Source organism: Bradyrhizobium sp. AUGA SZCCT0222 (genome assembly GCF_018130205.1).
Classification (GTDB): Bacteria; Pseudomonadota; Alphaproteobacteria; order Rhizobiales; family Xanthobacteraceae; genus Bradyrhizobium.
The window spans coordinates 1-189,646 of sequence record NZ_JAFCLX010000013.1 but is presented as its reverse complement, the minus strand read 5'-3'; the positions used below and the strand labels follow the sequence as shown (position 1 = coordinate 189,646).

Genomic DNA, 189,646 nt, shown 5'->3' with positions numbered 1-189,646 from the left:
AGCTGAACCGGTGGTGACGGAGTCAACCAAGAACTCGTCTCCGGGGAGATCACGGCATAAGCCGTAAAGCCACTGCGCAGGGAAGGCCGGGTGTTCTCCGCTGCCCTGTATGCTCGTGTGCAGCCTACTTAGTGCTAACCGCACACGGGACCGCGGGTGCAGCGCGCACCCGGTCTTCCCTGCGCCCTCTATTCTCGAGGGCAAGGAAATTACTTGCAAACCTCGGGCAGATGATGCTGCGAGAATGCGAAGGTGCGTTTAGGCCACGGTGCAACAACAAACACGCTGTCGTCCCGGCCTTGAGCCGGGACCCATACGCCGCGGCCCATCGGTTAGAGCGCTGGCGTTGGAGACCTTCTGCAAACAATAACTGCCGCGGAGTATGGGTCCCGGCTCAAGGCCGGGACGACGGGTTGATAGATCTCGGGACGCAGCGCCTACGACGCCACCGCGCCAAACCGCGCCAGAAACTGCTTCTCGGCCTTGGCTGCGGTCCATGGCGTCAGGTATTCGCGCACGGTTGGTTCGGGCAGGCCGGGATCCTTGCCGAACAGGCGTTTCGCCTCGGCTTCGGCAAAGCCTGCCAGGTGGGTAGCTTCGAGATAGGCCGCGCCGCGGTCGGCGGCCTTGATCGCCTGCGTGATGGCATCCGCCAGTACCGGCGGCAGGCCGAAGCGGATATGGATCGCCGCCAGCAGGCGTTTCTCCACCACCTTGTAATCGCCGCCGATCACCGCCTTGAACGGCGAGATCATGTCGCCGATGACATATTCCGGCGCGTCGTGCAGCAATGCGGCGAGCCGGAATTTCAGGTCGACGCGCGGCATCTGCTCGCGCAGCACGGCTTCCACCAGCAGCGTGTGCTGCGCCACCGAAAAAATATGCGCGCCGCTGGTCTGGCCGTTCCAGCGCGCGACGCGGGCGAGGCCATGGGCGATATCGGCGACCTCGATGTCGAGCGGCGAGGGGTCGAGCAGATCGAGCCGCCGTCCCGACAGCATCCGCTGCCAGGCCCGGGTCGAGACATCGGAAGATTTGCCAGATGTTCTTCTCGGCGTCATTTGACCTTGAGGCGGGGCTTGCGATGTTGACCGCTGCAGGTCTCGTGGCAGAAGCACGTGACCAGATGGTCGTTGACCATGCCGGTGGCCTGCATGAAGGCGTAGACGATGGTCGGCCCGACGAACTTGAATCCGCGCGCGCCGAGCTCCTTGGATATTTTGATCGACAACGGCGTCGAGGCCGGCACGCTGGCGGTGGTCTTGAACTGATTCACCTTCGGCTTGCCGTCGACGAAGTCCCACAGGAACTTCGAGAAGCCCGCGCCTTCTTCCATGATCTTGAGATAGCCCTTGGCGCTGTTCACGGCGCCTTCGATCTTGGCGCGGTTGCGGACGATGCCGGCATCGTTCATCAGGGCGTGAACCTTCTTCTCGTTGTAGCGCGCGATCTTCTCAGGCACGAAATCGTCGAAGGCCTTTCGGAAATTTTCGCGCTTGCGCAGGATCGTGATCCAGGACAATCCGGCCTGAAAGCCGTCGAGGATCAGCTTTTCATACAGCGCGCGGTCGTCATATTCAGGCACGCCCCATTCGGTGTCGTGATAGGCCATGTAGAACGGATCTTCGCCCGGCCACGGGCAGCGGGTCTTGCCGTCGGTATGCAGGCGTGCAGAGCGGCTCATCGGACTTTGCTCATGCGACGGTCTGCTTCGGCGGCGTGCGCACGTCGTTCGGATCGGTGAGGCGGATCGCAAGCCCGCCGGCCGACAGCGTCAGGCCGGCGTCGAGCGCGTCGGCGACGCGATCGGTCCGCACCAGCGCGATGCCGTGGCCGCCGGCGGTCGATCCCATGGTGCCGACCGGCTTGTCGCCGGCGACAACGGGGATGCCGGCCTCGGGCGAGAAATCTTCCAGCGTGACCCGAACCGCGCGGGTGCGCGCGGTGCCGCGATGCTGCATCCGCGATACCACCTCCTGCCCGACGTAACAGCCCTTGTCGAAATCGATGCCGTGCAGGCGGTCCATATTGGTCTCGTGCGGAAACGCGTCGCTGTACATGAAATCGAGTCCGCCGCGCGGCACGCCCGCGGCGACGCGGCGGACCTCATAGGCGGCTTCATCGACGAGTTCTGCGCCGATCAAATCGGCGACTTTCTGCTTGAGCTCTTCGGGAACCAGGATGCGCCAGCCGAGCGTTTCGTTGCGCGGGTCGGCGAAAGCAAGATCAGGCTTCATCGAGGGCTCGCCGTCCCACACCGCGAGCACGCCGAGGCTGTCGGAGAGGTTTTCCACCGCGACCTTGGCACGCAGCTTGTAGAAGCCGAGCTTGTCGGCGAGGCCTTTTGCCAATGGGCGCGGCAGGTCGATCAGGAAGCCGCCACCATGGCCGCTGGAAGCCTCCGTGATCAGGAAATCCGCTGTTATCTTGCCCTGCGGGGTCAGCAGTGCGCCGAACCGGCCAAGGCCCGGCCGCAGCAGCGTAACGTCGGTCGTAACGAGGCCATTGAGGAAATTGCGGGCGTCCTCCCCCGAAACCTTTACCACGCCCCGGTCGGTAAGAAACGCTGCTTTCATGCGCTGAAAAGGCCTATTTTGGAGGTTCGTGCTCGAACTTCGCTGGAAGTTCTCTTGCAAGTTCTCGTTCAAGTTCTCGTTCAAGTTCCTGGGGAAACACAGGTGCCGGATATCACATGGGAAGTTAAGGCGCTAAGGTGCCGTCAACAAGCCCGAGAGGCAGCCTAAAGCGGGCGTCGAGGACCGATGAATCAGCGATTTGATACCATTCTAAAATCCGGCACCGTGGTCAATCAGGACGGCGAGGCCATCCGCGACATCGGCATTTCCAATGGCCGGATCGCCGCGATCGGCGGGCTCGGGCAGGCGTCCGCCGCCGAGACGATCGACTGCAAGGGCCTGCACATCCTGCCCGGCGTGATCGACACCCAGGTGCATTTCCGCGAGCCGGGCCTGACCCAGAAGGAAGACCTGGAAACAGGATCGCGCAGCGCCGTGATGGGCGGGGTCACCGCCGTGTTCGAAATGCCGAACACCGATCCCCTGACCGTCACCGAGGCGACCTTCACCGACAAGGTGAAGCGGGCCCATCATCGCATGCATTGCGATTTTTCGTTCTTCATCGGCGGCACCCGCGACAACGTCGCCGATCTGCCGGAACTGGAACGCGCGCCGGGTTGCGCCGGCGTCAAGGTGTTCATCGGCTCTTCCACCGGCGCGCTGCTGGTCGAGGACGACGAAAGCCTGCGGCGGATTTTCGCGGTCATCAAGCGCCGCGCCGCCTTCCATGCCGAGGACGAATACCGCCTCAACGAGCGCAAGTCGTTGCGCATCGAAGGCGATCCGCGTTCGCACCCGGTGTGGCGCGACGAGACCGCGGCGTTGATGGCGACGCAGCGGCTGGTGAATATTGCCCGCGAGAGCGGCAAGCGGATTCACGTGCTTCATATCTCGACCAAGCAGGAGATCGACTATCTGCGCGACCACAAGGACGTCGCGTCCTGCGAGGCGACGCCGCATCACCTGACGCTGGTGGCGCCCGAATGCTACGAGCGGCTCGGCACCCACGCCCAGATGAATCCGCCGGTGCGCTCGGCCGATCACCGCGACCGCATCTGGTACGGCATCGAGCAGGGTATCATCGACGTGCTCGGCTCCGACCACGCGCCGCATACGCTGGAGGAGAAGGCAAAAACCTATCCGGCCTCGCCCTCCGGCATGACGGGTGTACAGACGCTGGTCCCTGTCATGCTCGACCACGTCAACGCCGGGCGCCTGTCGCTGCAGCGTTTCGTCGATCTCAGCAGTGCCGGCCCCGCGCGGCTCTACAACATCGCGACCAAGGGCCGCATCGCCGCCGGCTATGATGCCGACTTCACGGTCGTCGATCTCAAGCGCTCTGAGACCATCACCAACAAATGGGTGGCTTCGAAGGCGGGCTGGACGCCCTATGACGGCATGCGCGTCACCGGCTGGCCGGTCGGCACCTTCGTGCGCGGCAAGCGCGTGATGTGGCAGGGCGAACTGACGACGCCATCGACCGGCGAGCCGGTGCGGTTCCTGGAGACGCTGAGGGCGTAGGGATTATCCGTCATTCCGGGGCGATGCGCAGCATCGAACCCGGAATCTCGAGATTCCGGGTTCGCTTCGCGCCCCGGAATGACAGTGTCTGAAGTTACTGCCGCGCCAGCGACAGCGAAAACTCGCCATTGCGTACGCGCGCGGGAAGGCCTTCGACGAATTTCGCCACCGCGTCCTCGCCATAGGTCGAGACCAGTTCGGCCAGCGCCGTGAACAGGCTCGCCTGCGCCAGGCAGTCCCCGTCGACGCCATCGTGGCGCGCCTCGGCCCAGGCCTCATGGAGATAGCTGAGCGCAGCCTGCTTCTGTTCGTGGTCGGGCAGCGGATCGCGGTGAAGCGAATAAGACGCAGGATGGCTCATGAAACTCGACAGACGTTGCGCGCGTTCCCCAGCGGAGCGCATCTGATCGCCAAGCTGTAGCATGCGCCGCAGGGCCTGCTAGGCCACATCTTTAAGAAAGGTTAACGCCGCTCCCGGCATTTGACGGGGTCGCGGGTTCCGCGAGAAAATTCCGGGAAATGCAGTCGAGTATGGCCTGCGGCGTGGCGCAGACATGCAGCGCACCGGCCCCGATCAATTCGTCCTTGCTGCCATAGCCATAGAGCACGCCGATTGCCCGCATGCCGTTGTTCCTGGCGCCGACGATGTCGTGGCTGCGATCGCCGATCATCAGCGTTCTGGCCGGATCGACCGCAGCGGTCTTCAGCGCGTATTCCAGGAGATCGGACTTGTCGACGCGGGTGCCGTCGAGCTCGGAGCCGAACACATGCTCGAAATGATGGCGCAGCCCGAAATGCTCGACGATGCGTGTCGCGAACACATGCGGCTTGCTGGTGGCGACGAACAACCGGTGGCCGGACTGGCGGAGCGTCGTCAGCACTTCGCCGATCCCGTCATACACGCCGTTCTCGTACAGCCCGACGTCGGAAAACCGCTCGCGGTACAGCGACACGGCGCGGTCGGCGGAATCTTCCGCGCCCAGCAGTCTGACAAAACTGGCGCGCAGCGGCGGGCCGATGCACCAGGTCAGTTCGTCCTCGGTCGGGATGCTGTGATGGTCGAGTTTTTGCAGCGCATACTGGATCGAGCGCGTGATGCCGGGTTTTGGATCGGTCAGCGTGCCGTCGAGATCGAAATAGATTGCGTCGAGGCTCATGTCAGTTCGCATAGCGAGCAGTCAGGTCGCGCGAGATTTTCGAGCCTTCCTCGATGTAGCGGCGGATCGCGATCGAGGCGGCGGGCGTGCAGGTGCGGTAGGTCTGCTGAAAGCCGTTATAGCCGCGGTTGAAGGCGGCGATCATGCGCGCGCGGCGTTCGCCCGAAGGCGTTTCGGCATCGACCAGCGCCTGCATTTCGTTGCGCCATTTCGCGCCTTCATTGTTGCCGCAGATGCCACGCAAATAGTGCAGCGTGCCGAGGATTTCGGCCAGCCGCTGCAAATCGCGGTCGAACGGCGCGGCGCCATCCTGGGCCCGCGCGGGCGCCAGATGGCAGGCCGAGATGAGGATGAGGACGGCGAAAAAGTGCTTGCGCATTTGGGGGTCCAGAACCCGCCCGATATGCCCCCTCAATGCGCCGGTGGCAAGACATCGCGTTTTGGACTTGATCCGGGGGTGGACACCGGTTCGCGTCAAGAAAACGCGTCAAAACAAAGGACTCGCGCCTAAACCAGCTTCCGTGCGGCTGCTAAGACCTCCAGGAGGCCGCCGGTGAGCCTGAGATCGCCGAGCGCATCGGGATCAAACCATCCGAAATCGTCGTGCTCGTCGTTCAGGACCGGCTCCCGGGCGGTCCAGCGCGCCGCGAACGACATGATCAGATAATGCCCGCCGCCGCCGGTTCCCGGCAGCACTTCGCGCCAGCCGGCCAGCGCCAGAATCTCGATTCGCAGGCCCGTTTCCTCGTCGACCTCGCGATGCAGCGCCGTATGCAGCGATTCGCCGAATTCGACCCGGCCGCCGGGGAACGAATAAAAGCCTTTGCCCGGCGAGCGCGAGCGGCGGACCAGCAGAACCTTGCCGTCGCGAAAGATCGCGCCGCTGACGGCGAGCTGGGGACGGGTGGGTGGCGCGGGGGAGTCCAAGGTGTGATCCGGGAAAGTGGTGGACGGTTTCGGCGCGGATCATGCCCGATCGATGCGCGGAGGTCTAATGCACTGCCGTCAGGTCAGGTCCTAGTTCGACATGATGGTTTCGACGTCGGCCTCGGTGGCGCCGTTGATGATGCCGCCGGCCAGCGCCACCAGCGGCTTGACCCAGCCGGTGGCCTGCTCAGCGAGCGTGGCGCGGGTCTTGTCCTGGCGGGCTTCGCGCATCGCCGAGCCTACCGCGGTCAGGATCGAGGTCATGGTGTTGGCGACGTTGTCGAACTCGGTGCGAATCTTGGGGTCAGCCAATTCGTAGGCCTCGATCGCGAGATCGCGGGCCTTGAAATTGGAAGCCCAGAAATGCTCGGCGTAGGACAGCGGACTCCAGGTCAGAAAATCCTCGGCGCATTCCGGCATGTCCGGAACCATCTCGAGCAGCATGATGGCTTCGTTGAAATGATTCAGATAGTCGGTGGCAAGCCCGGTGCGGGGGTTGATGTTGGCGGCGCGCAGAACCGCGGCGCGGGCCTCATCGATGGGGCTCGTCGGTAGCTGTGTCGGGCGATCGGATCGCGCTTGTGTGGCGGCCGTTGAGCTCATCTGTTCCAGTGTTAACAATTGGGGTTAAAAGGAATTAAACGGACACCCATTCGGGTTAGATTATGTGCGGACGTTTCGTAATTACTTCGCCGCCGGCGGCACTTAGGCAGATTTTCGGCTATGCCGAGCAGCCCAACTTCCCGCCGCGGTACAATATTGCTCCGACGCAGCCGATCCCGGTGGTGATGCTGGAGAATGGCGGCCGGCATTTCCGGCTGATGCGCTGGGGCCTGGTGCCGGCCTGGGTCAAGGACCCGCGCAAGTTCTCGCTCTTGATCAACGCCCGCTCCGAGACGGTGCGGGAAAAGCCGGCCTTCAAGAACGCGATCAAGCGGCGGCGCTGCCTGATCCCGGCCGACGGTTATTACGAATGGCAGGATTCCAGCGGCCGGAAACGGCCGTTCTTCATCCACCGCCGCGACGGCAAGCCGGTCGGCTTTGCCGCCCTCGCCGAGACCTGGATGGGACCGAACGGCGAGGAGGTCGACAGCGTTGCGATCGTCACCGCGCCGGCCAGCCGCGATCTTGCGGCGCTGCATCACCGCGTCCCCGTGACGATCGCGCCCGAGGAGTTCGAGCGCTGGCTCGACGGGCGGGCCAATGATGCCGACGACGTCATGGCGTTGTTGACCGGCCCCGCGGAAGGCGAATTCGCCTGGCACGAGATTTCGACGCGGGTCAATCGCGTCGCCAATGACGACGCACAATTGCTGCTGCCGATCACGGACGAGGAACGTGCGGCCGAGGAGCCGAAGCCGAAGAAAGCCGCGCGCAAGGCGGCGCCGGAGGACGAAGGGCAGGGGAGTTTGTTCTAGCTCGTCGTCCCGGCCTTGAGCCGGGACCCATACGCCGTGCCCTATCGGCAAGAGCAAAGGCGTTAGAGACCTTTAAAAGCAATAAACATCACGCGGTATGGGTCCCGGCGCAAGGCCGGGACGACAGCTACCTCGGAACGACAGCTCACCGAAAAATATTCAGCGCCGCATATTGCAACAGCATGATCGTCTTGGCATCCGCGATGCGCCCGTCGGCGATCATCGCGAGTGCGGAATCGATCGGCAATTCCAGCACCTCGATGTCCTCGCCTTCGTCGGCGAGGCCGCCGCCGCTGCCGATCCGCATCGAGGCTTCATACTCGGCGACAAAGAAGTGCAGTTTCTCCGTCACCGCGCCCGGGCTCATGAAGGCCTCGAACACCTTCTTGACGTCGTGGAGGCGATAGCCGGTTTCCTCTTCGGCCTCGGCGCGGATTCGTTCCTCGGGCGATGCATCGTCGAGCATGCCGGCGGCGGCTTCGATCAGGAGATCGTCATGGCCGTTGACGTAGGCCGGCAAACGGAACTGCCGCACCAGCACCACGGTGCGCAAGGCAACATTATACGGCAGCAAGGCTGCGGCGTTGCCGCGGTCATAGACTTCGCGGGTTTGCGTCTGCCATTCGCCGTTGCCGCGGCGGTAGTCGAGCGTGATGCTCTTCAACAGGTACCGGGCATGGGAGAGGACACGCTCGTCTTTGATGCGGATGCGGTCGGAGATGGTCATGGCAATCTTTCTGCATCAAGGCGTAGGTTCGCGGCCGTCGAGCCATTTGGCGAAGACAACTGTCTGCGCCTCGGCGTAGCCGATCGACTGGTAGAATGCGCCAGCGCGGGCGTTTTCGCGCCGGACCATCAATTGCACCTTGGCCATGCCGGCCGCGCGCAGCCAATCCTCGGCGGCGTTCATGATGACGCGGCCATAGCCGCGGCCGCGGCATTCCGGATCAGTCGCAACGTAATAGACCCAGCCGCGATGGCCGTCATGACCGACCATGGCGGTCGCCACGATGGCGCCGCCGTCGCGGCCAATCAGCACGGTCGAATTCGGCTCGCGCCGCGCCAGCGCGATGTCGGACGCCGGATCGTTCCACGGCCGCGTCAATCCGCAGGCCTGCCACAGCGCGACGACGGCGGGGATGTCGGCATCCGCGATCGGCGCGATGGCGAGGGCAGGAAGCGGCTTTGGCATTGATGCGTTCACAGCACCTTGCCGGGGTTCATGATCCCTGCGGGATCGAGCATCGCCTTGATGCTCCGCATCAGTTCGATCGCGACCTTGTCTTTCACGTCCGGCAGTTCGTCGCGCTTGAGCACGCCGATGCCGTGCTCGGCGGAGATCGATCCGCCCATCCGCAGCACGATCGCGAACACGACTTCGTTGACCTCGTGCCAGCGCGCCAGGAAGTCCGCGGTGTTGCCGCCGACCGGCTGGCTGACATTGTAATGGATGTTGCCGTCGCCGAGATGGCCGAACGGTACCGGCCGCGAGCCCGGGATCAACTTCACCACCGCGGCATTGGCCTCTGCGATGAAATCAGGCACGGCGGCGACCGGCACGGAGATGTCATGCTTGATCGAGCCGCCTTCCGGCTTCTGCGCCGCCGACATCTCGTCGCGCAGCTTCCAGAACGCCGAGCGCTGGCTGAGATTCGCCGCGATCACGGCGTCATCGACGATGCCCTCTTCCATGCCCTTGGCCAGGATCGATTCCAGCGCGTCGCGGGCATCATCGCGTGAGGAAGACAATTCCATCAGCACGTACCAGGGATGCTTGCTGTCAAGGGGATCGCGGATGTCGATGCCGTGACGGATGCTGAAATCCACCGCGATGTCGGCCAGCAATTCGAAGCTGGTCAGGCTGCCGGCGGCCTCGTTCTGCGAGATCGACAGCAGCTTCAGCGCCTGCGCCGGCGATTGCAGGCCGACATAGGCGGTCTCGATCGCACGCGGGTTTGGGAACAGTTTTAGCGTCGCCGCGGTGATGATGCCGAGCGTGCCTTCCGCGCCGATGAAGAGGTTGCGCAGATCGTAGCCGGTGTTGTCCTTTTTCAGCTTCGACAGCGAGTTCAGGATCCGCCCGTCGGCCAAGACCACTTCCAGGCCGAGCGCCATCTCGCGCGCCACGCCGTAGGCAAGCGCGGCCGTGCCGCCCGCGTTGGTCGAGAGATTGCCGCCGATGGTGCAGCTTCCTTCGGCGCCGAGCGACAGCGGAAACAGCCGGTCGACGTCGCGGGCGCGCTGCTGCGCGACCTGCAGCACCACCCCGGCCTCGCAGGTCATGGTGTTGGAGGCGGCATCGACCTCGCGGATTTTATCGAGCCGACGCAGCGAGACGACGACTTCGCCATTATGCGGCGTCTGGCCGCCGACCAGCCCGGTATTGCCGCCCTGCGGCACCAGCGCGATTTTATGCGCAGTGGCGAGCTTGCAGATTTCGGAGACTTCCGCGGTTGATCCCGGCCGCAACACCAGCGGAGATTTTCCGTGAAACAGATCGCGCTCTTCGGTGACATAGGGCGCGATATCGGCAGCATCCGTCACCGCATATTTGTCGCCGACGATCGCGCGGAATTTCGCGATCAGTTCGGGCGGAAGCGGAGGCGCGGCGGGCTGAACGATATTCATGGTCTGGTTTCACTCCCGTCCGATTCACTCCCGCCCAACTGCGGCGCGGCGCAGCCGGTCGTTGATGGCTTCGCCCAGTCCATCGTTGGGAATGGGCATCACGGCGATGGTTTGCGCAGCCTTGCTGTCGAGCGCGCGAAGATAGCCGAACAGATTGGCGGCGGCCTCGCTGAGATCGCCGCGTACGGACAGATTCATCACCGCGGCGGCGGCGTCAATTCCCGAAACTGCATCGCTGCCGAACGCCAGCAGCGCTTCGCCGGGCTCGATCTGAATTGCACCGAGCCGCACACGTGTTCTCGGAGCATAATGGGACGCCAGCATGCCCGGCGCCAGCGGCTGTCCGCTGTCGCTCTCGGCGTCCGCAGGCGGCTGCTTGAGCGCACGGCCCAGCACGCGCTCGATGTCGGCGCGAGGCAGGCCGCCCGGCCGCAGCAGCATCGGTTCGTCGAAAATCCCGACAATGGTCGATTCGACGCCGACGGCGACCGCGCCGCCATCTACGATCAGGTCGATCCGCCCCTCCAGATCGCTTTGCACATGGGCGGCCGTCGTCGGCGAGACGTGTCCGGACAGATTGGCCGATGGCGCCACCACCGGCCGGCCGAGGATGCGCAGGATGTCGCACGCCACAGGGTGCGCCGGTATCCGAATCGCGACGGTCTCGAGCCCTGCGGTGGCGAGGTCGGCGACCGCGCAATGTTCGGTTTTCGGCAGCACCAGCGTCAGCGGCCCCGGCCAGAACGCTTCGGCCAGCCGCAAGGCGGCCGCGTCAAAACGGCCGATTTCGCGCGCCGCGGCGAGATCGCCGACATGGGCGATCAGCGGATTGAAGGCCGGCCGGCCCTTGGCCTGGTAAAGCCGGGCTATTGCAGCCGCATTGGTGGCATCGGCGCCCAGGCCATAAACGGTCTCGGTCGGGAAGGCGACCAGCCCGCCTTCGCGCAAACAATGCGCGGCAGAGGCCACCGCGGCCTCATCGGCGGGCAAAACCGACGTTTTCAGGCTTGTATTCACAGGGATTAATTCCTCAAATCGGTGCCTTGCGGTGACCGAAACCGGCAGCTATAAGCCGCGTTCTTAGTCGGAGTGTGGCTCAGCCCGGTAGAGCACTGCGTTCGGGACGCAGGGGTCGCAGGTTCGAATCCTGCCACTCCGACCAAGTTTTCAATCACTTAGCATATCACCACCTCAATTGTCGCAGTGAAATCGCAGTGAAATGCGATGCACGATTGCGCAGGCATGGCGCCGCTTTACCCCAGTGGCACAGTTTCCCGCAACTCGCGGTAGCGGTCTGTTACGATGCTCTCATTTTGGGGATGCGTCGTGGCACAGAATGAAATTGATCTGGCCGACGGATTAATGGTTGACGTCGTCGGACCGTGGGCTTCCGAAAAACATCACGGCCTCCGTGAATACATTCGTCTCGCGAGTGGCGCGCGCGCTAGTTTCGTTCCTCCCACGGGAACTGGCGGGGCGAGTTACATCGAATTGTTCTCGGCCTCGGGTCGCGCGCGGATCGAAGACACCACGACCATCATCGATGGCAGTCCACTGGTCGCGTATCGAGCGGCCCACGCCAGCGGCGTCAGGTTCTCCGACCTTCATTTCAACGACATCGATCCGGAGAAAGCCTCAGCGCTGGATGCTCGCCTTCGTTCGATCGGCGGCGTCGCCGTGGTTCACAACAAGCCGGCCGCGGAAGCGATCGATGACATCGTCTATGCGCTCAATCCTTCGGGCCTGCACTTCGCGTTCCTCGATCCCTACAATCTCGAGTTCCTGTCGTTCGAGCTGATCGAAAAGCTGGCGCGATTCAAACATATGGATATGCTCGTGCACGTGAGCGTGCAGGATCTCCAACGCAACGCCGATATGGAGCGTTACTGCGTTCCGGGTGGCGTGTTCGACAAGTTCGCTCCCGGTTGGCGTCGCGTCGTCAATCGGCAACAGGCGATCAGACCCTTTCGTGCCGCGTTGATGGAGTACTGGCTTGCCGAGATTCGAAAACTCGGAACGATGCCGGCACAAGGCGCGGAGCTGGTCGTTGGTTCGAGAGGGCAGCGCCTGTACTGGTTAATGTTCGTGGCTGCGCACGACCTGCCGCAGAAGCTCAGCCCGGCTTTCGGGCCAAAGCGGACCTCCGGGCCGGTCTAGCGGCAAATGCACCGTTACCGGACATTATCCCCATCTCTCTGGCGCGTTTTATTTGACCAATCGAGCGGCCTGCATATTCATCGATAGACTAGCACGGGAGTTTTCGCGTGCGTCAGCACCTTGTTTGTCACACTGCCGATTAGAAGCATAGAAAATCCACTGCGCCCATGCGATGACATAACGATAAGATCGCAGCCTTTTTCCTCGGCTGCTCCGATGATGGCTTGATAGGGTTGCCCATTCTCCACTTGAATTGTCTCGCAGGAAACACCAGCTTCCTTGGCCCCGGTTGCCGCATGCTCCAACGCGCCAGTGGCCTGTTCCTTGCGCAACTCAGCATACCTTGCGACCGCTTCTTGAAACCGCCCTGTCATCTCTGAAAACGGTTCCACAACGAAGATTACAGATATCTTGGCTCCAAGGGATTTCGCGAGCACCAACCCGTGCGCCAGGCCCCGCTGGGCGAGTTCCGATCCATCTGTCGGAATGAGAATATGCCGGTACATGCTTCACCTCCCGCTGGCCTGGACTCATCGCTACCTTCTGGAGTGTAAGCTGGGTCCGCGTTTCGGATGCTGTCTTGAGATAGATCAATCTACCGGCCCATTGCGCCTCGACCCAGATGTGTGCAATTGGCATAAAGCGGACCTACTTACGGGTCATTCCGATGGCCGCTTTCACTGCAGGCGTCGGAACCCCAGTCATTTTTCTTGATGCAAATCAATGGCGCCAGGGGGCATTCGTACTTCATCGAATGAGATGAAGGGAGAATGCAAATGAGTGATCTCGTTGTGATTGCATTTCCGACCGAAGCGAAAGCGGAGGAAGTCCGTCAGAAATTACTGGCCATGCAGAAGGAGTATCTGATCGAGTTGGGTGACGCGGTAATTGCCGTGAAGGACGCGAACGGAAGCATCAAGCTGAACCAATTGATCAACACAACGGCGGCCGGCGCGGTTTCGGGCACGTTTTGGGGTACTCTGATTGGCCTGATCTTTCTCATGCCGTTGGCCGGTGCGGCCCTCGGTGCAGCGTCGGGCACGCTCGGCGGATATTTGGCCGATATTGGCATCGACGACAAATGGATGAAGGAAACAGCTGCTGCCATTCAGCCCGGAACGGCAGCACTCTTTGTCCTGGTGCGGAAGGTCACCGCGGAAAAGGTGCTCGAGGGTCTTAAGGGCGAGGGGGGTAAGGTACTGAAGACTTCCCTTGACCATACCAAGGAAGCTGCGCTGCAGGCGGCCCTGGCCGGAGCCCAGGCGGCTGTTCCTTCGCCTTCTTGAGCAGCAAGCAGGGGGAGCATGCGGCTGGACTTCCACGCCCGGTCTATTGCGATTTTCTTTCTGGTTGGTGCGTCACCCGGAGCGATGGCGCAGGTACTTACGTCATTCCGTAGTGAATCCCAGGCACAGCGGCATTGCCCGGCGGAGCCTATTGTCTGGCTCGATTTCAAGAGAGGGCGGTACTATCTGAAAGGTCAGAGGCGCTATGCATCAGGCTACACCGGCAGCTTCGTTTGCAGGAATGAGGCCGAGGGCAGCGGCTATCGGCGCTCCCCTCTGGGATTGAGGTAGGTTCTAAATCGAACGGCGTGGTAGCGCCCCTACGTGAGCTTTAGCACCAGGTGCACCGCCGTCGGATCCCGGCGCGGGCCCGGCCTAAAGCCAAACTTTCCAAAGACACCTATCATCGCCTTGTTTTCCGGCAGCACTTCCGCCGTCAATTCCAGCAGCCCGGCATCTCTGGCAATTTTGACGAGATGACGCATCAGGATTGAGCCGATGCCGCGTCCCTGCCAGGCGTCGATGACCACAAATGCCATCTCGGCCCGTCCTGGTTCGAAAATAATGTACCGGCCACCCCCGACAACGGCCTTGCGGCCGGCTTCCTCTGCGAGCGCGACAAGCGCGACATGGTTCTTGAAATCGATGTCCATGAAGTAAGCGCGCTCTTTATCAGAAAAGTGGCGCTTCATGACAAAGAAGCGACGCTGCAGCGATTGGGCGCTGGTCTTACCGACCGCAGCGAGCATATCCGCTTCGTCTTCCGGCCTAAGAGCGCGGATTTCGATTTCGCTGCCGTCACGGAGAAGCTCGTTTGCAGTGTAGTTGATGGTCTCGGACATGACGTGTCCCATCGCCGTCTCAAACGGAGTTTGCCGATGAAACCGTGACTGGCTGTCATTGGCTTGATCTGGATCAAGACCGTTGCTCGGGGGCGGCCGGTAGCTTGGGTGACATGCCCGTTCACAAATGAAGGCGCGTCCTTGAAAACCCTTCGCCAGTATTTGCCCGGAGACGATGTCGTCCAACTTGTGATCCGGCTCGGATTGCTGGCCTTACTGCTCCTCTGGACGTTCGTTCTGATCCGTCCATTCGTGCCGATCCTGGCATGGAGCATCGTCCTCGCCGTTGCGCTCTATCCCGTCTTTGGCGTGCTTTCCAGGCTTCTCGGGGGGCGCCCAAGGCTGGCCGCAGCCATTCTCACCATCATCAATCTCGGCATTGTCATCGGGCCGGCGACCTGGCTTGGCCTGAGTGCGTTGGACGGGGTGAGGGAGCTCGCCGGAAGTCTGAATACTGGTAACCTGGTGGTTCCATCGCCGCCGATAGCTGTCAAGGATTGGCCACTCATCGGTCCGCAAGTTTACGAACTCTGGACCCAAGCTTCCAACAACATTCGCGCGGCGCTGCGCGAGGTCGCCCCTCATCTGAAGCCGCTGGCCGGCACTTTGCTTGCACTCGCGGGCAATGCCGGCGTGGGTACGTTGAAGTTTCTTCTAGCCGTGGCACTGGCCGGGTTTCTCTTTCCCTACGCTTCGCAGCTCGTGGCGGCGGGCAGGGGATTCCTTTTCCGCATCGTGCCCGAACAAAGCGAACACTTCCTGGAATTGGCTGGAGCAACGATCCGTGCGGTATCGCAAGGCGTCATCGGCGTTGCAATCCTCCAATCTTTGCTGGCCGGTATCGGTTTCAAGCTGGCAGGCATTCCCAGTGCGGGCCTATTGGCCTTCGTGGTAATGCTCCTGACGATCGTGCAGATCGGCGCCGCGATCGTCCTGCTCCCCGTGATCATTTGGATCTGGATAGACAAGGATTTTACCACGGCGCTGCTGCTGACGCTGTTCCTGGGTATCGTCAGCGTGCTCGACAACATCGTAAGGCCGTTGGTGATGGGGCGAGGCCTGACAACGCCGAAACTCGTCATCTTCGTCGGGGTGGTCGGGGGAACGCTGGCACATGGAATCGTCGGTCTCTTTATCGGGCCGATCATTCTCTCCCTCGCCTGGGAGTTGACGGTGGCCTGGATACATGCCGACGGCGCGGCCGCGGCGTCACTGCCAGATGATCGTCGGACGTTGACCTAAATCAACGTTCCGCGACGCCCAGGCCCATTGAATAAATCAAACAATGAGGGCGCAACATGTCGACAGACACTGCAACGTCAGCAGGCGGCCCCATCTCAGGGCTTGTCGCTTCAGCCGTAGAATACATGGTCGATGCCGGACAAAGGAGCGTTCTCTTCCTTGACGTCATGCGTCAGCGGGGCGACCAGTACCGGGAACACCTTGCCCAAACCGCACCGCATGTTCTGCAGTATTCGGCTGAACTGATCATCGACGGCCGCAAGCTCGATGAGCCGGTAAATTATGCGCTCGTGCGCATCATTCCGCCCAAAGACGTCGAGATCGATCTCGACCGCCGACCGTTCATCGTGGTCGATCCGCGCGCCGGGCATGGTCCGGGAATTGGAGGGTTCAAGGCGGACAGCGAAATCGGCGTCGCGATGAAGGCGGGTCATCCCTGCTATTTCATCGGCTTCCTGCCGGAACCGATGCCTGGACAGACAATCGAGCGTATCGCGCGCGCCGAGGCTGTCTTCATCGAGCAAGTCATCAGCCGACATCCGCAAGCCGACGGCAAGCCGTGCGTGATCGGCAACTGCCAGGCCGGCTGGGCCGTCATGATCCTGGCGTCGCTGCGGCCGGAACTGTTTGGACCGGTCATCATCGCCGGCGCCCCGCTTGCCTATTGGGCAGGTGTGCATGGCAAAAACCCGATGCGCTATTCTGGTGGACTACTGGGAGGAAGCTGGCTAACCGCCCTAACGAGCGATCTCGGAGCCGGCAAGTTCGATGGTGCCTGGCTGGTGCAAAACTTTGAAAGCCAGAATCCCTCGAATACGCTGTGGACTAAGCAGTACAACGTCTACTCAAAGGTCGATACCGAGGCGGAGCGCTACCTCGAATTCGAACGCTGGTGGGGCGGACACGTCAACCTGAATGCCGAGGAGATTCAGTTCATCGTCGATGAACTGTTCGTCGGCAACAACCTCGCCGCTGGCCGGATCACGATGTCTGGCGGTCAGGCCGTTGATCTGCGCAATATCAGATCGCCGATCCTGGTATTCTGCTCCAAGGGTGACAATATCACGCCACCGCAACAGGCGCTCGATTGGATTCTCGATCTCTATGCCGACGTCGACGAAATCCGCGCCTACGGGCAGACGATCGTCTACACCGTTCACGAAAGCGTCGGCCATCTCGGTATCTTCGTGTCCGGCGGCATTGCCAAGAAGGAACATGCCGAGTTCTCCAGCAACATCGACCTGATCGATGTGTTGCCTCCCGGCCTCTATGAGGCAACTTTCGAGGCTAAGGATTCCGATACCACAAGCGCCGATATGGTCGTGGGGCAATGGGTGATGCGTTGCGAGGCCCGGACGCTTGACGACATTCGAACCATGGGCGGCAATTCGCCTGAGGACGAGCGGCGCTTCGCTGCAGCCAAACGCGTGTCGGAGATCAATCTCGCCGCCTACCAGAAGTTCCTCCAACCCTGGATCAAACGTATGGTGACGCCGCAGATGGCGGAGTCGATGCGCAATCTGCATCCGCTGCGGCTCCAATACGAACTCTTCAGCAGTCGCAATCCATTCATGCCCGCAGTGGAGTCGCTGGCGGAGAAGGTGAGCCAGGAGCGCAACCGCGTCTCGACGGAAAATCCGTTCCTGGCGTTTCAGGAGCAAGTCTCCAAGCAAATCGTTCAGGCACTCGACAGCTGGCGCGATTCCCAGGAGGCGCTCAGCGAAGCGGTGTTCCTCGCCGTCTATGGGTCGTCGGCAGTTCAGGCAGCGGTCGGAATCGATCCGCAGTCGGTACCATCGCGCCGGCAGGAAATGTCGACCAAACATCGCGAGATGCTGCGGGCGCGGATTACCGAACTGAAATCCAGGATCGGCGAAGGAGGCCTCCGGGAAGCGGCCCTGCGAGGCCTGCTGTATGTCGGGTCGGTGCGGGGGATGGTGGACGAACGGAGCCTTGAGGCGCTGCGTAACCTTCGTCGCAGCGACACCGGCGCGCGACTGACGCTGTCCCAGTTCAAGATGCTGGTACGCGAGCAGTTCTTCATGCTGCTTCTGGACCAGGAAAAGGCGTTGGCCGCGATTCCGAAATTGTTGCCCGAGAACTCCGACGCTCGACGTGCGGCCTTCGCCGCAATCCGCGAGGTCCTGTCTGCCAGCGCCGAAATCTCCGGCGAGGTCGCCAAGCGTCTCGAACGCGTCGCTGGTCTGTTCGGCGTCGATGCAGCGGAAGTACCGGAAGTGCGCCGAATTCACCAACGGTAGGGCAGCGGTCGGTAATTACGAGAGCATCGTGGAGCGCAGGAGAGGCAACGCGCTCGCCGGCACGCCAGTTTGATTTTGCCTCACATATCGGCCTGGCGCCGCCGCGATCACTTGAAAAAATTGTGTTGCCCGGAAAGCGACGTACCATGAACCCGCTCAGACGCCCGGAAGAAATTCTCGCCTACCGATCACTGCAGCAGATTCTGGCCGCGAAGCCACGAGATCTGTGGACGGTTGGCCCCCGGGATAACGTGCTCACGGCACTGCGCCTCATGGCCGAGAAGAACATCGGATTTGTCGTCGTCATGGAAGCCGCGGCGATTGTTGGCGCTCTTTCTGAACGCGACTGCGTGCGGCGCCTGGTGCTGGCCGGGAAGTCGCCAGAGGCCACACCCGTCGCGGACATTATGGTCCGGGACGTCATCAAAGCCGACCTGGCCCATACGTTTGCCGATTGTCTGAAGCTGATGCACACGCATGGCATCCGTCACCTGCCGGTGGCGGCCGCCAAGGCCACAAACATTCCGCTTGAAGTATTGCATCGGATAGCGGCGATGGCGAGCGGCGGCATGGACACGTTACCTCATAACGGGGCCGTCATCACGTTGCTCGCCGTGACGGGGTCTCGCCCACAGACAGGCCTATAAGGACGTGTTCGTGATCACGTTGACGAAAACCGCAGCAGTGTTCGTCGTTATCGCAGTGTATTATTTGACTGGGATCTACTAGTTGGCGGCAGGCGGAGACGGGCGGAACAAGACGGTATAGTCGACGATGAAACGAAATTCCGGCTGAACCTCGCGCACATTGCCCTGTTGCCAAAGAGACGAATATTGGGTCTTAAGGCGAAAACCTTTCAGGGGCCCTTCGGTAGGACGGTACTGTATCCAAAGGTCTAGCTCTCTCCGATCGGGAATTCCCACGTTGGTGCCGGGGTTGATGGCGTCCCAGCCATGCGTATACCACGCACCGGCGCTGACACCGGAAAGGCCAACCGTCCCAAAATCGTACGCTACGCTGGCGCCAAGGCCTTCTCATTGGCGTTGTCGAAAGACACCTGCTGCATGTCGGTGTAGTTGGGCTTGATGCCGTATTGCGAAAAAATCTTGGATTCATTGCCGGTGATCGAGCCTGCCGCGAACAGGGTCCATCCGGCATAAACCATCTGCGCCTTGGCAGAGGCCTGATAGGTCTGAAAAAAAGCTCCGGTGAGCAGGTTCGCCCCGACGCTTTGTTGTTCGATGACGTTTGCGCCGATGATCCAGTTTGGTAGCCCCTTCGGCTGCTTGAAGTCGTATTCTGCCTGAGCGAATGCCGTGTTGACGGTATCCTGGACGTGGTAGTCCATGGCCGTCAGCGATAGCCCGGCAATCGGCCGCCATCTGACCATCCCGAAGGCGGCACCGTGGTTGAAGACATCGCCGCCGGCCAACGCATCCGACATGGGGATGAAGTCGTTCGAGTCTCGCTGTTTTATAGTCCAGAGATAACCGACCGAGTAATCGTAGTTCCGGTCCTTGTCCGGCAGCGAGACCAAAGTCGTGCCTTCAAACGTGTTTGGCACCATGCGATTGTCTGAAGGGTTGATTAGAGGCGTGTCCACCAGTTGACGACCGCCACGAATTTCCTGGTCGCCGATTTGAATGCGCCCATAGATCTGCCCGAGTACGGCGATTGAATTCTGCGGCGGAGCCAGCAGCCTGGTGCCGCCCTCATCGGGCGGAGCGAACAGTGGCTGTGAGGTATAGCCGGCGATATGGATCCCGAACAGATCGCCGATAAGGCCCGATCGAAACGCCGCCCAGCCGCCACCCGCCAAGGCCTGCGACCTCGATCCATCAAAATTGTCACGCGTCAAATAATAGGTTCGAGCCACGAACTGCACCAGCGAATCGCGAAAGAACGCCGGCGTGTCTTTGGAATACTGCCAATAGATCTCGTTCATGTAAGGCTGGGGAGGGAATTTGTTCAAAGTCCAGGAAAGGCGCTCCTGATCCGCAATCTCGTTGCGATCTGCGGGCAGAAGTTGCTGCGCGCGGGATTCCGTGGGTATGCCGGCCAATCCCGCGCAAGTCCCGATTCATCCTGCGGTGAGAAGCCAGATTGGTCGAGAACTTGGACGATATGGTCGTTTTGGCCCAGATAGTAGCATATCGATCTCCTCGCACTCGTCCGCACTGCGCGCTTGCAGCCATAGGATCGAAGGAGGTCGCAAGACCATTTCATCGAAATGGGAAAGGGGCTTGGCCACCCTTGATCTATATCAATGACGGCGGTTTGGAATCCGGCCGTGTCAGCGGCACCACACATCTGCCAGTGAAGCTGACTTAACCGCCCAGTGGCGAAGATGGCCGCCGTAGCCAGTCGTCAGTCTACGACGTGATATCCGCCGTCGACATAAATGGTGTCGCCGGTAATAAGCTTGGCCGCGTCATGAACCAGGAATGCCGTTGCGGCGCCGACGTCTTCGATGCTCACCAGACGGTGCGTCGGCGCCTTGGTTCTCGCCTTTTCAAGTAACTTGTCAAACTCGGGGATGCCCGAAGTGGTGCGTGTCGCGAGCGGCCCCGGGGAGATGGCGTGCACGCGAATGCCTTTGGGACCAAGCTCGGCGGACACGTATCTCACTGCGCTTTCAAGAGCAGCGTTCGCCACTCCCATGATGTTGTAGTTCTTCACGACCGTCTGACTGCCGTAATAGGTCATCGTGAAGAGGGTGCCACCCTTTTTCATCAAGGGTTCGGCCAGTTCAGCCATTCGGAGGAACGTCCAACACGAGACCTGCATGGTGGTCAAAAAGCCCTCCAGAGGCACGTCGACGACTCGCCCGTGCAGCGCCTTCGGTGGCGCGAACGCGATCGAATGCACAACGAAGTTCAGCCTGACCACTCCCGTGCGATTCTGTCGAATACGGCTTCGATCTGGCCGGGTACACGGGCGTCGAGCGGCATCACGATCTTGGCGTCCAGCTCGTGGGCCAACGGCTCCACATACTTTTGGCTTTGTCATCCAGATAGGTGACGGCCAGATCAGCCCCAAAGGCGCGAAATGCCGCGGCACATCCCCACGCGATCGATCGCTCGTTTGCGATGCCTACCACCAGTCCCTTTTTCCCTTGCAGCAGCTTGGCCTTGACGGTGGGAATCAATCGAAGCTTCCCGTTCCCGCTCAGATCGACGGGATCGCCGCGAACGTATCGTTCCGCGGCCAGCTTCAGCGTGTTGAAGGCCTGGCGCCGATCCTTGGCCTCGACAGTCCGCGCTACTTCGCGGCCGTTGACGCCCAACTGCCCTTCGCCCCATGGAGCAACGTTGATTTCAAAGCGATCGCCACCCATGGCGGCGGAGAATTGCTGGATCGTTGCCCTTTGCCCACGGCCAGTTCCGCGTTGGGTACCCAATCGGCTTTCGTTAGCGGCATGGCGGTTCCTTTTCTTGCGGCGTGTCGTGCCGCTAGTTGGCGGTTCCGATGCTCCGCTTTGTCAGCTACTTCATGATCGTGTCTTGCTTGCCGAAGGCGCTTCGATAGATCATCCAGTACATTGCGCCGACGAGCCCGGCGCCACCTGCGATATTGCCGAGCGTGACCGGCACAAGATTGTGAAAGATTCCCGCCATGGTTATGGCCGACGCGTCGAAGTCAGGGGGGACGCTACCCGTTCGCGTCATCAGCCAGGCCAAAGGCAGGAAATACATGTTGGCGACACAGTGCTCGAAGCCGGCCGCTATGAAGGCTGAGACCGGAAATATCAGTGCACCAATCTTGTCGATCACCGACCGGCCGGCATAGGCGAGCCACACCGCCAGGCAAACGAGCAGGTTGCACAAAACTCCCTTGAAAAATAAGGTTACAGCGTCGGGCTGGATCTTCGCGGCGGCCGTACTCAAGACCGAAAGGCCAATGCGGCCTCCATTCATGTCGAGATGATGCGAAAGGAAGACCAGACCCACAAGTCCGATCGAGCCGATCAAATTACCAAAATAGACGACGACCCAGTTGCGCAGCATTTCCCTCGTCGACACGTCGCCGCTTGCCCACGCCATCACGATTAGATTGTTTCCCGTGAACAGCTCGGCTCCGCCAACCAGAACGATTACCAGTCCGAGCGAAAATGCCAGCCCGCCCATCACGCGCGCCGCGGCGAAACTCAGTTCCGCGTCACTGACGATGACGGTATAGTAGAGCGCGCCGAGTCCAATGCTGCCGCCTGCGATCACCGCGAGCATCAACGAAGCCAAGAAGGGAAGGTTGGCCTTCTTGACTCCGACTTTCTCGATAGCTTCCTTGATTTGGGCCGGGCTGTAAGCATTCAAATTGAAGATGGGTGGTTGTTGCGGCGGGGATGCCTGATCAGACATGCCGTGTCTCCTGTCCTCGGTCAATCAACCAGCGTAACCCTCTGGTGCGCCCTTAGCGCGGGTCTCTTGGTCACCTAGCCGCCGCCGCTCCCAACCATGAGGAGACCCACGATCTGCGCTGCGATCACCTTCACCAGTGTCATGGAAGGAAAGATCATGGCGTAACCAATGTCGGGGCGTTCGGTGGGAGCCATTTTGGTCGAATAGACGAGAATCGCCGGATTTCCCGTGGCGCCGGATGCCACGCCGACAAGATCATCGTACGGGATTTTCAGAGCGTAGTGTCCGACCAGCAGGACGATGAATACGGTCGTCAGGAGAACCGCAACCCCGATAAAGAGCATGGTAAGCCCGGATTCCGCGACGGTTCGAACGAAGGGTTGCCCCGCGTTGACGCCAACGGTCGCCAGGAACATCGCCAAGCCGAAATTTCTGAGGACGATGTTGGCCGGCAACGGCATGGTCCAAAGCATGGGGCCGGTGCGGCGCAATTTGCCGAGGATGAGAGCGACGATCAGCGGTCCGCCACCGATGCCGAGTGTGACGACACCCACTCCGGGAATTGGAATCGGAATGAGTCCGAGGAGCACGCCTAGGACCATGCCGATCCCGAGCGAGACGTAGCTGAATTCGGCCGCAGCCTTCACTGTGTCGCCGAAATGCCGGCGAATCTCCTCCTTTCGGTCAGGAGGAGTCAGGACGCCGACCCGGTCGCCGAATTCCAGCAACAGGTCCGGCGCCGGCACGAGGTCCGCATCGTAGCGACGAACATGCAATAGGTGGGTCGGATAGCCGGCAGGCATCGGAAGGCTGGCAAGGGGGACCCCAACCACGTTGGCCTTGCCAACGAACACCCGGATGTAGTCGAGATCGGCGCGGTCGCTGGCCAGGCGGCCGGGTTCCAGTTTCCCCAGCGTGGCGGCCGCCCGCGCAATTTCTTCATGCTGCTCCGCGACCACGAGAATAGCATCTCCGGCCGACAAGACCGTATCCGCCGTGGGAACGAAGTTATGCCCGTCCTTTCGAACCATCGTAACCTGCACATCGCCGAGCGCACCGGCCGTTAGCTCGTCGAGTCTCTTTCCCGCATGGGTTTCGCCGATCGAAATCTCGCCCATGTGGAATCGCTGCGCTTTGGCCGGAAACTTCGGCTTTACGATCCGGGTCATGAAGTAGATGCAAAGGATCGGGCCGATGACCCCGAAGGGATAGGCAATGGAATAGCCAATCGACGGATCTTTGTTCTTCATGACGTCGAGCGCCGCCTGGAGGGAGGCGGTACTGGTCATCGATCCGGCATAGATGCCGAGCGTATGCCCGATCTTGATGCTGAAAATGTGCCCGAGCCCAAGTGCGACGAGCAGGCTCGCCAAGCATGCCACAAGCGCCAGCAAATTGTACTTCTGCCCGACGCCGACCATGCCTTCAAAGAACTGCCTACCGTAGAGAATTCCGATTCCGTACAGGAACATGATCAGTCCGGTTAGCCCGATCGGCCCCGTGATCTGCGCTTTGGGCGCGAAGGCGCCGATAGCAAGACCCACGAAAAGAACAGCGCCGACGCCGAGCGAAAATCCGCCGACACTGATCTGACCAACCAGGTAGCCCAATCCGATCGCCAGAAACGCCGTCAGTATCGGCTGACTTCCGATAATCTCGCGAGCGAGGTCCAGCATGTCGGTTCTCCCCCAAAACCAGTTGTCGTCAACGCACCCGGCAGCCTGCGGCGCGAAACTGTCCAATGACCCGATTCACCAAGTCTCCGCTGGCGGACGGAGTGTCGAGAAGCTTGTAGTCAAGCCCCATCGACTTCCACTTGAAGGAACCCATCTGATGGAACGGCTGTACCTCGACCCATTCGACGTTCTTCATCGGCGCAACGAAGCGAGCGATGCCGTCGACGTTGGCGGGATCGTCGGTCTCGCCGGGGACGAGCGTGAAACGCACCCACACCGGCTTGGATAGCGAAGCTAGGCGCTCAGCGAATCGAAGTGTCGGCGCGAGGTCCCGACCTGTCACTCGGCGATAGGTGTCAGGATCCGAGCTCTTGATATCGAGCAAAATGAGGTCGATCGCCGACAGATACGAATCATCCGCGCGATCGCCCAGGAATCCCGAAGTTTCGATAGCGGTATGCAGGCCCATTTTCTTGGCGCCGGCGAAAATCCGCCGGGTAAAGGCAAGCTGCACCATCGGCTCGCCGCCCGATATCGTCAGTCCTCCGCCAAGACTTAGAACTGCCGGCGCAAAGTCGCCGAGCCGACGTAGTACCTGATCCGTCGACACGTAAGTGCCGTCCTTGAGGTGCCAGGTGTCCGGATTGTGGCAGTAAGTACAGCGCAGAAGGCATCCCGAGACGAAAAGCACGACGCGCAAGCCCGGTCCGTCATAGCGCGACGCCGTCTCGTAGGAATGGCAATACCCGAATGAGCCCGCTTCGTCCTTGATCTTGTCTTCATCAGGGGCATCGGGCGAAATCCCAACCCGGAGGTCGTAGCGACTTCCGGGCTCGAGCGGCTGCTCCGTCGACATCATGGGCCTCGAGTCAGATTTGGCCGTGGAAAGTACGGCTGATCACATCCCTCTGTTGTTCCGGCGTCAGGCGAACGAAGTTCACCGCGTAGCCCGAGACCCGGATCGTGAGCTGCGGGTATTTGTCGGGATTCTTGATCGCGTCCTCGAGCTTCTCCCTGTCGATCACGTTCAGATTCATGTGGAAGCCGCCCCGCTCGAAATAGACGTCGAAAGCTTTAACGGCTTCATCAAGAAGCTGGCCTTCGGACAAATGCGCCTTTTGAGGAGCGATGGAGACGGTGTAGCTGATGCCGTCCTGCGCGTCCTTGTAGGGAAGCTTGGCGACGGACAGGCAGGAGGCGAGCCAGCCGTGGCTGTCCCGGCCGTGCATCGGATTTGCGCCTGGCCCGAACGGCTCGCCCTTGCGGCGGCCGTCGGGAGTATTTCCCGTGGCCTTGCCATACACAACGTTCGAGGTGATGGTGAGTACGCTTTGGGTATGCGTCGCGTTCCGGTAGGTGGGGTGTTTTCGTATCTTCACCATGAAGCTTGTGACGATGTCCGAGGCGATTTGATCCACGCGGTCGTCATTATTGCCGAACTGCGGGGTCGCCTTGTTGCCCTCGTTCTGATAGTCGACCACCAGGCCGGTCGCCGCATCGCGGGTGGCTCGGATCTTTCCATACTTGATCGCACTCAGGCTGTCGGCGACCACCGAAAGGCCGGCGATTCCAAATGCCATCGTTCTCAGGACGTCGCGGTCGTGAAGCGCCATTTCGAGACGTTCATAGAAGTACTTGTCGTGCATGTAATGGATGCAGTTCATCGCATGCACGTAGGTACGCGCCAGCCACTCCATCGTTGTATCGAACTTGGCCATCACGTCATCGTAGTCAAGGAAATCGCCCACGACCGGCAGTGTCTGGGGGGCAACCTGGTCGCCCGATATTTCGTCGCGGCCACCATTGATCGCGTAGAGCAGTGCCTTGGCGAGGTTGACGCGGGCGCCGAAGAATTGCATCTGCTTGCCTAGGCGCATTGCAGAGACGCAGCAGGCGATGCCGTAATCGTCTCCCCAGAACGGGCGCATCAGATCGTCGTTCTCGTACTGAAGGGCCGACGTGTCCCGGCTGACCTTGACGCAGTAGCGCTTGAATGCCGCCGGCATGTGGTTAGACCAGAGCACCGTAATGTTCGGTTCCGGCGCCGGACCGAGGTTGTACAAGGTGTGCAGCATGCGATAGCTGCTCTTGGTCACGAGGGCGCGTCCGTCCAGATCCATGCCACCGACGCATTCGGTCGCCCAATAGGGATCGCCGCTGAACAGCGCATCATAGTCCGGTGTGCGCAGGAACCGGACGATCCGGAGCTTCTGGACCAACTGGTCCCAAAGCTCCTGCGCCCGCGCTTCATCGAGGACCGCGCCCTTCAGGTCCCGTTCGATATAGATATCGAGGAAGCTCGAGATGCGACCGATGGACATCGCCGCGCCATTGGCCTCCTTGATCGCGCCGAGATAGGCAAAATAGGTCCACTGAAACGCTTCCTGCGCATTCGCGGCCGGCTTCGATATGTCGCAGCCGTAAAGCTGGGCCATTGAGGCCAGGTCCTTGAGCGCGCGCACCTGCTCGGACAGTTCTTCGCGTGACCGGATGATTTCGTCGGTCGGCCACATGCCGTCGATCTGTTCCCGCTCGACGCGCTTGGCCTCAAGGAGCCGGTCGATCCCATAGAGGGCCACGCGCCGATAATCGCCGATGATCCGCCCGCGGCCGTAAGAGTCGGGAAGGCCCGTAATAATCCCTGACCGTCGACAGCTCATGATCTCCGGCGTGTAGGCATCGAATACGCCATCGTTGTGCGACTTTCGATACTGCGTGAAGGCCTCATGAACGCCCGGATCGGGATCGAAGCCTGCGGCCTTGAGGCCCGTCTCAACCATGCGGAGCCCGCCAAAGGGGAAGATGGCCCGCTTGAAGGGCTGGTCCGTCTGCAGACCCACGATCACTTCGTTGCCGCGATCGATATAGCCGGCCTTATGTGCAAGTAGCGTCGAAGGAGTGGCGGCATCGACCGCGAGGACGCCCTTCTTCCTTTCATCCGCGAAGTAAGGCTGCAGTTTCTCCCAAACCGCCAAGGTGCGCTGAGTTGGTCCGGTCAAAAAGTCCTCATTGCCCGGGTAAGGCGTGACGTTCCGGACGATGAAGTCGCGAACGTTGATGGATGTGGTCCAGTCCCCGGGCCGAAAAGCGCTCCAGCAATCGTCCGCACCGGCCTGCTTCCGTAGAGCTGCGCTTGCCTTCATGGTCGCTCTCCCAGTTGTATTCGATGGTTGCTTTGGCGCGCCAGCGATCGATCCAGGACCGCCGCAATCGTGCATGTGATGATCCGAGCATCGTGGCGCTGGGCCTCCGGCGTTTGATCTATGTCAAGTAAAACGCCGTCGAACATTTTCCGAGCTAGGCCGCCCCCGGCGGCAGAACTTGGGGATCCGTACTTTTTGATGCAACCAGACTGTCGGTGTCTTGTGCGCGTTCAGACTGGGATTGGCTTGCACTGGAAGCCGAACCATTGACCTAGATCAAAGCCCGATGGTGAACGGCGCGTCTGATCCAGAAAGATCCGGAGCGATGCCATGTCAGCCGATACAGCGAAGAAGCCCTCAGCGAGAAAATATGACCATCTGATCGCGGCAGCCCAAGCGGTGCCGCCGGCATCGACCATCGTCGTGCATCCCTGCGACGAAACGTCATTGCGCGGCGTTGTCGACAGTGCGGCAGCAGGCATTATCCGGCCGGTGCTGGTTGGACCCGAAAGGAAGATCAGAGATACCGCGAGTAGATACGACCTCAACATCTCCGGGATCGAGATCGTCGATACGCCGCATAGCGACGCCGCGGCGGCGAAAGGTGTTGAACTCATCCATGCCGCCAGGGGCGAGATGCTGATGAAGGGCAGCCTGCACACCGACGAGCTGATGCGCAGCGTCACGGCAAAGGTGGGTGGACTGCGGACCGACCGGCGGATCAGCCACGTGTTCGTGATGGACGTGCCGGCCTATGCCGAGACGCTGTTTGTGACGGACGCAGCCATCAACATCTTCCCCGATCTCGACGCCAAGCGGGACATTATACAAAACGCCATCGATCTCTATACGCAAGCCGGTTTTGGCAAGTTACCGCGTGTGGCAATCCTGTCGGCAGTCGAGACCGTCACCTCCAAGATTCCTTCCACCATCGAAGCAGCAGCGCTTTGCAAGATGGCAGATCGCGGGCAAATTACTGGCGGCTTGCTCGATGGCCCCCTTGCTTTCGACAACGCGATCGACGTGGAAGCGGCGCGCATCAAGGGAATCAAATCCGAGGTCGCAGGCCGGGCGCAGATATTGCTCGTTCCAGACCTCGAATCCGGCAATATGCTGGCTAAAAATCTGGCCTACTTCGCCAAGGCTGACGGTGCCGGCATCGTGCTCGGCGCCCGGGTGCCTGTCGTGCTGACGTCGCGTGCGGACACGGCGCGGGCGCGGATGGCTTCCTGCGCGGTGGCCGCACTTTATGCGCATGCCAGGCGCCAACATGCACCGACAATTGCCGCGTGATCGCCATGGACACGATCCTTGTTGTCAATGCGGGGTCTTCAAGCGTCAAGTTCCAGATATTTTCTGTCGAGGGAGAGGGGCGGCTGCAGCGGCAGATCAAGGGCCAGGTGGACGGTATCGGCAGTCGTCCGCGGCTTCGAGCCAGCGGCGCGAATGGTGATTCGCTGGCCGACCGCGCCTATCAAATTGATCGCATGCCAGACGTTTCGGCCGCGCTCGGTACGGCGGGTGAGTGGTTACGGAATGAACTTCGCATCAGTCCCATGGCGGTGGGACATCGCGTCGTTCATGGCGGCCCGGACTATGATCGGCCGGTGCTGATCGACTATGGCGTCGTGGCGCGACTGGAGCGGTTCGTGGCCCTGGCTCCGCTTCATCAGCCGCACAATTTGGCTCCGATCCGCTCGCTTCTGACCAATTTCCCAACGCTTCCGCAGGTGGCCTGTTTCGACACCGCATTTCACCGCACGCATGACGCAGTCGCCGACCATTATGCGATACCGCATCGGCTTCATGCCGAAGGCGTTCGACGTTACGGATTTCACGGTCTCTCCTACGAATACATCGCGAAGACACTGCCGCAAATCGCGCCTGATATCGCCAAGGGCCGTGTGATCGTGGCGCATCTCGGTAGCGGTGCTTCAATGTGCGCGCTGAAGCAAGGACTCAGCGCCGAGAGCACGATGGGATTCACGGCTCTCGACGGCCTTCCTATGGGAACGCGCCCGGGACAAATCGATCCCGGCGTCGTGCTCTATCTCATCAGCGAAAAGGGAATGTCGGCGTCCAATGTGCAGGACTTTCTCTATCGCGAATGCGGCTTGAAAGGCCTTTCTGGCATCAGCAACGATATGCGGGAGCTGGAGGGGAGCGCTGATCCACATGCAAAGCTGGCCGTCGACTATCTTGTATACCGCATCGGTCTCAACGCGGGCATGCTTGCGGCGGCGTTGCAGGGCGTGGACGCTTTCGTCTTCACGGCCGGCATCGGAGAAAACTCGGCGCGAATTCGGGCAAGTATCGTAAATCAGCTCGGATGGCTCGGTGTCACGCTCGATCCAGCCGAAAATGCCCGTCACGCGCGGCTGATCTCTCGGTCGGACAGTCGTATTCCGGTTTACATCGTGCCGACCGACGAGGAGTTGATGATCGCGCAGCATACCCTGTCCCTGCTGTTGAACAGGCCATCGCCCAGCCCCAGACATGAGAGGGCGTCATGATCCCCGTATTCCCGGATACCAAGGTTGCCCTGAAGGGCAAGAAAGGCCTGATCGTCGGCATCGCCAACGACCAATCGATCGCCTGGGGATGCGCCAAGGCATTTCGCGCGCTTGGGGCGGATCTCGCGGTCACCTACCTGAACGCTCGTGCGAAAAAGCACGTCGAGCCGCTGGCCAAGGCATTGGAGGCACCGATCTTCATGCCCATGGATGTCATGGTCGAGGGCCAAACAGAGCAGGTGTTCGACCGGATCCAGAAGGAGTGGGGGCAGCTCGATTTCCTGCTGCACTCAATCGCCTTCTCACCCAAGGAGGCGCTGCATGGACGCGTGGTGGATGTCAATCGCGATGGCTTCCTCAAGACCATGGATGTCTCATGCTGGTCGTTCATGCGAATGGCTCATCTGGCCGAACCGTTGATGAAGAATGGTGGAACCATTTTCACCATGACCTACTATGGCAGCCAAATGGTGGTAGAGAATTACAATGTGATGGGCGTCGCTAAAGCAGCGCTTGAAGCTGCTGTCCGCTACGTGGCTGCTGAACTAGGCCCAAAAGGCATCCGAGTTCACGCGATCTCGCCTGGACCGCTCGCTACGCGTGCCGCGTCGGGCATCCCGGAATTCGACGAGTTGATGGACAAGGCGCAATCGAAGGCGCCGGCGCGCAGCCTCGTCAGCATCGACGACGTCGGCAACGCAACGGCATTTTTGGCGCTCGACGGTGCTAAGCTCATTACGGGAAGCGTGCTCTACGTCGACGGCGGATATCACATCATCGATTGAGCGAGCTGGCGCGGCGCGCCGTTTAGCGATAGTGCAAGGCAATCAGCTCGGCGATGCAAGCGGGGCGCTTGCCATCCTCGATCTCGATCATGAGATGATAATTTACGCGCAAGCCATCCGGCGGTACGTCTTCCGCTTCGGAGATCGAGACGCGACCCCGGAGCCTCGTGCCTGCCGGCACCGGCGCCAAATAGCGGATCCGATCCGCTCCGTAGTTGAGGGTGTTCCGCACGCCCTTGAGACCGACCACCGATCGGATGAAGAGTGGCGCGAGCGCGAGTGAAAGCAGGCCGTGCGCAATGGTCTTGCCACTGGGCAGTTCCTTCCTGGCGCGCTCCTGGTCGACGTGAATCCACTGTTCGTCGCAGGTCGCCTCCGCGAACATGTTGATACGATCCTGGGTCACCTCAATCCAGTCGCTGACGCCGATCTCGCTTCCGACGGCGGACTTGATCTCGTTGAGGTCGCTGAATATCCGCATGCTTCATAATCCAGTCAAATCTGCATTTCCGGAACGGAGTTAGGAATGATGAGTTCGGCCTCAGTGACGGCCATAACCTCCGCGATGCCGACGCCGGGCGCTGTCTCCAGCAGAGTCGCTCTGCCATCCGGAAACGCGATTACCGCCATGTCGGTCACGACCAGGCTTACCGGCCGCGCAGAGGTCAATGGCAGGGTGCATTTCGCCACGATCTTCGATTTTCCCTTGGCGGCGTGTTGCATGGCGACGATGACCCGCTTGGCGCCGCTGACGAGGTCCATTGCTCCCCCCATGCCGGGCACCATCTTGCCAGGGATCATCCAGTTGGCGAGATGTCCATGCGCATCGACCTGAAGGCCGCCAAGCACGGTGACATCGACATGGCCGCCACGGATCAATCCGAAGGACATCGCGCTGTCGAAGGTGCTGGCACCAGGCAAGGCACTGATCGGGCGGCCCCCCGCATCTGTCAGGAGCGGATGAGCCATTCCTTGCTCCGGTATAGGGCCGGTTCCGATCAATCCGTTTTCCGACTGGAAGAATACTTTGAGTTCAGGCGGAACATAGTTGGACACCAGCGTGGGAATTCCGATTCCGAGGTTCACGAGGTTGCCGCTATGGAGTTCCTTTGCGACACGCCGGGCGATGATTGAGTGTCCATCCATGGGCTCACCCGTTCGTAACGAGGTAGTCGACAAGCGGCGCCGGGGTTACGACGTGGTCGGGTGCGATGACGCCAACAGGGACGATGTGCTCCGCGGTCACGATGACGGTGTCGGCGGCCATCGCCATGATGGGGTTGAAGTTACGCGCGGTCAGCGCGTAGGTGAGGTTGCCGAGGTAATCCGCCAGAAAGGCGTGGACCAGGGCGAATTTCGCCCGCAGGGCGGTTTCGAGCAGAAATGTCGTTCCTGCGACCTCGATCTGACGTTTGCCCTCGGCAACCAGGGTACCGACGCCGGTCGGCGTGAGCACGCCTCCGAGGCCGCAGCCACCGGCGCGAATGCGCTCGACAAACGTACCCTGTGGTACCAGATCGATGGCCACCTGCTTGGCCAGCATCTGCTGCTGCGCCTTCGGATTGAGACCTATATGGGTTGCGGTCAGGCGTGATACGAGCGTCGCATCGAACAGCTTGCCGACGCCTTTCCCTGGTACAGCAGCGTCGTTACTGATCACTTCAAGGTCGGTTTTGTTCTGCCTGACGACCTCGTCGAGCAGGCGTTCCGGTGTTCCGACACCCATGAATCCGCCGACCATGATGCTCGCACCGACTGGGATCATCGCAATGGCTTCTTCAACGCAGATGGCCCTCATGATTTTGAAACTCCAGCCAGCAAGCGATCAACGAAGGGGCGGACGTGACGGTGATGTTGAGAAGGCCGATCTGCGCGCCGTTGATCTGTATCAAGGCTTTTCGCTATTCTGCGCGCAGCAATGTTACGTCGACTCTTTCGAGCGCTTGGGACGATAGCTGGCCGGTTTCCGCGTGACGCCTTTCGAAGGTTGCTCTCACGGCGTTACGAACGAGCTCCTGCCTCCTTCAGAAAAAGGATTTTCGTCTGGATCAGGAGAGGCAATTTCGGATCGCGATGATATTACCCATTCAATTCGGCTTGTCAGCCGGATACGAACTAGATGGGCAGCGCGTCGCTGAACGGTCCTATTCGTCAGGAGAGGGCGATGGCGCTTCAATTCCTGGTTGGCTGTATCGTTAGCGTGATCATCATCATGATCCATGCGCTGGTGACCGTCGGGGCGGTCGGCATTGCCCGCTCCGCGGCGCTGCGACACTCAGTGTGGCCAAGATCGCACTTGATGGCCGTGATGGTCGTGACCGCGGTGGCCCTGATGGTGGCACACACACACTGGAAGTGCTGGTTTGGGCGACGGTCTACGCAATCGTCGGCGCGGCGCCAGCCAGCAGCGATCTGATCTATTTCGCTTTCGTGAACTACACCACGCTAGGTTACGGCGATATCATGCCTGTGCAGGGATGGCGGCTGACGGGACCGATCACCGCGATGAACGGCATCCTGATGTTCGGCTGGTCAACGGCCGTCCTGTTCGAGGTGCTGCGCAAGACCGTGGATCACCTCGGGTTGGCGGGCGCTCCCTGAATCAGTGCTGGAGATCGAGGCTCGCCAGCTGTCCGCGATCCAGGAGCACGATCTGGCGTTGATTGGTGCTGACGAACCCGATGATGCCAAGTTCATGCAACCGCGATAGCGCGCGGGAGACGGTCTCCAGCGTCAGGCCCAAATAGTCGGCAATGTCGCGCCGCGACATCGGCAACGGCATCACGCCGGCTGCCGTGATCCGGTGGTCCATCTCGATCAGGAAGGCGGCGACCCTCTCCAGCGAAGTCTTGCGGCCGAGCAGCAGCATGTGGTTTTCGGCGTGCTGAAGGTTGTTCGTGGTCATGCTGAGCAGGTTTCGCGAGACCACTGCGTCGCTCTCGGCCACCAACTCGAGGCTGCGCCGCTTGATCAGGCGAACCGTGGTGTCAATGATGGCCTCCGCCGTAAACCGATGCTCGCTTCCGTTCTCAAGTCCGAAGATGTCGCCGGCCAGGTGAAAAGCACCGATTTGGCGCCGGCCGTCCGAAAGCAGCTTGTAAGTTCGCACAGCTCCAAGCTTGACCTGATAGACGTATTCCGCTGGCTCCTTCTCTCCAAATATCTCGGTTCCCTTTTTGTAGTTAAATTCGCTTAAACTAACGATTGGATTTGAGCCACTCTCCATGCCGAGTGCGCCGAGGGTGCTGGGACGGGATGCCGTGTCGGCCGTGGTCCGGACAAACATGGGTTCACTCCTCAACTGGCGGCTTTTCGCAGTACCCGACATGGGTGAAACAATTTGTCGCGGGGGGAATGCGTCGCTGCCCTTGCTTCGACCGAAGCTCATCTTGGATGAAAGCAGGACATCAAACTATTGTCCCAAGGTTCATTGTCCCAAAGGACAACCAGCAGTATCGTGTGAGGATTGAGAGCGCATGATTCCGACACCGAAACAAATGCCCGGTATTGGACATTGGACATTCATTGCGAAGTTGCTTTGAGCCCGAAGCGCGGGGTTCGGTTGACGGCTAGGAGGGGACAATGCCTGGCCTTGTTCACGTCGTGGACGACGACGCATCGTTCCGGACAGCGATTGAACGCCGGCTGAGGCACGCCGGCTATGACGTCGAGACCTTTTCGTCGGCACAGCAACTACTTGACCGCCTGCCGGGCGTCGAAAGGCCGGCATGCATCCTGCTCGACCTCCAGATGCCGGGGCTGAGCGGCCTTGAGCTGCAAAGCCGGCTCACCGATCTCGGTTCGATCCTGCCGATCGTTTTCGTCACCGGGCATTCCGATGTTCCGGCGACCGTACAGGCCATCAAGGCGGGGGCAGAGGACTTGCTGACCAAGCCGGCATCGTCAGAGCACCTGATCGCGGTCATCGAGCGGGCCATGACGCGATATGAGACCGCGCACAGCCACAGGAGCGAGCTCAATTCATTTCTCGCGCTTGTTGCAACGCTGACGCCGCGCGAGCGCCAGGTTTTTGATTTGATCGTGCGTGGCAAGATCAACAAGCAGATTGCCAATGAGTTGGGAACCACCGAGCGCACCGTGAAGGCGCACCGTCATGAGGTGATGGAGAAAATGCAGGCGGAGTCGCTTCCGGAATTGGTATCGAGAGCGGCGCGACTGGGTATGCTGGACTCCAATGCCAACAACGGCAAATAGGGACATTTCAGTTCGCTGTTGAAGTTCCTGCTCCGGTCACCCTGTCCAAGAGGACAATATGAAGGGTTGCTGACAGGGTGCTAATGATACGCGACTAGTGGCTTGTGCGTTGGCCAACAAGGGCTCCCGGACAAGTTGGCGTGCAGCAGGATGTTTTCTGAGGTTGCTTAGAACCTGGAAGGCAAAGAACCTTGTCGATCCGCAATTCAATTTTTGTCGTTGATGATGATCTGTCAATGCGCAAAGGCATGGAACGGTTGCTGAGCGAACACGGCTATGACGCAATCCTATTCGAGTCCGGAGCCGATCTGCTCAGTTGTGCTGATTATGATGCGGCCTTTTGTATTGTCCTGGATATCGACTTAAATGGCGAGTCCGGCATCGAGTTGCGGAGGCACCTGGCCGACAAGGGATGCGTATTGCCGGTCATCTACGTAACCGGTAACGACAGTGAGACGAACCGCGCGGCGGCAATCGGATCGGGCTGTATCGCTTACCTTACCAAGCCGTTTGCCGCGACTTCGCTCATCGAAACCATCCAGAAAGCGTACGCTGTCGCTTAGGCGATCATCTGCTCATTCGTCAATGTCCTGGTCGAAGATTTGCGCGGGTGCACCTTTGTGAACAGCGGCGAATTGACCAAGTGGCAGCGACGTCGTGAGTGACAACAGGTTTGAATCGACGAACTCCAGCCGCAGTGTTTGCCCTGAATTCATTTCCTGGATCATCTTCGAGTCTGCCGCGGCGCCTGCAATACACGCGTTGGTGAGGCACCAGGTATAAGGCACATTAAAGGGCTTGCCCTGGTCGATCGCGAGAGTAGCAGGCTTCGGCAGATACATGCCGACAGGGCAGAACACCTGCACCCGTGCCGTGGCGTCGCCTTCACGTTCGACGACATCGACACGGACCGCCATTTGACCAGTCGGGAACGTGCCTGCGATCGAGGTCCGGCAGATCATTTTTGCGCCGCCAGGCTTGAAGCAAAGCTTCTTCCAATCGCTGTAGGTGAGGTCTTTCACCTCTCGCTGTCCACGAGGTGCGATTTCGCTCGCCGCAGGTGCGGCGGCCGAATTTTGTTGCGACATAGTGGACTGGGCGAACGCAGCGCTCCCGACGGCCGTCAGCAAGAGCGCTCCGGACAGGAACCTCTTGGGATTGCCCTGCGGTTCGGTACGATGTGAACGCGTCATGGCTGCTCCTCCAGGTGGTACCCGTTCTCTACCTCTGTTGATCCAGAAATTTCGACACGATCGGCGACCAGATTGGGATAGCGTCGCCGGACCCGACAAAAAAATGTCCATCACTGCCAAACGGCGGTAGCAAATGGTAATCGGCCTTGCCGCCTGCAGCGCTAAAGGCGGTGTGCATGCGTTTCGACAGGGCCGGACCGAAGTAGGTGTCGTTTTCGATATAGATCCACAGCATCGGCACACGTGAAGTGCGGCCGAAATCGCCCGTTGCTTCGACCAGTTTGTCGGGCGCGCAATTGTTGTTTGGCTTTCCGTCGACACGGCCGCCTCGGCCGGCGGCAAAGATGATGATCGCTTTAATCTGTGGCGGGTTCAGGCTTGAAAGCGCGATCGAGGCCCACCCGCCGGCGGATTGCCCGACGACAATGACGTCCTTCGGCAGGATGCGTTTCTCGGCGGCCATGTAGTCGATGATCCAGAGGTCGACCTGGGCAACCGCAAGGCCGGGCGCATGGAAGTTGGGATTGCTGCACTTTCCGACCTTCGAGAAGAATGGCCCGTAAAGACCATGCTCGGGAATGTCGATAGCCGCAGCGCCATACCCGCTGCCGACGGGGGCCACCACGAGATAGCCGCGTTGAGCGAACCAATTGGCGGCGTCGCGAAATTCCACAAGCGGGAAAAAGCCGCGGCTTGCAGGAGTCATCGAAACGCCATGGTTCATGATGGCGAGCGGGAACGGTCCGTCACCAACCGGTCGCACCACGTAGGCGAACATCGGGAGCGGCAGGGGCAGCGCCCATATCTCTTCCTGGATTGGGCGGGATGCAGCCTGATCTTCCGCACGCGCCGGCGTGATCGAGGCACCAAAGAGCAGCAGGAGCGCGGCGATCAGGCTACGCAAGCTTTGCGGGTGCATGTCGCGCCTCCCCTGATTGTCGTTACCGAAGCAGCAGAACGATTTGCGAAGCAGTGCAGATGAAGCACCTGGCACTGGCCATGGTCGCATCCCCGCGCGGTTCAATCGCGCATCGATTTGATTGCCCTGAACGCGTAGAAAGCTTGATCCAGATCAATCCGTGTCGGGTTTGGGGCGTCGCTTATGGACCCTCACAGGACCCGCGACGGCTTGCGTCTTGACATGAGTTCTCTGGATATTGCGGCCAGTCCGCCGATACGCCGCGACGAAACGATGCAGGTCGCGCTGCCGCTCGCGTTCGCCGGCGGCTATCTCGACGCCTACACCTGGATCATCCACGGCGTGATGGCCAATGCGCAGACGGCAAACCTTGTTCTGCTCTGGGTCTACGGCACGAACGGCGAATGGGCGCGAGCCCTTCACTTTGTTCCTCCGATGCTCGCGTTGGCGGTGGGTATCGTGATGGCTGGATGTCTGCGAATAACGGCAGGAGAGCGGGCCAGTGCGATCAGCACGCTCATCGAGATTGTGCTCGTCGCGGTCGGCGTCCTGCACAATCGCCTTCCGGATTTGGCGGGCACGCTGGGCATTTCGTTTGTTGCCGCCATGCAAACCGCAACCTTCACCAGGGTCGAAGGCGTGACCTACAGCTCGGTCATGATCACCGGCAATCTACGCCAGGCGATCGAGGGGCTGTTCGCTGTGGTCTCCGGACAATTTGGCTCGCTTCGCCGCCCCGGTATCATCGCCGCACTGTGCGTCGCTTTTGGCATCGGGGCCGCCGTCGGCGCTTCCGCAACGAAGGGCATCCCGGGCCTCGCCCTTGGTCTGCCCGTGGTGGCACTATTGATCGTCCTGTTCCGCTGCGAGACCCGCCCCAACGAGGAACGTCGATGACACCAGGGTCATTTCAGCGAGCGGGCTGGAGACGGATTTTCCCGCCGTTGATCTGGCTTGCCGAGTATCAGCCAGCCTGGTTGCGACATGATGCGATCGGCGGCGTGACGCTGGCTGCTTATGCAATCCCGGTATCATTGGCCTATGCAGGTCTTGCCGGGTTACCGCCGCAGGTCGGCATTTACGGCTATATGCTTGGCGGCTTGGGCTATGCTCTCCTCGGTTCGTCGCGTCAGCTCGCGGTCGGACCGACCTCCGCGATCTCGCTCATGATTGCCGGCACCGTCGGGTCCCTGGCCGGAGGCGACGCGATACGATTCGCGCAAATCGCCAGTCTCTCGGCCTGCGCTGTGGCGCTGCTTTGCCTGATCGCCTGGCTATTCAAGCTCAGCATCCTTGTCCGCCTCGTCAGCGACAGCATCCTCGTCGGCTTCAAGGCGGGGGCGGGACTCACAATCATCATGAGCCAGTTGCCGAGCCTGTTCGGCGTGGCCGGCGGCGGCCACAACTTCTTCGACCGTGCCATCCGGCTTGCCGGCCAAGTCGGCGACGGCAATCTGCTCCTGTTGGCAATTGGGCTCACTGCGATCCTGCTTCTGCTCCTTGGCGAACGATATCTCCCGGGCAGGCCGGTCGGGCTGACCGTGGTGGCATTGTCAATTCTCCTGGCGACCTTGTTCGGTCTTCCATCACTGGGCATAGCTGTTACCGGCAATATCCCGGCAGGACTCCCGGCGTTCAAGGTGCCGACGTTCGGGATGCTCGAATTCGACGAGTTATTTCCGATCGCCGCGGGCTGTCTGCTGCTGGCCTACATTGAAGGTGTTTCGGCGGCGCGTAGTTTTGCCAGCAAGCATGGATACAGCCTCGACGTGCGGCAGGAATTCCTGGGGCTGGGAGCCGCCAACCTTGCTGTCGCGTTTGGCCATGGCTATCCCGTCGCCGGCGGCTTGTCGCAATCGGCCGTCAACGATACCGCAGGAGCGCGCACGCCGCTGGCCTTGGTGGTGTGCTCGCTTGCCCTTGCGCTTTGTCTGCTGTTCTTTACGGGCTTGCTGACCAACCTTCCCAAGGCTGTACTGGCGGCCATCGTCTTCGCTGCCGTCTACAAACTGGTCGACGTCCGTGCGCTACTTCGCATGTGGAAAGTCAGTCGGATTGACTTTTATGCCGCGGCGATTGCGCTGGTGTCCGTGCTGCTACTCGGAATCCTGCAAGGCGTCCTGCTTGCTGCCCTTGCATCCATCTTCCTGCTGCTTGGCCGCGCGTCGCAGCCCAACATAGCGTTTCTCGGTCGGCTTCCCGGAACCGGCCGATATTCCGACACCGCCCGGCACGAGGGCGTGGAGCCGCTGGTCGGTGTTATCGCATTCCGGCCTGAAGCGTCGCTGCTCTATATCAATGCCGAGACAATACTGGACACGGTTCTGAACGCGCTTCGAAAATCGAGTGACGTAAGGCTGGTTGCCTGCGATCTTTCGGCGTCCCCCTATATCGATCTGGCCGGGGCGCGAATGTTGCTTGATCTGCACGATGAGTTGGCATTGCGCCGTGTGTCGTTCATCGTTGTAGGCGCGCATGCACAGTTGCGCGCCCTACTACGTGCGGAAGGGTTGGCGGACAAGACGGACAGCGACGCATGGCTCCGGACGCTCGACAGCGTGCTGGAAGACGGCAAGATCGAGCAGCGATCCGGTTTCGCGGCGGAACGGTCGGGTAGTCCGCGACTCTAGCAGGTTGGCGCCGATCCAGGTCGAGTGTGCGCCGGCGGTACGCCGCAGAGAAATCCTCAGCCCGATTGCGTTGCGAATGCCCATCCGGCGCTGCTTGGCGCATTTTCTTGGGAGAGCCCCGACCTTGACTTGGATCAAGGGAGTGCATGGGCGGGGAGGCATTGATCCGACGAGCCGTCACCCCTCGCAAGGATCGGGAGAGAGACATGTCGAAGGACACCAAGCCCGCACAGAAGCGCATCGATCAGTTCCTTTCCGGGCCCGGCGGACGGGCCGACGACTGGCGTGATCTGGTTGAAGGCGCCAAGGTGTGGGCTCGGGGCGGGAATCGCGCGAATTTCGATGCCGCGCTGGCGGTTCTGTCGGTGACGGAAGAGTTTCACGGCTATCCGGGCCTGCAGCTGATGGCGGCGTTACGGGAAGCCGGTTCGGCCGGAGACGCTGCGGCTTCGCTTGCCCTGACGACACGGATTGCGCACGCTTTGACGACGAGGTCCTTCCGTCAGCACGCCGGCGACTGGAACCTGAAAGATGACGGCAATGGGGAAGCTCCCGACCTGGTGCCGACGACGTTCGCGCAGCAAACCGGGCGCCGTCCCTATTTCGAAACCCTGATCGTCACTGGCCTCTCGACCAGCGACTGGCCGGCACTCGCGACCGAGTGGCGAGCCGCCTGGCTCGTTTCGAGGAGAGAACGTTGAACGCGCAGCTTCATCGATGGGCAAGCATCATCTGCCCTTCTATTGAAGCCGCCACTGATTGGGATTCAAGGGGAAGCCGATGGCTGCACTTCGAAAGCTCCTGCTTGCCATGGCGATCACGGCGGACGCCGGCTTATTGTCGCTGCAGGAGGTGAAGGCGTTCGAGCTCACCGGCGCATGGGCTACCAGTGCAGAGCAATGCAAGAAAGTGTTTGCCCGGAAAGGTCGCGCGAACCAGGTCACCTTTACGAATTTTTCCGGCGTCTACGGCGGCGGCTTCATCGTCGAAGCCAATCGCCTGAGGGGGAAGTTCGAGAACTGCTCAATCAAGTCGAAGAAGGAAACCGGTCAAAACGTCAATATGGTCGTCGCTTGCGCCTCGGGTATCATGCTTTCAAACGTCCAGTTTTTCCTGAAGATACTTGATGACAACACCATCTCCCGGGAGTTTCCGGGGATGGACGAAATGGAAGTAAAATATCACCGCTGTCAGATCTAGGGTGTAACATCCCGATCACGACGCGTTGCTGAAGGCAGCGTTTGCACTCGGGTGAGACCGTCCGCTGCAGTATGATTCGCGCTCGAATTGTGCTCGAATGCACCGCTCGGACGACCGGGGTAATAGCATGAGCGGACGCATCCAGATCGGAGCGATCTGGCCAGTCCTGGCCGTTCGTCTCTGCGTCTGTCTCATGATTCTGGCTGCGATGTTGCCTGGATCGGCTAGCAGTGCGCCGCAGGGGGAACCCAAACGCGTCCTGATGTTGCATTCTTTCGGGCACGACTTTCGGCCTTGGAGCGCATATGCCCTAAGCATCAAAGTGGCGCTCGAGCAGCAATCGCCATGGCCGCTGGACGTTCAGGAGCATAGTTTGCTGACGGCACGGTTTAACAACCCGGGACCGGAAGCACCGTTTGTCGACTATCTGCGGTCGCTGTACGCTGGCCGTCAGCCGGATATCGTGCTGAGCATTGGGGCGCCCGCGGCTCGATTTGTCCAGAAATATCGCGGTCAGCTTTTCCCTGATGCACCCATGGTGCTGACGGCAATCGAGCAGCGACTGGTTGACCGCTCGCTTCTGACCGACAATGACACGGTCATCTCGGTCTACAACGACTTCTCAGCCTTTTTCGGCAGCATTCTTCAGGTTCTGCCGGACACAAAGACGATTGCCGTCGTCATCGGTGCCTCGCCTCTTGAGAAGTTCTGGCTCGGTGAAGCAAAGCGGGAAGCCAAGCCCTTCGAGAACCGGGTCGCATTCGTCTGGTACGCGGACCTCCCGTTTGAGGAAATTCTGAAGCAGGCAAGGGTGCTACCGCCGCACACGGTCCTGTTCTGGGGCTTGATGTCGGTCGATGCTGCGGGTGTGGCCCATGAAGGCGATCTCGCTTTGCGTAACCTCCATGCGGTCGCGAACGCTCCGATCTTCTCCTTCCAGGAAGCGTTTTTCGATGGAGATACCGTGGGTGGTCCGATGCATTCGATCGCTGAATCCAGCCGGCAGACCGCCAGCGCAACGATCCGCATTCTCGGGGGCGAGAAGCCGGGCAGTATCAAGGTGCAGCCGATCGGTTTTGCGTCTCCGAAGTACGACTGGCGGCAGATGCAGCGCTGGGACATCAGCCGAAGCAATCTGCCCCCAGGGAGCGCGATCCTGTTTCGTGAGCCCAGCATCTCGGAAAAATTTGGTTGGCAATTGGCGTTGATTGGCGGCGTCATTCTGGTCCAGGGCGTATTGATCGGCGGATTGCTCCATGAACGGCAGCGCCGCCGTCTTGCTGAAGTCGAATCGCGCCAGCGCATGGCGGAGCTTGCGCACGTCAACCGCTATGCGGCTGCCGGAGAACTGACGACATCTATTGCGCATGAACTGAACCAACCGCTCGGTTCCATTCTTACCAACGCCGAAACGGCAGAATCGATACTCAAGGGGGCTTCGCCGAATCTGGAAGAGCTCAAGGAAATTCTTGCTGACATCCGACGTGATGACCTGCGCGCCAGCGAGGTGATACGCCGGCTTCGCGGCGTGCTGAGGAAAACACCGTTCGAAATGATAGAACTCGATGTGAACGAGACGGTGCGGGAAGTTATCGGATTTGTGTCGGCCCTGGCCCATGGACGCGAAATCCAACTGAGCTATACCCCAGCCTTGGTTGATCTGCGCATCAAGGGCGATCCCGTTCAGCTGCAGCAGGTGATTCTGAATCTGATCATCAACGCGATGGACGCCATATCCGAAGCCGAACCAAGAAAGCGCGAAATCAGCGTAACCACGAATCTCTCCGGCGCCTCCGCGGAAATCCGGGTTGGGGACACCGGCCCCGGTATCGAAGCGGAGAATCTCAAGAAGGTCTTCGATCCGTTCTTCACGACAAAACCGCAGGGCATGGGCATGGGGCTTGCCATTGTTCGCACCATTGTCGAAGCGCACCACGGCAAGATCTCGGCGGAGAACCAGCCGTCAGGTGGCGCGCTATTCACGATCAGACTGCCGATCGCCCGCGGCCGATCAATTTCGGCCTGATCCAGGCCGGCCGCGCCCCTCATCTAGATTCCTTGATCTTTATCAAAGAACGACCCGGCCCCGGACCGATGCTTGCAGCGATGGACCCCGAAGGAGGGTGTGATGTTCCGCTGCGGTAAGACCCTGATCGCGTTCGCGCTGATGGTGGCGATGCCAGTCGTCGTCTCGGCGCAGACATCCGATAACCCGCCTGCCGCCAGCACTCCAGCCCAGCCGGCCAGCCAGCCTCAGCCGAGCGCCGAGCTACTGAAGCCTGCCCAACTCGAAGCAATAGTGGCGCCGATCGCGCTCTATCCAGACGAACTGCTGGCGAATGTGCTGGCGGCGTCGACCTACCCGCTGGAAGTGGTGCAGGCCGATCGCTGGCTCAAGGAGCGCAAGGCGCTGAAGGGCGATGCCCTGAAAAAGGAAGTCGACAAGCAATCCTGGGATGACAGCGTCAAGGCGCTTGCCAGCACGCCGGACGTGATTTCGATGATGAGCGACAAGGTGGACTGGACCAAGAGTCTTGGCGATGCCGTGCTCGCGCAGCAACCGGATGTGATGGACGCGATCCAGCATCTTCGTTCCAAGGCCTACGACAACAAGAAGCTGGTCACCACAAAGCAACAGAAGGTCAGCGTTCAGACACAAGAGAACAAGCAGGCCATCGTCATCGAGTCGGCTGATCCAAATACGATGTATGTGCCGTACTACGAACCGGCGGCGGTTTACGGGGCCTGGCCTTACGCGGAATATCCGCCGTACTATTTTGGCTATCCGTCCTATATCGGCGCGGGCGTCATCGCGACGGGTCTTGCCTTCGGCGCGGCTTGGGCCATCGGCCGCTGGGGCAATTACTGGGGCGGCGGATTCAACTGGGGCAACCGCAATCTCTACGTCAACCACTTCAACAGGACCACCAACATCGGAAACAGCTGGCAGCACAATCCGGCGCATCGCCAGGGCGTGCGGTACAACAACGTCAACGTTCAGCAGCGCTTCGGCAACAACAATCTGAAGGCCGGTGCCGCGAACCGGATGGATTTCCGCGGTCGCGACGGTCAGCAGGTGATTCGACCGGGGCAGGACCGTCCGGGCGGCGGAGATCGCGCCGGCGACCGGGTCGGCGATCGTGCGGGTGATCGAACTGGCGACCGCGCGGTCTCGCGTGATCGGCCCGGCGGTGATCGCGCCAATCGCCCAAGCACGGCGGATCGCGCCAAGGGTGGCGGCGATCGTGCCAAGGCCGCCAAAGGTGGCGGAGATCGTGCCAAGGCTGCGAACCGTGGCGGCGCCGGCGCTCGCGGCGGGGCAATGAATGTGTCGTCGGGCAGGGCGGCCGCCGCGCAATCGGCCCGCGGCCGGGCCAGCATGGCGAGCATGGGCCCGCGCGGTGGCGGTCCGAGCTTCGCCGGGGGCGGCGGAGGCGGCTTTGGCGGCAGAGCCGCCATGGGAGGAGGCGGCGGGTTCCGTGGCGGCGGTGGCGGTGGTGGCTTTCGTGGCGGCGGTGGTGGACGGCGCTCCGATATCGCTCTGAAACACGATGTCGTGCTGCTCGGTCATCTCGCCAATGGTCTCGGCTACTACCGCTTCAGCTATCTCGGCAGCACCAAGCCCTATGTCGGCGTCATCGCGCAGGAAGTGAAGAGCCTGATGCCGGAAGCGGTGACCCGCGGCCGGGACGGCTATCTGCGCGTCTACTATGAACAGCTGGGATTGAAGTTCGGTTCCTACACCGACTGGCTTGCCGGTGGCGCAAGGATTCCCACGCCACGGGAGATCTTGCCATGATCATCCGCAAATCGCTCTGTCGGATAGCTTTGACGGTCGTCGGCACAATCGCGGTAGCGGCGCTGCTGACTTCGGCATCTCAGGCGCAGCAGGCCTATCCCTCGCCGGAGAACGCTGCGGCCGCTTTGGTTGCAGCCGTCAAGACCGGCACCAAGAGCGCCATTCTGAAGGTCCTCGGCAATGCCGGGGCTGACATTGTCGAGTCCGGCGATGATGTTGCTGACGCCGAGATGCGGCAACGTTTCCTGTCGGCCTATGATGCCAGGAATTCCATTCGGACCGAGGGAAACAAGAAAGCCACGCTGATACTGGGCGCAGATGATTTTCCATTCCCGATTCCGTTGGTGAATGGCAGGACTGGCTGGGAGTTCGACACGGCTGCCGGACGTCGTGAAGTTCTATACCGTCGTATCGGACGCAATGAACTGGACGCGATCCAGACCAGCCTGGCTTTTGTGGATGCCCAGAACGAGTATGCCGAAAAGGATCGCACCGGCGAGGGAGCAGGCGTTTACGCGCAACGTGTCGTCAGTAGCCCTGGCAAGAAGGACGGGCTGTTCTGGCGCGACGACAGCGACCCAAGCCCGTTTGGCGAACTGATGGCGCAAGCCTCCGCCGAGGGATACAAGGCGGAGCAGGCGGAGCCCTATCACGGATACTATTTTCGGATCATGCGGGGGCAGGGGTCTGATGCGCCGGGCGGTGCGTTCAGTTACGTCGTCAAGGGCAAGATGATCGGCGGCTTCGCGCTGATCGCATATCCCGCCGAGTATGGAAATTCCGGAGTTATGACCTTCATAGTCAATCATGCCGGTACCGTCTATGAGAAGGATCTTGGAGATCGGACGTTGAGGATTGTCGGGCGCATCCACCTGTTCGATCCGGACCACACCTGGAAGAAGGTGGATGTGGCGGCCCCTTGAGCGGAGGAGGGATGGAGCAATGCCGTCTGCAATCCGGGTCGCCGCGATCGCGGTCTTCGCAATTATCGTTTCGACAACATCATCGTTCGCGCAAGCCTCCGGATACGTCCGGCTCAAGTTCACCAAGGCAGGTCTGATGCTCGGCGCCGGCGGCGGCAGCGGCGTCCTGACCTATCGCGGCCGCGACTATCCATTCAGAGTGTCCGGTCTCAGCCTCGGTGTCACGGCGGGAGGATCTGTCAATCGTCTCGAAGGTTGGGCGTCAGGCATCAAGCAGGTCAGCGATTTTGCCGGTACCTACAGCTCCGTAGGGGCTGGCGGCGCCTTCGTTGGTGGCGCCGGAGGCGTTCAACTCGGGAATGAGAAGGGCGTGGTCATCGCGCTGCGAGGTCCAAAGGCGGGAATGGAGTTCGCCGCCAACGTCAGCAAGATTGCGATCTCGCTGAAGTGAGACGGCTTTTCGAACGGCCTGGAGACCAGTCTCCTGGCACCTTCAAGGCTTCGCGGGTTGCCTTGATCTAGATCAAAGCTAATCGCCCCCGGCGCGCCATGCTGGGTGCCGGCAGCGGCCCCGATGCCGCCAATCCTAAAATCTCGAGTGGGATCACGCATGGCTTTGGCGAGCGATGACACGAGCGGACGTCCGCGCCGCAGGCGCATGGAAATCTTCGCGTTTCTATTTCTTACCGCCGTGCTGATGCCCGCGCTGACCGTCGCCGTTGTCGGCAGTTACGGACTCGCGGTTTGGATATCTCAGATCGTTACGGGCCCGCCGGGTCCGCCGGATCGATGACTCCCGGCTTTTCGGAGGTAGGTACATGGCCAAGTCTCACTCCGCTGTCGACCGCCGTGCGCTGATGACCGGCCGACTGATCAAGCCGGACCGCGTGATAGCGCCGCCCGGCGGCGAAATCGCCAGCATTCTGGTGCAGGCCCGGCCGGAGCACCTCGCCGACGTGGAGGCCGCCATCGTGACCATGGAGGGATGCGAGATCCATGGCCGTGATCCCATAGGCAAGCTCGTCGTCGTGGTCGATTCGCCGGATTCCGGTTCACTCGGGACCACGCTCAACAACATCGCGCGGCTGCCCGACGTTTACTCCGCCTCGCTCGTTTTCCACGCGCTCGACGCGAACTCCTGATTGCGGAAGGACCGTCATGACCGACTCCAGGCTGGACCGCCGTCAGGTTCTCAAGCTCGAGGCAGCAGCGATGGCCGCTCTCGCCGGCGGAATGCCTGCCGCCGCTGCCGCCGCCAACCTCGTCACCGAACGTGGCGTAAGCGACTTGAAGTGGGAAAAGGCAGCGTGCCGGTTTTGCGGCACCGGATGCAGCGTCATGGTGGCGACCAAGGATAACCGCGTGGTCGCAACCCACGGCGACATCAAATCGGAGGTCAATCGCGGGCTGAACTGCGTGAAGGGCTACTTCCTTTCAAAGATCATGTACGGCCATGACCGCCTGACCAGACCGATGCTGCGCAAGACCAACGGCAAATTCGACAAGAAGGGCGAGTTCGAGCCGGTGTCCTGGGATGAAGCCTTCGACATCATGGCCGAGAAGTACAAGGACGCCCTGAAAAAGCGCGGGCCGAGTGGTGTCGGCATGTTCGGCTCCGGGCAATGGACGATCTGGGAAGGCTACGCCGCGGCCAAGCTGTTCAAGGCTGGTTTGCGCAGCAACAACATCGACCCCAATGCAAGGCACTGCATGGCGTCGGCGGTGGCCGGCATGATGCGTACCTTTGGCATCGACGAGCCGATGGGCTGCTACGACGATATCGAGGCTGCGGACGCTTTCGTGCTGTGGGGCTCCAACATGGCCGAGATGCATCCGATCCTGTGGACGCGCATAGCAGACCGTCGGCTGAGCGCGCCACATGTTCGCGTTGCCGTGTTGTCGGCGTTCGAACACCGCTCGTTCGACCTCGCCGATATCGGCATGGTGTTCAAACCGCAGACTGACCTTTATCTGCTCAATGCCGTTGCCAACCACATCATCAAGGCCGGCCGGGTGAACAAGGACTTCGTTGCAAAGCATACGGTTTTCAAACGCGGCCAGACCGACATCGGCTACGGCCTTCGCCCCGAACATCCGTTGCAGAAAAAAGCGACTGGCGCCGCCAAGGCCAATGACGCGACCGACATGACCTTCGAGGAATACGCCAAGTTCGTCTCCGACTACACGCTGGAGAAAGCGGCCGAGATGTCGGGCGTGCCGGTCAACCGGATTGAGGCGCTGGCCGAACTCTATGCCGATCCGAAAATCAAGGTCACGAGCTTCTGGACCATGGGCTTCAATCAGCACACCCGCGGCGTTTGGTGCAATAACCTCGTCTACAATATCCATTTGCTGACGGGGAAAATCTCCGAGCCGGGCAACAGCCCGTTCTCGCTCACCGGCCAGCCCTCGGCGTGCGGCACCGCCCGTGAAGTCGGCACGTTCTCGCATCGCTTGCCGGCCGATATGGTCGTGAACAACAAGGCGCATCGCGACATCGCTGAACGGATCTGGAAGCTGCCGGAGGGCACCATTCCGGACAAGCCAGGCTATCACGCGGTGCTGCAGAGCCGGATGCTCAAGGACGGGCTGCTCAATGCCTATTGGGTTCAGGTCAACAACAATTTGCAGGCCGGACCTAACGTCAACGAGGAAACCTATCCCGGTTTCCGCAATCCCGAGAACTTCATCGTGGTCAGTGACGCCTATCCGTCGGTGACGGCGCTTGCCGCCGATCTGATCCTGCCGACCGCGATGTGGGTCGAAAAGGAAGGAGCCTACGGCAACGCCGAGCGGCGCACACAGTTCTGGCACCAGATGGTCACCGCGCCGGGTGAGTCGCGATCGGACCTCTGGCAGTTAATGGAGTTTTCGAAACGCTTCAAAATCGAGGAAGCTTGGCCTGAGGAACTCATTGCCAAGAAGCCCGAATACCGCGGCAAGACGCTGTTTGACGTGCTCTATGCCAACGGACAGATCGACAAGTTCCCGGTGTCCGATATCGAGGACGGTTATCTGAACGATGAATCGAAGGCGTTCGGCTTCTATGTCCAGAAGGGCATGTTCGAGGAATACGCCGGCTTTGGCCGAGGTCACGGGCACGACTTGGCGGCATTCGACACTTATCATCAGGTACGCGGCCTGCGCTGGCCGGTGGTCAACGGCCAGGAGACCAAATGGCGCTTCCGCGAAGGTACCGATTCCTATGTGAAGAACGGCAAGGGCGTGGAGTTCTATGGATTCCCGGACGGCAAGGCGCGCATCTTCGCACTGCCCTATGAACCGCCGCCGGAAGTGCCCGATAGCGAATACCCCTTCTGGCTCTCCACCGGCCGCGTGCTGGAGCACTGGCATTCGGGCACCATGACGCGCCGCGTCCCCGAACTCTACAAGGCGTTCCCGGAAGCCGTGTGCTTCATGCACCCGGACGACGCAGCCGAACTGAAGCTGCGGCGCGGCGACGAAGTGAAAGTGCAATCCCGCCGCGGCTACATCCGGACCCGCCTCGAAACGCGCGGCCGCGACAAGCCGCCGCGCGGGCTGGTGTTCGTGCCGTGGTTTGACGAAGCGCAGATGATCAACAAGGTGACGCTGGACGCGACGGATCCGATCTCGCTGCAGACCGATTTCAAGAAATGCGCGGTGCGTATCGAGCGGGTACAAAGCACATGATCGGGAAACACTGGCTTGTGGCACTGGCCGTTCTCTCCGCCAGCGCCTCGACTTCGCTGGTCGCTCAAACCGTCAGTTCCGGGCTGCGCGGCTCGACGCCACTCAATGAAGAGGGGCCGGCGGCGCCGATGACGCCGTTGCGCAACACCACCGAGAAGGAGGTGCGAAACTATCCCGAGCAGCCGCCGGTGATCCCCCATACCACTGACGGCTATCAGATCGATATGAACGGAAACAAGTGCCTTTCCTGTCACGCCCGCGCGCGGACCGGAGAGTCGCAGGCCCCGATGGTCAGCATCACCCACTTCATGGATCGGGACGGCCAGTTCCTTGCCTCGGTGTCGCCGCGGCGCTTCTTCTGCACTGAATGCCACGTTCCGCAGAATATGGTGAAGCCGCCAGTCGACAATGATTTCGTCGATATCGACACTCTGCTCAGCCGCGCCGCACCCGGGGGGCGGCGATGAGCGCTGCTGACCAAGGTGTGTCGCGACGATCCTGGCTCGCCCGGTTTTGGTCCTTTGTCGTCGAATTGTGGGACGTCCTGCGACGGCCAAGTTCGGTGTTTGGCCTTGGCGTGCTGGTGTTCGCCGGCTTCGTCGCCGGCGTGGTGTTTTGGGGCGGCTTCAACACCGCGCTGGAATTGACCAACACCGAGAAATTCTGCACCAGCTGCCATGAGATGCGCGACAACGTGTTTGCGGAACTGAAGACCACGATTCATTTCTCCAACCGCTCCGGCGTGCGCGCGACCTGCCCGGATTGCCACGTGCCGCACGACTGGACCGACAAGATCGCGCGCAAGATGCAGGCATCCAAAGAGGTCTGGGGTCATCTATTCGGCAGGATCAATACGCGAGAGAAATTCGTGGATCACCGGCTCGAACTGGCCCTGCACGAATGGGCGCGCCTCAAGGCCAATGATTCGCTGGAGTGCCGCAACTGCCACAGCGCCGAGTCCATGGACATCACCCGGCAATCGCCACGCGCGGCCACCGCGCATCAGCGCTTTCTGTTCACCAACGAGAAAACCTGCATCGACTGCCACAAGGGTATCGCCCATCATCTACCCGACATGCGCGGCGTTCCAGGCTGGCAATAGCCAAATCGCCCGGCTTATTGAATGAGTGAAACGGAGGCGGCACTATTTTGGTGGTCTGCCGCGCTTTGGCAACAGCGAACGATGGAGATCGGCGGCTTTCCGCAAAATGCCGGCTTTCTTCAATGCCTCTGTTCTATCAGGGCCGGGCGGCATGTTGCGGGCTTTTTCCAGTGCCGCCGTTGCCTCGGCATCCAGATTGCGCACATCGACTGGCTCTTTCACTCGGCGGGGCCTTATTGCTCAAAGGTTTCAATGTGGCGGGCTGAGATCGTTGTCGGTCCAGCCGGTGCTGCCAACGGATTCGAGCGGGTCCTCGACCGCTACTTTGTGGACATGGCCGCACTCGGGGCATTGAAAGGTCCGCAGTTCGGAGTGGTCAGGGCCGGGTCTGCTGCCAGCCAACACCATGCGGTCGCCATAGCACTTCGAGCAGAGGAGCGTTTGATTGCGAGAGGCGATGATGCCGAGCGCGTATGCCAAATCGGGCATGTGATGCACCGGGGGTGCTAGCGCATGAAAAGCACGGCGAATGTCAGTGCGATCGGCACTAACCCCAGCCCGATGACGCCAATCTGGAATGCGCGATCGTCTCTCATAAGACCTCTCAGAATAGGCCCGGATCAGCGGGCCGCCCAGTGCAGTTTGTGCCACGGCCCAATTATTAGGACGTCAGGAGAGGCGGCCGACGCGGCCCTATCGCGTGAACACCCAAACCGCGAGCGGGATGGCCAATACGCTCGAAATCAGAAGTGCCAGAGCCACCATTTTAGTCCATTCCCAAACAGTCAATGCGCGAATTTCCAGTCGGCCCCACGCCGCAGCGCATCATCGACGTCAGGAGACGCTCTGACCACTCCTGCAGGGTCGGGTCAGCCCCGCACAAATCTGATCAGGGATTCTACGGTGAAGAAGTGCACGCATCGGATCAATCAAGGCGCCGCGCACCACGCCGCTTTGTTGATCGGGCTCCGGACTATGCAGTTTGTGCCACGTCGCTGCGGCTTCACAGTTCCCCGCGTTGATTGATCCAGATCAAGCCAGGGACCGACTGCATCCAAAGACTGACCTCATTGTTTCAAGCCGCCAATGGAGGTCGCCATGAAATCCATTCGTACGAAGCGGATGTTGCTGGTCGTCGCCGTCCTGGGTTTTGGAATGTTTGGCTCGATCGACTTGTCGTCAGGCGATGGCCCTGCGTTATCCATCCAAAGCGCCGAAGCCAGGGTAGGACGCCCGGCTACCCCCGCTAGCGTTGCCGGCGTTGCACGCCGAACAACGCGCCGGGCGGTCGTCGGCGGAGCCGCTGTAGGCGCCGCGGCCGCAGGCACCGCTTGCATCCGCGTTCTCGTCAATGGCAGATACGTGTGCCGCTGACGCAGCTCTGCCGGTCACTTCGCTGGCAAGAAGCGTGGATGGCGTCTACCGCGAAAGCACCCTCGTTCGAGCGCAGCTCGCGCGAGGTTTGCCTGACGACGTGCGCCGTCTGGGCAAAAACAAGTATGAATATTATGACGCTTTCGGAAGCGGCGGGATTTCATGCGAGCGCGCCGCCCGTCTTTATGCCGAGACAGCCCGGCTGACTACCAGGCGCAAATCCAACACGTTTGTCGTGATTGCTTCAATCTGCCTGGCTTCAATGCCAGCGACAATATTGATGTCGTTCTGAGCCGGGCTATCCATGAGCAGCGAGAGTGCTGATTGCCACGGCTGAAACCCTCAAGCTGTAGCACTCGAAATGCCGTGCTGCAGCCGTTCTGCCTTGCAGCGCCGGCAACGGTCTCGAACAGCTTTGTAGTGGATCGCAACTGCGGAAGCGGTCATGCCTGTTCTTGGAGAAGGAGCAGCGCATCGGCGTCGAGGTCAAGCCGACAGAACCAGCGGCAGGCGAGATCCAGGTGAGCCTTCAATGAAGGGTCTTGCGATACGTTTTGAGAACTCCCCGCTGGTCGTTGGCGTACTCTTCAGCAACATGCCGGGCTTCATCCGTGCGGGACGGCTTGTCCGCGCCGGGCTGCTCGTCGACCGGTTCGTCGCTGGGGGTCTTCTTCTTGCCGGTGCACCAGACAACGAAGCTCAATCGCTTCAAGTGCGGCGAACCGAACGAGTCGCGAACTGAGCCACCGTTACTCCCGATTGGGAGAAACGACGATTCTTGACGAATATGGGAATCGAGCATGCGATGCGTCCGTCGTTAAGCCGCGAGCGCAACACTCTCAGTCACCGGTAGGGGCCGATTGCGGGGCGGTGATGCCTGCACAATACACGAAATGTCGGATACCGGACATAGGAAGTTCGGTCGCAATTGCCGCGAAAAGTGGCCAGTTCCTGTTGAGAACTCTTCGCAGTTGTTGTTGCCGAGAATATGTGCTGCCGCTGCGACGGTCGGACCGTCGGCGCGATCGTCATCGCATTCCTTTCGTCTGTTGGGTCAGCCTTTTCAGCTTGCCCACCGGGTGATGCCGTCGCTTCGATGGCAGCCCGCAAGTCAATGCAATCCCCATAGTCTGCTGTCGGCTGAGGATCCGAGCGAAGCGCCTCCCGGGGATCAATACGCCCGTAGTGACCGCGCGCATCCGCAGGAAGAATCACCGCCGGTGCCGTTGATCTAGATCAAGCCTCCACCATGAGCGTGCAGCAGGTTTGCCGCGTTCGCATCAATCGCCATGCGAGGCGAAATGCATCTAGTAGGGAGGAAGCGCCATGTTTCGGTTTGCTCTCGCTGCAATCGCTGCAATCGTTCTTGTGGCCACCAGCCTCATTCCGGATGACGCGTTCGCGCGCCGAGGAGGAGGAGGTGGTGCTGGTTTCCGTGGTGGTGGAGGAGGTTTCCACGGAGGTGGCGGTGCTCACTTCCGAGGCGGCGCCGTTCACGCTGGACGTATTCACGCCGGAGGCGCGTATCGCGGAGGCGTTCGGCCGGCGCATCCGATAGCTGGTCGCCCGATAGCTGGCTACCCCGGACGGTATCCAGGCCGGGTTTATCGCGGTGCGGCTTATGGCGCCGCAGCCGTCGGGGCCGCAGCCCTCGGGGCCTACGGTTACTACGGTGGCTACAACAGCTGCTATTACGACACCTACGCAACTGGGTCTGCCCCGGGCAGTATCAGTATCCATACTGATCCTGCGCAGGAACAAGGCGAACGGCGGTCCGAACGCTCTTGACCGCCGCCGCTTTGCAGTTCCCGGTTTCGCTGACCGCGAGTTCGTCAGCGAACGGTGTTGCGCAATGCGCAGCATTTCATGGACGAAGCTAGCTCCACCCGACGAGGTCGGTCAGCTCAGTCATGCCACCGGCGATCAGAACGGCAACGCCACCCCACGCCCGTCGTATCATTCGTGGAGCATTTCGATGTGGATCCTGATGTACGTCTTCTCCTACTCGGTCAGTCCGGCCGCTACCAACGACAGGGCGGAATGGAGGCTGCTCCCAACCGTGGTGTTTCAGGAGTTCTCGAATGAAGAGCGGTGCAGGGCGGCCAAGTCGACACTCGAGGGCAGCTTGAAGGAAGCCGGAGCCAAGCTGAAAAGTGGTTTGGAAGACCTGAAGAGCATCGGCAAGGGCGACCCGGCGCAGATCATCATTGCCTTCAATGTGGAATGCCTTCCTAAATAAAGTCGGCGAGCACGACCGCGTCATCGTGGGAGAGGGCGCTGCTTCGCTGCGCCGGCCCCATCCTCCTCAAGGGAGAAGAAAACAAGCAGCGCGACCGATTTCACCAGCCGTCGGCGGCGTAGCCGCCATAGGGCGGGCAATAGCCGGCACCATAGCCGTAGCCGCCGCCATAGCCGTAATACGGGACGGCAGCGTAGCTATAATAGGAGGAAGGATAGCTGCCGTAGTATCCGCCGTAGCCGCCATAGTAGCCTCGGCTGGCAATCGCGCCGCCGACAAGGGCGCCGGCGGAGAGGCCGTAGCCGAGGCCGCGATAGCCCCAGCCGCGATAACCAAAGCCGCCGCGATAGCCCCATCCTCCGCCGCGCCAGCCGCCGCCCCAGCGCACTTCGGTCGTGTTTTGGTCGACCATCGATTTCATCGCCGCCAAGTTGGTCGGCATTGGCCCAGCCTGCGCGCCCGCAGCAAGCAGGGCGGCGGTGGCAGCGAGAACAGCGGTACGCAGTGAACTCAGCACGCTCATGATCGTCTCCTCCTGTGCGGCAGCGCCGGGCGCGGGCCGGTCACGGCCCATTCCTGGGGCGACGCGGCGCGGCGTGTTTGATCTAGATCAAACCGCGGGTTCGGCCACGAAGCAGCGCGCGCGGGGCCACCGCTCAGTCGGCACCCGTGCCGCCTCACCCCGATTGTGTTTTGCCGGACACCGTTACTTTTGGGATCTGGAGAAAGCAGTTTCAAGCACGTCGCCGATAGGTTGCCAGCTACGGCCGTCGAATTGAACCAGTCGCAGGTGCTTGATTGGCCGAAAGTCCCAACGTCCGGTTTTGATCTTGATTCCAGGCAGCAAAATCGAGCTCTGGTAGTTTTCGAGGGCCGCTGCCTGCTTCATGACGTTGTCGCGAGACAGGTCATTGCCGCATTGTTTGAGCACCTGGGCCAGTGTCTCGGCGGCCGCGTAGCCGAACACGGCAGCGTTGTCGTCTTTGCCTCCGGCCCGATTGTACTTTTCAATGAATGTCGGCCAATCCTTGGCGGCTTCATCGTCCTTCCAGGCCGGATCACTTGCATCCTTCAGGAAGGTCGCCGTAATCACGCCCAAGGCATTTTCCGGGCCGGCAGGCTTTAGCGCCGTCGCGATCGATGATGACATGTGGTTCAGGATGAACACGGGGTGCCAGTTCAGATCCGCCGCGCTTCGGATTACTTTCGTCAGGTTTGCAGGCGCGCCCGCAAACACAAGAATCTCGGCGCCCGATCGCTTCAGGACCGATACGTGCTTGCCCAGATTGTCGTCTGCGGCATCGTGCGCGATGTCGAGCCGGATCATCCGGGCGATGTCACCGAGACCGTCTTGCAGTCCCCTGAACAGTTCACGGCCGAAATGATCGTTCTGCCAAAGCGCAACGATCCGTTTTCCGGGGTAGAACGCCTGGATGTAGTTGGCGTAGATGCGCCCCTCTTCCCGAATCGAGGGCTGCCAGCTCATTGTCCAGGGGAACAGCGACGGATCGCTCAGATGATCGTCTCCGGAAGCGACAAAGAGTTGAGGAATTTGCCGTTCGTTCAGGTATGTGCGGACGGCAAAATTGCCCGGAGTTCCGAACGAACCGAACATCAGGAGGACGTCCTCTTTCTCGATGAGGCCGCGTGTGAGTTCCAGCGCGGTCGACGGGTCGGATTTGTCATCATGGGAGATGAAGCGCACCTTGCGGCCGTTGATCCCGCCACGCTCGTTGATCATCTCAAAATACGCCGCTTCGGCCTTTCCGATCGCTCCGAATGCTTCCAAACTCCCGCTATAGGGCATAACATTGCCGATGCGAATTTCGGTGTCGGTCACGCCCGGTTCGCGCACGCGCTCGGTGATCGCGCCCAGCGACGTAAGGGCCACGACGATCGCAACCAGCGTTCGAGCAAAGGTTTGCATCGGGTGAGTTCGGTGACCAAAGAGTTCAGTCTGATTTGAAACCATCGGGGACATTCGGCTTGATTTACTTGATTTAGATCAAGGTCCGTCGCCAGCGACGACTGGTTGTTGTAAGGGGCAAGCCTTCTATCGGGAAAAATGTTGGGTCCTGAGAACGCAAGTTTCGAAGGGAAATGAGGTCCGGCCTCATGAGTTCAAATGGATCTGCGGGCTTTCGTTCGATCCCGAGTGCCACCGGACGAATCGCGCGCCTGGCATGCGCGCGACTGCGTGAGCAAGATAAGGACGTAAAGGCCGTTCTGTCGAAGTCGGGGTTGAGACCTGAGGAGATTACCGATCCAACGGTTCGTCTCGAGGTACATTCCCAGATCAAGCTCCTGGAATTGGCCGCAGAAGAACTTCGGGATGACTTTCTCGGGTTTCATTTGGCACGCAGCTTCGACCTGCGCGAGATTGGTTTGGTTTACTATGTAATGGCATCCTCAGAACATCTTGCGGATGCCTTTCGCAACGCTGAACGCTATAGCAGAATCAATACTGACGGAGCGCGCCTGGGCTTCAAGCTGGATGGAACGGCGAACATCGCCATCGACTACGTAAACGTAGACCGAGCCTCCGATCGGCATCAGATCGAGTTTTGGCTGGTCGCGCTGATGCGCATATGCCGACAGCTTACCGGCAGTCGAATAGCCGCGCGTCGATTGAAGGTGAGACATGCCAGGGCCGGCTCACCGGCGGCGTTCAATGCCTTCTTTGGAACCGAAGTGGAATTTGACGCCGACACGGATGAGATAATGCTTCCGGCGCTGGCCGCTTCGATGCCGATTGTCGGGCGCGACCCTCATCTGAATAACTTGCTGCGGCGATATGCAGAAGAGGCGCTTGCTCACCGACCGGGATTACGCGGGAGCAATCATTCGCGCGTGGAGGGAATAATACCGCAACTGCTTCCGCACGGGCGAGTCGAACTTTCGGAAGTCGCCCGCCAGCTTGGCATGAGTTCGCGTACGTTATCGAGGAAGCTTCGAGACGAGGGCGTAACCTTCGCCGAAATACTGGACAGGCTGAGATCGGCTCTTGCCCAACGCTATCTCAGTGATCGCGAACTGCCCGTCACTCAAATTGCGTGGCTGTTGGGCTATCAGGAAGTCAGCTCCTTCACTCACGCATTCAAGCGATGGACAGGAACCACGCCAAGAGAATTCCGGCTGTCCAATTGCGTCCCGGCGAGAGGCGCATCGATAGCGTTGGAAGCCCGTGACAAGGCCGACGACGAGCGACAGGGCGACAACTAAGGTCGGGCGCTCCGACCATTAACTCAAAGCCACGGGCATCGTTGAAAAGGCATCTTCGCGAAATTTTCGGCGCGGAATCCCAAATTCTTGGCGCGCGAGAACAAGATTTGCGTGGCAGCGCTCCGGTATATGCGCACAGGCGCCGCACCAGGCTGGAATTGCCGGAAGCTTCATGTCACGCGACGATGCATTGTTCTGGCTTTCAATTGTTTGGTTCTTTGGCCTATGCAGTGCCGCTGCATGGGTGCTTCTTGCGTTTTGACCGCGAAATCGTCTCGTGGGCGACCAGCCGTTTTGGCGCGTTCCTGAGCGCTTGTTGTCCATCGGGGCACTGCACTGCCGAAAACAGTAGCCGCGCGATCAGGCCTTCCGGGTCGCCGAATCTTTCGAAGCCCAGATCAATGAGATGACCGGTATCGCGCAGCACCAGACAATTCCCCACCACGTCCTCGGATTCCTCGAACGGCAGCTCAAGGTCGGCGTCTGCTGGGTGAATCTCGCAGAGAAGCGAATGGCCTGGTCGGAAGGGATGTTCGACCTGTTCGGCTTCGAGCGTAGCGTACGGCCTTCGCGCGAGGCATTGCTTGACCGGATGCATCCCAGGGATCGGCAAGATCGGGAGAGGGTCAATGTCGCCCTGCAGAACCGGATCTCATTTGACGACACCTTTCGCATCATCCTCGGGGACCGCCGGGTTCGCTGGGTGCGCGCATATGGCGAGTTCCTCGTCGATGACCAGGGGCGCGCCAACGCGCTCCTCGTATTGATGGCGGATGCAACCGCGGACCAGAACAGAAACCATTTGCTATGCGCCGGAGCAAGATACCTGCAAGCAATTGCGAGGTTGTCGAAGGCCACTGTAACCATCGCGGCTCCCGACGGTAAAGTGACCAACGTGCTGTATCAGCAGCCCTTTGGCAGAAGTGTCAGCGTCCTGGGTACGCGTTGGATCGATTGGGTCGATCCCGATGACCGCGGAGGCATGCTGAAGATCTGGCGGGACGCGGTAAGCCGCGGAGAAGAATTCAGGACGGAAGTCAGGGTTCGCTTTCCCGATGGGGCGCTGAGTTGGCGCCAAATTCATGTAGCGCCGATCCGATCTGCCGAGGGGGCAATAGCGGAATGGCTTGCCCTCAGCTTCGACATCGACAACGACAGGACGGGCCAGGCTTTGCTGAACCCCGCCAGGCCTGCGACGGGAACACAATTGCGGGTGGCACGCACCATGCTGCGCCTGTCGGTGCAACGGCTTAGCGAGCTGACGGGAGTGTCGATAGCGGTCATACGCCGCCTGGAGGAGTTGGACGGCGTATCGAGAGACGGTTCGGCCGAAAGTGGGCGTCTCCGTGCTGAACTGGAGAACCGAGGAGCGGTCTTCATCTTTCCGAATAACCTGAAACCGACCGTCACGCTCCGATAGAACGGATTCTCCTCGCTTCGATTGGGCACGAGGCGCTTCTCAAACAGCAGAATTTGCGGATCGGAGCCGCAGCTTTGTACTTCGCGCACAATTTCTGTCCCGGTAAAGGTGCCTTGACCTGCGAGGACCGCCAATAGCGCGGCTGCGGTGCAGGACGCGCGCTGAAATCCAGCAAAACCGCTTAATGATTTGAAGATTTGGAGTCGGTTTAATTCAACAGAAGACGATTTGCTCCGCTGCCGGATGTCGACCGTCAGCGTCCGGGATTAGGCAGGACACGTTACGCACCGCTTCTTTTGATTGGGGGATACTCATGTTCGGACGCAAAGGCAAGCTCATTGAAAGTGCGCTGGCTCAGGCCAATGCGATCAGCCGATCGCAAGCTGTCATCGAATTCGATCTCGACGGCACGATCGTCGAGGCCAACGAGAATTTTCTTCAAGCTCTCGGATACTCGCTCGCCGAGATCAAGGGCAAGCATCACAGCATTTTTGTGCCGACGGGCGAGCGGGATAGCGCATCCTATCGAGATTTCTGGGCGAAGCTCAATCGAGGCCAATTTCAAGCCGCGCAATACAAGCGTGTCCGCAAGGACGGAAACGCCATCTGGATTCAGGCGTCCTACAATCCCGTTCTCGACGACAAAGGCAAACCGACCAGGGTAATCAAGTTCGCTACGGATATTACGGCCGAGAGGCGCAGAGCGATGGAGGACGCCGGCAAGATCGCCGCGATCGGTCGCGCTCAGGCCATGATAGAGTTCAATCTGGACGGAACGATCATCACCGCAAATGACAACTTTCTGAAAGTCATGGGGTACTCGATCGATGAAATCAGGGGCAATCATCACAGCATGTTCGTCGAACCCGGGTTTCGCGCCAGTGCGGCCTATCTGGAGTCGTGGGCGAAGCTCAATCGGGGAGAATTTCTTTCGGGAGAATACAAGCGGTTAGGAAAGGGCGGTAAAGAGGTCTGGATCCTGGCATCGTATAATCCGATCCTCGACGAGACCGGAGCGCCCTTCAAGGTCGTCAAGTTCGCTTCCGACGTTACGGAACAGAAGTTGCTGGCGGCCGATACGAGGGGGCAAATCCACGCTATCAAGAAATCACAGGCCGTGATCGAATTCCAGATGGACGGCACGATCATACACGCCAACCAGAACTTCCTCGATGCGATGGGATATTCGTGCGCTGAAATAGAAGGCCGGCACCACAGCATGTTCGTGGCGACGGCCGACCGCGCGTCGGCATCGTATGCTCAATTCTGGCAGGATCTGAACCGCGGTGAATATCAGGCCGGCGAGTACAAGCGCCTGGCCAGGGGCGGGCGCGATATCTGGATTGAAGCGTCCTACAATCCGATTCTCGATTTGAACGGCAAGCCGTTCAAGGTCGTCAAGTATGCGACTGACGTCACGGCGAAGGCCGTCGCCAGGATGAAGGCGGAGGAGGCTCGGGGGCTGATCGAGTCGGTTGCGGCCGGCAGCGAAGAGATGACCGCATCGATACGCGAAATTTCAGAAACCATGGTGAAGTCCAGGGATGTCGTGGTTTCCGCCGTCGGCCATGTTGAATCTGCAGACGCCCAGGCTGCGCGTCTGAGTGCTGCAGCGGAATCAATGGGCAGCATCATTGAGTTGATCAACGGCATCACCGGCCAGATCAACCTGCTCGCGCTCAACGCAACGATCGAATCGGCGAGGGCTGGCGAAGCTGGCAGGGGATTTGCGGTTGTTGCATCCGAGGTCAAGAGCCTCGCCAATCAGGCCAAACAAGCGACCGACAAAATCCGGACAGAGATCGATGCGCTCAACAGCGTATCCACCGACGTCGTCAGCACTCTGGGTACGATCAAGGCGGCTATTGGACATGTCAATGAATACGTAACGAGTACCGCGGCTGCCGTGAACGAGCAGAGCACGGTGACCGGCGACATGTCGGCCAATATGCAGCGCGCGGCAGCGGCGTTGGCTTGAGCGAAGGATCGGCGATCGAAGCACCGTGGTTTCCGATGAACTGGCTCAAGCAGTACTTCCGTTACCGCCTCTTGAGGCTGGTTTCACCATTCGTGGCGGTCGTTCTGCTGCAGGCGTTCGTTGCCGGGCTCAGTCTCGATATTCTATCGGCAGTCAGAGCGTACGTCGCGGGCGAAGCAAGCTGGTCGAGGTCTCAGAAAAACGCGGTGTACTTCCTGCATCTTTATTTGCATTCGGGCCGGCAATCTCTTTTTGATGAGTATCGTGCTGCGCTGGCTATTCCGCTGGGCGATCAGTTGGCGCGACGGGCACTCGAGCAGGACCAGCCAGAACTTGAGATCGCCAGGGCTGGATTTTTGCAAGGCGCAAATCATCCGGATGACATCGCCGGCATGATCTGGCTGTTTCGGTATTTCGGCCAAATAACGTATTTGAAAAGTGCAATACAGCAGTGGGCCGCGACCGACTCCATGCTGCTGGAGCTGGCTATTTTTGGAGAGTCCATTCATTCCGAAGTGAACGAAGGTCGGCCGACGGACAATTCCCGGCTTCAGTTTCTCTCGTCACGACTTTACGAACTCAACAGCGAGCTTACTGTTCGGGCCAATGCGTTCTCGGACGTTCTTGGCGCTGGGTCGCGAGCCGTGAAGTTCATGCTGACGTTCGTGAATCTGGCGACCGCAACCCTTCTGGTCTTGCTGATCATCTGGCATACGCGACGACTGGTACTGCAGCGTCAGGCGTTTGAGGCGGCCTTGTATGCAGAAAAGCGGCGGCTCGCATGGCAGGCGTCCCATGACCCGCTGACTAACCTCGCGAACAGGCGAGAGTTCGAGGCGCGGCTCAAGGAGCGTCTCGATGGCTTCAGGAGCGGCGACGTGGCGCACGCGCTTGTCTTCCTCGATCTGGACCAGTTCAAGATCGTGAATGACACATGTGGTCATCTCGCTGGCGATCAGCTGTTGCGCGACCTGTCGGATATTCTAAAGCAGCAGGTTCGTCCCGACGACGTGCTTGCCCGGTTGGGCGGCGACGAATTTGGTCTTTTGCTTCCTCACTGCCAACCAGCGCATGCCGCAGAAATCGCCGAAAATCTGCGTTCCGCCATCGAGACCTTCAGCTTCAGTTGGGAGGGGCGGTCATTTGGCGTGACGGCCAGCATCGGCAGCGCGTGTATCGACGAACCCGGTGTTTCAACCGAGGTAGCGTTACGTCAGGCGGACATCGCCTGCTATGGCGCGAAGGAAAAAGGCAAAAATCGCGTACAGGTCTACCACAGCGGTGATACCGAATTGCAGCAGCGGGTGGATGAAATGAAGTGGGTTCATCGCATTCAGGAGGCGCTGGAGAATCATCGCTTCTGTCTTTACGAACAGGAAATCGTGCCACTGCGAGAAGAAGGCAAAGGCGGCCGACATCTGGAGTTGCTGTTACGTCTCAAGGATAGATCGGGAAACATCATTGCGCCGGCGGAGTTTATTCCGCCAGCGGAGCGATATGGCTTGATGCCCCTCATCGACCGCTGGGTTGTCCGGAGCGCCTTCAGCCAGCTGGCGGATCAGTTGGCGAGACGGCGGTCGATGCCGATTTCTCAGTGCAGCATCAACCTCAGCGGGCAGACGTTTGGCGATGACAGCTTCGTTGGATTTGTTCGACGCGAACTGGATGCCCATCAAATTCCGGGCAACGTCGTTTGCTTCGAGATAACGGAGACGAGTGCCATCTCGAACCTGGATAGCGCGCGACGCTTTATTTCGGCGTTGCGAAGCTCGGGTTGCCGCTTTGCGCTGGACGATTTTGGAAGCGGCATGTCGTCATTTGCCTACCTGAAGAACCTGCCGGTCGACTACCTCAAGATCGACGGCGCATTCATACGAGACATGCTGACCAGTCCCGTCGATCGCGCCATGGTCGAGATGATCGACAAGATCGGGAAAGTCATGGGGATCGCAACGATTGCGGAGTTCGTTGCAACCCCAGCCCTGCTTGAGGCGCTTCGTGAAATTGGCGTCGACTACGTTCAGGGTTTTGCCGTCGGAAAGCCGCAGCCGTTTGGTTCCTTTGGGTCGCATGACTGCGGAATCATTACGTTTCCGGCGGTGATACTCTCGGAAGCCGGAGTGTAGAAGGCGGCGCATTCCACGGACGGCCGCTTGCCGGCATTTTATTGCGATGCGGTGTTGGGCTTGCTTCTATCGTGCGGGCAGATCGGGCGCGTTCCCGATCTTTTGGACGGCGACGTTGACCGTCATGCCCAAATAGTCGTTCGCTTCACCAACCCACGAGCCTGCCAGCGGGATTGCTTGCGCCGGATGTCGGGCGACTGCCACCGGAATCAAATCAAAGCCGGCACTGATCTGGTTGGTCGGGTCGTAGTCCAGCCAGCCGGCACCTGGGAGAAAGACCTGCAGCCACGCGTGGGTGGCGCCGGATCCGCTCACACCGACCGCGCCGCCATCCAGTGCCGCATCGTAAAGATAACCGGTGACGAAGCGCGAGGCGAACCCGAGCCGGCGCAATGCCTCGATCATGAGCCAGGCATAGTCCCGGCAAGTACCGGATTTGGCGCGCAGGGTTTCACCAGGCGACTGGGTTCCTTCGGCGTCCCTCGGACGATAGCTGAAAGTGTCGCGAAACGTGTGCAGAATCCGGTGCAGGACATCGGTCGTTCGATCCTGGTCGCCGGCAACGAAACTCTTGGTCCACGCGGCCAGGGTTGCGTCCGGATCCTCGGCATGAGGACGTAGATAACCGGCCAGGTCGGTCCCTTCGTCGGGAGTGTATTGCACCGGTATTTCTTCGGCCCGGGATTCCAGCGGAAACGCCTCGACTCCTTTAACGCCGTAATACACGCCGCGAGCCTCAAACATGATCGTCAGCTCACTGGCAGGTTCACTGAATTCCATCACCGTTACCGTGTTGGAGCGGGCATCGGTGGTCCAGTGCATTTTAGCAGGAACGCTGCTTGTTGCAGACCAACTGACGAGACGCGCGGATGCGCCGCGCCTTGGCAAGAACATCGCCCGGTGCGTACCGAAGGTAACAGGCTTCGCATACCGGTAAGTGGTGGTGTGGCTTATCTTGCCGAGAACCGCCATTTGTTCGTCCCGTTGTGTGGCCAGCGCTTCCGAAACGCCTCAGCTTGGTTGATTGTTGCCGATATAGAGAAAGCCTCCCCTTGAAGAGAAGCAGTAGCCAACAGCAACTGTGTTGCGCAACCGCCAACAACGCTCTCTGACATCGCCGCCGGGCCGCCGTTGATCTAAATCAATGTGATCGACCCACCGCACAACAGCAGGTGAACGTCGCCTTTTGGCGCGAAGCGGTCATCCGGCGCGCTTGGACCCCCTGATCCGACCCGGCGAGGGATCTCCTGCATGCCGTTATTCAGCTGAATATGCGCAGGATGACTTCCTACGCGCAGGGCTGATGAGCCGCGTGGGCCCTGCCGATCGCAGCGGCAGCAGAACGGTGCACGAACAAAGTCCGCAGTTTTTCCGCAGTTGCTACTCGGATGTTTCCGTCTCGTTCTGCTGGATACTGCCGAGTGAGATTCCGGCGTGATGCACAAAGCCCATATTTCATGGGCTTAAATGGTGGACGCACAAGGGATCGAACCTTGGACCTCTCCCGTGTGCAGGGGTCGCAGGTTCGAATCCTGCCACTCCGACCATTCTTTCAAATACTTATACTTTCGATGATTTAAGCGTGCAACGAAATGGCTCGATCATAGCAGTGCCGTGCCTGTGGAATTCGATTCTGCATACGAGCGTTGGGGTAAGGCCGTACACGCGCTTGTCACAGCCAACGATCGGTTTGTGCAGATTTCGCCGAGGCATCCTGAGAAGTCCGTGGCTTGGGCGGAGGTGAGGGCCGCGCAATCTGAACTCGACGCTGCAGCGAACGAAATTGATCCCAAGTTCCCCGCGCGGGACTAGCGCCAGCCGCCAAACGCCTCAGCGGCTTCTTCCTGGAATTCGGGATGGTGAATGACCGTAGTTCGCCTCTAGCTGCTCTACCGTCATTCCAAGGCAGCCAGCAGCCTCCCACATATCGACGCCGGCCTGCATCGGCCACGTCGCTGCTGTGTGGCATAGCGAATGCCGGACGACATCATCGCCAAGCCCTGCGTCCTGCAGAATACCTTCCCAGGCTGACCTGATCTTGCCGGCAAGAGGCTGCCCATCGCTAATGCGGTTGACGACGAATCGGATTTGGTCGCCGTTCTCCAGAATGCCGGCCTTGCGCAGTTCGCCCGATCGCATCTGGTCGGGCGCAGTCGGCTAGCGATCTTTGCCGGAGGGCGCCGCTTCTTGGTTGACCGTTCCAGGGCGCCTTTGCCCGGATAGACCATGGCGTCGAGGTTCATCCAGGGATGCGTGGTGGAGGGGGAGAGCAAAGAAAATCTAGCGAGAACCAACATGAGCAGACCGAACTGAACGCGCTGCGGCATGAGTGCCGTGTCGGTTTTCGGAAGGTGAGTGATCGTTCTGCAGGTCCGGCTGTTTGTCGGACGAGGCGCTGGCCGCCTATCGCGCGGCATTCCGCCGGCCGGAAGTCCGGCATGCGATGATGCAGGATTACCGGGCCGGGGCGAGCGTCGACCACGAGCACGATCTCGCCGACCGCGCCGCCGGGCTCGTCCTCGATTGCCCGGTATTGGTGCTGTGGGAGCAGGGGCGCTTGAGGGGCGGAAACGCCGCTCACGATCTGGCAGGCCTGGGCCACGCAGGTCGAGGGACGAGCCATTCCCCGGCGGCCATCTTCAACCCGAGGAGCAGCCGGACGCCGTGCTCGACGCGGTCGGCCCGTTTCTTGCTCGACACCTGCGCTGATTGCTGACCCGGCTTGCACGAGCTCGGCTTGTGACGGCGAAAGCAATTTATTGCGGGCCGCGATGGTCCGAACCGGCCTAAAAAGCCGGAGGGCAACGCGAGGTGAACGTGCAACCAACCAACATCGAGATACGCGAACAATCCACGGTGCTGGCGCTGACCTGGCCGGATTGCGGAACCCGGCTGCTCGAGGCGGAGACGCTGCGCCGGGCAAGCCGCGCGGCCAGCGAGATTCGCCGGCAAATCGACGGGATCGAACTCGTGATCCCGCCGGGACTTCATGTGTCCGCGGTCGAGCCGATCGGGAATCACGCCCTGCGCCTGTCGTTTTCGGACGGGCATGATCGCGGCATCTATCCCTGGTCCTATTTGCGCGAACTCGCCGGGCAGCATTGAGGTCGCGACATGGATGAGATCAAGGATGGCGTGACCGAGGTCACCTGCGATGTCCTCGTGATCGGCGGCGGAACCGCCGGGCCGATGGCTGCCTACAAGGCCAAGCGCAGTAATCCGGCCGCGCGCGTAGTCCTTCTGGAAAAGGCCAACGTGAAACGCTCGGGAGCGATCGCGATGGGCATGGACGGGCTGAACAATGCCGTCATTCCCGGCTACGCCACGCCCGAACAATACACCAAGGAAATCACCATCGCCAATGACGGCATCTGCGATCAGGCGCCGGTCTACAAATACGCGTCGCGCTGTTTCGACATCATCCAGGAGCTCGACCGTTTCGGGATCAAGTTCCAGAAGAACGAGAACGGCGATTTCGACGTCAAGAAGGTCCATCACCTCGGCTCCTACGTGCTGCCGATGCCGAATGGCGATACCGTCAAGAAGGCGTTGTATCGCCAGCTTCGCCGCGAGAAGGTGTTGATCTCCAACCGCTATATGGCGACGCGTCTGTTGACGGGACGGGACGGGCAGATCGCGGGTGCGATCGCCGTCAATACGCGCAGCGCCGAGTTCCTGGTGCTGCGTGCAAAAACCGTGATCCTGTGCGCCGGTGCGGCGGGCCGTCTCGGCCTGCCGCAGTCCGGCTATCTCTGGGGTACTTACGAGAATGCCACCAATTCCGGCGACGGATACGCGATGGCCTATCATGCCGGAGCGGGGCTCGCGAACCTCGAATGCTATCAGATCAATCCCCTGATCAAGGATTACAACGGCCCCGCCTGCGCCTATGTGGCCGGTCCGTTCGGCGCCTATACCGCCAACAGCGAGGGCAATCGCTTCATCGAGTGCGACTATTGGTCGGGCCAGATGATGCAGGAGTTCTACAACGAACTGCAATCCGGCAAGGGACCGGTGTTCCTGAAGCTCAACCATTTGCATAGCGACACCGTCGGCAAGATCGAGGCCGTGCTGCACAATGTCGAGCGTCCGTCGCGCGGCCGCTTCCACGAAAATCGAGGCACGAACTACCGCGAGCGCATGATCGAAATGCATATTTCCGAGATCGGGTTCTGCTCCGGCCACAGCGCATCCGGTGTCTTTGTCGACGAGTTTGCGCGCACCACGGTGCCGGGTCTCTATGCCGCGGGCGACATGGCAAGCGTACCGCACAATTACATGCTGGGCGCCTTCACCAACGGCGCGGTGGCGGGAGAGCACGCGGCGGAATTTGCCGGGAATACCGATCTTCCTGACTATGACCCCGCTGACGTCGCCCGCGAGCAGGCACGTGTGCTGGCGCCCACGAGGCGGGAGGATGGAATTCCGCCCAACCAGCTCGAATACAAGGCCCGGCGCTTCGTGAACGACTACCTCCAGCCGCCCAAGGTCACGGCGAAGATGAAGATCGGACAGGCGCGATTTGCGGAGATCCGCGAGGACATGGAAAATGCCATGGTGGTCCGCGATGCGCACGAACTGATGCGATCGCTTGAGGTCGCCTCCATTCTGGACTGCGCCGACATGGCGGCATTCGCCTCGCTGTTCCGCACCGAGAGCCGCTGGGGCCTCTATCATCACCGCGTCGAATATCCCCAGAAGAACGATGACGAATGGTTCTGCCACAGCATCCTGCGCAAACAGAATGCACAGATGATCGCGGAAAAGCGGCCGGTCGCGCCCTATGTCGTCCCGATAGAGGAATCCGAGCGCTCCGCCTACGACCGCCAGCGCATTCGCCAGCACGCCTGAGATACGGATATCACATGCCGATTGCCCACACCCCCACAACCGTCCCGGTCATTGTCGACGAGGCCAAATGCATTGCCGACAAGGGATGCACCGTCTGCGTCGATGTATGCCCCCTCGACGTGCTCCGGATCAGCGACCTCACCGGCAAGGCCTACATGAAATATGACGAGTGCTGGTATTGCATGCCGTGCGAGACCGACTGCCCGACCGGGGCCGTGACCGTCAACATTCCCTATCTGTTGCGCTGAGATGACGGCGTTCGAACCATTCGAGGCGTTCGGTGACCTCGACGAGATTTCCGAACGGCTGGAGAGCCCGGATCCGTCGGTGCGGCGCCTTGCGGTCATTGATCTCGTGGAGACGTCGAGCGGCGAGGCCATTCCGCTGCTGGTGCGAGCAGCGGGCGATCCGGCTGCCGAGGTAAGGCTGCAGACGGCCAAGGCGTTGGGCGAATTTGACGGCGTCGATGTCGCCAAGGGGCTGGTCGGTGCCCTGACTGACTCCGAGACGGATGTCGCGCAGGCCGCCGCGGACAGCCTCGCGGAACTTCGCGAGTCCGCGGCCAGCGTCGTGTTGCTCCCCTTGGTGACGCATTCGTCGGCCTTCGTGCGCGCCGCGATCTTTCGCGCGCTCAAGGCGCTGCAGGTCAGCGAATCGCTCGGGCCCGCCATTGCCGCGCTCGGCGACGCTGATGCCGCGGTGCGCGTGCAGGCGGTTGGTGTGATCGGCTATCTGAAGAAGACCGAGACGCTGCCTTCGCTGATCCATGCGACCAGGGACGAAAGCACTGACGTCAGGCTTGCAGCCGTCAATGCGCTGTCCTTTGCACGCAATGAGGCGGCGGCGCAGGCGGCCGCGGATGCGCTCTCGGATGGCGAATGGCAGGTGAGAGCGGTGGCGGCCGAGACGATCGGGCGGGTCGGCCAGATTTCGGTGGCGACGGCGCTGACCCGGTCGCTCGGTGACAGCTACTGGCAGGTTCGTCAGAAGGCGCTGCAGAGCCTGGGCAAGCTCCGCGCCCGTCTCGCCGTGGCTTCCATCATTCCATTCCTTGACGATCCGCTTCCTTCGCTGCGCAAGGACGCTGCCGCGGCGCTTGGCGATATTGCTGATCCGAAAGCCCATGATGCCCTCGCCGCGCGCGCCCAGGACGAAGATCCGGACGTTCGCAAGACCGTGATTTGGGCGCTCGGACAGATCGAGGCGCGCAACTAATCCTTGAACAGGATCGTCTCCAGCAAGTCGATGCGCTTGATGCGGATGACGCTGCCCTCGATGGCAATGATGCGCTTGGTTTGAAACCGCTTCAGCATCATCGTCACCCACTGGCGGGTTGAGCCGACCATCGCCGCAATCTGGTCGTGGGTTACCTTGCGGTTGATGACGATCGTGTCGCCATCGGAAACGCCGTAGAGTTCGGACAGGTTCAATAGATATTGCGCCAGCCGCTCGATCACGGAGCGGGTGCCCAGGATCTGCGCCATCGACGAGTAGCACTTGCCCTTGGCGATCAGCCCGTCGATCAGCGCCAGCGCAAAGGTAGGCATTTGCACCAGAAGCTTCTGCAAGCTGGCGCCGGACAATGCCGTGATCTCGCAATCCTCGACCGCGACGCCGGACCACATATGGATGCCGCCGCCGTATATATCCGGGCCGCCGATGAAATGGCCTGGCGTCCAGTAGGCAAGGGTGATCTCGCGGCCGGAGGGGGCGGTGTAATAGACCCGAACCTGTCCGCGCCTGATGATGAAGATGCCGTCATGATGTTCACCCTGATTGAACACCATCTCCCCCTGGGGCACCGGAACGGTTCGGCCCGCGGCCTGAACCTCCTCCATCTGCTCGGCGGACAGCCGATCGAGAAAATGCGCGCCGACGTTCAGCCCCTCGATGGACTCGCTCATGAACAGGGCGGGTTCCTTGCGAGCGGGCGGCCTGGATACGACGGCAAGCCGTTCCTTGGCCGGCCAGTCCAGCTGCACGACGGCGCCGGTCCGCGCCATCAGGGCCAAGGGCTCAGGATCGGAAGCTTCTTTGAGTGTCGTCATTGCCTCAGTTCGCCTTGCGATTTCGCCGACAGCTAAATGGGACAGAACGGCAAAGTCCACTTCTTTGAACGAGTCGAAATGCACTTAGCAAAGGTCATGCGCCAACGAGTTGTTGTCGAGACGATTTATCTGCCGATCGTGTCATGGCGAGAAAATCATTTGACGGCGTTCGACGGCACATTGCGACGGAATCACGACGCGGCGCGGGTAAGAGGTGGAACGCAAGTAATTGCTTCAGCGGACAACGCGCAGACCAGATAGTCCGATCGATCGTTCATGCTGGCGGCACTGTGCCGGCCATCGATAGTCGAGGACAGGCCGATGATCTCTTCTGGTATTGTGAGAATAACCGCTGCTGTTGCGGTTGCGATGATTGGCCTGACCGGCATGTCGCGTGCCGAAACCATTCGTGTTGCGGTCGGGACGCAGGACACGACGATCAATTGCGCAACCGGCGGGCTTTTGATCCGCGAGTTGAAGTTGCTGGAGAAGTTCCTGCCCCGGGACGGCAAATACAAGGATGTCACCTACGACATCCAGTGGAAGAACTTCACCAGCGGCGCGCCGCTCACCAACGAGATGGTGGCCGGCAAGCTCGATCTCGGCGCCATGGCGGATTTTCCGGGATCGTTGAACGGCGTGGCGTTCCAGAAGGCCGGCCGACGCAGCCTCTTCATCAGCGTGCTCTCGGGCAGCACCAAGGGCAGCGGCAACGGCATCGTGGTGCCGGTGAACTCTCCGGTGCAGTCGATTGCCGACCTGGAGTTGCGGCCGAACAGATGGCCCTTTCGTCCATCGTTTCATCTCCGCCCCCGTCCCCGCGACCGGCGCCTGGCGGAGCAGTCACTAACAAGCATCGCGGCGGAGAAGCTGGCTGCTGACGACGCTGGGAAACTATCTGATGCCGTGGCGGCATCCGGCGGTGGCGCGATGAACATCCGGGTTACCGATCTACCGGCCAAGACCGTGGGACGCATCGACGTCGCGAATGTGACAACGTCATCCCCCGCGCGGACATCGTCAAACGTGCGGCGAGGCTTGGCGCCGAGATCAGGAATATCAAGCTGTCGGGCGACCTGTCCGATGAAACGATCGGCGCGATCAACCAGGTGCTGCTCGAGCACAAGGTCATCTTCTTTCGCGACCAGAATCATCTCGATGATTCCGAGCAGGAACGTTTCGCGATCCGGCTCGGCAAACTGGTGCCGCATCCGACCGTCGGCGCGATCAAGGGCACGTCGTCGATCCTGGAGCTCGATTCCGGAAGGGGTGGCGGGCGCGCCGACCAGTGGCATACCGACGTCACCTTTGTTGATGCGTACCCGAAGATATCGGTGCTGCGCGGCGTCGTGATCCCGCCATTCGGTGGCGACACCGTCTGGTCGAATACGGCCGCGGCTTATCTTGATTTGCCTCTGCCCTTGCAACGTCTCGCCGACGAGCTTTGGGCCGTCCACAGTAACGCCTACGACTATGCGGTGAAGTCGAAAGCCACGGAGGCGGACCGAAAGCATTTCGACGAGGTGTTCACCGGAACGATCTACGAGACCGAGCATCCGGTTGTCCGCGTCCATCCCGAAACCGGCGAGCGCACGCTTGTGCTCGGCAATTTCGTGCAACGCTTCGTCGGTCTTCCGAAATATGACGGCCAAAGGCTGTTCGACCTGTTCCAGTCGCATATCACGGCGCCCGAAAACACCGTGCGGTGGAACTGGCAGGCCGGCGACGTCGCGATCTGGGACAATCGCGCCACGCAGCATTATGCGGTCAACGATTACGGCGATCAGCACCGTGTCGTGCGCCGCGCCACCATCGATGGCGACGTTCCGGTCAGCGTGGACGGCCGCAACAGCGTGACGCGCATCAAGTCCAGCAGGCAACCTGCCGCCAAGGCGGCTTAGCTCGCTCTCATCAGGAACTCAGCAAAATGACAAACTTATTGCGATCGATGCGTCCGATAGTGGCGCTTTTCACCGGAGAAGCGACCGGAACGGCATGGCGCGCGTTTTGGTCGTTCATCGTGGCGGTCTGCCTGATCGGTCAGGCCGTGGCCGAGCCGCTGGAAAAGACCGAGATCCGCTACCAGGGCTGGGCCGGGCAGGTGACGTTCACCGAGCTTGCCGAGGATCTCGGCTATCTGGCGCCGCTCAAGCTCAAATGGGTCGGCAACACCATCAGCGGCCCGCAGGACATCCAGACCGTGGTCACGGGTGACATCGATGTCGGCGGCGCCTTCTACGGCGCGATCCTCAAGCTGATCGCTGCCAAGGCGCCGATCAAGGCGGTGGTCGGCTATTACGGGTCCGACGCCAACACTTACTACGGCTACTACGTGAAGGACGACAGCCCGATCAAGACCGCACGTGATCTGATCGGCAAGAAGGTCGCGGTCAATACGCTGGGCGCGCATCTGGAGTTCGTGCTGCGCGAATATCTCGCGCGAAACGGCCTCAGCGCCGCCGAAGCTAAGCAGGTGACCCTGGTGGCGATCCCGCCGGTCTCCGGCGAGCAGACGCTGCGCCAGGGCCAGGTCGAGGTGAGCGCGCTCAGCGGCGTCCTGCGCGACAAGGCACTCGACCGCGGCGGCATTCGCTCGCTGTTCAACGACACCGACCTGTTCGGCCAGTTCACCGGCGGCGCCTACGTGCTGCGCGAAAAGTTCATCAAGGACAATCCAAACGCCTCCCGCAAGCTGACCGAGGGGATTTCGCGCGCAATCCAGTGGGCCCAGACGACCCCGCCGGAAGAGGTGCGGGCGAAGTTCGACAAGATCATTGCCGAGCGCAAGCGCAACGAGGACCCGTCGTCGATCAAGTACTGGAAAAGTACTGGCGTTGCGGCCAAGGGCGGCGTGATCACCGATGCTGAGATCCAGGTATGGATCGACTGGCTGGAGAAGGACGGCCTGTTCAAGCCGGGTCAGATCAAGGCCCGCGACGTCTACACCAACGAGTTCAATTTCTATCGTCCGGGCAAGACGGCGGAAGCGCGATGACGTCCGTTAAAATCAGCTTCCAGCAGGTCCGCAAGGAGTTTGTCGTTCGTGGCGAGGGAGGCGGGCCGTCGGACCGCTTCACCGCGCTGGAGGATATCACGCTCGACGTGCGACCCGGCGAGTTCCTGGCTCTTGTCGGCCCGAGTGGCTGCGGGAAATCGACGTTGCTTGATCTGCTCGGCGGCCTGACGGCGCCGACCAGCGGCCGCATCCTGCTCGACGGACGGGCGATCCAAGGGCCGGCGCGAGACCGTGGCATCGTGTTTCAGCAATACGCGCTGTTTCCCTGGCGTACCGCCGTGCAGAACGTCGAGTTCGGACTCGATATCGCAGGGTTCAAAGCGAGAGAGCGTCGCGAACGGGCGCTGCACTATCTCGAACTGGTTGGTCTTTCGGCTTTCGCCGAACGCTATCCGCACGAACTCTCAGGCGGCATGAAGCAGCGCGTCGCGATCGCGCGCAGTCTGGCTTACGATCCGGAAGTGCTGCTGATGGACGAGCCGTTCGCGGCGCTCGACGCGCAGACCCGGGAAACGCTGCAGGGCGAATTACTGCGCATCTGGCGGACAATGGGCAAGACCATCCTTTTCATCACCCACGGGATCGACGAGGCGGTCGTGCTCGGCCAGCGGGTCGCCGTAATGACGTCGCGTCCTGGCCGCATCAAGCAGGTGGTCGAGATTCCCGAAGCGCTTCGCAGCGAAACGGAGGATGTGCGGTCGCTGCCCGAATTCGGTCCGGTACGGCACGAGGTCTGGTCCTTGCTGCGCGAAGAGGTATTGAAAGCCCAGCAACTGGCTGGTGGAGCAGGCGCCGCCCGCGCGAGCCGCGCTTTGGAGGAAGTTGCCCATGTCTAGCCTTGAGGTACTCAGCGTTCTTGAACTTGCGCAGGCACGGCCCGGCTCCCCGGTCGGGGCGGAAGCGCAACCGTCGCCGGTGTTAAGTTTCGTTCGCCAAGCACTCCGTTCGCTGGGTGCCTTTGGGCAGCGATCGCTGTTGCTAGTGGCGCTGTTGTCGCTATGGGAGGCGGCTCCAAGGCTGGGCCTGATCGATGCCGTGTTCCTGCCACCGTTTTCGGAAGTGATCGCGGCCGGCTGGCAGCTTGCACAGACCGGCGAGCTTTACGACGACGTCGCCGCCAGCCTGCTGCGTGCTTTGAGCGGCTTTCTGATAGCGGTCGTGCTGATCGTTCCGCTTGGCCTCGCGGTCGGCTGGTATGCCCGGCTCGGCAATCTCCTGAACCAGTTCATCGAGATCTGCCGGAATACCGCGCCGCTTGCACTGCTGCCGGTGTTCATCCTGCTGCTCGGGATCGGCGAACTGTCAAAGATCACAATGGTGGTCTATAGCTGCGCCTGGCCGCTGTTGCTCAACACCATTGCCGCGGTCAAGCAGGTCGATCCGCTGCTGATCAAGTCGGCTCGGACCATGGGCGCAACCCCGCAGCAGTTGTTCCGCAAGGTGATCCTGCCGGCTTCGCTTCCCACCATCTTTGTCGGCATTCGCCTGGCCAGCGCCTCAGCCATGCTGGTGCTGGTCGCCTCCGAAATGGTCGGTGCCAAGGCGGGCCTCGGCTATCTCATTATCAACAGCCAATACAGTTTTCTGATTCCGCAGATGTATTTCGGCATTTTGGGGATTACCGTCATCGGACTCACCTTCAATGCCATCCTCGAGGCGCTGGAGAGGCGCTTCATGCGGTGGAAGGCCCCGGCCGCGACGTGAAGCAGGAGAGGCCGATCACGGCGCGGCAGGGGTGTTCCGCGCCGTCGCCTGCGTCACCACGCTATTCGGCGGCACATCCTTGGTAAGCCAGACATTGCCACCGATCGTCGACCCATGGCCGATCGTAATCCGACCGAGGATGGTGGCGCCGGCGTAGATCACCACGTCATCCTCGACGATCGGGTGGCGGGCATCCCCCTTGATCACATTGCCCTCGTCGTCGGTCGGAAAATGCCGCGCGCCGAGTGTGACCGCCTGATATATCCGCACATTGTCGCCGATGATGGCGGTTTCGCCGATCACGACGCCGGTGCCGTGATCGATGAAAAAGCCGGAGCCGATCGTGGCCCCTGGATGGATATCGATGCCGGTTCTGGCATGCGCGATTTCGGCCGTCAGCCGGGCGATCAGCCGCGCGTTCTGGCGATGCAGGATATGGGCGAGACGGTGATGGATGATCGCGATCATGCCGGGATAGCCAATCAGGATCTCCGGAAAATTGCGCGCCGCCGGGTCGCCGACGAAGGCCGCCCGCAGGTCGCTGATCAGCAGCCCGCGCACCGCGGGCAGTTGAGAAGCAAAGCTGCGCGTCAGCTCGACCGCATCCTCGCGACGGAATCCCGGCTGCAAATCGTCGCCAACGAACAGGGCGCCGCGATGGACCTGATCGCATAGGGAATCCAGCGCAATGCTCAGCGTGTTGCCGACGAAGTAGTCGATATTCTCGCCATCGAGGTCGGACTGGCCATAGTGCCGGGGAAACAGCGCTTCCGTCAGGCCGTTGAGGATGGCCTCGAGGGCATCCCGCGACGGCGCGCGGCGTGGCTCGCCATCGCGGCGAATGCTGTGGGTCTCTTCCCGCGAGACGCGCAACTCCGCGACGATTCGGTCGAGATGCCAGCGGACCGGCGAAGTTTCGGCCTCGTTGGCGGCAGCGTTTCGGGAAACCGGTAGAACTTCGCGCTTCATGCTTGCCCACACGGCGATGAGGTACCGCATGAGATACTGTTTGTCGGTGCCGATGAAAACGCATCGGGAGCAGACCCCCGCAAAAAGAAAAATTCATCTCCGTTGCTGCACAGGGTCCGCAACTCTCGTCTCGCATCATCGGCAGGAACAAAACGTCCGATGCGCCGCCACACGAATCTTCTTCGGCTGGCTGCGACAGGGAAAGCTTCGTCCAAATCTCCGCAAATATCTGAAATTGTCACCGGCAAGCGCGCGCGTAACGATATTGGCGCGGCGCAATGCCCCGTTCACGATCGATTTTGCCCGGAGACAGTGGCTGATGACAGTTCAATTCACGCGCGCACAAAGAGTGTCTGCGCCGGCGGGCTCCGTTGAGTTCGATGCCGATGTGCTGGTGATCGGCGGTGGTCCGGCCGGCACGTGGGCGGCGATCAGCGCGGCGGAACAGGGCGCGCGCGTCGTTCTTGCTGACAAGGGATTTTGCGGAACCTCGGGCGCCACCGCCGCAGCCGGCACCGGCGTCTGGTACGTCGATCCGGAGCCCGCGCTGCGCGAGGCGGCGATGGCCAACCGCGAAAAACTGGGCGGCCATCTACAGGACCGCCGCTGGATGGCGCGGGTGCTCGATCGCACCTATGAGCAGAGTAACCGATTGGGAGACTGGGGCTATCCCTATCCGGTGGATGACAACGGCAAGTCCCAGCGCAATTCGCTGCAGGGACCGGAATATATGCGCCTGATGCGCAAGCGCACCAAGCAGGCCGGCGTCACCATTCTCGATCACAGCCCGGCTCTCGAGCTGCTGGTTGATGAAAAGGGAGCGGTGGCCGGCGCGAGCGGCCTGCGCCGCCAGAAACACGATTCCTGGACCGTACGCGCCAGGGCTGTCGTGATCGCGACCGGCGGCTGCGCCTTCCTCAGCAAGACACTGGGTTCGAACGTACTGACCGGCGACGGCTACCTGATGGCGGCGGAAGCGGGTGCTGAATTCAGCAGCATGGAATTCTCTAACCCCTATGCGATCTCGGCTGCATTTGGTTCGGTGACCAAGACGCTGTTCTATGGCTGGGCCACGTTCACCTACGAAGACGGCAGCGTCGTGCCCGGTGCGGCTTCGAAGGGTGGCCGCTCGGCCATCGCCCGTGCGCTGACGCAGGGCCCGGTCTATGCCCGGCTCGACAAGGCCGACGGCGACGTGCAGCGCCAGATGCGCGTCTCGCAGCCGAACTTCTTTCTGCCTTTCGACCGCACCGGCATCGATCCTTTTGCCGACCGCTTTCCCGTGACCTTGCGGCTTGAAGGCACAGTGCGCGGTACCGGCGGGCTTCGCATCGTCGACGACAGCTGCGCGACCACCGTGCCCGGGCTCTATGCGGCGGGCGATGCAGCGACGCGCGAGCTGATCTGCGGCGGCTTTACCGGCGGCGGCAGCCACAACGCCGCGTGGGCCATTTCATCAGGCACATTTGCCGGGCAGGGTGCCGCCGAGTATGCGCGCCATGCCGGTCCCACACGGGGGCGAAGGCTATCCTCCGCCGGCACAGTGGCGCTGCGCCAGCGTGCTGGACGGCCGTTCAAGCCGGCCGAGCTCGCCAAATCGGTTCAGGACGAGGTCTTTCCTTACGAGCTAAACTACTTCCGCGAAGCGGGCCGCCTCGGCGGGGCGCTTGAAAGGCTCGATGCGCTCTGGACCGAAGTCTCACAGGCGGATGCCGCCGCCGCTGACGACGTATTCCGGGCCCGCGAGAGCGCATCCATGCTGGCAACCGCACGCTGGATGTACCGCAGCGGATTGGCGCGACAGGAGAGTCGCGGCATGCACCGCCGCGATGATTTCCCGGGCCAGGACGACCGCCAGCGCCACTACATTACATCAGGTGGTCTCGATGAGGTCTGGACCGCGGTGCGCCCGCTGGCCGGAGCGGCCTATGCGGAGGCCGCGGAATGATCGAAGTCATCGACGACCAGCGCTGCACGTCCTGCGACATCTGCGTGAACATCTGCCCGACCAATGTGTTTGACAAGACCGATGGAATTCCCGTCATCGCGCGCCAGGCCGACTGCCAGACCTGTTTCCTTTGTGAACTCTATTGCCCTGAAGACGCACTGTTCGTTTCGCCGTTCGCGGATATTCCGCAAGACGTCGATCTTGAGACGCTGAGGCAAAATGCGCTGCTCGGGAGCTATCGACGCGCCGTTGGCTGGACCGAAGAAACGAAACACCGCCGCGACATCGACCGCAGCTATCTGCTGTTCGGTCATTGATATCCTGGCTGCCCGCAACCCAGGCGGCCACATCTAGGAACTGGAATCCGTTATGAATGTGCATCAGTCCTTGGCGGCCTCGCGGCCGCTCGAGTCGTTTCCATCGCCCGACAGCGCTGCGGCCAAGGCAGACGCAATGGTGCGGTTCGAGAGCGTGGAGAAGACGTATCCGGCCTATCGCGGCAAACCGAGTGTGCGGGCGCTGCAGAACATCGATTTCGCAATTCCCCGCGGTTCGATCACCGGCGTCATCGGCCGCTCGGGCGCGGGCAAGTCGAGCCTCGTTCGGCTCATCAACGGCCTGGAAAAGCCGACCACCGGTCGCGTCGAGGTCGATGGCCGCAATATCTCCGCGCTGTCCGGCCGCGAGCTGCGGCTGGCGCAGCGTTCCATCGGCATGATCTTCCAGCACTTCAACCTGCTGTCGTCGCGGACGGCGGCGGCCAATATCGCCCTGCCGCTCGAAATCGCGGGCTGGTCGAAGGCCGACATTGCGGTGCGCGTGGCCGAACTGCTCGACCTTGTCGATATCGCCGACAAGCACGATCGATACCCGTCCGAACTTTCCGGCGGCCAGAAACAGCGCATCGGCATTGCGCGCGCACTGGCAACGCGGCCCAACGTGCTGCTGTCGGATGAGGCAACGTCAGCGCTCGATCCGCAGACCACGCGGGCTATTCTCGATCTGCTCGCCAATATCAACCGCGAACTCGGCGTAACCATCATCCTGATCACCCACGAAATGTCCGTCGTCAGGCAACTCGCCAAGGAGGTTATCGTCATCGACGCCGGCGATATCGTCGAACGGGGACATGTTGCCGACATCTTCACCCATCCAAAACAGCGATCACGCAGACTTTTCTTGCAGAAGTCCTTGGCGATTCGGTCCCGGTCTCGCTCGCGAGCCGCCTGCAGGAAAAGCCGGTTCCGGGTGGGCAGGCTGTCATTCGTCTCCTTGTTCGCGGCGACGCCGGCGATACGGTCGTTGCCCGCTTGGCGCGTGAGCTTTCCATTGACGTCGCGCTGTTGTCGGCGCGCATCGATGAGATCGGTGGTCAGCGTGTCGGATCGCTGACGATCGGTGTTCCCGGCGGCGAGGCCGCCGCGCCGCAAGTCCTTGCCTATCTGTTGCAACATCAGTTCTCAGCGGAGCGTCTCGGCTATGTCGCCTGAACTCATCAACCTGATTATCCAGGCGACCGGCGAAAGCCTGTTCATGGTAGCCGTCGCCGCCCTGGTGGCAACTTCGTTCGGCTTGCCGATCGGCATCTTCCTGGCGACTAGCGGGAAGGGCGAACTGTTCGCCGCGCCCAAGATCAACGCGGTGCTGGGCGTCATCGTCAACGCCACCCGATCGACACCGTTCATCATCCTGGTCGTCGCCATCATTCCGTTTACGCGGCTGATTGCGGGGACGTCGATCGGATCGGGGGCCGCGATCGTACCATTGACGATCGCGGCAACTCCGTTCATCGCGCGTCTGGTCGAGGCGGCGATCCGCGAGGTGGACGCTGGCCTGATCGAGACCGCGTCGTCCTTTGGCGCCACCCCGCTGCAGATCGTGTTCAAGGTCCTGATCCCCGAGGCGTTGCCGGGACTGCTGCTGGCGCTGACGCTCGCGGTGGTCAGCCTGCTCGGCTATTCGGCGATGGTCGGCGCCGTCGGCGGCGGTGGTCTTGGCGACCTCGGCATCCGCTACGGTTACCAACGCTTCATGCCGGAAATGATGCTGGCCGTCGTGGTGGTGCTGATCGCGCTGGTGCAGACGGTGCAGACCGTCGGCGATTATTTCGCGAAGCGGGTCAATCGCCGGCTGCGGCATCGCTGAGGCTGGAATCCTCACACCTCATGGCGATGATCGCGAGTCTTTATCCAGGTGTTCCTCGACCGGTTGATTGAAGATAAATTTCCGCATTCTGGCTGGCTTCGAAGAGGATCGCGTGGCGACCCTCGTCTCGCTGACGCGGGCGAGTTTCGTGGCAAGCGCGGCGCACTGATTGCGGATATCTGGGATTGCGATGATCTCCCAGAAGGCGGCACGGGTAAGCGGACCGACGGCAAATAACCGCCGCGACGGAACGCCGTCCTCGTTGATGACCGCGCAATCCGGCCTGATCTCGATGCCAATATGCAGCGGATCGACCCGCGCCAGCCCCCGGTCGAGCAGGCTTCGCACAGCCGGATTGGCGGAGGCGAGGGGATCTTTGACGATCCCGGTGCAATCGACGATGGCACCGACCTGCATGCTCTGGACTTCGCTTTGGCCGCGTCGGCGGTAACGCACCAGGGCGCCGGCATCGTTAGGCTCGATGCCAGCGACCTTTGCCGCCATCAGGGTCAAACGGCCATCATAAAGCGCCTGCGTGATGCGCGCTTCCACCTCGGGCGCCATGCGATGGCGATGAACGTCCCACCAGGCGCGCGCATGTTCGAGGAAGCGGCGTTTGGAGGCGGGCGGAAGCTCGCGCCAGAGCCGTTGGGTGTATGGCCTGACACCGTCGATGACGCTGCGCCAGTCCCCGCCGTCTGCGACATGCGCGTCGACCCGATCGCGGAACCAGCGCAGCAATTGGCTGATGCCGGCGCCGAACGGAACTTCCGTTTCCTGGATGCGAATCGGAGCGACGCGGCGATGAGGTTTCGTCAACAGGCCGCGTCGTGACATCGCGACAACAGCCCCGCGGTGTCCATCATGGACGAGGGACTGGATGTAGTCGACCATCGTGAGCCCGCTACCGAGGATCAGTACGGTAGCGTCAGGATCGACGCCGGCTGCGGATGGCGGCAGCCAGGGATCGACGTAACCCGGCGAACAGGACCGGATGTCGTGCCCGGTGGCCAGAACGGCGATATCGCCGACATAGCACCTGCCGTCATCGAGCCGGACCGTAACCTCTCCCGGCTCTTCGCTGACATCGACGCAAGTGCCCTGCACAATCGAGAGCCGGTGCAACGAGCGTCCTTTGGACATCGTCAGTAGGCTCGCAATGTAATCGCCGTAAATGCGCCGTGGCACGAAACAGTAGGGATCGGGACAGGGCGGCGGCACGCCTTCACGCGAGGTCAGCCAGCGCCAGAAATGATCCGGCTCATCCGGCAGTGCGCTCATGTTCGCGACGCGCACATTGAGCACGTGTTCGGGATTGCCGGTATGATAGGCCAGCCCACGCCCGATATCGGGGCGCTTCTCGATCAGCGTGACGCGAAAGTCGGGGGTGGAACGCTGTAGCAACTGATAGGCCAGCAGCACGCCGCTGGCGCCGCCGCCTATGATGATTGCGTGTCGGCTAGCGAAGGCATTCATGCGACCGCCCCCCAGGTTCGCCAAATGATTGGTAAACGCGGCATTTGTCTCGCCCGATCATGGCCGAATTCTAGCCGCGAATGCGGTGGCTATCCAAAAAGAAAATCATTCTGAAATCTGCGAACATCGAAGTGTCGCACTTCCGGGAACTCGCATGTGCGCAGAGAGTTTTTGTAGGCGACGTTCTTTTACGATTACACGGTACGTGTGCGAGCGTATGATCACGAACAGCTCGCCCAGATTTTTCCGTCTGGCCGAGACGCTAGAAATCGTTCCATTTTCTTTTCTGTTGTCCGCATAGAACTGTGGACGCGTTACGACGGCAACATTGAACGCCCATTTCATTGACGCGACTGTGGCCATCAATACTATCTGCGCAGGGAATTGCCCCGCTCAAGAGTTGCCGCATGCGATCTGATCGAACACCAGCGTCCGGATATACGCACCAGTGCGTGACGCTGCGCTGCTTCTCCGCGGCCACCGGCGCCTGTCGCTGATCTTCCTGTTCGAACGAATCGTCGTCACATCCAGACAGGAACACCGGATCGTCCGGTGAAAGAGCCGACATGACCCAAGCTTACGTCATCGAAATCGAGAGCCGAACCGCAGGCATTGTCGCCCGAGACGAGCGGGGATACCGCTTCTTTTCCTCGGATCGAGCTTTCGACGGCCTCGAAGGCCGCGAATTTCGGACGGCGCGTCAAGCCGAACGGGCCGCCAGAGCGCTGCTGCAGCAGCGCCGCCATCTGATGGCCAATCCATCGATCGCTTCGGCGTTCTGATTACCAACCCCCATCATTCACAAGCTAACGGAGACCAATATGAAGTTTCGTTCCATTCTGATTGCCTCGACAATGCTCGCCGCCTGGTCGGCGAGCGCCGCAGCGGAAGCCATCAAGATCGGCGTCACGCCAGGGCCGCATGCCCAGATCCTCGAAGCCGTCAAACCGATTGCCGCGAAGAAGGGGCTCGATATCCAATTGATCGAGTTTTCCGATTATGTAGTTCCGAACGCCGCGCTCGACGCCGGCGAACTTCAGGCCAATTCGTTTCAGAACCAGCCGTATCTAGACAATCAAAAAGCCGATCGCGGTTACAAGATCGAGTCGGTGGGCCTGACGGTCAATTTTCCGATCGGGGTCTATTCGAAGAAGCACAAGAGCTGGTCGGATATCCCGAACGGCGGCACGGTTTCGATACCGAACGATCCCACCAATGGCGGGCGGGTGCTGCTGCTGCTGCGTGACAAGGAAGTCATCAAGTTGAAGGAGGGAGTCGGTTTCAAGCCGAAGATCTCCGACATCGTCGACAATCCCAGGAAGCTCAAATTCATCGAAATCGATGCGGCGCAGTCGCCGCGTGCGCTCGACGATGTCGATGCGGCGGCGATCAACACCAACTACGCGACCCAGGCGGGGCTTGATCCCGTCAAGGACCCGATCCTGCGCGAAGACCCGAAGGGACCGTACGTCAACCTGATCGCGGTCCGCGCGGCCGACAAGGACAAGCCGTGGGTCAAGACGCTGGTCGAGAGCTACCAGACGCCGGAGGTCAAGGAGTTCGTCTTAGCAAAATTCAAGGGTGCCGTGTTGCCAAGCTGGTAAACAGGCGTCGGCGCTCTGGCCCGGCTCGCCCCGCATCGTCAGATTGATTTGCACGCGCGATCAACCAGTTCGATGAACCAGCGTAGCGCTGGATCGGCCAAGGCACGGCGTGCATGGATAAGGTCGATGGGGAAGGCCGCCACGTCGTAGGGAAGCGGTACGACCGTCACGCCCGCGGCTGCTGCGAAGCGACGAGCGATGCGCTCGGCCATGGTCGCCAGGAGGTCGGTGCCGGCGACGGCAAAGGGTACCGCGACGACGTGGGCGAGCGTGACCGCGGTTCGACGTTTGCGTCCATGCCGTGCCAGCATCGTATCGATGGCGCCGGGCAGTCCATCGCCGCCGGCGGACGAGAACAGGGCGTGCGGGAGGCGCGTGTAGACCTCGCCGGTGAGTGACACGTCTTGCTTGGCACGTTTGGCGTCGCGAATGCAGACAAAGCGTTCCTCGAACAGCAGGTGCCGGGTGACGCGCGCGGAGCCGGGAAGATGGCCGCCAATCAAAGCGTCGACATCGCCGCGTTCGAGGCTGGCGACGCTTTCGGCCGCGTCGATGATGGGACGCACCACCAGATCGATGCCCGGTGCCTCGCGCCGCAGCGCCTTGACCAGGGACGGGACCACGACGAGATCGCCATAGTCGGTCACGGCGATCGACAGGCGACGACGGGCCTTTGCGGGCTCGAAGTCCGATCCAGGCGCGAGCACACCCCTGATCTGCCCCAGTGCGTCGCTGATCGGGCGCGCGAGCGACAGCGCCTTGGCGGTCGGTTGCATGCCGGAGGCCGAGCGCACGAAAAGATCGTCTGCAAAGAGCGCGCGAAGGCGCGTCAGCGTGCTGCTCATGGAAGGTTGCGCCAGACCGACGCGTTGCCCGGCGCGGGTCACGTTGCGTTCCTCCATCAGCGCCTCGAAGGCGACCAGGAGATTGAGATCGACAGAAGCTAAATTCATTTGAACGATAATAGCCATATCAATAATCGATTTCCACAATGTTGCGAAGACTGTTCTATTGGCGGTGACAGAACGAATTGGACGGGCGCATGCGACCCTCACTGCTGCGCCTCATCCCGCGCGGACCGACATTGCTGGCGCTCGGCGTGCTCCTCGGGTTGGCCTTTCCAGCTCTCGCAGATCTGGCTCGTCCGTTGATGCCGGCCACGGTCTTCCTGATCGTGCTCGGAACCCTGTTGCGGGTCGACAGCCAGGCCGTCATCGCCGCGCTGCGTCGGCCGTCGCTTTCCGTGCTCCTGCCAGCCGTCGTTATGGTCGTCTGCCCACTGATGATCGGTGTTGCCGGTCACCTCCTGGGCCTCAGCCCGGAACTCGCGCTCGCGGTGGTGCTCGCCGTCTCCGCGCCGCCATCGAGTGGCACGGCGGCGGTGGCACGAATGCTCGGGCTCGATAGCGCGGTACCACTCATGGTTACGGTGTTGTCGATGGTGCTGGCGCCGGTAACCGTGCCGCTTCTTGCAGGGTGGTTCGGCGGGCTGGAGATCAGTGCGCTCGAACTCGCGCTCCGACTTGCATTGTTGATTGGCAGCGCCGAGGGCGTCGCCTTCCTGCTTCGCCGGCATGCGGCCGCGGTGCTGGCGGCCCATGACCGGGTGGTTGACGGGGCCATCGTCGCAGCGCTTCTGGTGTTCGCGGTGGCAACCATGGCCGGCATCCGCGCGCAGATCGCGGCAGACGCGCAGGCCGCTACGCTGTGCCTCGCGCTCGCCTTCGCCTTCAATATCGCTCTGCAGGCCGGCGGCGCCATGTTGCTGCCGGGAAACCTCGCCCAACGGCTGACCGTCGGGCTCATCCTCGGCAACCGCAATGTAGGACTGGTCTGGTCGGCGCTTGGCGCTGCCGCCTCACCACGCATGGCGCTATATTTTGCAGCGATGCAGTTGCCGATCTACATTCTGCCGCGCCTTATCGAAACGTTGATCGGCCGCGAGAAGACCAAGGTGCCGCTATGACGCCGACCCATCTCACCCCCGAACTGGCTTCGCGCTTCGCCCACATCGCGCTCGGCCACGTCGGGCGTGAATATCCCAATAATGTGGACCACGCCCTCGCCGGACCGGAGGATGCCCGCACGCCAAGCGCGCTGCATCCGATCTTCTACGGTAGCTATGACTGGCATTCCTGCGTCCACAGCTACTGGATGCTGGCGCGGCTACTGCGCCGCTTCCCGGAGTCTGCGGCAACCGCCGACATCCGTGCACTGTTCGACGCGCAGTTCGTGCCCGAGAAGGTCGCGGTTGAGTGCACCTATTTCGCCCGTCCGACCGCGCGCGGTTTCAAGCGGCCTTATGGGTGGGCCTGGCTCTTGAAACTTGCGGCGGAACTTGCACTCCACTCCGACGATCGTTGGGGGCGCAATCTCACGCCGCTGGCCGAGGTCATCGCGCAGCGCTTTCGCGACTTCCTGCCGCTATCGACCTATCCAGTGCGGGTGGGAACGCATTTCAACACGGCATTCGGCCTACGGATGGCGGCGGACTACGCCGGTGTCACAAAAGATGAAGCACTCGCCGACTTGCTGCGCGAGACCGGCTTGCGCTGGTATGGCGAGGATAGCGACTGCCCGGCCTGGGGCGAACCGAGCGGCGACGATTTCCAATCCTCGGCCTTGATTGAAGCCGAGTGCATGCGGCGTCTGTTGTCGCCCCAGGCGTTCTTGCCCTGGTTCGATCGGTTCCTGCCACGACTGATCGAAAGCAAGCCAGCGACGCTGTTCCAGCCGGCAACCGTCACCGACCGCACCGATGGCAAGATCGCTCATCTCGACGGCCTCAATCTCAGCAGGGCCTGGTGCTGGCGCTCACTCGGCAATGCCTTGCCGGCGAACGACGGTCGGCGCGCCCTTGCCCTCGAAGCTGCTCAAAATCATCTGAACGCAGGTCTTCCCCATATTGCCGGCGACTACATGGGCGAGCATTGGCTTGCGAGCTTCGCCGTTCTCGCACTCGATGATGATGACTGAGCGTACCCGCGCGGGGCGATTGCAGTAACTTGCCTCGGCCGTCTGCCACTGACGTCATCACAGAGCCTGAAATCACGCCGCACCTCAGAGTGCGCCCGGGACAAAGGCTGTCGCATTCAGACCGGCGCAGGAATGCCGGCGGACTTCTTCGCTGCGGCGATCGCGGATTGAGCCTGGCCGACTTGAACCTGCGAAATCTGAGCCAAACTGTCGTGACGACTTTGCGCCGGATCCGCGTTTTGATCTGGTCGGCTCGGGGTCGGTTCGGTGGCGTGATCTAATTTCATCCTATCCCGAATGACTGAGGTGTTTCCCGAACTATGCCGACGTTGCGTCACGCATGACCTATCGCCAGTACGCTTGATTAACGCAGACTTCATTGCCGATGCTGATTTTTATTTCGGTTGAATGTGAATTGCTCCCGGCGTGTCATCGCGTTGGGATGTGAATTGTGGAGAGGGGTGTGCTTCAAGAAATCTGTGGTGGGTGAATCAGAATGGAAATGAGTGAAGGTCGTGTGCACTCGGGCGTTCGTGTGCACTCCTGTGTGCACTGCGAATGCAGATGATGACGATTTGGCTTCCAATGAGGGCGGATATGATCCTTGAAAAGTCGGCGTAAACGGGGGTACTCACGCCAGATTTGCCAGTCGGTCCAATCCCTCATAGGATGAATGAAATAGACCAATGAAATGAATGCCTTAGATCACAAACTCTCCGTCGCGCCCATGATGGGTTGGAGCGAGAGTTCAAGCCTTTCAATTGGTTAGAAGGCGGCGTGTGCACGATGTGTGCACCGAGAGATCAAAGAAAATCCAGTGACAACCGACGTCAGCAATGTCGACCTGCGGATTTGGCGATATTCGGTACGAAAGGATCTCGTTCGACACTGCAGGAATGGTTGGGGGTTGTCATCGGATCATGTCCGCACCTGAACACGCAGAGTCCGGGACGGCCACGAGATGGCTACCTTCGAAAAAAGGCGGGACCCTATCTGCCCCACTGGCTTGCATAGCCTCAACACGTAGCGATCGACTGAAGTCAGGCCGGTGAGCGTTGCGACGACGATCGGGAAGAGCGAAAAAACGTAACGAACGTCATGCGCGACGTGCGGCCGATGCCTAGCCAGACGACGAACAACGGCGCCAACGCAATCGCGCGCCAACGTTTTTGAGCATGCTTTGGGGCTGGAATTTGAGCTTCAACCCAGGCGGCGCAGGTTCGGGCCTGCTCGGTGCAACTCACGGCGAGCGTCGGTGAGAGGACGGCTTATGCCGCGCTCCCCGCACATAACAGCGGCTGCGAAAATGAGACGCTTGGATATTGGCGGCTTGGGCTTTGAACGGCAGCCTTCCCGAAGGCGCCCGCGAGGGGCGCGTTACGAGACGCACATGGGGGAGGTTCGGCGTGGTCGCCGGATTCTCTCTTCCGCGTCACAGGGAGGAACAACAATGCGCAAGTCTTTGCTTGGCGCCGTCGCGGTGGCCGCCCTTATGTTGCCCGGCGCAGCTCTCGCCCAGAGCGGCACCATCAAGATCGGCATTCTGGTGGCGCTGGAAGGCGCCTTCGCGACCGGTGGCCAGGATGGCGTCCGAAATGTCGAACTGGCTCTCAAGCAGGTGAACAACACCATTGCCGGCAAAAAGATTGAAACCGTCGTCGCTCCGACGGATACCAAACCCGACACAACGATCCGTATGGCTCGCAAGCTTATTGAGCAGGACAAGGTCGACTTTATCATCGGCCCGCTTTCCGGCTCGGAAGGCATTGCCATGCGCGACTTCGCCAAGACCATCCCCGACAAGGTGGTGATCAACGGCATTTCCGGCGCGCTCGAGACGACATGGGTCGATCCGGCGGCGAACTTCTACCGCTTCAACCTCGACGGCTCGCAATGGGGCTACGGCCTCGGCGGCTACGTCGTGAAGACGAAGGGCTGGAAGAAGGTGGCAACGATCGCAGCCGATTACTCGTTCGGCTACACGAACTTCATGGGTTTTGCGGTGGATTTCTGCAAGTCGGGCGGCGACATCGTCCAGCGGTTCTGGCAGCCGCTCGGCCAATCGGATTTCGGCGGGATCATCGCGCAGCTGCCGGACAATGTGGATGCGATCTATCTGGGCCTTGGCGGCACGGATGCGATCAACTTCCTCAACCAATACCAGCAGGCCGGTGAAAAGACCCGCCTGATCGGCGGCACCATCATGGCCGACCAGACGGTTCTGACGGCGAAAGGTAAAGCGAAAGACGTGCTGAAGGGCACGCCGACCTCCGGCCCCTTCGCCGCCGACAATACCGACCCGGCATGGACCTCGTATGTGAAGCTCTATCAGGACACCTTCCCCGCCGCCCAGCGCCTGCCATCGCCTTCGCTATTCGGTCTGGGCTACTACGTCGCCACGCAGGCCGCCATCAAAGGGCTCGAAGCGGCCGGGGGCGATCTGTCGAACGGGCAGGCAAAGTTCAAGGAAGCGCTCAACAAGCTTCAGCTCGACAGCCCGATCGGCAAGATCACGCTGAACGAAAACCGGCAGGCGACCGGAACGGTCTTCGTCAACGAAGTGGTCGATGGACCGGACGGCAACTTGACCAGCAAGATGGTGGCCAAGACCGAAAACGTCAACCAGACGCTCGGCATGACGACGGCTCAGTTCAAGGCCCTGGGGCTACCGGCGCGCGATGCGGTTGACTGCGCCAAGCTGCGCGCGGGCGGCTGAGCGCGCCTGCCCCTGATGTCATCTTCGGTGGCCGGCGCTCAGAGCCGGCCGCCGCTTCCTTCGGGAATTCCGCCATTGCGGACTCCTTGCGGCGGAAACGCCGGGAGCATCTCCGATGACTCTCATCGACTATCTCACGCGCACGCATTTCGCGGAAGCTGCGATCGAGGATGCGCTTCCGGAGGAGGTGGGGGCGCTCGCCCGGGCGCTGGTATTCGTTGACAACGAGCCGGGAAGCGCGGCCGTTTGCACGCGCGTGCAGGAGGCACTCGACCAGACGTCGATCAGCCTGGCGCGGACCGATCGTGCCACCCCTCATGGAGAAACAACCCTCAGGATTCTGAGCGCCATGAGCGACATCCGGACAGACACGCTCATCGCCGTGGGTGGATCTGCGGCCGTCGGGCAGGCGCGGCTCGCTGCGGAACATGCATTGCGGCGTGGCGAACGCCTCACGCTGATCGCGGTTCCTGCCGGCCTTTGTGATTTCGGGTTAGCGCGGCGGGTGCGCCTGGGGCAGGGCCAGCCGATCACCTGCCCGCGCCCCGACCGGGTCATCGCCGATCCGACGGTACTTGAGGGAGCATCCTCACGTCGCCTCGCCGCCGCGGCCATGGAGGTGCTGGTCCACGCCATCGAAGCCTATGCCAGCCCGGTCTATCACCCGCCGGCAGACGCGCTTGCGCTGGAGGCCACAAAGCGGCTTACGCGGTGGCTACCCGTGGCGCTTGCTTCGCCCGGTCACCGGGAAGCGCAGCGCGAATTGATGGTCGCGGCATTGACGGCCGGGCTCGCGCTGGAAAAAGCGGTTGGCGGGGTCGATGCGCTTGCGCATCCGATCAAGGCTGAACTTGGACCCGGCGTCCTGCATGGCGATCTCCATGTGCCATTGATGGCTGCCATGGCCGACTTCAACACCGAAGCCGTGGGCGATCGATACGCCACCATGGCCGAAACCTTCGCCAGAACAACGCGGGAGCCGCACTTCAGCACCGCAATCGGAGCTTTCGCCCGCGCCATCGGCCTGCCGACCTCCTTGCGGGAGATGGGGATCAATCCGGCTCAGTTCGACCGTTTTGCAGAATTGGCAGCGAACGACCCTGGAGCGCTTGCCAATCCCCGACGGCTGACCCCCGGCGACTGCCGCCGCATTCTCGAGGCCGCCTGGTGAGCACGAATGAGCAGCACCCGGCGCGTGGCAAACGGCCTGGACCGGTGGCGGCCGGGGCAATTTGCCTGTTGTCACAACGCGATCTCCTTATACATTCTTCCGTAACCGCACACAAAGATGGGCGGGGAGGAAACCGATGAGTATTGCTCACGCGGTCGCACATGGTGCGTTCGGGCGCGCTTGCCTCTATGAGCTGGATCGGCCGATGGTGCCGCATGCCCATCGCGAGGGGCATCTGATCTTTCACGTCAGCGGACCGGTCGCCAGCGTGGTTGTCGATGGCAAGACCTTGCCGCTCACGCCCCTCTGCGCAACGGCAATTAGCCCATGGCAACCGCATTATTTCGCGCCGGTTGACCGCCGCGAACCAACGCTGACGCTCGTTCTCTATATTCGCCCGGGCTGGTTTGTTGAGGCGAGCCACACCGCCTTCGAAATCCTGCGCTTCGGCCGCTCGACCGTCGAAATGAGCGACCACATCACCCGGCTTGTCCTGGAAACCGCACGGCTTCTCGCCGACCATGGCGGCTGCGATGGCTCTTTCGAAGACCGGCTCAGTGCCCTCACCCAGGCGGCCTTCGATCAAACCTGGCAGTGGACGAGCGCGGCTGACAGGCCGGCGGCCCATTGTTCGGGACTGCGGGATTTCCGCCTGCGGCGCGCGATCAGCCTCCTGAGCGAGAGGCTCGGCGAACCCGTCGACCTCGCACAGATTTCGCGGAACGCCGGCCTTTCGCGCCCGCATTTCTTCAAGTTGTTTCGCGAGCAGATGGGTTTGCCCCCTACGATCTTCCTCAACGCCCTGCGCATGGAGCGCGCGATCGATCGATTGGCCGGAGGCACGGAAACCGTTTCTGAAATCGGGCTCGATCTCGGCTTTGCGACCCCGGCGAGCTTCTCAAGGTTCTTTATCGCCAATGGCGTCGTGCCGCCGAGCGCCTACCGGCGCAGCGTCGCGGGTCTCACACACTGAAAAAGAGGTGCTGCACACCAAAGAAGAGACGTTCGGGCTAGAGAAAAGACGTTCGGGAAAGGACAGGCCGGCAACTTCAATCTAGCCTTCATTCCAACGGTGGCGAAGTTCGCCACGGGAAGCTGTTGGGCCGTTCTGAGATGGACAATTACATCAAGCGCTATCCGCTCTGGAGCCTGATTTTTTTCCTCTTGGCCGCAGCGTTCCTGTGTCTTGTGCTGGCCCCCTGGCCACCCGAACTGGTGGCGGTTTGGGGCCGCAAGCAAATCTTCCTGAATGCCCTTTTGGGCGGCATCACGCTCGGCGCGCTCTATTTCCTCGTAGCAGCCGGCTTCACGTTGATTTTCGGCCTGATGCGCGTCGTCAATCTCGCGCATGGGTCGTTGTTCCTGATCGGCGGATACGTTGGCTACGAGGTCGCGACCGCCTCGGGTTCATGGCTGCTGGCATTTCCGATTGTGTTCATCGTCGTGGGGCTGATCGGGCTCTTGATGCAGTTCTTCATCTTCTCGAAAATGGAAGGCGAAGAGCTCCGCCAGACGCTGGTCAGCATCGGGCTTTCGATCGTGTTTGCCGACCTCATGCTCTGGTGGTGGGGCGGGCAATCGTATTCGATCCTCGCTCCGCAATTCCTGCAGGGGCCGATGGAATTGCCCCTCGTGAGCAACGTCAACGACGCGACCGGCGCGATTACCTGGCTGCGCTACCCGTCCGTGCGCGTCTGGATCCTGGTCGCGGCAATCGTGATCGGCATTGCGATGTGGCTCGTTTTGAACCGCACCGCGCTTGGCATGCTGATCCGTGCGGGCGTGGATGACCGTGAGATGCTGGCCGCTTCCGGCGTGCGCATCCATCTGGTGTTTCTGGCGGTGTTCGGCTTCGGCGCCGGGCTTGCCGGTATCGCGGGGATCATCGGTGCCACGTTCCAGTCGCTGTCGCCCGGCGAGGATACGCGTTTCCTGCTGGCGAGCCTCGTGGTGGTGATCGTCGGAGGCATGGGGTCGATCGTCGGCGCGGCTTTGGGCGCGCTGATCATCGGGGTGGCCGAGCAGATGGGGTTTGTCTACGCGCCGACCTATTCGATCGTTCTCACCTTCCTCATCATGGCGGCGGTGCTGGCGTTTCGGCCGCAGGGCCTTCTGGGAACGAGGCGGTAGGACATGTCGGTTGCCGATCAAGCCCCTCGCTTCGCCAGCCCCGTCGACCAGCGAATGTGGTCCGAGCGCATTCCCGCCCCTTGGTGGATCTTCGGGTTGATCCTGCTGTTGCTGCCGATCGTGGCCAACAATTTCTGGCTGTTCCAGATAATGGGCTGGACTTTCATTCTGGGCATGATCGGGCTCAGCCTGATGTTCCTCGCCGGCTATGGCGGAATGGTGAGCCTGCTGCAAATGTCGATTGCCGGAATGGCCGGCTACATGGTCGCAATCCTTGGCCCGTCCGGCGCGGCCAATGTCAGTCTCGGCCTCTCCTGGTGGATCGTGCTTCCGGCCGCCTTCCTGATCGCAGCTCTTTTCGCGACGATATCCGGCGCGCTCGCCGTTCGCACGGATGGCATCTACACGATCATGATCACGCTCGCGATCGCGGCGGCCTTCTTCTATTTCACACGACAGAACTACTCGGTCTTCAACGGCTATTCCGGGTTCAACCTCGTGTTGCCGCCGAAACTTTTCGGCGTGAACTGGCGCGATCCCTTGGCTTTCTACTACCTCTCCCTCGGCTGCGCCGCGCTTTGCTACGGCGCGGTCGTCTATCTCGCCCGCGCCCCCTTCGGGCTCGCCCTTCAGGGCGTGCGCGACAACCCGCGCCGCATGGCGGCACTGGGTTTCAACGTGACCGCCCATCGCGTGGCGGCCTACGCCCTGGCGAGCGTTTTCGCTTCCACGGGCGGCATTCTTCTGGTCTGGCAGAATGCGCAGATCGCGCCGGGCACGATCGGAATTTCCTCCGCGATCGATGTGCTCGTGGTCGCGGTCGTCGGCGGAATGCGCCGTCCGCTCGGACCGTTTATCGGCGCTTTCATCTACGTGTTGCTGCAAGTGTTCTCGACCGACATTCTCGGTTTTTTCGGATTCTCGGCGGATCGCTTCAAGCTGATCATCGGGATCGGCTTCCTGGCGATCGTGCTGTTCTCGCCGGATGGTGTGCTGGGTCTGTGGGATCGCTGGCGCGCGAGGATGGCGGCGCGCAAGGCCGCGACGACGGGAGGCGGGGCATGAACGCGCCCGTCGTGTCTTCCCGGATGAACGTGCCCGGGGCTGGCAATGCCAGCTCCGGCAATGCGCTGGAACTGCGCGGCATCACCAAGATGTTCGGCGCGCTGGCCGCAATCTCGGACGTGACGCTTTCGGTGAAACCGGGCGAAAGGCGGGCCGTTCTCGGCTCGAATGGCGCGGGCAAGACCACGCTGTTCAACTGCATCACCGGGGATTTTCTGCCCACAGCGGGCTTGGTCCGGTTTTTTGGCGAGGATGTGACGGTCTTCCCGCCCCATGAGCGAATCCGACGGGGCTTGCGCCGCACCTACCAGATATCCTCGCTCTTCACCGGGCTGAGCGTGATGGACAATGTCTATCTGGCCTGCTGCGGTGTTTCGCGAAACCGTTTCTCGCTGGTCCGGCCCCGCCCCGACGACGCACTCGTGCAAGCAGCGGAAATACTGGTCGAGGCTGTGCACCTGACCGACGACAAGGACCGCTTGGTCGGCGAGCTGGCGTATGGCCAGCAGCGCCAGCTTGAAATAGCGCTGGCGCTGTCCGGCGCGCCGCGCTTCGTGCTGTTCGACGAGCCTGCGGCGGGGCTGTCGCCGACCGAGCGCGCCGATCTGGTGACGATTTTGACATCGCTGCCGGCGCACATCGGCTTCATCATTATCGAACACGACATGGATGTCGCGCTGCGTGTCGCCGAAAGCGTGACGATGATGCACAACGGCCGGATCTTCAAGGAAGGCCGGTCCGACGAGATAGAATCCGATCCGGAAGTTCAGGAGCTATATCTCGGAGGCGGTCATGCCCAGCACTGATCGTGGTCCGCCGCTACGCGGCACGCTGCCGGCGCTGCAGGTTCGCGAGCTGAACCTGTTTTACGGCCAGTCGCACGCGCTGCAGGGCGTTGATTTGACCCTGCAGGAAGGTGTGCTCAGCCTGGTCGGCCGCAACGGCATGGGCAAGACCTCGCTGTGCAAGGCGATCATGGGCCTGGTTCCGGTGTCGAGCGGTTCGATCACCGCGTTCGGTGAGGAACTGGTCGGCCGCTCCACTACCGACATCGCCCGGCTCGGCATCGGCTATGTGCCGCAGGGCCGGCGGCTGTGGCGATCGCTGAGCGTCGACGAGCATCTGCGGCTGGCGCAACGCGGTCCGCGCGGCGGCTGGACGCCGGAGCGGGTCTACGACACCTTTCCGCGGCTTGCCGAACGCAAGAACAATGCAGGCTCGCAGCTCTCCGGCGGCGAGCAGCAGATGCTGGCGATTTCGCGGGCGTTGCTGCTCAATCCACGGCTCTTGATCATGGACGAGCCGACCGAAGGCCTCGCGCCTGTCATCGTCGCTCAGGTCGAGGACATGCTGGTGCGGCTGAGCGAGGAAGGCGACGTCGCCATCCTCGTCATCGAGCAGAACATCGGGGTGGCAACCGAGATCTCGGACACGGTCGCGATCATGGTCAACGGCCGGGTCAACCGCGTCATCGAGGCGGCGCGGCTGGCAGCCGATCGCGATCTGCAGCAGCGCCTGCTCGGCGTCGGTCGCCATGGCCACGAGGAGATCGAACCGCCGCCTGCTTCCGTGAGTGAACCCGGCGGCCGCCGGACCGCAGCGGCGCCAGTTCGCAACGATGCGCCGATCCGGGTCTACCTGTCGAACCCGGTGCTGCCCACCCGCTGGAGCCCCGATGTTGCGGCGGCGCGGATCGAAGGATCGGCGCACACCCTGACGCGCATGCCCGTCGCGGCCGCGATCGCCGCTTCCGACCGCAAGGTCGGGCGCAGCATAGGTGGTTTCAACGAGCCATTCGTCGCCGTGGCCGGCACGCTCGACACCAAGGGCGAGGAGCTTCGCTTCATCGCCGACATCATCAAAGCGGCGGGCCTGCCGGTGAAGCTGGTCGATCTGTCGACCACGGGCCGGATCTCCGGCGCGGATGTGCCGCCGCTGGAGATCGCGCTGCATCACCCGCGCGGTTCCGCCGGGGTGTTCAATGCCGACCGTGGCGCCGCCGTGGCGGCGATGGCGGAGGCCTTCGAGACCTGGGTGAAGGGCAAGTCCGGCCGCGACGGCGTCAGGCTGCTCGGCCTGATTTCTGCCGGCGGCTCCGGCGCCACGGCGTTGGCGACGCCGGCGATGCGGGCGCTGCCGGTCGGCGTGCCGAAGCTGATGATCTCGACCGTCGCCTCCGGCAACACGAGGGCCTATGTCGGTCCCTCCGATATCATGATGATGTATTCCGTCACCGACGTTCAGGGACTGAATGCGATTTCGCGACAGGTGCTGGCGAACGGCGCGCAGGCGATGGCCGGGATGGCGAAGGCGCGGCTGGAGGCGAGCAAGGCGCCGCCGCTGCGCCGCCGCGCCGGCGAAGACCGGCCGCTGGTCGGCCTCACGATGTTCGGCGTCACCACGCCCTGCGTGCAGCAGGTCACGAAACTGATTGGCGACGATTACGAATGCCTGGTGTTCCACGCCACCGGCATCGGCGGCCAGTCGATGGAGAAGCTGGTCGATGGCGGCATGGTGCCGGCGGTGATCGACGTCTCGACCACCGAGATCGCCGACCTGTTGTTCGGCGGCGTGTTTCCGGCGACCGAGGACCGGTTCGGCGCCATCATCCGCACCCGGATTCCCTATGTCGGTTCGGTCGGTGCGCTCGACATGGTCAATTTCGGCGCGCCCGACAGCGTCCCCGAGCGCTACCGAGGCCGGTTGCTTCATCAGCACAATCCGCAGGTCACCCTGATGCGGACAACGCCCTCGGAGAACGACGCGATGGGCCGCTGGATCGGTGAACGGCTCAATCTGATGGAAGGCCCGGTGCGCTTCCTGCTGCCGGAGGGTGGAGTTTCGGCCCTCGACGAGGCGGGCAAGCCGTTCTTCGACATCGCGGCGCGCGAGGCGCTGTTCGGCACGCTGGAGGCGAGCGTGCGGCAGACGGCGTCGCGGCAGCTTGTCCGCGTCCCGCATCATATCAACAGCCCGGCATTTGCGGCCGCGCTGGCGCAACATTTTCGCGCGCTGCAAGGCGCACGGCCGCGCGCACGCGCAGCGGGCCGATAGGGGATCACAGCATGGCAGCGATCGATCGGCAGGCTCTTCTCTCCAGGTTTCACGACATGATCGCGCGCGGCGAGCCCATCGTCGGCGGTGGCGCCGGCACCGGGCTATCAGCCAAATGCGAGGAAGCCGGCGGCATCGACCTGATCGTGATCTACAATTCCGGCCGCTTCCGGATGGCCGGGCGTGGTTCGCTGTCCGGCCTGATGCCTTACGGCGACGCCAATGCGATCGTGATGGAGATGGCCGCCGAGGTGCTGCCGGTCGTGAAGAAGACGCCGGTGCTGGCCGGTGTCTGCGCCACCGATCCGTTCCGCAGCATGGACCGTTTCCTCGAAGAGGTGAAAGCCGCGGGCTTTTCCGGCGTACAGAACTTTCCGACCGTCGGGCTGATCGACGGCAGCTTTCGCGTCGGGCTGGAGGAAACCGGCATGTCCTACGCGCTCGAAGTCGAGATGATCGCGCTGGCCGGAGCCAAGGGCCTGTTGACGACGCCCTATGTGTTCTCGGCCGATGATGCCGCTGACATGGCGGGCGCGGGGGCCGACATTATCGTCTGCCATTTCGGGTTGACCGCCGGCGGCGCGATCGGGGCACGGACCGCACCGAAGCTGGAGGATGTTCCGGCCATGCTGGACGCCTGGGCAGCGGCGGCGCTCGCGGTGAAGCCCGATGCGATCATCCTCGTGCATGGCGGCCCGGTCGCAGAACCTTCGGACGCCGAATTCGTGATCAAGAACGCGCGGCATTGCCATGGCTTCTACGGCGCTTCCTCGATGGAGCGATTGCCGGTCGAAGTCGCGATCCGCGAGCAGACCCGGAAATTCAAGGCCATCAGCCGCAGCTGAACGGACCATGCGACAGCACTTTGTGAAGGGAGAACAGATATGTCAGGCCAGCTGATCGGATCGCTCATTCTCTGGCTGATCGTCGCGATCATCGTGATCGCGATCGTCGTCTATCTGGTGAACTGGCTGTACCGGCGCTCGTCGAAGGAGGCGGCGTTTGTCCGTACTGGTGCTGCCGGCGAGAAAGTGGTGATCGATTCCGGCGCCTTCGTGCTGCCGTTCATCCACGACATCACGCCTGTCAACATGAACGTGCTGCAGATGCGGGTGCATCGCGGCCAGGACGACGCCATCATCACCCGCGACCGGATGCGGGTCGATATCGACGCCGACTTCTACGTCCGCGTCCGCGCCACCCCCGAGGCAGTGTCGCTCGCGGCCTCGACGCTTGGCCGGCGCACCATGCAGCCGGAGACGCTGCACGAGCTGTTGTCCGGCAAGTTCGTCTCGGCGATCCGTTCGGTCGCCTCCGAGATGACGATGGAGGACATGCATGAGCAGCGCGGGGTCTATCTCGCCAAGGTCAAGGAGGCAGCCGCCGAGGCGCTCGCCAAAAACGGACTCGAACTGGAATCGGTGGCTCTGACCAATCTCGACCAGACCGACCTGCAATATTTCAACGCCTCGAACCGCTTCGACGCCGAGGGCTTGACCCATTTGATCGAGCAGATCGAAGGCCGGCGCAAGGCGCGCAACGACATAGAACAGGATTCGATGATCAAGATCCGCTCGCGCAATCTCGAGGCGGAGAAGCAGTCGCTCGAGATCGAACGCGAGAGCGAGCTGGCGCGGCTGGAGCAGCAGCGCGACGTCGAGGTGCGCCGCGCCGTGCAGCGCGCCGAAATCGCCCGCGAACGTGCGATGCGCGACACCGAGGCCGAACAGGCCCAGATCAACGCGCGCGAGGAAATCGAGAAGTCGCGGATTGGCAATGAGCGCGCCATCAGCGAGGCGCGGATTGCCTCCGAGCGTGACGTCCGCCAGCGCGAGATCGAGCGCAGTCAGACCGTCGATCAGGCCGAGATCGCCGCGCGCGAGACGGTGGAGAAGGCGCGGATCGCCAATGATCAGTTGATCAAGGAGACCCGCATCGCCGCCGACCGCGAGATCCGCGAGCGCGAAATCGAGCAGGTGCGGGCGCTGCAGGCTGCCGAAATCGCCGCCCGCGAATTCACCGAGCGCGCCCGGATCGCGCAGGAAGCGTCCGTCAGCACCGACCGGATCGCCAACGAACAGAGGATTTCGGGCCTCGACATCGCGAAGCGGCGTTCGATCGAGGAGGCCGACATCGCCGCGCGGCTCGCCACCGAAACCGCCGAAATCGCCCGCAACAGTGCCATCATCGCCAGTCGCCTCGCCGCGGAGGAAAAGCGGCTGGCGCGCGAGATCGTCCGCGACCGCACCGTCCAGCAGGAGACCATCGCTTCGAAGGAATTGGTGGAGTCCGCCCGCATCGTCCAGGAGGAACGGGTCCGGGCGCTGACCATTACCCGAAACCAGGCGATCGATGAGGCCGAGATTGCCGCCCTGCATACAGTGGAAGCGGCGCGGATCGCCAACGAGAAGGAAATCGCGGCGCATCGCATCCTCGCCGAACAGGAAACTCGATCGCAGGAGATCGCGCGGACCCAGGCACTCGAAGGTGCCGAAATCGCCGCCCGCGAGGCGACCGAGACCGCCCGCATCGCCTCTGATCTGGAAATCCGCAACCTCGACATCAACCGCGCCAAGGCGATCGAGACCGCCGAGATCAAGAAGCGCGACGCGGTCGAGGTCAGCCGCATCGAGGCAGAGCTCGCGATCGACAAGGGGCGGATCGCGGCGTCGAAGAGCCGCGAGGTGCTGCAGATCGATCAGAAGAAGACCATCGAGATCGCCGAGGAGGAACGCGTTATCGCGACCTCTGCGCGGAGGATCGAGCGGGTTGATTCCGACCGTGCGGTGCGCGCAGCCGAGATCAATGCGCGCCAGGAGGTCGAGAAGGTCGACATTACGCGCGAGCGCGAACTGGAGGTGGCGCGGCTGGAGCGCCGCAAGGCGCTCGAACAGCTCGATATCGCGCGCAACCAGGCACTGCAGGAATCCGAGATCGCCGCGCGCGAGGAGATCGAACGTGCGCGCATCGCCTCCGAGCGCGGCCTCGACGAGGCTCGTGTCGGCCGCGACCTCGACCTGCGCAAGCTCGAGGTCGGTCGCGAGCGTGAGGTCGAGAGCGCGGTGATGGACAAGGCGATTGCGATCTTCGAGAAGTCGCTGCTGGAATCCGCAGCCCAGGTGAAAGCGGAGATGGCGAAGGCCAAGGCGGTGGAAGCCGAGGAGATCGTCAAGACGGTGCGCGAAAGCGAGAACGCCAAGCGCCGTGCCACGGTCGAAGTCATGCTGGCGAGGAAGAACGCCGACGAGAAGCGCATCGAGGCCGAGGCCCATGCGATCCGCGCTGCGGTCGATGCGGAAGCGCAGAAGCTGCTCTACGAGGCCGAGAACGCGCTCACCGACGAGGCCCGCTACGGCCTGTTCCGGCGCCGTCTGCTCGATCGGATCGAGGGCATCGTCCGCGAAAGTGTCAAGCCGATGGAGAAGATCGAAGGCATCCGCATCCTGCATGTCGATGGACTCGGCGGCATGGCCGGCAATGGCGGCGGCTCCGCGCGCACGCCGACCGATGAGGTGATCGAGTCGGCGCTGCGCTACCGGGTGCAGGCGCCGCTGATCGATCAGGTGCTGAAGGAAATCGGGATCGAGGGCGGCAACCTCGCCAAGATGGGCGGGCTGATGCGCGAGGCCAGTGACATGCAGCGCGTCGGCAAGGAGGCCCAGCCGCCGAAGGCGAAGGACGACGGACCAGCCCCCGCAGGCGCGGGTCCCGGCGAGCGCAAGCCGTCGGGCCGCGGCGACAAAGGCAAGGGCAAGGAGTAATCGGATGGCCCGCGTCTACGTATCCAGTGTCATCAATGCGCCGGCGGCCAAGGTCTGGGCGCGCGTGCGCGACTTCAACGGCCTGCCGAACTGGCACCCCGGCATCGCGGAGAGCCGGATCGAGAACGGTGAGCCGGCCGACAAGGTCGGTTGCGTCCGCGCGTTCGCGCTGCGCAACGGCGACCGGCTGCGCGAAAAGCTGCTCGGCCTGTCGGACTTCGACATGCTCTGCACCTATTCGATCCTGGACTCGCCGATGCCGCTGACCAACTACGTCGCCTCGCTGCGGCTGACCCCGGTCACCGACCAGGACCGCACCTTCATCGAATGGAGCGCCGATTTCGACTGCGCGCCGGAACTGGAAGCAGAGCTGGTCGGTGGCGTCGGCGGCAATGTGTTCCAGACCGGTTTCGACGCGCTCAACCGCGCCTTTGGAGCCTGAACATGCCGCGGGTGGTTCGCAGCACCATCATCGACGCGCCGGTCGAGCGGCTGTGGGCGGTGCTGCGCGACTTCAACGGTCATGAATCCTGGCATCCGATCGTTGCCAAGAGCACGATCGAGCGCGGCTATCCGTCCGACAAGATCGGCTGCGTCCGCCGCTTCACGATGCAGGACGGCGCCGAATTGCGCGAGCAGTTGCTGGCGCTGTCGGATCTGGAAATGACCTTCAGCTATTGCCTGCTGGAGACACCGATTCCGCTGTTCAACTACGTCGCCCATGTCCGGCTGCTGCCGGTCACCGACGGCAATCGCAGCTTCTGGCATTGGGAGGGCCGGTTCACCACGCCGGCCGGGCGTGAGGCGGAACTCGCCGAGCTCGTCGGCAACGAAGTCTATTCAAACGGCATCGCGGCGGTCCGCCAGTTGCCCGAACTCGCAAGTTAGGAAACGCCATGCCCGTCAATGTGCGCATCGTACAGGGATTGCAGGAAGCCGCGAGTATCCTGGCCAGCGACCGCGGCGCGCAATTGCTCGGCGGCGGCACGCTGCTGGTGCGCGATATCAACGAAGGTGTGATGACGGAAGGCACGTTGCTGCGCGCGGTCGATCCGGCGCTGCTGGCGATGAACACCGGCGGTGCACGCGTCGAACTCGGCGCCGGCGTCACCATGGCGATGGTGCTGGCCGGCCGTGACCTGTCCTATCTGCACGCGGCGGCGCGCGGCATTGGTGGCCCCGCGGTACGGACCACGGCGACCATCGGCGGCAATCTGTTCGCCGCGACGCCCTATGGCGATTTTACCACCGCGCTGCTGGCGCTCGACGCCGTCGTCACGCTGCATGCCGGTTTCGGCGGAGCGCGGGTGATGCCGCTCGAGGAGATGCTGGCGAACCGGGCGCGGGGAGGGGTGGGACTGGTCGCTTCGGTCGGCTTCAGCCGTCCGGCCGGCGCTGATGCGTTTCGCTTCGTCAAAGTCGCTCGCGTGCGGCCCAAGGGCGTCTCGGTGCTGTCGATCGCGGCGCATCTGCCGCAGAACGCCGGACGGATCAGCGGCGCGCGGGTCGCCTATGGCGCGATGGGGCCGACGCCGCTGCGCGCCAAGGCGGTCGAGCGCGTACTGGAAGGCCGCAGCCTGGATGCGGCCACCATTGCCGCGGCGAAGACCGCGGCGCTCGAGGGCACGCAGCCCGCGACCGATGCGATCGCGTCGGAATGGTATCGCCGCGAAGTATTGCCTGTGCATCTCGGCCGGCTGCTTGCCGGCGAGACATCCTGAAGGAACGCAGAATGGCCCGGATGCCTGTACAGTTTCGTCTCAACGGCTCTGATCGCGCGGTGTTCGTCGAGCCGGCGGAAACGCTGCTCGGCACGATAAGGCGCGGGCTTGGCGATTTCGCCCCGAAGTTCGGTTGCGGCCAGGGCACCTGCGGCGTCTGCACCGTGCTGGTCGATGGCGAGCCGCGACTGGGCTGCCTCACGCTCAGCGTGACCTGCGAGGGGCGTTCGATCGAAACCGCGAGCGGGCTTGCCGACGGGCCGACCCTGCATCCGCTGCAGGCGGCTTTCATGGAGCATTTCGCCGCGCAATGCGGTTTCTGCACGCCGGGCATGCTGATGGCGGCGAAGGCGCTGCTCGACCGCAATCCGAACCCGACGCGGGTCGAAGTTGTCGAGGCGATCGCCGGCAATGTCTGCCGCTGCACCGGCTACGAGCCGATCATCAACGCCATCCTGGCCGCCGCGCAGCAGCGCGGCGTCCGCCGCGCCTGAGGAGATCCCGATGCTAGAATTTCGCAAGGATCTGTTCGCCGACGAGCGTGACGACAATCTCAACGTGATCGGCAAGGGCGAGCAGCGCCAGGACATGCTGGGGCATGTCACCGGCCGCACCCGCTTCTTCGACGATCACGGCTTTGACGGCCTGCTGCATCTGAAGGTCGTGCGCTCACCGCACCATCACGCCCGGATCCGGAGCATCGACGTGACAGCCGCGGAGCGCGCGCCTGGCGTCAAACGCGTGATCCGGGGGCAGGACGTTCCGCTCAACAAGAACACGCTGCTCAGCCTGATCGATTTCGGCAAGGACGACGAGCCGACGCTGGCGGTCGACAAGGTGCGCTACAAGGGCGAGCCGATCGTCGCCATCATTGCCGACAGCGAGCCGGAAGCCATGGCTGCGGTCAAGCTGGTTCGGGTCAGTTACGATCCGCTGCCCACGGTGTTCGACGTGCAGGAGGCGCTGAAGCCGGGCGCGGTCGTCGTCAACGAGATCTATCCGGGAAACTATTTCGAGTATCACGACAAATACGACCATCAGAAGCTGCGCTTCGGCGATGTCGAGGCGGCGTTTCGCACCGCCGATCACGTGCTCGAGGAGCGCTACCAGATGTCGCCGATCGAGCACGCCTCGACCGAGACCAACGGCACCATCGCGGCGCCCGAAACCAACAACCGCTACGTCGTGCATTCCTGCGCGCAGGGCCTGTTCTTCTCGCTCGGCACCACCGCGAAAATCCTTGCGCTGGAATCCAACCGGCTGCATTTCATCGGCGGCACCGTCGGTGGCGGCTTTGGCGGCAAGGTCGATTCGCTGACCGAGCCGCTGGCGGTGCTCGGCGCGATCCTCACCGGGCGGCCGGTCCGCTATGTGCTGGGGCGCGAGGAGGAGATGCAGTTCGCCTCGCCGCGCGGGGCCGAGCGGCACGTCATCAAGGACGGCGTAATGCGCGACGGCCGTATCGTCGCGCGGCAGATCACCTCCTACTTCGATGCCGGCGCCTATACGCGGCTGTCCAGCTACGGCGTGGTCAAATGCGTCGCCCACATGCCGGGGCCCTACACGATCCCGAATGTGCGCGGTGACGCCTATTGCGTCTTCACCAACCGCGTGCCGGCCACCGCGATGCGCGGCTTCGGTGTCACCGGCGTGGACTTCTCGATCGAGGTGCAGATGGACAAGCTGGCGCATCTGGTCGGTATCGACCCGATGGAGTTCCGCATCCTCAACGCCTATCGCGACGGCGACATGAAGGCGCATCGCCGCGTCGCCCACAACACCGCGCTGATCGAATGCGTGCAGGTCGTGGCGGAGAAGGTGAACTGGCCGCTGAGCGAGACGGCGCGGCGCGCCTCGTCGCTGAGTGGCGGCGGCGGCGCGCGCGCGGCTATACCGCCGACCGTGACCGATGAGAGCGGCCGGATCGGCCGGCCGGAGACGCGGCAGGCGCCGCCGCAGCTGGCGCCAGGCGCGGCGCCGCTTCCGGCCTATCAGCCTCCTCCTGCCGTGACCGTCTATCAGCCGCCACCGGCGCATCAGCCGGCAGCACCGCTGCCGAACTATCCGTCGCAGCCGGCCGCCGCCGCGCCGCTGCCGGCTCCGGCCCCGCCGGTTCCCAACGCGCCGGCGACGCCCCAGCATGGCGCGGCGCGGTTCTCGTCAATGTTCACACGGAGGCGTTGAGATGGCACGGCATCAGGGGCGCGGAATGGCCTCCATCAATTACCCGATCGGCATGAATCTCGGCGGCGATCCCAGTCAGGCGCTGGTCCATGCCAATCCGGACGGCAAATTCACCGTGGCGCTGTCGGCGATCGATCTCGGGCAGGGAATGAAGCAGGTCAGCCGGCAGATCGCGGCGGAGACGCTGGGCGTGCCGATTGAGGATGTCTATGTCGACACCGCCGACAGCGATACCGGTCCGCACGACATGGGCTCGTTCGCCTCGCGCGGAACGCATCGTGTCGGCAATGCGGTGATCGTCGCGGCAAAGGAGGCGCGGGGCGTGCTGCTGGAGGCCGCCGCCGAGGAGCTCGAGGTCAATGCCGACGACCTCGTCACTGACGGCAAGGGCAACATCCATGTCCGCGGTGCGGCGTCGAAATCGATCACCGTCAAGGCCGCCTCGCAGGCGGCGCAGTTCAAGCAGGGCAAGACGATCTCCGGCCGCGGCATCTTTCTGATCCCGCTGTCGACCGTCCATCCAGAGACCGGCGAGATGTCGCCGGTCACCGCCTATGCCCACGCCTGCCTCGTCGTCGATCTGGAGGTCTGCGACGAAACCGGTGACGTCAAGGTCAACAAACTGACCAGCGCCTATGAACTCGGCCGCGCGCTCAATCCGAAAATGGTCGAGCAGCAACTGGTCGGCGGCGCCTGGATGGGCATGAGCCACGCGCTCTACGAGACGCCGGAGCCGTATTATCCAAACCCCGAACATGGCGGCCGTGACTACAACGAATATCTGATGCCCGGCCCCGGCGACATCGCGCCGCACGACATCACGGTGCTGGAGCGACCGGCGCCGGACGGCCCGTTCGGCGGCAAGGGTCCCGGCGAGATGTGCGCCAATCCGGTGCTGCCGGCGGTCGCCAACGCGATCTTCAACGCCATCGGTGTGCGGATCGATACGCTGCCGATCACGCCGGAAAAAATCCTGCGTGCGCTGAAGGCGCAGGGCGGCGCGCGGCCGCAAGTCCGGCGCGCATAGGGGGCATCGGGATGGCGGTGCGCGGTAGTGTCGGAGGGATCGATCGGCCGGAGAAACTGGCCGAGGCCCTGCGCGCGGCCTATTACCTCGCCGATGACGGCTTCGCCACGGCCGGCTATCTCGCGCTCGCGCTCGGCAAGCCGCTGCTGCTGGAAGGTGCGCCCGGTGTCGGCAAGACCGAGGCCGCCAAAGCGATCGCCGGGATCATGGGGCGGCAGCTGATCCGGCTGCAATGCTATGAGGGCATCGACGCCGCCGCCGCGCTGTATGAGTGGAATTACCCGCGCCAGATGCTCGCGATCCGTCAGGCCGGCGATGAGCCGATCGACATCTATCGTGACGATTTCCTGATCGAGCGGCCGATGCTGGCGGCGCTGCGCCGGCCGGAATCGACCGTGCTGCTGATCGACGAAATCGACCGCTCCGATCCGGAATTCGAGGCGTTCCTGCTTGAATTCCTGTCGGATTTCTCGATCTCGATTCCCGAGCGCGGCACGCTGCGCGCGCATGAACGCCCCGTGGTGATCCTGACTTCGAACCGCACCCGAGATCTGCACGAGGCATTGCGGCGCCGCTGCGTCTATCACTACATCGCCTATCCGGATCCGGAGCGCGAGGCGCGGATCATCATGATGCGCGCGTCCTCCGTCGCCGAGGCCACGGCACGCGCGATCGTGACGGCGGTCGGGCGGCTGCGGCAGGAGCCGCTGACCAAGCCGCCCGGCGTCGCCGAAGCGATCGACTGGGCGGAGGCGGCGACCCTGCTGGCGAAAACCGGCGCGCCGTGGCCGGACGCGTTCCGGCGCGCGATCGGCGTGGCGCTGAAGGACGAGGAGGATCTCGCCTTCATCGCGCCGCGGCTGGACGCCATCATCGCGGAGATCGCGGCATGACGGTATCAGCTCTGCCGCGTGCGGCCCGGCCGCTGCTGGAGTTCATCGCACTGCTGCGCCGCAACGGCTTTTCGGTCGCGCCGGAACAGGGCCTGGCTTTTCTGCGCGCGATCGAACTGCTCGGCCCGCGCGATATCGAGGACATCCGCCGCGCCGGCGTCGCCACGCTGGCGCCGCCGTTCGAGCGGCAACCCGATTTCGACATGCTGTTCGACATGCATTTTTTCGGCCTTGCCGGCGTGCTGTCGGATCAGGTCGCCGAAAGCGACGAGGAGATGGAGGTTCAGGACGATGGTGCCGGATATGACGCGCCGCTGTCGGACGAGACAAACGAAACCGGGCAGGCGGCGACATCAAGCGAGGCGCTGTCGCGGCGCGCACTGCGGCCGGACGATGAAAGCCAGCAGCTGGCGCGTTTCAGCCGGCACCTGCCGGACCGGCTGCCGCGCCGCCGTGGCTATCGGATGCGTTCCACCAAGCGCGGCGGGGGCTTCGACCTGCAGCGCTCGCTGCGGGACTCCATCCGCACCGACGGCGAGGTGATCCGGTTGCGCCGCCGCGAACGCCAATTGCGGCCACGCGCCATCCTGCTGCTGATCGACGTGTCGGGCTCCATGAAGGCACGCTCCGACGCGCATCTGCGTTTTGCCCATGCGCTGGTCAACGCCGCGCCCCGTGTCGAGGTGTTCACGTTCGGTACGCGGCTGACGCGGCTGACCCGCGCGCTGCGGCTGAAGAACCGCGAGCAGGCGCTTGCGGTCGCCGCGGACCTCGTCGCCGATTGGGATGGCGGCACCCGGATCGGCGATGCGCTGGCCGCCTTCCTCGCGGTGCCGCGCTTCGCCGGCTATGCCCGCGGCGCGCTGGTGCTGGTGTTGTCCGACGGGCTCGAGCGCGGCGATCCGGCGCAGATGGTCCGCGCGGTCGGCCATCTCGCCGCGCGCGCCTGGCGGATCGATTGGCTGACGCCGCTTGCCGCCGCGGCCGATTATCGCCCGGAGACCGCTGCACTGCGCGCGGTTCTGCCGATGCTCGACAGCGTCGCCAATGGCGCGACGACGGAGCGGCTCTGCCGGCACGTTCTCGATCTCTCGCGACGGAGGGCCGCCCGATGATTCAGCCTGCGTCCTGCTGCGTCGATTCGCACCATCATATCTGGCGGCAGCAGGACCTGCCCTGGCTGGTCGGTCCGATGCTGCCGCGAATCTTTGGCCCCTACGAGCCGATCCGCCGCGACTACACCATCGCGGAATATCTGGCGGATGTCTCCGCCGCCGGCATCACGCGATCGGTTTACGTGCAGGCGAACTGGGCACCGGCGCGCTTCCTCGATGAGGTCCGCTATGTCAGCGACGCCGCGCGGGAAACCGGCTGGCCGCACGCCATCGTCGCCTATGCGGACTTCACCGCCGAGGATGTGCGGCCTCAGCTGGAGCAGTTGGCGGCATTCCCGCTGGTGCGCGGCGTCAGGATGCAGTTGCACTGGCACGAAAATCCGCAATACCGTTTCGCATCAGGCCCGGATCTGGCGCGCGATCCCACGCTCCGGCGCAACATCGCGCGATTGAGCGAATATGGCTGGGCCTTCGATCTGCAGGTCTTCGCGCCGCAAATGGCTGGTGCGGCCGAGCTTGCCGATGCCTGTCCCGGCGTCAGCTTCGTCTTGCAGCACGCCGGCATGCTGGAGGATTTGTCGCCGGCCGGCTTCGAAGCCTGGCGCGCCGGCATGGGCCTGCTGGCGCAGCGGCCCAACGTCGTGGCGAAGCTGTCCGGCCTCGGCACCTTCCTGCATCGCAACGACCCCGCGCATATCGGTTTCGTGGTGGGCGAAACCGTGCGGCTGTTCGGCGCCGGCCGCTGCATGTTCGGCTCGAATTTTCCGATCGAAAAGCTCTGGACCCGCTACGAGGCGTTGTTCGAGGCCTATCGCGTGGCGACGCAGGCGCTGTCCGTCGCCGACCGTCAGGCGATCTTTCACGATACCGCCGCCGGCATTTACCGGCTGGCTTGATTTCAGAAAACAACACGATCCAGCGAGGGGAAACGATCACATGGCGCTCGAAATCAAGATCCTGGACTACGGCGACATCGAACTGGAATCCAGCTTTCTCGTGCTGGGGCGCGATTGCGGGCGCACCAGGCGGGTATACACTTACGGCTTCCTGATCCTCGGAGGTCCGTGGCCGATGGTGGTCGATACCGGCTATCGCCACAATCAGATCATGGAAAGCCTGGGCATGCGCGGGCTGCAGCACCATGAGAACATGATCGAGAACCAGCTCGCCAGGCATGGCGTGCGGATGGGCGATGTGCGCTACGTCATGCACACCCATCTCCACATCGACCATGCCGGTAAGGACGAGCTGTTCCCGATGAACACGACGGTGCTGCTGAACCGGCGCGAACTGGAATATTCGGTGTCGGGCCTGATGCATCCGCAATATCCGGCGCCTGACATCAAGCACCTGATCGACCGGCTGCACACCCGCCACGCGCTGCGGCTGGAAGATCTCGAACTGTCCGGCCCGATCGAGGTCTGCCCCGGTGTCACCGTCGATGCGGCGGGCGCTCACACCGAAGGCTCGATGAACATCCATGTCGAGACCGCCGAGGGCCGCGCCACCATATGCGGCGACGTGATCTATGATTTCAACGACCAGATCGTGAATCCTTTCCACGAACTGCATCACAATGAGCCCCGCACCACCGGCAACCACGGCAACACCAAGCGCGAGGAGAAGGCCGCGATCAAACGGCTGCTTTCCGGCTCGCGCTTCCTGCTGCCGGTGCATGACAAGCCCGCCAAGATCGAGCACGGCCAGGTCGTGGGACGGCTCGACATGGCGGTGCCGGGACCGATCGTGCAATCGCTGCCGTCACGCAATTGGTTCGCGGCATGAGCTGCGGCTCCGGAGACCAGCGATGACCACGCATATCGCGCTGCGCCCTTCCTTTGCCGAACTGATCGACCTGTGGGCGCCGGTACGGCAGGCCGGCACTGGCTTTCAGTTCACGGAAGGCCCGATCTGGCATCCGAAGGCGCATGATCTTCTGTTCTCCGACATGCCGGGCGACGTGCGCCGCCGTCTCGACGGGCAGGGCATTCGCGAGGCGATGCGTCCATCCAACAAGTGCAACGGCATGACCTATGATGCCGGGCTGAACCTGATCGTCTGCGAGCACGCCACCTCCACGCTGGTGCGAGAACGCGCCGACGGGCGGCGCGAGATCTTGGCGTCGCATTTCGACGGGCTGGAGCTGAATTCGCCGAACGACGTCTGCGTCAAGTCCGACGGCGCGATCTATTTCTCCGATCCGTGGTACGGCCGGATGCCGGTCTACGGCGTCGAACGGCCGCGTCAGCTCGGCTTCCAGGGCGTCTATCGCGTACCGCCGCGCGGCGGCCCTCCGGAATTGCTGGTCGACCGCTATCTGTTCGATCAGCCGAACGGGCTGTGCTTTTCGCCGGATGAGCAGCGGCTCTACATCAACGATACCGTCAAGCATCTGATCCGCGTGTTCGACGTCGACGCTGGTGGAGGTCTTGGTAACGGACGGGTGTTCGCCTCCAACATCGTCTCGGCCACCGAGCCCGGGGTGCCTGATGGCATGAAATGCGACGCGCTCGGCAATGTCTGGGTTTCGGCGCCGGGCGGAATCTGGGTCTACGCGCCGGACGGCAGATTGATCGGCAAGCTGCGCGTTCCCGAACTGGTCAGTAACCTGACCTGGGGCGGGCCCGATTGGCGCACGCTCTACATCACCGCGACGCATTCGGTCTATGCGGTGCCGGTGAAGGTCGGACCGCGCAACGAGCCTTATATGCGCGCCGGCCAGAATGTGCCGGCCGCAGCCCGGCCGGCGCCGGCTCCGGTGGCGACCGTCAACCGGTCCGCAGCCCAGCTCGCCGAGCCGGGTTACGCGGTCGATCCGACGCGCTGCGCGCTGATCATTCAGGATATGCAAAACGACGTGGTGATGGACGGCGGCGCCTTTGCGTCATCAGGCTCGCCGGCGCATTGCCGCGAACAAAACGCCATCGCAAACGCAAAGCGGCTCGCGGAGGCCGCGCGTGCCCGCGGCGTCCTGGTGATTCACGTCTGGTTCGTGGTCGAGCCGGGCGCGCCCGGCGTGACAGCGAATGCGCCGCTGTTCGAGGGATTGATCGATGCAAAAGCACTGGTGCGCGGCACCTGGGGCGCTGCGCCGGTACCGGGGCTGGAGCCGCACGCCGGTGACCAGGTGGTGGAGAAGATGCGGATGAGTGCCTGGGAGGGCACGAGGCTGGAGGCCATGCTGAAGGCGGCCGGGCGCGATTTCGTCATCGTCACCGGCGCCTGGACAAATATGTCGATCGAACATACCGCCCGCACCGGCGCGGACAAAGGCTTCTACATGATCGTGCCGGAGGATTGCTGCTCGACCATGAACGCCGAATGGCACATCGCCGCGGTGAACTACGCGATCCAGAACGTGGCGATGGTGACCCGCGCCGACGATCTGATTGCTGCGTTGTCCTGATCATGGTCGAAAGGGTGTTGTCGGGCTGCTTGTAGTGTCTGTTCGTTTCGTTGCGACATGCCTCCAATATCGGTCCGGCGGCGTGATCCAGCTTCGTCATGTCCTCACGTTCTATGGATTTGCGGTCATTGCTGCAGTGACCGCTTTGATCTGACCGTCAGAACAGCAACGAACGCGCAAACACCCAGGACGACCAAGGGGGGAACTGCATGCGCATATTCCCCATGGGATACAACGGTCCCCGCAGCGGCCAGCATGACGGCGCCGCCAAGCAGCGATCCGTAAAGGCGGAGAGGTTTGAGGATCAGCATGACGGTTGTCGTGCATTCGAGGAATGCGGTCAGATAATGAAAGTTCTCCGGATAGCCCCAGCGGGCATAGTCAGCGGCAATCTCCGTGCTGACGAAAGTATTGCCGAAAGCGCCGACCAAGAAGAACGCTGCAAGCAGCCAGGCGACAACGTTTCCCCACAGATGTCCACGCATGGAAGGTGTCTTTCTTGCGCACAATTCAAGTCAGTTACAGATTGACGATGGACATGCCGCGCTTTTCGGCGCGATGCTGGTTGAAGCGAATGCACGCGGCTTGCCACGCGCCAGCCGTCCGGCGAAGCCGCTCAGTGTAGGTCACGCGCACCACCGAGCCGTTCGATAACAGGCCAAGGCCTTTCGACTCGGCTGATATCTCGTCCTTCGGGCTTTGCTGAAGGTACACATTCGTCGTGTGATGCGCGCTCGCGAGACCTTCCTGGCCCGCCATACCGCAGATAGGTTTCGACCGGTGCGAAGAATACGAAGGTCGCAATAGCGACGGTGCGAGGGAGGAAGGGAGAGGGCGCTTCCACTATGAATACTCCATTTGAGCGAATGCAAACTTCGATGATCTGGGCTGGCGCGAAGCGTGGGCAGCTTGTTCGTCCAACCCCTCCCGAGGCAGACACCAAGGCGTTTCCGAGGAATCCTGCAGCCGCTCCTCGAGTGGGAGCGGGACCAGGAAGCCGCCTTAAGCTATCTAGCCACGGTCAGGCCTAGCCTGTTCGTCCGGAGGAAGATCGCGACTACGAGATTGTTGGCCGGTCATCACCAGTTGATGGGGCCGTCGATGTTGAAAAACCGGCCTGTGGGTCCGGCGTCATCCAACAAGGCATATTTGACGGATGCCTTGACGCCATCCTCGATGGTGATGTAGCCGCCGCCTCTGTTCAAATCCGTCATGACGTAGCCGGGGCAGACAGAATTCACCTTAATCGGCGTATCCTTCAACTCGAAGGCAAGTTGCACGGTCAGCATGTTGACGGCTGCTTTCGAGGCGGCATAGCCAAGCCATTTGACGCCGGGATTTGGATTGTTGATATCACCGGTCCACCAAAGCGAACCCACGCTGCTGGAGAGGTTGACGATGCGGCCGCTGCCCGCCTTGCGGATCAGAGGCAATAGTTTCTGCGTCACGATTACCGTGCCAATGAAATTGACATCGTACGATTCGCGCAGGGTTTCGACGGGGGCCACGCTCGGAAAACCGTCGGTGTCGAGCAGCAGGATTCCGGCGTTGTTTACCAGGATGTCGAGCTTGCCGAACCGCGCGTCGATCGTTGACGCGGCAGCGTCAATCGTGTCCGGTCGATTGAGATCGATTTCGATGGCATCGACCGCCAAGCCCTCCGAGCGGAGGGCTTCAGCCTTTTTCTGGCCGGCGGCAAGATCGCGCGCGCCGAGCAGAACAAACACGCCTTTTCGCGCAAGCTGACGAACGGTTTCGAAACCGAGGCCACGCGTTGCGCCAGTGACGAGCGCAATTTTCTCTTGTGCGGACATTCCATATCTCCCAGCAGGCGCGCCCTGCATGGGCGACGCATTTTCGCAATGAAGCGGCTCAGTGCCTCATTGAGAAATTGCATGGAAAATTATGTCAGTCAATGACAAATGTCACTTGATGACAGTTTTGTCAAACTGCACGAGCCTGGCGGCCTGGTCGAATATATCAGGGAGCGACTTCGCTCCCCCGCCTTCTATCCAGCTGCTGATCGTCGCTCGGATGAGGCCAAAAACCGTCCCTGCGACCGTATAGGCGACAATGCCAGGCATTGGCGCCCGTCGGCCAGATGAGGTGAGGACTTGCGCGATTTCATCGATCAACTCAGCGATCATCTGCTCCTTCCGCGCGGAAATGCTCTTGTTGGAGCGGATCGCCGTCTCGATGGAGAGGAAGAAACGAGATTTCTCGTCGAAATCCACGAGCATGGCCCGCGCTGCGGCAAGAAGGGCGGCAACGGGCGGCTCCGACTTGAGCCGCCTCCTCAATTCCTCCCGGATGATCATCATGCCGTCCTGCACCCAGCTGACGATGACGTCTTCCTTGGTCGGAAAATAACGCAACAGGGTGCGCGGCGAAACGCTGACTGCCGCGGCGATATCGGCAACAGTCGTTTCCTCGAACCCGCGCTTGTGGATCAAGTCGAGCCCTGCCTCAAGCAGCTGTGTCCGAGTTCGGTCCTTCTTGTCTTCCCGGAGGCCCAATATCTTCTCCTCGCCCAACTGAGCGGACTTTTCTGACGCATAACGTCATTTGTCGTCCAGCGACAGAAGATTCAGGGGCCTGAGGGATAGATATTGATTGCGGGGTGCGTACGCGTCCGGTGGTGCCGCAAAATCCCGGTTTTGCACGCGAAATGCACGCAGCGCTTTCGTGGCGCAGGCGAGACCTTTCGTCATGCGCGAGACGGCGCATGAGATGTCAGCAGGTGCTGGAATCATCGCGATCCGTGGCGGGGGTTCGATGCCCGGCCTCTTGCTTGCGGAGGTTCGAGAACGACCTGCTTCAGATCGCTGCCGCCGCTCACCACCACGATGACGAAATTGAGTTTGCCATTGTCGTCCATCAGGCTTCCGCCAATGGCTCGTCCCGACGCTACTTGTTCCGCGATGATGACGGCGTCCGACAGCTCTTGCCGGACGGTCCGCAGCGCCATGACGTTGTTCCGGTCGTCCGGATTGAGGTCCTTCAGATGTGACACCGTTTCTGCGCCGATCGTGTCGCCGGTTTTTGCATCGATCGCATGTTCCCACAGACGGTTATCCTGGACCGTCTTCACGCGATAGACCGGGGAGCCCGACGCGCCATCGAAGCTGATATCCGCGGTTCTCGAACCGGCGTGCCGCTTTTCAGCGATTCCCATCGCCTGGCGGAGCGATAGCTGTGCTGCACGGAATGCCTCGAGCTCGCGGCTCACCGCCTCCTGGTGAATGCGCTCGCCCTCTGCGCCTTCCTCCTGAGCGGCCTGCGTGGCCGATAACGGGGGTATCGCAAACGGCGGAGCAAGCGCGAGGAGGGAGAAAAGGATGACCGCAAATCGTTGCTTGTTTGACATCGGCTGCTTTCGTTGTTTGCACGTCCCGGATTGAAAGTCGGGGCTGACATCAATTGCCGCTGGCGAGATGCCGCGTGGATGAGACGCCGGACATCGGCGCAGGTTCCAGTTCGTCCGGCGGAGGGGATACCGACCAGAGACGGTTGCCGCGCGCCCTGTCGTAACCGTACTGGAACAGCGCGCGCATATAGGCGGTGTCGAAGCCGGAGGTCGGCGAGGCCGGCTGATCGCCCTCGATGTAAGTCAAATTGAACCCGAACTTGTTGCGGCGGGCGAAGATATAGGTGCTGTACAGAATCGAGCGGGTCTGGATTTTCGTCATCGTCGATGACGACCGCGCCGCGATTTCGACAGTGGCATTCCGAACCAGCTTGAATTCGCGCTCCACCTTGTTGTTGATCAGGATGTAGAGCTGCAGATTGTCCAGCTTGCCCGGCTTGGCATCGTGCAGCAGGTAGGCCTCCGGCAACGTCAGCACAGGCGCGGTCACGCCGCCATCGACGTGCATCTCCTCGAAACGCTTGCCGTTCGCTTCGGCGGTCACCAGCATCGGCGGAAACACCACGGGCAGGCTCGCCGATGCGGCGACGACGTCCCGGAACAGATTCAATGCTGCGGGCGTGCGGAGCGCGGCGATGCGTCCCATGTCCCAGATCGCGGTGCGCTGCGAATCGAGATTGGTCGTGACGACGAGCAGCCGCCGCCCCTTGGCATGTTCGGCTGCGACCGCCGCGACGAAGTCGGCATCGATATATTTGGCCACCAGTTCGCGCAGCCGGGCGTTGCCGAACAGGCCCGCCCCGAAAATGGCATTGAACGGGTTCGGGGCGTCGAGCAGGCTCTCGGCGATGCCGCTGGTGTAGAGCTCGCGCAAGGTCGCGTCATGGCTGGGACCGAGAAACGCGAATGGCGCGATGAGCGCGCCGGTGCTGACACCCGACACGATCGAGAACGAAGGACGCCTGCCGGTCTCGGTCCAGCCGATAAGCACACCGGCGCCATAGGCGCCGTCGGCCCCGCCACCGGATAACGCAAGGTAGGTGCGGGGTCCGCGCAGCATGGCCTGTGCGGGATATTGCCGGAACGTGGCGGCGGGCTCGTCGGCGTAGCGGCGCAAATCCGTCAGATCGAGGACGCGCGCGGAGGATGCATCCGCAACGCTATGCGGCGTCCTCGGCAGCGACGAACATCCGGCGGTGAGAAGGCTGAGCGCTGAAACCATGGCCAAGGCTACGAATGTCCGAAGACCGATGCAGTTCATGACATTTCCGGATTGGAAGTGAGCGCTCAGGGGCAACCCGCCGCGTATCGGGTGTCGCTTCGCCATTCGGCACGGCGGGATGCGGCGACCATTCGCTCCGTCAGGCGCCCGCGATTGCTGGACGGCCGCGGCTCTCGCTGCTCCGGCCTGGACCGGATTCCCTCGCACGCATCCGGACGCACCGCCGGCAACAGGGCCACTTTAACGCCATAAGACACATCCGAACCAATCAAGTGAGTAATCACTTACTAAAGTTGGCTGGCTCGAAAGTCAACCTTGTACTGGAGGTATTTAAATACTCTCGTGGATGGGCGTTGAGATGAAGACGAAGGAACGGCCCGCCGGACAGCGCAACGACCTGCCGCGATCCTCGATGTGGCCTTCGAGGAATTCGTCAGGAACGGCTACGAGGCGAGGACGTCGCCGCCCGCGCATCCGCGACCAAGGGGACGATCCATTTCTATTTCGAGACCAAGGAGCGCGTCTTCCACGAGATGATCCGGCACAGTCCCAAGGCGTCCTACCCGAACTGGAATGCTCGGAGTGTTGCCGCCGCGTCCTCCCGCGCTGAACACGCGGCAACTATCGATCTCCCGAAAACGTGCATCCGGATTGCGGCGGACTGCATTGACGCTGTCGGATGGGGACACGACATATCCCGCACCGTCGATCCAGGTCACAACTCGGGAGCCAATATGGACGCGCCGCCGAAGATCGATCCCGTCACAGCGCATTCCGACAACGATGTCGTGCACTGGCTGACCAACGGCACGCGCGATCAGCGCTTCATCGACAATATTTTCGGTGAGCTTTGTATCCGGCTCCAGCAAGCCGGCATTCCCGTCAAACGGGCGTCGCTTCATATCCTGATCCACCATCCGCAATGGCTCGGCGCCCGGATCATGTGGGAAGACGGGCGCGAGGTCGAGATTGCGCGCGTGGACTACGATGTCCAGGAGCGATCCGAATATATCGGCAGTCCCGCCAACGAAATCCATGACGGTGTCACCGAAGTGCGCGAGAATCTCGAGCGCGATCCATCGCTCGGCCGCAAGCACGCCGTCTATGACGAGATGCGGGCGAAAGGCCTGACCGACTATGTGGCGTGGCCGCTCTATCATACGCTCGGCAAGCGGCACATCGTGACCTTTGCAACCGATCGTCCAGGCGGTTTCGACGACGCGCATATCGCAGGTCTATTGAAGCTGTTGCCGGTGCTGGCGCTGGTCAGTGAAATCCGGGTCAAGAACCGGCTGGCGCGTACGCTGCTGGAAACCTATGTCGGATCGCATGCCGGCGAGCTCATTCTGGCGGGCGCCACCAGGCGCGGAACCGGGACGACGGTTCGCGCCGCCATCATGATCTGCGACTTGCGTGATTTCACCCGGATCTCCGACAACTGGCCGCGCGATGACGTCATTGAACTTCTGAACGGCTATTTCGACGCGATGTCGGAGCCGATCGCGCGACATGGCGGCGAAATACTGAAATTCATCGGCGACGGCCTGCTCGCCATTTTTCCGCTTAGCCAGCCCCAAGCCTGCGCAAACCTGCTGCATGCCGTGACTGAGGCGCGTCAGGCCATGACGGCGCTGAACGAAAAGAACAGCGAAACCGGCCGTGCGCCGCTGAACTACGGCATCGGCGTTCACGTCGGCGACGTCATGTACGGCAATATCGGATCGCGCAGCCGGCTCGACTTCACGGTCATCGGTCCGGCGGTCAACATGGCGTCGCGTCTCGAAACCCTCACCAAGCAATTGGGGAAAACGGTGCTGCTGTCCCGCGCGTTCGCCGACTCCGTCGAAGGCGATTTCGATCTCGAACGCGTCGGCGAACATCCGGTGCGCGGCTTCAATGACCCAATCGAGCTGTTTGCGTATCACGGCTGAATGCCGATCCTGGTCCCGCGCGTCTCCGTCGCTTGACACAAGGCGTACTTGTTCTCATTATGTTCTCTCTGCGGGAACCTCGTCGAAACGTCATGGGCGAACGGTCGGATGGCAACGACAGCCACCATCCTCCATGCGGACCTGGATGCTTTCTATGCCTCGGTAGAGCAGCTGCTTGATCCATCGCTGCGCGGCAAACCCATTGCCGTCGGTGGCGGGGTTGTGCTTGCCGCGTCTTACGAAGCCAAGGCCTTTGGGGTCCGCGGCGGCATGCCGGGACGGCAAGCGTGCGAGCTCTGTCCGCAGCTCATTTTTGTCAGCGGGCGTTTTGGGGAATACCAACGGCTGGGCGATGCCGCCATCAAGGTGATAGGAGACTTCACGCCCCTCGTCGAGCGGATCTCCATCGACGAGGCCTTTGCCGACGTCGCGGGCTGCACCCATCTGTTCGGTCCGCCTGCGGAAATCGCGATGGCCATCCGCCAACGCGTGCGCGCGGAGCTTGGTCTTCCGATTTCGGTTGGTGTCGCGCGCTCCAAGCATCTGGCGAAAATTGCTTCGCAGGTGGCCAAACCCGATGGGCTCGTCGTTGTCGATCCCGATACGGAGCTCGGATTCCTTCACCACCTGCCGGTCGAGCTGATGTGGGGCGTGGGTCCGGCGACGCGGACACGGCTGGCCGAGATGGGCGTGCTCACGATCGGGCAACTGGCCGCGACACCGGGATGCTCGCTCAAGCGGGTGCTTGGTTCCGCGGCAGGGACGAAACTTTCGGCGCTGGCGTGGAATCGTGATCCACGGGAAATCAGGGCTCACCGCCGGGCTCGATCGGCAGGAGCGCAATCGGCGCTTGGCAGGAAACCTGCCGAACAGCGGGTTGTTCGATCCACCTTGCTTCACCTTGCTGACCGTATCGGCAGCCGGCTCCGCGCCAAGTCCAGGCCTGGGCGGACCGTGACGGTCCGCGTTCGCTTCGCCAATCTGAATTCAGTCACGCGTTCGGTCACGCTCGACGCACCAATCTCCGCGACCCTGATTCTGGCCGAGGTCGCCGAGGAGCTGGTGCGCGCTGTCCTCGCCGATCATCCTCACGAGAAAACCATCTCGCTCCTGGCGATTTCCGTGTCGCATCTTGGAGAGCAGCGGGATGTGGAGCTCGAACTCCCACTCGGACTTGGCGATGAAGCACGCCGTCCCGGCACCAAAAGAGGCATGGCACGCGGGGGCGGCCGACCATGCGGTCGATAAAATCCGCGAACGCTTCGGATGGGATGCGATCGGCTACGGATCGGTGGCGCCGGAAGTCTCTTCTTCCGTTCCCGACGCGTTTCGCAAACTCGCCGAAAAGGACCTGTGAACTTCACCCTCAATACGAAAGCGTTGCCGGGAGAGATCCAGCTACAGATCGAACTAGCCGCGCGTTTAAAGCCCGGTTCGCGCTTTCCAGCTCTTGCCTGATTTCGGGTCGTAGCGTCCCCCACCGAGCTGCTCGTGGCCCCAATTCATCATTTGCAACAGGACGGGTTCCAGGCGTTTTCCTTCGTCGGTCAGCTGATAGGCGTATCGGACCGGGTTTTGCTGGTAGGGCTCGCGTTTCACCAGGCCCCATTCCGCAAGCCTCTTGAGCCGTTCGGACAGGATGTTCGAGGGGACCCGTTCAGCGCTGTCCTGCAGCGCCTGAAAGGTCTGCTTGCTGTGCCACATCAGGTCGCGAACGATGAGAAGCGTCCACTTGTCGCCCACGACTTCCAGCGCGCGCGCGATGGAGCATGTCGATCGGAAGTCATGTCTTGCCATGGCGAACGTGCCCGCGTTTTCAGCACCGAACCTGCCCGGAACGGTGTCCCTCGATAATCTATCAGACCGACTTGCATTTTTAAAGTGTCATGGCTAGTGTAACTTTCGATTTAAAAGTGACTGGCTGGCGCCGGGCGGCTGATCGAGGTGGCGACGTCATGAACAGGATTGTACTCGCCCATGTCGCCGCGGCGGCCGCGGCCTTGATCGCGGGGGCTGCCGTCGTTGCCACGCGCTCGGTCATTGGAGAGATCGACCCGATCTCGCTGGTCTTCTACCGCTACCTGATCTCGATCGCCTGTTTTGCGCCGTTTCTGCTGGCGATGTGGCCGCGCAGCGGCCTTGCGCTATCCGAGTGTGCAAAGATCGCCGGGTTCGGGATTCTGTTCTTTGTGCTTTTTCCCTGGGCCTTCAATGCGTCGCTCCAGTACGTGCCGGCCGCGCGCGGCGCGGTTGGTCTGGCGACGATACCGATCCAGACCCTGATCGTCGCAGCTGCCTTTGGACGCGAGAAGCTGACAACCGCGAAGGTCGCAGGTGTCGTGCTGGCGTTTTCCGGCATCGCCGTGGCGTTTGGCGCCGCTGCATTCGGGCGGGGAAATGCCGATTACATGGTCGGAGACGGGTTGATGCTTCTTAGCGTTCTCTGCGCCGCTATCTACTCCGTTTTCAGCCGCGCGACCCTGATGCGCCATGGGCCGATTTTCGTGACGGCATTGGCGATGGTATTCGCCGTCGCTGTCTTGTTGCCGGTTGTCGGTCTCCAGCAAGGCAGCGTTGCTTTGCCGGCGATCAGCACAAAAGGATGGATCGCGGTGCTGTTCCTTGGAACCGTCGCCGGTGTTCTGCAGTTTTCGCTTTTCATGTGGGCATTGCGCTGGCTGCCGCCGACGACAACCGTGTTGTACCTGACGCTCAATCCCATCACGGCGATGGCCCTGGGGATCGTGCTGCTTGGAGAATCGCTGACGGTGGAGCTGGTCGCCGGTATGGCCCTCGTCCTCGTCGGTATCCTGGTTGGCAGCGGGGTCGTTTCGGCCAACAGGGATTGGGCTCGGCAGCCGTCATCGGGTCCGGCCCGCTAGAGCGCGCGAAATGGTCGACAGGTCCGCAACGCAAATTCGACAGGGCAAGAAGGGTGGCGGTCCCCGCAATGGCCCAATATAACCCTTGGTTCCACGCCAAGGAGGTGAGCGGTTGCACGAGCGTTATCAAGGCAAGTCCCTGAACCGGCTGGAGGATCATCGCTTCCTCACCGGGCGCGGGACCTACGTCGCCAATGATCACGTGGCTGATGTGCTGCACGCCCATGTGGTCCGCTCGCCGCACGCCTTCGCACGAATTACCCGGATAAGTCTGGACGTTGCCCGCGCGCTCCCCGGCGTCGTAGCGGTGCTTAGCGAGGCCGACCTCGCGGCGGACGGCATCGGCGCGTTGCCTTGCGTCACGGTGATTGATGCGGTCGAGCCGATCATCGCGCCGCCGCGCCCCGCGCTGGCCCGTGATTTCGTGCGGCATGTCGGCGATCCCGTCGTTCTGATTGTCGCAGAGACGCTGGAGGCGGCGGTGGAGGCCGCCGAAGCGGTCGAGATCGCCTATGAGCCCAGGCCCTGCGTCACCATGGCGACCGCGGCGCTCAAGCCGGATGCCCCGCTGCTTTGGAAGGAGGCGCCGGGCAATTCCGCTTTCCTGTTCCGGAAGGGCGACGCGGCAGCCGTTGCCACGGCAATGGCAGAGGCCGCGCATGTCGTCGAATGCGACCTGTTCAATAACCGCGTGGTGGCCGCTCCCCTGGAGACGCGCGCCGCGATCGGCTTTCATGATCGCAAGACGGATCAGTTTCTGCTGTCGGTGACCGGTCAGGCCGTCCACGACACCCGCAAGGTGCTGGCTAGCGCCGTCTTCAAGATACCGCTCGAGCGCCTGCGCGTGGTGGTGCCTGACGTCGGCGGCGGTTTCGGGATGAAGAACTACGTCTATCCCGAATATGTGCTGGTGCTGTGGGCGGCAAGAAAGCTCGGCCGCCCGGTGCGCTGGGTCTGCGAACGATCAGAAGATTTCGTCAGCTCGGCGCATGGCCGCGATTTCTTTTCCCGCGCGCGACTCGCGCTCGACAGCGATGGCCGGTTTCTTGCGTTGGAAGTGAAGGCGGTCGCCAATATGGGCGCGTACCTGTCGACCAGCGGCCCGATCAGCTCCACCAACGCGGCCGGCAGCGCGATCGGCGGCGTCTATGACATCCCCTCGGTGTTTTACGAAGTGCGCGGCGCTTTCACCAACACGCCGCCGATCGACGCCTATCGCGGCGCCGGCAAGCCCGAAGCCAATTATCTGATCGAGCGGCTGGTGAATCTTGCATCGATCAAAACCGGGATCGATGCCGTCAAGTTGCGCCGCAGCAACATCGTCAGCAGGTTTCCGCATCGCACCGCGATGGGCATGAAGATCGACGGCGGCCGCTTCAAGGCCAATCTGGACGACGCGATCGCGCTCGCCGATCGCGACGGTTTTCGCAAGCGACGCAAACAGTCTGACAAAGCCGGCCTGCTGCGCGGCCTCGGGATTGCCTGCTTCCTCGAGACTTCCCGCGGTGTGCCGTTGGAAATGGCGCGGGCCGCATTCGAGGCCGACGGCACGGTGTCGCTGGCGGTCGGTACGCAGTCCAACGGCCAGGGTCATGAGACCGCCTATCCGCAGGTCGCGGCCGACCTGCTGGGATTGCCGATCGATGCATTCCGCTTCCAGCAGGGCGACACGGATTTTCTGCCGGGCGGCAACGGCCATGGCGGCGCGCGTTCGATGCATATGGGCGGCACCGCTTTGGTGATGGCGATTGAAAAACTGATCGAGAAAGGCCGGTTGATTTCAGCGCATCTGCTGCAGGCGCCCGCCGACCAGGTGGTGTTTGCCGATGGCCGCTTTGTCGTGAAATCCACCGAGCGCGCCATCGAGATCGGCAAGGTAGCCGATGCCGCACGGGATGCCGCCAATCTGCCTGAGGGATTGACGCCGGGGCTCGAGGGAAGCGCGACCAACAGTTCCGAACTCTACAATTTTCCGAACGGTTGCCATGTCGCGGAAGTCGAGATCGATCCCGACACCGGCGTCGTGCGGCTCGACCGCTACACCATCGTCGATGATTTCGGCCGCCTCATCAATCCGCGCGTGGCGCTCAGCCAGGTGCATGGCGGGGTGGCGCAAGGCATCGGACAGTCGCTGCTGGAGCACATCGTGTTCGATCCCGAGGGGCAGCTGCTCAGCGGCTCCTTCATGGACTACACGCTGCCGCGCGCGCAGGATTTGCCGAATTTTGCCGGTGGTCTGAATGAATCGTCGCCAACAAAGTCTAATCCGCTGGGCGTGAAGGGAACCGGGCAGGCCGGCAGCATCGCCGCGCCGCAAACCATCATGAACGCCGTGCTCGACGCCTTGTCCCCGCTCGGTATCAATGAACTGGACATGCCGGCAACGCCGTATCTGGTGTGGAGCGCCATACAGAAAGCACGAACATCAGGACGGATTTCGAAATGAGCCAGGCCGCCTATGTCGCCGTTGATTGGGGTACCAGCAGCTTCCGGCTTTGGGTGATGGATCGTTCCGGCGACGTGCTGGGGGAACGACGCAGCGATGAAGGCATGATGGCGGCCGCCAAGATCGGTTTTGCCAGCGTGTTGCAGTCGCATCTCGATGCCGTCGGTGCCGCCGATCACCTGCCAGTCGTCATCTGCGGCATGGCGGGCGCCCGGCAGGGCTGGGTTGAAGCGGGATATCTCGACACGCCGGCAAGCCTCACATCCATCCTGCAGCGTGCCGTGCCGGTTCGCGAACAGTCGCGCGATATCCGCATCCTTCCGGGCATCGCGCAGCGCGACCCCAAGGCGCCGGACGTGATGCGGGGCGAAGAAACCCAGTTGCTCGGTGTTCTCGGTGCAGATGGTGAAGCGCTGGTCTGCATGCCCGGCACCCATTCGAAATGGGCGAGCGTGCGTGGTGGGACCGTCGAACGCTTCACCACGTTCATGACCGGCGAACTCTTCAGCGCCATATCGCAAGGGACGATCCTGTCGCTTGCCGTGGCGAACGCGGACGAAGCCGTGGATAGCGAAGCGTTCAAATCGTCGGTCGTTGCCGCCTTTGAGGCGCCTGCATTCGCGGCCAATTTGTTGTTCCAGGTGCGCTCGGGTCAGCTTCTATATGGCGGCAGCCCTGCCTCGGCCCGCGAGAAGATATCGGGAACCCTGATCGGCCTCGAACTGGCGGCGGGACTGGCTGGCGATCGGTCGAGGCGCGACATCACCCTGGTTGTGTCAGGCAGGCTCGAGGCGCTGTATCGATTGGCGTTTGACAGTCTTTCCGTTGCGGTCCAATCCATCGATTCCGATGATGCGGTCCGTCGCGGTCTTGCGTTAGCTGCCAAGGCCATCTGGACTTTATAGAAGGACCAAACGCGTGAACCCTGTTCCATTCCCGCCGATGAAGCGTCCGCTGGTCGCGATCCTGCGCGGCGTGAAACCCGAAGAGGCCGAGGGCATCGTCGACGTATTGATCGAACACGGCATGACGGCGATCGAGATTCCGCTCAACTCGCCGGATCCGTTCCGCTCTATCGAGATCGCGGTCAGGAAGGCTCCCGCCGATATCCTGATCGGTGCGGGCACCGTGCTGACGCCAGAGGATGTCGAGCGGCTCCATGACGTTGGCGGACGGCTGATGGTGTCCCCCAACGTCGACCCTGATGTCATCGCCGCCGCCTGGGATCGCGGCATGGTCACGATGCCCGGCGTCTTTACCGCTACGGAGGCGCTGCTGGCGGCGAAGGCAGGGGCTTCCGCGCTGAAATTCTTTCCCGCCGGCGTCCTTGGCGCGTCGGGCATCACGGCGATCCGTGCCGTTCTTCCCGCAGGTCTGATGATCGCTGCCGTCGGCGGGATCTCCGACAAGAATTTTGCGGAGTACACCAAAGCCGGCATTCACGCGTTCGGTCTCGGCACCAGCCTTTACAAGCCAGGCATGACGGCAGCCGAAGTTGCAGAACGCGCCAAGGCCACGATCCGCGCGTACGATTTGGCGATGCGGGAACAGAAATAATTCAGCGAACGGCTCCGGGCTTCCTCATCGCCCAACGCGCCATCCGTGTGGACCGCCACCGTCGACTCCATCCTTCAGAAACGCGCGCGACTTTGTCAGCGAATTTCCCGGGACAGAAGCCGGAGGCAACTACGGCGTGACACGAATCAGCTGACCAGGCTGGGTTGGATCGCTGCGACTGTAGCGCCAGATCGACCGGTCGGGGAACGCCTTGCGCAGCGCGCCGACATCGGTCCCCACACGGGCATGAAGAATGGCCGCGTCCATGGATGGCGGATTGCGCACGAGGTCCCAATCATGCATGCCGAGGCCGCTGGAGGTGTCGTGAATGACGATCGCGTTCCCGGTCACCGCTTGCTGCACCAACCGAAACGGCTCCTGGCGCGAAAACACCTGGGATTGGAAGGTTGTCAGCACCAGCGGCCAGATGCCAACGAGATACAGCACGCAGGCAATCGGAGCGAGCGGCAGCATCGCGCGATCCATCGACCGCTCCAGTCTCGCGGTGACTGAAGGGAGCGCCGAAACGATGGTGACCATCATGAGAGGGAACGCATCGAAGTAAAAGCGAGGGCCATAGCGGTTGCCGCCGTAATCGGCGTAAATCACATAGGCCAGCACGAAGCCCGGAAAAATCAGATCGTAATAGGCGAGCTTGCGGTCCTTGAATTTGAGTGCGAGGCAACAACAATACCCGATCAGCAAAACCGGCGACGTCCACAACGCAAGTTCGACCAGGCGACCCGCGGTTATCGCCACCCCATTGAAGATCCGCAATGGGTCGAGGCTTACGAAAATATTGGATACTTCCGGCGTGTTGATGACGTAATATGCGGTGCGGAACGGGCTGCCGGTGATCAGATAATGATAGAGCATCAGCAGCATCAGTACCGGGACAAGTCCTGCCGCCAGAAGTCCGATCAGGCGCGGCCATGCGTTCCGCCGCTGCCGGCTCAACCACAACAGCGTCGCCGGAATCAGCGGCAACACGTCGAAATAGCGTGTCGCCCCCAGCAAACCGACGATGGCTCCCGCTGCGACCAGCCTGTGCCCCCGCGGAATCTCACCATCCGGCAGCAGGCAGAGGCAGAACGACAGGATCAGCAGTGACGAGAGGATGTGCGGAAAATACGAAGCCGCGTTCATGACGTAGAACGGGGTCAGCGCAAAAAGCGCTGCCGCAACGACAGCCGCGGATGGATTACCGACACGCCGGCAAAATGCGGCAAGCGCCACGACGCTGGCTCCACCCAGCAAGGCATTTACCGTCCATGGCGGTATTCCCAGCAGCATCCCTGCCGAGAGCACCATCGGCCATGCCGGTGGGGACTGGCTGACCCATTTGGATTCGAAAAGATAGGTGCGGAACGGGATCAAATCCGTCCCCAGGATTGGCGGGGCTTCCCACAATCGAAACGCAGCAAACGCGCGCGCCTGAAACAGATAGCAGTCCTCGTCGCCGGAATTCGGAAACCGGTCCAGGATGAAGTAGGCCACTGCCAACGGCAGCAGCATCGCGGCGATGACGGTCACGGATATGCACCAATTCGTCCGTGCCCCGATCCAGGAAACGATCTTCCCGGTTATTCGATCAACCTCGCCAACGGGGCTGATTGCAGCGCCGATCATAATGAAACCGATGCAGAGCCCGGTTTGGATGGCGAACGTCCAGCGCAGGTCGTCCAACGGACCTGCGCAGTCGCCCGCGATCCGGCCAGGGCATGGTGTGAACCAGAGGGCTCCCTGCAGCCATGGCACAATGAGTACAAACGCTAAACCCAGTCCCAGCAGAGCGAGCCAGCGAGATCGCGGCAACATTCTGCTTTGTCGAACGCCCAGCACGTCAACGCTATCCGCATTCATGGCTAGACCCCTTGCGCGTCACGCATATGATTCAGGCGCTCTCGCTGTTCCACTGCAATGGCAGGACAGCGTGACGGAAGCCAATACGAAAATTGCAAAATATGGCGGCCTGTAATTCTCGGGAAGGGCTGCAAAACAGGGCTCCTCAATGACGCCGGTCAATGCGCGGTGCTGCCCCTTTTGCCTATGCTAGATTCCGTAATGTTCGCTTAAATAGATCGCATGATTTGAAACGCCGGGCGCAACCTTCCAATCGCGAGCCAGGCGCAATCGCCCGGCGCAATGGTTAACGCAGGCCTAATGGCAACTTGCGACGAAGTGGACGCGCCTCAGGTCACCGGTCCCGGCGTGAACAGCGTCAGATCGTTGTGAATGCCCCAGCGGTCGGACCACACTTTGGTGCGGCCGCTTGCGACATCGAGGATCAGGCGGAACAGATCCCACCCGGTCTCCTCGATGGTGGCTTCGCCGGTGGCGATGCGGCCGGCGTCGAAGTCGATCAGGTCCTTCCAGCGCCGCGCCAGTTCGGTGCGCGTCGAGACCTTGATGACGGGGGCGGCGGCGAGCCCGTAGGGCGTGCCGCGGCCGGTCGTGAACACCTGCAGCGTCATTCCCGACGCAAGCTGCAGCGTGCCGCAGATGAAGTCGCTGGCGGGCGTGGCCGCGAAGATCATGCCTTTGGTTCGCACGCGCTCGCCCGGCGCCAGCACGTCGACGATCGCGCTGGTGCCTGATTTGACGATCGAGCCGAGTGACTTCTCCACGATGTTGGCGAGCCCGCCCTTCTTGTTGCCGGGCGTGGTGTTGGCGCTGCGGTCGGCGTCGCCCTTGGCGAGATAGCCGTCATACCAGTCCATTTCGCGGATCAGCGCGCGGCCGACGTCCTCATTGGCGGCGCGCCGCGTCAACAGATGAATGGCGTCGCGCACTTCGGTGACTTCGGAAAACATCACGGCGGCGCCGGCACGCACCAATAGATCGGCAGCGAAGCCGAGCGCGGGATTGGCGGTCACCCCGGAAAAGGCGTCCGAGCCGCCGCATTGCAGGCCGATCACGAGGTCGGAGGCGGGGCAGGTTTCGCGGCGGCGCGCATTGAGCACGGCAAGTCGCGCGTCCGCCATCTCCATGATGGCGTCGACGATGGCGCCAAACCCGTCGAACGCCTCGTCCTGCATCCGCACCACGCTGCTGTCGGTCCCTTCCGGAAGCAGCCGCTCGGGAACCAGTTTCTCGCAGCCGAGGCCGACGACCATCACCTCGCCGCCGAAATTCGGGTTCAGCGCGAGGTTCTGCAGGGTGCGTATCGGCACGATCGCCAGCGGCGCATTGATCGCGACGCCGCAGCCGTAATTATGCGTCAGCCCGACGACGTCATCGACATTGGGATATTTCGGCAGCAGTTCGGCCTTGATGCGCTTGATCGCAAACTGCAGCGTGCCGGCGACGCATTGCACACTGGTCGAGATCGCCAGCACGTTCTTGGTGCCAACCGAACCATCGGGATTGCGAAAGCCTTCGAACGTATAGCCTTCAAGCGGCGCCTGCGGGGCAGGGACGGCGGTAGCGAGTTCAAGCCTGTCGAGTTCAGGCGGCGTCGGCATGTCGATGCGCGCCTCGTCGACCCATTCGCCGGCCAGGATCGGCCGTGCCGCGGTGCCGATCACCTCGTTGTAGCGGCGGATCGGCGCGCCCGGCGCAATATCCGACAGTGCCACCTTGTGGCCCTGCGGCACGAAGGTGCGCAGCTCGAGACCGCAGGCAAACCGGCTCTTCGCCGGCAGCCCGAGATCGTTGACCACGATCGCGACATTGTCGTTGGGGTCGAGCCGGATGTAGCGCGGCTCAAAGGCCTGCGCCGTCGCAATTCCCGTCACGAAAATTCTCCTTGTTGCGCCCGTCGCATCCAGCGCCAGACCGGGCGAGTATAGGCGGTTTTGGCGAATATATGAAACTCGTGCACCATGACGTCATGGCGGCGATCGGCTGCCGCATGCGTTCGGCCATTGTGGAGAGGCCTTCCGGTGCGCTAGCCTCGCCAGTAAGAAAAAGAGAAAACGAAGGGGAAAGCATGGGCAAGAAGATAGCGATCGTCGGAGCCGGCGCCGTCGGCGGATATGCCGGCGCCCACATGGTGCAGGCGGGCGAGGACGTGACGTTCATCGATCCCTGGCCCGAGCATGTCGAGCATATGCGCAAGCACGGCCTGCGCGTCACCCACGCCATGGATGTTCCGGAATTTTCGGTTCCAGTCCGCGCGCTGCACCTCACGGACGCGCAGCAGCTTGCGAAGGAGGCGCCGGTCGACATCGCCTTCGTCTGCATGAAATCCTACGACACCGCCTGGGCCACCATGCTGATCCGGCAATATCTGGCGCCGGACGGCTATGTGGTGTCGCTGCAGAACTGCATGAATGAAGAAACCATCGCCGGCATCGTCGGCTGGGGCAAGACGCTCGGCTGCATCGCCAGCAGCATCACGGTCAATTTGCCGGAGCCCGGCCACATCCACCGCGGCGCCGGCAAGCACGGGGCGGCGCACACGGTGTTTCGCGCCGGCGAAGTGCACGGCCGCATCACGCCACGGGCGGAGGAAATTTGCCGCCTGGTCGGTTACACCGACAGCGCCAAGGTCACCAGCAACCTGTGGGGCGAACGCTGGTCCAAGCTGGTCGCCAACGTCATGGGCAACGGGCTCTCCGCCTGCACCGGCATGACCGGCGGCCAGATGCTGGAGAGCGAGCCGATCCGCCGCTTCTCGACCCGGCTCGGCAGCGAAGCCATCCGCGTCGGCCAGGCGCATGGCTATCAGCTCGAGGAGATCCTGCATCTGCCGCCGGAGACCATCGCGCGGGCCGGCGAGGGCGACGAGGCGGCGATGCGCGCCTGCGACGAGCAGCGTTTCGCGGACGGCAAGCGCACGGCATCAGGGCAACGTCCCTCGATGGGCCAGGACATGCAGAAGGGCCGGCGCACCGAGATCGAATTCATCAACGGCTTTGTGGTTGATGAGGGCGAGAAGGTAGGGCTTGCGTGCCGCGCCAATGCCGCGCTGACCGACATCGTGATGCGCGTTGAACGGGGCGAGCTGAAACCGGATCCGCGGCACATCACCGAGCTGCGGCTGAACTGAGCCCCACGCGATTGCGATCAACACCATGGGGCTATGATATTCCCTGAGTTGTCGTAACCTCCATCGCCTGAGATATTGGGAGGTGTGCCATGCGTCTCTTTCTTTATGGATTTATGTTGATGGCCTCGATTTCGACGGCGGCTGCGGATTCAAAAACAGATGCGCTTCAGATCATCGATAGATGGGCCAAGGCATTTACAGCGTCGGACGTTGACGCGATCGTCAAACTTTATGCGCCGGACGCGTTGTTCATGGGGACCGGCAGCAAGGCAGTCGTGACCAAGCCCGAGGGTATCAGAACCTATTTTGAAGCCGCGCTTCTCACCAACCGGCCGAGAGGAGCCACCCTCAACAGCTATGAATCGATCGTGCTCTCTGACAACGCCGTGCTGGTTACCGGTCTCGATACGACGACTCGTGACAAAGACGGAACCCCGATCAGCGGATCGGGACGGGTCACTTTCGTGGTGGCAAAGCGCGGTGCCGATTGGCAGATCGTGCATTTCCATCGGTCGGCCATGCCGCAATAGGCGGCTCACGTATTGGTGCCGCGCTGGACCTCTGCTGCGCCAGCCTTTAAGTATTCCCGATGGACATCGCATCGGACGCGCCGCAGTCGCGCTATTTTCAGTCGCAGGGGCTCAAGCTTCATTTCACGGATTGGGGTAACGCGCAGGCGCCGCCCCTGCTGCTGGTGCATGGCGGCCTCGATCACTCCCGCAGCTGGGATTATCTGGCGCGGGCGCTGGCTGCGGATTATCACGTCGTGGCGCCCGATTTGCGCGGCCACGGCGATTCCGGCTGGGCTTTCGGCTCCAGCTACAGCCTCGCCGACCACGTCTACGATCTGACAGGCCTGGTGAAAGCGGAAGGTTTTGACAAGGTCGCCATCGTCGGCCATTCGATGGGCGGCATGGTCAGCCTGACCTATGCCGGGGCTTTTCCCGAAAGGGTATCAAAGCTGGTCGTGCTGGATGGCGTCACCAATTTTCCGGCGCGGCGCCCCAAACCCGCGGACGTCAGGATATCGGATTGGGCCGGCGACCTCGACAAGCTGGCGCAGCGGAAAATCCATCGCTATCCGACCGTGGCCGACGGCGCCGATCGGATCGTCGGCCGCAACCCGCGGCTGACGCGCGAGCAGGCGATGCATCTGGCCACCCACGGCATGAAGCGCAACGACGACGGCAGTTTCAGCTGGAAGTACGATCCCTATTTGCGGGCGCGGGCGCCGTACCGGCTGTCGCTCGAAGACAATATCGGGCTGTGGTCACGCATCGCCTGCCCGACCTTGCTGGTCGCGGCCAGCGAAAGCTTTCTGCCCGATCCCGAGAAGGCCGGTGTGATGTCGCATTTCAAGCACGCCGAACTCGCCAAGATCGCCGGCGCCGGCCACTGGCTGCAGCACGACAGGCCGGATGAGGTGCTCGGGCTGATCCAGCGGTTTCTTACGCAATCTTGAGGGCTGGTGTAGCGAGGCCCGGCGGTTCATCGATTTCCTCCACGCCGGCAGCCGTCCGGCAGATCATCATCGCTTCACGCAAGTTCCCCGCGGCGATGTCGGCTTTGGCCGCCTCCCGCAGTTCTTCCAGCGATTCCTTGTCGAGGTTCTCGGCCCAGCAACCGAGCATGATGATCGTGGCCTTTGGCAATTGGCGACGCAGGCGCCGAACCGAGTAGCGCATATGGGCGGGACTGCTGGCGTCGAGATAGGACAGGCAGACGATCGCGACACCGGTGAAATCCAGCTGCACGATCCTGGTCGACGAAAGTGCGTCCGCAGGCTCGACCCGTGCACCGAGGCCATGCGCGTTGGAAAGCTGCGCAAACAGCACCGCTGCGGCTTCGTCGAGCGGGGTGCGCCCGGCCAGGCAGAGCACCGGCGCTTCTCCCTGCCAATGAAGCGGAAGATCGGCTTTTTGCACGACCGGCAAATTGCTTGATATCGCGGCATCCGGGACGGTTTCGACCGCGGCCGCCGCCTCCGCATCCATGGTCGGCGAGGTTACCTCGGGGATCGAATCATCCTGGGTGGAAAGGTCGCTGGCAAACTCGGTAACGGCGTCGCGAATCTTGATCATGCGCGCCTGGTCCAGGGCATCGCGCTTGGCATCTGCCTGCGCCAGTTGAAGGCCTCTCAGGGCGACCTCGTCGAAGTACGAAGAAAGCGATTTCTCCTTCAGGAATTCTTCGGCCTTTCCTGCCGCCTCGATCGGATCGCCGGCGAGCATTCGCTGGTAGAACATTTCCGGCGGTGACAATGCGGGCCTGTCGCCAAAAATCACATCGAGAAATTCGAGCCGCTCGACATGACGTCCGAGGACGACGAGGCAAACCGTCAAGGGCGTTGCAAGGACGAGCCCGATGGGCCCCCACAATGCGGTCCAGAATGTCGCTGACGCGACGATGGCGACGGGAGAAAGTCCGGTGCTCTGGCCGTAGGCGAGAGGCTCCACCACCTGGCTGATGATCGGTCCGACTCCCAGAAAAAGCACGACCGTCCATACGAGCATCGACCAGCCGGGATCGACGGCGGCCGCCAACGCCAGCGGAAAAGCCGCCGAGATGGCTGTGCCGATGTAGGGGACGAACCGCAGCACGGCCGCCAGAATGCCCCAGAGGATCGCGCTGGGAATACCTATGAACGATAGTCCCGCTCCGATGATCACGCCGAAAGTGGCGTTGATCATCAGCTGAGCCAGAAACAGCCGGCTAAGGCGCGTTGCCGCATCGTCCAGCGCTGCCGTCGTGCGTTGCAGATCATGCGAGCCCGCCAATCGAATTAGGCGGTTTCGCAGATCCTCGCGCTGGATCAGGATGAAGATCACGAAAATGATGATGATGCCGGTGGTCGCAAGCGGGTTTAGCAATGGCGCGATCAGGGTTCGCAGATTCTCCAGGGCTCCCGGGTCGGGCTGACGCACTTCAACGGGGATCGGCAAGGCCGTGACGGCAGCATTTGGCGCGCCGAGACGCGGGATGGCCCCGCGGACCGATTTGTCATCCTTCGGCCTGTCGAGCTCCCGGCTCAACTCCTGGAGCATATCCGCCGCACGTTCGAGGGTGCCGCTGCTCGCCGTGACGCCGCGCACTGATTTGATCTTTTCACGCATCGTCGATTGATAAACCGGCAGGTCTCCAGCCAGTTGGGTCAATTGATTGGCGATCAGGGTGCCGAGGCCGAAGATCACCGAGAATGCCAGAAAGACGATGCCCACGACCGCCAGGCTGCGGGGAACGCGGGCGCGCTGCAGCAATCCGACCGGCGGTCCGAGCACAAAGCTGAGAAGAATAGCGAGCGCGATGGGTACGAATATTTCCCGGCCGAAATACAGCGCCGCAATGAACAATGCGGCGAGGATCGAGCAGGCGACGGCACTCAGCAAAGCCAGCAACTCGTCCATCGTGCGTCCGGCGCTGACTTTTCTGGTGATCAAGCTCATTGAGGCTTTCTGAGGCGTTGCAGGAAATAGACGCCGGGCACGGGGAACAAAAAATGGTTTGAACAGGCGGCTCAAGCTGGTTCTCCCGTAACCAAGGCGCGACCGGCGCATAGGTTGCACCGGTTGGGGCAGCCTATTCACTGGAGACCGCGGAACCATTTTGCGAACTGCGAACCAGCCTTCGTCGAAGGCACTCTGGCGAGCAGGTTGCCAGCCCGGTGCGGTCCGCGACGTCGAACTAATCCGGCAGCAACGCGTTATTCCTGTATGCAAAAAGGCAAACCACGCTGCGCCGGCCCGATGAACATGCAGCCCGTCGATCACGGTTCGACGAGGCCGGCACCGTTGCTGCCTGCAGTGCCCGGCTCGGACGAAGCGGATCGTTTGAGAGCATCGCTGCCGAAAACCAAACTGACCAGAGCCGATGCCGTCCGCGCTGCGAAGGCCAGGATCATGCGGCGCAATTCACTGCGAAAGCAGCGGCTGGCGCAAAAGGGATGACGCCGGAAAACCTCAGTTCCTGGAATCGTTTTCCCGATCCAGCTCTTGAAGGTATGACAGCCCATGCACGGTCAAGCGGTGCTCGTTCGTTTCACCGTCGATGTATAATTTCATCAGATGCCTTGAAAGACGCTCGCGGGTGCCCTTCGTCTCGGAACGGTCCGCAAGGGCGCCGTATATGCTCAGCGCGCGGTCAACGGGTAGCGTTTGCATTGAGCCATCTCATCGGTTGAGTTCGATCTGAAGAGGTAAAGCCCGCTGCTCCGTATCGTTCCGCATTATGCTGATGCAATTGTAAGCGTCAGGTCCGGAAAAACACGAAAAGGACAATTGCCAGAGTGACCACGGCAATACTCAGGCTGATGAGGAGCAAAAACAGTATCGACGGTCCAGGCTCGGCCTGGCGAGCTTCCGTTGGCGTTTCGATAATGACGCCGTGTTTTTTGATGGCCATACGGTTCCTTCGCTCATTCCAGCGTTTCCTGGGCATTGGCAGATAGCCCCAGACCCCCGGATCGAGGCGGGTTGGTCGAACACTGGTGTTGGCTATCTCTGGAGACCAAGCCGCCTGGCTCATGATGGTTCCGGCCGATCCGCGACCCGTTGGCTCTACCCGCCTACGAAGCTAGTACCCCGCCACCTGATGCGGCCTGAACAGCCGGCCCTTTTCCACCACCAGCACGACGCCGAGCGACGCCAGCGTGCACAGAAAGAAGCCGGTCGCGAACGGCAGCAGCGTGCCGTCGTAATCCTGGCCGATCGTGGTGCCGATGCCGATGCCGAGCAGGGTGGTGATCGATCCGTACAGCGACGAGGCGGTGCCGGCGATGTGGCCCTGCGGCTCCATCGCCAGCGCGGTGAAGTTGGCGATCATCAACCCGAACGAAAACATCATCAGCGCCGACAGCGCCATGAACAGCGGCAAGGGCAGCATCTGCAATTTCACCGCCGCCAGCATGATGCCGGATACGGCGACGTAACCGAGCAATGCGGCGTGTGAAATCACGCGCATGCCCAGACGATTGACGAAGCGGGAGTTGACGAAGCCGGCGATGGCGGTGCCGATCGCGATGCCTGCGAAAGCAATGGGAAAATAATGCCCGAGCTTGTAGATCTCGGTGAACACCTGTTGCGACGTGAACACGTAAGCGAACAGCGAGCCGAGCACACCGCCGGAGACCAGCGCGTAGCCCAGCGTCTGGCGGTTGGTCACGGTCTGGCGGAAGGCGTCGAGGATGTCGCGGACGGCGAGCGACCGGCGCAGCTGAAGCGGCAGCGTCTCCGGCATGCGCCACGCGCTCCAGATCAGCGTCACCATGCCATAGACCATCAGCACGATGAAGATGCCTCGCCATTGCGTCAGCATCAGCACCGCCTGCCCGAATGACGGCGCGATGACGGGCACCGCGATGAACACCATCATGGCCAGCGACATCACGCTCGCCATGCGGCGGCCGGCGTAGCAGTCGCGCACGATCGAGGTGGCGATGACGCGGGTTGCCGAGGTGCCGAGGCCCTGCAGCGCGCGCGCCAGCAATAACGTCTCGAACGAGGGGGCGGCGATCGCCAGCAGGCTCGCGATGAAATAAACGGTCATGCCGCCGAGCAGCACCGGCCGGCGGCCGAAGCGGTCGGACAGCGGCCCCATCACGAACTGGCCGACACCGAAGCCGACCAGGAAGATCGACAGCACCATTTGCGGGCGGTTGGCGTCGGTGAGGTGGAACGCGGAGCGGATGTTAGGCAGCGCCGGCAGCATCATGTCCATCGCCAGCGGATTCAGCGCCATGATGGAGGCGATGATGACAACGAATTCGGGGAAGCCCATCGGGCGGTGGCCTGAGGAAACCCAGGCATTGGCATTGATTTCAGACACTTACGACCTCATTTCAGGCCGTGAATCTATTCCTTTTGTTGCGTCGCACAATGCCCAATCCGGGATGGCTGCCCGTCGGGGAGGGATGGGGTTGTGGGGTAGCTTGCTGAAAACGAAGGCACACGGTCGCGGCAGGAACAGTGCGCTCCCTCCCCCGCAAGGGGGGAGGGAGCCGACCTTTCGTGGCCGGCCTCTTGCGAAAGAGTCGGTCGGTAAGTGGCTTCTGGTATTCGGAAAACGTGTCAACCCCTGAAATAAAAAATATTTCTGTTTTACCGAACAGAAAATCAGTTTACAAGATAGCCATCCCGTCCCACTTAGAGGGCGTCGGCCGTCGTCACGGACGTTGGACGGGTTGCGGTGGACGCTGATGTTGCGATCGACGAGCGCAGCATGAGCGTACGGCGAAGACGTGTGGTCCTGGCGCCCGTTGCTGGCGTCAAGTTCCTGAGAGGCCAAAAAGCTGATCAGGGGCGACGGAGTCAATAAAGAACTCGTCTCCGGGGAGAGCGCGTTATAAGCCGTAAAGCCATTGCGCAGGGAATGTCGGATCGCCTCCGCTGCCCTGTATGCTCGTGTGCATTTTGTTTTGTGCAAACCGCACGCGAGACCGCGGGTGCAGCGTGCATCCGGCATTCCCTGCGCCCTCTCATTTTCGAGAGGTTGCGAAAATTACCTGCAAACCTCGGGCAGATCGTGCCGCGAGATCGCGAACACATATTCAGTCGTCGTCCCGGACAAGCGAAGCGCGATCCGGGACCCATAACCACAGGGAGAAGTTTTGCGAAAGGTCTCTGCTACCCAGCCTTCACCGAGAGATCACGCGGTATGGGTCCCGGCGTTCGCCGGGACGACGAGCGACGAAAGGCGGGCCTGGCCCGCCGAAGCCCAGCGGGCGTAGGCGGAAGGCGGATTGTCTTAATGACCCCTTTGCTTTAATCCCCCAACCATTGACCGCCTCGAAACGGAGACCCCGTGCCAGACCAACCCCTACGCATCGGCACACGCAAGAGCGTGATGGCACTGGCGCAGACGGATGAGGTCGCGCGGCTGCTGCGATCAGCCAATCCGGGTCTTGATGTCGAGATCATAAAATTCGAAACCCGTGGCGATCAGGACCAGACCAGCAAGCTGCTGCGCCATGGCGGCAAGGGCGGCGCGTTCGTCGCCGAAATCCGCCAGGCCATGCGCGCCGGCGAATTGCAGGCCGCGATGCATTCGCTGAAGGACGTGCCGGGCAATGAGGAGACGCCGGGCCTCGTGATTGCAGCGACCTTGCCACGCGATGCCGCCAACGATTCACTGGTGCTGCGTCCGGGACTTTCGCTGGAAACTTTTCGGGCCTCGCGCGGCAAGGGCTTCAAGATCGGCACCAACGCGGTGCGCCGCGCGGCCTATCTGCGCCGGCTGTTTCCGGAAGTCACCGTGATCCATTACCGCGGCGCCGCCGACACGCGGATCGCAAAACTCGATCGCGGCGACATGCAGCGGCTTCCCGATGGTGGCGAGGTCGGGCCGGCGGATGCACTGGTGATGGCACGCTCCGGCCTCGAGCGCATCGGCATGACATCGCGCATTGCCTATGATTTCTCCGTCACCGAAATGCTGCCGTCGGTCGGCCAGGGCATCGTCGCCGTCGAATGCGTCGAGAAGGACTGGCTCACGCGTGGCTATCTTTCTGGCATCGAGGACACGTCCTCGCGGCTCTGCGCCGAGGCCGAGCGCGAGGTGCTGTGGGTGCTGAACGGCCATTGCAACTCGCCGATCGCGGGTCACGCGACGATTTCCGGCAACGACATGACGCTCACGGCTGCTGTGCTGGATGAGACCGGTGCGCGCTTCATCGAGGCGTCGCGAACGGCGGCGGCGGACCGCCCCCGCGAACTCGGCCGCGCCGTTGGTCTGGAATTGCTCGACAAGGGTGCCGCCGAGATCATCGCGCGCAACCGCCCCGAAGAGCACTAAAGCGTTTTCGAGCGAAGTGGGTACCGGTTCGCGTGAAGAAAACGCGTCAAACAAGAATCTAGCGAACGACCTCGCTCCAGTCCGGACAGGTGCGCTGATCGACCGGCACCAGCCACGCCTTGTAGTTGGTCTTGTCGATCACCTCGGCCGGCAGCATCACCTTCTCCGGCAGCGGTTCGCGCTTGAGATGGCGCACCGCCGCCCGCGTCGCGGTGCAGCCGATCTTGAACATGTTGAAGTCGACGCTCGCGAGCATCCCGCCGGCTTCGATCTGCTTGACCGCCGGCAGGATGCCGTTGATGCCGATCACGATCGCGCTCCGGTTGGCGGTCTTGAGCGCGTCGAGCACGCCGAGCGCCATGCTGTCATTGGCCGAGAGCACCGCGTCGATCTGCTTGTGTTCGGTGAGCAGCTTCTCCATCCCGCGCCTGGCATCGGGTGTCTGGTAGTTGCCGACAGCGGAGCCGAGCACCTCGATGCCGGGGAATTCGCCGAAAGCGCGCTGGTAACCACGCAGCCGCTCGCGGTTGGTGGGGGCGGCCGGCGTGCCCTCGATGACGACGATCTTGCCCTTAGCCCCAAGATGCTCGAACAGATAGCGCGCCTCGCGATAGCCGATCTCGAAATCGTCGGCGCCGACATAGGTGACAAAACTGCCTGGCAGCGGATTGGAGACCAATATCACCGGAATCTTGGCTTCGTTGAGCAGCTTCACCGAAGGGACCATCGCGACATCATCGACGGGAATGAAGATGATCGCATCCGGCCGATCCTTGATGACCTGCTCCACCATCGCCTTCTGTTCGTCGACATTGTCAGGCTGCTTCGGCACGAAGTGCACGACCTTTGTGCCGCTGGTCCGCGCGATCTGGTCGGCGGCAATGCGGAAGGCTTCATACGCCGGGTTGGTCGAATTCTTGGTGAACACGGCGATGGTCATCTGGTTGTCGGCCGCGGTGGCGCTATGTGCCAGCAACGCCGTCGCGGCTACCAGCATCGTCATCAGGTTTCGCATCGTTGCCTCCCTGTGCGTTATTCTCAAGAACCCAACCCCGTCATTGCGAGGAGCGGAGCGACGAAGCAATCCATCTCTACCGTTGAGTTGGCTATGGATTGCTTCGCTTCGCTCGCAATGACGAACTACTCAAAGCCACAAAATCTTCTTCCGGTACTCAAGATCGGTCAGCAGCGGCGCGGCCGGTCCCTGATGGAACACTGCGCCGCGCTCCAGCGCGAAGACGCGGTCGGCCAGCGCCAGCACGAGATCGAGATTGTGCTCAACGATCACAATGGACGTGTGCCGCCGCAATTGGTCGAACACCTTGAACAGCTCGAGGATCACGGTCGGCGCCAGTCCCTCAAAGGGCTCGTCGAGCAGCAGCAGCTTGACATTGCCCGACATCGCGCGCGCCACCGCGACCATCTGCTGCTCGCCGCCGGAGAGATAATCCGCCGCGACGTCCATGCGCTCACGCAATCGTGGGAAATACTGCAGGATCTGCGCTTCGTCCCACACCACGCCGTTGCTGCCGTCGGTCTTGCGCGCCAGGCGCCCGAGCGAGAGATTTTCCCGCACCGTCATGCCGGCGAACAGGCCGCGACCCTGCGGGACATAACCGATGCCCATGCGCGCGATATCGGGCGCGGGCAGGCGGGCGATGTCGGTGCCGGCATATTCGATTCTACCCGACGACAGCGGCGTCAGTCCGGCGAGCGTCTTGAGCAGCGTCGATTTGCCGGCGCCGTTGCGGCCGAGCAGCGCGACGATCTCGCCTTCGCGCACGTCCAGCGAGGCGTCGTGCAGGATATGGCTCTTGCCGTAGAACGTGTTGACGCCTTCGAAGCGCAGAACCTGCGCCGCGCTCTCCCTGGCTTCGTCGGTGCGGCTGTGCTCCACCTCGGGAACGCCGGTGCCGGTATAGATTTCCTGCACCCGGCGGTCGGCACGCACCGCACTGGGCGGGCCCGTCATCAGCACCTCGCCCTGGTTCATCACGGTGACGGAGTGCGAGAAGCCGAGCACCCGGTCGATATCGTGCTCGACGATCAGCACGGGGATATTGGCGGCGACGTTCTTGACGAGATTCGAAACGCGCTCGCGTTCGGCAGCGGCAAGGCCGGCCAGCGGCTCGTCGAGCAACAGCACCTGCGGCTTGGAGCCGAGCGCGATGCCGAGATCGACCAGCCGTTGCCCGCCATAGGAGAGTTCGCCGCCTTCGATGGTCTCGATGCCTTCGAGGCCGAGGAACTTGATCAGCTCCGCGGTCTCGGCGTGAATGCTCTCATAGCTGTCGATGTCGCGCCAGAAATTGAAGCGCATGTCGCTCTGCGCCTGCAGCGACAGCCGCAAATTCTCGTAGATCGACAGGCCCTTGAACAGATTGGTGATCTGGAACGAGCGCGCCAGGCCCTGATGGCAGATCAGGTCGGACGGCACGCCCTGGATCTCGCGGCCGTTGAGCTTGATGGTGCCCTTGTCGGTCGGAAACAGCCCCGAGACCAGATTGAACAGCGTGGTTTTTCCGGCGCCGTTCGGGCCGATCAGCGCATGGATCTCACCGGCGCCGACCGTAAGACTCGCATTGTGGACGGCGCGGATCCCGCCAAAGCTCCTGGAGACGCCATTCACTTCCAGCACGGTGCCGGTGAGGCCCTTCGGCGTCAGGAAGGCCGGCAGCGGCAGGCCCTCATATATCTTGCGCCGGCTCATCGCGGCGGATTCCTCCGGCGCCGGCCACCAGCGTTTGCTGAGCCGGGCCCAGATGCCGACCAGCCCGTCCGGCGAGAACAGCACGAAGGCGACGAAGATCAGTCCGAACCACAGCAGCCAGTCCGAGGTCCAGATCGAAAACAATTCGCGGAACAGGATGAAGAACAGCGCGCCGAGCGCCGGCCCCAGCATGCTGCGCATCCCGCCGATCACGACGATCGCCAGCAGTTCGCCGGAGAACGGCACCGAGACCGCCTCGGCCGAGACGAGGTAATTCTGGAATCCGATCAGCCCGCCGGCAAAGCCCGTGACCACTGCCGAGATCACGAAGACGCCGAGCTTGTAGCGCTCGACCGGATAGCCCTGGAACGTGGCGCGCAACTGGTTCTCGCGGATCGCCACCAGCACGTGGCCGAACGGCGAACGCACCAGCCGCAGCAACAGATAGAGCACGCCGAGGCTGAGCACGGCGACGACGATGTAATAGTTGAGCGCGTTGTCGAGATCGAAGGCGCCGATGCTGCCGCGCTTCAGGCCACCGAGGCCGTCTTCGCCGCCGGTGACTTTGGTCCAGCGGAAGGCGGTGGTGTAGGCCAGCGCCGCCAGCGCCAGCGTCAGCAGCGAGAAGTAGACGCCGCGGCGCCGCAGGATGACTATACCGACGGCCGCGGAGGCGACCGCCACCACGACCAGCGACAGCAGCAGCGGCAGCCAGATCGAGCCGGGGAACCAGTTGAGCTGGATCAGGCCCGCCGCATAGGCGCCGATGCCGAACCAGGTGCCGTGGCCGAACGAGACCAGGCCGGTGTAGCCGACACACAGGTTGAGCCCCATGGTCGCGATCGCCAGCGCCACCACCATGGTCCCGGTGTTGTGCGACAGGCCAAGCGCCTGCATGCCGAACGGCAGCGCGATCAGTGCGAGGCCCGCCAGCAGCAGCGGCCGGTATTTCGAGGCGGACGACAGCTTCATTCGAATTTCTCGATACGCTCGCCCAACAGCCCGCGCGGCCGCACCAGCAGCACCACGAACATCAGGACATACATTGATGCCTCGCCGGCGGCGGGCTCGAAATGGATGGTGATGCCGCGCACCACGCCGACCAGCAGGGCCGCGATCACCACGCCCCAGAAGCTGCCGAGGCCGCCGATCACGACGACGACGAAGGCGACCGTGATGATGTCGGCGCCCATCGCCGGCTGCACGATGGTGATCGGCGCGAAGAACGCGCCGGCGAGTGCGGCCATGCCGACGCCGAGCATCACGATCGCGGTCATGTATGGCTGCAGCCGGATGCCCAGCGCCGCGACCATGTCGGGCCGCTGGATGCCGGCGCGCACCACGCGGCCGAACGAAGTCTTGTGCAGCAGCAGCCAAACCCCGACCAGCACGGCGATCACCACAGCGAGAATGAGGAGGCGGTAACGGGAAAACAGGAAGTCGCCGAGGAACACCGAGCCGCGCAGCGCGGGCGGGATCGCCGCCGAAATAGGCGGCGCACCCCAGATGATGCGGATCGCCTGTTCAGCGACCATCGCGAGCCCGAACGTCACCAGCAGGCTCAGGATCGGATCAGCGGTGTAGAAACGGCGGAGGATGTAACGCTCGAACAGGATGCCCAGCATCGCCACCGCAATCGGCGACAGCACGACGGCGGAGCCGAAGCCGAGATATTTGGTGATCTCGACGGAGACGTACGCCCCCAGCGCGAAGAACGCGCCATGCGCCAGATTGACGACACCGCCGACGCTGAAGATCAGCGAGAGCCCGAGCGCGATCAGGAGATAATAGCCCCCGAGCACGAGGCCATTCACCACCTGTTCCAGCAAGAACGCGAATTGCATGTGTCTACCTTGAACAAAAGCGGCGCCGGCTGGTCGATGCCGGCGCCGCTCGCGCCAAACGGGGCTAGCGCGCCAGGTGGCGCGTTAGGCCTTCATCTCGCAGGGATTCTGCGTCTTGGTCGGATAGATTTTCTCCAGCGGCTCTGCCGCCACCGGCACGGCGTCACCAAGCACCAGCATGTCCCACTTGTCCTTCATCTCGCTCTTCGCCTTCACCGTGAACGGATAGGCCTCCTGCACCAGCTGGTGATCCCAGGAGCGGAAATAGCCCTTGCGCGCCTTCATGATGTCGAACTCGGTCTGCTTTTCGAAATGCGCGATCAGCGCGTCGCTCTCGGTCGATTTGATCTCGTTGATCGCCTGCGCCAGCAGCTTGAGCGTGACGTATTCGATCCAGGCGTGGTTCTCCGGAGGCTTGCCGTATTTTTGGGTAAAGGCGGCGACAAAGGCCTTGGAGGCCGGGTTGTCGAGCGTGTGATACCAGACGGTCGGCCATGTGCCGCTGAGATTGCCTTCGCCGGCGGCCCAGGCGTCGCCGGTGTTGAGGTTGAAGCCGACCAGCGGGTAGGGGAAGCCGAACTCCGCATACTGCTTCACCAGATTGGTGACCTGGTTGCCCGCGAGGTTGCAGCAGACCACGTCCGGCTTGGCCTGCCGCACCTTCAGCAGATAGGGACTGAAATCGGTGACGTCGGTCGCGATCAGTTCGTCGCCGGCCAGCGTGGCGCCGTTGGCGTCGAAGAAGGTTTTTGCGGCTTTCAGCAGATCGTGGCCGAAAATGTAGTCCGCGGTCAGCGTGAAGAATTTCTTGCCCTTCACCATGCCCTTTTGATTGAGCGCGGTGCCGACGGCATTGACCATCACCGTGTTCGGAATGTCGCAGTGGAACGAGTAGCGGTTGCAGTTCTTGCCGCGAAGCGCGTCGGAGCGCGCGCCGGTCGAGAAGAACACCTTCTTGTTGCGCTCGGCGACCTGCATGATGGTCAGCGAGGAGGCCGAGGAGATTTCGCCGAGCAGCACCACCGCGCCATCCTGCTCGATCATGCGCTGGGCCTTGGTCGAGGCGGTCGCGGGATTGACCGAGTCTTCCGATATCAGGTCGATCTGCTTGCCCATGATGCCGCCGGACTGATTGATCTCTTCCGCGGCGAGCTTGACGCCGAGCTGCGCATAGCTGCCGATCGCGCCGAGAAAGCCGGTCAGCGGCACGAGATGTCCGATCTTGATGCGGGTTGCCTGGGCGCGAACGATCGCTGGAAATCCCAGAGCGGAAGCGCCGGCAAACGCGGCGCCTGTCTTCAACAAAGTACGTCGGCTGTAGCTGAGCATGGCGGGTCTCCTCCCTGGGGGCGCGTCACGACGTCCTGCCTCCGATTCTCGCTATGCGAGGATGTGAGAGACGTTTTTTTATTATTGGAGGATAATTCCGGACACAGCCGCGCCTGTCAACGCCAAATGCGTCGCAGATTCGCTTCAAGCGATTGGGGAGAGGCGTTAGGAGGACTTCGCGGTGTCGCGGGCGCCGAACTCGGTGGACAACCGGGCGGCGGCGGTTTGCACCAGTTTGGCGCGGCTTTTCAGCACCTGGTCGGACATCCGCCAGATCGGGCCGGAAATGCCCAGCGCCCCGATCACGTCGCCGGTAAAATTGTAGACCGGCACCGCGATGCAGCGCACTTCCGCGTTGTACTCGCCGTCGTCGATCGCGATTGCGCTGCGCCGGATTTCGGCAATTTCGCGCAGCAGCACGGCAGGATCGGTGATCGACTTGCCGGTCGAAGGCTTCAGTTCGACACGTTCGAGGAACCGCTTCAATTGGTCGGGGCGCAGCGAGGCCAGGATGATCTTGCCGAGCGCAGTGCAGTGCGCCGGTCGCACCACGCCGACCCGGTCGGTGAGCTGGAACGCGCCGGAGCCGCTGGTGCGGGCAATAACCACGACGGAATCGCCCATGCGGACCGCAAAATGCCCGCTCTCGCCGGTTTCCCGCGAGAGATCTTCCAGCACCGGTGTCGCGAGATTGACCATCTCGATTTCATCAAGCGCGCTGGCGGCGAGCGCGAACAACGGCCGACCAACGCGGTAGCGCTTGGAATCCCGCTCCTGCCGCATGTAGCCCAGCGTGACGAGGGTCTTGGCAAGATGGAACGTGGTGGAATTATGCAGGCCGACAAGCTTGCTGAGTTCAGCGAGGCTGATGCCCTCGCGGTGGCGCGCGACTTCCTCGAGGATCGAAAACGCGCGCCCGAGCGACTGCACGCCGCCGCGCTGACGCTCCTCGGCGTCGTCGTCGATGTTGGGCGCGTTCGATTGCACCAGCCGGGCGACCGCCGTCTTGCGTGGCGTGGCGGGCTTCTCGCTCGTCTTCGGCTTGGTTCGCGATTTCACGGATGGGTCTCCAGGAGGGCAGGGCCGAATTCTATCAGGCTGTCCTCGTCAATGAATAGCATGATGCTCCGCTGCGGGCCTGTTCATCTATACCACAATAGCAATTGACGTACAGTATTATGAGAAATAGGGTCCGCCCTTGCCGGCCGCGCGAATTAAGACGCGGCGTCCAAGCTTGTTGAGCAGGGAGAGAGTGATCCGATGGCGCGCAATATGCTCAACGGGGCCCAGGTCATCGTCGACTATTTGATCCAGGAGAAGGTGCCGCAGGTGTTCGGCCTGTGCGGCCACGGCAATATCCAGTTCATCGACGCGCTGTACGAGCGTTCCGACGACATCAAGACCATCTCGGTCCACCATGAGAGCGTCGCCGGGTTCATGGCGGACGTTTATTACCGCGTATCGGGGCGGCCGACCGCGACCTTCACCTCCTGCGGACCGGGCTCGGCCAATCTGCCGATCTCGCTCGGCAATGCGTTCCTCGATTCGGTGCCGTTCATGGCGGTGACCGGCAATGTGCCGACCAGCCAGTTCAATCGCGGGGCGTTTCAGGAATTGTATCGGCACTATCAGGCCGACTTTCCCTCCACTGTGCGTTCCTATTGCAAGAAGGTGTTCCAGCCGACGCGGGGCGAGATGGTGCCGCTCGCGGTTCGGCAAGCCTGGAAGACGATGATGTCGGGACGTCCGGGACCTGTCGTGCTGGATGTTCCCTTTGACGTGTTCATGGAGTCGGCCGCCGAGGAGGCGCCGAACGCGCAGGCCTGGAACGCCAACATCTCCAGCCGCTGCGGCGCCGATCCCGAGGGCGTGGTGAAGGCGGTCGATATGCTGCTCGGCGCCGAGCGGCCGGTGATGATCGTGGGGCAGGGCGTGCGTTATGGTGGCGCGGCCGAGGAATTGCTGAAGCTCGCCGAGCGGCTGCAGATTCCGGTGGCGGCATCGGCCAGCGGCCTTGGCGCGATCGATTGCAACCATCCGCTGGCGCTGGGGCTGGTCGCACGTGCCGGTCACTACCAGGCCAACCACGCGACGCGTCAGGCCGACGTGCTGCTGGCGATGGGGATGCGGTTCGACGATCGCACCTCGAGTTCGTGGATTCCCGGTTACTCCTTCACCATTCCGCCGACGCGGCTGATCCATGTCGACATCGATCCTGAAGAGATCGGCCGCAACTATCCGGTCGCGCTCGGGCTGATGGCCGACGTTCGGACGTTCCTGCGGCAGGTTCATGCCGAACTCGACCGCCGCGCCGATCTGACCAAGAAGGCCGACAGCCGCAAAAAATGGCTGGCGCAGATCGATACCTATCGCAAGGAGTGGGACAAGTTCGTCGCACCCGGATTTTCCGACGACACCATGCCGATCAATCCGCAGCGCGCTGCGCTTGAGATCGACAAGGCGCTGCCCGAGAATGCGATCCTGGTCAGCGACATCGGCGTGCACCACAATTGGCTGTTGAGTTTTTGCAAGCCGAAGCGGCCGGACTCGCTGATCGGTTCGATGGGATTTGGCCCGATGGGTTTTGGTGTCGCCGGCGTGATGGGCGCGAAATTCGCGGCGCCCGACCGGCCCTGCGTCTCCGTGTGCGGCGACGGCGCCTTCTTCATGCACGCCAATGTGCTGGGAACGGCCGTCGAATACAATCTGCCCGTGGTCTGGGTGGTCTGGAACAATTACGCCTATGCCTCGATCCGCGGCTTGCAGCGCGGCTATCTCGGCGGCCGTGAGCTCGCCACCGACTTCCACGATCCCGTGACCGGCCAGCGCTACAATCCGGATTTTGCCGCGATGGCGCGCTCCTGCGGCGTCGAGGGCGTGCGGGTCGATCGCGCCGGCGATATCGGCGAGGCCATCCGCAGGGGCATCGCCGCCAACAAGCCCTATCTGATCGACGTCGATATCGCCGCCGATATCAATCCCACCGGCGCCGGCGTCTGGGAATTGCCCGGCCTTGGCCAAAGCAAGGCGGGCATCGGCACCCGCTATCAGCCCGTCTGATATTACTTAAGGAGCGCGCATGTTGCTTGCAGGCAAGAAAGTCGTCGTCGTCGGTGGTTCCTCCGGCATCGGTCTTTCGACCGCGGAAATGGCCAAGCGCGAAGGCGCCGATGTGATTGTTTCGTCGCGGAATGTGGAGCGCCTCGACAAGGTTGCGGAAACGCTGAACGCGATCGCGATCCCGGCCGATGTCACCAGCGACGAAAGCATCGCAAAGCTGTTTCGCGCCTGCGGCCCGGTCGATCATGTCGTGGTCACGGCGGCCCAGCTTCGCACCGGTCCGTTCAAGACGGTCGCGATGGAGGACGTGCGGTCCACGATGGAAAGCAAGTTCTGGGGCGCCTGGCGGGTAGCGCGATCGGCCGAGATTCGCCCCGGCGGATCGCTGACGCTGGTCTCCGGCTTCCTCAGCGTTCGCCCGCGGCCGAATTCGGCCATCGTCAGTGCGGCCAATGGCGCGCTCGAATCATTGGCAAAAGCGCTGGCGCTCGAACTGGCGCCGGTGCGCGTCAATGCCGTCTCACCCGGCGTGATCGATACGCCGATCCGCGCCGCAATGCCGGAGGAGGCGCGCCGTGATATGCTCGCCAAAACCGCCGCGGCGTTGCCGGTCGGCCGGGTCGGGATCGGCGACGATATTGCGCGGCAGATATTGTCGTTCATGGCGAACGGCTTTGCGACGGGATCGATCGTCTACATCGACGGCGGCGCGCTGGTGATCTGATCGTCGCGGCAGCTTAAGGAGCACGACATGGCTTCAGAGGATCACGGCGCTTTCATCCGCAACATCGCCGAAGTGCCCTGGCGCGAATTCCCCAATCATTTTGGCGGCGCGCTGTCGAAACCGCTGGTCATGCCGGAGACGGCGGGCTCGCGTCACATCGACTACCGGATTTCGATGTACCAGCCGATGGCCCATGTCATCAGGCACAAGCACAAGATCCAGGAACAGATCTATCACGTGCTCGAGGGCGAGGGGCTGATGGAAATCGCCGGCAAGAACCACGTCGTGCGCAAGCACGATTTTATTTTCCTGCCGCCGGGCGTGGAACACGCCATCTCGAATTCCGGCCTGGTCGATCTGGTGTTCCTCGTCATCACATCACCGGTGACGGATGACGAGAAGCCGCTGTGACACGACGGCGACATTACGCCGCAAGGTCGAGCAGCAGGCACGATGAGCCTCTAATCAATACCTTGCGTCCGTTTGTCGTGAGGACCGGCACATCGCCGTTGATCGTGACGAGTCCAAGCGCAATCAGGCCTTGAACTGTGAATCGATTCATCCGCTGTGGCCGGGATGTGGCGTTGCGCAGATTCTTCAACACATCCCACTGGTCGGGCGTCAGATCGTAGTCGACTTCGTCGTTCATGGCGTCCAAAGACTCCTCGTATTCTCAAGGCGCGTGATAGCCGCCGCTCATGAAATTCATGCGACCACAACGAGTCAGGATTTGGACGTGCGATGATGCGCCGTCACATCATCGTGTCATTGGAATATATCAACTGTCGCGAATCGTGACATGCTGCATTGCGTCAAGGCGCCACAATCCTTAACCGCGCCGCACGCTGGCGCCGCCATCCACCGGCAACGTCACGCCGGTGATGAAACTTGCTTCGTCGGAGGCAAGAAACAGCGCGGCGTTGGCGACGTCCCAGCCGGTGCCCATCTTCTGACGCAGCGGAACCTTGCTGTCGCGCTCAGCTTCGACTTCGGCGCGGGTCTTCTTGAATTCGCGCGCGCGGGTATCCACCGCCATCGGCGTGTTCATCAGGCCGGGCAGGATCACGTTGGCGCGAATGCCATATTGCGCGTTCTGGTAGGCGAGCTGTTCGGTAAAGGCGATCATCGCCGACTTGGTCGCCTTGTAGGCGACGTATGGATAGGTGGTGATCGCCGCCATCGAGGAGATGTTGATGATGCTGCCGCTCTGTTGCTGTCGCATGATCGGGATCACATGCTTGGCGGCGAGGATGCAGCTCTTCAGATTGATCGCGACGCAACGGTCGAACGCTTCCTCGGTGATATCAAGCAGTTCGGCGTCGCCCCCGGACAGGCTGACGCCGACATTGTTGTGCAGGATATCGATGCGGCCCCAGCGGCCATGCGCATCCGCCACCATCGCCTTGATATCGGCATTCTTGGTGACGTCGGCCTTGAAGGCGATCGCCGTACCCTGTTTGGCCGCGATCAAGTCGACGGTCTCCTGCGCCGATTCGAAATGGTGATCGACGCACAGCACCCTGGCGCCCTCGCGCGCGAAGGTGAGCGCGGTGGCGCGGCCGTTGCCGATGCCCTCGCCGGGGCTCTGCCCGGCGCCGACGACGATGGCGACACGATCTTTCAGGCGCATTTCATTCCACTCCCGGGATCGGGTACTGTTGCAGTACGTCTTTGTAGTAGGGCTCGTTGTCCATCTTCATCGTCGCCAGCACGCGCACCACGGCGCAGTAGAACGCGATGGTGACAACGAGATCGGTCATGTGCTCGTCGGAGAGTTCCTGCTTGATCTCGGCGAAGGTCGCATCCGACATCGCAAGCTCGCGCACCATCTCGCGGGCGCCGCGCAGGATCGCTTTCGCCAGCGGTTCGAGGTTCGAGGGTTTTCCCTCGGTCTCGGCCATCATCGCGTTGATGTCGTCGTCGGTGACGCCGAACTCCTTGCCGATCTTCACATGATGGGTGAATTCATATTCCGATTTCTCCATCCAGCCGACCTGCAGGATCGCAAGCTCGCGCAGGCGCGGATCGAGCTTGCTCTGGAAGCGGATGTAGCCGCCGATGCCGTTGAAGGCGCGGGCCATGTCGGGCGAATTGACCAAGAGCTTGTGCAAATTGGTGTTGCGCTTGAGCATGTCGCGATATTCGGGGGCGACCTGGTCGGCTTCGAGATAGGGCAGGCGGGCCATTTTATTGTTTTCCTTATCTGGCAAGATCGTCCGGCACCGCCACCTCAGCCATAGAGCGCTTTATGCTCGCTCGCGTAATTGGCGTATGAATCCTTCATGCTCGCATGATTGAGCAGCATGGTGGCGACCGGCTTGTCGTCGGCGCCGAATACGGTGGTGCGCACCCACACGCTCTCGGTGCGGCGGCTGCCGCTCAAGGCGACGACCTCGCGCTCGGTCGTGTAATTCTCGCCGGCGAAAAGCGGCCCGCGCAGCAGACGGATTTCCTGGTCCGCGAACAGTCCAACGGCGGGACCGCGGATCGGCAGCCGGTCCTCGCGCGCGCGGTATTGAAACAGCACGCTCAGCATCTCCATGGGGATGATGGCCCGGCCCCAGGGATTCAATTCCTGCGAATAATACGCCGAAGGTTCGGTGATGACCTTCAGCTTCTCGGCCAGTGAAAACGGATAGAGATCGCCCATGTTCTGGTCGAAATCCATTTTCACGGTTTGCCGGCCGGTCTTCATGCCGACCTTGAGGTCGGCGAGAATTACGGGCTCAGTGAGCGGGTTCAATTCGCCGAGCCGTCGGTGAAGTGCGGTTTCCGTCCCATCGCCGCCGACGGACGCAGTGCCGCGCAAAATCTCGGTGCCGTCGCGTTTGGTCATGCCGATGGCGCAAACGGTCTGGCCCGGTTTCGGCTTTTCGATGTTGGCCTGGACCTCCTCGCCTTCGAAAGCGGGATTGCGATAATGCGCCGAAAGGCAGCCGGTCTCGAACCAGGCCTGGCCCCAGATCCGTTCGCACAGCGGCGCGAACTGGCTGAAATGGGTCGGGCCTTCGATGGTGCCGCCCTTGAAGCCGAGCTTTTGCGCCGTCGCGTCGTCATGGATCGAGGCGTGGGAATCGTAGACCTGCGCCTGCAGCATCTGCTTTGGGCCCCGCCACGGCCCGACGAGCACATCGCCGCTCTCCAGTATCTCGGTCGTGAATGCCGCTTCTGTCATCTCTGAGGTTTCCTTGACTCTTTCGTTTGCCGTCCAGCGTTTCAAAGAAGACAGGTTTCGGCAAGGGTGCGACCGCAATCCACATCGCAGCCGAGATATGTCCTGCCGCCATGCATTCAGGCTGGGCACGCATAGCAAAACCGGTGCATTCTGGCTCTAATTAGACCGGTTCAAAACAGCCGGCACAGAAAAGCGCGACGGGGAGCGAAAAATGGCGTTGATGGAAGTTGGGCTGGACGACAAGTACCGGCTGGATGCGAAACGCATCTTTCTTTCCGGTACGCAGGCACTGGTCCGGTTGCCCATGTTGCAGCGCGAACGCGACCGCGCGCAGGGACTCAACACCGCGGGCTTCATCTCGGGTTATCGCGGTTCACCGCTCGGCATGTACGATCACGCGCTGTGGCGTGCGAAATCCTTCCTTAGGGAACACAACATCGAGTTCGCGCCCGGCCTCAACGAGGATCTGGCGGCGACGGCGGTGTGGGGCAGCCAGCAGGTCGGAATGTTTCCGGGTGCCAAGGTCGATGGCGTGTTTGGCATCTGGTATGGCAAGGGTCCCGGCGTCGATCGCTCGATGGACGCGCTCAAGCATGCCAACTCGGCCGGCACTTCGCCCAATGGCGGCGTGATTGCGCTGGCCGGCGACGATCATGGTTGCCAGTCCTCGACGCTAGCCCATCAGAGCGAACAGGTATTTGCGGCGGCATTGATGCCGGTCGTCAACCCTGCGACGCTGCAGGATTATCTCGACCTTGGGATTCTTGGGTTTGCGCTTTCGCGTTACTCGAGCTGCTGGGTCGGGTTCAAGGCGATTTCCGAGACGGTCGAAAGCTCGGCCTCGATCGTCAGCGATCCCGATCGCATCAAGATCATCATCCCTACCGATTTCGACATGCCGCCGGGCGGGCTTGGCATCCGCTGGCCGGACGCGCCGCTGGAGCAGGAGCGCAGGCTTCACGGCCCGAAGATGCAGGCGGTCGCCGCCTTCACCCGCGTCAATCGCTTCGATCGCATCGTGCTGGATTCCAAGCCGGCGCGGCTCGGCATCATGGCGACCGGCAAGGCCTATCTCGACCTGCGCCAGGCGTTGGCCGATCTTGGTATTACCGACGCCGAAGCGCAGGCGCTGGGACTGCGCATCTACAAGGTCGCGCTGACCTGGCCGCTGGAGGAGCACGGCGCACGCGCGTTCGCCGAAGGCCTGCAGGACGTGCTTGTGGTCGAGGAGAAGCGCGGCTTCATCGAGGATCAGCTGCTACGCATCCTCTACAATGTCGATGCTATGAGGCGCCCCTCGGTGGTCGGCAAGCGCGACGAGACCGGCGCGATGCTGCTGCCAAGCGAAGGCGAACTCACGCCCACCGTGGTCGCCGCGGCCGTGGTGGCGCGGCTCCGCCGGCTCGGCCATCGCAGCCCGGCGTTGGAACAGCGCCTCGCCAAGCTCGAAGCGTTCGACCGGCCCGCGGAGGGCATTGGTGCTGCAAAGCTGCAGCGGACGCCGTATTTCTGCTCGGGCTGCCCGCACAATACCTCCACCAAAGTGCCTGAGGGCAGCCGCGCGATGGCCGGCATTGGCTGTCACGGCATGGCGCTCTCGGTGCCGAACCGCCGCACCGCGACGATCTCGCATATGGGCGCCGAAGGCGTCACCTGGATCGGGCAGGCGCCGTTCACCAGCGAACAGCACGTGTTCCAGAATCTCGGCGACGGTACTTACACCCATTCGGGGCTACTGGCGCTGCGCGCGGCTTCCGCCGCCGGCGTCAACATCACCTACAAGATCCTCTATAATGATGCGGTGGCGATGACCGGCGGCCAGCCGGCCGAGGGCGGCCTGACCGTGTCGCAGATCGCGCATCAGGTTTCCGCCGAAGGCGCCAAGCGGCTTGCGATCGTCTCGGACGAGCCCGAGAAATATCCCAGCAATTATTTTCCCGCGGGCGCCACCGTTCACCACCGCCGTGAGCTCGACGCCGTGCAGAAGGAGCTGCGCGACGTCAAGGGCCTTTCGGTTCTGATTTACGACCAGACCTGCGCCGCCGAAAAGCGCCGCCGCCGCAAGCGCGGGCTTTATCCGGATCCGCCGAAGCGTGTCTTCATCAATGAGCGCGTCTGCGAAGGCTGCGGCGACTGCTCGGTCGCCTCCAATTGCGTCTCGGTACAGCCGCTGGAAACCGAACTCGGCCGCAAGCGCCGGATCGACCAGTCGAACTGCAACAAGGACTTTTCCTGCATCGAGGGCTTTTGTCCGAGTTTCGTCACCGTGCATGGCGGCAAGCTGCGGAAGGCCGATCGCACCGCGGCCGATCCGTCGGCATTGTTCGCCGACCTGCCGCTACCGAAACTGCCGGCGCTGGACGGCGCGTTCAACATTCTCGTCACCGGCATCGGCGGCACCGGCGTCATCACCATCGGTGCATTGCTCGGCATGGCCGCGCATGTCGACGGCAGGGCCTGCTCGACGCTCGACTTCACGGGATTGTCGCAGAAGAACGGCGCGGTCATGAGCCACGTCCGCATCGCGCCGTCTGCTGACGATCTCGCCAATGTCCGGATCGGGCCCGGCACCGCCAACCTCATTCTCGGCTGCGACATCGTCGTCGCCACCAGCATTCCGGCGCTGAGCCGGGCCGAGCGCGGCCTGACGCGCGCGATCGTCAACGCCGATCTGTTGCCGACCGCAAGTTTTGTCATTGATCCCGATATCGATTTCCAGGCCGGCGCGATGCGGGACTCGCTCAACGAGGCCGTCAGCGCCAGCGATCTCGATATTCTGGACGCGACCGGTCTCGCCTCGTCCCTGATGGGCGACAGCATCGCGACCAACTCCTTCATGCTCGGTTTTGCATTCCAGCGCGGCGCGATTCCGCTGTCGCTGGAAGCGATCATGAAGGCGATCGACCTCAACGGCGCGGCGATCGAGATGAACAAGCTCGCGTTCTCCTGGGGCCGGCTTGCCGCGCACGACCTGCAACGTGTGGTCAGCGCCGCGCGCTTCAAGGCGCAGGGCACAGCCCCGGTCAAACGGACGCTGGACGAGACCATCGCTCACCGTGCTGGCTTCCTGACCGACTACCAGAACGAGGCCTATTCGAAGCGCTACCTTGCCGAGGTCGCGCGCGTTCGTGCCGCCGAAGCCAAGGCGTCGCCTGCAGCGCAGGACCTCACCGAAGCCTTTGCAAAGGGCCTGTTCAAGCTGATGGCCTACAAGGACGAGTATGAGGTGGCCCGGCTTTATTCCGACGGCGAATTTGCCAGAGCGCTGAAGGAGCAGTTCGACGGCGACGCGAGCGTCAAAGTCAGCCTGGCGCCGCCCTTGCTGGCGCGCCGCGACAAGGTCACCGGGCATTTGCGCAAGCGTGAATTCGGTGGCTGGATCCTCAAGGCGTTCGATGTCTTGACGCGCTTCAAATTCCTGCGCGGCACCGCGTTCGATCCGTTCGGCTATACCTCCGAGCGCCGGATGGAGCGGGCACTGCCGGGCGAATATTCTGACATGATCCTCCGCCACCTCGACACGGCCAAACCGCAGGACTGGCCGCGGCTGGTGGCGCTGGCGAAAATGGCTGACCTCGTGCGCGGCTACGGCCACATCAAGGAGGCCAATGTCGCGCGCTACCGCCAGGAATGCGCGCGGCTGGAGGGCACGATCGGTCAGCCGGTTGCGCAAGCCGCGGAATAGGTTCCGGGCGACCGGCCGCGGATTTTTCGCGGCCGGCGTAGTTAGCGGGTAACCTTGCCGAAAATTTCGGCTGGAAAAGGCCCTGCCGGCTTCCTACATGATGGTCTCAGTTACCTTTATTTTTATTCATTTCAGGAGGCCCATAATGGTCCTGAAAAGCGCTTTAGCTGCAGCGGTTTGCACGGGGTTTTTGGCATTGGCCGGCGCCGCGACGGCGGCCGAGTATCGTCCGGGTGAGTTGCTCAGCCTTGATCTTCCCAGCGCCGTATTGTCGCCCAAGCGGATCGGGCCGGAGGCGCGGTTCGGACCGGTTCGGATCGAGGCAAGGTCGGAGGACACGGAGGCGGATCTGGATTCGACCATCTGGCCCAAGCTGCCGCCACGCAAGGCGCATGTCGCCAAATCTCAGGCCGAGAAGACCAGCACTGAGGCGCCGCGTGCCGCAGCGCGTGCGAAGCTGGCGAAGCCGCGCCACAATCTGCTCGATGCGCAGGCGCGCGATACCCGGATTCAAACCTGGCCGTGCAGGTCCGGCGGCATCTGCAACTGGCAGCGATAGCGGCGGTCGATCAGGGCTTTCCGATCAGAAAGAATACAGCCACGATCAGCACGGAGAGCGTCGTGATCACGCCGAGCACGGCTGCGGCGATCGCCGGCAATTGATGCGAATCCAGCCATCGTTGCAACGCGTTGCCCATCGCTCTCCCTGACCTGATCTTGATTTGCCCAGCGCCTTGCGGGCAGTCTATTTATAGCGATCTATCCCACGCAATCCAATGCCGTCCATGCGGCTTTCGTCTTCCCCGCGACACTTTACGCCTTTGGGAGCATTCAATGGAAAATCTGCAAACGCAGGGCATTGCCCTGCCGAGGCTTGGGCTTGGCACCTTTCGCCTGCAGGGCGATGCCTGCCGCGCCGCGGTTGAAAGCGCGATTGCGCTGGGCTACCGGCATCTCGACACCGCGGAAATGTACGGCAATGAGGAGGCGATTGGCGCAGCCATCGCGGCCTCGCGCATCGCCCGCAAGGACCTGCATGTCACCACCAAGGTCTGGAACGAAAACCTGGCGCCGGCCGCGATCCGCCGGGCTTTCGATGCTTCCCTGAAGAAACTGCGGCTCGATCAGGTCGATCTCTATCTGGTGCACTGGCCGTCACGAGATATGAACCTGCCGGCGATCTTCGAAACGCTGATGAAGCTGAAGCAGGAAGGCCGCACCCGCGCCATCGGGGTCGCCAATTTCAACATCGCGCTCTTGAAAACCGTGGTCGAGGAGATCGAGGCTCCGATTGCCTGCAACCAGGTCGAATACCACGCGATGCTGGATCAGACAAAGCTGCGCCAATATCTCACCGCCAAATCGATTCCGCTGGTTGCTTATTGCCCGCTGGCGCAGGGCCGCGTGGCGTCGGACGAAGTTTTGACCGCAATCGGGCGCAAGCATGATGCCAGCGCCGCACAGGTGGCGCTGAAATGGTTGCTCGACCAGGACGGCGTCGCCGCGATCCCGAAGGCCTCGCGCGCCGAAAGCCAAAAGGCCAATCTCGACGCGCTGAAGCTGCGGCTTGATGACGACGATCGAAAAGCAATCGCGGCCTTGCCGAAGGACAAACGTTGTGTAAATCCCGCCTTCGGGCCGGCGTGGGATTGAAGGCGATTCCTCCTTTTCCGTCCGCCGGAATTCAAGGTTTTTCGCTACACACGGGCTGAGGTCCAGTCCATACTGGGTGGCGTCAAAGGGAGGTCTAGAAAATGCGTGAAGCTGTTATCGTTTCCTATGCACGTACGGGGCTGGCGAAGTCCGGCCGCGGCGGGTTCAATATCACCCCTCCGATGTCGATGGCGGCCCACGCCATCAAGCACGCGGTCGAGCGCGCCGGCGTCGAGAAGGACTACGTCGAGGACTGCTATCTCGGCAATTGCGCGCACGGCGCGCCCAATATCGGCCGCCAGGCGGCGCTGCTCGCCGGCATGCCAAAGTCGACGGCCGGCGTTTCGGTCAACCGCTTCTGTTCCTCGGGGCTGCAGACCATCGCGATGGCCGCCAACTCGATCCGCTCGGACGGCGCCGACTGCATCGTGGCCGGCGGCGTTGAAAGCATCTCGATTCCCGGCGGCGGTTCGCCCAAGGAATCGATCGATCCGGATCTGCTCAAGACCGCGCCCGACATCTTCATGGCGATGATCGATACCGCCGACATCGTCGCCGAGCGCTACAAGCTCAGCCGCGAATACCAGGACGAATATTCGCTGGAATCGCAGCGTCGCATGGCCGCCGCCCAGCAGGCCAACAAGTTCAAGGACGAAATCGTCCCGATGAAGACCAGGATGAAGGTGGTCGACAAGGCGACGAAAGCGGAAAGCATCGTCGACTACACGGTCGATCGCGACGAGTGCAACCGTCCCGAGACCACCATGGAAGGCCTTGCCAAGCTCGAGCCGGTCAAGGGTGCCGGCAAATACGTTACCGCCGGCAATGCCAGCCAGCTTTCGGATGGCGCGGCGGCTGTCGTGCTGATGGAAGCCAAGGATGCCGAAAAGCGCGGCCTGCAGCCGCTCGGCCGTTTCGTTGCCTGGGCGGCGGCGGGCTGCGAGCCGGACGAGATGGGCATCGGCCCGATCTTCGCCGTGCCGAAGCTGTTGAAGCGTCATGGCCTCAAGATCGACGACATCGACATCTGGGAACTGAACGAAGCCTTCGCCAGCCAGTGCCTGTATTCCCGCGACAAGCTCGGCATCGACCCCGAGAAGTACAATGTCAACGGCGGCTCGATTGCGATCGGTCATCCCTTCGGCATGACTGGCGCGCGGCTCACCGGCCACATCCTGCAGGAAGGCCGTCGCCGCAAGGCGAAGTGGGGCGTCGTCACCATGTGCATCGGTGGTGGCCAGGGCGGCGCAGGCCTGTTCGAAATCTACAGCTGATCGGCCGTTACAAGCGGCTTTGCTGAAGAAGCTGAACGATCATACGAACAAAGAAAATGGCTCCGCGAGGAGCCATTTTCCGTTGAGACGCAAGTTTCGTTGGGCGCAAGCCTCAGTAACGATGCCTCTTGATGATCACGGTCTTGTTGTGGTGACCATGACCACGATGTCCGCGATGGTAGCCGCGGTCACGATGCCCGCGGTATTCGGCGCGTGCACCGTGAGAGTGGTGATGGCCTTGGTGATAACCGCCGCCACGCTTGATCACAACGGTCTGTGCGCTTGCAATCGACGGCACCCCGATGATGATCGCGCCAAGCGCGGCCAAAATTAATCCAAACTTCTTCATTACTTGTCCTCTCCATTGAGCGGATAGAACAGCGCATCGGCGTGAACGTTCCGACGGAACTTGAAGAGAATTATGAATGTCTGTTCAGCCGCGATTGACTCGAACAGCGGCGCGCATTGGTTCCGCGCCCCAGTGAATTTCTTTAGTCCAATGACTCGCACTTCGCGACATTACGTTCCGCCGCTGCTCTGGACGTCGTCGCTGCCAGCCGCGATCCCACGGGCCGGCGGGCCGCACGGTCATTGATACCCGTCTGGGTTGATCGTGGGCATGCGCCGGCTTGCGGAAAGCCCGGTCCCGGCGCATCATCACGCCATAAAAATCATCTGGGGGAGCGATGCCATGAGCGGGTTTTCACGCCGTGATTTTCTAAGCCTGTCAGGATCGGCCGCGGTCGCTGCGATGTCCGCACCGGCCAATGCCGCGATGGGCCCGAACGACAAGTTCGACCTCGTGATCAAGGGCGGCGATGTGCTCGATCCCAGCCAGTCGTTGCGGGGAAAACGTGATATCGGCATTCGCTGGGGCATGATCGAGGCAGTTGAGGCCGATATTCCGGCCGCACGCGCCTCGAAGACCATCGACGCTGCCGGCAAACTGGTGACGCCGGGATTGATCGACCTGCACTCCCATGTCTATCCCTATGGCTCGGCGATCGGCATTCCCGCCGACGAATTGGTGCAGGCCCAGGCAACGACGACAGTCGTGTCGGCGGGGGACGCCGGCGTCAACAATATCGCCGCGCTGCGCCGCTACATCGTGGCGCAATCCCGCGCACGGATTTACGCCTTCGTCCATATTGCCAATCATGGACTGTCGGGTTTTCCGGTCGCCGAACTATACAATATCGATCACGCGCAGCTCGACGCCTGCGCCATGGCGCTGGCCGAGAATCCGGATTTCCTGCTCGGCGTCAAAGTCCGGATGTCGGAGAACGTCATCGCCAGGCACGGCCTCGAACCACTGAAGCGAGCGATAAAGGCCTGCGAGATGTGCGGCTGGCCGGCCAAGATGATGGTGCATATCGGCGGCGTCGAGACCAGGGAGTTGATGTCGCAGATTCTCGATCTGCTGCGGCCGGGCGACGTGCTGACCCATGCCTATTCCGGCGCACCGAACATCGGCGGCGTGTTCACCAACATCGTGCAGGATGGCAAGCTGCTGCCGGCTGCGCTTGCCGCCAAGCAGCGCGGCGTGATGTTCGACGTCGGGCATGGCGGCGGCAGTTTCGATTTCACGGTGGCTGAGCCTGCGATCGCGGGCGGCTGCCCGCCCGACACGATCTCGTCCGACATCCATGTCTTCTCCGGCAACTCGCCCGGCATGCCGTATCTGCCGAATGTGATGAGCAAGTTCATCCCGCTCGGATTTACCGTGGAGCAGGTGGTGGCGATGGCAACTTCGGCGCCGGCCAAGATCATCAACCGCGCACCGAAGATCGGCACGCTGCAGATCGGCGCGCCCGGCGACGTCGCGATCATGGAGCTGGTGGAGGCGCAGGTCTCGTTCGTCGACACCCGCAACAACAAGCGCGAGGGCAAGCTGCTGCTGAAACCGGTTCAGACCGTGATCAACGGCGTGCCGTTCGGGAGGCCGTATCAGGCGCCGTTCGCGGTGAGGTGAGGGGTGCTGTCCAGGATCGGGAGATTGGATTGCTTCGTCGCGTACGCTCCTCGCAATGACGTGGAGAAATTTAACCTCGTCATTGCGAGCGAAGCGAAGCAATCCATCTTTCGAGCGGTCGAAATCTCATATCGGGAGTTGCGTTGCGCTCGCGCACCTCAACTGCGCGCCCGCTTCTCCACATTGGCGCTGCGCTCGGGCACGCCGAACTCCTTGCGGCAGACGTCCGCCAGCACGGCGACGCCTTCGCGGATCTGCTCATGGGAGGGACTGGCAAAGCACAGGCGCAAGCGGCTGCCGGCATAGGACTTGTCGGTCGACCATTCCGGCCCCGGGTTGATGGCGACGCCGGCGGCCAATGCAGCCTGATACAGTTTCAGCGTATCGACATTGTCGGGGAGTTTGACCCACAGGAAGATGCCACCCTTGGGATCCTCGAACTCGGCTGAGGTGCCGAACTGCTCGTTGAGCGCCTCCATCAGCGTGTCGAGCTTGGCGCGCAGGCCGCGTGTCAGCTTCGGCACGTGGGTTTCGAAATGCGGCGTGCAATATTCCGCCAGCACCATCTGCTCCAGCGCGCCGGAGCCGGCATCGGTCTTCAGCGCCAGCATCCGCGACATCATCTCCCAGGGCGCGACGATGAATCCGACCCGCAGCGCCGGCGCGATCGATTTGGAGAACGAGCCGATATGGATGACGCCGCCTTGCTTGCTCATCGCATAGATCGCGGGCGGGCGCTGGCCGTTCCAGATCAGGTCGGCGTAGCAATCGTCCTCGAAGATCGGCACGCCGTATTCCTGCGACAGTTTTATCATTTCGGCGCGCCGCGCCTCCGGCAGGATCGAGCCGGTCGGGTTCTGCACGGTCGGGATGGTGTAGATGTATTTCGGCATGATGCCGCGGCGCTTGTGGTCGGCCAGAACAGCCGCCAGCGCATCCATCCGCATGCCCTCGTCGTCGAGGGGAATGCCGACCGTCTTGACGCCGAGCCGGGTCAGCCGGCTCAGCGAGCCCTGATAGGTCTCCTGTTCGATCAGCACGGTATCGCCGCGCGCCAGCAGCGTCGCGTTGACGAGGTCGAGCGCCTGCAGCGAACCGGAGACGATCATGACATCGTCGGCGGTGCAGCCGATGCCGGCATCGCGCTTGAGTTTCCTGGTGAGGAATTCGCGCAGGGGGCGGTAGCCCTGCGGGCCGCTGGCGAGGCCGTAGGTTGCAAGCGTCTTGCCCTCGCGCTGGAGCACGGCGGTGAGCGCCTCGATCAGGCCATCGACCGGCACCTGGTCGGGATCATTGTTGCCGCCGACGAAACTGTATTTGGCCAGACCCGTCCACCGCGCCGCCGGCGCCGGCAGTCCGGCCGGCAGCAATGGTGCGAAATCAAAGATCGATGCGGTAGACATTGGACATTCACTCCCGTTTTGCTTTTTGTTGAGAGGACTGCTGGCGCGGCCCTCCGGCATTTGGTCTAATTCTTGTCGATGATCTTAGTCGGTCGCCGCCGAGGGATGAAAGCGGAATGTCTGCTATCGATGCTGCCCGATACGGTGGGGTGCCGGCCGGGACCACGGTCAAGGAACCTTCCAATTCTGCTCGATACTGCCGGCTGCCTGCGCCTGCGCGTCCGGTTTGTAAAGGATCGACAGGCAGGCAAGAATCGCTAGAAAGAGACCTGTAAGGCGGATGTGACACATTGCTCGTTTGACCGTTGCGCCCCTGCCTCTAGGTTGCAATGAGGAAAAGTCAGGAAATATGCACGAGCTTATCGGCGATATCACTTTATGCATCCTGTTTGCCTGGGTGCTTGGTTTGCTGGCGCATTTTACCCGGCAACCGCTGATCCTCGCCTACCTTATCGCCGGGTTTGTCATCGGTCCATTCGGCATGAAATGGGTCCATTCCAAGGACTCGATTCACGTCATCTCCGAACTCGGCCTGATCTTCATGCTGTTCATGATCGGGCTGGAAATCGACCTGAAAAAGATCGTGCGCGCCGGCAAGGTCATCCTGTTCGCCGCGGGCGGGCAATTGGTCGGCGGCTGCCTGCTCGGGATCCTGTTTTTTTGGGGGATCGGACTGTCGATGGGGGCGGGCCGTTTCGACGCGCTGTATCTCTGCGTCGCCTGCGCGCTCTCCTCAACCGTTATCATCGTCAAGGTGCTGTACGAGAAGCGTGAGCTCGATACGCTGCCCGGTCGCATCACGCTCGGCGTATTGGTGCTGCAGGACATCTTCGCGATCCTGTTCCTCGCCGTGCAGCCGAGCCTCGACAATCTTCAGGTGAGCGTGATCCTGATCTCGATCGGCCGGGTCGGCGTGCTGGTGGCGACCGCTTTGGTACTGAGCCGCTACGTGCTGCCGCGGCTGTTTCACCAGATCGCGCGCCGCCCTGAGTTGATCCTGCTCGGCGCGCTGGCCTGGTGCTTCCTGATCGGCGAGATCGCCGAGAAGCTGCATCTGTCGCGCGAGATGGGTTCGCTCGTCGCCGGTGTCTCGCTCTCGACATTCCCCTATGCGCTCGACGTCACCGCCAAGGTGACGACGCTGCGCGATTTCTTCATCACGCTGTTCTTCGTGGCCTTGGGCATGACCATTCCCATTCCCGGCCCGTCGGTGATCGGGCTGGCGCTGTTGATTGCGGCCTTCACCGTGGTGAGCCGCGTGGTGACGACATTTGTGCCGCTCTATCTGATGAAGCAGGGTCTGCGCGCCAGCCTGTTGCCGGCGATCAATCTGGCGCAGATTTCGGAGTTTTCGCTGGTCGTGATCCAGACCGGTGTCGTCGCGAACCATATCGGGACCGAGACGTCGAGCGCGGCGTCGTTCGCCTTCGTCATTTTGGCCGTGATCAGCACCTTCGTGATGGGCAAGAGCGATGAGATCACGCGGGCTCTGATCGGTCCAATGAAGAAGATCGGGCTGCGCGATCTCGATCACGGCCAGGGCGAGGCCGGACATGAGGGCGGCCATGAGGCACGCCGTATCGTCATTCTCGGCTTCTTCCGCGCCGCGAGCGCGCTGCTCGCTGAAATCGAGCGGCAGAATCCGCTCGTGCTCGAACAGATCACCGTGATCGATTTCAATCCCAATGTGTTCCGGACGCTGGCCGATCGCGGTCTGCACGTGATCTATGGCGATATCAGCAATGTCGATACGCTGCTCCATGCCGGTATCGGCAAGTCGGAACTGATCATCCTGAGCGTGCCGGACTCGCTCCTGAAGGGCGCCAACAACGAGAAACTGGTCCGGCACGTGCGCACCCTCAACCCGACCGCAAAAATCGTCGCGACCGCGGATCTTTTGTCCGACGTCAACGACCTTTACGCAGCCGGCGCCGATTACGTCACCGTGACCCGGCTCAGCGATGCTCACGAACTCTATACCGTGATCGAGGCCGCCGCCGCCGACCTGCTGGGAGACAAGCGCGCCGAAATGGATGCACTGCTCGCCGAGCGCAAGGAAGTGCTGCCGTAAGGCTGTCTGTCGCTCTATCTCCGTAAGCGGAGAGATGACGGACAGGCGCCGCGGGGATCAGAGTCTCCCAAGTCTCCATTTGAACCGAACTTAATACAACCGACACTGACTATTGCACGGCGAGCAGCCATTCTTTTGGCGGCTGCGAACACTCGTCTCAACCGAAGGAAAGCGTCGAAATGATCCGGTCCGATCGTGAAGCGCCGGCCCGGAAGGCTCGGCCTTTCGCGCGGACGGGCGGGAGCGATGCAGCCAAGGCGCTCGCCATCGGATTGCTGCTCGCCCCGCTCGGCGGCCTGGCGGGAGCGCTGATGCTGGTCGTGCCGATGTATCTGATCGACGGAATCGATTTTCCGTTTCCCGACTTTCTGAGGTTCCTCGCTCTCGCCGGTATTTCGTTCGGCGCGCTACTCGCGGCGCCGACCACACTGATCGCCCTGCCGGTCGCGGCCTATTCGTCCGCGGGATGGCAAGGCAGGCGCGTACCGGGACTGACTGCCGTCGGCTTCACCGCGGGAGCGCTGAGCATGATGCTCCTGGTGCTGCTGACATTGAAGCCGCATGAGACCGTTTACGCGGCCCGCGCGCTTGGCGCCATGGGCGTCGGCGGAGCGGCGGGCGCCCTGTGCGGGGCCGTCCTGGGTTTGGCGATGCGCCAGCCGGATTGAAGCGCGGAAATGCCCATCAGCAGGCGGATATCGTTCTCGTCATCAAACAGGACGCGCGGTTCGGGCCCGTCGCTGGCCGCGTCGTCCACGCTGTTCGGTTGCCTGATGGCGGGAACGGCTGCGATCCTGTTTCAGCTGACGCTCGGCACGCTTGTCGTTGCGTACACGCCGGTTGTGCCTTGGATCATGGGGGTGTTCCTGCTCGGTTTGCCGCTGGCTATAGGCGTCACGCGATCCCGGCCCGGCCTGTGCATGCCTGCAGTCGCGATCATGACATTGACGGGCGTGTCGCCGGCCTTTGTCGTGGATGCGCCGTTGTGGGGCCGCACCGTCAATCTGCGTCTGGTCGACGATATTCCTGAAGGTGTCGGCGTCGCCGGCTACGCCGCGCCGCGCTGGCGCATTGCTACCGAGTTCGCAGGGGAGGCCCGCATGAGCGGCGGCCGCGGCAGCAAGGGTTACGGCACCCGCCGTCTTGCGCCGCTGGTAGGCGAGGGCTGGAGACCCGAGCTTCCCGTTGAAGTCTGGGTCGCGGGCGAAGTCAGGGATTCCGGACGCGTTCTCGCCTCGCATCCGCAATTCTGGAACGAATCCGGCGGTGAATATGTCCGGTTCGTGGGCGTTGCCGTATCCGGCGCGCAGATCATCGCGCGCGACGCGGCCAAGAAACTCGGCCTCAAGACACTGGATGAGCCGCTCATCGTGACGCGCGCTCCCTCGGTTGCAGGCGCCCTCGCAGAGCAATACCGGGCCATTGCGCGCACCGCAGCTGTGCCCTTGCTGGGGTGGGCCTTCTGCATCCTCCTTGCTGCAGGCTTCTCCAAATGGCGCGAGCAGCGACGGCGGTGAATTGGTAGGGCTACAGGCTGCTCTCAGCGGCTGGTACGCCATCGGCGGGAGCGGGGTGCGCCAGGCCCGCGACCCCTGCCATCAGGGCGAACCCCGCCCGTGCCACCCGGTGGAAATTCAACCGAAAACGCATATGTCCCTTCCCCGAATGGTGCTTCTTGTTTTTATGGGTGCGACCATGGCGATTGAAGCCGGGCCCGGTCAATGGTTTCCTGCATGCCGATTTCGTACAGCGAAACGTCGCAGGCGACGTCCTGCCCTGCGTATTGATGCTGGCGCGGGCCCATGAGTCCGGCTAATGCACTCCCTGTCCAAAGCGAGAATTTGAGAAAATGGCCGATACGATCCAGGAAGTTCTGCAAGCCTTTGCCAACGGCGAACTCGTCGTCGTCACCGATGATGACGACCGGGAGGGTGAGGGCGATTTGATCGTCGCGGCCTCGCTCTGCACCGCCGAGAAAATGGCGTTCATCATCCGCCACACCTCCGGCATCGTCTGCGCGCCGATCACGCAGGAAGAGGCGCGCCGGTTCCGGCTCGACCCGATGGTCGCGCATAATGATTCCAACCACACCACCGCCTTCACGGTCTCGATCGACTACAAGCCCGATGGCGGCACCGGGATTTCGGCGGACGAGCGCGCCTCCTGCTGCCGGGCGCTGGCCAACCCGAATGCCGGCGCCAGTGATTTTGCCCGGCCCGGTCATATCTTTCCGCTGATCGCCCGCGACGGCGGCGTGCTGCTGCGTTCCGGTCATACCGAGGCCGCGGTCGATCTCTGCAAGCTCTCCGGCCTGCCGCCGGTCGGCGTCATCTCCGAGTTGATGAACGACGACGGCACCGTGATGAAGGGCGTGCAGGTCGCAAAATTCGCCGCCACCCACAAGCTCAAGCACGTCACGATCGCTGACATGATCGCCTACCGTCAGGCGCGCGAGAAGCTGATCGAGCGGGTCGCGACCTTTACGACGGATAGCCCCATAGGTCCGCTGCAGGGCTACGCCTACCGTTCGCCGTTCGATGAGATCGCGCATGCCGCCTTCGTCTATAACGGCATCGGCGACGGCAAGAACGTGCTGACGCGGCTGCACAAGCCCAACATCGTCAAGGATCTGTTCACCGGCCAGGCGCGCATGCAGATCGTGCTGAACCACTTCAAGCAGGCCGGCCGCGGCGTGCTGGTGTATTTGCGCGACGGCGCCGCCGGCGTTCCGGTCGAGCCGGTCGGCGAACAGAAATCCGCCGAGGCCGATCGTAACCGGCAATGGCGTGAAGTCGGCGTCGGTGCGCAAATATTGCGCGATCTCGGCATCACTTCGATCCGGCACCTGACGTCGTCGGTCCATGACTACAAGGGACTGTCCGGTTTCGGGATCGAGATCGTCTCCAACGAACGGCTCGAAGGATAACGCGCGAGTCGTTCCGGGGCGATGCAAAGCATCGAACCCGGAATCTCGAGATTCCGGGTCTGGTGCTTGCGCACCATCCCGGAATGACGATGATGCCCAATTCAATTGCGCTTCGGACGATAGCGCACTAATTTGGCCGCCAATTCCAATGAGGACAGTGATGCGAAAGGGATTTTTATGAGCGTGCGCCCTCAGTCCAAGGACAAACCGACATCCGCGGGTTTCCAGTGGGACGATCCGTTCCTGCTCGACGAGCAGCTTACCGAAGACGAACGCATGATCCGCGACACCGCGCGTGCCTATGCGCAGGACAAGCTGCTGCCGCGCGTCACCAAGGCCTATCTCGAGGAAAAGACCGATCGCGAGATCTTCAACGAGATGGGCGAACTCGGCCTGATCGGCATCACGCTGCCGGAAGAATATGGCTGCGCCAGTGCAAGCTATGTCGCCTATGGCCTGGTGGCGCGCGAGATCGAGCGCGTCGATTCCGGCTATCGCTCGATGAACTCCGTGCAGTCCTCGCTGGTGATGCACCCGATCTACGCCTATGGCGACGACAGCCAGCGCAAGAAATATCTGCCCAAGCTCGCGACCGGCGAATGGGTCGGCTGCTTCGGCCTGACCGAGCCGGATGCCGGCTCCGATCCCGGCGGCATGAAGACCCGCGCCGAGAAGGTCTCCGACGGCTACAAGCTGACCGGCAGCAAGATGTGGATTTCCAACGCGCCGATCGCCGACGTCTTTGTCGTCTGGGCGAAATCGGCCGCGCATGACAACCAGATCCGCGGGTTTATCCTGGAAAAAGGCATGAAGGGCCTGTCGGCGCCGAAAATCGGCGGCAAGCTTTCGCTGCGCGCCTCGATCACCGGCGAGATCGTGATGGACGGCGTGGTGGTGCCGGAGAGCGCGCTGTTGCCCAACGTGTCCGGCCTGAAGGGGCCGTTCGGCTGCCTCAACCGCGCCCGCTACGGCATCTCCTGGGGCGTGATGGGCGCCGCCGAAGACTGCATGGCGCGCGCGCGGCAATACACGCTCGAGCGCAAGCAGTTTGGCCGGCCGCTGGCCGCAACCCAGCTGGTGCAGAAGAAGCTCGCCGACATGCAGACCGAGATCTCGCTGGGCCTGCAGGCGTCGTTGCGCGTCGGCCGCCTCATGGATGAGGGCAAGGTGGCGCCGGAGATGATCTCGATCGTCAAGCGCAACAATTGCGGCAAGGCGCTCGACATCGCGCGCGTCGCCCGCGACATGCACGGCGGCAACGGCATCCAGATCGAATATCACGTGATGCGCCACTCTTCGAACCTGGAAACCGTCAACACCTATGAAGGCGCCCACGACGTCCACGCCCTGATTTTGGGCCGCGCGATCACGGGCATCCAGGCGTTTTCGTAAACCTCTTGCTCGTCATTCCGGGGCGATGCGGAAGCATCGAACCCGGAATCTCGCGCCGTATTCTTTTCCCTCATTTCAGGATTCCGGGTCTGGCCCCCCCTAAGTCGGCTGTTGCCGACTTAGGCTTATGATACTGCTGAACTCGGGTTGACCCGAGTTCAGCGGGCGCCATCCCGGAATGACGTCGGAAAACCCCCATGGCCGAAACCGACAACGAAACCATCCCGTTCAACCGCGACTTTCCGCTTCTGCCTGGAGTCGTCGACGAAGCCCGCCCGGGCGTGCGGCGGGTGCTCTGCAACAATCCGAGCCCCTTCACCTTCACCGGCACGGTCAGTTACATCGTGGGCAAGGGCAAGGTCGCGATCATCGATCCCGGGCCAAACAACGAGGCGCACGCGAAAGCGCTGCTGGACGCCGTGCGCGGCGAAACCGTGACCCATATCCTGGTCACCCATACCCACAACGACCATTCGCCGAACACCGCGCGGATCAAGGCCGCGACCGGCGCGCCCGTCTACGCCGAGGGGCCGCACCGCGCCTCGCGGCCGCGCTTCGAGAGCGAGAAGCACAATCCGGAATCGGGGGCCGATCGCAACTTCCGGCCGGACATCGAGGTCAAGAACGGTGACACCATCGAAGGCTCCGGCTGGGCGCTGGAAGCGGTGGCAACCCCCGGCCACACCGCCAATCATCTGGCGTTCGCCTGGCCCGAGCGAAAGATCAGTTTCGTCGGCGACCACGTGATGGGCTGGTCGACCTCGATCGTGGCCCCGCCCGATGGCTCGATGATCGACTACATGGATTCGCTGGCGCGGCTGGAGAAGCGCCCGGAGGACCTGTATTTCTCGGGCCATGGGCCGGAAATTCCGGAAGGCCCGCGCTATGTGCGTTTCCTGACCCGGCACCGCCGCGCCCGCGAAGCCTCGATCCTGCATCGCCTGGCCAAGGGCGAGACCGACATCGCGACCATGGTGCGCGCGATCTATATCGGCCTCGATCCGCGGCTGAGCGGTGCAGCCGGCTATTCGGTGCTGGCGCATCTGGAAGATCTGGTGTCGCGCGGCATCGTGGCGACCGACGGCGATCCCGTGATCGGCGGGACCTATCGGATGGCTTCCTAGAACGAACCATCGTTCGTCACGTTCGAGGTAAGCAGTGATCCGCGCCATGGTCCGACGTGCACTTGTACTGACCGCGGCATTTGTCGCGGGGCTGGCGCCGGTCATATGCCTTGGCGAAAGCAACAATCGGTTACCGGCCAAGGCGACAAAGGAACTTCCCCCTGAGCTGCTCTCGCTGCTCCAACAGAAGAAGATGCCCAAACATTCACCTATCGTAGTGCGCCTTTTCAAGGAAGAGGCGGAGCTCGAAGTCTGGAAACAGGACACCACCGGCCGTTTCCAGATCCTCAAGATCTACCCGATCTGTCGGTGGTCGGGCGATCTCGGACCGAAGCTGCACGAAGGCGACCGTCAGGCTCCAGAGGGATTCTATACAGTTACACCTGAGTTGATGAACCCCAACTCCAGCTTCTATCTTTCGATCAACCTTGGCTACCCCAACAGATTCGACAAGGCGAACAACCGCGACGGCAGCTTCCTCATGATCCACGGCGACTGCTGGTCGAGCGGTTGCTATGCCATGACCGACGAACAGATCAGCGAGATTTATTCGCTGGCGCGCGACACATTCCTCGGCGGACGGCCGGCGTTCCAGGTCCAGGCCTATCCGTTCCGCTTGACGCCGGCGAATCTGGCGCGGCATCGAAATAGTCCGAACCTGGCCTTCTGGAAAATGCTCAAGATCGGCAACGATCATTTCGAGACGACGCAACTCGAACCCAACGTGGATGTGTGCAATCGCCGCTATGTATTCGATGCGCAACCTCCCCCAAATTCGCCGCATCCTCTTGTGTTCAATGCATCCGAAAAATGCCCCGCCTTTGTCGTCAATCCGGAAATCGCGCGGCGGGCGCGGGAAAAAAATCGCACCGACGAACTCGAATACGCACAATTGCTTGAAGACAATTTGCCGGTTGCCCCGATCTACAGCGGATTGGACGGCGGAATGAACAAGGCTTTTCTCGCGCGGTTTCCGGGCAGGGTGACGCTTGCGAAAGTGATGCCGTATGCATCTTACCTGCCGCATTTGCCACCGATCCCCTGGATCGACAACGATGGCTCGTTGACGAGCAAATGGTTTGGCACCTTGTTCTTCAAACCGATTGTGTGTGATCCGGCTCGTGCCAGCTTCTCATCGGGCCGGTGCTAAACGCTTGTCCAACGTCAGCTACCCGCGCAATGGCGCCGCGCCCTACTGCTTCTTCACCGTCTTGGCCGGCACACCTTCGCCGGCGGCGCCGGTTTCTTGTGGCTGGCGACGTCCGCTTTGCTGCGCATAACAGACTCAAGTCGGACACTCGTCATGTCCTGCTACGGGCTGACAAGCGACGTCAAAATAGGGGCTGCCCGCTGAGGCGAGCTTACAAAAGCTTGCGCCACTAGATGGAACTAGAAATCAGTCCTTATCGTGCGAGTACTTCTCCAAAAGCAGCCGATTATACTCATCTCTCACGGCTCTCCGTGAAACATGCCCTTTTCGGTCTTTGGCAATCTTCAGAAGATCAGGATCAGTTGGTGCCCGTGATTTCTTTCTGAATCTGGCAAAGAGTTGGCTAGTAGGCCCCGGGGTTCTTCCAAACAGCCGGTCAAACCATCCCATGGTGTCCTCACCGGTCATACTGCGAATTACGACACTCTATCATCTTGAATTTAGGACACTAGGGTTGGCTTGCGCCTTGGCCGGCTCGCCGGTTTCTTGGTGGGCTGGCGACGTCCGCTTTGCTGCGCATAACAGACTCAAGTCGGACATCTCGCCATGTCCGGAAAGTGCCCAACTACGGACATGATGCCGCAGGCTTGGCTGCTTTTTGCATAGCTACCGCTCGATCCTTGCGCCAGACTGGTGAGTGCTCCCTCAGGTGGGGCCAGGCACCTCATTCCGATTGCTGCCGCGCGGTAAATTGAACGATCTTGGCGAACAACTTGCGTGTGCCTGGACTTTGCTAGGCGGCCCAAGACCGCGCTCCCTTCAAGTTCAATGGGCAAGATCGACCGACTGAAGATCAACTCTACCGCAAGCCTCCTGACCAAGAAAAGGAGAGGACATGAGTAACGATCATCCGCAGGGCCCGGCTGACTCGCGTCGAGGCTTCCTGCGCACGGCTGGAATGGGTGCGGTGGCTCTGGGACTCGGCGCCGCGGCCGATACGAGCGGGCAAGTCCACGCGGCCGTTGGCTCGACCAAGGCAGCCCGCGAGAGCGCGCAGCCCTACAACATCCTGTTCCTCCTGGTCGACCAGGAGCGATTGTTCCGGCCAGGAGAACTCCCGGCGGGTTATCGGTTGCCTGCACACGAACGATTGATGAAACGAGGCACAACGTTCGTCAATCACCGCATCGGTTCATGCGTGTGCACGCCTTCCCGCTCGGTGCTCTATACCGGGCGGCACATACAGCACACGAAAATGTTCGACAACACGAATTTCCCCTGGATCGAGAGCATGTCGACCGAGATTCCGACCCTTGGCGATATGATGCGCGACGCCGGCTACTACACGGCCTACAAGGGCAAGTGGCATCTGACCAGGGAATTTGAGACGGTCAACGAACATGGCCATCTGACCAAGATTTTCACGGAGGAGATGGAGGCGTACGGCTTCGCCGATTATTTCGGCGTGGGCGACATCATCGCACACACGCGGGGCGGATACCTGCACGACGCGATCATCGCTGCGATGGGCGTCAACTGGCTGCGCGGCAAGGCACGCGATCTGTCACAGGAAAACAAGCCTTGGTTTCTCGCCGTCAACCTCGTCAATCCGCATGATGTAATGTACTACAACACCGATGCCCCCGGCACGGTTGTCCAGACAAAAAGCGGCATCAAGCGCGTCGCGCGCGACCCGGTCGATCCGCTCTATGCCAAGCAGTGGGACTTCAAGCTCCCGGCGAGCCACTTTCAGGCACTTGACGCGCCGGGCCGCCCTCCGGCGCACCGTGATTTCCTGAGGGCCCACGACGCGCTGGTCGGCCACATCCCGAACGAGGATGCCCGCTGGCGCCGGCGCCACAACTATTATCTGAACTGCATGCGCGATGTGGATCGCAACATCGAGACCGTTCTCGCCGCGTTGGACGCCTCGGGTCTTGCCGACAAGACGATCGTGATCCTGACCGCCGATCATGGCGACATGGACGGCGCGCATCAACTTCACGCCAAGGGTGCAGTCTCGTACCGCGAGCAAAACAACGTACCGTTGATCATCGCTCACCCCGCGCACGCCGGCGGGCAGCAATGTCGGGCCGTCACCTCGCACGTGGATATCGCGCCGACGGTGATAGGGCTTAGTGCGGTCGCACCGGACAAACGGGCCAGGATTGTCAAAGACCTTCCCGGAAAGGATTTGTCCGGACTCCTCGCGGCTCCTCAGCGCTCCGAGTTCACGGCCGTTCGCGACGGCGCGCTCTTCAACTACAACATGTTCGCTTACCTCGACGGGGATTTTCTCAACAAAGCCGTTACCTACATGCAACAGGGAGGCAAATCGAGCGATCTCAAAAGTGCGGGCATCCGCCCCGACATGATGAAGCGTGGCGCGGTACGGTCGGTGTTCGATGGGCGGTACCAATTCACGCGCTATTTTTCGCCGAAGCAACACAACCGCCCCACGACTTTCGAAGACCTTTACCTGATGAACGATGTAGAGCTGTTCGATGTGAGAGCCGATCCTTACGAAATGAACAATCTCGCGATGAATAGCAAGCAACACCGGGAACTCGTTGTCGCCATGAACGAGAAGCTCAATCGGTTGATCGACGCAGAAGTTGGTGAGGATCGCGGGCAGATGCTTCCCGGTGGCATAGATGCCGGTTGGGAGGTCACGGCGGAAACAATGTCAGGCGCCTGAACCTGGGAGATGAATTTACGCCGGGCTGCAAGCCGATGGCGATCACCTTGGCAAGGTGCATTCCCGCACGAGAATCTGACTGCGTCATGTCCGGTTGGGGGATAATCTCGGAGACGCCGTTCTGCGCCCATCGCACGCACGGGGGCGAGGGAGCGCGGCCAGCGCGCTACTGCTTCTTCACCGTCTTGGCCTGCACCTTCGCCGGCGCCGCCGGTTTCTTCGCGGCCGGCTTGGTGTCGGCCACGGTGTTGATGTCCGCGATCAGCTTGGTGATGCGAGAGGCGTTGCTGCCGAGGTCGCTGTCGAAATAGCGCGAGGCGGAGCGGATATCGACGCGCGAATCCTCGCCGTCGGCCTTGATCCGGATCGAGACGTCTTCGCGAAATCCCATGATCATCGTTTGCGCGATCGCCTCGATGCGTCCTTCGCGGCGCGCCTGCGGCGGGCGTTCGTCGACCACGCGCCATTTGCGCTTGTTGACGAGCGCGAGCGTGATCTCATAGGCGCGCTGCGGCGGGACTTCGAGCTCCACGGTCTCGATATCAGGGTAGGCGATCGCCTGCTGCTCGGCGGAATAGAGCCCGGCATAGACGGCGGGATTGGTGCCATCGCCGGCACGCAGCGGCGCCAGCGCCTGGAAGCGTGGCGGATCGATCGAATCGGTGGTGATGTCGTAGATCCGCGGCAGCTTGCGGTATTGCAAAGCCAGATAGGCGGGGTAGGCGAGGATGGCGGCGTCAAGCAACAGCGCCAGCAGGATGCGGCCCATGCCGCGCGAACCGTTCTGCCAGATCGCGGCAAACGCGGCCAGGCCGACCAGGATGGAGAGGCCGGCCAAGGCCAGCGCGCCGAAGAACGTCGCCAGCGCCGGCTTCATTTCGAGGAAGCCGAAGCGGACGATCATGATCGACACCACCACCGCAATCAGTGAGAACAGTGCGAGGTTGCGCGCCCATGTGGCGAGGCTGGACACGGGCTCCGTCTGGTAGGGAGCGGAAAACCTGCGGGCCATCCTCAAACTTCCATCATGAATTCAGCTGCTGTTCCGGTCCAATACTGGCGACCCGGCGCGCCCTGAACTAGCGCATTTTCCGCACCTGTGGAAAGCAGCTTGCGCCGGAAAATCAGTCCAAATGGTGGTGCCTGGCGCCTCATGCCGGGCGCCCGAACTGCGCGGCCACAAAGTCGATAAAGGCCTTGATGCGCGGGGCGCGGTGGCGGCCCGGGACCGTCAGCGCGTGGATCGGAAACGTCTCGGGGATGTGGCTGTCACCGAGCAGCGGAACGAGGGTGCCTTGCTGTATCGCCCGCGCGACCATGAAATCCGCCAACCTGGCGATGCCGAGCCCGGTTACCGCCATATCGCGCAGCAGGTCGGCGTTGTCGCTGACAAAAGTGCCCGAAACGGCGATGCGATTGATGCCTTCAGGGGTGTGGAAGGGCCAATGCGACCACGCCGGTCCGGGCAGCGTCAGGCAATTGTGCTGCAGCAGATCGGCCGGCACGCGCGGCGATCCGTGTTGCTTCAAATAAAGCGGACTGGCGCAGATAACCCGTGTGGCGTCGCCGATCTTGCGCGCCACGAGGGTTGAGTCGCCGAGTGCGCCGGAGCGGATGGCGACGTCGACCTGCTCGGCAACGAGGTCGACCTGGTGGTCCGAAACATGAAGCTCGACGCTGATGTCTGGATATTTGGCGAGGAAAACAGGAAGGGCGGGCCCGATTATCTGTTTGGCGAGGGCTGTCCCGACGCTGATCCGCAAATGGCCGCGTGGCAGCCGGCTTGCCGCCATTACCTCGGCTTCAGCGGCTTCGATCGACGCAAGAATGTCCCGGCTCCGGGCCAGAAACAGATCGCCCTCGGCGGTCAGGGCGAGCCTGCGCGTGGTCCTGGTCAGGAGGCGCACGCCGAGCCGGTCTTCGATGCGCGTGACCAGCTTGGACAAAGCAGAGGGAGTGACGCCGAGATCGTCTGCCGCAGCCGCAAAGCTGCCGCGCTCGACTACCCGCACGAACCCATTCATTTCGGCCGAAGCTGCGTTGATATTCATGAATTTGGTTCACGAGTGAATGTAATTATTACCAGATTATATCATACGTGAAACGTAATACCAATTGGCTTCGCAATGAAGGGAGCACCGATATGTCCTGGGAAGAGAGGCACCCCACGCGGGGTATCGACGGCGCGCTGCGTCACTCGGACGGCAGCCCCGATATCGCGGCCTACGTCAGAATCGCGCGCCGTGAGCGGGAAGCGGCCATTATTTCGGCCGTGCAGGATGCAGCGGGCAACGTGCGTGCGATGTCGTCAGCGATCTGGCGTGTTTTGGGCCGGCCGGGGCGCATCCGGTCGAATGCGCCCCTCAGAAGCTAAGCCGCCGCGTTCGGAAAACTGTAGCTCTTGAACTGGTCGCGCAGCGCGGTTTTCAGGATCTTGCCGGTCGCGGTGTGCGGAATGCCCTCGACGAAGGCGACGTCGTCGGGCATCCACCATTTCGCGATCTTGCCATCCATGTATTTCAGGATGTCCTCGCGCGTCGCCTGCTGGCCGGCCTTGAGCTGCACGATCAGCAGCGGACGCTCGTCCCATTTGGGATGATGGATGCCGATCACGGCGGCTTCGGCGACCGCCGGATGGCCGACCGCAAGGTTTTCCAGATCGATCGACGAAATCCATTCGCCGCCCGACTTGATGACGTCCTTGGAACGGTCGGTGATGCGCATGTAGCCGTGCTGGTCGATGGTGGCGACGTCGCCGGTGTCGAAATAGCCGTGCTCGTCGAGGATCTCGCTGTCGACCTTGAAATAGGCCTTCGCGACCGCGGGCCCGGCGACCTTGAGCCGGCCAAAGGTCTTGCCGTCCCACGGCAATTCCTTGCCGGCATCGTCGGTGATCTTCATCTGCACGCCGAACGGCGGGTAGCCTTGGGTCTGCAGGATATCGAGCCGCTCCTCGCCGGTGAGTTCGGCGAACGGCGGCTTCTGCGCCGCCACGGTGCCGATCGGGCTCATCTCGGTCATGCCCCAGGCGTGGCGCACGCGAATGCCCATGTCGACGAAGGACTTGATCATCGAGCGCGGCATCGCCGAGCCGCCGCACACCACGCTCTTCAGGTGGGGCAGCTTGAGGTTTCCGGCGGCCATGTGATTGAGCAGCATCAGCCACACCGTCGGCACGCCGGCGGTGTGCGTGACCTTCTCGGTGTCGAGAAGCTCATAGACCGAAGCACCGTCGAGCTTGGCGCCCGGCATCACGAGCTTGGTGCCCATCGAGGGCGCGGAGAACGCGATGCCCCAGCTGTTGGCGTGGAACAACGGCACCACCGGCAGCATTGTCTCGGCGGCGCTGGTGCCGAGCGCGTCGACATTGTTGGCCATCAACCCGTGCAGCACGTTGGAGCGGTGCGAATACAACACGCCTTTTGGATCGCCCGTGGTACCCGAGGTGTAGCACATCGCGGCTGCGGTATTCTCGTCGAAGGTCTTCCACTCGAACTTGCCGTCGGCTTCCGCGATCCAGTCCTCATAGGCGACCGCGTTCTTCAGCGTGGTCTGCGGCATGTGGGCCTTGTCGGTGAACACGATATAGCGTTCGACGCTGGGCAGGCTGCCCGCGATCTTTTCCAGGATCGGAATGAAGGTGAGATCGGTCATCACCACGCGGTCCTGCGCATGGTTGATGATCCAGGCGATCTGGTCGGGGAACAGCCGCGGGTTGACGGTATGGCAGATCGCGCCGATGCCCATGATGCCGTACCAGGCTTCAAGGTGGCGCCAGGTGTTCCATGCGATGGTGGCGACGCGGTCGCCGAGCTTGATGCCGTCGCGGTCGAGCCGTTGCGAGACTTTCAGCGCACGATCGCGAATTTCGGCGTAATTGGTGCGATGAATGGGCCCTTCGACCGACCGCGTGACGACCTCTTGCGTACCGTGATACTGCGCCGCGTGTTCGATAATCCGGTGGCAAAGCAAAGGCCAGTCTTGCATCAATCCGAGCATACGCACGTCCCTCCCAAAGGTTATTGTCTCGCGCATGATCCGCCAAAGTGCTGGTGTTTTGGCGTGCGATCATGGAATTGACATGAACTGTAGCGCGGAGAAAGCAAGCCGAAAATGGGCTTATGGCGCCTTTGGTCGCACGGCGGCGGCAATGGTTACCGTTGCGGCGGGCCTGCTCTTGCTCGGGTTGCTCTCCGACGAGGCCCTGGCGGCGAAAACGTCCCGGCAGCCGGCGTGGCAGTCGCCTTGGGGCGATCTGTTCGGGGATCGTCGGCCGAGGTTGCGGGGAACGGTGCATCGCGCGGCGGTGCCACTGCCGCGGCCTCGCCCGGCGGATGCGCCCAAAACTGAATCCGGCAAGACTGAATCCGGCAAGACTGAATCTGGCAAGGCCGAACCCGGCCCGCCCACGGCCGAGGAGGCCGCCAAAGAAACTGCCAAGGAAACTGCCAAGGAAACTGCCAAGGGAGGCAAGTCCGGTGAACAGGCCACCACACCAGCGCCCCAGCCACCTCCGCCCTCGGCCTGCCGGCTGGCACTGACGGAGGCCATCGCCATTGCTCCCAGCATTCCCGACATCCGTGGCGCCGGCGGCTGCGGGGGCGAGGATCTGGTGCGGCTCGAGGCGATCGTGCTGCCGGACAAGCGTCAGGTCTCGGTGAAGCCGGCAGCGATCCTGCGCTGCGCGATGGCCTCTGCTTTGGTGGACTGGATCCGGACCGACATCGCGCCGCTGGCGGGGCGCCTCGGCAGCACGATCAGTGATCTCGACAATTTCGACTCGTTCGAATGCCGCGGCCGCAACCGTATCGTCGGCGCAAGACTCTCCGAACACGGCCGCGCCAATGCGCTCGACGTCCGCGCCCTCAAGCTCGCCAATGGCCGCTCAATTTCGCTCACCGATCGCACCGTGTCGCGCGAGGTGCGCGAAGCCGTGCTGCATTCGGCGTGCGCGCGGTTCTCGACGGTGCTGGGTCCGGGGTCGGACTGGTACCACGAGGACCACATCCATCTCGACCTCATGGAACGGCGGAATAACTACCGGATCTGCCAGTGGAACGTGTGGGACCCGCTGCCGCAGACAGCGCCGCTGATGCCGGCCGGGCGGCCGGAAGAGGCGCCGCCGCGCGAGGTTGCCGCCAAATCCGATGCGGCCAAATCGGACGCTGCCAAACCCGCTGCGGGGAAATCCAGCGCGGCTCCGGCGGATGAGAAATCCGATGCGGTGGAAGTGGAGCCCAAGCCAAAGCCCGCAACAAAAAAACGCCGGCAAAACCGGCGCTCTTGATTGTCCTTGTGCGGCGTCATTTGTCGTCGGTTAGAGCGTTTTCGAGCGAAGCATGCCCTCGGACTTGATCCGGGAGTGGATACCGGTTCGCGTGAAGAAAACGCGTCAAAACAAGAGTCTGGAGCTTCGGTTCTGATTCCATCAGAACCGGACTCTAGCGCGCCAGTCGTGCCCTACACGTGACGATTCATTGGCCGCATTGCTGTTGCAATCGGCCGTAATTCCAGCGTTTACGTGCCAGCTGGGCTTGCTGCGGGAGACGGCTGTGTCTTTCTGGCCGCATGGCCGCGGCCCCCGTGGATTTTGGCCGACATTTTGGCCACGCCCAAGGTTTCAGCCCCGCCAGTCGCGTGTTCTCCGCGACACCGACCGACAAATAAAAAAACGCCGGCAAGGCCGGCGTTTTGATCTCGTTGCGATCGGATGCAGTCCGCTATTGCGTTATCGAGCTGCCGCCGCCCTGGAGCGCCATCTTCGAATTGTACGGCGAGTCACCCTGCTTGGGGTCCAGCACCACCACGATCGTGCCTTGCTTGACCTTGCTGTAGAGATCGATGACGTCCTCATTGGTCATGCGAATGCAGCCCGAGGAAATCGATGCGCCGATATATTCCGGCTGGTTGGTGCCGTGAATCCGGAACAGCGTGTCGCGGCCGCCCTGGTAAAGATAGAGCGCGCGGGCGCCGAGCGGATTGTCGACGCCGCCGGGCACCGACGCGGGCAGGCCTTCAATGCGCTTGTGGATATCAGCGGTCGGCGTCCATTTCGGCCATTCCGCCATGTTGCCGACCTTGGCAATGCCGGAGAAGGCCAAGGCTTCTTCGCCGACGGTGATGCCGTAACGGATCGCCTTGCCGCCGTCCTGCACCAGGTAAAGATAGTGGTTGTCGGAATCGACCACGATCGTGCCGGGCAGTTCGCGACGGTGATAGTCGACGATGGCGCGGCGGAACGGTTCGGCCACGGCAACCTTGGCGTAACGCGCCTTAGCAAGCTGGGCCTTGTCATTCGGCTTGAGCGTCGCCTCCGGTGCAGCCTGATAGCTCGTGGTCTGCATGCAGCCTGACAACATCAGCCCTGCAGCCAGAATTCCCAACTTTGCCTTCAGCGACGTCATTGCGCATTTCCAATCGAACATATCGCGGTTAGCGCCAACTTGCGCCGCAAACGCCACGATTCCAATAATCCCATTATTGGCAAAAACCGGTAATTATTCCAGTGCTTAGACGCTTGTTCGGCGCTGCGGGAGCCTGGCTGTGGCTTTTTTGCCGCAAGTTTTTCGATTTCCGGTTGATTTATAGGCAACGCTGGCGTCCATGCCGAATCGTGGCCACGCTACCGCCACCCCACCGCCATAAATGTGGATGGAGGGTTAATACGCCAGTCATCAAGCGCTTGCCAGAATCGCGTTTAGTCCGCTGGGTGGCGGTGTCGCGCGGGAGCGGGTCCCGGGTTCGCGTGACGACACGTCAGGACCAAAAGACTGCCCTGTTCCGGAGTTTCCCATGTTATCAGTGTATGTCCCCTCTGAATCCACCCTGAAGAAAGTCGAGGTGCCAGAACCGGCGACTTTGCCGGAAGCCGCGGTCTGGATCGACATGGTGAAACCGACGACCGAGGAAGACCGCGCCGTGGAGCGGCTGACCGGGATCGCGGTGCCGACCCGGGAGGACATGCAGGAGATCGAGATTTCCAGCCGGCTCTATATCGAGAACGGCGCGCGCTACATGACCGCGACGCTGATGTGCCATTCCGACACCGATATGCCGCGGACGACGGCCGTCACCTTCATCATGGCCGGTCACCGCTTGGTAACCGTGCGCTACGACATGCCGAAGCCGTTTGCGCTGGTGGAGAACAAGCTGGGGCGGTCGTGCATGCCGGGCATAACAGGCGAAATGGTGCTGATGGAACTTGTCGACGCGGTGATCGACCGTTGCGCCGACATTCTGGAGAAGGTCGGCGCCGACGTCGATCAGGTTTCCCATGACATCTTCGAACCCGAAAGCGAGCGTCACGGCCAGGCCAAGCGATATTCGCAGATCCTGATTGCGATCGGGCGCAAGGGGGATTTGACCTCGAAGGTCCGCGAGAGCCTGGTCTCGGTCGGCCGCGTCGTCACTTTCCTCTCGGCTGTCATGGAAGGCGTCAAATGGTCCAAGGACATGCGCGAGCAGCTCAAGACCATGCAGCGCGACGTCGCCTCGCTGACCGACCACGCGTCCTACCTCTCCAACAAGATCACCTTCGTGCTCGACGCCATGCTGGGCGTCGTCAATCTCGAGCAGAACAACATCATCAAGCTGTTCTCGGTGATGGCCGTGGTCTTGATGCCGCCGACGCTGATCGCCTCGATCTACGGCATGAATTTCAAGGCGATGCCGGAGCTCGAATGGGCGCACGGCTATCCGATGGCGCTGGTGATGATGCTCATGGCAGCCGTGCTGCCTTACTTTCTTTTCAGATGGAAGAAGTGGCTGTAGTCACAACCTGATTGTTCGCCGCGGTGACCGCAGTCACCGAGGTGGCCGTAGTAACCGAGATGTTAAGGCGCGCGCATGATCTCGGGGGCATTCATGCACCTTCAAAAAAAACAGGAAGCTGCCCCAATTGTACGAGTAAAATTTGAGCGTCGCGATGAACCTTTGCGCGACGGCTTTCTGCGATAACGCAGTCACAAGCCGCGAGGACAGCAATGGTTGAAAAATTCATAACGTCACCCCGCAACGTCATCGATTTTGCGCGCTACCAGCAGGGCCGCATCGTTGGCAAGGCGCAGGCGATCGCGGCGCGGCTCTGCCGGCATTGCGGCGCTTCGCTTGCCGATGGCGAGAACGAAGACGAATGCTCCAGCGCCTTCAACGTCGAGACGCATGATGTGCGAACCGCGCCAAGAAAAACGCGGAGCATGTTTTACGCGGAGTGAAGCGCGCCAGCGTTTTCGCGAAGCATCCCCTCGGACTTGATCCGGGGGTGCATACCGGTTCGCGCAAAGAAAACGCGTCAAGGAGTTAGAGCTTCGTTCTGATTCAATCAGAACCAGTCGCGCCCTAGACGTGCTGGCCGCCGTTGATGTGGATCTCGGCGCCGTTCACGTAACTGCTGGTTTCGGTACACAGCACGTAGATGATCTTGGCCACCTCGTCCGGCGTTCCAAGCCGGTGCATCGGGATCTGCTGGTCGACGATCTTCTCGGTGCCCGGCGACAGGATCGAGGTGTCGATCTCGCCCGGTGCGATCGAATTGACGCGGACGCCGACGCGGCCGAAATCGGACGCCATTTCACGTGTGAGTGACGCAAGTGCCGCCTTCGACGTCGCATAGGCCACGCCCGCGAACGGATGCACGCGCGAGCCCGCGATCGAGGTGACGTTCACCACCGAGCCCTTGGTGGCCTTCAATTCCTCGATCAGCCCGCGCGCCATCATGATGGGCGCGAAGAAATTCACCCGGAAAACATGGCTCCAGGTCTCGATGTCGGTATCCATGGTGCCCATCCGCGTGCCTTCAGCGGTCTTCGGCGAAATCGCGGCATTGTTGACCAGCGCGTGCAGCGCGCCGCCTTCGAGGCGTTCGCGGATTTCCGAAATCGCCCGCGTGGTATCGGCATGGTCGGCAAGATCAACCTGGATGTGATCCTCAGGCCCGGCGTCCCACGGGCAGTTGTCGGGGAAGGGATGCCGCGAGCAGGTGATGACGCGCCAGCCCGCCGATGAAAAGCGGATCACCGTGGCATGGCCGATGCCGCGGCTCGCTCCGGTCAGGAGCAGCGTGCGTCGCGGCGCATTGGTGGAAGTCGACATGTCTTTCAGGCTTTCGGCGTCAGGGGTAGAGCCGCATTTTAGTCCAAGGCTGAACTTCAGAAGCCTGGACCGGCGCGTCGCGGCGGAATTCAATGCGGTCGTGGAGGCGGAACGGACGGTCGTGCCAGAATTCGAAACGGACCGGTTCAATGCGCCAGCCGCTCCAGCCTGGCGGACGCGGCACCTCGCCGATGACGTGCCTGGCGGCAACCAGCGCGATCGCCTGTTCGAAGGCAAAGCGGCTTTCCAGCGGCTGCGACTGCTTGCTGGCCCAGGCGCCGATCTGCGCCTGCTTCGGGCGGGTGGCGAAATAGGCGTCGGCTTCTTCCGGCGTCACGGGCGACACGTTGCCGCGGATGCGCACCTGACGGCGCAGCGATTTCCAGTGAAATAGTAAAGCCGCTTTAGGATTTGCGGCGAGTTCGCGGCCCTTCTGGCTGGCGATGTGGCTGTAGAACACGAAACCATCCGCATCATAGCCTTTCATCAGCACCATGCGGACATCGGGAAGTCCGTCGGCATCGACGGTTGCGAGCGACATCGCGTTGGGATCGTTCGGCTCTGCCTTCACGGCTTCGGCGAACCACGCACCGAACAACGCAAACGGTTCCTCGGCGGCGGTAAAATCACCCGATGTTAACGGTGTCGGGTGTTTGATGGAGGTTGTGTCGGTCATGCCAGGAGTTCCAGTTGCGTCCGTTCGCGTCAGAGAGCGCGTTACCGCCCCAGTATAGGTTCGCCCTATATAGGACATGGGGACGCGTTGGCCTATCCGCGATCCGGCCGGCGGGCGCGGTGATGACCATGATTTTGATCGGCCTCGGCGCGGGCGGGTGCAGCCTGTCTCGCTCCGACGCTCTCGCCAAGCTGGAAGAAAAAGACGTGACGGGGTCGGTGACGCCCCCAGCCAGCCCCCCGGTGCCGACCGAGAGCGATCTTGCCTTTGCCCGCACGGCCGCCTCCGATGTACTGACAAAAGGCGGCAAGGATTCCAGCCAGCCGTGGGAAAACCCCGAGACCGGCGCGCGGGGTTCGGTGACGCCGCTGTCCCAGGCCTATGCCTCGGACGACGGCCGTACCTGCCGCGATTTCCTGGCCAGCTACGTCAAGGATCGTGCGGAAAGCTGGCTGCAGGGCGCCGCCTGCCGGGGTGAGCAGGGCCGATGGGAAATTCGTACCCTCAAGCCCTGGAAACGGAGCTAAGCTACCCCAAGCGTTTTGAGCGTCAGGGCAGTTGCAAAAATGCAACTGGCTCCCCAGATGAAGGCAAAGCGGGCGAATAGCCCTTTGGTTAGAACCGATTTCCCGTGAAGGAGACGTGACGGATGCGCGACCCCTATGAGGTCTTGGGGGTGCCGCGGGGCGCCAGCGCTGCGGCGATCAAGAGTGCTTACCGCAAGCTCGCCAAGAAGCATCACCCCGACAACAACACCAACGATCCGAAATCCGCGGCGCGTTTTTCCGAGATCAACTCGGCCAACGAGATCATCGGCGACGAGGACAAGCGCAAGCAGTTCGATCGCGGTGAGATCGACGCCGAGGGCAAGCCGCGCTTTCAGGGCTTTCCCGGCGGCGGCCCGCGCGGCCGTGCCGGCGGTCCGGGCGGCGGCTTTGAAAGCCACACTTTCCGCACCGGCGGCGGCCCCGGCGGCGGCGGCTTCGAGGACATCCTCAATAGCATGTTCGGCGGCGCGGCCCGCGGGCAACGTCCCGGCGGTGGCAAAGGATTTGAATTCGATACCGGCGGGATCGGCCTCGATCTCGATCTCAGCGTCGCCATGACGGTGTCGCTGGAGGAGTCGGTCAAGGGGGCCGAGAAGCGCGTCCGCCTGCCGAACGGCAAGGAGCTCAACGTCAAAATTCCGGCAGGCGTCGCCGCCGGTCAGCAAATCCGGCTGAAGGGCCAGGGCGAGACCGCACAGGGCCATCCGCCGGGTGACCTCCTGATCACCGTCAGCATTGCGCCGCATCCCTTCTTCAAGATCGACGGCAGCGACTTGCGGCTCGATCTGCCGATCACGCTCTATGAGGCGGTGCTCGGGGCCAAGATTCGGGTGCCGACTCTCGGCGGCGCGGTCGAATTTCCGATCCCGAAGAACACCTCCAGCGGTCGCACCTTCCGTCTCAAGGGCAAGGGGCTGCCGAAGGCAGGCGCGACCGGCGACCTGTTCGTCACGACAAGGATTATTCTTCCCGACGGGAACGATGCCGAGCTTGAAGCATTGATGCAAAAGTGGCGCGACGGCCACCCTTACAATCCGCGCAGCGATTTCGGCTGACCAAAAACACGTCTAAAAAACAGCGGAGTGCGGCAGGCCATTTCCCGAACCAATTCAGGTGCTTCCCTTAAAAAGGGCGGCCTCGAAAGGGGGACCAGCGCGGTACCAAACCCCGATCGAGGCCGCTTGCGCCGATCGGCGGATCGAGCGCCGCTCATTTTCGCGTGATCACCCAGTGCGATAATGAGACGCGCCGATGTCTTGATTCCAGATTTTCGATGTCAGAATTGGGACAAACGGCTTGACGTATAGCGTTTTCGAGCGAGACGTGCCCCGCACTTGATGCGGGACGGACACCGGCTCGCGCACGGAAAGCGCATCAAACAACAAGCTTGTTCAGCCGGGGTGGTGAGGGCGCTCAACCCCCGGTCTTTTCCATCTGGTCATACACCGATTGGGCGATCTGCGTCAGTCGGCCACGGTCGCCGACGCTGCTCACCACCACATACGCCACGCCGCGATCGGCCCAGAACAAGGCGCTCTCCTTGCCCTCCGACGAAAATCGCATCTGCGTCGCCTCGGCTTCCGACTTTGCCGTGTAGATCGTGAAGCGCTCGCCCGATGCGCTCTCATACATCATGAACGAGGCAGGCCCGGTGGCGCCGGGCAACAGCCGCCCGCCGACCAGCTTCAATCCCGCCGCGGTCAATTCCGGCGCGCGCACCAGCCAGCCGCAGCGCTTGGTCAGCCATGCCTGCAGATGCGCGCGTTCGCTGCCGGGTACTTCGACGGGATGGCGCACTTCGACCACATAGAGCCGGTGCGCATCGAGCGCATCCGTCGTGAAACTCTGCAACGCCGAGGGTGCTGCTGCAGCCCCGCGCGCCATCCAGCCGACACCGCCGCCGACAATGAATGCCGCCAGCGTCGCGGCAATCGCGCCGTAGAACCATTTGCGCGGCTGGCGCACCAGCCGCTCGATCTCGAGCCGCCTCGGCACCGCCTCGTCGACGATGCCGTCGTAGCGGACATGCAGCGCTTCCGCCATTGTGCGCCACGACCGCACGCGCGCCGCATCGTCGGGGTGCGCCGCGAGCCACGCTTCGACATCGCCGCGGCGCTCCGCCGGCAGCTCGTTGTCGACGTAAGCATGCAGCTCGTCTTCGGTGACGGGAATATGGGGGTCGGTCATCGTCGTCGTCTCTGTCTATTCCGGATCGGAATCTGCGTCGAACCCTGCCTAAGCATATCGCCTGCCATCACGCGTCCTGTTTGCATCGCCTGCATCACTTCACCCGTCTGAGCGCGGTACGCTCGCCCTCGAGCGAGGCTTTCACGTGCGCGCGCGCCCGGGCAAGCCGGGACATCACAGTCCCGATCGGTACGCCCTGGATGTCGGCGACCTCGCGGTAACTCAACCCTTCCAGCATCACCAGCAGCAGCACCGAGCGCTGCTCTTCCACCAGCGTCGACAACGCGCGGGCGATGTCGCGGCCTTCCGCCTCGGTGCCGCTGGCGTCCGGGTTGTTGTCGAGCAGCGGCATGAATTGCGGCCGCCGCGCCAGCGATCGCCGCCGGTTCTTGTTGAGGTTGGTCAGGATCGTATAGAGCCAGCTCCTGACGTCGCCGCCGAGAAACAGCCGTTCCGAACGCAACGCGCGCACCAGCGTGTCCTGCACCAGATCGTCGGCGATATCGGCGTCGCGCGCGAGCGCACGCGCGTAGCGGCGCAGCGCCGGGATCATGGCTTCGACACTTTGGCGAAACGCGGTCATTGTCACCAGATCTTCAGGTCGGTCCGGCGCGAACGCCTTAACCAACATAACACCCAATTGACGCGTCTATTCCGCCTGTTGAGGCTCACGCAAGACAGCGTTAATCCCAAGGTTAATCCCAAGGTTAATCTCAGGATTACCCTCAAGCGGATTTGGACTGTACCCCGCTGGAGTGCTGGTGTACCTCCAACCGTAATACCAAGCGCGACTGGAAGCCGCATGCCGCGCGCTCTCCCATTCGTTGCCCAGGAATAGCCGCCAGTCCGATGCCTGCGCCTGTCATCTATTACATTCGCCATGGCGAGACATCGTGGAATGCCGAAGGGCGGCTGCAGGGTGTGCAGGACATTCCGCTGAACGATCTCGGCCGCAGGCAGGCGGCCCATGCCGGCCACATCCTCGCCGATCTCTTTTTGCGCAACGGCCATGACAAGAATTCGCTTTCGTTTGTCGCGAGCCCGCTGATCCGCGCCCGCGCGACGATGGAGCTGGTGCGCGGCTCGTTGGAACTGCCGCGCGACGGTTACGCGCTCGACGACCGTTTGCGCGAGATCGGCTACGGCCAGTGGGAAGGCGCGACGCTGCCAGAGATACAGCTGCGCGACCCCGATCTCTATGCCAAGCGCCAGACCGAGAAATGGACGGTGTCGCCGCCGGGCGGCGAGAGCTATGTCGACGTGCAGGCGAGGATGCAGGATTGGTACGCGTCGGTGGCGGCGGACACGGTCGCGGTGGCGCATGGCGGCACGGCGCGGGCCCTGATGGTAGCGCTCGGCATCGAGACGCCGCTCAGCGCCGCCGACCTGACCATCGAGCAGGGGGCGGTTTACGTCTTTCGGGACGGGACGCTGCGGAAGTATAGTTGAGGGCGGATCCATCCCCCGTCATTCCGGGGCGATGCGTAGCATCGAACCCGGAATCTCGAGATTCCGGGTCTGGTCCTTCGGACCATCCCGGAATGACGGCCTAATGTTTGACCGCGGAGGGCTCGCGCGTTACCACACGACATAATCGTTGTATGTCAACGCAAGCACAAACGCGAAGCACCATGTCCTTCAACACCTTCGGCCACATGTTCCGGGTCACGACCTTTGGCGAGAGCCACGGGATCGCGATCGGCTGCGTGGTCGACGGCTGCCCGCCGCTGATCCCGCTGACCAACAAGGACATCCAGCAGGATCTGGATCGCCGCCGTCCCGGCCAGTCGCGCTTCACCACCCAGCGCCAGGAACCGGACGCGGTCAAAATCCTGTCCGGCGTGATGGCCCATCCCGAGACCGGGGTGCAGGTGACGACGGGAACGCCGATCGCGCTGCTGATCGAAAACACCGACCAGCGCTCAAAGGATTATTCCGAGATCAAGGACAAGTTTCGGCCGGGCCATGCCGACTTCACCTATGAGGCCAAATACGGCCTGCGCGATTATCGCGGCGGCGGGCGCTCGTCGGCGCGCGAGACCGCGACACGGGTCGCGGCCGGCGCCATCGCGCGAAAGATCCTGCCCGATGTGAAAGTGCGCGGCGCGCTGGTGCAGATGGGTCCGCACAAGATCGATCGCGACAAGTGGGACTGGGACGAGATCGCGCGCAATCCGTTCTTCTGCCCGGACAAGGACAAGGCCGCGTTCTTCGAGCAATATCTCGACGGCATCCGCAAGAGCGGCTCCTCGATCGGCGCCGTGATCGAAGTGGTCGCCGAAGGTGTGCCGGCCGGCCTCGGCGCGCCGATCTACGCCAAGCTCGACGGCGAACTGGCGGCGGCGATGATGAGCATCAACGCGGTGAAGGGCGTCGAGATCGGCGCCGGCTTTGGCGCCGCCGAACTGTCGGGCGAGCAAAACGCCGACGAGATGCGCACCGGCAATAACGGCACGCGGTTTTTATCAAATCATGCCGGCGGCGTGCTGGGCGGCATTTCCACCGGCCAGCCGGTGGTGGTGCGCTTTGCGGTGAAGCCCACTTCGTCGATCCTGTCGCCGCGCCAGACCGTGGATCGCTCGGGCGCCGACACCGACATCATGACCAAGGGCCGTCACGATCCCTGCGTCGGCATCCGCGCGGTGCCGGTCGGCGAAGCCATGATGGCCTGCGTGCTGGCCGATCATCTGCTGCGCCATCGCGGGCAGGTGGGTTGAGCAGGTTTGTAGGGGGATTAGCGACCTGTCCGCCGTAGCTCAACGAGCGAAGGCGGAAGCGTAATCCGCCGTTCTTGAGCCTTAGTCCTTGCGGCCGTTATTGTCTGCGCGCTGATCAGCAGATATGTCGGGGACGTGGAACACAACAGCTGGCTTGGTCCGCGTGATCATCGCGTCGTAATTGCCCGCAAGGCGTAACAGGCGTTGCTTAATGAATGGATCGGCTTGAGTGGCGAGTTCACGTATCTGTCGTGCTCGCTCCTTGTAAAAATCATCGTCCATCTGGGATCCTCACTAAACACCTCGATGGCTTATAGAGACGATCTCGTCTTGTTCATGTGATTGAGGCCACAGTTCAGGCATTTTCTGCGATTTACTGGTACTGTTCCGCGGGTCGTAACCGTTCGCGAATGCGGCGTTTACAGTTTCTGGCGCGCATGGTCGTCGGCCACCGCGGAATGCTTCCACGGCGATAACAAGAGATAAAGGTCGCAGGCATTCGCGCGCTGCGACCCGCCGGGCGCAAAAAAATTAGTAATTAAAATGCTCGATCCGCCAATCCCGGTTATCCCAGAGACTGCCCCCGGTATCGACGAGTGTGGAGTCAAAATTGAAGTTCCCGCAGCGAATCACATTAAGTGTTGCGAACCCGAGACACAACGAGGATAGCCGTCACGCGCCTCGCAAGTGGAACCCGAATTGCTCTTGTTCTGTTAGGTATAGGTCGAGCGGCCGCCAACCAGCCGAGCCAGCCTATGCCCAAGATCCTCGTTTCAATGCCGGAATTGCAGCGTCGAGCGTTGTTAGAAGTGAGAAAGCAGCCCGGCTGTCATAACGTCCAGGAAATAGCGATCAATCGTGCTGCAAAGCACGCTCAAAATAACTGGTCGCTCTGTGTGCGCGCAGCGGGCGCGGCAGATGCCAATACCGCCGCGCGCGCGGCGATTCACGTCCAAACTGTCTTGCGCCAGGACTATGATCTGCTGACGGATTGATCTGTCGGTCATAAATGGAAGGCGGAGATCAAGTGGACCACCGCTTCACATTCTCGATATTCACGATTGAGATCAACGACAGGCCAACGCTTGCGTTGCAGGCTAAGAGGCACGCGGACGCGGAACGTCTTTGCGAACACGGCCGGTTACGCTCAAAGTTGAGCACAATCACGTCTCATGGGACCGCGTTGTGCGATGCCACCGCCACGATGAAGGTCAGGTTGGCTACCGCTGAAGAAGCAGCTCTTTATCGGCGAGCAACGCAATCGACCGAGCCATCAAGTGACACTAACGTTGTGTATCTTGTGGATCTCGATGGATAAGCCGCGAGTGTCCGCTTTGCCTGCGCATTGCGGACTCAACGTGGACATCGAGCTAGGTCCGTTTCGTGCCATTACCGGAAGTCGCCGCGTTCATTCAACCACCTCGTCGGCGTGTACCAAGAATGACTCCGGTATCTTCAAACCGAGTGCCTTAGCCGTCTTCAGATTGATGACGAGGTCGAACTTGGTCGGCTGTTGGACCGGTAAGTCGGCGGGCTTCGCCCCGCGCAAAATCTTGTCGACAAAGTTAGCCGTAAGCCGCAATAGCTCGGTCATGTTCGCGCCATAGGACATCAGCCCGCCCGCGTCGACGAAGTCTCGGACTTCAAAAATCGTTGGAATTCGCGCGGCCAGCGCCCGGTTGGCAATGGCGAAGCTGAGCGGGACACCAACGACATACACTGCATCCGCACGGCCCTTGATGGCCTCGAAGGCCGGTGCAACATCCTCGGCGCGCCGGATTTCCAATATGGTCGCCTCAAGGCCGAGCGTGGACGCCGTCGCCTGTATCTCATCCATCCTGCTCTGGAAACGGGGGCTATTGGCATTGACCATTACCGCCAAGCGGCGGAAACCAGGGACAACCTCGCGCAGCAGATCGAGGCGCTTGCCAGCAAGACCGATCGGGTTGAGCGCTAGGCCAGTCGCATTACCGTCCGGTCGCGCCAAACTTGCGACGAGGCCGCTGCCAACCGGGTCGCCGGAAACAAAGACAATTGGGACGAGCGATGCCGCATGCTTTACCGCGAGGGTCGGAGATGCGCCCACTGTGACAATGACACTGACCTTGAGCCGGACAAACTCGGTCGCGATTTCGGTGAAGCGCTCGGTGCGTCCTTCCGCAGACCGATACTCAATCGCAACGGTCTGCCCCGCAATCCAACCGAGTTCGCGCAACCGCTGCTCGAAACTTGGGGCCGACCGGGCCGGGCCAAAGAATCCGATGGTCGGCAGCTTCGCGGCCTGCTCCGCCCGCGCCATGCTCGGGACCATAACCACCGCGACGCCGACGAGCGCGATGAACTCGCGTCGCTTCATGTTCATCCCCACGCAGGGAGACTATCGTACCGACCTATTTTAGCATCCCGCGCGGCTGAATGCACCTTTGAACATGACTCGTGAAGGATTGGCCAAACGTCCGTTTAGGGTCAATCGCGTCGATCTGGCCGGCCCACGGCGACTTCCGGTCTACCCCCGTGAACGGACATTCTCAGGATAAGCAGGCACGTCTCAAATGTGCCAATACCGGAAGTGACAGCGGGAAGCTGGCGATCAAAGGTTTTGCCAGCGTCAAACAGCCGAAGCTCTCTCAAGCGGTTCGATCAGTGACCTCGCTGAAAACGGCTTTGTGAGATAGGCGAGGCATCCGGATTGATGCGCAGCCTCGCGAACCCAGGGGTATCGTTACCGGTCGTGAGGTAACGGGCACGGAAACGTCTGTGGCTTTGAGACTATGTCTCAGTTCGAACCCCGATCCGTCGCTCAGGCTGGTCCTGCTCCAATGCTGCGTCGCTCCCCACGCAAGCGCAATCTCGCCAGCCGCGTGCGACAAATCAACCCGACGAGGCTGGGCAAGAACCTGCGTCTAGCTCGTGCAAGGGAGCGCTTGGCGGCAAGGGGCGAACTGTTGCGAGTATGATGCCCAGGATCGGCTCAGCGCGGCATGAATGAGGTTTAGGAAGGCTGTTGGAACGCGCGGAAGCGACGAGAGGGCATTTGCAATGCGCTCGACGAACTGTTCGATGCCGAGGATGTTGATCACGCGGCTAAGGTTGTAGCAAAGCGCCATCAGGCTCCATTCGCCGCGAACCTTGTTGAAGCCGCGGACTAGGAAGTGGCGATAGCCGGCGCGGCACTTGATGGTGCCGAAGGGATGCTCGACAAGGGCGGATCGGCGGCGCATCAGTTCGTCTGCGCCTTGCATCCGCGCACGATATCGTTCGAGAACATCTTCGTACTCCCAGCGGCCGATGGTCCGTATAAGAGCCTTCGGCGAGAGACAGCGCTCCTTCAGCGAGCAGGTCCGGCAGGCTTTCGGACGGCTCGCATAGCGGACCTCGGTCCGACCACTTGTGTTCTGCCATCGCCCATCGATCGGACGCAGCAGTTCGCCGGCTGGGCAACGGTAAACATTGGCCGCAGGATCGTAGCTGAACTCTTTGAGGCCGAAGCGGCCGTCCTTGGGCTGCCTGACCTCCGGCACCGGCACGTAGGCAACGATACCATCGTCCTCGCAGGCCTTCAGTTCGCTGCTGTTATAATAACCTTCATCGGCCAATGCCTGCAGGGTCTTGGCTTCTAGCGCGTCTTTTGTCACCTTGGCCATGGCATGGAGTTGGCCGACATCGCTGCTGTCGTTCACCACCTCGCTCGCGACAATGAGCTTATGCTTGTCGTCGACGACGGCCTGCACATTGTAGCCCGCGGTGCCCTGACCGCTCTTGACCAATAGCCGAGCATCAGGATCGGTCTTCGATAATTGTGTCTCGCCGCTCTCTTCCAGTCGGGCAAGATCGGCTGCCGCGCGCGAGCGTTTGGCCATCAGCTCTGCGACCTTCGCGCCAATGTCTCCGCCGCGTCCTCCGCCGCTGCAGTTCCTTCGATTCCTCCCAGGCTTCTTGGCCTCCGCGGCATCGTTGTCGTCAAGCGACTTGCCGTAGGCTTCGATATCCTTGTCGAGCTTTGCGATCTGCTCCTTGAGCCTCCTGCGCGTGAAGATGCTCGCCTTGCTGGCGTCGCCGTGGAAGAACGAGCCGTCGATCGCAACAATGGCTCCGCCGACTAGTCCAAGTTCACGAGCCAGCAGCACGAACTTGCGGTTCGCCGCCTTTAGAGCCTGCCAGTTCTCCTTGCGGAAGTTAGCTATCGTTCGATAGCCAGGCCGAAGGCTCTTCAGAAGCCAGATCAGTTCCAGATTGCGACACGCCTCCCGTTCCAACCTTCGCGACGACCTGATCTGGTTGATGTAACCGTAAAGATAGAGCTTCAATAGGTCGGCCGGATCGTACGGCGGCTGTCCTGCTTCTTCGGCACCGCGATCCGCATGACAGAAGCCAAGCTTTGCAAGGTCGAGGGCGCAAACGAAGCCCTCAATCGCTCGTACTGGATTATCCGGTCCAACATAGTCCTCAATCCGGGGAGGAAGCAGACTAGCTTGTTGCCGGCTCTCGCCGGTCTTGAATGGGCGATTCGTCATGATCAGAATCGTACATCAACTCGCGAAAAAGCCGAGTTTCTTGCCCAGCCTCGACGGGC

General features: G+C 62.0%; 174 protein-coding genes, 1 tRNA gene and 7 pseudogenes. 110 read left to right on the top strand and 72 right to left on the bottom strand.

Going from position 1 to position 189,646, the window contains the following annotated elements; genetic code table 11:
* Positions 1–437: 437 nt before the first annotated feature.
* Genes JQ629_RS14605 through ygfZ form a run of 3 tightly spaced genes read right to left on the bottom strand, consistent with a single transcriptional unit; the run spans position 438 to position 2,576 of the window.
* Positions 438–1,061: a YfbR-like 5'-deoxynucleotidase gene (locus tag JQ629_RS14605; protein ID WP_212413265.1), complete on the bottom strand. Its 624-nt coding sequence runs from the start codon at positions 1,059–1,061 to the stop codon at positions 438–440.
* A complete protein-coding gene (locus tag JQ629_RS14600) occupies positions 1,058–1,684 on the bottom strand; it encodes a DNA-3-methyladenine glycosylase I (RefSeq protein WP_212264212.1) in 627 nt (208 codons plus the stop codon). The genes JQ629_RS14605 and JQ629_RS14600 overlap by 4 nt, the downstream gene beginning before the upstream one ends.
* 10 nt (positions 1,685–1,694) lie before the next feature.
* Complete coding sequence (ygfZ, locus tag JQ629_RS14595; RefSeq protein WP_212413264.1) at positions 1,695–2,576, bottom strand: CAF17-like 4Fe-4S cluster assembly/insertion protein YgfZ; 882 nt, start codon at positions 2,574–2,576, stop codon at positions 1,695–1,697.
* A gap of 186 nt (positions 2,577–2,762) precedes the next feature.
* Between ygfZ and JQ629_RS14590 the strand changes: the two genes are divergently transcribed.
* Positions 2,763–4,097: a dihydroorotase gene (locus JQ629_RS14590; RefSeq protein WP_212413263.1), complete on the top strand. Its 1,335-nt coding sequence runs from the start codon at positions 2,763–2,765 to the stop codon at positions 4,095–4,097.
* Between the two features lie 94 nt (positions 4,098–4,191).
* On the opposite strand, the gene JQ629_RS14585 is transcribed toward JQ629_RS14590, so the two are convergent.
* The 5 genes from JQ629_RS14585 to JQ629_RS14565 form a co-directional block, all read right to left on the bottom strand.
* The gene (locus JQ629_RS14585; RefSeq protein WP_192735255.1) at positions 4,192–4,458 is read right to left on the bottom strand and encodes a hypothetical protein; all 267 of its coding nucleotides are present in this window, start codon (positions 4,456–4,458) and stop codon (positions 4,192–4,194) included.
* Positions 4,459–4,549: 91 nt separating this feature from the next.
* A complete protein-coding gene (locus tag JQ629_RS14580; protein ID WP_212413262.1) occupies positions 4,550–5,254 on the bottom strand; it encodes an HAD family hydrolase in 705 nt (234 codons plus the stop codon).
* Between the two features lies 1 nt (position 5,255).
* A complete protein-coding gene (locus tag JQ629_RS14575; protein WP_212264208.1) occupies positions 5,256–5,633 on the bottom strand; it encodes a TIGR02301 family protein in 378 nt (125 codons plus the stop codon).
* 128 nt (positions 5,634–5,761) lie between these two features.
* Positions 5,762–6,181, bottom strand: coding sequence for an NUDIX hydrolase (locus tag JQ629_RS14570; RefSeq protein ID WP_212385814.1), 420 nt, complete (start codon positions 6,179–6,181; stop codon positions 5,762–5,764).
* Between the two features lie 90 nt (positions 6,182–6,271).
* On the bottom strand, positions 6,272–6,784 hold the full coding sequence (locus JQ629_RS14565) for a hypothetical protein (protein WP_212264206.1): 513 nt from the start codon (positions 6,782–6,784) through the stop codon (positions 6,272–6,274).
* 62 nt (positions 6,785–6,846) lie between these two features.
* Between JQ629_RS14565 and JQ629_RS14560 the strand changes: the two genes are divergently transcribed.
* Complete coding sequence (locus tag JQ629_RS14560) at positions 6,847–7,599, top strand: SOS response-associated peptidase (protein ID WP_212413261.1); 753 nt, start codon at positions 6,847–6,849, stop codon at positions 7,597–7,599.
* A 145-nt stretch (positions 7,600–7,744) separates the two neighbouring features.
* On the opposite strand, the gene JQ629_RS14555 is transcribed toward JQ629_RS14560, so the two are convergent.
* From JQ629_RS14555 to JQ629_RS14540, 4 genes are read right to left on the bottom strand one after another with little or no spacing between them, the layout of a single operon-like run.
* Positions 7,745–8,326, bottom strand: coding sequence for an NUDIX hydrolase (locus JQ629_RS14555; RefSeq protein WP_212413260.1), 582 nt, complete (start codon positions 8,324–8,326; stop codon positions 7,745–7,747).
* A 15-nt stretch (positions 8,327–8,341) separates the two neighbouring features.
* Positions 8,342–8,791, bottom strand: coding sequence for a GNAT family acetyltransferase (locus JQ629_RS14550; protein WP_212413259.1), 450 nt, complete (start codon positions 8,789–8,791; stop codon positions 8,342–8,344).
* 8 nt (positions 8,792–8,799) lie between these two features.
* Complete coding sequence (locus JQ629_RS14545; RefSeq protein ID WP_212413258.1) at positions 8,800–10,227, bottom strand: FAD-binding oxidoreductase; 1,428 nt, start codon at positions 10,225–10,227, stop codon at positions 8,800–8,802.
* Positions 10,228–10,251: 24 nt separating this feature from the next.
* Entirely contained in the window at positions 10,252–11,244 is a 993-nt protein-coding gene (locus JQ629_RS14540) for an L-threonylcarbamoyladenylate synthase (RefSeq protein ID WP_212413257.1), read from the bottom strand.
* Between the two features lie 68 nt (positions 11,245–11,312).
* On the opposite strand from JQ629_RS14540, the gene JQ629_RS14535 reads away from it, so the two are divergent.
* Positions 11,313–11,389, top strand: a tRNA-Pro gene (locus tag JQ629_RS14535).
* 164 nt (positions 11,390–11,553) lie between these two features.
* Positions 11,554–12,384 (top strand): three-Cys-motif partner protein TcmP, encoded by an 831-nt coding sequence (gene tcmP, locus JQ629_RS14530; RefSeq protein ID WP_212413256.1) that lies wholly within the window; start codon positions 11,554–11,556, stop codon positions 12,382–12,384.
* Between the two features lie 77 nt (positions 12,385–12,461).
* Here the strand turns inward: tcmP and JQ629_RS14525 are convergent, their stop codons facing one another.
* Positions 12,462–12,890: a universal stress protein gene (locus JQ629_RS14525; RefSeq protein ID WP_212413255.1), complete on the bottom strand. Its 429-nt coding sequence runs from the start codon at positions 12,888–12,890 to the stop codon at positions 12,462–12,464.
* 270 nt (positions 12,891–13,160) lie between these two features.
* Between JQ629_RS14525 and JQ629_RS14520 the strand changes: the two genes are divergently transcribed.
* Positions 13,161–13,670 (top strand): DUF1269 domain-containing protein, encoded by a 510-nt coding sequence (locus JQ629_RS14520; protein ID WP_212413254.1) that lies wholly within the window; start codon positions 13,161–13,163, stop codon positions 13,668–13,670.
* A 320-nt stretch (positions 13,671–13,990) separates the two neighbouring features.
* Here the strand turns inward: JQ629_RS14520 and JQ629_RS14515 are convergent, their stop codons facing one another.
* Positions 13,991–14,512: a GNAT family N-acetyltransferase gene (locus JQ629_RS14515; protein ID WP_212413253.1), complete on the bottom strand. Its 522-nt coding sequence runs from the start codon at positions 14,510–14,512 to the stop codon at positions 13,991–13,993.
* 141 nt (positions 14,513–14,653) lie between these two features.
* On the opposite strand from JQ629_RS14515, the gene JQ629_RS14510 reads away from it, so the two are divergent.
* The 4 genes and pseudogenes from JQ629_RS14510 to JQ629_RS14495 all read left to right on the top strand — a co-directional run.
* Positions 14,654–15,754 (top strand): AI-2E family transporter, encoded by a 1,101-nt coding sequence (locus tag JQ629_RS14510; RefSeq protein ID WP_212413252.1) that lies wholly within the window; start codon positions 14,654–14,656, stop codon positions 15,752–15,754.
* Between the two features lie 56 nt (positions 15,755–15,810).
* Complete coding sequence (locus JQ629_RS14505; protein WP_212413251.1) at positions 15,811–18,015, top strand: DUF3141 domain-containing protein; 2,205 nt, start codon at positions 15,811–15,813, stop codon at positions 18,013–18,015.
* 146 nt (positions 18,016–18,161) lie between these two features.
* Positions 18,162–18,467: pseudogene (locus JQ629_RS37515) on the top strand (CBS domain-containing protein); the annotation flags it as partial.
* A gap of 45 nt (positions 18,468–18,512) precedes the next feature.
* Positions 18,513–18,744, top strand: a pseudogene (locus tag JQ629_RS14495) (GntP family permease); the annotation flags it as partial.
* On the opposite strand, the pseudogene JQ629_RS37895 reads toward JQ629_RS14495, so the two are convergent.
* The 7 genes and pseudogenes from JQ629_RS37895 to pflB all read right to left on the bottom strand — a co-directional run.
* A pseudogene (locus tag JQ629_RS37895) lies at positions 18,741–19,016 on the bottom strand (OprD family outer membrane porin); the annotation flags it as partial. The pseudogenes JQ629_RS14495 and JQ629_RS37895 overlap by 4 nt on opposite strands.
* An 11-nt stretch (positions 19,017–19,027) precedes the next feature.
* A complete protein-coding gene (locus JQ629_RS14485; RefSeq protein WP_212413250.1) occupies positions 19,028–20,077 on the bottom strand; it encodes an OprD family outer membrane porin in 1,050 nt (349 codons plus the stop codon).
* A gap of 305 nt (positions 20,078–20,382) precedes the next feature.
* Positions 20,383–21,163 (bottom strand): annotated as a pseudogene (fabI, locus tag JQ629_RS14480) (enoyl-ACP reductase FabI).
* 337 nt (positions 21,164–21,500) lie between these two features.
* Entirely contained in the window at positions 21,501–22,373 is an 873-nt protein-coding gene (locus tag JQ629_RS14475; RefSeq protein ID WP_212413249.1) for a formate/nitrite transporter family protein, read from the bottom strand.
* Positions 22,374–22,447: 74 nt separating this feature from the next.
* A complete protein-coding gene (locus JQ629_RS14470; protein WP_212413248.1) occupies positions 22,448–24,049 on the bottom strand; it encodes an aspartate:alanine exchanger family transporter in 1,602 nt (533 codons plus the stop codon).
* A gap of 28 nt (positions 24,050–24,077) precedes the next feature.
* Entirely contained in the window at positions 24,078–24,905 is an 828-nt protein-coding gene (pflA, locus tag JQ629_RS14465) for a pyruvate formate-lyase-activating protein (RefSeq protein WP_212413247.1), read from the bottom strand.
* A 13-nt stretch (positions 24,906–24,918) separates the two neighbouring features.
* Positions 24,919–27,192, bottom strand: a complete 2,274-nt coding sequence (gene pflB / locus JQ629_RS14460; protein ID WP_212413246.1) for a formate C-acetyltransferase — start codon at positions 27,190–27,192, stop codon at positions 24,919–24,921.
* Positions 27,193–27,507: 315 nt separating this feature from the next.
* Between pflB and JQ629_RS14455 the strand changes: the two genes are divergently transcribed.
* From JQ629_RS14455 to fabI (JQ629_RS14445), 3 genes are read left to right on the top strand one after another with little or no spacing between them, the layout of a single operon-like run.
* Complete coding sequence (locus JQ629_RS14455) at positions 27,508–28,485, top strand: phosphate acetyltransferase (RefSeq protein ID WP_349631267.1); 978 nt, start codon at positions 27,508–27,510, stop codon at positions 28,483–28,485.
* A 5-nt stretch (positions 28,486–28,490) separates the two neighbouring features.
* On the top strand, positions 28,491–29,705 hold the full coding sequence (locus JQ629_RS14450; RefSeq protein WP_212413244.1) for an acetate/propionate family kinase: 1,215 nt from the start codon (positions 28,491–28,493) through the stop codon (positions 29,703–29,705).
* A complete protein-coding gene (gene fabI, locus JQ629_RS14445) occupies positions 29,702–30,490 on the top strand; it encodes an enoyl-ACP reductase FabI (protein WP_212413243.1) in 789 nt (262 codons plus the stop codon). Before JQ629_RS14450 ends, fabI (JQ629_RS14445) begins: the two co-directional genes overlap by 4 nt.
* Positions 30,491–30,512: 22 nt before the next feature.
* On the opposite strand, the gene JQ629_RS14440 is transcribed toward fabI (JQ629_RS14445), so the two are convergent.
* The 3 genes from JQ629_RS14440 to JQ629_RS14430 are packed head-to-tail and all read right to left on the bottom strand — an operon-like array spanning position 30,513 to position 32,288.
* Complete coding sequence (locus JQ629_RS14440; RefSeq protein WP_212413242.1) at positions 30,513–30,971, bottom strand: MaoC family dehydratase; 459 nt, start codon at positions 30,969–30,971, stop codon at positions 30,513–30,515.
* Between the two features lie 14 nt (positions 30,972–30,985).
* Complete coding sequence (locus tag JQ629_RS14435; RefSeq protein ID WP_212413282.1) at positions 30,986–31,636, bottom strand: 3-oxoacid CoA-transferase subunit B; 651 nt, start codon at positions 31,634–31,636, stop codon at positions 30,986–30,988.
* Positions 31,637–31,640: 4 nt separating this feature from the next.
* On the bottom strand, positions 31,641–32,288 hold the full coding sequence (locus JQ629_RS14430; protein ID WP_212413241.1) for a CoA transferase subunit A: 648 nt from the start codon (positions 32,286–32,288) through the stop codon (positions 31,641–31,643).
* Between the two features lie 366 nt (positions 32,289–32,654).
* Between JQ629_RS14430 and JQ629_RS14425 the strand changes: the two are divergent.
* Positions 32,655–33,091: pseudogene (locus JQ629_RS14425) on the top strand (potassium channel family protein).
* A gap of 1 nt (position 33,092) precedes the next feature.
* Here the strand turns inward: JQ629_RS14425 and JQ629_RS14420 are convergent.
* On the bottom strand, positions 33,093–33,776 hold the full coding sequence (locus JQ629_RS14420) for a helix-turn-helix domain-containing protein (protein WP_212413281.1): 684 nt from the start codon (positions 33,774–33,776) through the stop codon (positions 33,093–33,095).
* 296 nt (positions 33,777–34,072) lie between these two features.
* On the opposite strand from JQ629_RS14420, the gene JQ629_RS14415 reads away from it, so the two are divergent.
* Together JQ629_RS14415 and JQ629_RS14410 are read left to right on the top strand one after the other, a co-directional pair.
* Complete coding sequence (locus JQ629_RS14415; protein WP_212413240.1) at positions 34,073–34,705, top strand: response regulator transcription factor; 633 nt, start codon at positions 34,073–34,075, stop codon at positions 34,703–34,705.
* Positions 34,706–34,896: 191 nt separating this feature from the next.
* Positions 34,897–35,268, top strand: a complete 372-nt coding sequence (locus JQ629_RS14410) for a response regulator transcription factor (RefSeq protein ID WP_212413239.1) — start codon at positions 34,897–34,899, stop codon at positions 35,266–35,268.
* A 12-nt stretch (positions 35,269–35,280) separates the two neighbouring features.
* On the opposite strand, the gene JQ629_RS14405 is transcribed toward JQ629_RS14410, so the two are convergent.
* Together JQ629_RS14405 and JQ629_RS14400 are read right to left on the bottom strand one after the other, a co-directional pair.
* Positions 35,281–35,898, bottom strand: coding sequence for an invasion associated locus B family protein (locus tag JQ629_RS14405; protein ID WP_212413238.1), 618 nt, complete (start codon positions 35,896–35,898; stop codon positions 35,281–35,283).
* A 28-nt stretch (positions 35,899–35,926) separates the two neighbouring features.
* Positions 35,927–36,817: an alpha/beta hydrolase family protein gene (locus JQ629_RS14400; protein ID WP_212413280.1), complete on the bottom strand. Its 891-nt coding sequence runs from the start codon at positions 36,815–36,817 to the stop codon at positions 35,927–35,929.
* Positions 36,818–37,039: 222 nt separating this feature from the next.
* Here JQ629_RS14400 and JQ629_RS14395 point away from each other — a divergent pair, with 222 nt between their 5' ends.
* The 16 genes from JQ629_RS14395 to JQ629_RS14325 all read left to right on the top strand — a co-directional run bounded on the left by JQ629_RS14395 (position 37,040) and on the right by JQ629_RS14325 (position 51,809).
* Positions 37,040–37,714 carry a YoaK family protein gene (locus tag JQ629_RS14395; protein ID WP_212413237.1) on the top strand — a complete coding sequence of 225 codons (675 nt, stop codon included), beginning with the start codon at positions 37,040–37,042 and terminating at the stop codon, positions 37,712–37,714.
* A complete protein-coding gene (locus JQ629_RS14390; protein ID WP_212413236.1) occupies positions 37,711–39,447 on the top strand; it encodes a SulP family inorganic anion transporter in 1,737 nt (578 codons plus the stop codon). Before JQ629_RS14395 ends, JQ629_RS14390 begins: the two co-directional genes overlap by 4 nt.
* A 206-nt stretch (positions 39,448–39,653) precedes the next feature.
* Positions 39,654–40,148, top strand: a complete 495-nt coding sequence (locus tag JQ629_RS14385) for a hypothetical protein (protein WP_249135046.1) — start codon at positions 39,654–39,656, stop codon at positions 40,146–40,148.
* A gap of 79 nt (positions 40,149–40,227) precedes the next feature.
* The gene (locus JQ629_RS14380; RefSeq protein ID WP_212413235.1) at positions 40,228–40,647 is read left to right on the top strand and encodes a hypothetical protein; all 420 of its coding nucleotides are present in this window, start codon (positions 40,228–40,230) and stop codon (positions 40,645–40,647) included.
* A 127-nt stretch (positions 40,648–40,774) separates the two neighbouring features.
* The gene (locus tag JQ629_RS14375) at positions 40,775–42,673 is read left to right on the top strand and encodes a sensor histidine kinase (protein WP_212413234.1); all 1,899 of its coding nucleotides are present in this window, start codon (positions 40,775–40,777) and stop codon (positions 42,671–42,673) included.
* Positions 42,674–42,775: 102 nt separating this feature from the next.
* The gene (locus JQ629_RS14370; protein WP_212413233.1) at positions 42,776–44,446 is read left to right on the top strand and encodes a DUF3300 domain-containing protein; all 1,671 of its coding nucleotides are present in this window, start codon (positions 42,776–42,778) and stop codon (positions 44,444–44,446) included.
* On the top strand, positions 44,443–45,369 hold the full coding sequence (locus JQ629_RS14365) for a DUF2950 domain-containing protein (protein WP_212413232.1): 927 nt from the start codon (positions 44,443–44,445) through the stop codon (positions 45,367–45,369). The genes JQ629_RS14370 and JQ629_RS14365 overlap by 4 nt, the downstream gene beginning before the upstream one ends.
* 19 nt (positions 45,370–45,388) lie before the next feature.
* A complete protein-coding gene (locus tag JQ629_RS14360; RefSeq protein WP_212413231.1) occupies positions 45,389–45,820 on the top strand; it encodes a hypothetical protein in 432 nt (143 codons plus the stop codon).
* A 159-nt stretch (positions 45,821–45,979) separates the two neighbouring features.
* Positions 45,980–46,162: a periplasmic nitrate reductase, NapE protein gene (napE, locus tag JQ629_RS14355; protein WP_212031475.1), complete on the top strand. Its 183-nt coding sequence runs from the start codon at positions 45,980–45,982 to the stop codon at positions 46,160–46,162.
* Between the two features lie 25 nt (positions 46,163–46,187).
* On the top strand, positions 46,188–46,511 hold the full coding sequence (locus JQ629_RS14350; protein WP_212413230.1) for a chaperone NapD: 324 nt from the start codon (positions 46,188–46,190) through the stop codon (positions 46,509–46,511).
* Positions 46,512–46,527: 16 nt separating this feature from the next.
* Positions 46,528–49,041, top strand: a complete 2,514-nt coding sequence (gene napA / locus JQ629_RS14345; RefSeq protein WP_212413229.1) for a nitrate reductase catalytic subunit NapA — start codon at positions 46,528–46,530, stop codon at positions 49,039–49,041.
* Positions 49,038–49,508, top strand: coding sequence for a nitrate reductase cytochrome c-type subunit (locus JQ629_RS14340; RefSeq protein WP_212413228.1), 471 nt, complete (start codon positions 49,038–49,040; stop codon positions 49,506–49,508). Before napA ends, JQ629_RS14340 begins: the two co-directional genes overlap by 4 nt.
* A complete protein-coding gene (locus JQ629_RS14335) occupies positions 49,505–50,143 on the top strand; it encodes a NapC/NirT family cytochrome c (RefSeq protein WP_212413227.1) in 639 nt (212 codons plus the stop codon). Before JQ629_RS14340 ends, JQ629_RS14335 begins: the two co-directional genes overlap by 4 nt.
* 21 nt (positions 50,144–50,164) lie before the next feature.
* A complete protein-coding gene (locus tag JQ629_RS14330) occupies positions 50,165–50,653 on the top strand; it encodes a hypothetical protein (protein ID WP_212413226.1) in 489 nt (162 codons plus the stop codon).
* 588 nt (positions 50,654–51,241) lie between these two features.
* Positions 51,242–51,517, top strand: coding sequence for a hypothetical protein (locus JQ629_RS37080; RefSeq protein WP_502752942.1), 276 nt, complete (start codon positions 51,242–51,244; stop codon positions 51,515–51,517).
* A gap of 34 nt (positions 51,518–51,551) precedes the next feature.
* Positions 51,552–51,809 carry a hypothetical protein gene (locus JQ629_RS14325; protein ID WP_212413225.1) on the top strand — a complete coding sequence of 86 codons (258 nt, stop codon included), beginning with the start codon at positions 51,552–51,554 and terminating at the stop codon, positions 51,807–51,809.
* Between the two features lie 237 nt (positions 51,810–52,046).
* Here the strand turns inward: JQ629_RS14325 and JQ629_RS14320 are convergent, their stop codons facing one another.
* Positions 52,047–52,319, bottom strand: a complete 273-nt coding sequence (locus JQ629_RS14320) for a hypothetical protein (RefSeq protein ID WP_212413224.1) — start codon at positions 52,317–52,319, stop codon at positions 52,047–52,049.
* A gap of 447 nt (positions 52,320–52,766) precedes the next feature.
* Between JQ629_RS14320 and JQ629_RS37730 the strand changes: the two genes are divergently transcribed.
* Entirely contained in the window at positions 52,767–53,075 is a 309-nt protein-coding gene (locus JQ629_RS37730) for a hypothetical protein (protein ID WP_212413223.1), read from the top strand.
* Between the two features lie 114 nt (positions 53,076–53,189).
* Positions 53,190–53,756 (top strand): hypothetical protein, encoded by a 567-nt coding sequence (locus JQ629_RS14310; protein ID WP_349631266.1) that lies wholly within the window; start codon positions 53,190–53,192, stop codon positions 53,754–53,756.
* A gap of 100 nt (positions 53,757–53,856) precedes the next feature.
* On the opposite strand, the gene JQ629_RS14305 is transcribed toward JQ629_RS14310, so the two are convergent.
* Both JQ629_RS14305 and JQ629_RS14300 read right to left on the bottom strand, forming a co-directional pair.
* Complete coding sequence (locus JQ629_RS14305; RefSeq protein WP_212413222.1) at positions 53,857–54,279, bottom strand: hypothetical protein; 423 nt, start codon at positions 54,277–54,279, stop codon at positions 53,857–53,859.
* A 183-nt stretch (positions 54,280–54,462) separates the two neighbouring features.
* A complete protein-coding gene (locus JQ629_RS14300) occupies positions 54,463–55,683 on the bottom strand; it encodes an ABC transporter substrate-binding protein (RefSeq protein WP_212413221.1) in 1,221 nt (406 codons plus the stop codon).
* 188 nt (positions 55,684–55,871) lie between these two features.
* Between JQ629_RS14300 and JQ629_RS14295 the strand changes: the two genes are divergently transcribed.
* Positions 55,872–56,978: an AraC family transcriptional regulator gene (locus tag JQ629_RS14295; protein ID WP_249135044.1), complete on the top strand. Its 1,107-nt coding sequence runs from the start codon at positions 55,872–55,874 to the stop codon at positions 56,976–56,978.
* A gap of 223 nt (positions 56,979–57,201) precedes the next feature.
* Here JQ629_RS14295 and JQ629_RS14290 read toward each other — a convergent pair whose 3' ends face one another.
* Complete coding sequence (locus JQ629_RS14290) at positions 57,202–57,405, bottom strand: hypothetical protein (RefSeq protein ID WP_212413219.1); 204 nt, start codon at positions 57,403–57,405, stop codon at positions 57,202–57,204.
* On the opposite strand from JQ629_RS14290, the gene JQ629_RS14285 reads away from it, so the two are divergent.
* The 3 genes from JQ629_RS14285 (at position 57,385) to JQ629_RS14275 (ending at position 62,502) form a co-directional block, all read left to right on the top strand.
* The gene (locus JQ629_RS14285; RefSeq protein WP_212413218.1) at positions 57,385–58,398 is read left to right on the top strand and encodes a PAS domain-containing protein; all 1,014 of its coding nucleotides are present in this window, start codon (positions 57,385–57,387) and stop codon (positions 58,396–58,398) included. The genes JQ629_RS14290 and JQ629_RS14285 overlap by 21 nt on opposite strands.
* 313 nt (positions 58,399–58,711) lie before the next feature.
* Entirely contained in the window at positions 58,712–60,376 is a 1,665-nt protein-coding gene (locus JQ629_RS14280) for a methyl-accepting chemotaxis protein (protein WP_212413217.1), read from the top strand.
* Complete coding sequence (locus tag JQ629_RS14275) at positions 60,373–62,502, top strand: putative bifunctional diguanylate cyclase/phosphodiesterase (protein ID WP_249135043.1); 2,130 nt, start codon at positions 60,373–60,375, stop codon at positions 62,500–62,502. The genes JQ629_RS14280 and JQ629_RS14275 overlap by 4 nt, the downstream gene beginning before the upstream one ends.
* A gap of 66 nt (positions 62,503–62,568) precedes the next feature.
* Here JQ629_RS14275 and JQ629_RS14270 read toward each other — a convergent pair whose 3' ends face one another.
* Both JQ629_RS14270 and JQ629_RS14265 read right to left on the bottom strand, forming a co-directional pair.
* Positions 62,569–63,474 carry a transglutaminase family protein gene (locus JQ629_RS14270; RefSeq protein ID WP_212413216.1) on the bottom strand — a complete coding sequence of 302 codons (906 nt, stop codon included), beginning with the start codon at positions 63,472–63,474 and terminating at the stop codon, positions 62,569–62,571.
* 858 nt (positions 63,475–64,332) lie between these two features.
* A complete protein-coding gene (locus JQ629_RS14265; RefSeq protein WP_212413215.1) occupies positions 64,333–64,641 on the bottom strand; it encodes a site-specific integrase in 309 nt (102 codons plus the stop codon).
* Positions 64,642–64,882: 241 nt separating this feature from the next.
* On the opposite strand from JQ629_RS14265, the gene JQ629_RS14260 reads away from it, so the two are divergent.
* The 5 genes from JQ629_RS14260 to JQ629_RS14240 all read left to right on the top strand — a co-directional run bounded on the left by JQ629_RS14260 (position 64,883) and on the right by JQ629_RS14240 (position 68,568).
* A complete protein-coding gene (locus tag JQ629_RS14260; RefSeq protein ID WP_212413214.1) occupies positions 64,883–65,218 on the top strand; it encodes a hypothetical protein in 336 nt (111 codons plus the stop codon).
* A gap of 95 nt (positions 65,219–65,313) precedes the next feature.
* Positions 65,314–65,607 (top strand): gamma-butyrobetaine hydroxylase-like domain-containing protein, encoded by a 294-nt coding sequence (locus JQ629_RS14255; protein WP_349631265.1) that lies wholly within the window; start codon positions 65,314–65,316, stop codon positions 65,605–65,607.
* 9 nt (positions 65,608–65,616) lie between these two features.
* Positions 65,617–67,353, top strand: coding sequence for a fumarate reductase/succinate dehydrogenase flavoprotein subunit (locus JQ629_RS14250; protein ID WP_212413213.1), 1,737 nt, complete (start codon positions 65,617–65,619; stop codon positions 67,351–67,353).
* A gap of 14 nt (positions 67,354–67,367) precedes the next feature.
* The gene (locus JQ629_RS14245; RefSeq protein WP_212413212.1) at positions 67,368–67,601 is read left to right on the top strand and encodes a 4Fe-4S dicluster domain-containing protein; all 234 of its coding nucleotides are present in this window, start codon (positions 67,368–67,370) and stop codon (positions 67,599–67,601) included.
* 1 nt (position 67,602) lies between these two features.
* The gene (locus JQ629_RS14240; RefSeq protein ID WP_212413211.1) at positions 67,603–68,568 is read left to right on the top strand and encodes a HEAT repeat domain-containing protein; all 966 of its coding nucleotides are present in this window, start codon (positions 67,603–67,605) and stop codon (positions 68,566–68,568) included.
* On the opposite strand, the gene JQ629_RS14235 is transcribed toward JQ629_RS14240, so the two are convergent.
* Positions 68,565–69,257, bottom strand: a complete 693-nt coding sequence (locus tag JQ629_RS14235) for a Crp/Fnr family transcriptional regulator (RefSeq protein WP_249135051.1) — start codon at positions 69,255–69,257, stop codon at positions 68,565–68,567. The two genes, JQ629_RS14240 and JQ629_RS14235, sit on opposite strands and share 4 nt — an antisense overlap.
* Positions 69,258–69,770: 513 nt before the next feature.
* Between JQ629_RS14235 and JQ629_RS37070 the strand changes: the two are divergent.
* From JQ629_RS37070 to JQ629_RS14210, 5 genes and pseudogenes are all read left to right on the top strand, one after another.
* Positions 69,771–70,205: pseudogene (locus JQ629_RS37070) on the top strand (type 2 periplasmic-binding domain-containing protein); the annotation flags it as partial.
* 197 nt (positions 70,206–70,402) lie between these two features.
* A complete protein-coding gene (locus JQ629_RS14225) occupies positions 70,403–71,302 on the top strand; it encodes a TauD/TfdA dioxygenase family protein (protein ID WP_212413277.1) in 900 nt (299 codons plus the stop codon).
* A gap of 26 nt (positions 71,303–71,328) precedes the next feature.
* Positions 71,329–72,396, top strand: coding sequence for an ABC transporter substrate-binding protein (locus tag JQ629_RS14220; RefSeq protein ID WP_249135042.1), 1,068 nt, complete (start codon positions 71,329–71,331; stop codon positions 72,394–72,396).
* On the top strand, positions 72,393–73,253 hold the full coding sequence (locus tag JQ629_RS14215; protein ID WP_212413208.1) for an ABC transporter ATP-binding protein: 861 nt from the start codon (positions 72,393–72,395) through the stop codon (positions 73,251–73,253). Before JQ629_RS14220 ends, JQ629_RS14215 begins: the two co-directional genes overlap by 4 nt.
* Positions 73,246–74,121, top strand: coding sequence for an ABC transporter permease (locus JQ629_RS14210; protein ID WP_212413207.1), 876 nt, complete (start codon positions 73,246–73,248; stop codon positions 74,119–74,121). The genes JQ629_RS14215 and JQ629_RS14210 overlap by 8 nt, the downstream gene beginning before the upstream one ends.
* A 15-nt stretch (positions 74,122–74,136) precedes the next feature.
* On the opposite strand, the gene epsC is transcribed toward JQ629_RS14210, so the two are convergent.
* Entirely contained in the window at positions 74,137–75,090 is a 954-nt protein-coding gene (gene epsC / locus JQ629_RS14205) for a serine O-acetyltransferase EpsC (RefSeq protein ID WP_212413206.1), read from the bottom strand.
* Between the two features lie 319 nt (positions 75,091–75,409).
* On the opposite strand from epsC, the gene JQ629_RS14200 reads away from it, so the two are divergent.
* The 4 genes and pseudogenes from JQ629_RS14200 to JQ629_RS14185 all read left to right on the top strand — a co-directional run bounded on the left by JQ629_RS14200 (position 75,410) and on the right by JQ629_RS14185 (position 79,183).
* Positions 75,410–77,038 carry an FAD-dependent oxidoreductase gene (locus tag JQ629_RS14200; protein ID WP_212413205.1) on the top strand — a complete coding sequence of 543 codons (1,629 nt, stop codon included), beginning with the start codon at positions 75,410–75,412 and terminating at the stop codon, positions 77,036–77,038.
* Positions 77,035–77,355, top strand: a complete 321-nt coding sequence (locus JQ629_RS14195; RefSeq protein ID WP_212413204.1) for a 4Fe-4S dicluster domain-containing protein — start codon at positions 77,035–77,037, stop codon at positions 77,353–77,355. The genes JQ629_RS14200 and JQ629_RS14195 overlap by 4 nt, the downstream gene beginning before the upstream one ends.
* A gap of 52 nt (positions 77,356–77,407) precedes the next feature.
* Positions 77,408–78,528 (top strand): annotated as a pseudogene (locus tag JQ629_RS14190) (methionine ABC transporter ATP-binding protein).
* The gene (locus JQ629_RS14185) at positions 78,518–79,183 is read left to right on the top strand and encodes a methionine ABC transporter permease (RefSeq protein ID WP_212413203.1); all 666 of its coding nucleotides are present in this window, start codon (positions 78,518–78,520) and stop codon (positions 79,181–79,183) included. Before JQ629_RS14190 ends, JQ629_RS14185 begins: the two are co-directional and overlap by 11 nt.
* A gap of 18 nt (positions 79,184–79,201) precedes the next feature.
* On the opposite strand, the gene JQ629_RS14180 is transcribed toward JQ629_RS14185, so the two are convergent.
* Positions 79,202–80,659: an FAD/NAD(P)-binding protein gene (locus JQ629_RS14180; RefSeq protein ID WP_212413202.1), complete on the bottom strand. Its 1,458-nt coding sequence runs from the start codon at positions 80,657–80,659 to the stop codon at positions 79,202–79,204.
* A 566-nt stretch (positions 80,660–81,225) separates the two neighbouring features.
* Between JQ629_RS14180 and JQ629_RS37065 the strand changes: the two genes are divergently transcribed.
* Positions 81,226–81,441 carry a hypothetical protein gene (locus JQ629_RS37065; protein ID WP_249135041.1) on the top strand — a complete coding sequence of 72 codons (216 nt, stop codon included), beginning with the start codon at positions 81,226–81,228 and terminating at the stop codon, positions 81,439–81,441.
* A gap of 39 nt (positions 81,442–81,480) precedes the next feature.
* Complete coding sequence (locus JQ629_RS14170) at positions 81,481–82,263, top strand: MetQ/NlpA family ABC transporter substrate-binding protein (RefSeq protein ID WP_212413200.1); 783 nt, start codon at positions 81,481–81,483, stop codon at positions 82,261–82,263.
* A gap of 38 nt (positions 82,264–82,301) precedes the next feature.
* Here JQ629_RS14170 and JQ629_RS14165 read toward each other — a convergent pair whose 3' ends face one another.
* On the bottom strand, positions 82,302–83,255 hold the full coding sequence (locus tag JQ629_RS14165) for a LysR family transcriptional regulator (protein WP_249135040.1): 954 nt from the start codon (positions 83,253–83,255) through the stop codon (positions 82,302–82,304).
* A gap of 92 nt (positions 83,256–83,347) precedes the next feature.
* Between JQ629_RS14165 and JQ629_RS14160 the strand changes: the two genes are divergently transcribed.
* The 22 genes from JQ629_RS14160 (at position 83,348) to JQ629_RS14055 (ending at position 109,482) form a co-directional block, all read left to right on the top strand.
* Positions 83,348–84,229, top strand: a complete 882-nt coding sequence (locus JQ629_RS14160; RefSeq protein WP_249135039.1) for a hypothetical protein — start codon at positions 83,348–83,350, stop codon at positions 84,227–84,229.
* Positions 84,226–85,239: a DUF2891 domain-containing protein gene (locus tag JQ629_RS14155; protein WP_212413198.1), complete on the top strand. Its 1,014-nt coding sequence runs from the start codon at positions 84,226–84,228 to the stop codon at positions 85,237–85,239. The genes JQ629_RS14160 and JQ629_RS14155 overlap by 4 nt, the downstream gene beginning before the upstream one ends.
* Positions 85,240–86,689: 1,450 nt before the next feature.
* Positions 86,690–87,955 carry an ABC transporter substrate-binding protein gene (locus JQ629_RS14150; protein ID WP_212264230.1) on the top strand — a complete coding sequence of 422 codons (1,266 nt, stop codon included), beginning with the start codon at positions 86,690–86,692 and terminating at the stop codon, positions 87,953–87,955.
* 115 nt (positions 87,956–88,070) lie between these two features.
* Positions 88,071–89,126 carry a dehydroquinate synthase/iron-containing alcohol dehydrogenase family protein gene (locus JQ629_RS14145; RefSeq protein WP_212413197.1) on the top strand — a complete coding sequence of 352 codons (1,056 nt, stop codon included), beginning with the start codon at positions 88,071–88,073 and terminating at the stop codon, positions 89,124–89,126.
* 136 nt (positions 89,127–89,262) lie between these two features.
* Entirely contained in the window at positions 89,263–90,099 is an 837-nt protein-coding gene (locus tag JQ629_RS14140; protein WP_212413196.1) for a helix-turn-helix domain-containing protein, read from the top strand.
* Between the two features lie 140 nt (positions 90,100–90,239).
* Positions 90,240–91,256 (top strand): branched-chain amino acid ABC transporter permease, encoded by a 1,017-nt coding sequence (locus tag JQ629_RS14135; protein ID WP_212413195.1) that lies wholly within the window; start codon positions 90,240–90,242, stop codon positions 91,254–91,256.
* A gap of 3 nt (positions 91,257–91,259) precedes the next feature.
* A complete protein-coding gene (locus tag JQ629_RS14130; protein ID WP_212413194.1) occupies positions 91,260–92,321 on the top strand; it encodes a branched-chain amino acid ABC transporter permease in 1,062 nt (353 codons plus the stop codon).
* 23 nt (positions 92,322–92,344) lie between these two features.
* A complete protein-coding gene (locus JQ629_RS14125) occupies positions 92,345–93,127 on the top strand; it encodes an ABC transporter ATP-binding protein (protein ID WP_212264229.1) in 783 nt (260 codons plus the stop codon).
* Positions 93,114–95,375 (top strand): ABC transporter permease, encoded by a 2,262-nt coding sequence (locus JQ629_RS14120; RefSeq protein WP_212413193.1) that lies wholly within the window; start codon positions 93,114–93,116, stop codon positions 95,373–95,375. Before JQ629_RS14125 ends, JQ629_RS14120 begins: the two co-directional genes overlap by 14 nt.
* An 11-nt stretch (positions 95,376–95,386) precedes the next feature.
* Complete coding sequence (locus tag JQ629_RS14115; RefSeq protein ID WP_212413192.1) at positions 95,387–96,220, top strand: phosphoenolpyruvate hydrolase family protein; 834 nt, start codon at positions 95,387–95,389, stop codon at positions 96,218–96,220.
* Between the two features lie 39 nt (positions 96,221–96,259).
* Complete coding sequence (locus tag JQ629_RS14110; RefSeq protein WP_212413191.1) at positions 96,260–99,136, top strand: flotillin family protein; 2,877 nt, start codon at positions 96,260–96,262, stop codon at positions 99,134–99,136.
* A gap of 4 nt (positions 99,137–99,140) precedes the next feature.
* Entirely contained in the window at positions 99,141–99,578 is a 438-nt protein-coding gene (locus tag JQ629_RS14105; protein WP_212413190.1) for an SRPBCC family protein, read from the top strand.
* A 2-nt stretch (positions 99,579–99,580) separates the two neighbouring features.
* Positions 99,581–100,024 (top strand): SRPBCC family protein, encoded by a 444-nt coding sequence (locus JQ629_RS14100; protein WP_212385828.1) that lies wholly within the window; start codon positions 99,581–99,583, stop codon positions 100,022–100,024.
* A gap of 8 nt (positions 100,025–100,032) precedes the next feature.
* Positions 100,033–100,857 (top strand): FAD binding domain-containing protein, encoded by an 825-nt coding sequence (locus JQ629_RS14095; protein ID WP_212413189.1) that lies wholly within the window; start codon positions 100,033–100,035, stop codon positions 100,855–100,857.
* Between the two features lie 11 nt (positions 100,858–100,868).
* Entirely contained in the window at positions 100,869–101,351 is a 483-nt protein-coding gene (locus tag JQ629_RS14090; protein WP_192740553.1) for a (2Fe-2S)-binding protein, read from the top strand.
* Positions 101,352–101,361: 10 nt separating this feature from the next.
* Positions 101,362–103,041, top strand: coding sequence for a xanthine dehydrogenase family protein molybdopterin-binding subunit (locus JQ629_RS14085; protein ID WP_212413188.1), 1,680 nt, complete (start codon positions 101,362–101,364; stop codon positions 103,039–103,041).
* A 1-nt stretch (position 103,042) separates the two neighbouring features.
* Positions 103,043–104,068 carry a xanthine dehydrogenase family protein molybdopterin-binding subunit gene (locus JQ629_RS14080; protein ID WP_249135038.1) on the top strand — a complete coding sequence of 342 codons (1,026 nt, stop codon included), beginning with the start codon at positions 103,043–103,045 and terminating at the stop codon, positions 104,066–104,068.
* An 11-nt stretch (positions 104,069–104,079) separates the two neighbouring features.
* Positions 104,080–104,961 carry an AAA family ATPase gene (locus JQ629_RS14075; RefSeq protein WP_212413186.1) on the top strand — a complete coding sequence of 294 codons (882 nt, stop codon included), beginning with the start codon at positions 104,080–104,082 and terminating at the stop codon, positions 104,959–104,961.
* Positions 104,958–106,076 carry a vWA domain-containing protein gene (locus tag JQ629_RS14070; RefSeq protein ID WP_212413185.1) on the top strand — a complete coding sequence of 373 codons (1,119 nt, stop codon included), beginning with the start codon at positions 104,958–104,960 and terminating at the stop codon, positions 106,074–106,076. The genes JQ629_RS14075 and JQ629_RS14070 overlap by 4 nt, the downstream gene beginning before the upstream one ends.
* Positions 106,073–106,972, top strand: coding sequence for an amidohydrolase family protein (locus JQ629_RS14065; RefSeq protein WP_212413184.1), 900 nt, complete (start codon positions 106,073–106,075; stop codon positions 106,970–106,972). Before JQ629_RS14070 ends, JQ629_RS14065 begins: the two co-directional genes overlap by 4 nt.
* 40 nt (positions 106,973–107,012) lie before the next feature.
* Positions 107,013–107,861, top strand: a complete 849-nt coding sequence (locus tag JQ629_RS14060) for an MBL fold metallo-hydrolase (protein ID WP_212385832.1) — start codon at positions 107,013–107,015, stop codon at positions 107,859–107,861.
* 22 nt (positions 107,862–107,883) lie between these two features.
* On the top strand, positions 107,884–109,482 hold the full coding sequence (locus JQ629_RS14055; RefSeq protein WP_212413183.1) for an isochorismatase family protein: 1,599 nt from the start codon (positions 107,884–107,886) through the stop codon (positions 109,480–109,482).
* A 125-nt stretch (positions 109,483–109,607) separates the two neighbouring features.
* Here the strand turns inward: JQ629_RS14055 and JQ629_RS14050 are convergent, their stop codons facing one another.
* The 6 genes from JQ629_RS14050 to JQ629_RS14025 form a co-directional block, all read right to left on the bottom strand.
* Positions 109,608–109,967: a DoxX family protein gene (locus JQ629_RS14050; RefSeq protein ID WP_212413182.1), complete on the bottom strand. Its 360-nt coding sequence runs from the start codon at positions 109,965–109,967 to the stop codon at positions 109,608–109,610.
* A 34-nt stretch (positions 109,968–110,001) separates the two neighbouring features.
* Entirely contained in the window at positions 110,002–110,241 is a 240-nt protein-coding gene (locus JQ629_RS14045; protein ID WP_212413181.1) for a hypothetical protein, read from the bottom strand.
* A 320-nt stretch (positions 110,242–110,561) separates the two neighbouring features.
* Positions 110,562–111,296 (bottom strand): SDR family oxidoreductase, encoded by a 735-nt coding sequence (locus JQ629_RS14040; protein ID WP_212413274.1) that lies wholly within the window; start codon positions 111,294–111,296, stop codon positions 110,562–110,564.
* Positions 111,297–111,407: 111 nt separating this feature from the next.
* A complete protein-coding gene (locus tag JQ629_RS14035) occupies positions 111,408–112,016 on the bottom strand; it encodes a TetR/AcrR family transcriptional regulator (protein ID WP_249135036.1) in 609 nt (202 codons plus the stop codon).
* A 215-nt stretch (positions 112,017–112,231) separates the two neighbouring features.
* Complete coding sequence (locus JQ629_RS14030) at positions 112,232–112,849, bottom strand: PepSY domain-containing protein (RefSeq protein WP_212264184.1); 618 nt, start codon at positions 112,847–112,849, stop codon at positions 112,232–112,234.
* 49 nt (positions 112,850–112,898) lie between these two features.
* Positions 112,899–114,071, bottom strand: coding sequence for a patatin-like phospholipase family protein (locus JQ629_RS14025; protein WP_502752956.1), 1,173 nt, complete (start codon positions 114,069–114,071; stop codon positions 112,899–112,901).
* 734 nt (positions 114,072–114,805) lie between these two features.
* On the opposite strand from JQ629_RS14025, the gene JQ629_RS14015 reads away from it, so the two are divergent.
* Complete coding sequence (locus tag JQ629_RS14015) at positions 114,806–116,002, top strand: adenylate/guanylate cyclase domain-containing protein (RefSeq protein ID WP_212413272.1); 1,197 nt, start codon at positions 114,806–114,808, stop codon at positions 116,000–116,002.
* A gap of 108 nt (positions 116,003–116,110) precedes the next feature.
* Entirely contained in the window at positions 116,111–117,250 is a 1,140-nt protein-coding gene (dinB, locus tag JQ629_RS14010) for a DNA polymerase IV (RefSeq protein WP_249135035.1), read from the top strand.
* A 174-nt stretch (positions 117,251–117,424) separates the two neighbouring features.
* On the opposite strand, the gene JQ629_RS14005 is transcribed toward dinB, so the two are convergent.
* The gene (locus JQ629_RS14005; RefSeq protein WP_212413179.1) at positions 117,425–117,799 is read right to left on the bottom strand and encodes a winged helix-turn-helix transcriptional regulator; all 375 of its coding nucleotides are present in this window, start codon (positions 117,797–117,799) and stop codon (positions 117,425–117,427) included.
* Between the two features lie 158 nt (positions 117,800–117,957).
* Between JQ629_RS14005 and JQ629_RS14000 the strand changes: the two genes are divergently transcribed.
* The 4 genes from JQ629_RS14000 to JQ629_RS13985 all read left to right on the top strand — a co-directional run bounded on the left by JQ629_RS14000 (position 117,958) and on the right by JQ629_RS13985 (position 122,887).
* A complete protein-coding gene (locus tag JQ629_RS14000; protein ID WP_212413178.1) occupies positions 117,958–118,884 on the top strand; it encodes a DMT family transporter in 927 nt (308 codons plus the stop codon).
* A gap of 112 nt (positions 118,885–118,996) precedes the next feature.
* Positions 118,997–121,330 (top strand): xanthine dehydrogenase family protein molybdopterin-binding subunit, encoded by a 2,334-nt coding sequence (locus JQ629_RS13995; protein WP_212413177.1) that lies wholly within the window; start codon positions 118,997–118,999, stop codon positions 121,328–121,330.
* Positions 121,327–122,235 carry a 2-dehydro-3-deoxygalactonokinase gene (locus JQ629_RS13990; RefSeq protein ID WP_212413176.1) on the top strand — a complete coding sequence of 303 codons (909 nt, stop codon included), beginning with the start codon at positions 121,327–121,329 and terminating at the stop codon, positions 122,233–122,235. The genes JQ629_RS13995 and JQ629_RS13990 overlap by 4 nt, the downstream gene beginning before the upstream one ends.
* Positions 122,236–122,248: 13 nt before the next feature.
* Positions 122,249–122,887 carry a 2-dehydro-3-deoxy-6-phosphogalactonate aldolase gene (locus tag JQ629_RS13985; protein WP_212413175.1) on the top strand — a complete coding sequence of 213 codons (639 nt, stop codon included), beginning with the start codon at positions 122,249–122,251 and terminating at the stop codon, positions 122,885–122,887.
* 129 nt (positions 122,888–123,016) lie between these two features.
* Here JQ629_RS13985 and JQ629_RS13980 read toward each other — a convergent pair whose 3' ends face one another.
* Positions 123,017–124,750: a glycosyltransferase family 39 protein gene (locus JQ629_RS13980; RefSeq protein ID WP_212413174.1), complete on the bottom strand. Its 1,734-nt coding sequence runs from the start codon at positions 124,748–124,750 to the stop codon at positions 123,017–123,019.
* Between the two features lie 329 nt (positions 124,751–125,079).
* Positions 125,080–126,615, bottom strand: coding sequence for a galactarate dehydratase (garD, locus tag JQ629_RS13975; protein WP_212413271.1), 1,536 nt, complete (start codon positions 126,613–126,615; stop codon positions 125,080–125,082).
* Positions 126,616–126,818: 203 nt separating this feature from the next.
* On the opposite strand from garD, the gene JQ629_RS13970 reads away from it, so the two are divergent.
* From JQ629_RS13970 to JQ629_RS13960, 3 genes are all read left to right on the top strand, one after another.
* Positions 126,819–127,880: a ketopantoate reductase family protein gene (locus JQ629_RS13970; RefSeq protein WP_212413173.1), complete on the top strand. Its 1,062-nt coding sequence runs from the start codon at positions 126,819–126,821 to the stop codon at positions 127,878–127,880.
* A gap of 89 nt (positions 127,881–127,969) precedes the next feature.
* Positions 127,970–128,410, top strand: a complete 441-nt coding sequence (locus JQ629_RS13965) for an SgcJ/EcaC family oxidoreductase (protein WP_212413172.1) — start codon at positions 127,970–127,972, stop codon at positions 128,408–128,410.
* 59 nt (positions 128,411–128,469) lie between these two features.
* Positions 128,470–129,342 carry an alpha/beta fold hydrolase gene (locus JQ629_RS13960; RefSeq protein ID WP_212413171.1) on the top strand — a complete coding sequence of 291 codons (873 nt, stop codon included), beginning with the start codon at positions 128,470–128,472 and terminating at the stop codon, positions 129,340–129,342.
* Here the strand turns inward: JQ629_RS13960 and JQ629_RS13955 are convergent.
* From JQ629_RS13955 to JQ629_RS13945, 3 genes are all read right to left on the bottom strand, one after another.
* Positions 129,329–131,323 carry an AI-2E family transporter gene (locus JQ629_RS13955; protein ID WP_212413270.1) on the bottom strand — a complete coding sequence of 665 codons (1,995 nt, stop codon included), beginning with the start codon at positions 131,321–131,323 and terminating at the stop codon, positions 129,329–129,331. The genes JQ629_RS13960 and JQ629_RS13955 overlap by 14 nt on opposite strands.
* Before the next feature lie 802 nt (positions 131,324–132,125).
* Positions 132,126–132,401: a hypothetical protein gene (locus JQ629_RS13950; protein WP_212413283.1), complete on the bottom strand. Its 276-nt coding sequence runs from the start codon at positions 132,399–132,401 to the stop codon at positions 132,126–132,128.
* Positions 132,402–132,449: 48 nt separating this feature from the next.
* Positions 132,450–133,700 (bottom strand): multidrug effflux MFS transporter, encoded by a 1,251-nt coding sequence (locus tag JQ629_RS13945; protein ID WP_349631264.1) that lies wholly within the window; start codon positions 133,698–133,700, stop codon positions 132,450–132,452.
* A 975-nt stretch (positions 133,701–134,675) separates the two neighbouring features.
* Here JQ629_RS13945 and hemC point away from each other — a divergent pair.
* Positions 134,676–135,665: a hydroxymethylbilane synthase gene (gene hemC / locus JQ629_RS13940; protein ID WP_349631263.1), complete on the top strand. Its 990-nt coding sequence runs from the start codon at positions 134,676–134,678 to the stop codon at positions 135,663–135,665.
* A gap of 58 nt (positions 135,666–135,723) precedes the next feature.
* Here hemC and JQ629_RS13935 read toward each other — a convergent pair whose 3' ends face one another.
* The 5 genes from JQ629_RS13935 to JQ629_RS13915 all read right to left on the bottom strand — a co-directional run bounded on the left by JQ629_RS13935 (position 135,724) and on the right by JQ629_RS13915 (position 142,607).
* Positions 135,724–136,680, bottom strand: a complete 957-nt coding sequence (locus tag JQ629_RS13935) for a sugar ABC transporter substrate-binding protein (protein WP_212413170.1) — start codon at positions 136,678–136,680, stop codon at positions 135,724–135,726.
* A 129-nt stretch (positions 136,681–136,809) separates the two neighbouring features.
* On the bottom strand, positions 136,810–139,347 hold the full coding sequence (locus JQ629_RS13930) for a branched-chain amino acid ABC transporter ATP-binding protein/permease (protein ID WP_212413169.1): 2,538 nt from the start codon (positions 139,345–139,347) through the stop codon (positions 136,810–136,812).
* Entirely contained in the window at positions 139,344–140,219 is an 876-nt protein-coding gene (locus JQ629_RS13925; protein WP_212035386.1) for a branched-chain amino acid ABC transporter permease, read from the bottom strand. Before JQ629_RS13925 ends, JQ629_RS13930 begins: the two co-directional genes overlap by 4 nt.
* An 84-nt stretch (positions 140,220–140,303) precedes the next feature.
* Positions 140,304–141,548: an ABC transporter substrate-binding protein gene (locus JQ629_RS13920; protein WP_212413168.1), complete on the bottom strand. Its 1,245-nt coding sequence runs from the start codon at positions 141,546–141,548 to the stop codon at positions 140,304–140,306.
* 165 nt (positions 141,549–141,713) lie between these two features.
* Positions 141,714–142,607, bottom strand: coding sequence for an IclR family transcriptional regulator (locus JQ629_RS13915; protein WP_212413167.1), 894 nt, complete (start codon positions 142,605–142,607; stop codon positions 141,714–141,716).
* A gap of 201 nt (positions 142,608–142,808) precedes the next feature.
* Here JQ629_RS13915 and JQ629_RS13910 point away from each other — a divergent pair, with 201 nt between their 5' ends.
* From JQ629_RS13910 to JQ629_RS13900, 3 genes are read left to right on the top strand one after another with little or no spacing between them, the layout of a single operon-like run.
* The gene (locus JQ629_RS13910; protein WP_212413166.1) at positions 142,809–144,608 is read left to right on the top strand and encodes a thiamine pyrophosphate-binding protein; all 1,800 of its coding nucleotides are present in this window, start codon (positions 142,809–142,811) and stop codon (positions 144,606–144,608) included.
* Positions 144,609–144,627: 19 nt separating this feature from the next.
* Complete coding sequence (locus tag JQ629_RS13905) at positions 144,628–145,332, top strand: SDR family oxidoreductase (RefSeq protein ID WP_212385854.1); 705 nt, start codon at positions 144,628–144,630, stop codon at positions 145,330–145,332.
* Positions 145,333–145,359: 27 nt separating this feature from the next.
* Positions 145,360–145,743 carry a cupin domain-containing protein gene (locus tag JQ629_RS13900; protein WP_211999114.1) on the top strand — a complete coding sequence of 128 codons (384 nt, stop codon included), beginning with the start codon at positions 145,360–145,362 and terminating at the stop codon, positions 145,741–145,743.
* A gap of 13 nt (positions 145,744–145,756) precedes the next feature.
* Here JQ629_RS13900 and JQ629_RS13895 read toward each other — a convergent pair whose 3' ends face one another.
* The 4 genes from JQ629_RS13895 to JQ629_RS13880 form a co-directional block, all read right to left on the bottom strand.
* Positions 145,757–145,981, bottom strand: a complete 225-nt coding sequence (locus JQ629_RS13895; RefSeq protein WP_212413165.1) for a hypothetical protein — start codon at positions 145,979–145,981, stop codon at positions 145,757–145,759.
* 180 nt (positions 145,982–146,161) lie between these two features.
* A complete protein-coding gene (locus JQ629_RS13890; protein WP_212413164.1) occupies positions 146,162–146,962 on the bottom strand; it encodes an SDR family NAD(P)-dependent oxidoreductase in 801 nt (266 codons plus the stop codon).
* A 1-nt stretch (position 146,963) separates the two neighbouring features.
* Complete coding sequence (locus JQ629_RS13885; RefSeq protein ID WP_212413163.1) at positions 146,964–147,518, bottom strand: carboxymuconolactone decarboxylase family protein; 555 nt, start codon at positions 147,516–147,518, stop codon at positions 146,964–146,966.
* Between the two features lie 44 nt (positions 147,519–147,562).
* Complete coding sequence (locus JQ629_RS13880) at positions 147,563–148,507, bottom strand: hotdog family protein (protein ID WP_212413162.1); 945 nt, start codon at positions 148,505–148,507, stop codon at positions 147,563–147,565.
* Positions 148,508–148,718: 211 nt separating this feature from the next.
* Between JQ629_RS13880 and JQ629_RS13875 the strand changes: the two genes are divergently transcribed.
* Both JQ629_RS13875 and JQ629_RS13870 read left to right on the top strand, forming a co-directional pair.
* A complete protein-coding gene (locus JQ629_RS13875; RefSeq protein WP_212413161.1) occupies positions 148,719–152,192 on the top strand; it encodes an indolepyruvate ferredoxin oxidoreductase family protein in 3,474 nt (1,157 codons plus the stop codon).
* Between the two features lie 145 nt (positions 152,193–152,337).
* Positions 152,338–152,751 (top strand): hypothetical protein, encoded by a 414-nt coding sequence (locus JQ629_RS13870; protein ID WP_212413160.1) that lies wholly within the window; start codon positions 152,338–152,340, stop codon positions 152,749–152,751.
* Between the two features lie 10 nt (positions 152,752–152,761).
* On the opposite strand, the gene JQ629_RS37510 is transcribed toward JQ629_RS13870, so the two are convergent.
* On the bottom strand, positions 152,762–152,890 hold the full coding sequence (locus JQ629_RS37510; RefSeq protein WP_283813476.1) for a hypothetical protein: 129 nt from the start codon (positions 152,888–152,890) through the stop codon (positions 152,762–152,764).
* A gap of 136 nt (positions 152,891–153,026) precedes the next feature.
* Between JQ629_RS37510 and JQ629_RS13865 the strand changes: the two genes are divergently transcribed.
* Positions 153,027–153,845 (top strand): aldo/keto reductase, encoded by an 819-nt coding sequence (locus JQ629_RS13865; RefSeq protein WP_212413159.1) that lies wholly within the window; start codon positions 153,027–153,029, stop codon positions 153,843–153,845.
* A 101-nt stretch (positions 153,846–153,946) separates the two neighbouring features.
* Positions 153,947–155,119, top strand: a complete 1,173-nt coding sequence (locus JQ629_RS13860) for an acetyl-CoA C-acyltransferase (protein WP_212385862.1) — start codon at positions 153,947–153,949, stop codon at positions 155,117–155,119.
* 112 nt (positions 155,120–155,231) lie between these two features.
* Here the strand turns inward: JQ629_RS13860 and JQ629_RS13855 are convergent, their stop codons facing one another.
* A complete protein-coding gene (locus JQ629_RS13855; RefSeq protein ID WP_211999123.1) occupies positions 155,232–155,468 on the bottom strand; it encodes a hypothetical protein in 237 nt (78 codons plus the stop codon).
* Positions 155,469–155,810: 342 nt separating this feature from the next.
* On the opposite strand from JQ629_RS13855, the gene JQ629_RS13850 reads away from it, so the two are divergent.
* The gene (locus JQ629_RS13850; RefSeq protein ID WP_212413158.1) at positions 155,811–157,091 is read left to right on the top strand and encodes an amidohydrolase family protein; all 1,281 of its coding nucleotides are present in this window, start codon (positions 155,811–155,813) and stop codon (positions 157,089–157,091) included.
* Between the two features lie 158 nt (positions 157,092–157,249).
* Here the strand turns inward: JQ629_RS13850 and JQ629_RS13845 are convergent, their stop codons facing one another.
* Entirely contained in the window at positions 157,250–158,494 is a 1,245-nt protein-coding gene (locus tag JQ629_RS13845; RefSeq protein ID WP_212413157.1) for an aminotransferase-like domain-containing protein, read from the bottom strand.
* Positions 158,495–158,843: 349 nt separating this feature from the next.
* On the opposite strand from JQ629_RS13845, the gene JQ629_RS13840 reads away from it, so the two are divergent.
* The 8 genes from JQ629_RS13840 to JQ629_RS13805 all read left to right on the top strand — a co-directional run bounded on the left by JQ629_RS13840 (position 158,844) and on the right by JQ629_RS13805 (position 169,855).
* Entirely contained in the window at positions 158,844–160,565 is a 1,722-nt protein-coding gene (locus JQ629_RS13840) for a cation:proton antiporter (protein WP_212413156.1), read from the top strand.
* Positions 160,566–160,744: 179 nt separating this feature from the next.
* Positions 160,745–161,233, top strand: a complete 489-nt coding sequence (locus JQ629_RS13835; RefSeq protein ID WP_212413155.1) for a hypothetical protein — start codon at positions 160,745–160,747, stop codon at positions 161,231–161,233.
* 9 nt (positions 161,234–161,242) lie between these two features.
* The gene (locus JQ629_RS13830; protein WP_212413154.1) at positions 161,243–162,082 is read left to right on the top strand and encodes a hypothetical protein; all 840 of its coding nucleotides are present in this window, start codon (positions 161,243–161,245) and stop codon (positions 162,080–162,082) included.
* Between the two features lie 332 nt (positions 162,083–162,414).
* Positions 162,415–163,491, top strand: coding sequence for a 3,4-dihydroxy-2-butanone-4-phosphate synthase (gene ribB / locus JQ629_RS13825; protein WP_212413153.1), 1,077 nt, complete (start codon positions 162,415–162,417; stop codon positions 163,489–163,491).
* Positions 163,492–163,668: 177 nt separating this feature from the next.
* Positions 163,669–164,883 (top strand): acyl-CoA dehydrogenase, encoded by a 1,215-nt coding sequence (locus JQ629_RS13820; protein ID WP_212214143.1) that lies wholly within the window; start codon positions 163,669–163,671, stop codon positions 164,881–164,883.
* Between the two features lie 197 nt (positions 164,884–165,080).
* Positions 165,081–166,007 carry an MBL fold metallo-hydrolase gene (locus JQ629_RS13815; RefSeq protein ID WP_212413152.1) on the top strand — a complete coding sequence of 309 codons (927 nt, stop codon included), beginning with the start codon at positions 165,081–165,083 and terminating at the stop codon, positions 166,005–166,007.
* A 34-nt stretch (positions 166,008–166,041) separates the two neighbouring features.
* Positions 166,042–167,157, top strand: coding sequence for a L,D-transpeptidase family protein (locus JQ629_RS13810; RefSeq protein WP_349631262.1), 1,116 nt, complete (start codon positions 166,042–166,044; stop codon positions 167,155–167,157).
* A gap of 895 nt (positions 167,158–168,052) precedes the next feature.
* Positions 168,053–169,855 (top strand): sulfatase family protein, encoded by a 1,803-nt coding sequence (locus JQ629_RS13805; protein ID WP_212413151.1) that lies wholly within the window; start codon positions 168,053–168,055, stop codon positions 169,853–169,855.
* Between the two features lie 166 nt (positions 169,856–170,021).
* Here JQ629_RS13805 and JQ629_RS13800 read toward each other — a convergent pair whose 3' ends face one another.
* Both JQ629_RS13800 and JQ629_RS13795 read right to left on the bottom strand, forming a co-directional pair.
* Positions 170,022–170,867: a DUF1499 domain-containing protein gene (locus JQ629_RS13800; protein ID WP_212413150.1), complete on the bottom strand. Its 846-nt coding sequence runs from the start codon at positions 170,865–170,867 to the stop codon at positions 170,022–170,024.
* A gap of 139 nt (positions 170,868–171,006) precedes the next feature.
* Positions 171,007–171,906 (bottom strand): LysR family transcriptional regulator, encoded by a 900-nt coding sequence (locus tag JQ629_RS13795; RefSeq protein ID WP_249135034.1) that lies wholly within the window; start codon positions 171,904–171,906, stop codon positions 171,007–171,009.
* A 92-nt stretch (positions 171,907–171,998) separates the two neighbouring features.
* On the opposite strand from JQ629_RS13795, the gene JQ629_RS13790 reads away from it, so the two are divergent.
* Positions 171,999–172,229 carry a hypothetical protein gene (locus JQ629_RS13790; protein WP_212413149.1) on the top strand — a complete coding sequence of 77 codons (231 nt, stop codon included), beginning with the start codon at positions 171,999–172,001 and terminating at the stop codon, positions 172,227–172,229.
* Here the strand turns inward: JQ629_RS13790 and JQ629_RS13785 are convergent.
* The gene (locus JQ629_RS13785) at positions 172,226–173,854 is read right to left on the bottom strand and encodes a fatty-acid--CoA ligase (RefSeq protein ID WP_212413148.1); all 1,629 of its coding nucleotides are present in this window, start codon (positions 173,852–173,854) and stop codon (positions 172,226–172,228) included. The two genes, JQ629_RS13790 and JQ629_RS13785, sit on opposite strands and share 4 nt — an antisense overlap.
* A gap of 82 nt (positions 173,855–173,936) precedes the next feature.
* Between JQ629_RS13785 and JQ629_RS13780 the strand changes: the two genes are divergently transcribed.
* Complete coding sequence (locus JQ629_RS13780; RefSeq protein WP_502752913.1) at positions 173,937–175,142, top strand: extensin family protein; 1,206 nt, start codon at positions 173,937–173,939, stop codon at positions 175,140–175,142.
* A gap of 433 nt (positions 175,143–175,575) precedes the next feature.
* Here JQ629_RS13780 and JQ629_RS13775 read toward each other — a convergent pair whose 3' ends face one another.
* Positions 175,576–176,259: a L,D-transpeptidase gene (locus tag JQ629_RS13775; RefSeq protein ID WP_192735138.1), complete on the bottom strand. Its 684-nt coding sequence runs from the start codon at positions 176,257–176,259 to the stop codon at positions 175,576–175,578.
* Between the two features lie 388 nt (positions 176,260–176,647).
* Between JQ629_RS13775 and JQ629_RS13770 the strand changes: the two genes are divergently transcribed.
* Positions 176,648–177,625, top strand: coding sequence for a magnesium transporter CorA family protein (locus tag JQ629_RS13770; protein WP_212269682.1), 978 nt, complete (start codon positions 176,648–176,650; stop codon positions 177,623–177,625).
* 212 nt (positions 177,626–177,837) lie between these two features.
* Entirely contained in the window at positions 177,838–178,068 is a 231-nt protein-coding gene (locus JQ629_RS13765; RefSeq protein ID WP_212413146.1) for a Rieske (2Fe-2S) protein, read from the top strand.
* A 124-nt stretch (positions 178,069–178,192) separates the two neighbouring features.
* On the opposite strand, the gene JQ629_RS13760 is transcribed toward JQ629_RS13765, so the two are convergent.
* Positions 178,193–178,945 carry an SDR family NAD(P)-dependent oxidoreductase gene (locus JQ629_RS13760; protein ID WP_212035354.1) on the bottom strand — a complete coding sequence of 251 codons (753 nt, stop codon included), beginning with the start codon at positions 178,943–178,945 and terminating at the stop codon, positions 178,193–178,195.
* 19 nt (positions 178,946–178,964) lie between these two features.
* Positions 178,965–179,621, bottom strand: a complete 657-nt coding sequence (gene pdxH, locus JQ629_RS13755; RefSeq protein ID WP_212413145.1) for a pyridoxamine 5'-phosphate oxidase — start codon at positions 179,619–179,621, stop codon at positions 178,965–178,967.
* Positions 179,622–179,743: 122 nt separating this feature from the next.
* On the opposite strand from pdxH, the gene JQ629_RS13750 reads away from it, so the two are divergent.
* Together JQ629_RS13750 and JQ629_RS13745 are read left to right on the top strand one after the other, a co-directional pair.
* A complete protein-coding gene (locus JQ629_RS13750; protein WP_212413144.1) occupies positions 179,744–180,148 on the top strand; it encodes an RT0821/Lpp0805 family surface protein in 405 nt (134 codons plus the stop codon).
* Between the two features lie 122 nt (positions 180,149–180,270).
* Positions 180,271–181,224, top strand: coding sequence for a DnaJ C-terminal domain-containing protein (locus JQ629_RS13745; RefSeq protein ID WP_212413143.1), 954 nt, complete (start codon positions 180,271–180,273; stop codon positions 181,222–181,224).
* A gap of 358 nt (positions 181,225–181,582) precedes the next feature.
* On the opposite strand, the gene JQ629_RS13740 is transcribed toward JQ629_RS13745, so the two are convergent.
* Positions 181,583–182,356 carry an anti-sigma factor family protein gene (locus JQ629_RS13740; RefSeq protein WP_212385874.1) on the bottom strand — a complete coding sequence of 258 codons (774 nt, stop codon included), beginning with the start codon at positions 182,354–182,356 and terminating at the stop codon, positions 181,583–181,585.
* Between the two features lie 94 nt (positions 182,357–182,450).
* Entirely contained in the window at positions 182,451–182,939 is a 489-nt protein-coding gene (locus JQ629_RS13735) for an RNA polymerase sigma factor (protein ID WP_209846728.1), read from the bottom strand.
* Between the two features lie 266 nt (positions 182,940–183,205).
* On the opposite strand from JQ629_RS13735, the gene JQ629_RS13730 reads away from it, so the two are divergent.
* The gene (locus tag JQ629_RS13730; protein ID WP_212413141.1) at positions 183,206–183,805 is read left to right on the top strand and encodes a histidine phosphatase family protein; all 600 of its coding nucleotides are present in this window, start codon (positions 183,206–183,208) and stop codon (positions 183,803–183,805) included.
* A 182-nt stretch (positions 183,806–183,987) separates the two neighbouring features.
* Complete coding sequence (gene aroC / locus JQ629_RS13725) at positions 183,988–185,073, top strand: chorismate synthase (protein WP_212413140.1); 1,086 nt, start codon at positions 183,988–183,990, stop codon at positions 185,071–185,073.
* An 81-nt stretch (positions 185,074–185,154) separates the two neighbouring features.
* On the opposite strand, the gene JQ629_RS13720 is transcribed toward aroC, so the two are convergent.
* Positions 185,155–185,355, bottom strand: a complete 201-nt coding sequence (locus tag JQ629_RS13720; RefSeq protein ID WP_212413139.1) for a hypothetical protein — start codon at positions 185,353–185,355, stop codon at positions 185,155–185,157.
* Between the two features lie 473 nt (positions 185,356–185,828).
* Between JQ629_RS13720 and JQ629_RS13715 the strand changes: the two genes are divergently transcribed.
* Positions 185,829–186,068, top strand: coding sequence for a hypothetical protein (locus JQ629_RS13715; RefSeq protein WP_212413138.1), 240 nt, complete (start codon positions 185,829–185,831; stop codon positions 186,066–186,068).
* Positions 186,069–186,481: 413 nt separating this feature from the next.
* Here the strand turns inward: JQ629_RS13715 and JQ629_RS13710 are convergent, their stop codons facing one another.
* Both JQ629_RS13710 and JQ629_RS13705 read right to left on the bottom strand, forming a co-directional pair.
* A complete protein-coding gene (locus JQ629_RS13710) occupies positions 186,482–187,429 on the bottom strand; it encodes an ABC transporter substrate-binding protein (RefSeq protein WP_212413137.1) in 948 nt (315 codons plus the stop codon).
* A 547-nt stretch (positions 187,430–187,976) separates the two neighbouring features.
* Positions 187,977–189,587: an IS1182 family transposase gene (locus JQ629_RS13705; RefSeq protein ID WP_212413136.1), complete on the bottom strand. Its 1,611-nt coding sequence runs from the start codon at positions 189,585–189,587 to the stop codon at positions 187,977–187,979.
* Positions 189,588–189,646 lie beyond the last annotated feature (59 nt).

Excerpts from the sequence above, each read along its gene's own strand:
- JQ629_RS14605 (WP_212413265.1), bottom strand. The coding sequence starts at position 1,061 with ATGACGCCGAGAAGAACATCTGGCAAATCTTCCGATGTCTCGACCCGG.
- JQ629_RS14600 (WP_212264212.1), bottom strand. The coding sequence starts at position 1,684 with ATGAGCCGCTCTGCACGCCTGCATACCGACGGCAAGACCCGCTGCCCG.
- ygfZ (WP_212413264.1), bottom strand. The coding sequence starts at position 2,576 with ATGAAAGCAGCGTTTCTTACCGACCGGGGCGTGGTAAAGGTTTCGGGG.
- JQ629_RS14590 (WP_212413263.1), top strand. The coding sequence starts at position 2,763 with ATGAATCAGCGATTTGATACCATTCTAAAATCCGGCACCGTGGTCAAT.
- JQ629_RS14585 (WP_192735255.1), bottom strand. The coding sequence starts at position 4,458 with ATGAGCCATCCTGCGTCTTATTCGCTTCACCGCGATCCGCTGCCCGAC.
- JQ629_RS14580 (WP_212413262.1), bottom strand. The coding sequence starts at position 5,254 with ATGAGCCTCGACGCAATCTATTTCGATCTCGACGGCACGCTGACCGAT.
- JQ629_RS14575 (WP_212264208.1), bottom strand. The coding sequence starts at position 5,633 with ATGCGCAAGCACTTTTTCGCCGTCCTCATCCTCATCTCGGCCTGCCAT.
- JQ629_RS14565 (WP_212264206.1), bottom strand. The coding sequence starts at position 6,784 with ATGAGCTCAACGGCCGCCACACAAGCGCGATCCGATCGCCCGACACAG.
- JQ629_RS14560 (WP_212413261.1), top strand. The coding sequence starts at position 6,847 with ATGTGCGGACGTTTCGTAATTACTTCGCCGCCGGCGGCACTTAGGCAG.
- JQ629_RS14555 (WP_212413260.1), bottom strand. The coding sequence starts at position 8,326 with ATGACCATCTCCGACCGCATCCGCATCAAAGACGAGCGTGTCCTCTCC.
- JQ629_RS14550 (WP_212413259.1), bottom strand. The coding sequence starts at position 8,791 with ATGCCAAAGCCGCTTCCTGCCCTCGCCATCGCGCCGATCGCGGATGCC.
- JQ629_RS14545 (WP_212413258.1), bottom strand. The coding sequence starts at position 10,227 with ATGAATATCGTTCAGCCCGCCGCGCCTCCGCTTCCGCCCGAACTGATC.
- JQ629_RS14525 (WP_212413255.1), bottom strand. The coding sequence starts at position 12,890 with ATGTACCGGCATATTCTCATTCCGACAGATGGATCGGAACTCGCCCAG.
- JQ629_RS14520 (WP_212413254.1), top strand. The coding sequence starts at position 13,161 with ATGAGTGATCTCGTTGTGATTGCATTTCCGACCGAAGCGAAAGCGGAG.
- JQ629_RS14515 (WP_212413253.1), bottom strand. The coding sequence starts at position 14,512 with ATGTCCGAGACCATCAACTACACTGCAAACGAGCTTCTCCGTGACGGC.
- JQ629_RS14505 (WP_212413251.1), top strand. The coding sequence starts at position 15,811 with ATGTCGACAGACACTGCAACGTCAGCAGGCGGCCCCATCTCAGGGCTT.
- JQ629_RS14475 (WP_212413249.1), bottom strand. The coding sequence starts at position 22,373 with ATGTCTGATCAGGCATCCCCGCCGCAACAACCACCCATCTTCAATTTG.
- JQ629_RS14470 (WP_212413248.1), bottom strand. The coding sequence starts at position 24,049 with ATGCTGGACCTCGCTCGCGAGATTATCGGAAGTCAGCCGATACTGACG.
- pflA (WP_212413247.1), bottom strand. The coding sequence starts at position 24,905 with ATGTCGACGGAGCAGCCGCTCGAGCCCGGAAGTCGCTACGACCTCCGG.
- pflB (WP_212413246.1), bottom strand. The coding sequence starts at position 27,192 with ATGAAGGCAAGCGCAGCTCTACGGAAGCAGGCCGGTGCGGACGATTGC.
- JQ629_RS14450 (WP_212413244.1), top strand. The coding sequence starts at position 28,491 with ATGGACACGATCCTTGTTGTCAATGCGGGGTCTTCAAGCGTCAAGTTC.
- fabI (WP_212413243.1), top strand. The coding sequence starts at position 29,702 with ATGATCCCCGTATTCCCGGATACCAAGGTTGCCCTGAAGGGCAAGAAA.
- JQ629_RS14440 (WP_212413242.1), bottom strand. The coding sequence starts at position 30,971 with ATGCGGATATTCAGCGACCTCAACGAGATCAAGTCCGCCGTCGGAAGC.
- JQ629_RS14435 (WP_212413282.1), bottom strand. The coding sequence starts at position 31,636 with ATGGATGGACACTCAATCATCGCCCGGCGTGTCGCAAAGGAACTCCAT.
- JQ629_RS14430 (WP_212413241.1), bottom strand. The coding sequence starts at position 32,288 with ATGAGGGCCATCTGCGTTGAAGAAGCCATTGCGATGATCCCAGTCGGT.
- JQ629_RS14420 (WP_212413281.1), bottom strand. The coding sequence starts at position 33,776 with ATGTTTGTCCGGACCACGGCCGACACGGCATCCCGTCCCAGCACCCTC.
- JQ629_RS14415 (WP_212413240.1), top strand. The coding sequence starts at position 34,073 with ATGCCTGGCCTTGTTCACGTCGTGGACGACGACGCATCGTTCCGGACA.
- JQ629_RS14405 (WP_212413238.1), bottom strand. The coding sequence starts at position 35,898 with ATGACGCGTTCACATCGTACCGAACCGCAGGGCAATCCCAAGAGGTTC.
- JQ629_RS14400 (WP_212413280.1), bottom strand. The coding sequence starts at position 36,817 with ATGCACCCGCAAAGCTTGCGTAGCCTGATCGCCGCGCTCCTGCTGCTC.
- JQ629_RS14395 (WP_212413237.1), top strand. The coding sequence starts at position 37,040 with ATGAGTTCTCTGGATATTGCGGCCAGTCCGCCGATACGCCGCGACGAA.
- JQ629_RS14390 (WP_212413236.1), top strand. The coding sequence starts at position 37,711 with ATGACACCAGGGTCATTTCAGCGAGCGGGCTGGAGACGGATTTTCCCG.
- JQ629_RS14385 (WP_249135046.1), top strand. The coding sequence starts at position 39,654 with ATGTCGAAGGACACCAAGCCCGCACAGAAGCGCATCGATCAGTTCCTT.
- JQ629_RS14380 (WP_212413235.1), top strand. The coding sequence starts at position 40,228 with ATGGCTGCACTTCGAAAGCTCCTGCTTGCCATGGCGATCACGGCGGAC.
- JQ629_RS14375 (WP_212413234.1), top strand. The coding sequence starts at position 40,775 with ATGAGCGGACGCATCCAGATCGGAGCGATCTGGCCAGTCCTGGCCGTT.
- JQ629_RS14370 (WP_212413233.1), top strand. The coding sequence starts at position 42,776 with ATGTTCCGCTGCGGTAAGACCCTGATCGCGTTCGCGCTGATGGTGGCG.
- JQ629_RS14365 (WP_212413232.1), top strand. The coding sequence starts at position 44,443 with ATGATCATCCGCAAATCGCTCTGTCGGATAGCTTTGACGGTCGTCGGC.
- JQ629_RS14360 (WP_212413231.1), top strand. The coding sequence starts at position 45,389 with ATGCCGTCTGCAATCCGGGTCGCCGCGATCGCGGTCTTCGCAATTATC.
- napE (WP_212031475.1), top strand. The coding sequence starts at position 45,980 with ATGGCTTTGGCGAGCGATGACACGAGCGGACGTCCGCGCCGCAGGCGC.
- JQ629_RS14350 (WP_212413230.1), top strand. The coding sequence starts at position 46,188 with ATGGCCAAGTCTCACTCCGCTGTCGACCGCCGTGCGCTGATGACCGGC.
- napA (WP_212413229.1), top strand. The coding sequence starts at position 46,528 with ATGACCGACTCCAGGCTGGACCGCCGTCAGGTTCTCAAGCTCGAGGCA.
- JQ629_RS14340 (WP_212413228.1), top strand. The coding sequence starts at position 49,038 with ATGATCGGGAAACACTGGCTTGTGGCACTGGCCGTTCTCTCCGCCAGC.
- JQ629_RS14335 (WP_212413227.1), top strand. The coding sequence starts at position 49,505 with ATGAGCGCTGCTGACCAAGGTGTGTCGCGACGATCCTGGCTCGCCCGG.
- JQ629_RS14330 (WP_212413226.1), top strand. The coding sequence starts at position 50,165 with ATGAGTGAAACGGAGGCGGCACTATTTTGGTGGTCTGCCGCGCTTTGG.
- JQ629_RS37080 (WP_502752942.1), top strand. The coding sequence starts at position 51,242 with ATGAAATCCATTCGTACGAAGCGGATGTTGCTGGTCGTCGCCGTCCTG.
- JQ629_RS14320 (WP_212413224.1), bottom strand. The coding sequence starts at position 52,319 with ATGCTCGATTCCCATATTCGTCAAGAATCGTCGTTTCTCCCAATCGGG.
- JQ629_RS37730 (WP_212413223.1), top strand. The coding sequence starts at position 52,767 with ATGAGCGTGCAGCAGGTTTGCCGCGTTCGCATCAATCGCCATGCGAGG.
- JQ629_RS14305 (WP_212413222.1), bottom strand. The coding sequence starts at position 54,279 with ATGAGCGTGCTGAGTTCACTGCGTACCGCTGTTCTCGCTGCCACCGCC.
- JQ629_RS14300 (WP_212413221.1), bottom strand. The coding sequence starts at position 55,683 with ATGCAAACCTTTGCTCGAACGCTGGTTGCGATCGTCGTGGCCCTTACG.
- JQ629_RS14295 (WP_249135044.1), top strand. The coding sequence starts at position 55,872 with ATGAGTTCAAATGGATCTGCGGGCTTTCGTTCGATCCCGAGTGCCACC.
- JQ629_RS14285 (WP_212413218.1), top strand. The coding sequence starts at position 57,385 with ATGACCGGTATCGCGCAGCACCAGACAATTCCCCACCACGTCCTCGGA.
- JQ629_RS14280 (WP_212413217.1), top strand. The coding sequence starts at position 58,712 with ATGTTCGGACGCAAAGGCAAGCTCATTGAAAGTGCGCTGGCTCAGGCC.
- JQ629_RS14270 (WP_212413216.1), bottom strand. The coding sequence starts at position 63,474 with ATGGCGGTTCTCGGCAAGATAAGCCACACCACCACTTACCGGTATGCG.
- JQ629_RS14265 (WP_212413215.1), bottom strand. The coding sequence starts at position 64,641 with ATGCGATCGGGCGAACTGCGCAAGGCCGGCATTCTGGAGAACGGCGAC.
- JQ629_RS14250 (WP_212413213.1), top strand. The coding sequence starts at position 65,617 with ATGGATGAGATCAAGGATGGCGTGACCGAGGTCACCTGCGATGTCCTC.
- JQ629_RS14245 (WP_212413212.1), top strand. The coding sequence starts at position 67,368 with ATGCCGATTGCCCACACCCCCACAACCGTCCCGGTCATTGTCGACGAG.
- JQ629_RS14240 (WP_212413211.1), top strand. The coding sequence starts at position 67,603 with ATGACGGCGTTCGAACCATTCGAGGCGTTCGGTGACCTCGACGAGATT.
- JQ629_RS14235 (WP_249135051.1), bottom strand. The coding sequence starts at position 69,257 with ATGAGCGAGTCCATCGAGGGGCTGAACGTCGGCGCGCATTTTCTCGAT.
- JQ629_RS14220 (WP_249135042.1), top strand. The coding sequence starts at position 71,329 with ATGACAAACTTATTGCGATCGATGCGTCCGATAGTGGCGCTTTTCACC.
- JQ629_RS14215 (WP_212413208.1), top strand. The coding sequence starts at position 72,393 with ATGACGTCCGTTAAAATCAGCTTCCAGCAGGTCCGCAAGGAGTTTGTC.
- JQ629_RS14210 (WP_212413207.1), top strand. The coding sequence starts at position 73,246 with ATGTCTAGCCTTGAGGTACTCAGCGTTCTTGAACTTGCGCAGGCACGG.
- epsC (WP_212413206.1), bottom strand. The coding sequence starts at position 75,090 with ATGAAGCGCGAAGTTCTACCGGTTTCCCGAAACGCTGCCGCCAACGAG.
- JQ629_RS14200 (WP_212413205.1), top strand. The coding sequence starts at position 75,410 with ATGACAGTTCAATTCACGCGCGCACAAAGAGTGTCTGCGCCGGCGGGC.
- JQ629_RS14195 (WP_212413204.1), top strand. The coding sequence starts at position 77,035 with ATGATCGAAGTCATCGACGACCAGCGCTGCACGTCCTGCGACATCTGC.
- JQ629_RS14185 (WP_212413203.1), top strand. The coding sequence starts at position 78,518 with ATGTCGCCTGAACTCATCAACCTGATTATCCAGGCGACCGGCGAAAGC.
- JQ629_RS14180 (WP_212413202.1), bottom strand. The coding sequence starts at position 80,659 with ATGAATGCCTTCGCTAGCCGACACGCAATCATCATAGGCGGCGGCGCC.
- JQ629_RS37065 (WP_249135041.1), top strand. The coding sequence starts at position 81,226 with ATGACCCAAGCTTACGTCATCGAAATCGAGAGCCGAACCGCAGGCATT.
- JQ629_RS14170 (WP_212413200.1), top strand. The coding sequence starts at position 81,481 with ATGAAGTTTCGTTCCATTCTGATTGCCTCGACAATGCTCGCCGCCTGG.
- JQ629_RS14155 (WP_212413198.1), top strand. The coding sequence starts at position 84,226 with ATGACGCCGACCCATCTCACCCCCGAACTGGCTTCGCGCTTCGCCCAC.
- JQ629_RS14150 (WP_212264230.1), top strand. The coding sequence starts at position 86,690 with ATGCGCAAGTCTTTGCTTGGCGCCGTCGCGGTGGCCGCCCTTATGTTG.
- JQ629_RS14145 (WP_212413197.1), top strand. The coding sequence starts at position 88,071 with ATGACTCTCATCGACTATCTCACGCGCACGCATTTCGCGGAAGCTGCG.
- JQ629_RS14140 (WP_212413196.1), top strand. The coding sequence starts at position 89,263 with ATGAGTATTGCTCACGCGGTCGCACATGGTGCGTTCGGGCGCGCTTGC.
- JQ629_RS14135 (WP_212413195.1), top strand. The coding sequence starts at position 90,240 with ATGGACAATTACATCAAGCGCTATCCGCTCTGGAGCCTGATTTTTTTC.
- JQ629_RS14130 (WP_212413194.1), top strand. The coding sequence starts at position 91,260 with ATGTCGGTTGCCGATCAAGCCCCTCGCTTCGCCAGCCCCGTCGACCAG.
- JQ629_RS14125 (WP_212264229.1), top strand. The coding sequence starts at position 92,345 with ATGAACGTGCCCGGGGCTGGCAATGCCAGCTCCGGCAATGCGCTGGAA.
- JQ629_RS14120 (WP_212413193.1), top strand. The coding sequence starts at position 93,114 with ATGCCCAGCACTGATCGTGGTCCGCCGCTACGCGGCACGCTGCCGGCG.
- JQ629_RS14115 (WP_212413192.1), top strand. The coding sequence starts at position 95,387 with ATGGCAGCGATCGATCGGCAGGCTCTTCTCTCCAGGTTTCACGACATG.
- JQ629_RS14110 (WP_212413191.1), top strand. The coding sequence starts at position 96,260 with ATGTCAGGCCAGCTGATCGGATCGCTCATTCTCTGGCTGATCGTCGCG.
- JQ629_RS14105 (WP_212413190.1), top strand. The coding sequence starts at position 99,141 with ATGGCCCGCGTCTACGTATCCAGTGTCATCAATGCGCCGGCGGCCAAG.
- JQ629_RS14100 (WP_212385828.1), top strand. The coding sequence starts at position 99,581 with ATGCCGCGGGTGGTTCGCAGCACCATCATCGACGCGCCGGTCGAGCGG.
- JQ629_RS14095 (WP_212413189.1), top strand. The coding sequence starts at position 100,033 with ATGCCCGTCAATGTGCGCATCGTACAGGGATTGCAGGAAGCCGCGAGT.
- JQ629_RS14090 (WP_192740553.1), top strand. The coding sequence starts at position 100,869 with ATGGCCCGGATGCCTGTACAGTTTCGTCTCAACGGCTCTGATCGCGCG.
- JQ629_RS14085 (WP_212413188.1), top strand. The coding sequence starts at position 101,362 with ATGCTAGAATTTCGCAAGGATCTGTTCGCCGACGAGCGTGACGACAAT.
- JQ629_RS14080 (WP_249135038.1), top strand. The coding sequence starts at position 103,043 with ATGGCACGGCATCAGGGGCGCGGAATGGCCTCCATCAATTACCCGATC.
- JQ629_RS14075 (WP_212413186.1), top strand. The coding sequence starts at position 104,080 with ATGGCGGTGCGCGGTAGTGTCGGAGGGATCGATCGGCCGGAGAAACTG.
- JQ629_RS14070 (WP_212413185.1), top strand. The coding sequence starts at position 104,958 with ATGACGGTATCAGCTCTGCCGCGTGCGGCCCGGCCGCTGCTGGAGTTC.
- JQ629_RS14065 (WP_212413184.1), top strand. The coding sequence starts at position 106,073 with ATGATTCAGCCTGCGTCCTGCTGCGTCGATTCGCACCATCATATCTGG.
- JQ629_RS14060 (WP_212385832.1), top strand. The coding sequence starts at position 107,013 with ATGGCGCTCGAAATCAAGATCCTGGACTACGGCGACATCGAACTGGAA.
- JQ629_RS14055 (WP_212413183.1), top strand. The coding sequence starts at position 107,884 with ATGACCACGCATATCGCGCTGCGCCCTTCCTTTGCCGAACTGATCGAC.
- JQ629_RS14050 (WP_212413182.1), bottom strand. The coding sequence starts at position 109,967 with ATGCGTGGACATCTGTGGGGAAACGTTGTCGCCTGGCTGCTTGCAGCG.
- JQ629_RS14045 (WP_212413181.1), bottom strand. The coding sequence starts at position 110,241 with ATGGCGGGCCAGGAAGGTCTCGCGAGCGCGCATCACACGACGAATGTG.
- JQ629_RS14040 (WP_212413274.1), bottom strand. The coding sequence starts at position 111,296 with ATGTCCGCACAAGAGAAAATTGCGCTCGTCACTGGCGCAACGCGTGGC.
- JQ629_RS14030 (WP_212264184.1), bottom strand. The coding sequence starts at position 112,849 with ATGTCAAACAAGCAACGATTTGCGGTCATCCTTTTCTCCCTCCTCGCG.
- JQ629_RS14025 (WP_502752956.1), bottom strand. The coding sequence starts at position 114,071 with ATGGTTTCAGCGCTCAGCCTTCTCACCGCCGGATGTTCGTCGCTGCCG.
- JQ629_RS14015 (WP_212413272.1), top strand. The coding sequence starts at position 114,806 with ATGGACGCGCCGCCGAAGATCGATCCCGTCACAGCGCATTCCGACAAC.
- dinB (WP_249135035.1), top strand. The coding sequence starts at position 116,111 with ATGGCAACGACAGCCACCATCCTCCATGCGGACCTGGATGCTTTCTAT.
- JQ629_RS14005 (WP_212413179.1), bottom strand. The coding sequence starts at position 117,799 with ATGGCAAGACATGACTTCCGATCGACATGCTCCATCGCGCGCGCGCTG.
- JQ629_RS14000 (WP_212413178.1), top strand. The coding sequence starts at position 117,958 with ATGAACAGGATTGTACTCGCCCATGTCGCCGCGGCGGCCGCGGCCTTG.
- JQ629_RS13990 (WP_212413176.1), top strand. The coding sequence starts at position 121,327 with ATGAGCCAGGCCGCCTATGTCGCCGTTGATTGGGGTACCAGCAGCTTC.
- JQ629_RS13980 (WP_212413174.1), bottom strand. The coding sequence starts at position 124,750 with ATGAATGCGGATAGCGTTGACGTGCTGGGCGTTCGACAAAGCAGAATG.
- JQ629_RS13970 (WP_212413173.1), top strand. The coding sequence starts at position 126,819 with ATGGGCAAGAAGATAGCGATCGTCGGAGCCGGCGCCGTCGGCGGATAT.
- JQ629_RS13965 (WP_212413172.1), top strand. The coding sequence starts at position 127,970 with ATGCGTCTCTTTCTTTATGGATTTATGTTGATGGCCTCGATTTCGACG.
- JQ629_RS13960 (WP_212413171.1), top strand. The coding sequence starts at position 128,470 with ATGGACATCGCATCGGACGCGCCGCAGTCGCGCTATTTTCAGTCGCAG.
- JQ629_RS13955 (WP_212413270.1), bottom strand. The coding sequence starts at position 131,323 with ATGAGCTTGATCACCAGAAAAGTCAGCGCCGGACGCACGATGGACGAG.
- JQ629_RS13950 (WP_212413283.1), bottom strand. The coding sequence starts at position 132,401 with ATGAGCCAGGCGGCTTGGTCTCCAGAGATAGCCAACACCAGTGTTCGA.
- JQ629_RS13935 (WP_212413170.1), bottom strand. The coding sequence starts at position 136,680 with ATGCGAAACCTGATGACGATGCTGGTAGCCGCGACGGCGTTGCTGGCA.
- JQ629_RS13930 (WP_212413169.1), bottom strand. The coding sequence starts at position 139,347 with ATGAAGCTGTCGTCCGCCTCGAAATACCGGCCGCTGCTGCTGGCGGGC.
- JQ629_RS13925 (WP_212035386.1), bottom strand. The coding sequence starts at position 140,219 with ATGCAATTCGCGTTCTTGCTGGAACAGGTGGTGAATGGCCTCGTGCTC.
- JQ629_RS13920 (WP_212413168.1), bottom strand. The coding sequence starts at position 141,548 with ATGCTCAGCTACAGCCGACGTACTTTGTTGAAGACAGGCGCCGCGTTT.
- JQ629_RS13910 (WP_212413166.1), top strand. The coding sequence starts at position 142,809 with ATGGCGCGCAATATGCTCAACGGGGCCCAGGTCATCGTCGACTATTTG.
- JQ629_RS13905 (WP_212385854.1), top strand. The coding sequence starts at position 144,628 with ATGTTGCTTGCAGGCAAGAAAGTCGTCGTCGTCGGTGGTTCCTCCGGC.
- JQ629_RS13900 (WP_211999114.1), top strand. The coding sequence starts at position 145,360 with ATGGCTTCAGAGGATCACGGCGCTTTCATCCGCAACATCGCCGAAGTG.
- JQ629_RS13895 (WP_212413165.1), bottom strand. The coding sequence starts at position 145,981 with ATGAACGACGAAGTCGACTACGATCTGACGCCCGACCAGTGGGATGTG.
- JQ629_RS13890 (WP_212413164.1), bottom strand. The coding sequence starts at position 146,962 with ATGCGCCTGAAAGATCGTGTCGCCATCGTCGTCGGCGCCGGGCAGAGC.
- JQ629_RS13885 (WP_212413163.1), bottom strand. The coding sequence starts at position 147,518 with ATGGCCCGCCTGCCCTATCTCGAAGCCGACCAGGTCGCCCCCGAATAT.
- JQ629_RS13880 (WP_212413162.1), bottom strand. The coding sequence starts at position 148,507 with ATGACAGAAGCGGCATTCACGACCGAGATACTGGAGAGCGGCGATGTG.
- JQ629_RS13875 (WP_212413161.1), top strand. The coding sequence starts at position 148,719 with ATGGCGTTGATGGAAGTTGGGCTGGACGACAAGTACCGGCTGGATGCG.
- JQ629_RS13870 (WP_212413160.1), top strand. The coding sequence starts at position 152,338 with ATGGTCCTGAAAAGCGCTTTAGCTGCAGCGGTTTGCACGGGGTTTTTG.
- JQ629_RS37510 (WP_283813476.1), bottom strand. The coding sequence starts at position 152,890 with ATGGGCAACGCGTTGCAACGATGGCTGGATTCGCATCAATTGCCGGCG.
- JQ629_RS13865 (WP_212413159.1), top strand. The coding sequence starts at position 153,027 with ATGGAAAATCTGCAAACGCAGGGCATTGCCCTGCCGAGGCTTGGGCTT.
- JQ629_RS13860 (WP_212385862.1), top strand. The coding sequence starts at position 153,947 with ATGCGTGAAGCTGTTATCGTTTCCTATGCACGTACGGGGCTGGCGAAG.
- JQ629_RS13855 (WP_211999123.1), bottom strand. The coding sequence starts at position 155,468 with ATGAAGAAGTTTGGATTAATTTTGGCCGCGCTTGGCGCGATCATCATC.
- JQ629_RS13850 (WP_212413158.1), top strand. The coding sequence starts at position 155,811 with ATGAGCGGGTTTTCACGCCGTGATTTTCTAAGCCTGTCAGGATCGGCC.
- JQ629_RS13845 (WP_212413157.1), bottom strand. The coding sequence starts at position 158,494 with ATGTCTACCGCATCGATCTTTGATTTCGCACCATTGCTGCCGGCCGGA.
- JQ629_RS13840 (WP_212413156.1), top strand. The coding sequence starts at position 158,844 with ATGCACGAGCTTATCGGCGATATCACTTTATGCATCCTGTTTGCCTGG.
- JQ629_RS13835 (WP_212413155.1), top strand. The coding sequence starts at position 160,745 with ATGATCCGGTCCGATCGTGAAGCGCCGGCCCGGAAGGCTCGGCCTTTC.
- JQ629_RS13830 (WP_212413154.1), top strand. The coding sequence starts at position 161,243 with ATGCCCATCAGCAGGCGGATATCGTTCTCGTCATCAAACAGGACGCGC.
- ribB (WP_212413153.1), top strand. The coding sequence starts at position 162,415 with ATGGCCGATACGATCCAGGAAGTTCTGCAAGCCTTTGCCAACGGCGAA.
- JQ629_RS13820 (WP_212214143.1), top strand. The coding sequence starts at position 163,669 with ATGAGCGTGCGCCCTCAGTCCAAGGACAAACCGACATCCGCGGGTTTC.
- JQ629_RS13815 (WP_212413152.1), top strand. The coding sequence starts at position 165,081 with ATGGCCGAAACCGACAACGAAACCATCCCGTTCAACCGCGACTTTCCG.
- JQ629_RS13805 (WP_212413151.1), top strand. The coding sequence starts at position 168,053 with ATGAGTAACGATCATCCGCAGGGCCCGGCTGACTCGCGTCGAGGCTTC.
- JQ629_RS13800 (WP_212413150.1), bottom strand. The coding sequence starts at position 170,867 with ATGGCCCGCAGGTTTTCCGCTCCCTACCAGACGGAGCCCGTGTCCAGC.
- JQ629_RS13795 (WP_249135034.1), bottom strand. The coding sequence starts at position 171,906 with ATGAATATCAACGCAGCTTCGGCCGAAATGAATGGGTTCGTGCGGGTA.
- JQ629_RS13790 (WP_212413149.1), top strand. The coding sequence starts at position 171,999 with ATGTCCTGGGAAGAGAGGCACCCCACGCGGGGTATCGACGGCGCGCTG.
- JQ629_RS13785 (WP_212413148.1), bottom strand. The coding sequence starts at position 173,854 with ATGCTCGGATTGATGCAAGACTGGCCTTTGCTTTGCCACCGGATTATC.
- JQ629_RS13780 (WP_502752913.1), top strand. The coding sequence starts at position 173,937 with ATGAACTGTAGCGCGGAGAAAGCAAGCCGAAAATGGGCTTATGGCGCC.
- JQ629_RS13775 (WP_192735138.1), bottom strand. The coding sequence starts at position 176,259 with ATGACGTCGCTGAAGGCAAAGTTGGGAATTCTGGCTGCAGGGCTGATG.
- JQ629_RS13770 (WP_212269682.1), top strand. The coding sequence starts at position 176,648 with ATGTTATCAGTGTATGTCCCCTCTGAATCCACCCTGAAGAAAGTCGAG.
- JQ629_RS13765 (WP_212413146.1), top strand. The coding sequence starts at position 177,838 with ATGGTTGAAAAATTCATAACGTCACCCCGCAACGTCATCGATTTTGCG.
- JQ629_RS13760 (WP_212035354.1), bottom strand. The coding sequence starts at position 178,945 with ATGTCGACTTCCACCAATGCGCCGCGACGCACGCTGCTCCTGACCGGA.
- pdxH (WP_212413145.1), bottom strand. The coding sequence starts at position 179,621 with ATGACCGACACAACCTCCATCAAACACCCGACACCGTTAACATCGGGT.
- JQ629_RS13750 (WP_212413144.1), top strand. The coding sequence starts at position 179,744 with ATGACCATGATTTTGATCGGCCTCGGCGCGGGCGGGTGCAGCCTGTCT.
- JQ629_RS13745 (WP_212413143.1), top strand. The coding sequence starts at position 180,271 with ATGCGCGACCCCTATGAGGTCTTGGGGGTGCCGCGGGGCGCCAGCGCT.
- JQ629_RS13740 (WP_212385874.1), bottom strand. The coding sequence starts at position 182,356 with ATGACCGACCCCCATATTCCCGTCACCGAAGACGAGCTGCATGCTTAC.
- JQ629_RS13735 (WP_209846728.1), bottom strand. The coding sequence starts at position 182,939 with ATGACCGCGTTTCGCCAAAGTGTCGAAGCCATGATCCCGGCGCTGCGC.
- JQ629_RS13730 (WP_212413141.1), top strand. The coding sequence starts at position 183,206 with ATGCCTGCGCCTGTCATCTATTACATTCGCCATGGCGAGACATCGTGG.
- aroC (WP_212413140.1), top strand. The coding sequence starts at position 183,988 with ATGTCCTTCAACACCTTCGGCCACATGTTCCGGGTCACGACCTTTGGC.
- JQ629_RS13720 (WP_212413139.1), bottom strand. The coding sequence starts at position 185,355 with ATGGACGATGATTTTTACAAGGAGCGAGCACGACAGATACGTGAACTC.
- JQ629_RS13715 (WP_212413138.1), top strand. The coding sequence starts at position 185,829 with ATGCCCAAGATCCTCGTTTCAATGCCGGAATTGCAGCGTCGAGCGTTG.
- JQ629_RS13710 (WP_212413137.1), bottom strand. The coding sequence starts at position 187,429 with ATGAAGCGACGCGAGTTCATCGCGCTCGTCGGCGTCGCGGTGGTTATG.
- JQ629_RS13705 (WP_212413136.1), bottom strand. The coding sequence starts at position 189,587 with ATGACGAATCGCCCATTCAAGACCGGCGAGAGCCGGCAACAAGCTAGT.